We start from the raw sequence: 225,363 nt of genomic DNA, 5'->3' as shown, positions 1-225,363 counted from the left end.
CGGCGCGGGCCAGCTCGGTCTCCGGGCGCACGCCGATGCCGAGCACCACCACGTCGGCCGGGTATTCCGCGGTGTCGGTGACGACCGCGGCGATCCGGCCGTCGTCATCCGTCCGGAACTCGGACACCTCGGCGTCGCCGACCACCTTGACGCCCATTCCGCACATCGCGTCGCGCACCAGAGCCCCCATGTCGGGGTCGAGCGTGGACATGGGTTCCGAGCCGCGGTTGACCATCGTGACGTCGTAGCCACGCCGGATGAGGGCCTCGGCCATCTCCACGCCGATGTAACCGGCCCCGACCACGACGGCGCGGTTGCCGCGCGCCCGCTCCAGCGTGTCGAGCAGCGCCTGCCCGTCGTCGAGCGTCTGCACACCGTGCACACCGTTCGCGTCGATACCGGGCAGCCGCGGCCGGACGGGGCGGGCGCCGGTGGCGATGACGAGGTGGTCGTAGGACATCCATGCCGACGCGCCGGTTTCCCGGTCGCGATAGCGCACGCGAGCCTGCTCGGCATCGATCTCGGTGACCGCGGTGTGCAGCCGCAAGTCGATCTCGCGGGACCGATGTTCCTCGGGCGTGCGGGCGATCAGGGCATCCCGGTCGACGACGTGACCGCCGACCCAGTACGGAATGCCGCAGGCCGAGTAGGAGGTGAACCCGCCGCGTTCGAAGACCACGATCTCCAGCGCGTCGGCGTTCTTCATCCGGCGCGCCTGCGAGGCCGCCGACATTCCGGTCGCGTCACCGCCGATGACCACCAGTCGCTCGCTCATGGCTTCACGCTACGTTCGGCGTCCACCCGGCGGCCGCGTGGGCCACCGTTCCACGAATTTGCTGGTTGCGCTGCGGGTGACCGATCCGTACTTCACACTGATCTTCTGGCAAACGCGGTATGAGGGCAGCGTTTTGACCCGGGAGCACGACATGACCGAGATCCGACCCCCTTCCGACGACGAACGTCGGCTCGCCGAACTGGGCTACAAGCAGGAACTGGCCAGATCATGGTCGGGTTTCTCGAATTTCGCCATCAGCTTCACGATCGTGTCCATCCTGACCGGCGGATTGGCCAGTTACGGCATCGGTCTGGCGAACGGCGGCCCGATCACCATGGCCTGGGGGTGGCCGCTGGTCTCGCTCATGGTGTTGTTCGTCGGACTCGCCATGGCGGAATTGGCCTCCGCCTACCCGACCTCCGGCGGCTTGTACTGGTGGGCCGCCGAACTGGGCGGACCGGTGTGGGGCTGGTTCACCGGATGGTTCAACCTGATCGGGCAGATCGCCGTGACCGCGGCGATCGATTACGGCGCCGCCATCTTCACCACCGTGGTGTTGAACGTCGTCGGAATCGACATCGGCACCGACCGCACCGCGATTTTCTTGGTGTTCGCCGCCATCCTGGTCCTGCACGCCGTCTTGAACGTGATCGGCCCGCATCTGTCGGCGGTGATCAACAATGTGTCCGCGTGGTGGCACGTGGGTGGTGTGGCGATCTTCGTGGTCGTCCTCGGCTTCGGAGCGGAACACCACCAAAGTGCCCGATTCGTCTTCACCGAGACGGTGGACAACAGCGCGATCGGATTCGGCGGGGTCGCGTTCAGCTTCCTGCTCGGCCTGCTGCACGCGCAATACACTTTCACCGGCTACGACGCTTCCGCGCATATGTCGGAGGAAACACACGACGCGTCGCGGATGGCGGCCAAAGGGATCATCAACACGATCGTCGTGTCGGCGATCGCCGGATATCTGCTCATCATGGCGGTGACGTTCGCCATCCCGAATCTGGACGACGCGCTGGATCCCGCGAAGAACAGCGGCTATCCCGTGATCTACATCCTGGAGAACTCGCTGAACGGCTTCTGGTCGGGTTCGCTGCTGATCATCGCGGCGGTCGCGCAATTGTTCTGCGGATATGCCTCGGTGACTTCGGCTTCCCGCATGCTGTTCGCGTTCGCGCGGGACGGCGCGGTGCCGGGGTCGAGGTTCTGGTCGCGGCTTTCCACGCGCAAGGTACCGGTGCACGCGGTGCTGTTCATCTCGTTCTTCGCGTTCGTGCTGCTGATTCCGTCCATGCTGGTGCCCGCGGCGAACGCACCGACCGCCTACGCGGCGGCGACCTCGGTCGCGACCATCGGTCTCTACATCGCCTACGGCATTCCGATCCTGTTGCGGCAGCGGCACGGGAGCCGATTCCGCACCGGCCCATGGCGATTGGGCGCGTGGTATCGCCCGGTCGGAGTGGTCGCGTTGATCTGGATCGTGCTGATCAGCTTCCTGTTCATCCTGCCCACCGACGCCCGCGGCTATCCGTGGCACAGCGAATTCACCTGGAACACCGTGAACTACGCACCGATCACCCTGGTCGGCGTGGTGGGCGCGATCGGCATCTGGTGGCTGGCGTCGGCTCGGACCTGGTTCACCGGGCCGAAACGGACGGTGGACGAGCCGCCCGCCGACCAGCCTGAGCAGGAGGCGCCGGCCAACGCCTGAGGTACGACCGGTCCGGTCGCGGCTTCCCTGATCTGGCGTATCGAGTTTGTCGGCCTCGGTCGCTAGGGTGTGTCGGCATGGAAAGGACCGACCTGGTGCGTTTTTCGCCCGCCGGGAGAATTGTGTTCCCGGGCAATCCGTGGCCGGAAGGGCACGCGATCGAGGAGTTCGCGTGGACCGGCCGCATGGACCAGGCCGGCAGCCTGTGGTTCGATCTGCACCTGCGCTCCGCGGCGTACAACGCCGAACGCGACCCCGCTCACGGCGAGGAGGACGGCGAGGACTGGCTGTCGCCGATCGTGTGGCAGAACTATCACAGCTGCACGCTGTCGTCCACGTACTGGGGCGAGGACGACGCCACCGGCCTGCGCGCCGCGGCGCCGGGCCGGCCCTTTCGACTGAAATCCGAACATCCGCAGCGCCTCACGGTCGACCCGCTGCCCCTCGCGCACGCCGACGACGTCGGATACCTTGCGTTCAACATCTACCTGCTCGGGCACGACTCGGTCGCCGACCAGGAAGTGTCGTTCACCCGGCGATCCGACGGCAGGCACGACATCGACTGGCAGGGTCGAATCGCGCTGACCTACGCGGGTCAGGTCGAATTCCGGTACCGATTCCGGGCCCGGATATCCGGCGCCACCCTCGAATACATCCGTTTCCCGGCGGAAATCTCCGCCGATCGAGCGCTCCGCCAACTCGGCGCCGTGCTCGACGCGCCCGAGGAGTTCGAACTGGGCCTGGTCGACGGGCAGCCCGCGTGGGTGTCGAGAATGCCGGTCTAGCTTTTTCGGCGCCGGTTCACCGGTTGCCGGTATGGCCGGGCAGCACGCACACCGAATCCAAGCCGAGCACGTGGTTCAACCGGCCGAACGCCAGCCATGAGCCGATGCTCATGCTCAGTTCGACGACTTCGGCCTGACTGTAGCGGGCGAGCATCCGATGCCAGAACTCTTCCTCCAGGTTGTGATGGTCGGTGGCGTAACGCTCGGCGTATTCGGCGGCGAGCCGGGTGCGTTCGTCGAAAGCGTCGGTGGTGCGCCAGTTCGTGACGGCGTCGGCGAATTCGGGCTCGACCTTCACCCCGTCGCGTTCGGTGCGCCAGTCCATGCAGAACAGACAGCCGTTGATCTGGGCGATGCGCAGCCGGGCCGCCTCGAACTCACGCAGGCCGAGCGTGCTGTGCGAGTACACCGACAGCGAGAAATTCGAGGCGGCGACGCCGATGCCGGGGACCATCTCACCCCAGACGTAGCCGATCGGATCCTTGCCCTCGGGAACGTCGATGATCATGGGTGCTTCCTTCCGAGTTTGCCGACGGCGGGACGCAACGGGACATCCAGTGCGTCGTAGAGTCCGGGTTTCGCCGCCACCAGCCAGTCGATTGCGCCGACCAGCCGGCCGACGGCCGTGGCGTTCCCGCCCGCGGAGCGGTTGCCGTCTTCGTCGGTCGCCTCGACGGTCACTTCGATGCGCGGGTGCCCCTCGATGATCACCCGGTGCGCGCCCGCGCCGCCATCGGCCGGTACGGGCCAATCGGGCGCACACGTCGGATGGATGCGGGTGACGTGTTCGACGACCAGTCGCGGTTGCCCCGCGACGATGCCCTGCACTTCGAAACGCACGGCGCCCTGGGTGCCTGCCTCGAATTCACCCATGGACGTCGTGGTGACGGTGGCGTCGAGGGAGCGCCGATCCAGCGTCTCGCGGATCTCGTCGAGTTCGACACCGAGCGCCCGTGCCATCAGCCGGATCTGCCCGCCCCACACCATGGTCGGCACCGACGGCGCGAGCATCGGCGGCTGATAGTCCATCGGCTGCCCCATGCCGACCAGGTAGCGCACCGAGTCCGGCTGGTCGTAGGTGGAGTAGTCGAAGATCTCCTGGCAGCGGATCGTCTCCACCGTGCTCCCGAGCCCGCTGATCAGCAGCGGCAGTACGTCGTTGCCCCACCCGGGGTCGATACCGGAGACGAACAGCGATCCGCCGCTCTCCGCGATCGCCGCCAGTACCGGGTCGCGTACCTCCGGCGGTGCGTTGCGCGGATCGTAGAGGGCGTAGAGAGCCGGGGTGACGACCACCGCGCCCGCGCGCAGCGCTCGCACGATATCGGCGAGCGCGTCGTCCGGCCGGATGTCGCCGGAGGCCGCGTAGACCACCGCGTCCGGGCGTGCGCCGAGAACGGCGCCGACATCATCGCTCGCGGCGACGCCCAAGTCCCGATCCAGCCCGCCGAGTTCGCCCGCATCGCGGCCGACCTTCGCCGGATCGTGCACCAGCACCCCGGTCAAACGCAGCGCGGGGTGCGCGTCGACGGCCCGGATGGCCGCCCGGCCGACGTTGCCGGTTCCCCAGACCACCGTGGAGATCATCGATCGAGCGTAGCAAGCGCTTGGTCGGCTGTTCGGCGTTCCGGAAAAGCGCTCCGATCACCCTTAAGCGCCACAGGCACTCCGTCCGCCGGTTCCGGGAGCGACGGTCGCAGCGGACCCTTCGCCCATGGCAGCGCGGGACAGCGGCGTCGCCGATGCGATCCTTCTCCTCGCTTCGGATATCGACAACAGGGTCCGCACACGCGTGCGCCGCCCGATTCCGCGCCCGGCTCGCCACTACGCACCATTGGGAAATGGCGTGAACTACCCGGTAGCGTTGGGGCTCGGGGCATTACCTACCGCCAGGGATCGCGGCGCAGTTCCGGTTCGCGGCGAGTACGGTATATCCCGCTGCCCGGCGCGGGGGCGGCGGTCGGGATCGGGTGGAAAGGCAGGCGCGCGACAGTGAACGAGCGGTATTCGTCGTGGGCTGCCCGGAATACGCCCGAAGAGCTGCCGCTGGCCGCGCGTTACCAGAGCGCGGATCCGATCCGCTGGCACGGCAGCATGGTCTACCCGATGTACACCGAGCAAGTCGGCCCCGCGCCCACCACCATCGCCTTGACCATGATCTCCGCCGCACCGCCCGCAGGGCTGCGTGGGCTCGGCATGGGTCTGTCGGTCGTCGACGGCTATCTGGACCTGCACGGACGTTCACTCGCCGGAGTCGACGCGTGGAGCGACGCGTTGGCCGCGGGGGTCAGCTTCGCCGTCACGCCCACCGCGCCGGTGACCCTGGTGACACTGACCCCCGTCTGGGTGGACGAATTCGGCACGCAGAAGTCGTGGACGGGCAACTACGGCATCGTCGTCGAGCACCGGCCCAACGGTCGCGTCGTGCTGTGGTGCAGCATCGGCGAGGGACCACCGAACTTCGCGAACCTGGTCGTGGAACTGTCCACCGCTCCCACACCGGTCGCCCCGGAGCCTCCGGCTCCCGCCGCGCCCGCGACGGCTCCGATCGGCATGAATCCGCCCATTCCGCAGGCGATCTCGTCGGCGGGCCCGCCCACCGCGCCTACCATGCCCGTTCCGCGTATCGACGCCGCTACGGCCGCGAGCGCATCCGCGACGGCGGCCGAACGGCTCACCGGGGTTTCCTCGGCAGCCGTCGGTGGCGGTGCCGAGAAAACGACGGAAGCGACCCAGCCCCGCCGCGCAGGCAGTCTCTTCGTGAATCTGCAGTCGTCCCGCGCCACACGATCCACTGCGGAAACTCCACCTTCCGCTCCCGGCTCCCGAGCCCCGGACAGCGCGCAGCCGGCGTCGAGCTCGACCACCCAGTCGGCTGGGCCGCAGCCGGAGTCCGAAGTACCCGCCCGGAACCTCGCTCACCATCCGAGGATCGCGCACGAGAGAACGGCGGCGGACTCGTACGGAACCTTCGGACCTCCGGTCGCACATACACACCCGCCCGAGGACCCGGCACGCTCCCGCACCGGCCTGCTGCTCGGCAATACGCCACCCGCACCGAACGCTCCGCTACCCGCTCGCCCCGCGGCGGACGGCCCGAGCACCGAAGCCAGCCCGATCGTCGCGAATCCGTGGACCGCGCACCCATATCGCGCACTCGACCCCATCGGCACACACACCCAACCCCAAACAGACACCTCACCTCCCGGGTCCGGGCCCGTCCCCCAGGCGACTCGAGTCCCGCCCACCACCTCCCCCTCGGCAGACGGCCCACACTCCGGATCGAACCCGCGGGCCGCGAACCGTCCAACTGCGGCGGACCCCAGCGCACTCGACCCCAGCGGCACACACACCCAACCCCAAACAGGCACCTCACCTCCCGGGTCCGGGCCCGTCCCCCAGGCGACTCGAGTCCCGCCCACCACCTCCCCCTCGGCAGACGGTCCGCACTCCGGATCGAGCCCGCGGGTCGCGAACCGTCCAACTGCGGCGGACCCCAGCGCACTCGACCCCAGCGGCACACACACCCAACCCCAAACAGGCACCTCACCTCCCGGGTCCGGGCCCGTCCCCCAGGACACTCGAGTCCCGCCCACCACCTCCCCCTCGACGGACGGTCCGCACTCCGGATCGAGCCCGCGGGTCGCGAACCGTCCAACTGCGGCGGACCCCAGCGCACTCGACCCCAGCGGCACACACACCCAACCCCAAACAGGCACCTCACCTCCCGGGTCCGGGCCCGTCCCCCAGGACACTCGAGTCCCGCCCACCACCTCCCCCTCGACGGACGGTCCGCACTCCGGATCGAGCCCGCGGGTCGCGAACCGTCCGACGGCGGACCCATATCGCGCATTCGACCTCGCCGGCACGCACGCCCAGCCCCCGGCGCAGACTTCGCCTTCGAGTTCTGGCGCTGCAGAGCCGAATCACATCCAGCGAGAATCGAACTCACCGCTCGGCGGACAGGTGTCGCAAACGCCCCCGGCAGCGGAGAAACACGTCCGTGAGCTCGACCCGGTGGACACCAACAGCACCCCCCCGGCGAGCGTGCCGAGTGCCCGGGTTCCCGATACCGCGTCGGTGCCGAACGGAGTCCCGCAGCCCGGCGAACGGCCCGCTCCGGTCGACGCCCCGCCCCGGGCGGGCGAGTCCAGGCAGTCGGGCGACCCCGGGTATCGCGGTGCGCTCTACGACCTCGGCGTCGCGATGTACCGCCGCGGCGACGAAGAGCAGGCATGCGGACTGTGGGCGCAGGCCTCCGATGCCGGGCACGCCGGTGCCGCCTACGAACTCGGCAGGGTTCGGCTGCGGCGCGGCGATCCCGTCGGGGCCGAATCCTGGTGGCGCACCGCCGCCGACCGCCACGAGCCGCGCGCCATCGCCGAACTCGCCGATCTCCTCGACCAGCTCGGCAAGCACGCGGAGGCCAAGTCCTGGCGGGCCTACGCCGCCGAGCGGCAAGACCCGGACGTGGTCGGCCAGTCGACGCCGCGCTGAACTCCACGGTGCCGCATCCGGAAAAGAAGTGGCACACGGCTGGGTGACGGTCGTACGGTGCGGGACATGTGTGGCAGTCCCGGCATGAACGGAGCGTACGCGGTCGGCGCGCATTACCTCCGGCTGCGTACGGAGGCCTGGGCTCTGCCGGTGCACCGTACCGCTGCGATCTCCTGATCCGTTCGAGCGGAATCCGCGTCGGCGACCCGGCGACAACACGAAAGCGGCTCTCGCAGAACTTCCTCACCGACGCACGCGCCGCCCGGCTGATCGTGCACGCCTCCGGCGTCACCGCCGACGATCTCGTTCTCGAAGTCGGACCCGGTGACGGCATACTGACCAGGCAATTGCTGACCGTGAGCGGCCGGGTCCGCGCCTACGAGAAGGATCGGCGCTACGCGGCACTGCTGGGCCGCCGATACGCGGACGATCCGCGAATCCAGTCGTACCACAGCGATTTCCGCACGGTGCGCCCGCCTCGGGAGCCGTTCGCCGTCGTGGCCAACGTGCCGTTCGCCATCACCACCGACATCGTGCGCTGGTGCCTGGCCGCGGGCGGGCTCACCTCCGCGACCCTGCTCACCCAGCTCGAATTCGCTCGCAAGCATCCGGTGATTACGGCCGCTGGACCAAGCTCACCGTCGCCCACTGGCCGACGACGGCGATCGAACTGGGCGCGCGCGGCGGCAGGCACAGTTTCCATCCGGTTCCGCGAGTCGATGCCGCCGTCCTGCGGTTGCGCAACCGAGCCGCTGGTGCCGCGCGAGCAGCTCGGCGCTTACCGCAGGCTGGTCGAGTTGGGTTTCTCCGGAGTAGGGGGAAGCGTGGCCGCACCGGACCCGCTACAGGAACGTATCGGATACATTCATGCATCGAGACGTGGACAGGAGCAGCGTGACCAACTTCGGCGACTACCAGAACGAGATCTACTTCCAAGGGCTCGGCGGTGTGCTGCCCGATTTCCCGATGACGTACGCCGACCTGGAAGCCAAGGCCCGGGCGGCGCTGCCACCGGGGATCTGGTCGTACGTCGCGGGCGGAGCCGGCGACGAGCTCACCCAGCGTGCCAATGTGACGGCCTTCGAGAAACTGGGCCTGATCCCGCGCATGTTGCGCGCGAGCAAGACGCGCGACCTCTCGATCGAACTGTTCGGCATGACGCTGCCGACGCCGATCTTCCTTGCCCCGGTCGGCGTGATCGGGCTGTGCGCCCAGGACGGGCACGGCGACATCGCCACCGCCAAGGCCGCGGCGCGCACCGGCGTCCCGATGGTCGCCTCCACCCTCACCGTCGATCCGCTCGAGGCCGTGGCGGCGGAGTTCGGCGACACACCCGGGATGTTCCAGCTCTACACCCCCACCGATCGGGATCTCGCGCAGAGCCTGGTCCAGCGGGCGGAAGCGGCGGGATTCAAGGCCATCGTGGTCACTTTGGACACCTGGGTGCCAGGCTGGCGCCCGCGCGATCTGACGGTCTCCAACTTTCCTCAGCTGCGCGGCCACTGCCTGGCCAACTACTTCAGCGATCCGGTCTTCCGAGCCCTGCTGCCCAGCCCACCCGAACAGGATCCGAAAACCGCCATCCTCACCTGGATCTCGCTGTTCGGCAACGCGCTGACCTGGGACGACCTGGCGTGGCTGCGATCGCTAACCGACCTGCCGCTCGTCCTCAAGGGCATCTGCCATCCCGACGACGCACGGCGCGCCAAGGACGCGGGCGTCGACGGCATCTACTGCTCGAATCACGGCGGCAGACAAGCCAATGGCGGCATCCCCGCGATCGAGCATCTGCCGTTGGTGGTCGCGGCGGCCGACGGCCTGCCGGTGCTGTTCGACTCCGGCGTCCGCACCGGCGCCGACATCGTCAAAGCGCTGGCGCTCGGCGCCACGGCCGTCGGCATCGGACGCCCCTACCCCTACGGGCTCGCCCTCGGCGGTGTCGACGGCCTCGTGCACGTGGTGCGTTCGCTGCTCGCCGAGGCCGATCTGCTGATGGCGGTGGACGGCTACCCGACGATCGCCGACCTCGGTCCGGAAGCGATCCGGCGGCTCGCCTGAGCCACGCGAAAAACAGCGGACGTCAGGCGAAACGCCCCGCGCGTACGGCTCGCCCGACGACCAGGGCGGGCGGCACGCGCGGGGCGGCTCGAAATCAGGCCGACAGCGGTGTGAAGTCCCGGCTGCCGATGTAGCCCGGTCGCGGCGCGGGCGCGGCGAACGGGTCGACGAGCGTGTTGTGCACGCTGTTGAACACCACGAAGATGTTCGAGCGCGGGAACGGCGTGATGTTGTTCGACGACCCGTGCATCAGGTTGGAGTCGAACAACAGCGCCGAGCCCGCCCGGCCGGTGAACTGACTGATCCCGTACCGGTTCGCGAGCGCGGTGATGTCGTCGCTCGTCGGCACGCCGATCTCCTGCTCCTGCAACGACTCCCGGTAATGCTCGGCCGGAGTGCTGCCCAGGCACGGCACGAAGGTGTGGTGCGAGCCCGGCATCACCATGAGACTGCCGTTGATCGGATAGTTGTCGGTCAGCGCGATCGACAGGCTCACCGCTCGCGGCGCGGGCATGCCGTCCTCGGCGTGCCAGGTCTCGAAATCGGAGTGCCAGTAGAAACCGGTGCCGCGGAAACCGGGCATGTAGTTCACCCGGCTCTGGTGCACGTACACCGGCGACCCCAGCACCTGTTCGGCCAGCCGGAGCACCCGCGGCTGACGCACCAGTTCGGCGATCGCCTCGCTCAGCTTGTGCACCTCGAAGACCGAACGCACCCGGTTCGACGACTTCTCCACGATGACACGGTCGTCGTCGCGCAGCGCCGGATCGTTCGCCAGCCTGGTGATCTCCTCGCTGTACTCGCCCACTTCCGTGGGCGTGAGCAGCTGATCCAGGATCGCGAACCCATCGGCGTCGAACGAGGCCAGTTCCGGGCTCTCGACCTCCCCCCACACCGCGGGGTCGGCACGCTCCAAGTGCGGAGCGGGCGCGCCGAGACGGGTCGGGTAGCGATCGTAGCGAGCCGTCTCGGGCGGTGTTTCGGTGTGCTGCAGAACCATTGGTGTCCTCAACCTCCGATCGTCGCGGTGACCAGCGGATAGACGCCGTTGCTGTCGTGAACCTCCTGACCGGTGACCGGCGGGTTGAACACGCACATCATCCGCATCGTGGTGCGCACCTCCAGGCGGTGGCGTTCGTGTCCGTCGAGCAGGTACATCGAGCCGGGCGCGAGCTCGTAGGTGACGCCGTTGTCCAGATCGGTGAGCGTGCCCTCGCCTTCGACGAGCCACACGGCCTCCACGTGATTCAAATAGTGGAACTCGTGCACCGTCCCGGCGTCAATGGTGGTCTCGTGGAACGAGAAGCCGACGCCGTCGCCGCCCAGGACGATGCGCTTGCTGCGCCAGCCTCGGCCCGCGACGTCGCGCTCGGTACCGGTGATCTCCGCGGTGCTGCGCACGATCATGCGATCGCCCCCATCCCGCCGCACACCGCCTCGACGGCGCCGGTGAGGACGCCGAGCCCCTGGTCGAGTTCCTCGTCGGTGACCGTCAGCGGCGGCAGCAGCTTCACCACCTCGTCGGTCGAGCCGGAGGTCTCCACCAGCAGCCCGCGCTCGAAGGCGATCTGGCAGACCTTGCCCGCCTGTGAGGGATCGTCGAACACCACGCCTTGCACCAGTCCGCGTCCACGGGTCGAGACGCCGGGGAAGTGCGCGGCCAGCTCGGACAAGCTGCGCGCGATCTTCTCCCCCTTGGCCAGGGTCGCGGTCTGCAGGGCGTCGTCGGACCAGTAGTGGCGCAGCGCGGTCGTCGCGGTGACGAACGCGGGGTTGTTGCCGCGGAAGGTGCCGTTGTGCTCACCCGGCGACCACTCGTCCAGCTCCGGCTTGAACAGCACCAGTGCCATGGGCAGGCCGTAGCCGCCGATCGACTTCGACAACGTCACGATGTCGGGCGTGATGCCCGCGATCTCGAAGGAGAAGAACGGTCCGGTGCGGCCGCAGCCCATCTGCACGTCGTCGACGATCAACAGGATCTCCCGCTCCGTGCACAGCCCGGCGAGGTGGCGCAGCCACTCCGCGCGGGCGACGTTGACGCCGCCTTCGCCCTGCACCGTCTCCACGATCACCGCGGCCGGGCGGTCGAAGCCCGACGAGGTGTCGTCGAGCACCTTCTCCATCCACTGGAAGTCGGCGGTGGTGCCGTCGAAGTAGCCGTCGTAGGGCATGTGCGCGGCGTGCACCAAGGGCACACCGGCGCCCGCGCGCTTGGCGGCGTTGCCGGTGACCGACAGCGCGCCGAGGGTCATGCCGTGGAAGGCGTTGGTGAAACTGACGATGGTCTCGCGGCCGGTGACCTTACGCGCCAGCTTGAGCGCGGCCTCGACCGCGTTGGCGCCGGTCGGGCCGGGGAACTGGACCTTGTAGTCCAGGCCGCGCGGGGTGAAGAGCGTGTCGCGCAACGTCTCCAGCAGTTCGCGCTTGGCTCCGGTCGACATGTCGAGGCCGTGGGTGATGCCGTCGCTCGCGATGTAGTCCAGCAGCGAGCGCTTGAGCACATCGTTGTTGTGCCCATAGTTCAGGGCACCGGCGCCCGCGAAGAAGTCCAGGTAGTCCTTGCCTTCCTCGTCGCGCAACCAGCTGCCCTTCGCCGTGGTGAACACGGTGGGCCACGCGCGGCAGTAACCGCGCACGTTCGACTCCAGACTCTCGAAAACGGTGGTGTCCGCGTTGATCATCGGTGATCCTCCTCGGTGGTGCGGGCGGTCGGGGCGATGCGATACAGGTCTTCGGGTGCGTGGCTGTCGGGGAAGACGCCCGCGTCGAACAAGTGGCGCTTGGTCACCTCGGCGCCGCGCGCAGCGGCCACCGACGTGAACAGCGCGATGGAACCGGCGTTGTCCGGCGAGATGGTGGTTTCGAGCACTGAAACTCCCTGAGCCGCGACGCTGTTGAGCAACGTGTGGAGCAGCTCGGCACCGATGCCGCGGCCGCGCTGCGCGCGGTCCACCGCGATCTGCCAGACGAAGACGGTGTCGGGCGCCTGCGGACGGACGAATCCGATCACGTATCCGACGACGCGACCGTCGGATTCGGCGACCACCGAGGTTCCGGCGAAGTCCCGGCACCACATCAGGTACGCGTAGCTCGAATTGACGTCCAGCACCGCGGAATTCTTCGCGATGCGCCACATCGGGGCGCCGTCGCCCAAGCGGGGCGTGCGCAGGACCACGGCGGGTCCGGCGCTTCTCCGAGACGGGGTGGCCCCCAGAGCGGCCGCGGCGTTCCCGACGCGCGATCGCTCGATCTCCGCTGGGGACAGGGTTGGCGATGACATACAACTCCCTCGTCTGATCAGCAGTACTTATCCAGGCTTGCGAAGCGACTTTGAGGTGAACCTGTCGACTTCTTTACGGTCGTATTACGGATGGATGTCGCCGAGCCGGGGCAACCGCACGACGAATCGCGCGCCGCCGCCGGGACGGTCGGTGCAGTGCACCCCGCCACCGTGCGTGGCGACCGTCTCGGCGACCAGCGCCAATCCGATCCCCGTCCCGTCCGGCGAGCGGCGGCCGCTGCGGGCGGTGGCGAATCGTTCGAAGATCCGGTCGCGGTCCGCGGCGGGGACGCCGGGGCCCGCGTCGTCGACGGTGAGCACCGCGTCGGTGCCGTCGCGGTCGATGCCGACCGCGACCACACCGCCGCCGTGCCGGTCGGCGTTGTGCAGCAGGTTCGCCACCGCGCGCTCCAGTTCGACCTTGCGGCCGCGCACGGTGACGTCCTGGCGCACCGTGAGCAGCTCGCCCGGATAGCGACGGTCGCTCAGCGTGTGCACCAGCAGGTCGCGCACCGACAGCGGCTCGGCGTCGCCGTGATGCATACCCGCTTCCACCCGCGCCAGGGCGAGCAGATCGTCCAACAGTTTGCGCAGGTGCTCCACCTCGGCGGTGACCAGGCCGAGCGCCCGTTGCGAACGTTCCGGCAGATCCCCGCGGTGCCGGTTGAGCACATCGACGCTGGCCATCAGGGTGGTCAGGGGCGTGCGCAGCTCGTGGCTGACGTCACCGAAGAGCCGGTGTTCGCGCTCGATGCGCCGTTGCAGCGAGTCCACCATGGTGTTGAACGACTCGACGGTGATCGCCAGATCCTGGTCCCCGGTCGCGGGCAACCGCTGGTCGAGATCACCGGAGGCGATCCGCGCGGCGGTGCCCGCAAGCTGATGCAGCGGGGTCAGCACCCGCCTGCTCGCCCACCAGCCGACCGCCGCGCCGATCAGGGTGACCACGACGGCGCAGCAGATGAGCACGTTGCGCAGCAGATCGAGATCCGCGTTGAGATCTCCCGGCGATTCGCTGCCCGCGTGTGTTCGCTGCGCTTCCAGGTAGCCGCGGCTGATCACGAAGACCGAAACGACCAGTACCAGCGACATCAGCGCGGCGATCGTCGCGAAGACGGCGGTCACCCGGGCGCGAAGGCTCCAGGCGTTCGGATTCCAGCGTTCGGCGTCGGAGCAGCGTTCAGCGGCGCACATCGAGGCGATAGCCGAGTCCGCGCACCGTCACCACGATGCGCGGATCGGACGGATCCCGCTCGATCTTCGTGCGCAAGCGGCGCATGTGCACGTCCACGATGCGTTCGTCGCCGAAAAACCCACGGTCCCAAACCCGTTCGAGCAGCGCGGTGCGGCTGAGCACCCGGCCCGGCGTCTCGGCCAGCTCACACAGCAAACGGAATTCGGTGAGCGTCAGCCTGATCTCCTCGTCGCCGCGGCGCACCACCCCGCTGTCCTGCGCGAGGACCAGCGGAGCCGTGTCGTCTGCCTCGAGCACCATCTCCTGCGGCGTCTCCCGTTCGGCGGTCAGCCGGAAGCGGCGGCGCACCGCGCGCATACGAGCGGTGATCTCCTTGATTTCGAACGGCTTGGTCACGAAATCGTCGGCACCCGCCTCCAGGGCGGCCACCACGTCGTGGGTGTCGTCGCGAGCGCTGACCACGATGATCGGGACGTCATGGTCGCGGCGGATCTCCCGGATACACTCGAACCCGTCCATGCCGCCGAGCATCAGATCGACGATCATCACATCGGGAACACCGTTGCTGCGCAGATGAGTGAGCGCGTCTTCGGCTTCCTCCGCCTCGTCGACGTCGTATCCCTCGTCTTCCATAGCGAGCCGTAAGGCACCGCGGACCCGGTCGTCGTCTTCCACGATCATCAGGTTTGCGCTCAAGACCTTATCCCTTGCAGACATGCGGAAGCGCGTCACGATGCGGACAACCGCATCCCCATACCGACGCGACCTTCCGCTTTTCGAGCAACCTTTGCTCGGCTTCGAGTACCCCTGTGCCCGGCCGGTAAACGTCCGGCAGACCGATGTGGGGCCTCTTGGTTGTTCCATCGACGCTATACGCCCGCCCGACTCGGGCAGCACCGGGGCGGCAGAGGAACTCGCCTTCCGCGCACCGCGGCACGACGCGGAGAACGAGACCGACCGCGAAAAGTGCACGGTAACAGACCTTTTCGAACAAGCGATCACATCGGGCCGGGCCTGCGCGATCCGTAGGGTCGACAACAGATTTCGCGAGGCGATCGTGCCGTGCGTCACATTGCTTCCGATGCGCCGATCACGGGCGCACGACCGTGACCGGTCTCACGACTAATCCAGCGGCCGCCCGGCTATCGCGGCGGCTCCAAACGGTTGAAGTTGCTCGGCGGATCATCGGTGCCGCGCTCCACGTACCAGAAGCGAAGTCTCCTGGCATCGAAGGTGGCGAACCACTCTTCCCACCGCACCGGGCGCAGCACGGCGCCCCCATACCCGGGAAAGTCGAATCGCAACACCCCGAGCCGTCCGTCGTGCTCGCTGCCCGGCACTGTCGCGGGCCGGGCTCCGCGCTGGGCGGCCCAGCGGCGGATGACATCGTGGTTCCTGGTGACGGAGATCCCTCGGGACTGGATCGACGCCCCCGGCCCACCCGGTCCGAACCGCGGATTCCGGGTGCCTGGGCGGCGCTGGTCGGTCATGACGAGCTCCTCGAGCCATCGGCATCTGTTGTCCGGTTCCTGTCTAACTACCCGTTGGGCCTGTTACGCAAACTGGTCGGCCGAACCGTGGCTGCCGCGCGAACCGGTTGGCGCCGTGATCGGTGGGTAACCGGCCGATGATCGGCCGGACGAAGCGCGGTCGCCGCCGTAGCGCACGCCGATCACCCGAACGAGGAGGAGTTCGCATGTCCACCGACAGCGCGACACAGCCGGTCCCGCCCACGCCCGAGCCGGACCCCGTACCGCCCATCCCGGAACCGGATCCCGTACCGCCGATTCCCGAGCCGGACCCCATTCCGGAGCCCAATCCTGTTCCGCCGGAACCTGACCCGCATCCGCTGCCACCGGTGCCAGGCCCCGCGCCACGTCCGCCGGTACCAGGACCGGCGCCGACGCGCCCCGTGCCGGATCCCGGCCGCCCTTCGCCGGACCCCGGTCTGCCCGGGCCGTCGCCGGACCCGACTCCGCCGAATCCGGTGTAACGGGCCGACGTCAGTCCCGCAGCGCCTGCTCGCGCAGCGCGTTCAAGGTCCGGGAAAGAATGCGCGAAACGTGCATCTGGGAGACTCCGAGCCGCTCGGCGATCTGATTCTGCGTCAACGACTCGAAGAAACGCATGGTCAGCACCTGACGCTCACGCTCGGGAAGTTCGCCGAGCAGCGGTTCGACCGCCATCACGTCCTCGACCAGGTGATAGGAGGGCTCTTCGGCGCCGAGGCTGTCCAGTAGCGGCTGCGCGGTGTTCTCGGCGTCCTCACCGGCGGCCGCGTCGATGGACGACGACTGGTAGGCGTTGCCCGCGATCAGCGCTTGGGTCACCTCCACGAGCTCGACGTCCAGCTCGGCCGCGATCTCCCTGGCGCGTGGCATCCGGCCCAGTCGCTGGGACAGCGTTTCGACGGTCGGACCGATACTCAGCTGGATCTCCTTGGTCCGGCGGGGCACCCGCACCGCCCAGGTGTTGTCCCGGAAGTGCCGCCGGACCTCGCCCATGATCGTGGGCACGGCGAAGGACAGGAACGACGATCCGCGCGTGACATCGAAACGGTCCGCTGCCTGCACCAACCCCAGGCGGGCCACTTGCAGCAGGTCGTCGAAGTTCTCGCCGCGCCCGGCGAACTTGCGGGCGATGTGCTCGGCCAGCGGCAGGCATCGTTCGATCAGCTCCCGACGCATCGGCACACGTCGTGGATCGCCGGGATCCAGCGCGGCGATCTTCTCGAACAGCGGCTCGATGTTGTCGTAGGTATCCCCGCGCGACCTCGGCTCACCCGCCATTCGGCGCACCTCGCACCCAGCTGAAGTCGATCACTGTCGGATATCCGCCGAGCACACTGTCGTAGGAGCCCTGCGCGGCGGCGATCGAATCGGTCAGCGTGCGTACGATGTGCCAGCCGAGCCCGGCGTGCCCGAGCACCGACTCGGTGACCGCCACCGAGGAGACGTGCACGAACATCTTGCCGTCGTCATAGGTGAACTCGCAGTCGATCGTCGAGCCAACGGCGGCGTCGATGATGAGCGAGGTCGCCACCTCGTCGAGCGCGAGCCGGATATCGGTCACCTCGTCCAAGGCGAAGTCCGCGATAAGGGCGACTGTCTCGGCGAGCGCGCGGAGCATGGTCAACTGTTCCAGCCGAGCGGGCACCCGTACACCGACTGTCGTCGTGTCGGTCGAGGATCGGGAAGTCGACTCCCCCATTTGCCCATCACCACCTTGTCCTCACAGCCACTCCACTGCGGCCTGCATACCGCCGCCGAGTTCTCCTTCTCAGCCACCGGAACACCGCGGACGCCACGGACTGTGGAGCGGAATATCGCCGCGTTCCTCGTCCGGGACGTACCCGCCGGGATGGGATCGAAACGCCGGTCAGTCGCCGTCGATGCGCTCGTGGGCGGTGAGCAGCAGATGATCGAATTCGGTGCGCAGGCCAACCGTGACGCCGGCCAGCCCGGGCAGATCGGCGACCAGCCGCGCGGCCAGTTTGCGCAGTTTGACGTTGGTCTCCTGCGATCGCCAGCTCAGCACACGGAACGCCTGCTCGGGGCCGACGCCGTAGATCAGCATGAGCGCGCCCTTCGCCTGCTCGATCACCGCTCGGGCGGCGTACAACTCGGGCAGGGCGTCGTCCAGCGTCTCCTGCCGGTGCTCCTCGAGGGTGTCGGTGACGTCGATGTAGTAGCCGGAGGTGCCCACCACCAGCCCCGAGTCGTCGATCATCCGGTCGGCGACCAGGACCACGTGGTGGACCGCGCCGGCGGTGTCGATGATGCGATGGCGACTGGAGAACGGTTCCGCGTCGGCGATCGACCGCGCCAAGGCGCTGGCCACCGCTTCGCGATCGTCCGGGTGCTTGTGCTTCAGCAACAACTCCGTGGTCGGCGTCACCGTCCCCACCGCGTAACCGTGCATCGACGCGACCTCGTCCGACCATTCCCAACGCTGGTCGGCGAACCAGAAACGGAAACTGCCGACACTTTGCGGCCTTCCGGTACCGATCACCTGGTCCAGCGCGAGGGCATTCTCGGGCTGGACCGACCTGCTTTCACTCACCGCTGAAGTATCCGATGCCGACGCGTCCGGTGTGACCGGATCGGGAGCGGTCACACCGGCGAGCACCGGTCTCGGGCGACAGTCTTCGGCTCAGGCGTCCAAAGCTGTGCGCATGGACTGGTAGCGGGGGAACAACGACCGCACGCCGGTCACCTCGAGTGCCCGCTCGACTCCCGGTCCGCCCACGACGATGCGCAGGTCCGGACGACCCAACCCCTCTCTGCGCAGCGCACCGAGCCGCACGGCCGCGCGCAGACTCAAGAACCTCGCCGCTCGCAGATCGATCACGACGGCATCGCACGGTGACTGCAACGCACGCTCGACCGTCTCGAAGAACTCGGCCGACACGGCGGCGTCCAACTCGCCTTCGACCCGGACCACCACGCATTCGCGACGGCGGTCCACCCGCTGTGCCCACAACCGGTTGTCCCGACGACGTCCCGGTCCCGAACCATTGAGATGCACGCCCTCGGCGTGGTCCCGTAGCAGAGAAATGGCAGACAAGTCGAACCTCCCGTGTAGGGGGTATCCAGTCCTCCGCGACGGCCGGAGAGGGCAGCGCGCGAATCGGTTGCCGTGCCGTCCCATCGACCGGCTGCGCCGAATGCGTCGAACCGGGGTCGGCTGTGATCTCAACCTCCCTACAGTGTGGCACGGCCGACCCCTTCCCGACAGCGTTCGGTAGGAGAACGTGACCCGACGCCGGAGGGCCCGCGGCCGGTACGAACCGACCGGTCGGCCGGGAATGTGGCCGCTGACGTGGGGTTTCATCGGGCCGACCGCGGGCATATACCGAACATATTCCCGAACGTCACGCGATGCCGGTCGTAGGGCAACCGCGCGTATCCGCGCGTCCGGATGCCGCCCGCGACGAGAACGGAGCACCCGGTGAAGATTGCCATGGTTTCCGAAGATGCCAGCCCGCTCGCCGAAGGCAGCCCCGCCGACGGGGGCGGCCGCGGCGCCTATGTAGCGGAGTTGTCGGCCGCCTATGCCCGCCGGGGCCACGACGTGACGGTTTATACCCGACGTATCCGTCCGCACGCCCCGGCCGAGTTGCTCGCCGACGGCGGCTATCGCGTGGTGCACGTCGCGGCCGGACCGCCCAACCCCTTGCCGAGCGACCGCACCCTGCCCTACCTCGGTGACTTCGGCACCGTGCTGCGACGGCACTGGGGCGCCGATCGGCCCGACATCGTGCACGCGCACTACTGGAAGTCCGGGCTCGCCGCCGAACTGGCCTCCCGCGCCCACGGCATCCCGGTGGTGCTGACCTTCCACGGGCTCGGCACCGTGCAGCGGCGCTGCGAAGGTCTCGCCGACCCGAGCCCACGCTCGCGGATCCGCTTCGAGCGGCTCATCGCGACGCGGGCGGCGCACGTGGTGGCGACCTGCTCCGACGAGGTCGGGGAGCTGGCCAGGATGGGCGTGCCGCGCTTCCGTACCTCGATCGTGCCGCACGGGGTCGACCTCACGAGGTTCACCCCGGAGGGCGCGGTCGCCGATCGGCACGCCACGCACCGGCTGCTCGCGGCCGGAGAGTTGGTGCGCCGCAGCGGATTCGACCCCCTTATCGGAGCGCTGGCGGAGCTGCCGGACACCGAGCTGGTGATCGTCGGCGGCCCCGCCGCCGACGACGAGGACGACGCCGAAGGCCGCAGGCTGCGCCGCATCGCATCGGATCATGGTGTGCGAGAACGGCTTCGATTGACCGGACCGGTCACGCGGCCCACCATGCCCCGGCTGTACCGCTCCGCCGACGTCGTGCTCTGCACGCCCTGGTACGAGCCGTTCGGCCGGGTGGCGCTGGAGGCTATGGCCTGTGGGAAGCCGGTGATCGCCACGGCTGTCGGCGGCCTGCTGGATACCGTGGTCGACGGCGTCACGGGACGATTCGTCGCTCCGCCCGAACCCGCTGCCATCGTGCGGGCGGTGCGCCCGCTCCTGGCGGACTCGACGTTGCGCGAAACCTGGGGCGCGGCAGCCTATCAGCGGGCCGCGAGCCGCAATTCCTGGGATCGGGTCGCGGTCGAGACGCTCAGCGCCTACCACCGCGGCGCACCCGCTCACGCGGGCGAGGTCGTCTCCTGGGCGCGGTGAATCAGTAGTGCTCGGCGCGGACGTCCTCGGACGCGCTGCGCCAGCGCCACGGGGCGACGAGCCATGTCGACACGAACAACGCGACGGCGGCGATACCGGTCACCACCGCCGCTGCCGTGCCCGTCACATAGTCGACCACGAGAACCACCGCGCCGATCAACGCGAGACCCAGCAGTGCGACGCCGGCCATCGCGCACCGGTGCGCCGCCCAGACGACATTGCCCAGCCGGTGCCTGCGGAACAGGATCCGATGCCAGGACACCGGTGCGATCAGAAACACCGTCGCCCCCAGCACAGCAGCCAAAGTGGCGAGGTACAGCGCTCGCAAGCCCGGCGCCAGCGTGCCGAACGACGCCTGGAACGGCAGCACCAGCAACGCCCCGAACAGGAATTGCACACCGGTCTGGACGACGCGCAACTCTTGGATCAGGCTCGCCCAGTTCCGGTCCAGTCGTTCCAGCTCGGTCTCGCCGCGCGCACGGCGGGCCCAGTCGTCGTCCTCACCCTCGGGCACGCGCGGCCTCCCGGCGGTTGCGTTTCTTGATCGCCTCGACGAGTTCGTCCTTGCTCATCCGCGAGCGCCCGGTGACGTCGAGTCGCCGGGCGACCTCCAGCAGGTGTTGTTTCGACGCGTTGGCATCGACGCCTTCGGCCGTCTCGCCTCGCGCGTCCGGCCCGTGTTGCCTGGCGCGTTCGTCCGAGGGACCGCGGTGCGCCTTGGGCTCCCAGTGGTCGCCGACTTTCTCGTAGCTGTGCTTCAGCGCGGCATAGGCGACGCGGTGGGCGCGCTGTTCGTTCCCGTCGTACTGCTCCAGCGCGGCGTCGTGCGCCTCGGCGAAGGTGCGCTGCGCCTTCTCCTCCGACCGCTTCAGCGTGCTCGGCAACTCGGACTTCTTCACATCGCCGCGCGCTGTCGTCTTGGGCATGTGTCGCTCCTTCCCTGCTCGCGAGGTTGGTCCGAAGTGGTCCGAAAGCCCGGTGCCGGGCCGCATCGGGCCCTCCGGATATCCGGACGCATACCCGGTGAAACGTCGATTAACCCGGTGTCCGCCGGGTACCACCGCTGCATGGCCGTTACCACCGATCAGCTGCTGCATGCGCTCACCCGCACGGTGAACGCCTTGGCGGCGACAGACATCCGATTCGCGGTGGCGGGCGGCTGCGCGGTCTACGCCCGTGGCGGCCCCACCTCCCAGCACGACGTGGACATCTTCGTCAAACCGGCCGACAGCGGGCGGGCGATCCAAACGCTGGCCCGTGCGGGGCTGCGGGTGTGCGACCCGCCGGAGAACTGGCTACGCAAGGTCTACGCCGACGACATCCTGGTGGACGTCATTCACCGCCCGAACGATCGCGAGGTGACCGACGAACTGCTCGACCGGGCCACCGAGATGCGGATCGGGCCCGCCAAGGCCCCGGTGATCAGCGGTACCGACCTGATGATCGACAAGATGCTCGTCTTCGACGCGCACCGCCTTGATCTCAGCCCGATTCTGCATATCGCGCGCGACCTGCGCGAACAGGTCGACTGGGAGGTGGTGCGCGAGCAGACCAAGGCCTCGCCCTACGCGCGGGCCTTCCTGGGCCTGCTGGACGATCTCGGCATCACCCGCACCGGAAAGGTGGAGTAGATGGAGCAGCCGCAATACCTGGTCGCACGATTGCGCCGGGCGCTGGCCGAGGATCCCCGCACCGCCGAACTCGGTGTGCAGGTGACCATTCGCGGCGACGTCGTGGTGCTGTGCGGCGAGGTGAGCAGCGAGAACTGCAAACAGCAGATGGAAACCGTCGTGCGCGAACAGCTTCCGCACGCTCGGATCCACAACGACGTCCATGTCACCCGTCCCACGGCGCCCGTCGAAACCGAGACGCTGGAGCCGGACGGATCCGAAAGGAGTTGAGCGGCATGCGGATAGCCGCGGTCGGTGACGTACATCTCGGCGTGGATTCGCGCGGGCAATGGCGGGAGGCACTGGACGGACTGTCCGCGCGAGCGGATGTGCTCCTGCTGGCGGGCGACCTGACGCGCCACGGCGCCGTCGACGAAGGCCGGGTGGTCGCGGAGGAGTTCGCCGACCTGGGCGTGCCCGTCGTCGCCGTCCTGGGCAACCACGACTATCACAGCGACGCCGATCAGGAGATCAGCGCCGTGCTGGCCGACCACGGCATCACGGTGCTGGAAGGCACTTCGGTGACGTTGCACCTCGACGGGAGCACGCTCGGGGTCGCGGGCACGAAAGGCTTCGGCGGCGGCTTCGCGGGCAAGTGCGCAAGCGTCTTCGGTGAACCACTGATGCGTGAATTCGCCGGGCACACCGTGGACGTGGCCGCCGCACTCGGCGATGCGCTGGCGAATCTGCACACCGACGTCACCGTCGCGCTCACGCACTACTCCCCGATCAGCGACACCCTGCACGGCGAGCCGAGGGAGATCTATCCGTTCCTCGGCTCCTACCTGCTCGGCGAGGCGATCGATGAACACGGCGCCGACCTGGCGTTGCACGGTCATGCGCACGCGGGCACCGAGCGCGGCACCACTCCGGGCGGCATCCGGGTGCGCAATGTCGCCCAGCCGGTGATCCGAGCGGCGTACGCGGTCTACGACATGCACCCGGCCGCGGTCTGAGTAGGGCCGGACTCAGAAGTCGGTCGAGATCGCCTCCACGGTGCTGCCCGACTGGGTGTTCTCGACGGTGGTGGCCACGTCGGCCTGCGCGATGATTCCGACCAGCTTGCCTTTCTCCAGTACCGGCACGCGGCGCACCTGATGCTGCGACATCACCGACATCACCTTGCGTACGTCGTCGTCGGCTTCGACGGTGACCAATTCCTCGCCCCCGAGTTCGCCCGCGTCGACGCCGAGCGGGTCCTTACGCTGGGCGATCACCTTTACGACGATGTCGCGATCGGTGAGCATTCCTTTCAGCTTGTCGTCCTCACCGCAGATGGGTAAGGCGCCGACGTTCAACTCCGCCATGCGCTGCGCGGCCGCAACCACCGTGTCGCTGGAGCGGACACACTCCACGTTCGGGGTCATGATGTCCCGTGCTGTTGTCATCGGGATCCTCCTGAATCTTCTCGCGGGTAGGAGCGGCCCGGAACAGGGTCGCTCGCTGACGTCCTACCCCCGTTTCGGATCCCTTAACGCGGGCATCCGACCGGTATGGCCGCCCAGGACGGCCCGCTCGCAACGGCGCGGGCCTCGGGAGGCCCGCGCACCGAAATCGTTGCCGCTCAGCAGAAAGGACATCCGATGCTGCCAGCACCGAACGAGCCGACCGCGGGATCCGGCGGCGCCGGAGAGCAGCACGTGGCCCGGACCCACGCGTTTCCGGACGACACCCGCACCATTCGGACACACGCCGGAGAATCCATCGAGGACGCCCGGAACTGGCCGGGCATCATCCTGGTCGCGGTGGGCATCGTGGCCATGGCCCTGACGCTCACCGCCGCCGGGTACGGATTCGCGGGGTGGGCGGTGGTGGCGGGGGTCGTCAGCGGCGTCTGCATCATCGCGGGCGTCTTGGTGATCGTCGCCGAGCACCGCCGGATCAAGGCGCGAGAAGGCAGGCGGCTGCGGGACGCCGCCGGTCACTGATCCTCGCCCGATCGCGTGCCGCCCGCGGGGATGCGGCTTCGAACTCCAGGAGAAGGAATGACACACCAGCCCAATCGGCCTTTGGGCCGCTTCGCCCTGCTCATCGGCGCTGTGGCGGCGGGAGCGGCGCTCACGGCATGTTCGGTCGACGGCGGCGATCCGGCCGCGGATACGCCCCAGCCCGCGACCGTCTCGATCACCATGCCGGGGCCGAGCAGCCCCCAGGTGCCGAACACTGACCAGATCACGGCGGAAGCGGCGAAGCAGCTGTGCGACATGATGGGCGCGGACATCGACACCTGGCGTGGCCAGAGCGCCACGGTGGCCAAAGTGACGTTCAACGGCACCGTGCACAACTGGGCGGCCCGTAACGGCGGGCTCAACGACGTCGTCGTCACCCACCGCGACACGGTCGACGCCGTCACTACGCAGACCTGCCCCGACGTGCGCGAACAGGCGGTGCAGGCGCTCGGCGTACCGGACCTGGCCTCGGCGCTGGCGGGGTTCGGCCGATGAGCGCCGCGCGCCGGATGGGCGTCGCCGTCCTTGCCGCGCTGGCGGTGTGCGCGGCGGGGTGCGGCAACGAGCCGGAGAAGATCGTGAACAAGGGCGGTGACACACCGTGCAACGAATACGTCGCCCAGGATCCCGACAAGCAGCGCGTCACCACCGAGAAGTTCCTCGAAGAGGAGCGCGAGGGTCACGAGACGCCCGACGCCAGAACCGTCGACGCGGCGATCACGGCGATCAAGTTGATGTGCGCGGCGCAGGCCAATCCGGACACCCCGATCCGCAAGGCCGACCTCACCGGCGTCTTCGTGCCGAAATGAGCGTCTTGCTCGCGTTGCGCGCGCACGGGTTGCGGGAGCTGCTGACCGCGGTTCCCGCCCTGCGCGCGTTGCACGACGCCCGCCCGCGACACCGGCTCGTACTGGCTGCGCCGGGATGGCTGCGCCCGGTGGTGGAACTGGCCGCGTGCGTCGACGAACTCCACGCGACGCCGATGGCGGCCGGATTGCGCTGGAACGCCGCGGCGCCGACCTTCGCGGTCAATCTGAACGACTGCGGGGCCGAGAGCATACGCGCGCTGCTCGCGACCGATCCGGAACGGATGATCACCCACCGCCACAAGGACTTTCCGCAGGTGCCGGGTCCGCTGTACGAGCCAGGCCTGCCCGACACCGTGCGGTGGTGCCGGCTACTGGATTGGGCGGGCATCCCGGCCGATTCGGCCCGACTGGACATCACGCCACCACCGGAGTGCACCGGAGAGCGGCGCTCCATCGTCGTCTATCCGGGTGGAGCCCCGGCGCGTCGCTGGCCCGCCGACCGTTTCGCGACGGTGGCCGCCGGCCTGCGCGAGTGGGGATGTCCGGTACGTATCGTCGGCAGTGCCGCGGACCGTCCGCTCGCCCTCAGCGTCGCGGCCCAGGCGGGCTTGCCCGAAAACGACGTCCTGGCAGGCGAACTCACGCTGCGTCAACTCGCCGCGACGGTGGCCGACGCGTCCCTCGTGCTCAGCGGCGACACCGGCGTCGGGCATCTGGCCACGGCGTTCGGCACACCGTCGGTGCTGATCTTCGGTCCCGACTCGCCCGCGGTCTGGGGGCCGCCACCGGAACGGGCGGCGCATGTCGCGTTGTGGGCCGGGCACCCCGGCGACCCGCGGGCGGACACACCCGCGCCCGGATTGGCGATGATCAGCGCCGCCGAGGTGCTCGCCGCCGCCGATCGGCAGCTCAGCGGCCACGTGCGAGTATGAGAAGGAATCCGCACGGGCGTTTCGCCCCGTCGAGACCGGCTATCTCGGGCATATGACGTCCCTATGGTTGCACGGCGCGCAGGTTCCGGCGCGGTTGCGGTTGACGCCGGGATCGCGCTTCGACACGGTGGTGATCGGCGGCGGGCTCACCGGACTGGTGACCGCCCTGCTGCTGGTCGAGAACGGCGTGGAAGTGGCCGTGGTCGAAGGAAGACGCGTCGGTGCGGGCACCACCGGGGCCACCACGGGTAAGGTCAGCCTGCTGCAGGGGACGCGTGCGCAGCAGATCGCCCGGCACCATTCCGACAACGTCCTGCGCGACTATGTGGCGGCCAATCGCGAAGGGCAGGAATGGCTCTTGGAGTACTGTGCCGCGCACGGCGTGACCGTCGAGCGGGCAGCAGCCTTGACCTACGCGCAGAACGACGACGAAATGTCGGCCGTGCGAGCGGAATACGCCGCGACGCAGAAGGCGGGCCTGCCCACCGAGCTGTTACGCGAGCTGGACGTCGACTTTCCCGCGCGCGGCGCGGTGCGCTTGGCCGATCAGGCCCAACTCGATCCGATGGCCCTGTTGGCCGCGCTCGCGGCCGACGTGGAGTCACACGGCGCGCCGATCTACGAATCCACCCTCGTGCGCGGCGTACATCACGGTGGCGGCGGTGATCTCGTCGTCTCCACCGAACACGGCGACCTCGGCGCGGGCCGGGTGGTGCTGGCCACGGGGACGCCCATCCTCGATCGTGGCGGATTCTTCGCCCGCCTCACTCCGCAACGCTCCTATCTGACGGCCTTCCGCCTGGACCGACCGGCTCCGCGCGATATGTACATCAGCGCGGGCAGCCCGACTCGCTCCCTGCGCCGCGCGCAGGGACCGGACGGCGAGCTTCTGCTGGTCGGCGGCAACGGTCATGTCGTCGGCCGCGGCGGATCGACCCGGGAGAAAGTGGAGGATCTGGTGAACTGGGCGCACACCTGGTTCCCGGGCGCCGAGCTGACGCACCGCTGGTCGGCTCAGGACTACTCCCCCATCGGAGAGCTTCCCTATGTGGGTCCGTTGCTACCGGGGCAGAACGACATTCAGCTGGCCACCGGCTACGCCAAGTGGGGTTTGACCAACGGGGTCGCCGCGGCGATCGCGCTGGCCGGACGCTTCACCGGGTCGGCACCTCGATGGGCGGGCGCGCTGGCGAGCTGGCGTCCGGACGAGCTCAAGGCACTGCCCGCGGCGACGAAGATCAACGGCGCCGTGGCACAGAAACTCTCCGCGGGCTGGCTGCGGGTCGCGACCCACCACGACGGCGACGCTCCAGCCGAAGACTGCGGCATGGTCCTGCGCGAGGGCCTGCACCCGACGGCGGTGTGCACGGTGGACGGCGTCACCAACCGGGTCTCGGCGGTGTGCCCGCATCTCTACGGCATCGTCGACTGGAACGACGCCGAACGCACTTGGGACTGTCCGCTGCACGGCTCGCGTTTCGCCGCGGACGGCACGCTGCTCGAGGGCCCGGCCACCAGCTCGCTCACTCCCCTGCACGAGCCGCGCGACACCCGGTGAACCGGCGACGGGCTGCTCAGTCCGTCAGCGGCCTGGCATCGGCGAGGATTCGATCGACCGTCTGCTCGACCGTGAGATCCGACGTGTCCAGCCAGAGCCCGATCCGAGGAGTGGTCTCGCGCAACACCCTGTCCAGCCCCGCGACGGTGAATTCGTCGTAGGCGTCTTTTCCGCGTCCGGCCTCACGCGCCAAGACCACTTCGGTGCGCGGCGCGAGCACGACGACATACAGCGGTCGCGTGACGATCAGATCCGCCGTCCAGGGCAGGAATTCACCGAGGAAGACATCCTGCAGCACAGCCGTGAACCCGGCATCGGCATAGGAGTCGGCCGTCGCCGCGGCCAGGCTGTGCCGTAGCCGCAACTGGGCCAGCGCCTCGGGCGAGGGGTCCGCGGTCATCTCGGCACGCCCGTTCACCGCGAACCGGCGGAAGGCGTCCCCGCGCACGTGCGCCGAGCGCGGCAGCCGCTCGGCCAGCGCCTGGGCGACGGTGGATTTGCCCGCGGCCTGGATGCCGGTGATCAGATAGACAGCCGATGCCATGACGACGATCATGGCGCGCCCCGCCACGACCGGCTACGGCGACCCCGCCGCGCTCAGTTCGCCCGAGCGCCTGCCTTCTGCTCGACATAGCGGTTCATCGCCCAATTCAATCCGCGCATCGCGGCGTTGTACGCGGGCGGGAAATACCGCTGTGCCCAGAAGCCCACGCGAATGTCGGGCGAGGTGAACACGAGGTAGCGGTTGCGCTCGACACCACGCACGATCGAGCGCGCCGCCGCCTCCGGGGTGACCGCGTGCCGCATGAACAGCGCCATGCCCCGCTGCACCGCTTCGGCCGTGCGATCGACGCCCGCGATGTCGACGCTGTCGACCATCGGCGTGGCCATGGCGCCCGGACACACCAAGCTCACGCCGATGCGGTGGCGTGCCAAGTCGAAGCGCAGCACCTCCGACACTCCGCGCAGGCCGAACTTGCCCGCGCTGTACGGCGCGTGCCACGGCAGGCCGAACAGACCGGCCGCCGAGGACACGTTCACCACGTGACCGCCGCGTCCGGCCGCGATCATCGGCGGGACGAACGCTTCGATCACGTGGATCGGGCCCATGAGGTCGATGTCGACGGTGCGCCGCCACTGATCGTGCGTCAGCCGGTCCACGGTCCCCCACGTGGCGATACCGGCCACGTTCATGACGATGTCGACGCTGCCGACCACATCGTGCACCTGGGCCGCCAGCGCCACGACCTGGTCGTAGTCACTGACATCGGCCGCCTCGGCGACGTGGACGGTCGCGCCCGCGGCGCGCGCGTCGGCCGCGGTCCGCGCGAGGCCGTCAGCGGCGATATCGGTCAGCACGAGCGAAGCGCCTTCGGTCGCCGCCGCGAGCGCCGTGCTGCGACCGAGACCGCTGGCCGCGCCGGTGATCAGACAGGTTTTGCCGGCGAACTTCGTCATAGTCGATGACCATACGCAACCATGAACACCACTGTCTATGGAACAGGCGAACGGCTCTCCCACGGAACCGGCGCGAGCGCGACCGTGATGTTGTCGCCGCCACCGCAACGCAACGCGAACTCCGCGAGCGCGCGGGCAGCCTCCGCGGGCGCCTTCGCTGCCACCTGGTCGGCCAGCGTGGCGGGCGCGGGCGAGTAGTTCCACAGCCCGTCGGAGCACAGCAGCAGCACACCGGGCCCCGAGACGCGCACCGTCCGAACACAATTGTCCGCCCACGGCTTCGGCGGACTGTCCGCGCCGAGCCAGCGGATCAGCGTGTGCGCCCGGGGATCGGCCATCGCCGCGCGCTCGTCCATCGCACCCGCGTCGACCAGTGCCTGTGCCCACGAGTCGTCGACGGTCAAGCGCTGGGCCTGCTCGTCGCGCTGGGTCGGCAGCCAATAGGCGCGGCTGTCACCGACGTTCGCCACGGTGATCTCGGTTTCCGAGCCGTGGTGGGCGACGATGGCGGACACATACGTGCACGAGGGTGCGGGACCATCGGGAACGTCCACGTCGCGGACCGCCTGCACCGCGGCCGCCAACCCGGCCATGATCGCCTCGGTCGCGGGCTGTCCGGCCGCGAGCGCGGCGGCGGTCGCGCCGACACCGGCCCGGACCGCCGCACCGGAGGCCACCTGCGGCCGGGATGAAGTCGACACGCCGTCACTGACCGCGATCACGACCGACGCGTCCGTTTCCGGCACCACGCCTTCCAGCACCCCGGCCGCGACGGCGTCCTCGTTGCGCGCATGGACGATGCCGCGATCGGTGAGCACCGCCACCGCGCCCAGATCGGTGTCGAAGCGATCCGCCACCGGTCGCGACCGGCCGCACCGCGCACAGCGCCCGTCGGCGTAGAAGTGGTCGCCTCCGCAATCGGCGCACGACGTCGCGTCGGGACCGGGCAGCGCTATGTATCGATAACCGAGTTCCCGACCGCAGGACCCGCACCGCAGGCCGTCGAGTCCGACAGCCGAGCATCCGGCGCAGCGTAGGTCGGCACCTTCATCGTTCATCGGACGGCTCCCCTGCCGACAGTGCCGCGGCCGGCGGGCGCGCCATGCTCCGGAAGTCGTTGGCCCAACCGTAACCACAGTGGCGTATTGCTGGTGCGAACTTCCACACCCTCCTCCTTCATCTCCCCGGCAGGCCGACTCCGATCGCGATAGTACGGGAGTGTTCCGGGTCTGGATCCCGGTGCCGGATCTCCCTGCCCGCTGCCCGGCAGCACGATAGCCGACGGTCTGCCCGCACCCGCGAGAGATGGCACCCCGCGCCGGATGATCCGCACGAGGGCAGCCGGTCGTCGCTCAGACCAGCTCGGGCGACCGATGCGACCGCCGCCCCCGCGTGCGAAACGTCTGCGGAGGACAGCCCTGCCAACGGCGGAAGGCCCGGATGAAGGACGCCGCCTCCGCATAGCCCAGTCGCGCGGCGACCTGTTCGGTGGTCATGTCGGTGTGCGCGAGCAGCACCTCCGACATGGTCTGGCGTACCTCGTCCAGCAGCGCCCGGAACGAGGTGCCCTCCTCGTTCAGCCGCCGCGACAGGGTGCGCGAGCTCATGAACAGCCCGAGAGCGACTGTCGCCTGATCGGGGATCTCACCCGGCGTGCGAACGAGGCGGTCGCGCACCGACGCCGCGACGCCGGTCCGTGACCGGCGCCGGTCCAGCAGGTCGCGGCACAGTTGTCCGCAGTTGTCCCGCGCGGCGGCGTTCGCCGGTGGCAGCGGCCGGTCCAGCACACCGCGGTCGAAGACCACCGCGCTCGTCGGCGCACCGAAAACCGGCGCCACACCGAAGACGTCGCGGTACCGCTCGAGGTCGCGCGGACCGGCGTGCCGGAAACCGACCCGCCGCACCGGGACGCCCCCGGCGAACAATTCACGATCGAAAGCGGGCAATCCGGCCAGGGCCGCTTCGGCGAAGAACGCCCGCATCTCGGGCGGGATGTCGGCGTCGTCGAACACCAGCCGCGCTTCGCCGTCGGCTTCCTCGATGGCCAGTCGCCCGAACGGCACTGTGCGACCGATGTAGCGCGACCCCACCTCGATCAGCTCACGCAGCGTCCGGCTGCCCAGCAGCGCGAGACCCCACGGCCAGCGCGACCGCACATCGCGCCGGACCGCCGCCGCGAGACCGAGTCCCGGCTCGTCGCCGAACCGGCCGAGCACCGTCTGCACCACCAGCAGTTCGTCCTGCGCGGTGATCTCGGCGGAGGGGTCGCCCAGATCGGCGGGCGCCAGCGTGGTACCGGCCAGGCACTCGGCGGGCGCCATGCCCCGCTCTCCGGCGATGCGTACGAGCGCACGCACGCCTGCGGTGCTGCGGAGGGAATCCGGATCGACCATGACTCGCGTCCTCGATGAAGCGGTACTGCGCGGTATCGGCGCAATGTATCAATCGGGTGTCGTGCGCATCGGCGGTTCGCCGAAATGTCGTCACGGCAGCCGCTGGCAGCCAGCTGTTTTCGTCGCCGGAACGGTAGCCGTGTCCGGTGTCGCGTGAGTTCGGCGCCATCAATCCCGGACGGTGATACCGATGGAACGCGCGAAGGCGGGCGCGAGATCCATCAGCTGCGGACTGCTGATCGTGGCCCCGCGCAGGCTGTCGAGCCCGTCGGCGACATCGAGTGCCGTCGCGCCGCGCAGGTCCGCTTTCACCACGCGAGCGTTGCGCAGCGAGAGCCGGACGAGCGCCGAGCCGGGCACTGTGATCTCGGTCAGCGCGGCCTCGGCGAAGTCACAATCGCGCAGCACGCAGTCGGTGAAGGTCACCTCGCGCAATTGGGCCCGGCGAAAGTTCACCGAGTCGAACTTGCACCCTTCGAATCGCACCCGCCGCAGGTTCGCCCCCGCGAAGTCGACACCGGACATCGCGCCCGCCACCACCTCACTGTCCAGCCACGCCGTGTCGGCCAATTCGGTGCCGACCCAGCGGACGTGGCGCAGCCACACATCGGTGAACCGGCTGTAGCGCAGCGTGCCGCGGGTGAAGGTGTTCGAGCTGAACGCCGACTCGTTGAAGCGCGCGTGCGACACATCGATGTCGTCCAGCGCACCGCCGTCGACCCGGACGCAGTCGTAGTCGCCCTCCGCTTCGAGGTCCCCGTCCAAGGCGGTGAGATACCGCGCGTAGGGCAGGTCGTCGAGTTCGCGCGCCATGCACTCCTCCAGTTCGTCACGAAGATCGGTCGGCGACGAGTATTCCGGTGCGCAACGACAAGTTCGGCCGCTGATCGAGATCAGTCGCCGCTCGACTCCAGCCGGGCCGCGCGCGACAGCAGGTAGCGCTGCTGCGGAATACTCGTTGTCCGCTCCGCGGCGGCCAGATACGCCCCGCGGGCGCCGGCGATGTCGCCGAGCATCTCCAGCAGGTGTCCGCGCACGGCGGGCAATCGGTGGTCGCCGGCGAGACGCTCGCCGAGATCGTCGGCCAGCTTCAGCCCCGCCGCAGGTCCCACTGCCATCGCCACCGCGACCGCGTGGTTCAGCGCGACGATCGGATTGTCGGCCGCCGCCAGCAGGCGTTCGTAGAGCAGGGCGATCTGCGGCCAGTCCGTCGCGGCGTAGCTGGGCGCCTCGTCGTGCAGTGCGGCGATCGCGGCTTGCAACTGATACGGCCCCGGAATCCCCCGTGGTAGTGCGGCGGTGATCAGTGCGATTCCCTCGGCGATCGTGCCCGCGTCCCATCGGCTACGGTCCTGCTCCTCCATCGGGATCAGCTCGCCGCCGGGGCCGGTGCGTGCGGCACGACGGGCGTCGGTGAGCAGCATCAGCGCCAGCAGTCCCGCCACTTCGTCGTCCTCGGGCAGCAGGCGGTGCACGAGGCGGGTGAGCCGGATCGCCTCGGCCGACAACTCGACCCGATGCAGTTGCGGGCCGGAGGTGGCGGCGTAGCCCTCGGTGAAGATCAGATACAGCACGTGTAGCACGGCGGCCAGCCGGTCGGCGCGGTCGGCCGCGGACGGCGGGGCGAACGGCACGCCGCTGCGTGCGATAGTGCGCTTCGCCCGGCCGACGCGTTTCGCCATGGTCGGTTCCGGAACCAGGAAGCACCGGGCGATCTCCGCGGTGGTGAGGCCGCCGACCGCGCGCAGCGTGAGCGCGACCTGGGAGGACGGCGACAGCGCGGGGTGACAGCACAGGAACAGCAGGATCAGGGTGTCGTCGGCGTCGCTGGGCTGCCGGTCGGCGGGCGGCGTCAGCCAGTCCTCCGGCAGCGCCCAGCGGGCCACGGTCTGTTCGCGTTGCCTGCGGGCCTGCTCGGCCCGCAGCAGATCGGTGAGCCTGCGCGAGGCGACGGTGATCAGCCAGGCCAGCGGTTTGGCCGGGACACCGTCGGCGGGCCACTGCGTCGCCGCGGCGAGCAACGCCTCCTGCACCGCGTCCTCCGCGGTGTCGAAGTGCCCGTACTTGCGCACGAGCGCGGCGAGGACCTGCGGCGCCAACGGGCGCAGCAGGTCCGTCGCCACTGGATCGGGCATGGTCAGCCGAATTCGGGAGCGGCTTCGGCGATCGGGCGCACATCGGCGTAGACCGATTGGAGCACGTGCGCGGGAGCTGGGCACTTGTTGAGTTCGGCCGCGATCTCGGTGGCGCGGTCGAAGCTCTCGCATTCCACGATCCAGAATCCCGCGAGCACTTCCTGGGTCTCGGCGTAGGGGCCGTCGGTGACGAACGGCTTTCCGTCCTTGATGCCCAGCCGCCTGGTGTGTACCGGCTCCGCCAGTCCGCGGGTCTCCACGAGTTCGCCCGATTCCTCGAGCTTCTTGTTGAGCTCGGTCATGAACTGGGTCAGTGCCGCGAATTCCTCGGCCGTCCACGCGGGCTTGCCCGTGTCCTTGCCGACCATGCCGTCATAGTCCCGCTGCGAGGCGTAGCTCAGGATCATGTATTTCATGGCGATTCCTCTGGGTCGTCGGCGCCCCGGTGGCGCCGCTCGTCTGGAACGTCGGAGCCGCTGACCATTCTCGGACATCGCGGTGGAAAAAACTTCTCGATGGTGGTCACCAGGCCGGATGCTCTGCTCGGCCGCGTCGTGCCATGCTGTCCCGCATGATCATCGAGGGAACGGCCGCCGCCGGCTACGAGGCCGTGCGGGAGGCGTTCGCGGCCGATTTCACCGAGCAGGGCGACGTCGGCGCCGCGGTCTGCGTGTACCTGGACGGGCGGCCGGTGGTCGATCTGTGGGGCGGAACGGCCGATCCCGATACCGGGCGACCGTGGCAGCGCGACACCTTGCAGCTGGTCTATTCGGCGACGAAAGGCGTCGTCGCCACCATCGCGCACCTGCTCGCGCAACGGGGCGAACTCGATCTCGACGCTCCGGTGGCACGCTACTGGCCGGAATTCGCGGCGGCGGGTAAGGCCGACATCCCGGTGCGCTGGCTGCTGACGCACCAAGCGGGCCTTGCGGCGCTGGACAAGCCCGTCGAACTGGGTGACGCACTGGCCTGGACGCCGATGGTGGACGCGCTGGCCGCGCAAGCGCCGAATTGGCCCCCCGGCACCGCGTTCGGGTATCACGGGCGCACCTACGGCTGGCTGGTCGGCGAAGTGATCCGCCGCGTGTCCGGTCGCACGCCCGGCCGGTTTCTCGCCGAGGAGATCGCGGGTCCGCTCGATATCGACTTCTTCATCGGCCTGCCACCGTCCGAGCAGGCCCGGGTCAGCCGCTTGGTGTTCGCGCCCGCGCCCGACTTGACCGCGGTGCCCGAGGACGCCGTTCCCGAGTCGCTGCGTCCGCTGCTCGCGGCGATGCGTGATCCGCAGGCCCTGGTCAATCGGGCCTTCCAGATCACCGACCCGGCGGACATCGACTTCAATTCACCGGCCGTCCAAGCCGCGGAACTGCCAGCGAGCAACGGCATCGGCACGGCTCGCGGCCTGGCGCGTCTGTACGCGGCACTCGTCGGCGAGGTCGAGGGCACGCGCCTGCTCACCGCCGACACTCTCGCCGCTGCCAGCCGGGAACAGGTCGCGGGCACCGATCACGTGCTGATGCTGCCCGGCCGTTATGCCTCGGGGTACATGCTGCCCACCGCGGAGCTGCCACTGGGCGGAGCCGCCTCGTTCGGCCATCCGGGCCGCGGCGGCAGTCTCGCGTTCGCCGATCCCGAACGCCGTCTCGCCTTCGCCTACGTCACCAACCATATCGTCGAAGGCGCGCTGGATCTGCGCGCCCGCAACCTGGTCGACGCGCTGAACGGCGTGCACGCGACCGTGCGGTGAGCGTTCGCTCCGCCGCGACGCGCGCAGGCCCACCCGGTCACCGGGTGCGGCGGTTCAGCGCACGGTCAACGTGCACGTCGACGAGTCCGGCGAGCCGGTCGGCGATCCGCGTGGTCGTCGCGTCGTCATCGCCGAGTGCCACGCGCCTCCGCGCCGTGCCGGTCGCTGGATCGGTGGTCACGGTCAACTCGTGGCAGGTCTCTCTGCCGTGGATGTGTCGCGGGCGTTGCCCGGCTCGCCGGTCCTCGATCCCGCGGTGAGGACGGACCGTCCTGGCACGGCGCCTGATAGGGCGCGCGTGCGGATCATGATCTCGACCCGAAGCGCGTGGCGGGTCGCGCCGGATCCCTGGCAGCCGTACCGGTCAGCGCAGCGTACGGATCCAGCGGCGCGTATCGGCCGGATCGATGACGTCGTCGACTTCCAGAACGGTGGCGGCGGTGAGAGCCTTGCCGTTGGCGTAGGCGAGCTGGACCAGGTTGTCGAACGCCTGCTGCCGCTCGCCCGGATCCTCTATGGCGGCCAGCTCTTTCGCGAACCCGAGGCGGACCGCGCCCTCCAGGCCCATGCCGCCGATCTCGCCGGTCGGCCAGGCGATGACGAACCGGGGAGCGCGAAACGAGCCCGCCGCCATGGCCTGAGCGCCCAGACCGTAGCCCTTGCGCACGATGACGGTGCCCAGCGGCACCGACAGCGCGGCGGAGTCGATGAACAGGCGGCTGAACTTCGTCACCGTGGCGTCCTTCTCCGCGTCGGGGCCCACCATGAAGCCCGGTGTGTCGCAGAAGGAGACGATCGGCAAGCCGTGCTCGTCACACAGACGTAGGAACATGCTGAGCTTGTCGGCGGCCGGAGCATCGATCGCCCCGCCGTGATGATGGCAGTCGTTGGCGATCAAACCGAACGGCCGTCCCTCGACCCGGATCAGTGCGGTAATGATCCCGGCCGCCCAGTCGCGGCGCAGCTCCAGCACCGACCCGACATCCGCGACGGCCTCGATCGCGGCACGAATATCGAACGCACGCAGCCGATTCTCCGGAACCACGTGCCGCGCCAGCCGCGGGTCCGGCGCGGTCCATTCCTCGATGTCGCCTTGGAAGTAGGCGAGATAGCGCCGCGCGGTGGCGACCGCCTCCGCCTCGTCCGCGGCCACGATGTGCACGACGCCGTTGCGACGCTGCACCTCGACGGGGCCGATGTCCTCCGGGGCGTAGACGCCCAGGCCGCCGCCCTCGATCATGGCGGGGCCGCCCATGCCGATATTCGCGTCGGGAGTGGCGATCACGACATCGCACATGCCGAGCAGCGCCGCGTTGCCCGCGAAGCAGCGTCCGGACACGATGCCGATCAGCGGAACCCGGCCCGAGAGTGCGCCCATCGCGCGGAAGGTGGTCACGTCCAGACCGGAGATGCCGGGATAGTCGGTGTCGCCCGGCCTGCCGCCGCCGCCCTCGGTGAAGAAGATCACCGGAAGCCGTTGTTCGCGTGCGAGTTCCAGCATGCGGTCGGTCTTGACGTGGTTGCGCATCCCTTGGGTGCCCGCCAGCACCGTGTAGTCGTAGGACAGCACCACCGCGCGCGAGCGGCCGGGACCGAATCGCTCGGCGCCGACGGTGGCCACGCCCGCGATCAGGCCGTCCGCGGGCGTGTTCGCGATCAGGTCCTCCGGACTGCGACGCAGGCGCTGGGCGGCCACCGCGAGCGCGCCGTACTCCACGAAGCTGTCCGCGTCGACGAGGTCGGTGATGTTCTCCCTGGCGGTGCGCCGCCCGAGCCGATGGCGTTTGGCGACCGCCTCCGGCCGTGCTTCGTCGAGCACTCCCCGTCGGCGGGCGTGGACTTCGGCGAGGTCGGCGCGCACCGCATCCAGGTCCACCGCGGTGTGATCCATGACCGCGCCCTCGTGCTCGGCGGGGACGAAGGTCAGCAGCGGCGCGTGCGAATCGACGACCGCGCCGATCGCCGCCACGTGGCGGCACACGCGCAGGTCCTGCTCGGCGCGCACCACGTGCTGCATCTTCATCGCTTCCAGCACCGCGACCTCGCCGCCCGCCGCGACCACGACGCCGGGCTCGGTGAGCGCGACCACCGTGCCACCCATGGGCGACCGCACCGCCTCCTCGTCGCCGTCCAGCGTCACTTCGGCGGCCGCGCTCTCTTCCCGGTCGGGCGCAGCGGGCACGACGACGGCGAAATCATCCGCCCGCCGGACCAATTCGTCGACGTTCCGCTCGAACCACGTGGTCGGCACGACGCGGCCCTCCGACAGATCCGTCAAGATCGCGCGCAGCACGGCGATATTGGTGTCCACCCCGGTCACGACGGTCTCGGCCAGCGCGTCGGCGCACCGGCGCAGCGCGGCCGGATAGGACGGTCCGCAGGCGATGACCTTGGCCAGTAACGAGTCGAAGCGCGCGTCCTGCCGCATACCGGTGAACGCGGCGGTGTCGACCCGTACGCCGACTCCGGTCGGTGGCGCGAACCGGGTCAGCGTGCCGGTGCCGGGCAGCACGTCGCCGCCCGCGGTGACGGTTTCGGCGTTCAGGCGCGCCTGCACCGCGTAACCGCGCGCGGAACCGGGATCGGGGAGCGCGAGATCGGCCAGCGTGGCGCCGCGGGCGAGATCGCATTGCACCGCCACCAGATCGATTCCCAGAACCGCTTCGGTGACGGTGTGCTCGACCTGCAGCCGCGGGTTGACCTCGAGAAACCACGCCTCGTCGCCGCGCGCCAGGAATTCGACGGTGAGGACACCGCGGCAGCCGACGGATTCGGCGAGCCGGACCGCCCAGCGATGCAACCGCTCGCGCAACCCGGCCGGCAATTCGGGGGCGGGCGCGACCTCGAGCAGTTTCTGCTGCCTGCGCTGCACGCTGCAATCGCGGTCGCCGACCGCCGCCGCCACGGCTCCGTCGGTGACGATCTGAACCTCGATGTGCCGCGCGCCGGTGATCAGCGCCTCCGCGTAGACCGCGTCGTCACCGAATCCGGCCAACGCCTCCGCGCGGCAGCGTTCGAACACCTCCGGGAGGCGGGTCGCCTCGCGCACCGCACGCATACCGCGCCCGCCACCGCCCGCCGCGGCCTTCACCATCACCCCGTCGGGATGCGCGGTGAGCAGTGCCCGCACCTCGGCGATGTCCGCGCCGCGGGGGCTCGCCGGGATCACCGGGACACCCGCGCGCTCGGCCGCCGCGCGTGCCGCGGTCTTGTCGCCGAAGATGTCGAGCGCTTCGGGCGACGGACCGACGAACACGAGTTCGGCCGCCGCGCACGCCTTCGCGAATTCGGCGCTCTCGCTGAGGAATCCGTAGCCTGGGTGCACCAACGCGCCGGGGCCCGCCTTCCTCGCCGCCGTGACGACGGCCGCGACATCGAGGTAGGCGGAGGCTCCCACGCCGGGCAATGGCACGGCATCGTCGGCCAGACGGACGTGCAGCGCGTCTCGTTCCTCGGCGGTGTGCACCGCGAGGGTTCGCCAACCCCGTTCCCGGGCGGTGCGCAACACGCGGACCGCTACTTCTCCCCTGTTCGCCACGACGACCTGCATGCCGCCCAGTCTCGTTGACATTGACGTCAACGTCAATATGGGTCACCATATCGGCGTGACCCAGTCCACCTGGTCGGTGCGCGCCGCGCGGGAGCGCTCGCACACCTCCCGGCACCGCGATCTGCTCGACGCCGCGACCCGCGTGTTCGCCGAGCGCGGCTACGACAACACCACCGTCGCCGCCATCACCGCCGAGGCCGGCGTCTCCCGCGCGACGATGTACGTGTACTTCGCCTCCAAGGAGGAGATCTTCCTCGCGCTGGCCGAGCGGGTGCGCGACGACTTCCTCGCCGCGCAGGAGCCGGGCATCGAGGACGAAGATCCGCGGAATATGTTGCGCGCCACCATCGAATCCTTTGCCACAGCGGTCGCCGCGGCGGGACCTCTGCTGCGCCTGATCGATGAGCGCGGGTCCGTGGACCCCAAGGTTGCGGCGCTGTCCGAGGAGATCACCGAACGGCCGATCCGCCGCTTCACCCGGTATCTCCAGCGTCAACTCGACGCGGGCCGCATCACCCCGGTGGCGACGCCGCGGGTGATCGCGGAAACGATCGGCTACACCCTCACCGCGGGCATCCTCGCGCGTCGGACCGCCGACGAATCCAGCCGTGCGGAGTATCGCGAGGCCATGGGAAAGGTCGCGGAAACTCTGCTCGGCCTGTAGCCCGCCACCGCACCGCGAGAGCCGTGCATCACGCATTGAATTGACTTACAGCGCGATTGAACCCGTCGAGCGCCGCGTCCAATATGGCTGGACCGGGCGCTCCCCTCGGTTTGCCGCGCAGCTCCAGGGGTAGGCCGATTCGCGATAGCCCCACCCGGACTGGACACCCGACTTTCCCGAGGAGAAGCAGTCATGAATCAGCCCCACGACACCACCGACAAGGACGACTCGCACGAAACATCGAACGCGCGGGAAAAGGGCATTCTCGAAGGCCACTCCGAGAACTCCGGCAATCTGGCGGGCCCGGGGCCCAACACCGACCGAGACGAAGACCCCGATACGTGAAGCCGCCAAGCCGGGCCGACGCGAGGATCAGCGTCGTGAGATTCCGGGACGCCGCTGGTTACGCGTTCGAAGCGAGGTCTTCGATTCGACGCCGTCCCGCCGAAGCTGCCGCCGACAATTCGTCGGCTGCGCCGTCGGGCGGGCGCGGGTTCGATCATCGCTGCGCTACCGGCCAGTTCAGCTCGGTGCGCAGATCCGTGGGGTCCATGTCCGGAGCGGGCTTGGTCAGGTAGACCTCCCACCGCAGCGGCTCCGCGGCCAGTCCCTGCTCATCGATCCAGGCCCGCAGGTGTTCCCAGGCGGCAGCCAAGCCGTCGAATCCACCGGCGTGCACGATCCTCGCCACGCGGCCCGCGGGCAGGCAACCGGCCCTGACGTCGCGCTCCGGGCGCAGGCCCCGGTCGACCGCGAACCCCACCTCCAGATCCAGCGTGGCATCGGACTCCGCCCGATACACGCAGAATGCCGGCCCCTCGATCGTCGCGCCTTGTCCGGCGACGACCTCCGGCAGGATCCGGAACGACCGGTCGAAGAAGTCTCGCAAGCCCGCGGGTGGGACACGGTCACGGATAACCGCCGTGGTGACCTCCGGGACATCGAGCAATTCGGGATCGGCCGTGGAGGCGGCAGCCAGGTCGTCGGTCATGATTCTCCTTGATCAGGTCGCGGATACTCCCTCACCAACGACGCCGTGACCGCCGGAAACTCATCGGTGCCGCCGTTCGCCGGGTCTCATGGTCACGGGCTCGAGCCGAAACATGCGAAGCTTTGTACCAGCCGGTTCAATTTGATATTCGTCGGCGTACTAGACTGCGGGAGTGGCAGCAGTGACATCGCAAGCCGGACAGGCGGCTTCGCGCGGGCGGATCGACAAACGGCAGGCGATCCTGGACGCGGCGTTCGCGGTCTTCGCACGCCGCGGTTACGCGCAGGCGTGTGTGCAGGAGATCGCCGAGGCGGCAGGCGTCGCCAAGCCGACCATCTACAACCACCTCAACGACAAGGAAACCCTGTTCCGGCACACGCTGGCGGCCGCGGGCGACGCGGTGCTGGCCGAGAACCTGGCGGTCGTGGACCGGTTGCGCAACCCCGGCCCCGACTTGCGCGCCACGCTGGAGGACCTGGCGTACCGGCTGATCCGGGTCTGCTGCTCCGAGCGATCCCGGTCGCTGCGGTGGCTGACCTACGGGCAGGTCGCCCAGTTCCCCGACCTGATCGACATCGTGGTGAGCCGCACGTCCGACCAACTGGCCGATGCGCTGGCCGATCGGCTGGCGCGCCTGTCGCTGTCCGGCCGCTTGCGCGCGTGCGACCCGGCCACCGCCGCGGAACAGTTCCTCGCGCTGATCACCGGCCCGATGGAGGGCCGCTCACGGCTGGGCACCCGCAAGGTCTCCACCACCGAGATGCGCGCGGTCGCCACGACGGGGGTCGACACCTTCTTGCGCGCCTACGAAGCGACGGAAACCCCCTGAGCCCGTAGGCCGTCCGCTTGGAAACCGCCTCCACCGTCGACGCGCAGGAGCGCACCGCGTCCGCCGCACCTGGCGAGAGCCGCAGCGCACCTGCGAAGTACCGCTGCCGCCGAATTCGACACCGTACGACTCGCCGCGCGATACCTTGTCGCCGGGAAAGGACCGACGTGACCGGCTCACCCCAAGATCTGCTCGCGACCATCGAAGCCGAGCGGGCGATCTACCGCACGTTTTATCACTTCTTCCGACTCGCGGACACCGGGGAGAGCGAACGTTTCGTCGAATGTTTCACACCGGACGCGCTGATCGAGTACCGGATCATGCCCGGCCCGGTGGTGCGCTTCCACGGACGCGACGAGTTCACCGCGTACATGAGCCGCGCGCCGAAATCCCAGCGCGCCATGGTGGCGCATGTCGCCGGGCAGGCCACCATCGAGTGGACCGAGGACGGCCCGCTGCTCACCGCCTACGCCACGGTATGGCATTGGTTCACCACCAGGGAATTCGCCGACACCAACCGCCCCGCGGACTGGACCACCATCGGCCTGGTGCAGGACAGATACGAGAAATACGACGGCGAGTGGCTGATATCCCACCGCGACGTACGGCCCGTCGCGGGCCGGGTCGCCGCCGGACGCGGCCCTGCCTGAACTCGCCCCTTCTCGCTCATTTCCCGGCACTCCGCCACTTTCACGCGACGCGACACCGACTTCCGTGATCGCGAACGCCCGTTCCTGGATGATTTGGCGGTCGTGTCGCCGTTCGCGGCCCCCGCGATGACGGCTCGGCGCACGCCACCGAGTTCGCCCACCGAAGTGTCACAACCACCGACACCGCGAAATTCTTTACCGCGCAGGTCAGAAGGGTCGGCAAATCCGCCGCGCCACAATGTCATCCGCTCGCCTGGACCGTCGCCGGGAGTTGGCCGAAGCGGAGACCTGGTCACCAGCGCGGTAACTCTTGGTGAACGACTCGTGCAACGCGAGGGTCCGCCGTATCCTTGGATCCGTTGGGAAAGAGGGGTGATGACCGAACGACCTATGTCATCGCCGCCTACCCTGACCTCCACATTCCCCGCCGCGACCGCATAGCGCTGGCGAAACACTCGCTCCCGCAACGGTTTCCACAGACGATGCGATGTCCACCATCTTCGGCATCGCAGCTCATGCCCAGTGACGACAGTCCAGCGGCAAGGTCTCCTGCGGGCATTTTGGCAACCCTCCAGTAACCCACAGGCGGATAGACCAGGGGTTGCCAAATAGCCTGTGTCTATTGAGGTTTGGCTATCAATTGCTACAATCGAACCGTGCACCGTTAGTTTAGCTAATCAGTGGCAAAGTTTGATTCGGACGCGTCGAAGACCGCGGCTCGCCCGGAGTCCTTCCACCACTGAGGCGGGCGCACGATCCGTTGTCGGCAGTTCCAGGGAGTTCGCTATGGACAATCCGCATGTTCTGGTCATCGGTGGCGGCCCAGCCGGGTCCACCACCGCAGCCCTGCTCGCGAAATCGGGGGTCCGCGTGACCCTCCTGGAACGAGATAAGTTCCCGCGCTACCACATCGGCGAGAGCCTGTTGGCTTCGGTCCTGTCGACCTTGCGCGTCTCCGGCGCCTACGACGCGGTGGCCGCCCACGGCTTCCAGATCAAACGAGGTGGCCACTTCCAGTGGCAGGACGACAACTGGTTGCTGGACTGGTCCAAGCTCGTGGACGCCGAGGCCTGGTCCTGGCAGGTCCAGCGCGACGTCTTCGACGAACTGCTGCTGCGCAACGCCGCAGAGCAGGGTGCGCAGGTGATCGAGCAGGCCACGGTCACCAACGTCCTGTTCGACGGCGACCGGCCGACGGCCGTGGAATGGACCGTCGACGGTGACGACGAAGTGCACACCACCGAGATCGACTTTCTCGTCGACGCCTCCGGCCGCGCGGGCGTACTGGCCAAACACCAGGTCGTCGATCGTCAGCAGCATCCCGCCTTCCGCAACGTCGCCGTGTGGTCGTATTGGGAAGGCGCACACCTACATCCGGACAGCCCGGAGGGCGCGATCAACGTCGTCTCCACGCCGGAGGGCGGCTGGTTCTGGAACATTCCGCTCTCGAACGGCCGCCACAGCGTCGGCTATGTCGTCTCGGCGCGCAAAGCCGCTCCCAAACTCCGCGAACTCGGCCGAGAGGCGTACTACGCACAGACCATCGCCGACAGCGCGGCGATGAGCAAGTTGCTCGTCGGTGCGCGGCAGGTCGCGGAGGTCAAGGCGGAGCAGGACTACTCCTACACCTCCGACCGGTTCAGCGGTCCGGGCTGGGTGGTCGTCGGCGACGCGGCCTGCTTCCTCGATCCGCTGTTGTCCAGCGGCGTGCATCTCGCGACGTACTCCGGCCTGGTCGCCGCGGCGGCGATCGCGACGATCCTGCGCGGCGAACTGAGCGAGTCCGCCGCGCTGGCCTTCTACGAGGACGCCTATCGCCGGGCCTACACGCGATTCCTCGTCCTGGTGTCGCGGATGTACGAGCAGTATGTGGGCTCGGAGGAGTATTTCGCGCACGCGGGCACCTTGACCACCGGGCACAGCGGCGACACGAAGCAGGCTCAGTTCACCGAGATCATGGCCGGCCTGACCGACATGGACGAGTCCTCGGGCGTGCAACAGCGCGCCGCGACCGCGACCATCATCTCCGCGGCCGAAGGCCTGCACGCGGAGTCGGCGAACCTCGAGTACATGGGCCACCTCGACATGTCCGTCGTGTGGGATCACTGGCGCGACCCGTTGGCGGACACGACGACCGGCCAGTTGCGCATCACGACCGAGCCGGTGCTCGGCCTCACCGATCGGCCGCGGACCGAAGCGGAGATCGCCGCCGTGGCTCGTCCCGTTCTCCCACCGACGGCTGCCACCACCCTTTAGCGCCGGTACCGGCACGGATTCCTCGTGACAGGCACTGCACGGAGCCGGTCGTGACGATCACGCACACCGGCCCCGAACCACCGGGTGATCGCCCGCCCGGTGGTTCGGGATTGCGCACCCACGACGAGATCGGGCGATTCGACCACCCGCTGACCAGGATGCTGCTGGCGAGTGACGGATTCACCACCCCCGCGCTGGCGGCGATACTTCGCACCGACCTGCACGTGCGGGTATTGCGTCAGGACGACATCGCGGCCGGTCGGCTGCCGACCACGGTCACCGACGCTTTGGGCGTATCCGGTTCCGATCGCGTCATCGTCCGCCGCTCCTGCCTGGTCAACGCCGACTTGGTCACCGCATCCATCAATTACGTCGTCGCGGTGCGCGCGGGCGCGGCCGCTTCCGGTATGGACGATGTGCGGGTGCCGATCGGCACCGGACTCATCTCCCGTGGCGTATCCCAGCGGCGGCATCTCCTGCGGACCGGTGTGGTGCGGTGGCCGGACGGTCGCCTCTGCGCGGCACGGGCATACGTCATGACCCTCGGGGATCGGCCGCTCTGCTACATCCGGGAGTCGTTCAACCCGGACGTCATCCCACCCGACCACGCCGCCACGGCCGGTGCCGATCCGCCTTGGGCCGACGAACCGGAACCCGCGCGGCCGGGGTCGTTCCTGGTGGCGAGCCGACTGTTCGAGGCGCACGAATTCCTGGGCAGCGTACAGCGGGGTGCGGACTCCGCAGCGCCACCCATCCGCCTGCGGCATTCGCGGCCCGGGCCTGTACAACCCCACGAATGCGAGGTTCTCACAGCGGATTTGGCGAAAGCAGCACGGGGAGATGGTTTCGTCCTGCACCTCGGTGGCCGCGACGACGCCTCTGCCGGCGACGACACCAGAACGGTCGCCGCGCGCAGGGCACTGACGTACGCGGCGGCCGCGGTCATGACGCATGGGCTGGGAGCAGCGACGGTCACCATCGAACGAGCGCCCGGACGACACCGCGGCGACCTCCGCGCTGCCGCGGCGCTCGACGAGTGGCCCGCCGACCGCTTGCCGATCACGCTGTGCGTGAACATTTTGCGCCGCGCCGCCGACCGGTCGCACGATCCGGTGCGACGCGACCTGCTCCGCGCGGTGAGCGGGCTGTTGCCCGTCGCCGCGATCGCACCGCCGGGCGCCAGTGAACTGCACAATTGGCTACCGCTGCTGCGCATCTCCCGCGAACCGGTCGTCCCGCCCGGCCAGGGACCCGACGAACGATGGTGGGATCGCTCGGCACACCTTTTGTGGCTCGACGATCGGGCGGGGGCTCTCGCCCACGACCGAATGCGGGTCGCCATCCATGCCGGTAACCCTGTCGCGGTAGCACTCGGCTCCGCCACTACCCCGGACGACATCGAGTTCCTCTGTCGCACATTGAATCCGCGGAAAGAGCCGGGGCGGCTCACACTGGTCCCCCGACTCGGCGTCGCCCGTACCCTCGATACGCTTCCGTCCTTGTTCGCCGCGGCCGCCGCGTGTGACACACCGATCTGCTGGGTGTGCGATCCGATGCCGTCCACGCGCATGCCGCACGGCGGCGGCGACTTCGGTGCCGACGATGTCGCCGACGTGATTCGCGCGTTCTTCGACACGTGCCGAACGACCGGCACCGTTCCCGGCGGCCTGCATCTCGAATGCGGCCCCGACCCCGTCGAAACGCTTCATCGCGTTATCGCCGCGCTCGAACTGCGGGCCACCTGGTCACCGCGATGACACGAACTCCCGGCGCGGCGCCGACGGTCCGGTAACGAGAGCCACGCTGGAATCGTTCGCCGGGCACCCGGCGGCGCTCCGGGACTTCGCAACGCTTCCACGAACAGCGCGGGTCGCGGCGGCGAGTGCCGTTGTGGCGATCGAGCGACGGATTTATTGCCAGCAGCGGGAATCGGATATCGAAGTGGGCGCTATATCATCACCCGGTTCCGTGGACATTGGGCTGCCCTTCTCGGTGTCTGGTCCGATGACACGGTACCGATCACCCATATCGCACAGGCGGACAGCTGAGGAATCGAACGAGCTGTCCATATACGACCAGAACCATCGGTAAGTTAGAGATTGATGTTCGCTCTGGTTCTCGCAGCTGCGGATCGGCTACGCTATACCGCCGAGTGGCAATCCTTCCGGGCGCGTTTACGGTCGACGATCACGCGCGGAGCCCGGCGCACCCGAGCTCGCGTGCTCGAATTTCGGAATAATTTCGATTCACTTGTTGGTCCAAGCGAATCCGTGGGATTCGCGATCGAACCGCTACACTTTCGTTATTCTTCGGAACGGGTACAGGTGAGGTGCCGCCCGGGTCGGGCGGGGCCGTGTCAGAGGGTAGGCATTTTCCAGCCGTGAGCAAGTGGTCAGAGCTGCGCGAATCCGCTATGGGAGCGGTTCGGTCGAGCCGGCGTGATGTCCGTGGTCGAGTGAGTGTCCGGGTACGCCTGCTGGCGATCGTGCTCATATCGAGCGTCACGCTACTCATCATCGGTGTGGGCGCGGCCGGCTATCTGGTGCGATCCGCCCAGGCGGCCAAGGAATGGGCGGAGCTGGCCAGCAGCACGACGGCACCGGCCATCCTCATGGTCCAGGCGTTCCAGGAGGAGCGTCGCCTGTCGCTGTTGTCCCTGGCCGGTGACACCGAAGTCGCCCGCGGGCTCGCCGCCGCACGCCAGCGTTCGGACGCGGCGCTGGCGGGGGTGATGGCGAAAGGCGATGCCGCCCGCAAACTGAATCCCGGCGGGTCCGCCTCCGATATCGAGGGCTACAACAAGCTGTTCGCGATGGTTCCGACGCTGCGCGGCGGGGTCGACACCCGGCAGGCCGCGCCGCACGAGGTTTTCGAAGTCTTCAGCGGGGTCATCGGCACGATCATCGCCGCGTCGACGCTCGCCGCACGGGTGGCGCCGGAAGCCGATATCGCCATGGAACTGAACTACGGCGTCGAGCCCCTACGCGCGGCCGAAGCCCTGTCGATGGCGGACACCCTGGGCGCGGTGGCGCTGACCGTCGGCGAGAACACTCCCGCGCAATTGACCGAATTCAGCCGGTTGGTAGGCGAATTCCGCAGTGAGGTCGCCTACTCCGGCCGCGTGTTGAAGAACAAGCGACTCGCCCAACTCCAGGAGATCACCGCCGGACCGGCCTATCAGAAGCTCGTCGCGATGCAGGACGCGGTGCTGGTGCGCGGTCCGGTGGAGGCGGGCTCCGACTCCGACGAGTCCACCGGTACCGGTAGGACCCAGAGCGGCCGCTCGGCCTCCAGGACCACGTCGTCGTTGCCCATGGGTGTCGCGGCCTGGCAAGAGGCCTCCGGCCAGGTCTCGGCGGCCCTGCTGAAGCTTTGGGACGACCAGAGCCGCGACGCGCACCAGATCGCGCGCGAGCGAGGCGATGAAACCGCGCGGCGGTCCATGCTCGGTGGCGCGGGGGTGCTGTTGGTCGCGACCATCGCCTTCCTCGCGGCGTTGATCATGGCCAATCGCTTCATCGGGCGAATGCGGCGATTGCGGCGCGACACACTGGAACTGGCGGACCAGCAGCTGCCCGATCTCATGGGCAGGCTCGGCCGAGGCGAAAGCATCGACTCCGAGGCCGAGTTGGCCCGACTGGATTTCGGTTCCGACGAATTGGGCCAGGTGGCCGACGCCTTCAACCGCGCCCATGTCGCGGCCGTGTCCGCCGCGGTCGCCGAGGCGAAGACGCGAACGGGCGTCAACGCGGTATTCCTCAACATCGCCCATCGCAGCCAGGTCGTGGTGCACCGCCAGTTGGCGCTGCTCGACCAAGCCGAACGCAAGGAGGAGAACGCCGACCAGCTCGAGCTGCTGTTCCAGCTCGACCACCTGGCGACGCGGGCCCGCCGCAACGCCGAGAACCTCATCATCCTCGGCGGCGAGAAGCCGGGTAGACGCTGGCGCAAGCCGGTTCCACTGATCGATCTGGTCCGCGCCGCCGTCGCCGAAAGTCTCGACTACGCCAGGATCCAGACCGGCAGGCTGCCGGAACTGCAGGTGTCGAGCAACGCCGTCGCCGACCTGATCCACCTGATGGCCGAGCTGATGGACAACGCGACAGCCTTCTCACCCCCGCAAGCGCGGGTCGAGGTGTCCGGCGTCGTGGTCGGGCGCGGCGTCGCGGTCGAGATCATCGACCAGGGCTTGGGCATGTCGGAGGCCGACTTCGCCGCGCGCAACGAACTGCTGTCCAACCCACCGGATTTCAGTGTGGTGACCTTGTCCAGCGACACCAGGCTCGGATTGTTCGTCGTCGCGAAATTGGCGCACCGGCACGGTGTTTCGGTACGTCTGGGCGAGTCGGCCTACGGCGGCGTGCGGGCGGTGGTGCTCATTCCGAGCGCACTCCTGCGGTCGGAGACCTCGCCGCGCGAGCAGAGCGACGCTGACCCCATCGAACCCGTGCGGCCGCAGACGCCGGACGACCTCCCGCCTCGACCGGCGCCGGTACCGGGCCGATCGGCATGGTTCACCCCGGCCTCCGAGCAACCGGCCCCGGCACCGATCCCGCACGGCGACGACCGTGGCTTCGACACCGCGGCCACACCAGATCCCGGTCCGGCCGCGGACGCCAGGCCGCCGCTCCCACGCCGCCGCCGTCAATCTCCCCAGGAGCAGGAGCAGACGGCGCCCGCCGCCCCGATACGACAGCGGACCGCCGATGAAGCACGCAATCTGATGAGTGCCATCGAGAACGGCACCCGCCAGGGACGCCGGAAGCGTCCCGACTTCGATTAGTCCGCAATCCCCCCTTTGCAGAAGGCGACGATGACTACTTCCCAGGGAACCGGCCTCGGTTGGCTGCTCGACGAGCTGGTCACCGGATTGGTCGGAGCGAAATCCGCGGTGCTGCTGTCTTCCGACGGGCTGCTGATCGGCCATTCGGCCCAACTGGACAAGGCCGACGCCGAGCGGTTCTGCGCGATGGCATCGGCACTGCACAGCCTATCCCGCAGCGTCGGCCACCATTTCGACGCCGGCGGCGTCTGCCAGACCGTGGTGGAACTCGACCACGCCGTGCTGTTCGTCACCACGGCCGGAACCAACGCCTGCCTGGCACTGCTGGCGTCCGAGACCGCCGATATGGGTATGGTGGCCTACGAAATGAATCAGACGGTGCAGCGAGTCGGAACACATCTGTCGGTCGACACGCGCCCGCACCCACCCGCTTCGACACAGCCATGAGTTATCAGCACGATCCCTGGTACGAGGAAGACGCCGGTCCGATGGTCCGGCTCTTCGCCATCACCCGCGGCCGGGGTCGTGCCGTGCGCCCGGAACTGAACTTGGTCACCCTGGTGGTCGATGGCGCGCCGGGCACCGCACTGCGGCGCACCGAACCGGAATACGCCGCCATCGTGCAGCTTTGCCGCACCCCGCAGTCGGTAGCGGAGGTGTCCGCGCGATTGAACCTGCCGCTGACGATGACGAAGGTCCTCATCGGCGATCTGCTCGACGACGGCAGGCTGATCTACCGGTCGGCGCAGCCCACGGCCGGGTCGGAATCGGATCTCGGCCTCCTGCGCGCGGTGCTCGACGGCATCCGCGCGCTCTGACCCGACCCGGCCGGTATTCAGCTCAACCGCGCGACAAGCCTTTTCGCGTTCATGTAGGCGATCGCCTCGATCGAGACCATGGGGTTGACGCCCGACGCGGTGGGGAAGCTGGAGGCGTCGGCGACGACGATGTTCGCCACCTCCCACGTGGCGCCGTCCGGGTTGGTGGCCGAGGTTTCCGCTGAGCCGCCCATCCGCGCCGAACCCATGATGTGCAGTGCGCCCAAAGAGCATTGCCCCGGTCCGTATCCGGCGGCCCGGCACGCGGCGGCGAAATCGGCGTGCGAGCCGCGGCGACCCGGTTCGTAGGAGACGCCCGCTTGGTGCCCGGAGAAGATGCGCTGCGCACCCGCTGCTTCCAGAATGCTCGCCGCCCCCTCGAACCCGGTGTGCAAATGGGCGGCATCGTAGTCCGACAACCGGTAGTTGACGATCGGCTCACCGCCGCGGTCGACGGACACAGTGCCCGAATCGCGGTCGCGCGTGATGATGCCGATCGCGTTCGAACGCGCGAAATCGAGCATGGTGGTCCGATGGTTCTCGGCGCCGCGCCAGCTCATGAACCCGGTGGCGAGACCGGGATGAATCGGGCCGGTTTCGTAGATCACGCCGTAGCCGTTGCCGTCCAAATCGCTGTGCTCGCGGCAGATCCGGGTCTGCAAGCCGCCCTCCCACGGCCGGATCTCTTCCTCGAACACCCCGAACACCGCGGCCGCCGGGTGCAGGCGCAGATGACGGCCGATGTTCTGGTTGCGCAGCCCGGAGCGCCGCAGCAACGCCGGAGTCTGGATCGCACCGGCCGCCACCACCACCGCACGAGCGCGCACCTCGATCGCCACGCCGTCGGACGTGACCGCCGAAACGCCTTCCGCGCGACCATTTCGCACACTGATCCGCCGCACGTCGGCGTCCACGACCAGTCGCGCGCCCCGATCCGCCGCATCGGCGAGCCAGGTCTTGGTCACCGACTGCTTGGCGCCCAGGCGGCAGCCGTAACCGCACCGGCCGCACTCCACACCGGCGTCGCAGGCATCGGTCACGTTGCGCGGCAACGTGTCCACCTCCCAGCCGAGCGCGCGGGCGCCGCGCTCGAGAACGCCGTCGCGAGCCGACAGCACCGACCGCCGATCGGTGACACCGAGCCGCCGCCGCACCACGTCGAGCGCGTCGCCGAATTCGTCCTCGGCGAACTGGGCGGCGCCCAGGGCGGCCCACTCCGCCCGGACATCCTCCGGCGTCGGCAACGACGTACTCCAGTTCACGACCGTCCCACCCCCCAGGCACGTGCCCGCGACGAGGGTGATCTGACCGTCGGCGGTGCCCGGCGGCCCCGGTGCGTACAGGTGTTGCAACCCGTCCAGCTCGCCCGCGCCGAAATCGCGGTCGTCGTAGTAGTTTCCGCGTTCCAGCACCACGACGTCCAGGCCCGCTTCGGCCAATACCGCGGCGGCCACACCGCCTCCGGCGCCGGAACCGACGATCACTACATCACAGTCGAATTCGGTCGTCTCGGTGCAGCGCAGCGGTGTCAACACGGGCGCGGGCGCCGTGGTCAGCGGACCGGAAGGGGCCGGATACCCGATCTCCTTCCACAGCGGATTGACGCCCGTCGGGCCGGGAGTGATGTTGTAGGACAGCAGCGACGCTTGTTTGAGCGCCCCGAAGATCACCCGCACGGATTCGAAACGCGAATCGGCCAGCCGCAGCAATGCCCGTTCCCGCTCCTCCTGCGAAAGGCGGGAGAAGCGCCGGAGACCGCTGCCGGTGAGCAGGCCGGTCAGCCGGGAATCCCACAGGTTCAGCAGCGTGGCCAGTTGCTTCTTCTCCGCCTCGCGCGGATTGCGCCCCAGCAGTTGGAAGACGGTGTCAACGGCTCCGAGCGCGCTCGCCGACGGCAGCGTCAACCCGTCGCCGGGGTTGAACGTGTCGCAGATGACGTTCATCGCCGCGCGTTGCTTGGCTGTTGGTTCCATGTCGAACAGTCCCCTTCGTTTCGCCAGTGAGTTCTATCACACGACATGAACAACCACTAACTAAAGACCCGTTTGCCCTGGTGATTTCGGATCCTGGGAAAGAATGCATGGCCACATAGCGTTCACGCCCTTATCACGATCGCGGCCGCGTAACCGACCGCCAGGAACGCGTGCACGACCGAGACGAGCGCCTTGCCGAGTTCCGCCGTCGGGTTCGCGCCGGTCCGTGGCCGCGACAGCGACCACCGGGTGAACGTCCGCTCGGCGTGCACCGCGAGACGCAGCAACTCGGCGCGATATGACCCGAGCAGCGGTTGGTCGCAGGCGCCCATTGCCGCAGCGGTGAGATGCGCGCAGCGACCTATCGTCATCACGACTTCGAGCACCTCGTCCGGCACCGACGTGACGAGGCGGGCGTCCGCGAGCGCTGCTGCCGCCCGGATCCGTTCGACGACGCGGCCGAGCGCCCGCCCGAGTTCGGACAATTGCGCGCCGTCGGCGGCCACGGGCTCGGACTCCAGCGCGGCGGTCAAGTTGCCGATGACCACGCCGAGCGCGTGCTCGACTCGGCGCGAGCGCTCGAGTATCCCGGAGACGTCGACCGGCGAGCATCCGAAGTCCGCAAGCACCGTCGCTGCCTCGACCAGGGTCGCGGCCGCCGCGCGAAAGTAGATCTCGGTAGTCGCGCTCGCCGTCGGCGTGCTCATGCCCACTCCTCGGGTAGTCCCTCGATCAGCCGCGATGGGGTGTCGACGCCGCCCGGACGGCGTCGGCCGGGTAGCGTCGACAACCCCACGCCGCCCGGGTAGCAATCACACCGAACTACCACAGTCGACGATAATGATTCATAACATATCGCTTCTCTGGACTGGTAGATAGCCCTATATTGCTTGAAACAGCCATTTACTTAACGGTCGGGTGAACTGCGTGTGGCCGGATCAGCTACGACCAGGCACCGGACGCGGGGGATGCGGACGATCGGAGCGGCTTCCCTCCGCCCGCCGCGAACTTCGAGCCTTCCACGAGACCCGAAACCACCCCCAGATCCCGGCGGCTCGGCCGCACCGCCCGACGACCTGTACGCGTACGCGCGATGATGGAACGAAGCCGATGATCGTCGAGAGGACCGACGGATGTACCGTCTGAGGCGCTGCCTGGTCGCGGTGGTCGTCCTGTTGGCAGCCGCCGACTGCGGGACCGAACACGAACCGCCGCCCGCCCGCGGTGAGATCGTTTCCACGACGCCCCTGCTGAGTCTGCCGCCCGAGCAGACCGCCGCGCTGTTGACCAACGGTGGAATCTCCACTCCGGTGCGCAACGGCGTCGACGCCTTCCGCATCGAGTACCGGACGATCACCCCGCACGGCGACCCGACCACCGCCAGCGGGCTGGTGGCGCTGCCGCGCACGGACTCCCGGCGGCTGCGGGTGGTCAGCTACGAGCACGGAACCATGACGCTGAAGAGCGACGCGCCGTCGGTCGACACCCGCAACCTCCCCGATCGGCTGCGTACGGTGGCCTTCGCCGCCGCGGGCTACGCGGCGACCGCACCGGACTACTTGGGCCTCGGGAACGGTCCGGGAACGCATCCCTACACCCATGCGCCTTCGGAGGTCAGCGCTTCGGCCGACCTGTTGCGCGCGACCGCTTCCCTCGTGGCCCAGCAGCGCCGAGAGCTCGATCCGGACGTGCTGGTGACCGGCTTCTCCCAAGGCGGCCACGCCGCGATGGCGCTCGGGAAAGCGCTGGCCTCCGGCGCGATCCCGGGTTTCGGGGTGGCTGCCTTGGCCCCGATAAGCGGACCCTACGACCTACGGCACGTCCAGGCGCCCGCCGCACTGGACGGGCGGGTCCTACCGGGCGCGGCGGTGCTCTTCCTCTCCTACTGGATCACTTCCATGAACCGGATCCACCACCTCTACGACGACCCGACCGAGGCCTTCCAGCAGCCCTACGCCGACAAAGTCGAAGAACTCTTCGACGGCTTCCACACCGAGATCACCATCGTGACCTCGCTGGCGCCCACCCCCGGACAATTGCTGACCCCCGGGTTCGTCCGGTCCGCCGCCGAGCCGACCGGCGCCACCGCGGCGGCTATCACCGAGAGCGACGGCACCTGCGACTGGACGCCGCGGGTGCCGGTCCACCTCTACGCTGCCCGCGGCGACCGCGCCGTGCCGTTTCCGAATGCCGAGCACTGCTTGCAAGCTCTCGGCGGCGACGCCACGCTGCGGGACCTGGGGGACGTGGACCACGCCGGAACGGCACGGATAGCCGTCCCCGAGATTATCGGCTGGTTCGAGCAACAGTTCCCGCCGAGCTGACCGGGCGGCTCACGCCGGCTGGGGCTGCGATTCGAAGGGTGCGTCGATCCCGTCCATGACGATCCGGATATCGAGGTTCGCGATCCGACCCGAAGCGTCGAACTCGACCTCGCCGGCGAGACCGTCGTCGCCGAATTCCAGCAACCGGTAGTCGTCGAGGAATTCGGTGTTCAGTCCCCGCCGGGTGAGGTAGCTGTACACGGCACGCCGGTGATCCGTCAGTGGCAGTGCTCCGAAGCCGTGCGCCAGCACGCGAGCGAGGCCGGAGGGGGTGGGCGCGGGCAATTCGAAGGCCGGGTGGTCGATGAGGAACGCCACGCAGGCGCCATCGATGACACCACAGTAGGAGTTCCAGCGCCCGCAGACGATCTTCGCGGCATCCGCCATCAAGCCGGCCACCTGATAAGGCTCCGGCGCCGCGCCACCGAGGACCACGGGCAGTTCGGCCGAACACAATTCGGCGACACGGTAGCGGGACCCGAACTCGCGCACCGTCTCCGCCGCGCGCAGCAGCGACGGCGGGTAGCCCCACGGGTTGACCCATCCCCACAGCCACGTGTCGGCATCCGCCGTTCCGAGCAGGTGGACGTCGGTGCACACGAAGGAGCCTTCGTCACCGAGGAATTCGAGCCGACGTCCGTCCAGGTCGGCCTCCAACACGTGTGCGCCGAGCACCTCCTCGAGGTGCAGGCGGTGCTCGAGCGACAGCAAGCCCGCGTCATCGAGAAGTCTCGTCAGTGGCACGGATTGGGACACCGCGTCAGCGTAGTCAACGCGGAGCCATCGCTCCGCTTCCGGACCGGCTGTCGGGCCGTGCTCAGCCCCGAGCGGGCGGCCGTCCCGGCAAAGGGTGCGGGAGGAAACCGGGGCGACTCCACCTCCGACTTCACACCGGGCGGTCGTGCAACTCGGCCATCGTCGCCTCGACCCGATCGAGCTCGCGATCGACGACGCTCCGGCGTGCCGACGGCAACCAGAAGAGCACGCGGTCGACTCCCGCTTCCGCATAGGATTCGAGAGCCTCGAGGTCGTCGACGGGGGCGCCCATCACGACGACGTCGATCGGGCGATCGGCCCGCTCGCGCAGCTCGGTGATCCGCTCGATGATCCCGGGGCCGTGATTGGGCATCCACGCGTCGCCGTATTCGAGCACGCGATCCAGCACCGTCGGCCCGCCGCCTCCGACGAGGATCGGCGGGTGCGGCCGCTGGATCGGCTTGGGGTCGCTCCAGATCCGGTCGAAAGAGATGAATTCGCCGTCGAACGAGGCCTCGTGCTGCGTCCAGATCACCTTCATCGCTCGGACGTACTCGCCTATGCGCTTCATCCGGGTCCGTGGATCGGTGCCGTGATTCGCCATCTCTTCACGGTTCCAGCCTGCGCCGATGCCGAAGTCGAATCGCCCGCCGGACAGATGATCGAGCGACGCGACCTCCTTAGCGGTGATGATCGGGTCGCGCTGGGCCACGAGCGCGATACCGGTCCCGACCCGCAGCGCTTTCGTGGCGCCCAATGCGTAGGCGCTCGCCACGAAGGGGTCGTAGGTGTGCGCGTATTTTCGCGGCAGCGGCGGCGCGCCCTGCTCGCCGCGCCATGGCGTCTTCCGCGCCGCCGGGATGTGCGTGTGCTCGGCCCACATCAGCCACCGATGGCCGCGCTCCTCAACGGTTCGAGCGAGCTCCGCGGGCCCGAGGCCGTCGTGGGTCGGGAAGTAGGCTACGCCAGCATCCATTTGCTCGAAGTTACCTGCCGAACCCGAGGCCGCCAATGCGACTTGCCGCGGCCGTGATGCCCGGCTTCACTGCCGATCACCCCGGGATGACGTACTGCACCTGGACCGAATCGGGCGAGTGGAAGATTTCCTTTGTGGTGACGGACAACTCGACGTGGCCGGGGCCGGAGGGGATGGTGGCGGAGTTGTACCAGGAGCCGACCAGCTTGATCGTGGTGTTCCCCCGCGCGCCGGTGTCGATGTTGTGCCAGGAGACGTAGGCGGTGGTGGCGCAGGTGCCGATGCCCTCGAAGGCGCTGGTGAGGTGAAGTCCCTGGGAGGAGTCCTGGTCAACGTTCCCGCGAATCGTGCCGTAGCACAGGCCCGCTTCCGTCGCCGTGGTGTAGAGCACCGGGAGGTTGACGGCCTCGGCCGAGGCGGTACCGGCGAAGACGAACGCCGGGGCGCAGGCCACTACGGCGGCAGCGGCGGTCGTGGCCAATTTGGTAACTGAGCGCATGATCTTTCCCCTCTGAGTCTGCACACTGATCGACATGCCCGGATACACGGCCGCCGGGCCTCGGTACCGGGAGTTCGAGAACACCGGCCCGGCTGCACGTCTTATCCGTGATCAACCTCTAGTCGTTACGCCGCACGACATGTACCGCAGATACAGCATCGACCCGAAGGGATCACGGGCCGAAGCTCGAGCGCATCACTGATATCGCAGCGGCGAGACAACCGGTAGATAGTAGCTTTTCGAACCCTGCGCAGGTCGTCACCGTCTCCTGAAGCGTCGGGGCACGCGCACGATCAGCGATGGGTGGCGATGAGGCGTCGCAGTGCGGCCTGGGCGGGTGGACCCCATGTCGGCTTGCCGCCAGGGCGGCCGTGGACCCCGGCGTCTGCGATGAGGATGCCCGCGAAGGCGCGTAACACTGCCCATCCGCGGGCGCGCCGCAGAGTCGCCGTATCCATGGACGACTGGTAGGCGTCATGAAAGCGGTCGGTGGCACCGTCGGGCAGCAGAATCCACGCGGCAGCGAGATCGAAAGCCGGATCGCCGGCGAAGAGGTCGCCGAAGTCGATCACCCCGCAGATCGCGCCATCCGCGGTGAGGACGTTGGCCGGATGCAGATCGCCGTGCAGCCATAGCGCCGGTCCGTTCCAATCCGGTGCGGCGACAGCGTCTTCCCAGACCGCGCGGACGGCGTCGGGATCGGCGATCAGTCCTAACTCGGTGACTGCTGCGAGCTGCTCGGCGAACCTGTCGGAACAACCGGCCAGCGACCCTCCGCGGTCGCGGCCTTCGGGCGCGTGCTCGGGGGCAGGTTGGTGAAGTGCCCTCAGGAAGGCGGCCAGGGTGGTGGCAGCCTTCGCGCCGTGGGTGACGGGAGCTCGGTCGGCAGCCTCGCCCTGCACCCAGGTCGTGACGATCCACGGCCGCCGAAACCGTTCGGAGGGCCCACCGAAGCGCTGCGGAACGGGAACCGGCAGCGGAAGACGCGGAGCGAGGTCAGGCAGCCAGGTGTATTCCTTGCGCAGCAACGCGTCGGCGGACTCTGTCGCCCAAGGCAATCGGACGGCCAGGTCGTCGCCGAGCCGCCACAGCTGGTTGTCCCAGCCACGCGCGCCGAGCCGCACAGGGCGGTCGGCTAGGTCGGGGTGCTGGTCACGCAGTAGATCCCGCACCAACTCCGCGGTGATCTCGATCTCGGTGTGCGGCATGCGGCTCAATATGGCCCAATCATCATCTCGCGCTACAGAAGCTCGATTCGACCGGGCTCGGGCAGCGCGTGCGGGCGTTCGTCCGTATACCAGGCGTACTCGATTCCGCTGAGCCAGCCGTTCTCGACCCACAGTATGACCTCGCCGATCGGTGATCCGTTGCGGTCGGTGACCCCTCCGCTGGCGAAGATCCCGTCCGGCGAACCGGATGCTCGCACCGCACCGGCCCGCACCGCCAGATCGATGCTGGGTGAACCGATACCCCAGGTGGCGACGACCTGCGAATACGGCACCTGCGCCTGGTACTCGGAGGCGCAGGGGTCGCCCGACGACAGCAGCTTCATGGCGACACTGGTTTCGAGGTCGGTCAACGTTCGCGGCGGAATCGGTGTACTCATCGGTCTCCTCGGTCTCGCCGCGTCATGAAATGTATGCGGTGCCGGTGCTGAAGACACCGTCGATCATTGATATCGGCGGTGCACTGCGCGAGGAGGTCGGCAGGTCCCCCGACCCGCCGACGCAGCCGATGTAGCGCACGATATCCGTCGAAGCCCTCGGTCTCGGAAGTACTGCTGGCCGCAGAAGCGTACCTACTGCGGTCCTCGATGAACACCGGCGATCGAGCAGGCGGAGCTCAAGATCGGTCGAACTCGCCGCCCCGCGCGACCGACAGAAACGCATCCCACTCCGAGGGCGTGAACACCAACGCCCCACCGTGAGGATTCTTCGAGTCACGAACCGCCACGCGCCCGCCGTCCAGATGCGCGATCTCGACACAGTCACTACCGGCGGAACTACGAGTGCTCTTGAACCAGCGCGCTCCGGATAGATCAACGGACACAGTCGAACTCCTTCGCTGCCTGCCGCAACAGGCGTTTGCTACTCGGCACGTCCAACGCTACCCGCTGCATGACCTCGATTGCAGCCCGATAGCGGCGAACAGTGCCTGGTCGCTCCAGATAGATATCACCGGTGTAGCTCTGGACGTAGACCACCGATGGCTCCAGCACCCGCCCGTCGTTGTCTGCTGCAAAGTCCAGAATTGTGAACGGTCCGGTGGAAGTCCCCAGCGGATATCCTGCCCCGAATGGAAGCACCTGCACGCGAACATTCGGCGGCAGGTCCGCCAGGTGCCGCAACTGCACCGACATGACGCGAGGGCTACCGACCACTCGCCTGGTCATTGCTTGGTCCAGCAACAGCATCGCGTTCAGCGGGGCGATATCGCGGGTGATCAACCCTTGCCGGTTGCGACGAACCCTCACCCTCCGCTCGATCTCCTCGGCGGTATCCATCGGGAAGTACACCCGGTCGAGCGCACGCGCGTACTCGGGGATCTGAAAGATGCCGGGCAGCAGATCAGTACGGTAGCTCGTGAGATGGGAGGCCGCCGCCTCCATCTGGATGTAGGCGTTGAATGTCGGATTCACTTGATCGGGAAACTCGTCCAACCACGACGGCGTCCTCCCCTGTGCAGCGAGCGATTTCAACACCGGCAGCATGTCCACCCGCTGATACAGCCTGCACAGCCGCCGCAGATCTTCCTCCCGGACGACCACGTTCGGCGCACCGGTTTCCAAACGGTGCAGCGTCCCCGCTCCGCGCCCGATGGCCCGCGCCGCCACTTCGATGGACAACCCCGCCTCCTGCCTCATGCCGCGCAGGCAGCGGCCGAGGCTGCGGTGTGGAACGCCTCCCGTCCCGCGAATGTCGGCTTTGAGCTGCCGAATACCGGCGCCCCCATCGCTCTCCCCCATGCTGTTTGCTCCCTTCCGTGGAATATTCACACCCACTGACTGGAATGTTCCGAAAGTCCTTGTGGAAGGCGGTCTTTCGCCCCACCGGAGGCTATTGTGCAGGGTCGCTGGAAGGTGTCCAGGGCTTTCGCCACTTTCTGTCGCGAATTCGCGCGGGAATATCCATACGGCCCGCATCCGGTGCTCCACTGACCGCGAGGTCGGCGCGGCGTTACTCCCCGTTCGCCGCCACTCGGACAGTGGGAGGACACATGACCAACGCACTACCGCAACGCGTTCCGTTCCCACGGGCTCGCGCCCCCTACAAGGGCGTGCCGCTACTCGTGCTCGAGCGCTACGCCGACGCGCTGCGGCAGTGGGCCGACACACCCGAACGTCCCGGAGGCGGGGTGCCGACCCCTCCCCCGCCTCCGGTGACCCTCACCGAAGCCCTGTCGTGGACCGAGTGACCCGCCATCGGGCCGTCCGCGCGCGAAGGCCGTGACCGTGCGCCACTACCGCGTCACAGTGCACTGCTGCGGCCCACGCTGGCTCATCCACGTGCCTGCCGTGAACCGCTGGACAGTGACCGGCGACAAGTCGGCGATCCGGTCCACCGCCCGCCAGATGATCGCGGCGACAACCGGATACGGCGACGACTCGCTCGAACTGGACCTCATCGCGGGCAGAGCGCTGCGCGACGCCGAAGAGTTCGCGGTGGGATGCCAGTTGTCGACGCGATGGCACGCACCGACGGGATAGGCGAGCTACTCGGCGCCTTACGCTGGCGCCGGAGCGCAGGGCGAGCCCACATGTGCGCATCTTGTTCTGCTCGGCATCAGCAGGCGACGCCTCGAGTTCGACACTCCATTCGACGAGGGAGCCACCCGAAATTCATCGGTGCGGTCGAGGTCGCGTACACGCTCCTGCGGACGCCCTGTACTGGGCATGAGGGTGCGATCGGCCAGCGTCGGACGCGCACTACTGCTCGTTGATCTTCCGAGGTGCCGCGCCGGGCCGGTTCGGTCAGCGCGATCAGCGGCATTATGGTGCGTGCCGCTGGCTCAGGATGCCTCCCAGCCGGGCGGTTACAGGGCGAGCATGGCGGCAGCGACCTGGTCGGCCGCCGCTGGGCGCAGAGCGGTACCCATGTCGTCGAGGACGAGCAGTCGCGCCCCCGGGATTTCGGCGGTGAGGACCTCACCGTTGCCGACCGGGAAGAACGGGTCGGCGCGACCGTGCACCACGAGCGTGGGCACGTCGAGCTCACCGAGCCGCTCCCGCCAGCGCGGGGCGCAGTCGATCCGGGAGAACACCATCCCGAGCTGGTTCGCCTGGTGCACCGCGGGATCGCTCGACGGTGTCCGATCCCAGATCCGGGCCGCCGTCGCCCGCGCCTGCTGCGGATCGTCGCCCATCAGCGCGGCGCCCTCGGCGGCGAACGCCGCGACAGCATCTCGGTCGGTCCAGTCCGGCCGTGGGCGGGAGAATAGCGCGCCCATGACCGCGCGGTCGTGGTCGGGCAGGTCCTCATCGACCGGGCCTGGGGCCACCGGCCGGGTGCCGACGAGGGTTAGTGCGGAGAACACGTCCGGGTGGTCCAATGCGGCGACCTGAGCGACCATCCCACCGACGCCGACACCACCGAGATGGGCGGTCCCGGCGCCGAGCACCTCGACGAGCGCGGCCGCGTCGGTGGCGAGATCCCGCAGGTTGTATGCCGGATTCTGAGGGTCGAGGGTCGTCGACGCGCCGGAGTCGCGCAGGTCGTAGCGGACCACGCGCCGCCCGCCCGAGGCGAGCCGCTCGCACAGCGCGTCGGGCCAGGAGACCATTGTTGTGCCGCCGACCAGCAGGAACAGCGGATCGTCCTCGCGACCGAAGCTCTCGATGCCGAGATCCACACCGTTCGCCCGCACCGACGTCATGCCCAACCGAAACGGTCTCGTCATGCCTGGACTCCTATCTGTCGGCATCTCCAGAGGTATCGACGACAGATTCACCCGAAAATCATCGGTGCAGCCGAGATCGCGTCCTCACTCCCCAATCACCCGGGATCGGCATTACCGTGCGTTCAAAATATGATCGGCGCCGCGTTGGAGCTGTCCGGATTCTGCAGCGTCGACACACTGACGCCGAGCTTCGAGGCCAGGCCGGTGAGCGCGTCCCATGCCTTATCGCGCCGTCCTGCATGTCGTCCCATCCCTCGCGATTAGTATCGGCGGCACTCCCCTTCCTGGTGCCGAATAACGCTTGAACCTCACGGTCCAACGCTACCGATGCTGATTTCAATTGCTGCGCAACGTCATAGGCGTGCTGCCGACCACCGTCACCGCATGTGGAACGACGTTCGGCGGTTGGTCGTTGCGATCCGCGGTCAGCGCACCCCCACCGCTATCTTCAGCCTGCGGATACTCCGGATCAGCAACGGGTTGTCCCGCAGGCGCGGTGGCGTGCGTTCGGGATCCAACAGTTCGTTGTCCGCCAGTGGGCTGTCTTCGTCCTCGACGGTCCCCGGCTCGAACGGCACCAGGGTCCGGCCGTTGCCGCGCAGGGTCTCGACCGTGCGCAGCAGCGACGACGTCTCGGCGAGTGTGGCGTCGAACTTCGCGGGTTCGGCATCGAGATGTTCGCAGATCAGCTGGCGCCGGATACCGAGGATGGTGTCCCGCAGCAGGTCACCTTCCTCGGTGGCGGGGGTGACCTCGACGGCCAGGTCGCATTCGGTGTCGAAGCCCATCGAGCGGTTGTTGAGGTTCGACGATCCCACCCGCAGCAGCCGATCGTCAACCACCAGCACCTTGGCGTGGACGTAGATCGGCGCGCCCGCCTCGGTGACGGGATAGTAGACACCGAACCGGTTTTCGGTATCGGCCTTCCATAACAGATGGAGTAAGCGGCGGCGAGCCCCATCCATCGCCTGTTGCTCGAGCCAGCCATCGGCGTGACGCGGCAGTACCAGCACGATCTCCGGACCATTCGGCTCACGTAGCCGCGCGGCGATCGCCTCGGCGAGAGTGCGCGAGGCCAGGTACTGGCTCTCGATGTACAACGACCGCGTGGCGCCCGCGATCGCCGCCAGATACAGCGCCTCGACCTCCCTGACTTCGGCGCGGTCGGCGAGCTCGGGGAAGGTGCGCACGATACCGACATCCACAGACCGCATCGTCGGCTCCAACCCGTCCGGCCACAGCGTGTCACCGGCGATCTCGTCGACCGCGGCCAACTGCTGTCCCGTCGCCGCCTTCCACCGGGCCCGGGCCAATTCGCCGATCACCTTCGCCGCGTCGCCGTCGACGGCGGTGGTCGCGTCGTGCCATGGTCCGTACCGGTTGCCGTTCGGCTCGGTTCGGTAGTGGTTGTCGTCCCGATGGTCGCTGGTGTCCCAGCGATCGACGGTCATGTCGATACCACCGCAGAAGGCGAGCGCGTCGTCGATCACCACGATCTTCTGATGGTGCGCTGAACCGATCGGGTGCGCGCCATCGATTTCCAGGTGCAACCGCCGATCGGTCATCCAATTGACGACGAAGATCGGTGTCATCCCACGGCCGATCGCCGCGAACGCGCCGACATTCCACTTCAGCAGGTAGATGTCGAGATCCGGTCGCTGTTTCGGCAGCCAGGACAGGAATTCACCCAGCCGATTCGGCCCTTCGAGAGTCTTCTCCTGCGGCTCGAACTTGATCCGGGTATCGAAGTCCCAGCCGATCAGCACAATGCGTTTACGGGCCTGCAACATGGCGGACTTGGCAAAGCGGAAATAGTCCGCCGCGTCGACAATGCATGCCAGCCGGTCGGCCCGTGCGATCTGCCAGCAGGTTTCGCCGGGTATGAGGATTTGTCGCTCGTCGCTCATGGGTAGTCAGTTCTCTCGTCCAGCCGGACACCCGCACCGCAGGTGACCGATCCACAGTACTGCGCGGTCGCTCGCCTTCTCGGTGAGCATCGTCACCGCGATCCCGTTCCGCCCTGCTGGTCCGCGACTTCGAATAGCGAATGTTCGGGAAGACCTCCTGACTCCCTTGGGCTGGGATGCCGGGGTCCAGGACTGCCTGCAGCGACTCGTCCGTTCCGTGCCCCGCCAACTGGACCCGGATACGCGAATGAGGGTGGTCGCCTCCGAAGGCGAGGGGGGCGACGAGGAGGCGGCCGACTCGACCGGCGACTTCGTGCGGCACCTGCCGACGTCCATCGCCGACGTGTGGCCACCCCTGTTGGATCTCACCTTTCAGTTTCTGGGCAGCCAGGAAGCGCGCTACCGAACCGGCTTTTACGAAGACGAGATCAACGACGCGCTGGCGGCGATTCGAAATATCGCAGGATGAGAGCCCTGTCTGTCCCGATCACGCAACGCCTGGCGGGGTGGGATCGGTTCGAGCAAGACGCGTAGTCTCCGAAGGGCCGCCGGGGCGCACACGACTCCGGATGTACCGTCGGCGCGGCGACGCACCTATGCTGCGCGAAACGTCGCCTCGTTCTTCAACGCGTCGCTGCGTGGGAACACATTTTGCAGGTAGACCTGCGGGTGTATACCGAGGTGGGGTCGTAGCCGGGTTCGGCGAGTATCGCTTCCAGCATCGTGAAGGCGATGTCCTCCGAAAGTCCAATCGGTACGCCCCCGCTATACCGGTGGGCGCGGCGCCGCTGCGTGTAGACGATGTACAGCAGGTCGAAGATCGACCTCACATCGTCGGTCTCGCGCTGGTCACTCCGCCCCTTCGAATTCAGGTCGTCGTCGCCGTAGGTGCGGCGCATGTGGTCGCCGTGGGACGGCCCCCACCACTGCATCAATGCAACGCCCGGCGTGCTGCACGTATCCCGGATCAGCAAGCCACGGTAAAACTTTCGGTTGCAGAACTCGATGATGTCCGGCTCGCACCGATAGGGTTCACGGAGAAGGAAGGTGGTTATACGAACGTGTATCCGGGCGGGAAGTCACGGTGAGCGATACCAGCACCGTGGTCATCGAGGCCACCGGCGTCACCTACTATTCGCCGGAGGACGAGGCGGCGTTCTTCGGGTGGCTAGACAAGATCGCTTGCGTCGAGTCGTACTACGGACGAGTGCGCACCTTGTACCTCACCATCGATCTCGAAGCCGTCGATGAAGGCGGATTGTGTGAAATCGTCGCACTCTACCGGAGATACAACATCGACCTGAGCGAATTACGCGTCCTCGGCGCTGGCCGGGTCGGCCCCTGGTTCAGCGACCCCGATCGCTGGTGGCACGAAGGAGTCTTCGTGTAGGCCTCCGAGCCGGTCGGCCGGTTCAAGACTGCCTTCTGTGCCGAAGCCGACATAAGGGTTGCGTCATTCGATCAGAGGCAGACGGCAGTCGGGCACCTATGCGAGGGCCAGTTCCACAAGCCGACAGTAAAATTACCAAAATTGTTGTCACGTGGTTTGAGTCGCACTCCCGTACAACATCAAGTAGCCGCCGACTCTGATCTGACCAACTGATCGGTTCACGTCGACCCTGTCGTCGGGTGCTCGCAGTCCGCGAAGACGCGCGGCGTGTAGACGACGTGACCGCACATGATGCAGATGTGGGGGCGGCGAATGGCCGCCGTCCTATAAGCAGGCCAGCGACCCGACGCGTTTACGCGCCCAAACCGGGTTCGCAGGATCACCCCCAGTACTCGCCGCGCTTTTTCCGCTCTTCCACTTCGGCCAGGTATGCAGCTTCCTCGTCAGTGCCCAGTTTGTCCTCGTCGCCGAACCGGTCGGGCAGATGCTTGCACTTCTCTGGTGGTACGGCGTCGCGGCGGGCATTCCAGGCCGCGAATCCCGCTTTGATCTTCTCCAACTCTTCGGGAGAGATATCATCGTCGCCAGGGTATTCACCCGGTGCGTAGAAGGTTTTGTCATCCGATTTTTTCGGGCATTACTGGGTTACTTCCTACTTGGGCAATTCTCGCATTTGAATGATGGTATGACCATCTGGTCCAGGAAATTTGTCGACCACGCGAAACGGGTATCGCTTTCCATGGCTGGACCCGCAACGCGAACGGCCAGTGGTACGACAAGGACGGCCACCCCACCAGCCACGACCGCGACGCCTGTCCCGGCAACTGAGCCGCAATCAGCACCGAGCGCAGAACGGTGCGGCGGTCGGCGCGTCGTCCAGTCCGGCGAACTGGCGGTTGAGTCGATCTACCTCAGCCTGGCAGCGCCGCCGCCAGTTCGCCGCACAGCGCGTCGAGTTCGGATGCGGGGATCCGAGGTGCGTCCGGGGTATCGGTGTTGTGCCACGGCACATCTCGTGCGGTGTCGGATGGGCGGGTGAGGACGTGCTTGTGGACGTGGGCCACGCTCAGGCCGGCGACGAAGTCCGGGGAGACCGTGCCGTCGGGTGATCACAGTTCGCCCGATGAGCATCCGCCCCGACCCGACTCCCGTGGTTACCCCCAGTACTCGCCCCGCTTTTTGCGCTCTTCCACTTCGGCCAGGTATTCGGCTTCCTGGGGGGTGCCTAATTTGTCTTCGTCGCCGAACCGGTCGCGCAAGTGGATTCGCTTGTTTTCCGGTACAGCGTCGCGGCGTGCGTTGAATGCCGCCCATCCCGCCTCGATCTTCGCCCGTTCCTCATCGGAGATGTCGACGGGGTGCGGGTATTCACCGGGTGCATAAAACGTCTTCCCGTTGATCTCTTCCGGCATCGTTCTCTGTCCTTTCTATGGCCGGGGCACTTCGCGCATTCGAACGATGATACGCCCTGTCTCCGGGTCGGGAAATTTGTTCTCCACATAAAACGGGGTGTCGGTCTTGAACACGACTTCCAGCTCTTCGGGAACGCTGGAATGGTGGCCGATGTAGCGGCCGTCTGCCGACCAGATTTGCATTTCCACCGGCAGATCCTTCGCGGCGGCCGAGGTGGCGGACGCCGAGGTGAACGGCTTTTCGGTCACCGTTGATCCGGGCTCGTATCGTGCCAGGTCTTCCGGGGAGATGTCCACGCGCCGGGTCACAGGCCCTTCGTAGACGGGGCACTTGTCCAATGCTGCGTTCATCGCGTCGCGTTCGGCTATCTGTGCGGGTGTCAAGGGCTCGCCGGATCGGATGGCGGTGTTGAGTGGTGCACTGTTTCCGGTGTAGCGCCCGATCGTATCGATATCCGCCCGCGGTAGATCCACCTTAGGAATGCCTTCGGGGTGCTCGATCTTGGGCAGCTCGATCGGGTCCTTCTTCGGCGGCCCCACTGGATCGGGTTTGACCGGCAGGCGCCCACCCGGGAGAGCTTCCAGGTCCCGCACGTGCCGGGCGATATCCTCATCCAGCTTCACCCCGGCCGCGATCCTGCGTTCGGTCTGCCATTGCTCGATCATGAGCCGGATCGGCCGGGCATACCGCGCACAGATCGCAGCGGCACCGGCCACACCGACAGCCGCGGAGACACCGAAGGTGATCCAACTCGAGGCAATCGAGATGGCCGCGTTGATGGCCAGCTCGGTCAGCAGCGCATCCCGAATCGCCTCGAGTTGTGTCTTGAGGTTGGCGCGTAGCTCGTCCAGCGCGACACGGTGGTCGCGGCAGGATTGGGCAAGATCGTTCATCGCGGTGATCACCGATTCGGCGGAAGCCTTGACCGTGCGCAGGTCTTCATCGATGAACGCGACTTCGGGTGCGGTGAGCGAATCGAAGGCCACGGCCGCCGCCTCGAGCGCGGCCGGGAAAGATGCCACCGCTTCGGCTGCCGCAGTCCGCGCCCACGTATCGCCCGCATTGGAGATGGTCGTGGCGTTGCCGTCCGGCACGATGATGCCGATCATCTCGGCGAGCCCGATGCCCTCATCGACCAAGCCATTTCCGGGACCGCCGGCCGAGGGCAACGGGATTCGGCACACCACCACCGGAGGCAGGAACGGCGGGGGCTGGGCGGGTGGAGGCGCTGCCTCACCGATGGTTGCTTTGTGTTCGGCCAGCTCGTGGTTGTAGCCGAGGGTCTGCAATATCGTGGCGTAGTCGTGCGCGGCGGTAGCGATTTTCGATACCATGCTCAGAATGGCAGCGGCCCGATTGTCGTAGGACTCGCCCCACTTCTTCGCATCCGAATACGAGCCCGCCATATTCGTAGCCATGGCCATGTTCGGCCACTCGTCATCGATGGACATCCAGAATCGCGACGCGGCATCGGCTAACTTCTGCGCGGTGTCGTAGTAGACCGGCACCGACACGTCGAGCACGGTCACCGCGGGGCCCCGTCGCCACCGCTACCGCCACGCCCGAGGACAGCCAGATTGGCCGCCACGACAGCTTCGTACTCTTTGCGAGCGGATGCGGCGGCGGACTTCATCCTCGCGAGCCCGTCACGGATCTTCGCAGCGGCAGTGATCCACTCGGCGTGAGCCAGGGCGTGAGCTTCGGCGGCTTCACCGTTCCATGTTCCTTGCAGAGCGGCTATGCGTTCGTCTATCTCGACCAGGGAATCGGCCACAAATCCGTTCAAGCCCTCTATTCGGGCGGTTACGGATTCCAGGTGCGCGAGATCGACGCGATACTCGGTCACGGGTTCTCCCAGCGGTTTCGGTTGGATCGCGGTCAGATCGGGGGCAAGCTCAACGAGCTGTACTGGTTCGCGGCCTCCGTATCGGCGGCCGCGCTGCGGTCGACCACCACGCCCAGCAAGTCGGCCATGTCAGCCAGCGCTTCGAACACCTCGAGTGCGGCACTATGGGTCTCGTCCCAGGCGCCCGCGTATGCGCTGGCCGCCGCGCCGCGCCAGCTCGACATGAGCCCGTCGACTTCGGCACTGGCCGAATGCAACCCGCTGATGAGGGCCTGCGCGGTCTGTTGCACATAGCGCCCTGCATCGGAGACGGTTTCAGGAACCACGGTGAACGTGGTTGTGGCAGACGGGTCGTACGTCAACTGCTGTGCCCTCTCATCCCCCCACAGGATGGTTTCGAATGGTTGGACGCACCGGACAGTCATTCGGTTCCATCCAAAACTCAAACTCTCACACCGGATCTTCCGACCCAAAACCGAGTGTGATGCGCGAGCCTCGCCCGACGGACGGACCGCACGAGGGCGGCTCCGGGATCCGCAGGTCGAAGCAAGTGCCGACGAGCAAGCGCCAGAGATAATCCCAGTTTCGTAACGCTCCATGGCTCATCGAAGGCTCCGGGGTCGACTAGCCGCGACTTCTGCAATGTCGGCACGGGGCGCAGATCTCGGCGTCAGCGACCTTGCAGGCGCGCACGATGTAGATCTGGGTGTTCGATATGGTCGAAACTGCGGTCGGCGGCCGGATCCTCAGTCCGGATGGCCCGGACGCCCAACCAAGGGAAGGCGCCGCAGTGCGGGTCGGCCTTCAGAGTTCACACCGCAGCCGGCCATCGAGTGCGATGACGGTTGGCTGGTGATCAGATGGTTTCCATTGTCGACAGCCTGATCGGCACCGAATCGAAGGCTGGACCCCGCGACGCGAACCGTTAGGGGAATCGCCGTTGTACCTCGGCATATCTCGTGCGTTGCCGGACGGACGGGTGAAGGCATGCTGGTGGGCGTGGGCCGCACTCAGGCTGGCGACGAAGGTGGAGACGTGGCGACAAGTGGGTCGCAAACCTGAGGCGGACATGTCCATCGGTGAAGTTTGCCGAGAATCGCGCCCTACAAAGGATTCGGTGGCGGCGACGGAGGAAACACGACCGGCAGGGCCGCCAGTGCTCGGTGGAACGGTCCCGGGCGCCAGACGAGTTCTTCGGCCGGCACCGCCAGCTCCAGTTCCGGGAGCGCGTCGAGCAGCAGGTCGATCGCGGCCTCGACCACCACATAGGCGGGTGATCGGGCCGGGCAGGCGTGCGGGCCGAAACTCCAGGCCAGGTGTGATCGGTTGCCGGTGAGGTCACCGCCCCGGATGGCCGGGTCGTTGTCGCACGCGGCCAAGCTGATCAGCACCGGCTGGTTGGCCGGTAGCCACGTGTCCTCCACGAGGACCGGCTGACGTGGATAGGTGGTGCAGAAGTTCGCCAGGGGCGGATCGTTGAACAGCACCTCGTCCAGTGCTTCTCGGGTGGCCAGGCTGCCGCCGAGCATGCTTCATCGCCCATTCCGCGTCGATGCCTTCGAAAAGCGCTGCCACCCCTGCCGCCACCCGCTGACCCAACTCCGGTGTGCATCCGACCATCCGGTTGAGCACCTCGAAAACCAGCGGGAACGCGTACTGGGTGACGAGATCGGCCTTCCCCGACGCACAGAACGAGTTGATGAGTGGGACGGCGATCCGTTCCACGTCCTGGCGCAACTGGTACAGATCTATCCCGTCGAGGGCGTACACATGAGCACGCCGAAAGCGCTGATGCAGTTCACCACTGCTGCGCAGAACGGTCGGGTTCCACTCCATCATCGGCCTCACCGGTGAGTCGGCCGGGATACTGTCCTGCCAGTTGCGTGGATCGGCGGGAAACCGTTCGGGATCATTGAGAATTCGAAGTGCGGCAGCGTAGCCGATCACCAGGGTAGCCGGTACGCCCGGCGACAGTTCGATGGGGACCAGCGCACCGTGGCGTTCCCGCATCTCGGCATAGGCGCGATGCGGGTCGTTGGCGAATTCCTCCCCATAGATGGCGTAGCGCGGCCCCACCCCCTCCGGTGGGCTCGCCCTGGATCACCGGGCACCTGCGGACGAACGCTGTTGCGGCAACACCGGGATGTAGTGCACGGTCAAAGACGAGACTCCAATCGATCGAACCTCGCCGAGCGTGACCACCGCCTGGAGGCAGGTACGCCGATCCCGCTCGGAGAGCAGTGCTGTTCACGAACCAAATCCGCCGATTCCTACACCCGGCGATGTCCGCGTCGAGTCACCAGCAACGATGCAGGTATCAGTCCTGTGCACGGTACCGGTCTCGGGAGAGATGCACAGGCAATTCCTAGCGAATCGTTGAAAATGAAATCAACCACGGGTTCCGGCTCGCCCAGGGTCCGGTGAGTCCTGATCACCGGAACCCCGAGCACACCGGCCCGCCATATCCGTCCAGAGTCGGCGGCCGTTACGCCGCACCGGTTTCAGGACAGGCCGAGGTCGCGGGCGACGATCATCTTCATGACCTCGCTGGTGCCCGCGTAGATACGCGCTACACGCGCATCGGTGTACAAGCGCGCGATCGGGTACTCCATCATGTACCCGTATCCGCCGAACAGTTGCAGACAGCGGTCGACGACGCGGGCCTGCACCTCCGTGCAGAAGAGTTTGACGCGGGCGGCATCCGCGCCGGAGAGCGCGCCCTCGAGCAGTTCGAGCACCGCGCGATCGATCATGGCCTGGGCGGCTTCGACTTCCGCCGACAGCGCGGCGAGTTCGAACTTGGTGTTCTGGAACGAGGCGACCGGCGTGCCGAAAGCCTTGCGCTGCTTGGTGTATTCGACAGTCGCGGAGATCGCGGCGCGTGCCTGGGCGACCGAGCCGACCGCGACGGTCAGCCGCTCCTGCGGCAGGTTGTGGCCGAGATAGCCGAATGCCGCGCCCTCGGCGCCGAGCCGGTTGGCCACCGGCACGCGGACGTCGTGGAAAGACAGCTCCATGGTGTCCTGCATCTTGCAGCCCATCTTCTCCAGCATGCGGCCGCGGGTGAAGCCGGGCATCCCGTCCTCCACCACCAGCAGGGTCAGCCCGGCGCGCCGGTTGTCCGGATCGGTGGACGTGCGCGCCACCACGATCACCAGGTCCGCGAGCAGGCCGCCGGTGATGAAGGTTTTGGCACCGTTGAGCACGTAGTCGTCGCCGTCGCGCACCGCGCTGGTCCGCATCCCCGCCAGATCCGAACCGGTGCCCGGCTCGGTCATGGCGATCGCGGTGAGCAGTCGCCCCGACGCGAGCCCTGTAAACCACCGATCGCGTTGTGCGGCATCGGCATACTCCAGGAAGTACGGCAGGATGACGTCGAGCTGGGTGCGCACGGTGCCGAGCGTGACCAAGGCGCGGGCCGCCTCCTCTTGCAGGATCACGTTGTACCGGTAGTCGCGTGTCGCGCCGCCCCCGTATTCCTCGGGCAACGCGAAGCCGAGCAGCCCGAGTTCGCCCATCTCGGCGAAGATCTCGCGGGGCATCTTGCCGTCCTTCTCCCACGCGGAGTAGTCCGGCACGATCCGCTTCTCGACGAAACCCCGGACCAGCTCCCGGAATGCCTCGTGGTCGGTGGTGAACAGCTCTCGTCGCACGTCGCTCCTCCGTTCAGGACATCAATTCGACGACGGTGGCGTTGGCGGTACCGCCACCCTCGCACATGGTCTGCAAGCCGTAGCGAATTCCGTTGTCCCGCATGTGGTGCAGCATGCGGGTCATCAGTACCGCGCCGGACGCGCCCAGCGGATGCCCCAGCGCGATCGCTCCGCCCAGCGGATTCACCAGCGCCTCGTCGGCGCCGGTCTCGGCCAGCCAGGCGAGGGGAACGGGCGCGAAAGCTTCGTTGACCTCGAAGACGCCGATGTCGGCGAGGGTCAGACCCGCTTTGCGCAACACCTTTTCGGTCGCGGGGATCGGGCCGGTGAGCATCAGCACCGGATCGGAACCGGACACGGCGCCCGCGTGGTAGCGGGCCAATGGCGTCAGGCCCAGCTCGCGCGCCTTGCGCGGCGTGGTCACCAGCAGTGCGGCCGCTCCGTCGGAGATCTGCGAGGCGTTGCCCGCGTGGATCACACCGTCGTCCTGGAACGCGGGTTTCAGCCCGGCGAGTTTCGCCGCGGTGGTGCCGCGCCGGATCCCCTCGTCCGCGCTCACCACGCCCGATTCGGTGGTGACGGGAACTATCTGGTCGGTGAAGGCGCCCGCGTCCTGGGCGGCGGCGGCGCGTTCGTGCGAGCGCGCGGAGTACTCGTCGAGCCGGGTGCGATCGAATCCCCACTTCTGCGCGATCAACTCGGCGGAAACGCCCTGATTGAAGGCGAAATCCTGGTAGCGCGCCAATGCTTTCGGCCCGTAGGGGGCGCCGGAGGCCTTCGCCGCGTTCAACGGCACCCGGCTCATCACTTCCACGCCCCCGGCGACCACGAGGTCCTGCTGCCCGGAGAGCACGGCTTGCGCGGCGAAATCCAAGGCTTGCTGGCTGGAGCCGCAGGCCCGGTTAACCGTCGTGCCCGGGATGCTCTCCGGCCAGCCCGCCGCCAGCACGGCGTAGCGGCCGATATTGCTCGACTGGTCGCCGACCTGGGAGACGCAGCCCCAGATCACGTCGTCGATCAGCGCCGGATCGAGGGCGCAGCGCTCGGCGAGCGCGGTGAGCACGAGCGCGGACAGGTCGGCCGGATGCACCCGGGACAATCCCCCGTTGCGTTTGCCGACAGCGGTGCGGACCGCCCCGGCGATGACTACCTCACGCATCTCATCTCCCGTTCTCGGAATTCTCGGCGGCGCGGATCGGCGGTCGCCGGACCGTCCAGTGGCCGGTGAACCGCGGCTCACGCCGTTCGGCGAAGGCCGCGAACGCTTCCGGGGCGTCCGCGGTGGCGAAATTCAGTCCCTGCGCTCTGGCTTCGGCCGCGAGGGCTTCGCGGAGCGTCGAACCCGCGCCTTCGTGCAGCAGCGCCTTGGTCTGGGCCAGCGCGACCGGAGGTCCGGCCGCCAGGCGCGCGCCCAGATCGGCGACGAATCCGTCGATCTCCTCCCCTGGCGTCACCCAGGTCACCAGTCCCAGCTCCCGGGCCTGCGCGGCATCGATCGTCTCGGCCAGCAGCGCCAGTCGCATGGCCTGTTGCAGACCGACCAGCCGGGGCAGCAGCCAGGAGCCGCCGAGATCCATCGACAGTCCGCGGCGGGTGAAGATCTGCGCGAACGTCGATTCCGGGGTGGCCACCACCAGATCGCAGCCCAGCGCCAGATTCCAGCCCGCGCCGACCGCGACACCGGCGACCTTCGCGACGGTGGGCAGCGGAAGGTCGTGCAACAGCATCGCGACGTCGGTGAGGGCGCGCATCCGGTAGACCGGGTGGGCGTTGTCGGGCGTGGAGATGTCCGCGCCGGAACAGAACGCGCCACCCGCGCCGGTGAGCACCAGGGCGCGGACGGTGCGGTCGGCCGCGGCGGCGCGCAGCGCGTCGGCCAGCGCCGCCCAGAGTTCGGCGTCGATCGCGTTCTTGCGGTGCGGCCGGTTCAGCGTCAGCGTGCGCACGCCGTCGAGATCGTCGCGCAGCAGCACGGGGTTCTCGGTCATCGGCGCGGCCCGATCGCTCCTGATTTTCGCAGCACTTCGATATTCGCTGCGGCGCAACCGATTTCGCCGAGCACCGCGTCGGTGTGCGCGCCGAGGCCCGGCACCGGTCCCATCGGCGGCTCGAAGCCCGCCAGGATCGCGGGTGGCAGCAGGGACGGGATCGGGCCCGCGGGAGTCTCGATGCTGCGCCAGCGATCACGCTCGGTGAGCTGGGGGTGGCCGAGCACCTCGCTGGGGCGGTTGTAGCAGGAGTTGCCGATTCCGGCGTCGTCGGCGATCTTCTGGATTCGCGCCAGGTCGTGGCGCAGGCACCACGCGGCGATCGCCTCGTCGATCTCGGCGCGGTGGCGCACCCGCCCGGGGTTGGTGCGGAGTCGTTCGTCCGCGGCGAGATCCGGCCGGTCCAGGATATCGATCGCCAACCGCTGCCACTCCCGGTCGTTGGTGGTGCCCAGCACCACCGTGCGCCCGTCGGCGGTGGCATACGCGCCGTAGGGCGCCACGGCCGGTGAACTCATGCCCAGCGGCTGCTGATCCACCCCGGCGTGCCGCGCATAGGTGAGGTGGTAGCCCATCATCTCGGCCATGGTGTCGAAGAGGCTCACCGAGATCGTGTTGCCGTGGGCCGCGCCCCGGGCTCGCCCGCACAGCGCGGCCAGGATCGACAGCGCCGCGTACAGACCGGTGGTGACGTCGGCGACCGGCGGCCCGGGTTTGGCCGGGGCGTCCGCGGTGCCGGTCACCGCGCAGACGCCCGATTCGGCTTGTACGAGCAGGTCGTAGGCGCGTTTGTGGGACAGCGGCCCGCCCGCGCCGAACCCATCGATCTCCACCGCGATCAGGTCCGGATGACGCGCGGCCAGGTCGGCGGGCGCGAGGCCGAGGCGCGTGGTCGCGCCGGGCGCGAGATTCGACACCAGCACATCGGCGCGGCTTAGGAGGCGGTGCAGCAACTCGACACCGGCAGACGATTTCAGATCGAGGGTGACCGACTCCTTGCCGCGATTGACCCAGACGAAGTGAGCGGCCTGCCCCTGTACCACGTCGTCGTAGTACCGGGCGAAGTCGCCGCCGTCCGGATGCTCCACCTTGATCACCCGGGCGCCGAAATCGGCCAGGGTGCGTGTGCACATCGGCGCGGACACCGCTTGTTCCAGGGCGACCACCGTGACACCGGCCAGTGGCCCCGGCGAATCGACGCCCGTAGTGGGGCCCGTCATCAGATCACCGTGCCACCGTCCACCGGCAGCACCTGGCCGGTGACGAAGGAGGCGGCGTCGGAGGCGAGGAAGACGAACGCGCCCGCGACTTCCTCCGGTTCGGCCCAGCGGCGCAACAGGATTCGGTTGAGCATCTGTTCGGAGAACCGCTCGTCGGTGCGGATGGTGTGCGTCATCGGCGTCGCCGCGAGGGGGGCCAGCGCGTTGACCAGGATGTTCTTGCGCGCCAGCTCTTTGGCCAGCGATTTGGTGATGCCGATGATCGCGGCCTTGGCGGCCGAGTAGTTCACCTGGCCGAGCGTGCCGACGATGCCCGCGGCGGAGGTGACGTTGATGATCCGCCCGGTGCCGTCGGTGGGCAGGAAAGGCAAGGCGGCCTGTGCGCAGTTGATCGTACCCAGCGCGTGGATGTCGAACAGCCGCCGCACCGATTCCGCGGTGGTGTCGGCGAACATCGCGGGTGCGGTGACTCCGGCGTTGTTCACGACGATGTGCAGCACGCCGTCGGTGAGCCCGGCGGCCTGTTCGGCGGCCGCGGCGGCGGAGTTCCGGTCGGAGACGTCCAGGGCCCGTGCGGCGGCGACACCGCCGTTCGCGACGATCTTCTCCGCGACGGCGGCGGCCGCCTCGCCGTTGAGATCGGTGACCAGCACGGCAGCGCCCGCGGTGGCCAGCGCCTGCGCCACCGCCGAGCCGATTCCGCCCGCGGCGCCGGTGACCAGCGCCGAACGCCCGGTCAGGTCGAACAGTGTCTGCTGCGGCATCAGTAGCTCCTCGGCAATCCCAGGGCGTGCGAACCCAGGTAGTTCAAGATCATTTCTTGGCTGACGGGGGCGATGCGCATCACGCGCGCCTCCCGGAAATAGCGGGCCACGTGGTATTCCTCGGCGTAACCCATGCCGCCGTGCGTCTGCAGCGCCCGGTCGGCGGCGGTGAATCCGGCGTCGGCGCACAGGTACTTCGCCGTATTCGCCTCGCGGCCGCAGGATTTCCCGTTGTCGTAGCGCCAGGTGGCCTTGCGCAGCATCAGCTCGGCCGCGTCCAACCGCGCGAGCGAATCGGCCAGCGGGAACTGGATGCCCTGGTTCATGCCGATCGGCCGGTCGAAGACCACGCGTTCCTTCGCGTATCGCACCGCCCGGTCCAGCGCCACCCGGCCGAGCCCGAGCGCTTCGGCGGCGATGAGCATGCGCTCGGGATTCAGTCCGTCCAGCAGATACCGGAACCCCTCGCCCTCTTCGCCGACCCGGTCTGCCACCGGGATACGCAGATCATCGATGAACAGCTCGTTGGAAGTGACCGCGTTGCGGCCCATCTTGGCGATCGGCCGGATGTCGACATGCGCGCGATCGAGATCGGTGAGGAACAGCGTCATGCCGTCGGTCTTCTTGGCGACCTCGGCATAGGAGCTGGTGCGGGTGAGCAGCAGGATCTTCTCCGACTCCTGCGCTTTCGATATCCACACCTTGCGCCCGTTCACCACATAGTGGTCGCCGTCGCGGCGGGCGAATGTGGTGATGCGCGGAGTGTCCAGTCCCGCACCGGGTTCGGTGACGCCGAAGCACACGTGCAGGTCGCCGTCCGCGATGCGCGGCAGAGTCCGCCGCTTCAGCTCCTCGGAGCCGTGCACCACCACGGGATGCATGCCGAAGATCGACATGTGGATGGAGCTGGCGGCGTTCATGCCGCCACCGGAGCGCGACACCTCCTCGGCCAGCAGCGTGGCCTCGGTGATGCCCAGGCCGTGGCCGCCGTACTCCTCGGGAATGGTGATGCCGAGCCACCCGCCGCTCGCGACGGCGTCGTAGAACTCGGTGGGGAATTCGTGCGCCTGGTCCTTCTCCATCCAGTACTGGTCGTCGAACTTGCGGCACAACTCGGCCACCGACTTCCGGATCAGCTCCTGGTCCTCGGACAGCTCGAAATTCATGCCCTCGTCGTTGGTCTCACCGGACACTTCCGCACCTCCAGTTCTCGTATCGCGGCTCGCGCACCGCCCGCCGCGGCGCACGCCGGTGCGGAAGGTCTATCCAGCCCTTCCGCACCGGCGGCATCCGACGGGCGACCGCTCGGTACCGCGCGTATGGCCCTCCGCCTCCCCAGTCGAGGCGGACGACGCGCGAGCCGATCCCCGTCCCCCGGCGCGGCAGATGCACCGAGGCTCATCGGGGCGTCGGGGCCACCCCGTCGTATCGGATCTCCGCGCCCAGCACCCGATTGCCGAGTTCGTCGAGGTCGTAGGACTGACGCGCCAGCCAGAACCGCAGGAAATTGGTCAACGAATAGCGCAGGAACAGCGCCGAACCCACCACGCTTGCCGCAACCCCGCCGAGCGCGAGGGTGATGGCGTCGCGCTGGGTCAGCGCGTCGGTCGTGCCGTGCGACATGAAATAGGCCAGCACCGCGACCACCAGCCCGGCCACCATGAGCGTGATGCCGGTGCGCAGCCACAACCCCGAACGGCCCGCCGCCGGATCGGGGATCTTCAACACCTGCAGTTCGCGGACGAAACGCTCCGCGCGAGATTCGGTCATGTGGAACTTCCTAGGTAGAGGGCTGCCAATTCGTTGCGGATTCCGCTGTCTGGGTGTCCGTCCCGCACCACCCGCCCGCGCACCAGGACCGCCGCGTGATCGGCGATGTCCAGCACGGCGGCGGCGAACTGCTCGACCACCAGCACCGCGACACCCTGGCGCGCGATCTCGGCGACCTCGTCGTAGAGCCTGCCGACGACCAGCGGGGCCAAGCCCATGGACAGTTCGTCCAGCAGCAGCACGGCGGGATCGGTCGCCAGGCCGCGAGCCAGCGCCAGCATCTGCTGTTCGCCGCCGGACATGGTGCCCGCGATCTGGCCGGCGCGTTTGCCGAGGATCGGGAACCGGCTGAAGGCGATCTCCTCGATCTCCTCGCGCGACCGCCCGGTGAAGGTCATCATCAGCAGGTTGTCGCGCACGGTGAGATTCGGGAAGACGCCGCGGCCCTCGGGAATCAGGCAGACGCCCGCGCGGGCCAGGTCACGCGGATCGGCTCCGGTCACGTCGCGCCCGCCGAGTACCAGCCGCCCCGCCGCGACCGGGTGGATGCCCGCGATCACCTTCAGCGCAGTGGTCTTGCCCGCGCCGTTGGGCCCGAGCAGCGCCACCACCTGGCCGGCCGTGACGTCCAGGTCGACGCCGTGCAGCACGGTGATGGCGTCGTAGGCGGCGCGCACCTCGCGCAGCGCGAGGAGTTCGGCGGGGCTGGACGACGGTGTCTCCGCGATCGTTTCGATTGCGCTCCGCACGCTCATATGTCTCCCAGATAGGCCGCGAGGACAGTCTCGTCGGCGCGGATGACCGACGGCGGTCCGGAGGCGATCACCTTGCCGAGATCGAGCACGAACACCTCGTCGCAGACGTTCATCACCAAGCCCATGTCGTGTTCGACGAGCAGCACCGCGGTGCCGTCGTCGGCCAGCGAGCGCAGCAGTTCACCGAACCGCTCGGTCTCGGTGTGATCTTGGCCCGCGGCAGGCTCGTCGAGCAGAATCAGGCTGGGCCGCGCCGCGATGGCCCGCCCCACCTCCACCAGACGACCGGTGCCGGTGGGCAATTCGTCGGCGGAAGCGTCGGCGATCTCGTACAGACCCAGCCGGTCGATGATCTCGGTGACGATCCGGGCGGCGTGTCTGCGCTGCGGCCCGAGTTCGGCGGCGACCAGCAGGTTGTCGCGCACGCTCAGCCTGCCGAACAGCTCGAGCCGCTGGAAGGTGCGAGCCAGGCCGTGCCGGGCCCTGCGGGCCGGGCCGAGCCGGGTGACGTCGGCGCCGTCGAGCGCCACGCGTCCCTTGGTCGGCTTGCGCAGGCCGCAGATCACGTCGAACAACGTGCTCTTGCCCGCGCCGTTCGGGCCGATCAGTCCGGTCACCGCGCCGCGTTCGGCGCGCAACCCGGCGCCGTCGAGGGCGCGGTTGCCACCGAAAACGACGGTCACATCGTCAACTTCCAGTAGCGACGGCACGATCGAGCACCTCCTCGTCCTCGGAGCTCCACGGTCGCCGCAGACCCCACCACTCCACCTGTGTTTCCGCCGGATCCGGCGCGGGCCGCGTCCGCACTCCATGCCAGACGCGCGCCGCGACCGCGGCCACCACCACGCCGAGGGTGAAGCCCCAGCCGTTGACGACGTCGATCAGCCGCAGCCCCCACAGCCCCAGAATCACCAGCACCAGCGATGGTGCGACGATCCGATCGCGCAGCATCGGCAACCAGTCTTCGCGCATCTTCGCGATCGCCCCGTCCTTCAGCACGCCACCGCCGAAGGCGATACCGCCGAGCGCGGGCAGCACCTGCGCCAGATTCTGCAAGCCCGGCCACAGCACAGGGATCACGTTCAACGGTCCGGCGAAGACCGCGCCGGTGAACAGGCCCGCACCGACCGTACCGAGACCGGCGATGGTCACGATGAGGAAGATCGGCAATCCGGCCACCAGATTGAATTGTTCGGGCGCGACGGCTCGCACCTGCATGCCGTACAGCGCGCCGCCGAGCCCGGCGATGGCCGCCGACAGCGCGAAGACCAGCACGCGCGCCGCGAGCAGGCTGCCGCCGAGGGTGGCGTAGGCGGCCTCGCTGTCGCGCAAGGCGATCAGCCGACGCCCGAATCGGCTGCGCCGCAACAACGCCACCGCCAGGCCCGCCACCGCCAGGCACACCGCGGCGAAGACGGTCACTTCGGCGGTGGTGTCCAGGTTCAGCCCGAACAGATTCGGCCCGGCCAGTGACACCGAGCCTTGGTCGAACAGCGCGATTCGCACGCCGAGGATCTCGAAGGAGGGCAGGGTGAAGATCCAGCGATCCAGGATGACCGCGAACGCCGCCGTCGCCAGCGCCAGGTACACCCCCGACAGCCGCAGCGCGGGCACCGCGACCGCCGCCCCCACCACTCCGGCGATGCCCATCGCGGCGAGCAGTGCCCACCACTGGCCGTCCGGGCCCAGATGCGCATAGGCCACCGCGCCCACACCGGCGAGACTGAGCTGGCACAGCGAGATCTGGCCCGCGAAACCGAGCAGCGGCACGTACGACAGCGCGATCACGCCCCAAGCGAACATCGCGCCGTAGGTGATCAGGTCGGATTCGGTGAGCATGGTCGCGAGCATCAGGCCGAGCACCACCACGGCGGCGGCGAACGCGACCGAACCGTTGCTCGAGGGCAGCGGCACCGGGCTGAGTTTCCGGTCGCGACCGCGCAACCTGCCGTGCGGGAACACCAGCAACGCCACGAACAACAGCAGCGCGGGAGCCGCCAGCCGGAGACCGGGCAGATAGTCGTTCTGCGGGAGGTACCCGGTGAGGTAGCTCTCCAGCAGCCCGACCGCCACGGCACCGGCGAACGTCATGGGCAGGTTCCGCAGCCGCCCGAAAATGGCGGCCGTGTAGGCGCTGACGATCAGCAGCGACAGCTGCGCGGCATCCAGCGCCACGGTCGGCGCGATGAGGATGCCGCCGATCGCGGCCAGCTCGATGCCCAGCATCCAGGCGATCCGGTTCGCCCGCCGTGGATCGGCGCCGGTCAGACCGACCAGCGCGCGGTCGTCCACGGTGGCCCGCATCTCGGCACCGATTCTGGTGCGGTACAGCAGGATTCGAAGTCCCACGGCGACCGCCACGGCCACGGCCATGGTGAGGGCCTGATGCCAGGTGATGATGACCGGGCCGAGGTCGATCGGCGGCTTGTCCGCGAAGAATCGGGTGAGCGAACGCGATTCGTTGGGGTTCCAGATCCAGCGCGCCAGCACGATGAGGCCGCTGAGCAGGGCGATCGTCATCACCAGTTTCTCGGCGTCGCCGAGTCCCTGGGTCGGCGCCAGCGCCTTGCCGAACAGCAATCCGAACAGCGGCGCGAAGACCAGCAGCACCGCGACGATCGCCACCGGCGTCGGCCAGCCCCAGCCGATGGTGAGCTGCCAGTAGACGAACGCCGAGATCATCCCCGCGGCGCCGTGCGCGAAGTTGAACACGCCGGTCGTGGTGTAGGTGAGCACCAGGCCGCTGCCGATCACGGCATAGATCGCCGCGGTGCTGAGGCCGACGATCCCGAAGGCGATGAACTGCTCCATCAGCGCGAATACTCCGTCACTTCAGGTCGCTCATGCTCTTGCCGACGTCGGCGAGCGTCAGCGGCTTGCCGAAATCCCGGGTGTACTTGTACGGGGTGAAGCCGCAACGGAACACGCCGTTGTTCGGCTCGAAATCCGCCGTCTTCCAGCCGTCCGGCGTGGCCTGCTGAACGTTGAAGCATCGGGTCTGCTCCGACAGCGGCCGGGACAGGTCGACCGGAGCCTGCAAACCGCCCCCGGTCCATGCCGTCTCCTTGTGCGCGGCGTTGTACACACACGCGCGGGTGAGGTTGTCGCCGCAACTGGTCGCCGACTTCGCGAACAGCAGCCACGACTGGAAGGCCCGCAGCACCTGGAAGGTGATGGGACTGCTGGGCGCGTACTGCTTGAACAGATCTTTCAGCTGTTGCACCGCGGGCACCTGCGCGGCCGCGTCCAGCGGGGCGGTGCCGCTGAGGTCGGCATAGTTGTTCTGGCTCGCCAGCGACCCCTTCGCGACGTCGAGGAACGACTGGTTGTAGGAGTTGGCGTTGGCGTCGATCCAGTCCAGCTTGTAGTTCATGCTGGTGAGCACGTCCTGCAGTTTGGCGAGGTAGCGGAACTCGCCGAAGAAGATCAGGCCCTTGACGTTGTTCGCCTTGATCGCTTGCGCGTATGGCGTCCAGTCCGAGACGCCGGCGAGCGGGTAGAGGTCGTTGTAGACGATCTTCGCGCCCGCCGCCGTCAGCGATTCGGTCATCTTCTCGCCCATGACCTTGGTGATCGGCGAGTCGCCGTTGATCATCCCGACCGCCCCCGCCGAACCCGGGTAAGCCTCTTTGATCAGCCAGTCCTGGAATCCGGTGTACGGGTTGACCGCCTCGGAGGCCGACGATCCGCCGCCCAGCTGAAGATCGGAGCCGGTGTTCGCGGTCTGGGTGACCTGGGCGGGGAACTCCGGCAGCAGGCACGACAGCCGGTCCTTGACACCGAGTCCGTCCAGCGCCGCGCTGCCGCCGACGAGCGCGAAGTCCTCCCGGCAGGACTCCAGCATGCGCTGGCGCACCTCCATGAGTTTGGTGTCGCGCAGATTGGTCACCAGCTTGCGCCCGTTGATGCCGCCCGCGGCGTTACACCAGGAGGTGAACACCTTCGCCGCGTCGACGAGGTCGGGATTCTTCGTGAAACCGATGTCGGAGAAGACCCCGACCTCGATCTCGGTCGCTGTAACACCTTGCGCCGAAGCAGTTTTCGCGTTCCCCGGCTGACAGACACTGGTCAGGTCGCCGAAGTTGCCCGAGGCGGCCGGGCCGGAACCCTCGCCGGTTCCGCGTCCACCGCCCTCACGCCCACAGCCGGCCACCAAGAGCGCGATCGCCAGCGCGGCAACGATCATTCGCTGCGGTTTCACCGTAGTTCCTCCTCCATGGGCCCCTCGGCACTCGATCGGTTGTCCATGCCGTCGCCGACATCTCGCCCATTGCTCGTCGATGAGCAGCAGGTGCCCAGGGGCACACTCGCTGTCAGGGAAACTATCTTCTCAGATTCGGATAATCAATATCTGCTCTTTGGAGAGTGGCATCCGCTACCGGCTCCGAGGACGCTCGCCGCCCGAGCCGCAGCCCGGTGCGGGGACACCCGGCTCGATCCGCGTTGACAGTGTCGCGACCGCATGGAAATCTACTAGTTGATTTTGAGAATGATATTCTCATTTTGAGGTAAGGAGGCGCATGTCACACTTCACCAAACCGGCGGCGGGGAGCTGGACGCAGAACTACCCCGAGCTGGGTACCGAGCCGGTCGACTACACCGACTCCATCGATCCCGCGTTCTACGAGGACGAGCGTCAGGCGATCTTCCGCAAGAGCTGGCTCAACGTCGGCCGAGTGAATCGGCTGCCCCGGGTGGGCAATTACTTCACCAAGGAACTGGCCTGCATCGGCACCTCGCTGATCGTCGTCAAGGACAACGACGGTGTGGTGCGCGCGTTCCACAACATCTGCCGGCATCGCGGCAACAAGCTGGTCTGGGACGACTACCCGGGGGAGGAGACGGCGGGCACCTGCCGCCAGTTCACCTGCAAGTACCACGCCTGGCGCTACAGCCTGAAAGGCGAGCTGACCTTCGTCCAGCAGGAGAAGGAGTTCTTCGACCTGGACAAGGACAAGTTCGGTTTGAAGCCGGTGCGCTGCGAGGTGTGGGAAGGCTTCATCTTCGTCAATCTCGACGACAACGCCAAGCCACTCACCGAATACCTGGGTCCGCTGGCCAAGGGTCTCGAGGGGTACCCGTTCGACCGGATGACCGAGGTCTTCAGCTACCGGGCCGAGATCGGCAGCAACTGGAAGCTGTTCATCGACGCGTTCGCCGAGTTCTACCACGCGCCCGTGCTGCACCAGAAACAGGCGGTCAAGGACGAGGCCGACAAGCTCTACGGCGTGGGATACGAAGCGCTGCACTACGAGATCGCGGCTCCGCACTCGATGATCTCGTCCTGGGGCGGGATGGCTCCGCCGAAGGACCCGACGATGGTCAAGCCGATCGAGCGCGAACTGCGCAGTGGCCTGTTCGGCCCTTGGGACCGGCCCGACATCGAGGGCTTGGAGCCGCTGCCGGAGGGCATCAATCCGGCCCGGCATCGCGCGTGGGGCGTCGACGAATTCGAGTTCTTCCCGAATTTCTCACTGCTGTTCTGGGCGCCGGGCTGGTACCTGACCTACCACTACTGGCCGACCGCCGTGGACCGGCACATCTTCGAGGCGAGCCTGTATTTCGTGCCCGCCACCAACGCCAGGCAGCGGCTGGCCCAGGAACTGGCCGCGGTGACCTTCAAGGAGTACGCGCTGCAGGACGCGAACACCCTCGAGGCGACCCAGACCATGATCGCCACCCGCGAGGTCACCGAGTTCCCGCTCAACGACCAGGAGATCCTGCTCCGTCACCTGCACAAGACCGCTCAGAAGATCGTCGAGGAGTACCGCGATGGCCGCGCCCACTGATCGCCCGACCGACCAGGCGAACACCGCCCCGCTGCCCGCCGAATTCACCGACCTGGCGCAGTTCTCGGATTGGGTCCTGGCCACCGAGCCGGAGCGCTACGCCAAGCGCCTGGCCTCGTCCATGGACGAGATGCAGCGGCTGTACGACACGGTGTTCCCGCGTCTGCCATCCGCCCTGGACTACATCGACAAGTACGACTGGAACGATCTGCCCGACGAAGTACGCAACCTGTTCCATTTGTTGCAGTCGCTGGTGATGGTGTCGTTCCCGGTCGAGGTGTGGAAGCAGCCGCGGGTGCCGGATTCCGGTGCGGCCTACCTGGATATCGTCCGCGAGCCGGTGGTCTGACCCGTGGCGACGCTGACACTGAAGGCGGCCGGTCTGCTCGACCTCGACACCGGCGCGATCGTCCGGCCCGGCGTCCTGCGCATCGAGGACGACCGGATCGCCGGTGTCGGCGGCGCCGTCACGGGCGAGGTCGTCGATCTCGGTGACCTCGTCCTGCTGCCGGGCCTGATGGACATGGAGGTCAACCTCCTCATGGGCGGGCGCGGGGAGACCGGCCTGGCCTCCAGCGTCAAAGACGATCCGGCGCTGCGGGTGCTGCGCGCGGTGGGCAATGCCCGCCGGACCCTGCGCGCCGGTTTCACCACCGTCCGCAATCTCGGGCTGTTCGTGAAGACCGGCGGCTATCTGCTGGACGTGGCGCTGGGCAAGGCGATCGACGCGGGCTGGATCGAGGGCCCGCGCATCGTGCCCGCCGGGCACGCGATCACCCCGACCGGCGGGCATCTGGACCCGACCATGTTCTCCGCCTTCGCCCCCGACGTGCTGAAGCTGACCCTCGAAGAAGGCATCGCCAACGGCGTGGACGAGGTGCGCAAGGCCGTGCGCTACCAGATCAAGCACGGCGCGCAACTGATCAAGATCTGCGTCTCCGGTGGCGTCATGTCGCTCACCGGTGCGCCGGGCGCGCAGCATTATTCGGACGAGGAACTGCACGCGATCGTCGACGAGGCGCACCGGCGCGGCCTCAAGGTGGCCGCGCACACGCACGGAGCGGACGCGGTGAAGCACGCGGTGCGGGCCGGCATCGACTGCATCGAGCACGGTTTCCTCATCGACGACGAGGCGATCGATCTGATGGTGGAGCACGGCACCTGGCTGGTGCCGACCACCCGGCTGGCCGACGCCATGGACGTCTCCGAAGCGGATCCCGCACTCCAGGCCAAGGCGGCCGAGATGTTCCCCAAGGCCCGCACCTCCGTGCTGGCCGCCTACAAGGCGGGCGTGAAGATCGCCGTCGGCACCGACGCGCCCGCGATTCCGCACGGGCGCAACGCCGACGAGCTCGTCGCGCTGGTCGAACGCGGGCTACCGACGCTCGAGGTGCTGCGGGCCGCGACGGTGGCCTCGGCCGAACTGGTCGGCGTGCACGACCGCGGCCGGCTCGCGGAAGGGTTGCTGGCCGACGTCATCGGCGTTCCCGGCGACCCGGTGCGCGACATCACCGTCACCCGCGACGTGCGATTCGTGATGAAAGGCGGAAAGATTCATGTCCAGAAGTGACGACCTGCTCGAGATCCAGCAGGTGCTGGCGCGGTACGCGGTGACCATCACCAAAGGCGACATCGAGGGCCTGCTCGCGGTCTTCACGCCGGACGGCACCTACAGCGCCTTCGGCGACACCTACGCCCTGGACCTGTTCCCGGAACTGGTCGCCGCCGCGCCGAAAGGTCTGTTCCTCACCGGCACACCGGTGCTCGACATCGACGGCGACACCGCCACCGGCACCCAACCGCTGTGCTTCGTCGAGCACAGCACCCACGACATGCGCATCGGGTACTACACCGACACGCTCGAGCGCACCGCGGACGGTTGGCGGTTGAAGACGCGCAGGATGACGTTCATCCGCCGCAACGGCGACCACGACTCCGGGATCCCGCATGCGTTCGAGCGTTCCAAGGCATGAGCGCCGACCCGAATCACGATGTCGCCACCTTCCGGTCGGCTCTGCGCGCCTGGCTGGAGGTCCACGATCTGACGCCCGGCCCGGATCACTCGCTGGACGGGCAGGTCGAACAACTGCTGCGCGTCCGGCGTGCCCTGTACGACGCGGACTGGATGCGCTATGGCTGGCCCACCGCCGTGCGCGGCCGGGGTGGGCCGGCCGCGCTGCGCGCGGTGCTCGGTGAGGAGATCGCCTCCCGCGACCTGGCCGAGCCCGGCATCTATTCGATGATCGAAGTGCTCGCACCGACGGTGATCTCCTACGCGCGACCGGAATTGGCCGCCGCCACGGTGCCGCTGCTGCTGTCCGGCCGCGAACAGTGGTGCCAGGGATTCTCCGAACCAGGGTCGGGCAGCGACCTGGCCTCGCTGGCCACCAAAGCGACGTCGCGAGGCGGCGACTGGGTCGTCAGCGGTCAGAAGGTGTGGACCAGCCTGGCCCAGTATGCCGCTCGCTGCGTGCTGCTCACACGCACGGGACCCGGGCACGACGGCATCACCGCCTTCTTCGTGGATATGGATTCCCCCGGCATCAGCGTTCGCCCGTTGCGCACCATGCACGGCGTGGACGAGTTCGCCGAAGTCTTCCTCGACGACGTGGCAGTGCCCGCGGATCGGATGCTGGGCAAGCCCGGTGACGGCTGGCGGGTGGCGATGGATCTGCTTCCCTACGAACGCTCCACCTGCTTCTGGCACCGGATCGCCCACCTGTTCACGCGGCTGGACCAAGTGCTGGCGCAGACCGCGATCGCCGACGACGCCGACCTCGGCGCCGCGTATCTGGCGCTGCACACGGTGCGGTGCCGCTCCCACGCGACGCAGCGGCGCCTCGCCGACGGCGCCCGGCTGGGCGCGGAGACCTCCATCGACAAGGTGCTGCTGGCCACCGCCGAGCAGCGGCTGTTCGACACCGCGCGCGAGCTGCTGCCCGGTGCGGTGGAACTCGCCGATTCGCCGTGGCGCACCGAGTTCCTCTACTCCCGCGCGGCCACGATCTACGGCGGCACCGCCGAGATCCAGCGCAATATCATCGCGCGCCGCCTGCTGGACCTCGGAAAGGAGTGAGCGTGGCCGAATCCGGTCCCGACCAGGCCGAAATCGGCCTGCTCACCGACACGTTGCGCAAGACCATGTCGACCGCCACCGGCCGGGAGCTCGACGCGGCGCTGGCCGGACTCGGCTGGCCGGAATTGCTCGCGGAGCTGCCCGAACTCGCCGTGCCGCTGGTGTTCCGGCTGCTCGGCGAGACCGGCGCGCACGCCGCGGTCCTCGACGACGTCGTCCGGCACGCCGCCGGACAGCCGGGGCCCGGCCCGGTCGCGCTGCCGTTCGCGGGCGGCGCCTGGGTGGTATGGGACCGCGACGGCGATTCCGGCGCAGCGGTCGACGAAGAACTGCCGCTGCGCACCGTCGCGACGGGCACTCGGCTGCCGGAGCAAGCCCTCGCGTCCGGGCGGCGCGCCCTGGGCTGGTGGCTGCTCGGCACCGGACATGCGATGCTTTCGCTGGCGCGGCGGCACGCTGTGGAACGCGTCCAGTTCGGCCGCCCGCTCGCCTCGTTCCAGGCGGTCCGGCACCGGCTCGCGGAGACGCTCGTCGCCCTGGAGGGCGCGGAGGCCGCGCTGCACCTCGCCGATGACGAACTCGGGGCACGGCTGGGCAAGGCCGCCTCGGGTCAAGCGGCGCTCACCGCGGCCCGGCACTGCCAGCAGGTGCTCGGCGGCATCGGCTTCACCGCCGAGCACGACTTGCACCGGCACGTCCGGCGCACCTTGGTTCTGGACGGATTGCTCGGTAGCACAAGAGAACTCACCCGCGAGGTGGGCGCGCACATCCGCGCCGCGGGCTCGGCGCCACGCATCGCGCAGCTGTAGGCGGTGGCCGACACGAAAGCCCGGCACCGGATTCCGTGCCGGGCTTTTCTGCGCGAATACCGCTCAGCAGGCAGGCGAGGTGCCGCCCTGGAGGGTCATCAACGCGCAGAAGGTCGACGTGGCGACCTTCCACTGACCGCCGTCCTTGACCGCCTGACCGGTCTGGTTCGGCAGCACCGGATTGCCGCCGAGCAGCAGCGTGTAGGTGACGTCGGCGTTGTTCGCGTCCACGAGCTTCACCGCCGAGACCGTCACCGACGTGCCCTGCGACTGCGGATTACCCGCCTGCGCCTGCAGGATCGGCAGGAAGACATCGCCCTTCTGCACCTGCGCGGCCTTCTGATCCGGCGGCGTCGAGGCGCTGAAGAAGCTCGTGTACACGTCGGTGATCGCCTTGGTGGTCGCCGCGTCGGCCTGGCCCGGCGCCGCGCTGGTCGCCGGGGCGGCCGACGTGCTCGACGCGGAGCTGGTCGACTCGTCGTCACCGCAGCCGGTCAACGCCGCGGCCGCCACGACCGCCAGGCCACAACACGCCACGGCCTTGCGAAGGATGGAATCGCGCATGGATGTCCTCGTTTTCGGAAAAGGGAACAGCGAAGGCGCCGGGCGCGTACGCGCTCGATCGCCGGTGGGTCGCACGGACACGGTGCCGGTTTTCGAGGCGGCAAGGGCCGTGCGAATACTGCCGGAGCGCTCCGGCAGACGAGGGCTCCGGTGACATACCGGATCTACTGCATATTGGCTTTCATGTCGTCCAGCCGGACCAGGATCGGAAAACCGTTGACGCTCAGCGCGTTGCCGTGACCGGTCTGGTGCACGTCGAACACGGATTGGATCGCGGCGTAGAAACCTTGCACGTCCAGCGTCTGATTGACCGCGCGCTTGGCCTGGCGCAGCCCGAACGGCGGCATCGTGGCGATCTGCGCGGCCAGTTCCCTGGTCTGCGCGTCCAGTTCGGCGCGCGGCACCACCTTGTTCACCATGCCGACCTGCCGTGCCTCCTCGGCGGTCACCGGCCTGCCCGTGAACAGGATCTCCTTCGCCTTGCGCGCGCCGAGTTCCCAAGTGTGCCCGTGGTATTCGACGCCGCCGATGCCCATGAGCACCACGGGGTCGGAGAACAGCGCGTCGTCGGCGGCCACGATGAGATCGCACGGCCAGCACAGCAGCAGACCGCCCGCGATGCACCGGCCCTGCACGGCGGCGATGGACGGTTTCGGCACGTTGCGCCAGCGCAGCGAATACTCCAGGTAGCGGCGCGACTCCAGCCCGTAGATGCGGTCGAGGGTGATCTTGCTGGGATCCGGCCACGATTTGTCCTTCAGATCGTGCCCCGCGGAGAAGTGCTTACCCGCACCGCGCAGCACGATGACCGCGACCTCGTCGTCCTCGGCGGCACGCACCCAGGCGGCGTCGAGTTGGTCCAGCAGTTCGCCGTTCTGCGCGTTGGCCGCCTCCGGCCGGTCGAGAGTGATGGTGGCGATCCGGTCGGCGACCTCATAGCGAATGTACAAATCGAGCTCCTCGAGTCCGAGACGGCCGAGCGCGTGCCCGGCGACGACGGCGCACCGAAGGGCGACCCGAGCGGTCCGAACGGACCGCCGCGGTCTGCCTCCTCCCCACACCGCTGCGTGACTGGTTGCGAGAATAGCATTCTCCTACCAGGAAAGGATAGTCTCTCAACTGGGCGGACACGGCGACCCGAGAACCCGATGACACACCGTTCTCCGGTACAGTGCATTCATGTTCTCTCCATATGACCGAGGACCGAGGCGCCCGTGACCAGCCCGAGCGAGAAACCGGCCTGGAAGCAGCGCGCCGTCGAGCGCTCCCTACGCACCGCGAAGTTGCGCGCCGAGGAGCGTGTCCAGCGGTTCCTGGACGCCGCCCAGGCGATCATCACCGAGAAGGGCAGCACGGACTTCACGGTGCAGGAGGTGGTAGACCGCTCACGGCAGTCCCTGCGCAGCTTCTACCTGCAGTTCGACGGCAAACACGAACTGCTGCTCGCCCTCTTCGAGGACGCCCTGAGCCGCACGTCCGACCAGCTGCGCGCCGCCGCCGACGGCCAGACCGACCCGCTGGACAAACTCCAGGTGGCCGTCGAGCTGCTGTTCGAGCTGTGCCGGCCGGATCCGTCGGCGCAACGCCCGCTGTTCACCGATTTCGCACCGCAGCTGCTGATCTCGCATCCTGATCACGTGAAGGTCGCGCACGCGCCGATGCTGGCGCTGTTCACCGAACTGATGGACTTGGCCAAGGACGCGGGCCAACTGCGCCCGGAGGTCAATTCGCGCCGGACGGCGGCCATGGTCATGCAGACCGTCATGTTCACCGCGCAATCCGCGGGAGCGTCCGACGACGAGACGCAGCATCCGATCACCGCGTCCGAAGTATGGAACTTCTGCGCACACGGTTTCGCTCGCGGCTGAGAACGCTATTCTCTCAATAGAGAGTTTCACTTACACTCGGGTGCATGCCCGATCTGTGGAGTGATCTCGTCTCCTGCCTCGACTTGTCCGCGACGCCCTCCGGCGACGACGCCTGCTTCGAGGGCCGCAATCTGCGGTTGCCCTACAGCCGGGTGTTCGGCGGTCAGCTGCTCGGCCAATTCGTCCGGGCGGCCACCGCGGGCGTCACGGACAAGTCGATCAAGTCCCTGCACACGGTGTTCGCGCGCGAGGGCCGCATCGACGAGCCGATCCGCTACCGGGTACACCGCCATCACGCGGGCCGCTCCTTCGCCACGCTGTCGCTGATCGCCGAGCAGTCCGGCGGCGTCGTGGCGACCGCCTCGGTCTCCCTGCACGCCGAGGAGCATGGCCCGCACCGGCAGTCCATCGCCGCGCCGCCGGAACTGCTGTCCGCCGAGCACAAGGTGGAGTGGGACCTGCTGCCCTGGGAGACCCGCGCGAGCGTGGATCTCGACGATCTCGGCGCCGCCGCACCCGAATTCGAGTTCTGGATGCGCACCCCGGACGTGGATCCGGCCCTGGCGCCCGCGCTCACCGCCTACGCGACCGACCTGACGCTCATCGGCACCGCGCTGCTGCCGCTGGACGGATACGCGCAGGGTGGCAACGGCACCGCGTTCGTCTCTGCCGTCACCTCGCACACCCTCTGGTTCCATCGGCGCTTCCGCACCGACGAATGGCTGCTGCTGCGCCAGCACAGCCCGCTGCTGGCGCAGGCCCGCGCCTACGGCCGCGGCGACATCCTCACCGAGGACGGCACATTGGTGGCCTCCTATGCCCAGGAAGCCATGGTGCGCATCCCCCAGCACTGACACGCGTCACTCCGGCGACGGCAGCAACTGCTCGGCCGCGCTGTAAGCGTCGCGCTCACCCGCGGCGACTTCCGCGGCCAGCCGGTCCAATCCGGCGTGCGCGCGCAACCGCGTCTGCGCCAGCGAGAGGATCTGCGCGCGGGCCCGAGCCGCGCGCCGCGCCGCGCTGTCGTCGCGATGGTGCGCCTCGATCGCCTCGGCCAACTCGGCGACCCGCTCACCGTGTGCGGCGGCCAGCGTGAGGATCGGCACGTCGGACTCGGCACGCAGATCACGCACGGTCTGCGCGGCGCCCTCGCGGTCGGCCTTGTTCACCACAAGCAGATCGGCCACCTCCAGCAGACCCGCCTTCGCGGCTTGGATCGCGTCGCCCGCACCCGGATTCAGGATCACCAGCGTGGGATCCGCGACGGCCGCGATCTCGATCTCCGACTGCCCCACCCCGACGGTCTCCAACAGGACGATGTCGTAGTGCAGCGCCGCGAGCAGCCGGATGGCGGCGGGCACCGCGGCGGCCAGGCCGCCCAGATGTCCGCGCGTCGCCAGCGACCGGATCAGCACGCCAGGATCATCGATGTGCTGCACCATGCGAATCCGGTCACCCAGCAATGCTCCGCCGCTGTAGGGCGAAGACGGGTCGACCGCGAGCACCGCGACGCGGAGCCCGCGCGCCCGGTAGACACCGGCCAGCGCCGCGATCGTCGTCGACTTTCCCGCACCGGGCGGACCGGTCACGCCGATCACCCGGACCGATCGGGTCTCCACGGCGGCTTGGACCTCGTCGCGGCGGTCCCCTTCGACCAGACTCAGCAACCGGCCCGTCGCCCGTGCCGACCCGGCACGCGCCTGGGCCAGCAATTCGGCGACGGTCGCCGAGGCCGGTGTCACGCCCATCCCGACGCGCCGCTTCGCCGTCCGGTCACGGCGCGGGGACCTCGATGACCGTGGCCGCGCCCATGCCACCGCCCGCGCACATCGCCGCGATCCCCAGACCACCGCCGCGGCGGCGCAATTCGTGCACCAGCGTGACGATCATCCTGGCTCCCGTCGCGGCCACCGGGTGCCCGAGCGAGCAGCCGCTCCCGCTGACGTTCACCTTGTCCGGATCCAGATCCAGTGCCCGGATCGCCGCGATCGGCACCGACGCGAAGGCCTCGTTGATCTCGATCAGCCCGACCGCGGACAGCGAGATGCCCGCTCGGTAGACCACTTTGGTGATCGCCTCGATCGGCGCGAGGCCGGTGTCGGCGGGATCGACGCCCACCGACGACCACGCGCGAATGTAGGCCAGCGCGGGCAGACCCAAGCGGTCGCTGGCGATGGCGAGTGCGGCGGCGCCGTCGTTGGCGCCGGACGCGTTGCCCGCGGTGATCGAGAAGCCATCGATCTCCGGGTGCAGCACTTTGAGCGAGGCCAGTTTCTCCGGGCTGGTGTCGCGGCGGGGATGCTCGTCGGTGTCGAACAGGCCGTGCGGGGTCTCGATGGGCACGATCTCTTCCTTGAACCGGCCCTCATCGATGGCGGCGATCGCGTTGCGGTGCGAACGCAGCGCCCAGGCGTCCATATCCGCACGGGAGATGCCCGCCTTGACCGCGGCGTTCCAGCCGACGGTGATGGACATGTCCAGCGCGGGGGCATCCGGCCGGTCGGGGTGGCTCGGCGACACCCACGGATCGATCCATTCGTCCGCGCCGACCCGGAATCGCGCCTTGGGAGCGGTGGATTCGGAATTCACGCCGCCCGCGATGACGAGTTCGTCCATCCCGGAGCGAATCCCGGCCGCCGCGGTGTGCACCGCGGACATCCCCGCGGCGCAATGCCGGTTCTGGGCCAGGCCCGGCACCGTGGTCAGCCCCGTGGTCACGGCCGCGTGCCGGGCCAGCACGCCACCGCCGTAGCGCCCCTCCCCCAGGACGACGTCATCGATCCGGGCCGGGTCGAGGCCGTCGGCGACCGCGCCGACCACGTGGTGGGCCAGGTCGAAGGCGTTGGTGTCGCGCAGCGTTCCCTTCCGTGCGGTACCGATGGGCGTCCGCAGCGCGGACACGATGACGGCTTCGGGCATTGGTGGCCTCCATTCCGGGCGACGCGTTTGCGGCGCGGCGACTTTTCGGTGATCATGCCGAGAGTCATGAGAATATGATTTTCTCAAATAGAGAGTATGAGTTGCAAGATAGGATTACGTCATGCAGATCAGTGGTAGTTCCGCGCTTGTCGTCGGCGGGACCGGGGGCCTGGGCGAGGCGACCGTGCGGCGCCTGCACGCCGCAGGGGCGAAGGTCGTGGTCGCCGACGTCGCCGACGAGAAGGGCAAGCAGCTCGAGACCGAACTCGGAATCCGCTACGTGCACACCGACGCCACCGACGAAGACTCCGTGCTCGCAGCCGTCGCCGAAGCGGAATCGCTCGGGCCCCTGCGCATCTCGGTCGACACCCACGGTGGTCCCGCGACCGGCGGCCGCCTGATCGGCAAGGACGGCACGCCGCTGTCCCTCGACGGTTTCCGCACCACCATCGAGTTCTATCTGACCGCCGTGTTCAACGTCCTGCGCCTGTCCGCGGCCGCGATCGCGAAGACCGATCCCCAGGAGGAGGGCGGGCGCGGCGTCATCGTGAACACCGCCTCGATCGCCGCGTTCGAGGGGCAGATCGGTCAACTGCCGTACTCCGCGGCCAAAGGCGGGGTGGTCGGGATGACCCTGGTGGCCGCTCGTGACCTGTCGCCGGTGGGCATCCGCGTGGTGACGATCGCCCCGGGCACTGTCAACACTCCCGCCTACGGCAAGGCCGCCGACCAACTGGAGGCCTACTGGGGCCCGCAGGTGCCGTTCCCCAAGCGCATGGGCCGTTCCGAGGAGTACGCCAAGCTGGCCGCCGCCATCATCGAGAACGACTACCTCAACGGCGAAGTCATCCGCCTCGACGGCGCCTTGCGCTTCCCGCCGAAGTAGCCCGCTGCGCGGCGAGCGAGCCCGACTGCCTCCGTTACAGCCTCGCGGCACCGCCCGGGTCATCCGGCGCGGACGCGACACCGACCGCCCGCCGCGCCGGGGAACGATTCCGCTGGTTCTACACTGACCCCGCTCGGTGAGTGACGTTTAAGCTGGAATCGGACGGCCTATGCCCTGGCAGTAGGGAGCGGATGAACATCGCCAAAGCGCCTCAGCCGGAATACCGGCGGGCCTGCTTCGCCGATCTGGACGACATCGCGGCCATCGAGGCCGAGGTGTTCGCCGAGCCGTACCTGTATCTGATGCTGCGCCAACTGTTCGACCTGCACGGATCCGAATGGCTGGTCGTCGAGGTGGACGGCACGGTGATCGGTTACGCGCTGACCCTGGAGAAGAAGGGCCGGGCGTTGCTGTTCACCTTCGCGGTGGCCAAGAGGCACCAGGGCGGAGGGTACGGGCGCGGCCTGCTGAGCCGCACACTGCAGACGTGCCGGAAAGTGGGAGCCGAAGTGGTTTACCTGACCGTGCGGCCGGACAATCAGCACGCGAGCAACCTGTTCAAACGAGCGGGCTTCGAGTTCGTCGAGCACGACGACCGGTATTTCGGCCCCGGCGAGCCCCGCGACGTTTTCGAGTACCGGCTGAAAGGCCGACCGCTAGACTCGTGATATGGGGGAGATCTCGCCCTTCGTCGCATCCGTCTCGACCCGGATCACAAGGCGCGCCGACGAATACACCGCCGAACTCGATCGGGGTGAGCGCTCCGAGCAGATCGAACTGGAGCGGTTCGCAGCGCACGCCGAGGCTATTCTGGCCGACTACGACCCGCCCAGCACGCGGCGGCGCTCCGATTCCCTGGTGTTCCGGCATCTGTACGCCGCCGCACGGCAACCGATACCCGACGAGGCCGGCTGGCGGGTGCCGAGCGCGATCCCGGCGGCGCTGCTGGCCGCGGAACTCGAATTCCGCGGCCCATTGCGGCTGAGCAGTCGGCAGAACACCATGCTGGCCGAGGTGTACGAGCAGTTGGGCGCCCAGCTCTCCGCGGCGCGTCTGCCCGGTCACGCCGCCCTCGCCTATCGCAGAGGCGCCGCACTGTACCGGATGAACGAGGACGACGAAGCGCAGGACCGCTGCGGTCTGCGCTTGGCGCGGGCGCGCACGCTCGCGCTGCCGCCGGGCTGGCGGCGGTGGACCGGACAACTGTCGTATGTGCTGTGCGGCTACGGGTACCGGCCGTTCTGGCTGCTCGGCTGGGTCGCGGTGCAGCTGGTGCTGTTCACCGTCGCCGCTTTGGCCCTGAACGGCAATCCCTCGCCCGCCGCCACCGTCTATACCTGCGTGACCAGCTTCATCAATCCCCTGGGCCCCGGTGACACCGAGGATCTGCGCCCGATCGCCCGGCCGTTGTTCGCCGTGGAAGCGTGGATGGGCACGGTGTCGATGTCGGTGTTCTTCGCGCTGCTGGTGCGCAAGTGGTTCCGGATGTAGCGTGACGCGGCGCTACCATTCGGCGTCGAAAGCCTTGTGCCGCAGCGCGTCCAGCGTCGCGATGGCGATACGGTTCTGCAACCGCGCGACGAGGGCGTTCCACTGGCGAGACAACCCGGGATCCGTCTGCAACTTCTGCCACAACGTCCGCATCGATGCCGGAGTGTGCGCTCCCGGCATCCACAGTCCGGTGAGATCCTCCAGCACGGGGGCGAGGATGTCGGTGCGTTCGCGACTGTGCGAGGGGAAGCGGTCGGCCTCGGCCAGCGCGTCGGTGACGACGGTCAGCAGCCAGTCGTGCGCGGCCAGGTCCTCGCAGAACCGCTGCGCCTCATGCAGATCGGCCTCGTTGCGCACCCGCATCCGGACGGTGCGCACGGTGGCGTCGTCCAGGTGCAGCTTGGCGGTGGGGCCCGCACCGCCCCCGATCCAGGCAACCCAGCGCAACCGGGTGGCGCCGGTCCGCACCGGCGGCTTCTGGTCCAGCCTGGTGTCGGCGCGCAGGCGAGCCAGCAGCCGCTCGCTGATCGAAGCCAGGTCCAACGTCTCGGAGCCGACCGGACCGGTGAGATAACCCTCGGCCAAAGCCTCAGCGCTGCCGCTTCTTTCGGGCAGGCGGCTGATGACCTCGGTCACGCCCTTGCGGCTGAGGTAGTGCGACCACGTCTGCCTGCGCCGGTTGGCCGCGCGGACCACCTGGGTGCGTGCGCTGGACTGCAGCACGCGGCCGCCGGACAGGACCGCGCTGGTCGCCACGGTCCCGACGATGTGGGCGGTCTGCTCGCCCACGGCCAGATCGCAATCGACGCCGACCGCGGTGGTCGGCGACACCGCCAGCGTGCCCGGCCGCTCCCGCCAGCGCACCGTGCAGCCCGGCATGAGCGCCAGCAGATCGCAGGCCTCGGGTCCGGTCAGCGCGGTCGCCGACGGCAGCAGGCAGGTGCGTACTTCACCGAGCACGACCAAAGGCGTGGTCGAGGCCATGTCAGGCTCCGTCGAGCAGCAGGTGCGAGAGCCGTTCGCTGACCGCGCGCGGCACCGGCACCGGTGGCACCTCTCCGCCGCCACGGACGATGGTCTGTTCGACCACGTCGTCGTCGAGATCGAGATGGTCGAGCACCAGCCGCACCGCGTGCTCGATGCCGATGTACCGCTTGGGCAGCATCGACAAGGTCTTGTAAGCGGCGAACGGCGCGGCGGACGGATTGAGCCGCACCACCGGCGGAATGTCGTGCCAGCGGCGCGGCGCGAGATCCTCGCGGCGCCATGGTTGCGGATCCACCACGGCGGCGCCGTGGTAGCGCAGCATGCCCAGCCGCAGCAGATGCCAGACCGCGGCCAGGAACGGGCACGACCAGCGCGTCACCGCCACCCCGTCGACGACGTGCTTGCTCCACAGTTCCACGTCCAGGAAGATCGAATGCTCGCGGCGGCCGAACTCCTCCGGCGGCTGATAGATCCGCTGCCGCATGGCCTGGCCGCGTTCGTCCTCGGAGGACCGCCGCCCGTTGCACAGCCAGCCCGATTCCGCGGTCGGCGGCCTGCGGCCCGTGCTCGGCGGCGCGGGCTCGGCGACGATGCGCGCGGCCACCATCTCCGCCACGGGAATCGGCTCACCGAACGCCACACCGTCGACGAACCTCGAGGCCCGCCAGCAGGCGGACTCCCGGGCCAGATAGTCGATGACCAACCCGGCTTCGTCCGCGGCGCCCAGCAGCTTGGTGAGGATGGCGGCGGGGTCGGTGTCGGGCTGGAAGTAGTCGTCGATCAGGTAGCAGGTGCTGACCCGGGCGTTCGGTCCGAACTGCACCTTGGCCGACTCGGTGAAGGCAGATACCAGCGGGACGATGCGGCGAAACTCCGCGCCGACCCGTTCGATGTCGGAACTGATGTCGTTGAGATAGAAATGCCCGACCTCGATCGACAAGTGCGACAACGGGACCTGAGCGATTCGCGGCTGTTCCGTGGCCTCGCTGTAGCCCTGTGTTTCCCCCATCTACAGCCTCTCCCAGGTCGCGTTGTCGACCAGTCGTCGAGCGAGCTCGGCATAGGCCTGCGCGGTCTGCTCGTTGGCGATCTGGGCGTTGACGTCGGCGTCGAGAATGAGCTGCTCGCGCCGTTGCAGCACCGGCTCGATCGGGGTTGAGCCGAGCACCGCCGTCGTGCCGAGCCGTTTGGCGGTGGCCAGCCGCCGCAGCGCGGTGTCCTGCTCTTGCAGCCACGCCGCCTGCGCCGGGCGCTGGGCGACACCGTCCCAGTTGGCGTCGGGCACCGCGGTGCGCACGTAACGCACCGACCCGAGCAACTCCTCCGGGTCGTGGCCGCACTCGGCTCCCGCCTTCAGCAATCCGTGCGAGCCGTACACCAGGCCGGCGGCGGCCAAGATGTGCTGGCGCGTCCAGCGGTGGAAGATCAACCATCGAGCGGTCAGCCCGCGCAGTTGCGGTAAGGCGGTCGCCTGCAACACGATCTGCAGCGCCGCGGAACGGCCCGCGCTCAGATCCACGAACACCACCCGGAACTCGTGATCCAGCGCGACCAGCAGTTCCGCGCAGCGCTCGACCACCGCGTCGTCGTCGGTGAGGAATTCGGCGCCGCCCTCGTCTCCCGGCAGCAGCACCAGCCGCCCCGAGTTGGGGCCGATCCGGCGCAGTTCCGGCCGATCGGTCGCCGCGCCCACGTCGACGCGGGCGACGGTTCCGCTCTCGCCGAGCAGGTAGGAATGCACGCCGCCGCTGGGCACGCCGCGTTCGGCCGCGCCGATCTCGAACAGCGCACCGGCCGTGGGCGAGCCGAGGTCGAAGTCGGCGTAGACGACGTTGAGGCCGGAACGGCACAGCCGGTAGGCGATGTTGCAACTGGTCACCGACCGTCCGGTGCCGCCCTTGTCGGAGGTGGAGAACACCAGCACGATGCCGCCCCTACCGTGTCGCGTCCCGGCGGGCGTAGGCCAGTTCGTCGAGCTGGACCAACGCCTGGGTGGCCAGGCTGTAGGCGGTGCCGGGACGTTCGCGCAGCACGCGGCGGGCCCGGTCCAGCGACTGCCGGATCCGGTTGATCGCCGCCTGTTTCGGCGAGCGATCCTGGCCCTCGACCTCCAGTTCCTCTTGATTGAGCAGATGCTCGGCCTCGCTGAGCAGGTCCACCGCGCGGGCGACCATCGCCTGCGGAGCCAGCGGCGGTTGCTCGAAGGTGCTGTACGCGATGACCAAGCACTCCATCATTCGCTCCGTGACGAACCAGGACGGCCCTTCCGTCCGTATGTCGCCCGTGCCGACCAGCCTGCCGATGTCGTCCCACAAACCGACCACCGAGCCGTTCCGCAGCACCCGCCGGTCGAGGTGATCCATCGCCGCCTCGGCGAGTTCCATCAACCGATCGCGGGTGTCCACGTCGGTGCGCAGGCGTGCGGCATCCAGGCAGCGTTTGAGCAGCAAGGTCGCGAAATCCGGGACGTACCAGATCAATCGGGATCCGTCGGCGACGTCCTCGCTGCCGGCCAGGTTCAGTCGCACACCCGGGAAGTGCAATGGCGCGGCCGGATCATCGACGGTGAACCGGCTGGTGATGCGTCCCCGGCGGGCCAGCTGATCGAGCACCGACACCGTGCGCGCCAGATCCTCGGTGCTCTCCCGGTAGACCAGGTCCTGGATGAGTACGGCGGCGACCACGAGACTGAAGTACTCCGATTCCTCGCCGTCGGAGGTACGCCACGGGATGTCCTCCAGCGGCCAGCGGCCACTGTCGAAGCGGGCGACCCTCGACCAGTAGTTGCGGGTCAGCTCGAAGCGCAACTGCAGCGCGTCGGCGAGCGTGCGCTGCTCGTCGGTCAGCAGATCGAGTTCCCGGATGCGCTGCGACGACAGGTCGCTGATGCCGTCCAGCGCGACGGCCGTGAAGTACAGGTAGGGACGGGATTCGGCGTGCCCGGGCGTGCTGCTGACCCGGCCGGGCACGAGGTCGATGGGTTCGGCGCTGCGCACGATGCCCCAGCTCCATCCGCATTCGAACAGCCGCCCGTCGTCGGCGATATCGATCTCGGTGGTCTGGCTGAGCCTGACCTCGTTGGCCGCCTGCACCCGCAGGCGTTCCAGCTGTGTCGACAGCCGTTCGATGACCTCGTCGGACGGCGTACGGGACTGATTGAGCATGTAGACGATCGATTGACCGTATTCGGTCTTCGGCTCCGGTGTGTGGATGACGAAACTGCGGACCAGGCCAGCCATCGCCGCGGTGAGCCGCGCGCTGACCTGTTCGATCACCATGGGGATCCGCTCGCGCAGCTGGCGAGCCTCCAGCCGGACCTCACCGCTGACGAAGCGCATGAATCCGCGCAGGAATCGCAGCGCCGCGATGCACAGACTCAACGACATCGAGTACGAGTCGACGACCTCCACCGCCTGCTGACCCGGGGTGAGCGGAGTGTCGTCGCCCGAGCGCAAGTAGGAGCCGCTGGCGAAGACCGGTTCGCCGTCGGGTCCGGTGTAGCGGCGCAGATAGTCCTCCACCAAGTCGACCAGGACGCCGCCGATGCGGGTCTCCTCGCCGAACGGGGCGAGCGCGGACCGGACGTCGGGACTCATGTCGTTCGGCTGGTCCAGCGCGAACGCCGCGATCTCGGTAGCCGGATACAGCAGGCAGAGCAGTTGTTCGGCGTCGCTGATCGAGTTGGCGCCGTCGCGCCCGCCCCACGTCCACGTTCCGTTCCGATAGGAGTAGGCCAGCACCGCTCGCCACAGCTCGAGCAACTGCTGCCTCGGCCGAATCCTCATCTTTCTCGGACCTCGCCCCCGCATTCGACCGGCGGCGCCGGACGTCGTTACCTAGAGTGTGCCCCGCGAATGTTCACTTAGCCAAGCACCCTTTCCAGGACCGCCGGTTGCCGCGAGATATCCTGCGGTGCATCTGGTTCCGCGCAATCTTCGCGCGTCCGACGGGCTATTGCACGGCTACTGTTCCGGCGTCGCTGCCCGCGACCGGCGACGCGGCGTCAGCCCCGGCCCGCGGTGTGTTTGCTGATCACCGCGTGGAAGTCCGCGGTCTGGAAGGAGAGATCCTCCGCGGTCGTCGCGTAATCCAGGGTGGCCAGCACCGCCCGTTCCAAGTGCAGGTTCAGCAGCCGCTTGGTGCTCTCGACCGCTTGGCGCGGCAGTTCGAGAATGCGTTTCGCGCAGGCCAGCGCCTCGGTGCGCGGATCGGCGACCACATGGTTGACCAGGCCCATCTCGCGGGCCCGCTCGGCGGAGATCTTCGCACCGGTGAGCGCGTACTCCTTGGCCAGCAGCAAGCTGGTGTGCAGCGGCCAGGTCAGCGGACCACCGTCCGCGGCGACCAGGCCCACTTGGACGTGTGGGTCCGCGAGGTAGGCGGTCTCGGCGATGTAGGCGATGTCGCTCAGCGCGACGAGGCTGCACCCCAGGCCGACCGCGGGCCCGTTCACCGCCGCCACCACCGGTACCCGGCAGCGGGCCATGCCGAGCACGATGTCGCGGCCGTGCGCGATCGTCTTGGCCCGCAACTCGGCGTCGCTGCCCAGCTCGGCGAGATAGGCGAAGTCCCCGCCGGCGGAGAACGCCTTGCCCGCGCCGGTGAGCACCGCGACGCGCGCCTCGCGGTCGTCGGACAGGCGCGGCCACAGGCGGGCCAGGCCGGTGTGCAGGTCGTCGTCGACGGCGTTGAGCGCGTCGGGCCGGTTGAGTGTGATGATCCGGATCGGGCCGTCGGCTTCGACGTGGATCTCTTCCGGCAGGTCGTACATGGTCAGACTCCTAATCCGAGGATGCGCGAGGCGATGATGTTCTTCTGGATCTGCGAGGTGCCGCCCATGACGCTCTGGGCGCGGCTGTAGAAGTAGCTGCCGAGCAGTTCCGGATCGTCCGTGCCGCCGACGGCCAGCGCCGCGTGCCCGACCGATTGGTCCACCCAGGTCATCAGCAGTTTGTCCAGCGAGCCGTCGGGACCGTGCACCACGCCGTCCAGCTGTTCGGACAGCCGCCGCCGCACGTGCAGGCGCAGCATCTCGGTCTGCACCGCCGCCCAGGCCAGTTCCGCCGGAGCCGGACCGTCGAGCCGAGACGCCAACTGGCGCACGGTTTTCGCGTACCGGGCGGCGTACCCGAGCGTCGAGGGCTCGCGTTCGTGCCCGACGACGGTCATCGCCAGCTTCCAGCCGTCACCGGGCTCGCCCACCATCTGATCGGCGGGCACCGTGGCGCCGTCGAAGAACACCTGCCCGAATTCTCTGGTGACGCCGCTGATCATCGCCAGCGGCCGTTGCCGCACCCCGGGCTGCGACATGGCGATCACGAACGCCGAGATGCCTTTGTGCCGTGGGGCTTCCGGGTCGGTTCTGGCCAGCAGCAGGCACCAGTCGGCGACGTCGGAGTAGCTGGTCCAGATCTTGTGGCCGTGAACGACGTAGTGGTCGCCCTCGCGCGTCGCGGTGGTGCGCAGCGCGGCGAGGTCCGAGCCCGCGCCCGGCTCGCTGAAACCTTGGCACCAACGCTGGGTGCCATCGATCATGCCGGGCAGAAAGCGCCGCTGTAGCTGCTTGCTGCCGTGCCGGCCCAAGCCCTGCACGAGATATCCGAGGCTGGGTCGCGGCGGCGCGCCCGCGAGCGCGAGTTCTTCGTCGAGGATCACGTCGTAGACCGGCGCCAACTCGTGGCCGCCGAATTCCTTCGGCCAGGACAACCCGAAGAAGCCCGCCGCGTACAGCGCCCGATGCCATTCGCCCTGACGCGCCCAGTAGTCGTCACCCGAAGTCGGGAACTTCCCGGCCGACTCGGCGAGCCAGGCGCGCAACCGGGCGCGGAATTCGGCCTCCTGGGGTGAATCACGAAAGTCCAAGGTCGATCTCCTCCAGTCGAACGGGGAACAGCTCGGTCGAGACCAGCGCGCGCCGCAGGTAGACGTGGGCGAGGCATTCCCAGGTATTGCCGATGCCGCCGTGCACCTGGATCGAGGTTTCGCAGACCGTACGGGCCGCACGCACGGTGTAGACCTTGGCAACCCGCGCGGCCCGCACGGCCGCGGCGGGATCCAGCTCGTCCACCGCCCAGGCCGCGTGCCGCAGCACACTGATCGCCCCTTCGACGAGCGCTCGATTCTCCGCCAGCAGATGCGCCACCGCCTGGTAGGACCCGATCGTGTGGCCGTACTGCTCGCGGACCTTCGCGTATCCGACGGCGAGATCCTGCGCGCCCCTGGCGACGCCGAGCAGATCCGCGGTGGTCGCGGTGACGGCGAGCGCGTGCCACCGGGTGGCCTCGTCGGCCGTCAGGTCCCCGATGTGCCGCCGTTCGTCCCCGATCGCCGCGGTGCGCCGGGTCAGATCCGCACCGGGCAGCGGCGCACCGAGCGGGGCGGCAAGGATCCGCTCGCGGTCCACCAGCAGCGCCCACTCGCCGCCTCGCGCGTCGATGGCGCGGTCACCGACCGCGACGGTCCAGCCGCCGCCGTCCGGACGCCCGCGCAGGTCGTCGGCCAGCACGGGGCCGAGGAAGGCGACGTCGACCAGGCCGCGGGCGAACTCCTCGGCCACGATCGCGACCTCGACGCCCGAAGCGCCGTCGGAGCGCAGGGCGCGCCAGCCGGTGGCCGCCACCGCTCGCTCCAAGCGGGCGAGGCGGCTCTCGTCGTCGAGTCCGGCCACCGACCCCGGGCCGAGGTCGTCGGCCAATTTCGCGGCGGCATCGCGCAATTGCCGCTGTTCACTGGTCAGACGGACGTCCATAGCGCTCCTTCAGTACGCGACGCAGAACCTTGCCCGAGGGCAGGCGCGGGATCTCGGGCACGAACACGACGCGGCGGGGCCGCTTGTAGGTGGCCAGGCGCGCGCCCACCAGGGCGATCAGCTCGTCCGCGGTGAGCGTGCCCGCGCCGGACACCGCCGCGACGACCGCCTCGCCGTCCGCGGCGTCGGGCACACCGAACACGGCGCAGTCGGTCACCTCCGGATGGCCGTGCAGAACGGCCTCGATCTCGGCGGGCGCCACCTGGAATCCGCGGACCTTGATCATTTCCTTGGCCCGGTCGGTGAGCCGGATCCAGCCTTCTTCGTCGACGTAGCCGACATCGCCGGTGCGGTACCAGCCGTCGGCGAAGGCGCGGGCGGTCTCCTCGGCGGGCAGGTACCCCGCCATCACCGATTCCGCGCGGCACTGGATCTCACCGATCTCGCTGGGCGGCAGTGGTTCTCCGGTATCCAGCGCGACAACTCGCACCCGCACCCCGGGCGCGGCTTTGCCGACCGTGTCCAGCCGCGGGTCGGCGAGCGGGTTGCAGGCGATCACCGGCAGTTCACTGGCGCCGTACGCGGGCAACCACCGCACTCCGCTGCGCCGGGTGACGGTCTCGGCCACACCGACCGTCACCGGCGTCGCACCCCACATGATGTAGCGCAGCGAACTCAGGTCGTAGGACTCGAGATCCGGGTGCCGCGCGAGCGCGAGGGCGATGGGCGCGACGGCCATCTCGACGGTGATCCGGTCGTCCTGTATGCAACTCAGCATGGTCTCCAGATCGAAGCGCCGGTGCAGCCGCATCCACGCGCCCGCCCGCAGCGCGGTCACGATGTTGAGCAGACCCAAGATGTGCGAAGGCGGCGTGGCGATCTGGATGCGATCGGACGCGGTGAGGCCGAGCACCTCCACCCACTGGTCCACCGCGACCGACAGCGACTCGTGAGTGTGCCGCACCGCCTTCGGCATCCCGGTGGTGCCGGAACTGAACACCAGCACGGCATCCGAGGACGGGTCGGGCGGCGCGGCGCTGTGGTGTGCGGCGGCGATCGGCGCGTCCAGATGCCGCATCGGTAGCAACTCGGCCAGCACCGGACTGTCGCCGACTCCCCGGCTCGATCCGGTGACCGATACCGCGTGCGCGACCTCGTCGTGCTTCCAGGCCGGGCTGATCAGCACCGGCGCGGCGCCCAGCCGCCAGATCGCCAGCACGGCGACGACGAACTCCGGCCGGTTCGACGACATCAGCGCCACCCGGTCCCCGGCGCGCACACCGCCATCGGCCAGTTCGGCGGCCAGACCCGCCGCCAGTCCGTCGAGTTCGGTCCTGGTGTAGGCCCGCCCTTCGAAGACGAGCGCGCTCGAAACGGTGGTCGAGGACATTTGAGAGATCCCGTCTCGTGAGAGAGAATATAATTCTCATCCGGATAGAATCTTCATACCAGGAGGACGCGGTTCATGGCGAGACCCTCTTTGTTCCAGCGCGCGACCGTGACCCGGATCGTGAAGGAGAGCGCCGACGCGCGCACGTTCGTGCTCGCGCCGCAGGACGGTCCGATCGACTACCGCGCCGGGCAGTTCTGCACGTTCAAGATCGCCGTGAACGGGACGGAGCTGTTCCGGTCGTACTCCATGTCCAGCGCGCCGGAGACCGACGGTGAATTGATGACCACGGTCAAGCGGGTGCCGGGCGGAGCCGTGTCGAACTGGATGCACGACAACCTTTCCGAGGGCGACGTGGTGGAGTTGACCAAGGCGGCGGGCCGGTTCTGCCTGCGCGAAACCGGCGTGCCGATGCTCGGCTTCAGCGGCGGCAGCGGGATCACGCCGATCCTGTCGCTCACCAAGTGCGCGCTGGCCACCACGCGGCGGCGAGTCCGGTTGCTGTGCGCCGACCGCGACGCCGATTCGGTGATCTTCGACGCCACCTTGGCCGAGCTGGCGCGGCGCTACCCGGACCGGCTGGAGGTGGTCCGGCACCTCGACAGCTCGGGCGGATTCCTCGACGCCGCCGCGGTGCGCGCCTTCGTCGGAGCCGACGGCCACGCCGATCACTACGTCTGCGGACCGGAGGCTTTCATGGAGATGGTCGAACTGGCGCTCCCCGGACCGGGCCTGGTGTTCAGCGAACGGTTCGGTGCGCCCGCGCCGATTCCCGACGCCCCGGTAGAAGCAACCGCACCGGCCGACACCGTGACCCGTTCCGCGACAGCCCCCGCGACCGACGCGGCGGCGGGCACGGTGACGATCATCCTCAACGGCAAGAAGAAGTCGGTGCCGCGCAAGAAAGGTGAAACCCTGCTGGAAAGCGCCCGCCGCGGCGGCCTCGCACCGCCGTTCTCCTGCGAGGCGGGCAATTGCGCCACCTGCATCGCCAAGGTGACCTCGGGCAGCGCGACACTGCGCCAGAACAACGCGCTCACCGATGACGAGCTCGACGACGGCTACGTACTGACCTGCCAGGCCGTCCCGGACACCGAGTCGGTAACCGTCGACTACGAGTGAGAGCACGGGCGCGCCCACCCGGGCGCGACTTCACGCTCGGGAACGAGAGCGACGAACATCGACCCGCGCGCCCCGAATCCCGCCAAGCCATGTAGGGCGGGGACCGAGGTCACCGGTCGTGACCGCATCGAGCACGCCCGGCCACACACCATCCGCACACCGCACGCACGAGTTCTCCACATAGCCGACATAGGTTTGCCGTTGTGTTCGTGAAGATGCTTCGTTCGGCTACGCCACCTCTGGCGGCCGCTCTCCTGACTGTGGTCACACTCGGCTATACGCTGCATCGCGGCTGGATACTGACTCAGCTGTGGCTCCTCGCCTTGCCGTTGTCCGCGCTGGCGTTCCTGATCTCGATCGCACTGTTCGCTCTCGCGCTGTGGCAGGCGCGACGCGACACGCAGCCGTGGCCCCTGGCGGTCACCGCGATACTCTCGGTCATCGGGCTCTGCGGACCCGTCTTCCTTGTCGTCGAACCCGAGGCCGCCGCGTGGACCCGTTTCTGGGTCGAGCGCCCGGCGTTCGCCGCAGCGGCCACGGTGGAAGTGCCGGAGGAGCATCGCGCAGGTGACTACTACGGTGTCGAGCTACCGCGGCACCTGTGCTTCGTTTCGGCGAACTGCAAAGTAGCGGTCATCGGCACCAGTGGTGGGCAGCCGGTGCGGTTCGTGCCCGACTACGTCGGCATCCCGGACGGCGCCATCGGTTACGGGCACTTCGCCGGCACGCCCGGACCAGGGCCGTACGACGGGTTCGGTGACCCCATCTGCCCCACGATGGAGCTGGCAGGCGGATGGTGGTGGCTCACGCCTTGCCCGGAGAACTAGTTCATCCGGCTTCGTGGTCGCGGCCGCCCTGCCTCGCACAGGTCCGCCGGTCACGCCTTCAGGCCCCGTGCTCGCCCAATCCCGGCGGCGGCGCATACCGCGGCTCGTAACCGGCGATCCGGATCGGGCTGCCGACCAAACGAAACCTCCCGGCCGTCACGACGGTTGCGGGACTGGCGTCCAGCGCTTCCGGCAGGTCACGGACCGCGGCTGCGGGAATGCCGAGCGGGCGCAGGCGCGCTTCCCAGCCGGTGGCGGTGTCGGCCGCGAGTGCCGTGATGACCGCCGCCAGCACCTCGACACCACGGGACACCCGGTCGGCCATCAGCTCGAACCCGTCGATACCCGCCTCCGCGGCGAAGGTCTTCCAGAATCCGTCGTGGGTGACGAACAGCGCCAGGTAACCGTCGGCGGTCGGGAAGATCTGCGCCGGAACGTAATACGAATGCGCCCCGTACGGGCGGCGCTGTGGCCGCTTGCCGTCGTTCAGGTAGGCGGCGGCGTGATAGTTCAGTTGCGAGAGCATGACTTCGAACAGCGATACGTCCACCTGGCCGCCGCGGCCGGAGACGATCTGGGCCAGCAGCCCCAGCGCCGCTGTGAGACCGGTCGAGTTGTCCGCCGACGAGTACCCCGGCAGCGTCGGCGGCCCCGCGGGATCGCCGGTGAGCGCGGCGATTCCGGCCGCTGCCTGGATCACGTAGTCGAACGCCGGATCATCCCCGCCGTACAAGCCGTAGCCGGTGATCGCGACGCACACGATCTTCTCGTTCCACCGGCGCAGCTCGTCGTAGGTGAGACCCAGCCGCCGGATCGCCGAAGGTTTGAGATTCACCAGCAGCGCGTGCGACGCCGCGACGAGTTCGCCGAGCCGCGCACGACCCTGCTCGCTGCCCAATTCGACGCGGAGGCTGCGTTTGCCGCGATTCAGGCTCGCGAAGTAGCTCTCGCTCACCTGACGGGAGATATCGCCGCCCGCCGGTTCCAGTTTGGTGACTTCCGCGCCGAGATCGGCGAGCATCATGGTGGCGTAGGGGCCGGCCAGCATGGTGCCGACCTCGAGGATCCGAATTCCGGCCAGTGGCCCGGCAGGACTCACCGCAAGTCCTCGGCGAGTGCGGCGATCATCTCCCGAGTGCGGCGCTTGGAGGCCACCAGTTCGTCACGGGTCCCGCCGATCGGCAACAGCCGCACCGAGATGTCCGTGGCACCTGCCTCCGAGTAGCGGCGCAACCCGGCCGCGATCTGCGCTTCGTCACCCGCGAGGCACAGGTCGCCGACGTCACGGGCATCGCCCTGGTCCAGCAGTCGTTGATAGTTGGGCGAGATCTCGGCCTCGCCGAGGATGCGGTTGGCCCGCTCGCGCGCCTCGTCCACCCGGCCGGGCTCGCACAGGCACACCGGCAGCCCCGCGACCACGCGCGGGGCCGGGCGGCCCGCGTCCGCCGCCGCCTTGCTGATCTTCGGGACGATGTGGGTGGCGATCGCCCGCTCGTCGGCCATCCACAGCACGGTGCCGTCGGCGTGCTCGCCCGCGATGCGCAGCATCACCGGTCCCAGCGCGGCGACCAGCACCGGCACCGGCGCGACCGCCCCGAGATCGAGCGGGTTGTGCACGGTGAACGTCGCGTTGTCGATGTCCACCGAGCCCCGCCCGCGCAGTCCGGCGTGCAGCACCTCGAGGTAGTCCCGGGTGTAGGCGGCCGGTCGTTCATAGGGCAGGCCGAGCATGTCCCGCACGATCCAGTGATGCGACGGGCCCACGCCGAGCGCCAACCTGCCGCCCGCCGCGGCATGCGCCGAAAGGGCCTGCCGCGCGAGAGCGATCGGATGCTGTGTCTGCAAGGGCACCACGGCGGTGCCCAGTTCGATGCGTGAGGTGTGCAGGCCCATCGCGGCGATCGTGATCAGCGCGTCGAAATCGGTGGGGATCTGCGGGATCCACGCGGTGTCCAATCCCGCCGATTCGGCCCATTCGATGTCGCGCAGCATCCGCTCGAGTTTGCGCCCGGAGTCCCCCTTCTCCGGCCCGATCATCACTCCGATGCGCACGATTCCTCCAAGCTGTGTGAATTCGGCAGCCGGCCGGTCATGGGGCCGGGTGCCCGGTCAACGCGCGGATCTCGGTGACGAGCGTTTCCAGCGGAGTGCTCGTCGGAAAGACCGCGGCCGCACCGGCTTCCAGCAACCGCGGCACGTCCGCCTGCGGGATGGTGCCGCCGACCACGACCGCGATATCGCCCGCGTCGGCGGTGCGCAGCGCGTCCACCACCCGGGTGGTGAGCGCGACATGCGCGCCGGAGAGGATGCTCAGGCCGACGACGGCCACGTCCTCTTGCAGCGCGATGGCGACGATGTCCTCGACGCGCCGGCGGATACCGGTGTAGATCACCTCGAATCCGGCGTCGCGCAGGGTGCGGGCGACGATCTTCGCGCCGCGGTCGTGCCCGTCCAACCCCGGTTTGGCGACCAGTACACGCGCGGGCATCAGAAGACCACCGGCTGCTGGAACTCGCCCCACACCGACTTCAGCGCGGCGGTCATCTCGCCGACCGTGCAATAGGCGTTGGCGCAATCGATGAGGCGGTGCATGAGGTTCTCGTCTCCTTCCGCGGCGCGCGAGAGGGCCGCCAAGGTCTCGCGAACGGTTCTCGCGTCACGCTCGGACCGCACGCGGGCCAGTCGCTTCAACTGCCGCTCACGTCCGTCGGCGTCGAGTTCGTAGGTGCCGATGTCCGGAGCGGGCTCCTCGGAAACGAACTTGTTCACCCCGACCACCGGCCGCTCACCCGATTCCACCGCTTGGTGCAGCCGATAGGCCTCGTCGGCGATGAGGCCTTGCAGATAGCCGTCCTCGATGCACCGCACCATCCCGCCGTGCCGCTCCAGATCGCCCATGATCTCGACGATCTCGGCCTCGGTGGCGTCGGTGAGCGCCTCGACGAAGTAGGAGCCGCCGAGCGGGTCGGCCACTCGCGTCACCCCGGTCTCGTAGGCGAGTACCTGCTGGGTGCGCAGCGCCAGCGTCGCGGATTCCTCGCTCGGCAGCGCGAACGGCTCGTCCCACGCGGCGGTGAACATCGATTGCACGCCACCGAGCACCGAGGCCAACGCCTCGTAGGCGACGCGCACCAGGTTGTTGCGGGCCTGCGGCGCGTAGAGCGAGGCGCCGCCCGCCACGCATCCGAAGCGGAACATCGAGGCCTTGTCGGTGGTCGCGCCGTACCGCTCGCGCACGATGGTGGCCCAGCGGCGGCGACCGGCGCGGTATTTCGCGATCTCTTCGAAGAAGTCCCCGTGCGTGTAGAAAAAGAACGAGATCTGCGGTGCGAACTGATCGATGGTCATCCGGCCCCGTTCGATCACCGTGTCGCAGTAGGTGACGCCGTCGGCCAGCGTGAAGGCCATCTCCTGCACCGCGTTCGCGCCCGCGTCGCGAAAATGCGCTCCCGCCACCGAGATTGCGTTGAACCGTGGCACCTCCGCCGCGCAGAACTCGATGGTGTCGGCGATCAAGCGCAGCGACGGCTCCGGCGGCCAGATCCAGGTGCCGCGCGAGGCGTACTCCTTGAGGATGTCGTTCTGGATCGTGCCGGTGAGCTTCGCGCGCGGCACGCCCTTCTTCTCGGCGGCGGCCACATATAAGGCCAGCAGGATGGCGGCGGTGCCGTTGATGGTGAAGCTGGTGCTGATCCGGTCCAGCGGGATGCCGTCGAAGAGCACCTCGGCGTCGGCGAGGGTGTCCACCGCGACACCGACCCGGCCGACCTCTTCGCTCACCTCCGGGTCGTCGGAGTCGTACCCGCACTGGGTCGGCAGGTCGAGCGCGACCGAGAGCCCGGTGCCGCCCTGGTCCAGCAGATAGCGGTAGCGGCGGTTGGACTCCTCGGCGGTGCCGAAGCCGGAGTACTGCCGGAAGGTCCACAACCGCCCGCGGTAGCCGGTGGCGAAATTGCCGCGGGTGAAGGGATAGACGCCCGGTGCGGGCGGGTCGCCCTGCCGGTCCTCCGGACCGTAGCTCGGCTCCAGCGGGATGCCGGAAGAGGTCTGCACTTGGTTGTTCATCATTGAATACCGTACTTGCGAAAAAGGAGAATGCCAATACCATTCGAGTGGTGGGACCTGGCCGGCCCGCCCGTCACGACCGAGGAGAACGATGTCCGACCAGCACCGACAGCTGACCGACCGCACCGTGGTGATCTCCGGCGCGAGCCGCGGCATCGGCTTGGCGATCGCACTCGCGGCCGCCGCCGAGGGCGCGAACGTGGTGCTGCTGGCCAAGACCGCCGAACCGCATCCACGCCTCCCCGGCACCGTGCACACGGCGGCAGCCGAAGTGGAGGCCGCCGGTGGCCGCGCCGCCGCGGTAGTCGGGGATGTGCGCGACGAGCACGACGTGCGGCGCGTCGTCGAGACCGCTGTCGAGCGGTTCGGCGGCATCGATATCTGCGTGAACAACGCCAGCGCGATCGCCACCGAACCGACCGAACGCCTGCCGGTCAAGAAATTCGATCTGATGCAGGACGTCAACATCCGTGGCATGTTCCTGCTGACCCAGGCCTGCCTGCCCCACCTACGCGACTCCGCCAACCCGCACGTGCTGACCATCGCGCCTCCGGTGAACCTGAATCCCCGCTGGCTGGGCGCCCACCCGGCATACACCCTGTCCAAGTACGGGATGACGCTGCTGTCCCAGGGTTGGGCGGTCGAATTCGCTGACGCCGGAATAGGTTTCAAACTGCCTGTGGCCGCAGACCTATGTCGCCACCTCGGCAGTCGCCAACCTGGCCGACGGGGAGCGACAGCTCGCGTCCGCGCGCAGCCCACGGATCATGGCCGATGCCGCCGTCACCATCCTGACCCGGCCCGCGCAGCAGGTCACCGGCGATTGCTTCATCGACGCGGACGCGCTGTCGCTCTATGCCGGGATCGATGATCTGTCCAGCTACGGCGGCGGCGAAATACCCACGCCAGATTTGTTTTTGGACTGAGCAGAGAAGCGATCATGTCCATCGCCGCTGCCGACACCGTGGTTGCGGGGGAATGAGCTTTGTCCAGAAGTCATGACGTACTGCGTCCCACAACTCGGTCATTTCCGGAAGGAGTTCTCGCGCTTGTGCGAGATCCGGAAAGTTCTCGGGACCGAAGGATACGATCGGCGTGGCGCCGGATGCCTCGTGGACGGCGACAATAGAGATCAAATGTTCCTGGAACAGGCGCCATGTCGCGCGTAATCCTTCGACCTCGGTTCTTCGAATATCATTCATGTTTCGTTTCCAACTCGTCGATTCTGCTCCAATGCGTTCCGCACCCACTCGACCGCACGCCGATCACGTGCGGTATGTGCGGGCGACCAACGCAGAACGCAGGCGCCAAAGCCCGCTCGCCTCGGCGGGATCGAAACCCGTGAGCTGACCGATCCGCTTGAGCCGGTAATCCACGGTGTTGGTGTGTACGTGCAGTAGCCGCGCAGTGCGCCTGCGGTTCAGGTTGTGCGCTATATGGATTTGCAGAGTCTCCAGCAGTTCCGGGTATTCGTTCAGTGGATCGAGCAGCGACCCGAGCTGTTCGCGGGCAGGGCCGGGGCGGGTGAGCTGGTATTCCAGAGCCAGCTCGTCGAAGTGGTACAGGCCCGGCACCGATCCGAGCCGGGTGACCATGTCGAGCAGTTCGTGGGCTTGATCCGCGGCGGTGGGCACGGTGTCGGCAGAGGCGGTCACCTCGGTGGCGGTGATGCGCACGCGAGCCGCCCGCGACAGATGCCCGACCAGTTCCTTCAGGGCGCCCTTGGTGATGTGATCGGCGGGGATGAGCAGGGTGCCACCGTCGACCGAGAGCAGCGACAGCACGGTATCGTCGCAGCGGGTGGCCAATTCCGCCTGCACACGCCGGAGTTTGCGGCGGGCAACGACTTTCGCGTCCAACATCGGATTGGACTCGTCCGGGTGAGACGGAATGGCGAGCGCTATGACGCGATAGCGGTCGGAGATGTCGATTCCACACTCTCGGGCCATGGTGGAGGTGGGATGCCCCCCGAGCAGCGCCGAGGTCAGCGTGTGCACCGCGGTGTGGTGCTCCGACACGACCGCGCGCAGTTCACGCACATAGGCCGCCGAGACCGCCGTGGTCATGGTGTCGAGCATTTCGACGACGAGTTTGGCGCCGTCGAGGATGCTTCGATAATCGGCCGTGCTGACGGTGAGCATCGGATCGGTGTCAGCCGAGCCGGAGGCACGCTGCTCGGCCAAGGCTGTGGACACCACCAGGTCGAAGCCGATCTTGAAGCCCTCATGGATTGCGTGGTGAATGGTACCGATGGGCACACCTTCGCGAGCCCATTGCGCCGCCGCCTCCTCGAGTTGCCCAGTCTTCTCCGAAATGTTGCTGCCGTCCAGCATGCTGACCGCCAGCTCCAAGCACACACGGGTGATGATAGTGATGTCGCCATGGATCGCGTCACCAGGCAAGGTGCCGCAGGGTGCGACGGTTTCGACAAAATGCCCGACCATCTGCCGCGACAAGGCGCGCACGTCTTTCAGCGGCAGGGACATGGGCCGGCCGGATACAGTGAGTCCTTGCCGTCCGGCGAAGGTGAGAGCCATGGTGGAGCTTCCTTCCACCCCCGTTAACTGAGCTATTGCACCAGCGTAGCCAGTGCAAGAACGTAGAGAACGGTTTACTCCGAGTAACGTGATATTCGGCAAGCGCGGTCGGCAAGCGATAGTGAAAGTTCACAATGGCGGTTCGGCTGCGCTGCCGCCGAAGGGCCGAGATGCCGGAGACCGGCGGTTCGAGCATAACCCGGAGCAAGTGGTCGAAAAAGAGCAACCGGCGAGTGCAACGGCGCGAATCCACGCCCTCTCGCGTACGCATCCGCAGCAGACATGATTTGCCTGGGCCGCGCGCTTGGTCGACCATGCGAGCAATGGAAGTTCGTTTCACTAATCAAGGTCCAGCGGAACCTGCTGCTTCGCATCGCGCTATTGATACAGGTGGATCGCACCGGCGCCACCCAACTCATCCAGGGCGGCCGGCGCACAAACCTGCTGGACGCAGGAGCGGTATAGCACCTCTCCCGATACGCTCCCGGCCGGGCGCGAGAAGCCGAAGCCGCGTCGGCGAAGAGACGCACGTCGAGGACCATGTGCGCCAGCGGTCGTGCGGCGAATACCATTGTCGCCATCCTGACCCGGCCCGCGAAGCAAGTCACCGGTAATTGCTTCTATGAGGTGCGCTCTGCCCATACGCCCAGAAACTCGCGAACTTCCGGTACCGCGGCATGCGATCGAACAGTGGTGGCTATGCCATTCAACTTCTGACGCACACGGGTGGAGGCAATCCGGCTGATGTTGTCGAAATGGTTCGTCAGAACCTGGCAGCCTTCAGCGATCTCGCCGGCTCGGACCAGGTTGCGGCTGAGCAACACGTACCACTCGGCTTGTTCGCGCGGCCAGGCCGATGATCCCTCGATGGCCGCTCTGATCTTGTCCGAGGCGGCTTTGTGGTCGCCGAGGTACATCTGCGTCATGCCGGTCATGCCGCTCAGCAGTGCATCAGGTAGGTAGACCCATTCGGGGTCGAACCCACGACCGGATCCATATGCACGGTGACTCCGCCTCAGCGCGTCGATGACAGCCGTCTTGTTGCCGACCGGATCTTGCATTCCCAAGGCGTCGGCTTCACGTATCGCCATAAGGGAGCGCAGTTTCGGGCCACCGCGAGTGATCGCTGCCCGCGAAGCAGCCTGGGCGTACTGCACCGCTTGCCTGGTTCCCGCAGGGGTGCCACCGTTCAACTCGGTAAGCAACGAGCTGGCGTTACCCAACGCGTGCGCGACTGCGATTCCGTCACCGGCCGCGGTGGCGGCTTGGGCGGCGTCGGCATAGTAGCGACGCGCGTCCTCTAGGCGTCCCGCATCGTAGTGGACCCAACCCGCCACAACCATCATCTCGGCTGCGGCGCTGGTCAATGTCCGGCCGACGTCATCGGTGTACGTACCGTTGTCCAGCATTTGCACGACACAGCGCACTTCATCGGCCGCGACACGGCACAGCCGGTCGCCGCCTACCAGTAGGTCCAGCTCGTGAATGTCGTTCACCGTGGCGTTGATCTCGGCGACCTCACCAGCGCCGATTCGGACACTGCCCGCTGCTGACGGGGTAGCCTGTTCGGAACGAATCACTCCCGGAGACATGGTCACGCCTGCACCGATCGCACCGGTTTGTAGGAAGTTGCGACGGTTCACATCCGCCTCCTCGTTCGACTCCACAACCAGTATGGCAAGCGGTATGTGGAGCGCCTTGGCTACTCGGCGCAGTACTCGTACATCGTGTACGGAGGCGCCGTCGCGTTCGAGCTGAGAAATGGCGGGCTGGGTGTAGCCGAGAATGGCACCGAGATCGGCCTGCGTCATGCCGAGCGACTTGCGGATACGACGAATAACCTGGCCCGTTGTCATGTGCATCCCCGCCGCCCCCGCTCTGCCCCGAATGTTCACCTACAAGATCGAATTTAATATGCGAACTCGTTGTCATGCACAGATTTCCGCCCCCGGAGCCCACCGTATACGGATTCCCTTATATCTCAGAATTCTCGGCTATTCGGGCCGTTACTCGCCACCGAGGTGACGCCGTTGTCACTCCACGGCGCACCGGTTGCCCGACGGCGGGGTGAACCGGTGGCCTCAACAGCCCTCGGTGACGGGTACCCACCGTTCACCATCGCGACCGGAAGCCACCGGATCGAGGAAAGAGGTACCATGCGCTCACTTGCCCACACCAGGTGTGCGCTCGACGGAAAGCAATTCACCAGGCGCCGGGACGTATGAGCGAGGTCATCGACCAACCCCGCGACTGGATGATCCGGTAGATGCGGCGAGGTCGGGGTACCGAGAAGGCACCCGACGATCGACTGGCTACCAGCTGTACACCGAGAACTGCTGACCAGCGGCCATCGAAGCCAGTGCCGCCCGGCAATACGCAATCATCCGGTCGGGCAGCTCGTTCGGCGCGAACCATTCCAGCGCATCGCATTTATCCGGTTCTCGATTGGTCGGAGTCCCGGCCCAGGTGTGGGCCAGGAAGAAGAACCCAGCCCGGCCGCCGGAGCTGGAATTGTGCATCACGTGCGCGAATTGCACATCGCCGGGGGCGATCACCACTCCGATCTCCTCGGCGGCCTCGCGAACGAGCGCATCGACGACTGACTCTCCGGACTCGAGGTGGCCGGAGGGCAGATGCCAGGCTCCATCTTCGTACCCCGTGTTGGCTCGGCGGCCGAACAGGTACCGGCCCTGGTCGTCGACCAGCATCAGGTGTACGTCCCCGATCAGCTTGTGCCGCTCGGCCACTGTCGCGCTCACAGCGTTCTCCTCTCGATCCATTGACACCCATTGGCGCGCGCCGACCGTACGCCGCCAACCGCGCGCCGTACAGGTTCCCCGAAAGCGCAGCCGCTGGTCAGCACGAACACCACCGCCGTGAACACCACCCGCTCATCGGTCGGTGCGGTGCCACCACCCTGCGGGCGCGGCGTGAACTCGGGCAGTAACGGCTCGGCCAGAGTCCACAACTCGTCCGGCACAAGACGTTTCGACAACTCGTCGGTCACAAACCGGACATCACGCAGCACAACCGGATCCGACGCAGCCGATTGCGCTGACGACCTGCTCGGCAGCGTGGTCGCCGATCGGGCGGCCTGGAATACAGTCCAGGATCCGATGAACGATCCCGGTCATGCTCTTGTGCGTCCTCCGATGAGTTTCGGCAGCAGGCGCCGTCTCCTCTGTGACTCGACGAAAGGACGAACTCGTGCAAATCCTGGCTCGCCTGTGTATGACCGCCGACGGCTATGTGACGACTCCGCACGGCCGGCCACCTCAGGTCATCGATCCGGTGCACGGCCCGGGCAGTCACGGTATCGCCGAATTCCTGAAGACCTGCGAGGCCGCCCTGATGGGCCGCACCACCTTTGAACCCGCGCTCACCGCCGATCGGTGGCCCTGGCCGGACCTGGCGGTCTTCGTGCTCAGCTCACACCGTCCCGAGGGCACTCCCGACGATGTCACCGTCGACGACGATCCGGAGCGGCTGCTGGAGAAGATCCGCGCGGCCAATCGCGGCGGCGACGTGCACCTCATCGGCGGCCCCGGCACTATCGAGACCTACCGCGCCCTCGGCGTTCTCGACAAACTCGAACTCGTGATCCTGCCGTTCTTCGTCGGCAGCGGCATGCGCCTGACCGATTCGCTGAACCCGCAGACCAGTTTGGAATTCGAGAGTTCACGGCCGTTGGACGGCGGTGGGTAGAGATCGTCTACCAAGTGCTGCCGCACCACTGACAGCGGTACCTCCCCCGCGCTTCATGCAAGGAGCCCCACAAAATGCACCGGAGACTTATGAACGCAGCATCAGACGCTACAACCACTCGTGTAGTCGCAGTGTCATGGTTCGACCGATACTCGACAGTGCCTGCCGTAGGTGGAGAACGTATCAGCGCAGTCGGATTGCGGTGACTTCTGCTGCGGCGAAAGGTATTCCATGGGGGTGGATCGGGCGTTCGGTACTGGACAGCGACCGCGCGGAACCTCCGCGCCGGACGGCGACGATCTCGGCGCCGATGGCCACGGCGGTCTCCTCCGGCGTGCGACCGCCCAACTCCAGGCCGATCGGCGAATGCAGCCGAAGCAGTTCCTCTTCGGTGAGCCCGGCGGCGCGCAACCGGAGCCTGCGGTCCTGGTCGGCCCGGCGGGACCCCATTGCGCCCACGTAGGCCACCGGCAGGCGCAGTGCTTCGGTGAGCACCGGGATGTCGAACTTGGGATCGTGGGTCAGGACGCAGATCACCGTGCGGGCGTCGACTCGGGTGCGCCGCAGGTAGCGGTCCGGCCAGTCTCGGACCACCTCGTCGGCGTCCGGCATCCGGGCGCGGTCGGCGAAGGCCGGGCGCGCTTCGCATACGGTGACGCGGTATCCCAGTAATCGGCCGACGCTGCACAGCGCGGTGGTGAAATCCGTTGCGCCGAAGACGAGCATGCGCGGGGCGGACGCGAAGGACTCGATGAACACCGTGCGCTCCCGGTCCGCGCAACCTACGACGCGTACACCGGTCGCGCCCGCGTCGAGCATCGCGCGCGCCTGTCGCACCACCGCGCCGTCGAAGTCCGCGCCGACGGCGGTTGCGGGTCCGAGTGCGGCCACCGCGCCGGTCGCCAAGTCGCGCACGAAGGTCATCGGAACGTTCGGGTCGAGTGCGGCTTCTACGGCCGGGTATTCGGCGGGGGTGATCCGGTGCACGAAGATCTCCAACTGTCCGCCGCAGGTCAGGCCCACGGCGAAGGCGTCGGCGTCGCTGTAGCCGAACGTTTCGCGGACGGGTGCGCCGGATTCGAGCACCTTTCGGCACAATTCGTAGATCGCGCCTTCCACGCAACCACCCGACAGGCTGCCGCGCACGTTCCCCGCTCCGTCCACCGCCATGGTGGCCCCGGTAGGCCGGGGCGCGCTTCCGGTCACGCCAACCACGGTGGCGAGCGCGTAGACGGTGTTCGCGGCATGCCAGCGCAATAGATGCGCAGCGAGTTCGCGCATGATGAACCCTCTCGGCGATCGTCGGCCCCGCAGGGGCGCCTTCCCACCGCCGGTCCCGCAGTGCCGCCGATCTGGTGGTGAGAATGTAATTCTCGTACGATACTATCGCCATACTCATTCTCGACATAGGCGGATTGACATCGTGTTGATACCGATGCTAAACACCTGCTCAGCATTCGCGAGCGGCAACCGATCGGCGCACCGGCGCGCGGGGCCACCCGACGCCAGGTCCGCGGCCTTGGTGCCCCCCACGATGTTCGAGTTCGCCGACGGCGACGACCCTCGCTCAGCCGGCGTCCGAGGTCAACGGAGGACGAACGGATGACGACCAAGCCCCGCATCGGATCCGGCCAACACCACCTGCGAGCCGACCGATGACCCGGACGGAAACGACCACCACGACCGGCGTCGTCGGCACCCGTGTACCGCGCGTCGAGGACGCGCGGCTGGTGACCGGCAAGGGGGTCTTCGTCGACGACGTGACCCGCCCCTGCATGGCGCACGCGTGCTTCGTCCGCAGCCCGCTCCCCCGCGCCGCGATCGGCGACATCGATGTCTCCGCCGCGCTCGAACTCGACGGCGTGCTGGCGGTCTACACCGCCGCCGACCTGAATTCCGGCGTCCACGAGATCTCCTACGCACTGGACATCGTCGGTTTCCCGCCGGTGCCACGGCCGCCGCTGGCCGAGCAGGAGGTGCGGTTCGTCGGCGACCCGGTGGCCCTGGTGGTCGCCGTCGACCGGTACGTGGCAGAGGACGCCGCCGAACTGGTGATCATCGATTACGAGCCGCTGGAACCAGTGGTCGACTACGTCACCGCGGCGGATTCGCCGAACCTGGTGCACGCCGGATTCGCGGGGAACTCCGCGGGTGAACTGGGCGGACGCCCGGCCGCCGATCTGGCGCCGCTGTTCGACTCGGCCGCGCATGTGGTGCGGCAGCAGATCTTTCAGCAGGCGTACCTGCCGGTGCCGCTGGAGACCCGCGGGATCGTCGCGGACTGGTCGGCGCCGACGGCGGAGATGACGATCTGGAGTTCCACCCAGTCACCCCACGAAATGCGCGGGTTCTGCGCCCGGCTGCTCGGCATCGACGAACACCAGGTGCGCGTTATCGCTCGCGACACCGGAGGCGGGTTCGGCCTCAAGCAGGTCCCGCTGCGCGAGGACGCCTGCGTCCTGCTGGCCGCGCGCAAACTCGGCACGGCGGTGAAGTGGATCGAGGACCGCCAGGAGAACTTGATGGCGGCGGGCATGTCGCGTCACGAGCACGCCGATGTCCGGATGGCGTTCGACGCCGAGGGGAACATCCTCGCCGCCGCCATCGACCACGTGCAGAACGTGGGCGCCTATCCGACACCGTCGCCGCTGACCGGCGGCGTCGTGGTGGGGATCCTGTTCCCGGGGCCGTACCGGATCACCGACGCCTCGTTCACCGCGAAGTTCCTGTACTCCAACACCGTCGGCAGGCTCGCCTACCGGGGGCCGTGGCAGTTCGAATCGGTGAGCAGGGAGATCCTGCTCGACCACGCCGCCAGGCAGATCGGCATCGACCCGATCGAGCTGCGCAGACGCAACATGCTGCGCCGCGACGAGTTGCCGTGGGCGAATCCGAACGGGATGACCTTCGACAACATCTCGCCGCTGGAAACGCTGGAGCAGGCCGTCGAGATGCTGGACTACGAGGCTTTCCGCGAGCAGCAGCGCGAAGCTCGCGCCCACGGCCGCTATCTCGGCGTGGGTACCTGCACCTACGTGGAGCCGACCACCGGCGGCAGTCCGTTCCTGAGCACCGAGGGCGCCACCATCCGCATCGAGCCGAGCGGCAAGGTGAACGTCTACGTCGCGGGCGGCTCCGCGGGCAACAGCTTGGAGACGACCGTCGTCCAGTTGACCGCCGACGCGCTGGGGGCCGACCTGGCCGATGTGCGAACCATCCAGGGCGACACCGCGATCACGCCGTTCGGCGGCGGCACCGGCGGCAGCAGGTCCGGCTCGATGACCGCGGGAGCGATCGCCGAGACGGCGTCGATTCTGCGGGAACGCATCCTGGCGATCGCCGCCCACCGGTTGGGCGCGAGCCCCGCCGACATCGAGTTCGTCCGCAGCCGGGCCACTGTCCGTGAGGCGCCGGACAAAGGTCTGTCGCTGGCGGAGATCGCCGAAATCGCCTACTTCCAGGCCGATTCGCTCCCGGCCGGGGTGCCGCCCGGGCTGGAGGCGAGCGGACGTTACAAGACCCCGCAGCTGGCGATCTGGGCCAACGCCACCCACGTGTGCACCTGTGAGGTCGACATCGACACCGGGGCGGTGCGGCTGCTGCGCTACATCGTCAGCGAGGACTGCGGTCCGATGATCAACCCCAACGTCGTCGAAGGTCAGATCTACGGCGGCACCGTGCAGGGTATCGGCGGCGCCCTCTACGAGCATCTGGCCTACGACGAGAGCGGCAACCCCGTGGCCACCACCTTCCTGGACTACCTGCTGCCCACGGCGACCGAAGCGCCGACGATCGAAGTGGGACATGTCGAGACACCGAGCCCGGGACCGGGCAATTTCAAAGGCGTCGGTGAGGGCGGGGCCATCGGCGCCACCCCGGCCGTCCTCAACGCGGTCGCCGACGCACTCGCGCCGTTCGGCGTGGAGATCTCGAAACTGCCGCTCTCCCCGGCCACGATCGTGGCGATGCTGGACGAGGCGCGCGCCGCCGGAAAGGGTCCCGCATGAAACCGGCGGCCTTCGAGTACCACGCACCCGCGACCGCCGACGAGGCCGTCACGCTCCTGGCCGATCTCGGTGACGAGGCCAAAGTCATCGCGGGCGGGCAGAGCCTCGTACCGATGCTGGCGCTGCGGCTGGCCGTCTTCGAGCATCTCGTCGACCTGCGCCGCCTCGACGAACTCCGGGGCGTCGAAACCCGCGGCGATGCCGTCCGGATCGGCGCGGCGACCACGCACGCCGAGGTCGGCCGGTCCGAGGACGTCCGCCGCGGCGTGCCGTTGCTCGCCAGGGCCACACCACTCATCGGGCACTTCCAGATCCGCAACCGGGGAACGATCGGCGGTGCGATAGCGCACGCCGACGCCGCGGCCGAATATCCGGCGGTGGCGCTCACCCTCGATGCCGAGATCGAGACGCTCTCGCCGCGCGGGGCGCGCACGATCCCGGCATCGGCGTTCTTCACCGGCATGTGGACCACCGATCTGGCTGCCGACGAGCTGGTCACCGGGATCGCGTTTCCGGTGTGGCGCGGCCGATGCGGCTTCGCCGTCGAGGAGTTCGCACGCCGCAGTGGGGATTTCGCGATGGCAGGCGCGGCCGTAGCGGTCCGGCTGGACGCGGACTCCCGCGTCGAGCGTTGCGCGATCGGTTTGTTCGGCCTCGCGCCGACCCCGGTGCGGGCGACCGAGACCGAGGCGGGACTGATCGGTTCCGCCGTCGACACCGCGCAGGCCGAGGAGATCGGCCGCGACGCGACCGCCGGACTGACGGCGATCTCGTCGGATGTGCACGGCTCCGCCGACTACCGGCGCCGGGTCGGCGCGGCAATGGTGACGCGCGCATGGCGGCGCGCCGTAGAGGAGGCCGGGAATGACTGACGTCGACATCGAGGTGCGCATCAACGGCGCCCTGCGCCGGGACCGGGTGGCGCCCCGGCTCACCTTGGCCGACTATCTGCGCGACACGTGCGGCCTGACCGGCACCCACCTCGGATGCGAGCACGGCGTGTGCGGCGCCTGCACGGTCCTGCTCGACGGACAGGCCGTGCGCGCCTGCCTGATGTTCGCGGTACAAGCCGATGGCGCCGAGCTCACCACTGTCGAGGGCATCGCAGGGCCGGACGGCGAACTCTCGCCGGTGCAGGCGGCGTTCCGGGAACAGCACGGCCTGCAGTGCGGATTCTGCACTCCCGGCTTCATCGTGTCGGCCACCGCTTTCCTGCGCGACAACCCCGACCCCACCGAGACCGAGATCCGCGAGGCCATCTCCGGCAACCTGTGCCGATGCACCGGCTATCAGGGCATCGTCCGGGCGGTCCGCGCCGCCGCCGACTCGATGAACGCCGAGACGCCCACCGCGCGGCAGGCGTGAGGACCGAAGGATTTTCATGAAACTCGACAACACCTTCACCATTCCCGTTCCGGCTGCCCAGGCCTGGCAAGTGCTGCTGGATCTGGAACGCATCGCCCCCTGCGTTCCCGGCGCCACGATCACTTCCCGGGACGGCGACGATTTCCACGGCAAGATAAAGGTCAAGCTGGGACCTGTGGGGCTGAGCTACAGCGGCGTGATCAAGGTCGTCTCCCAGGACGAGGCCGCCGGGATCGCCGTCTTGGAGGGGCGGGGCCGCGAAACCCGCGGCAACGGAACGGCCAAGGCGACCATCACCTGCCGTCTCGTCGAATCCGTCGGCGCCACGGATGTTTTCGTGGACACCGATCTTGCGATCACCGGCAAGCCCGCGCAGTTCGGGCGCGGCGCGCTCGCCGACGTGGCGGGCACGCTCATCGGCCAGTTCGCCACCAACCTCGCCGCGGAGATCACCGCATCGGCGCAGGCCGAGCCGGAGCCGGGCACGTTGTCAGCGGTGCCAGCGGCAGGCGACGCCGCGACATCGACCACCGAGACCGCACCACGCAAACCGGCCGAGCCGATCGACCTGCTCCAAGCCGCCGGTGCGAGCCGCGCCACCCGGCTGGGCGGTCTGGCATTCGCCAGCGTCCTCGTGCTGCTCTTCGCCCTGCTGCTGCGTAGGCGCTCCGCGCGATCGGCGCCCTGATGTCCGGGCCCGCCCACACCGTGCGCGCCGGAAATCCGATCGCACCGGCCCGCGACCTCCGGCACATCCACATAGACACGGGCGATTTCGCCGTGGAGTACCAGGCGGGCGCGGCGCAGATCGCGGACGTCGTCGCGGAACTGGGCGCCCACAGCGGATTCGTCATCACCGTCGACGACGACGTACGCCCCGGTCTGCCGCCCCTGCCGTGCGGCGGACTCTGGGACTGACGCGAGAGGTGGAGTGCCCCTTACCCGCCCTCGTCGTCACGGATCTGCACATGGTGGTGTGCTGTGTGCTGTGCACTGTCTCGTGTGCGCGGTGCTGGGCTGCGGTGTGAGACGGGGAATCGAACCCCTCGCACTGCCCATCGTGCGCCGAGAAAGTGGGCCCGAATATCCCGTCGGCCTGTCGGGTTCGTGCACGCCTCCGTGACGGCTACCCGCTCCACCTCTCGCATCAGTCCAGCAGGTCGACCTCCCAGTTGGAGCGTTGGATGCGCACGTCGAGTTCCCGCAGTTCCTTGGCGAGGTCATCGGCCCGCCCGCGAAGTTCCGCAACCGGCAACGCCGAGAACATCTTCAACTCGGATCGCAGCTGGCGCGCGTACCCGGGCTGCCCCTTCCCCGCCGCGGCGTCCGCCGCAGCCGTGACGAGAGAGTGCCGCAGCCGCAACGCGTCTCGGCGGGCCAGCGCGTCGGTCAAGGTGCCGTCGTCTCCGATCCGCGCGTCGGCGTTGGTCCGATTGATGCGCCGGATCAGCGTCTCGTATTCACCTAGCACCTGTCCCGCCTCCGCCAGCAGATCCGCCGCGTCCTCAGCGGGCTCCTCCCCCTCCTGAAAGCGAGCGTTACTCACGATCCGAGCACGCAACTGTTCGATTCGGCGCGCCGAATCCGCGCGCAACGCCAACGCCTCCGCCAACTTCACTTCCCCACCTCCGGACATCGACCCATGAACGGTCGAGTATCGACCATGTCACGGTAGGAGTCACCCGAATTAACGCCCTGAGGCTCGCTCGAGGTCCGCGTAATCTCCGGCCGAGATGGTGCGGGCGACTTTCTGCGGGGCGCCGCCGATCAGGCCCCGCCACGGCAGGTACGGCAGCAGGCGCACGTTGAGATCGCGGAAGCGAATCATCGCCTTGCTCGCGGGTGCGTACCACCCGCCCACGCCCTCGGCGAACTTCTGGCAGGCGTCGACCATGGGCCGCATCCGTTGTTCGTAGCGAGCGAACGCGATGCTGTGATCGCCTGCGGCGGCGGCCAACTCGCCCGCGAGGGTGTAGGCGCCGACCAGGGAGAGGTCCGCGCCCTGCCCGGACAGCGGTGACGCGCAGTAGCCTGCGTCACCGACGAGGGCGATGCGGCCCTTGTGCCAGCTGTCCATGCGAATCTGCGCCATCGCGTCGAAATAGAAATCCGGCGCGGGATCGAGGTGGGCGAGCAGTTGCGGCACCTGCCAGCCGAGGCCGGCGAAGGTGTCGGCGACGATCTTCTTCTGTTGCTCGATGTCGCGGTAGTCGTAGTCGATCGGATCGGATGCCCACGCGAAAATCGCTTTGGCTCGCGTGTTCTCCCGGGCGCTGTAGGCTCCGGCGATCTTGCCGGGAGTGTTGTAGTCCAGCTCCCAGTGATCGAGGTCGAGGAAGTTCGGGATCGTGTAGATGCAGATGTAGTAGCCCATATGCCGCGCGAACTGCGACTCCGAACCGAAAACCATTGTGCGCGTGTTCGAATGAACACCATCGGCGCCGATGACCAGGTCGAAGGTGCGTGACCGGGCGTGCTCGAAGCTCACCCGCACGCCCTCCTCGTCCTGCACCAGAGCGGTGATGGAGTCGCCGAAGAGGTACTCGACGTCGTCGCTGGTGGCTTCGTACAACACACGCGCCAGATCGCCGCGCTGGATCTCGGTGTCCCCATTCGCGCCGACGCCGTTGAACGTCTCGCTGCTGATGCTGGCACGCGTCTTGCCGGTGGCGTCGACATAGGAGGTGCCGCGCTTGCCCGTGCTCATCTCGTGCACCCGGTCGAGCAGGCCCATGCGCCGCACCACCTCGGTGGCGGTGCCCAGCACGTCGATGGCCTGCCCACCCTCGCGCAGGGCGGGCGACTTCTCCACGATCGTCGGTTCGAATCCGTAGCGCTTCAGCCAGAAGGCCAGGGCCGGTCCAGCGATGCTCGCGCCGGAGATCAGGACGTTTCGGTTCTTCAACTGCCGCATGCCAGGAACCGTACAACCATTTTGCGCAACTGCGCAAGACAATTGTCTTAGTCAATTGCGCTAGCATGGCCCGTATGGGAAACCGTGAGGATCTGCTGGCGGGCGCACGCCGCTGTCTGTTCGACAAGGGCTACGCGCGCACCACGGTGCGCGACATCGCCACCGCCGCCGGGGTGAGCATGGCGGCTATCGGCTACCACTTCGGCACCAAAGAGGCCCTGCTCACCGAAGCGCTGGCCGAGGCGACCCGCGAATGGGGCACCGACATCGAACACGCGCTCACCCGGTTGCCCGACGAGACCGACCCGTGGCAGCGCTTCGCCGACCGCTGGGACGCGGTGCTGGCCACGCTCGCCGCCCATCGCGGGGTGTGGTCGGCCACCTTCGACGCGCTGGCCCACCCCGAGGCCCGCGCCCGGCTCGCCGAGAACCTCGACGAGGCCCGTTCCGGCTTGGCCCGGCTCTTCGACGGCGTCGCCGAAACCGACACCGCAGCGGCGCGCGGCCTCGGCACCCTTTACCAAGCCCTGCTCACCGGCGTCGCGGCGCAATACCTCATCGACCCCGAGAGCGCGCCGACCGGAAGCGACCTCGCCGAAGCTCTGCGCCGCATCACCGATCCCACTCGTTGAGATCGCCGACGCGGGACACCACCGCTTCCACTTGCCACGCGTCCAGGTGAGGTTCCGGGGGCGAGTGGTGTCGAGCCACCGGGTCGAAGCCGAACCAGCACAACGGTGCCGGTGGCGTTTCCGCGCCGATCGACGAGCCCGGCGGTCAGCGCGGCAACATGTCGGTCCAGGTCCGGCCGGTCGAGGACGCCAGGTTGCTCTGCCGGTAGAGGCGGCCGTCCGGGCCGAGGTAGTTCCCGGTCCGTGGGTCGTGTCGCGCGATGCCGACCGTGGGGCCGACGGGGGCCGCGGCGGGTGCGGCCGCGGGCGGCGCGCCCGGATTCCAGCGCGAATCAGGCGAGATGCCTTGGCCTTCCAGGCTCGGGTCGTGCGGGTAGGGGCCCAGCAGAGGCTGTTCGGTGGCGAGGGGCTGGAATTCCTGGTCGCTGTTGCACAGCGCCGCGGTCGGCGCCCGCTTGGCGGGGTTGTGCGCGCACGGGATGTTGCGCACTCCGCGCACCGCTATATCGGAATCCTGGGGCAGTTTGCAGTACAGCCCGTCGGGAGTGTCGATGGTGTCGGTCTCCTCCGGCGAGCGCCAAGCCGACGGCGGCAGGAAACCGACGGTGCACGCGGGCGGATCGGAGATGCCGCCGAGCCGGAAGTCGCCCAGGCCGAGCCCGGAGGCGTTGCGATTGGGTTGCACCGCCTCGATCATCGAGATGGCCGGTGGCAGCAGGACCAGAATCTGTTCCAGCCCGGCGTTGTAGGTGACGCCGAGTTGCCCGATCGAGGTCAGGTCGGCCAGCAGGATCGGCAGCGTGAGCTTCACCGAGTCGAGCAGGTGCGCGACCTCCGTAGCGAATCCGGGTCCGGAGTGCAACAGGTCGCGGATCTGCGGATCGTTCGCGACGATTTGATCGGTGACGCCGGCGAGGCTGCGCGTCCAGATCCGGATGGCGTCGGCGGACTGCGCTTGGGAATTCAGCAGCGGCCGCGAATCCTCGATCAGGGTGCGGGTCCGGCCACCGGCTCCGTTCAGATCGGCGGCGAGGGTCTGGGCCGAGGTCAGCAAGGCGTCGAGGTCGTATCGGGCGCCGTGCGTGCCTTGGAACAGTTCCTCGAGCAGTGCGTGGAGTTTGTCGGTGGGGATGCTGCCCACCAGATCGCTGAGCTTGTCCAGCATGGGCCCGACCGGCTGCGGAACCGTGGTGTGGCGCAGGTCGATCACCGAACCGTCGCGCAGGTAGGGTGGCGCGTCAGTGTGGGGCCGCAACTCGACGTATTGCTCGCCGACCGCGGACACACTGCGCACCTGCGCGGTGAGGTCGGCGGGAATCCGATAGGAGCCGTCGATCTTCAGCGTGGCGCGCACGCCGCTGCCGGTCAGGTCGACCGAGCTCACCTTGCCGACCTCGACACCCCGGTAGGTGACGTTGCCGAAGCGGTAGAGCCCACCGGTGGCGGGCAGCTCCAGGGACACGCTGATGGTGCCGACGCCCGCCAAATTGGGCAGGCGCATATAGACCGTCGCCATCGTGATCAGCCCGACCACCGACAGGACCGCGAATATCACCAACTGCGCGCGGACGAAACGGGACAGCAGCATCAGCGGCCTCCCTCGGTCGGCGGCGCGATCGCGGTGCCGAGCGGATTCGAGGTCTGCTGCGCGTAACCGGGGTCACCGACCGCGGCTTGCACCACGGCGGTCGGATCGCCCCACGGCGTGCCGAGCAGCATTTCCCGCTTCAGGCGCGGAACCGTGAGATCGACGGTCGCGAAAAGGTTCAGGTAGTCGCCCCGCACCGCGCGGTCGATGACGCTCTGGCCGTAGGGGAACACGGTCGCGTACGCCAGCGCCGCGTCGATCTGGGGGCCGACGTCGGCCAGCGCTCGCAGCGTCGGCTCCAGGTTGCGCAGGTTCGTCACGAGATCGGTTCGGACGTCGGTGATCACGGCGTTGGCGGTGTCGCTGAACGTGCGCAGCCGATCCAGCGCCGCGGTGATGTTCGGCCGCTGGGCCAGCAGGACGTCGAGGGCGGGCGGAAGCCGTCGCAGGGTTTCGGTCACGACATCGCGCTGCTCGGCGAACTGCCCGGCCAACCGGTTGAGCGCGTCGATCGAAGCGATGATGTCGTCGCGCTGGCCGTCCAGGACGCCCATCATCGTGTCGAGTCGGACCAGCAGCGAGCCGACCTGTTCCTGATGGCCGCCGAAGGCGTCGTTCAGGTTGCGGATGATCTCGCCGAGCTGACCAAGCCCGCCGCCGTTCACGACCACCGACAGCGACGCCAGCGTCTGCTCGGTGGAGGGGTAGGTCGACGATTTGTTCAGCGGGATCCGGGTTCCGGAGGCCAGCCGCCCGGACGGCGCGACACCCGCGGGAGTGTTCAGCGCGAGGTGGCTGGACCCGAGCAGGCTGGTCTGCCCGATCGTCGCGACGACGTTCGCGGGCACCTCGGCGTCCGGGCGGATCGACGCCTCGACCACGGCGTGCCAGCCGTCGAGCCGGATCCCGCGCACGCTGCCGACGACGACGTCATCGACGAGCACCGGCGAATTCGCCACCAAGGTACCCACATTCGCCATCTCCACCTGGATGGTGGTCGCTCCCGGCCCCTGCCCGGGCGCACCCGGCAACGGCAGCGAGTTCACGCCGTGCCAGCCACATCCGGTGAGCGCCAGCATCGAACAAGCGCCGACGGCCAACAGCCGCCGGCCGCGTCGTAGGGAAGTCTTCACGGTCAACGCCTTCCGCCGGGAAACAGGATGTCCGCGAGGCTCGGCATGGGTGGCGGCGGCGGGCCTTCGGTCGCCACCACCTGGGGAATGAGGTGATCTTCGGTGTAGATCAGGCTTTCCGGGCGCGCGCTCGGCCCGTGCAGCGGGTTGACCGGGAACGGCAGGTAGTTGAAGTTCAGCAGCCCGATGACCGGGCCGAGGTAGTCGCGGCACTTGCGCGCCGCCTCGGCGGCCGTCGTCTTCTCCAGGCTGGCGATGGACGAACACACGAATTGCACGGGATCGGAGAAATTGTTCAGGACGAATACGCCCGCTTCGGTCGCGGTGTCCGGGTTGTAGATGTTGTAGAAGTTGGCGATGCTCGTCGGGAAGATGTGCAGCAACTGCTCGACATCGTCCCGGTGATCGACGAGATTCTGGGTCACGTCGGCCAGCCGCCGCACCTGCTCGGAGGCGCCGTCGCGGTTCGCGGCGACGAAGCGCTGGACGTCCGCGACGGCGACGGACAGCTTCGACAGCGCGGCATCGAGGTCGGATCTGCTGTCGTCGAGCACGCTCGACAGGCTGGCCAGCCGGTTCTGGAATTCGACGATCTGCACGTCGCTGTCGCGCAGTGCCGTCACGAAATGTTGCAGTCCGGCGATGATGCCGACGATATCGCCGCTGCCGTCGGCCAGTACCCGGCCGATCCCGGACAGCTGTGCCAGCGTCTGCCGCAACTTCTCGCCGTTGCCCGCCATCGCGTCCGCGGCGCGGTCGATGAACCGGCCGGTCGAACTGCCCGCCACATCCAGGCCGGGCCCGAGTTCGGTGGCGAGCCGGGTGAGTTGGGTTTTGACCTCGTCCCATTCGACCGGGACGGCGGTGCGTTCCAAGGGAATGACCGCGCCATCGGGCAAGGTGGGTCCCTGCGTACGGTAGGCGGGGGTCAATTGGACGTAGCGGGCGCCGACGAGACTCTGGGCGACGATCACCGCCTTGGCGTCGGCGGGAATCGGGACGTCGCGGTCGACCTCGAGCACCATTTCAGTACTGGTGCCGCGTGGTTGGATGGAGCCGATCCGGCCGACCCGGACTCCGGCCACCCGCACGTCGTCACCTTTGTAGATGGCCGTGGCAGAGGCGAATACCGCGCGAATCGTTCTGGGCCCGAATGCCGTTCGGTATCCGAGGTAGGCGCCGGTGACGACCAGCGACACCACCGCCACCGCGCCGACGGCGGCGAGGATTCTCTTCTTCATCGCGGCGCCTCCGGCGTCGGAATGGGGAATTGGCTGGGCGGCTGGATGCCGAAGGCCTGATCGATGGCCGGCTGGATGAGTTGGGCCGGGATCAGGTTCGCGACGTAGGCGTTGTAGAACGGGCCGCCGGACACGGCTTCGCCTTGGGTGAGCGCGACTTTCGCCAGGCCGGGGATCGCCGCGGCGATATTGTCGCGATTCTTCTCCAGCATCGCCACCACCGAATTCAGCCGGTGCAAGGTCGGCGCGAGCTCGGCTTCGTTGTCCGCGACCAGGCCCGAGAGCTGCGTGGCCACCGCGGCGGTGTTGGCCAGCAGGTCGACGATCGCCTGCCTGCGCGCGGCCAGCACGCCGAGCAACGAATTCGCGTTCAGGATCAGCGCGTTCACCTGCTCGCCGCGTTGGGACAGGATCGCGGTGACATCCGCGGTCGTGCGCAGCATGTCGCGCAGCGATCCGTCGCGGCTGTTGATCGACCGGGACAGCCGGGTCACCCCGTCGAACGCCGGGCCCAGCTGCGGCGCGATCCGGTCCAGTGTCGAGGACAGCATGTCCAGCGACCGGTTGAGTGCGTCGGTGTCGATCTGCGAGACGTTGGTGGCCAGATCGCCGACCGCGTCGGTCAGCGAGTAGGGCGAGGAGGTCCGCTCCAGCGGGATGACTCCGGACGGCCGCAGGGTGTGCGCGCCGGCCGGGACGAGGGTCAGCACCCGCTTGCCCAGCAGCGAGCCGGTTTTGATCCGCGCCGCGGTGTCGTCGCCGAGCCGGATGGTCTCGTCGATCGCGAAGGTGACCCAGGCGTCGCCCCCGCGCAGCGATACCTTCGCCACCCGGCCCACGCGCATGCCGGAGACGAGCACGTCGTCGCCCGCGGCGAGCCCGCCCGCCTCGCTGAAGACGGCCTGGTATCGCACGGTGCTCGCCCACTCGATGAACTTCTGGGACTGCAATCCGATCAGGATGACGCAGATCGCGAGCACGACCCCGATCACACCGGGCCGGGCCAGATGGGTTCCGCGGTACTCCAGCATGGCTACCCGCTGCACCTTCCGGTGTCCTGCTCGATCCAGGGCAGCACCGCCACCTGCCCGGAGTCGTCGGTCACCCGGACGGTGACCGCGCAGATGTAGTACTGGACGAAATTGCCGTAGGCGCCGGTGCGCACGAGCTTGCGGAAGTTTCCCGGCGCCCGCTGCAAGGCGTCGTCCAGCAGTTGCTTGTCCTGGTCCACCAAGGGCGCCAGCCGCGCGAGCTGGTCGACGCTGCCCGCCAGCGGCGGCCGAGCGCGGGTGAGCAGGTCGGCGATGGTGGCGGTGCCGTTGTCGAGGGCGTCGATCGCCGACGCGATCGGATCGCGGTCCTGGGACAACTGCGTGACCAACTGCTCCAGCCGGTCGATGGTGCCCGCGAACTGCTCGCCCTCCTTCGACAGCGTCGCCATGACGGTGCCGAGGTGGTCGATCACCTGCCCGATCACCTCGGTGTGCCCGGCCAGCGCGGTGGTGAACGAAGAGGTCCGCGACAGCAGCGAGTCGAGCGTGCCTTCCTTGCCCTGGAAGATCTCCAGCAACGACCAGGTCAGCGCGTTCACCTCGCGCGCGTCCAGGCCTTGGATCACCGGTTTCAAACCACCGAGCAGGAGGTCGAGGTCGAGCGCGGGAGACGTGCGATCGACGGGAATCTCGCTGCCCGCGGCCAGCATTCCGGTGGATCCGGGGGTGTCGGACAATTCGAGATAGCGGTCGCCGACGAGGTTGAGATAACGCACGGCCACCGCGGTGCCGTTGGTCAGCGCGACGCCGCGGTCCGCGCCGAAGGTCACCCTGACCTTGTGGTCGTCGCGCAGGGTCACCCGGCGGACCGTACCCACCTCCACGCCGGCGATCCGGACGGTGTTGCCCGGCCGCAGTCCGGACGAGTCGGTGAACACGGCGGCGTATTCCACCTGCGGCCCGGTCCGGTATCGGCCGAACACGAGCACCAGGAAACCGGACAGCACGAGCATCACCGCCGCGAACACACCGAACTTCAGCAGCGGCGAGTTGCGCGGGCTCATCGGGAACCGCCCTCCCCCGGTTGCCCGGCGAGCGGACCGAACAGCGCCTCCGGGAGATTGCCCACGTTCAGCTCCACGGTCTGATTTCCCTTCTCGAACGGGTTCGCGCCGACGTCGGCGACGACGAACGGCGGTCGCCCCTCGTAGGAAACCGGCAGCACCGAACACTGCGGGCCGCCGGTGGCGGCCACCTTGGGCAGATTCCGCGGATACCGGTACGGTTCGGTGCCGAACAGGAAGTTCGCCGACAGACCGAGCCCGGGCACATCGACTGGCTTGGACCGCGACAGCCAGCCGAATCCGTCGAGCGCGCAGGTCAGCGCCTCGTGGTAGTCCGCGGTGAGGTCGGTGGTCGGCACCAGCGCCGCCAATGTGGTGTCCAGCGCGTCGTGGTTGTCGCCGAGCACCCGGGTCCCGGTGTCGGACAAGCCGATCAGCCCGAGCAGCATGGCGTCGAGATTCTGCTGCTCGGTCACGATCGTCCCGCTGATCGCACCGGCGTTGCGGGCGGTGTCCAGCAAGGGCGCGGTCGCGTCGGCGTAGGCGTTCAACACCGGCGGCGCCATGGCCAGATCCGCGCGCAGAGCGGGCAGCCCCGGCTCCAGCTGGGCGAGGAAGCTCTCCAAGTCGCCGAGCATCACTCCCAGCTTGTCGCCGCGTCCGCCGGTCGCGCCGGCGATCGCGCCGAGCGTCTCGTTGAGCTTCTCCGGTTCGATGCGCCCGAGCACCGTGGTCAACTGCTGGAACACGGTGTCGATCTCCACGGTGACGTGCTCGGCGTCGAGCACCTGCCCGGCTCGCAGCGCCTGCGCCGCAGGGTGTTCCGGTGCAACGAGCTGCACGGATTTCGCACCGAACACCGTGGTCGAGGCGATGTCGACGCGTACGTCGGCTGGAATGAGGTGCAGCTGCCGGGCATCGATCGCCAACCGGATCGACGCGAGCCCGTCGGCGCGTTCCTCGATCGAGGAGACCTTGCCCACCGTGACCCCGCGCATCTTGACGTCGGCGTCCGGATACATCACCAGTCCGGCGCGCGGCGACAGCACGGTCACCGGCACGGTGTCGGCGAACCCGCCGTTGAACATGGTCACGCTCAGGCCGATCACCGCGATCCCCACGGCGATCGAGGCCAGCCCGGCCGCGGGGCGCAGCAGCCCGCGCGACGCTATCGCCAGCGACTTCATCGTCGACACCATCGGCACCTCTCAACCGGACAGATCGAAGTTCCCGTTGGCGCCGTAGACCGCCAGCGAGACCAGCAACGTCACCGAGACGACCCCGATCAGCGACGTGCGGACCGCGTTTCCCACCGCGATGCCGACACCCGACGGTCCCCCACTGGCGAAGTAACCGAAGTAGGTGTGGATCAACAGGATCGTCAACGCCATCAGGATCGCTTGGACGAACGACCACACCAGGTCGATCGGGTTCAGGAAGGTCCCGAAGTAGTGGTCGTACAGCCCGGCGGACTGACCGAGCAGCACGACGGTGGTCAGCCTGCTGGCGATGAACGAGGCGATGACCGCCAGGGCGTACAGCGGGACGATCGCGATCATGCCCGCGACGATCCTGGTGCCGACCAGGTACGGAATAGGTTCGATGGCAAGCGATTCCAGCGCGTCGATCTCCTCGTTGATCCGCATCGCGCCGAGCTGCGCGGTGGCGCCCGCGCCGAAGGTCGCCGCCAGCCCGATGCCCGCCACCACCGGCGCGGAGATGCGCACGTTGATGAACGCCGACAGGAAACCGGTCAGCGCTTCGATGCCGATATTGCCCAGCGAGCTGTAGCCCTGGACGGCGAGGGTGCCGCCGGTGGCCAGGGTCAGGAAGCCGACGATCACCACCGTCCCGCCGAACACCGCCAGCGCCCCGGAGCCCATGCTGATCTCGGCGATCAGCCGGACCGTCTCACGGCGGTAGTGCCAGGCGGCGAACGGCGCGAACACCAGCGCCTTCACATAGAAGACGGCGTGGTCGCCGATCCGGCCCAGCGCCTGGTACGGCCGCCTGATCCGCCGGATCGTCTTGGGATAGCGGGCGATCAGCGTCACGGGCGCCGCTCCTTCACCGCACGCTCATCTGGATGCCGATCGCCGTGACGACCACATTGATGACGAACAGGGACATGAAGGCGTAGACCACGGTCTCGTTGACCGCGTTGCCGACAGCCTTGGCGCCGCCGGTCACGATCAATCCCCGGTAGCAGGCGACGAGCCCGGCCACGACCCCGAACAGCAGGGCTTTGACCGAGGAGATGATCACTTCATCGATCCCGGTCAGCAGGGTGATTCCGGCGGCGAAGGCGCCCGGATTCACGTCTTGGACGTAGACGGAGAACACGTAGCCGCCGATCACGCCGATGATGCACACCAGGTTGTTCAGCAGGAACGCCACCAGGCCGGAGGCGAGCATCCTGGGCGTCACCAGTCGTTGCACCGGGTCGATGCCCAGGACCCGCATCGCCGCGATCTCCTCGCGGATGGTGCGCGAGCCGAGATCCGCGCACATCGCCGTCGCACCGGAACCGGCGACGATCAGCACGGTGACCATCGGACCCACCTGGGTCACCGCGCCGAACGCGGCGCCCGCGCCACTGAGATCCGCCGCGCCCAGCTCGCGCAACAGGATGTTGAGCGTGAAGCTCACCAGCACCGTGAACGGGATCGCCACCAGCAGCGTCGGCACCAGCGATACCCGCACGATGAACCAGGACTGCTCGAGGAACTCCCTGGTCTGGAACGGTCTCCGGAACAAGAACCGCACCGCGTCCGCCGACATGGCGAACAACCCTCCGACGGCCTGCATCGGGCCCGCCGCCGCGCGCCCGATCGTGTCGAGCAGTCGCTGTGGCGGGCGGTCACGCCCCTGCGCCTCGACCTTGGATTGCATTAATCACCCTCTCGGTGGTGGAAAATGCCATTCTCATATATGAACAGCATTACACGCTCGTAATGAGAATTCAATGAAGCCGGGTGGTTCGAAACGAACGGGTGGCCGGTGTCAGTTCCGTGGCACGGCGCTGAATACCGCGTCGGCGATCGTACGGAGCGTGCCGATCGGGTCGTCGCCGAGAGCGGTGAGGCCGATGTGGTTCGCGCCCGCTTCGAGGGAGACCCGGATGCCCGCGGCCACGGTGGCCGGGTCGCCGTGCAGCACGAGAGCGTCGATCAGGCGATCGCTGCCCGGCTCGGTGAGGTCGGCGTCGGTGAAGCCGATGCGGCGCAGATTGGCGGTGTAGTTGGCGACGTGCAAGCCAGGGGCCGCGGCGTGGGCTCGGCCGGTCGTGCGGCCTCGTTCGACATCGCTGTCCAGCACCACCATTTGGCCGGGCAACACCAGCGGGCGAGCGCCGAGGATCTCCCGCGCTCGCCGAATGTATTCGGGCGTCACCAGAACCGGGATCGTCCCGGCGGCGCGGTCGCGCACCAGGCGCAGCATCCTCGGCCCCAATGCCGCCAGCGCCACCCGGTCCGAGGGCACACCGGCGTCGGCCAGCTCGGCGAGGTAAGCCACCATCGCGTCGTAGGGCGACGCGTACTCCGGATCCGTTTCGCGGTGTCCGGCGCCGATCCCGAGGAGCAAACGATCGGGGTGTTCGGGATCTCTCGATTTCGGCCGCTTGCCGCAGGGTCACCTCGCTGTGGCGCAGGTGGGCTCCGAGCGTACCCAGTTCGATGCTCATGACTTCGACTCCAGCACGGGACGGTTGGAGGCAGCCAGACCCGATTACGCTGCGCAGCAATAACATGATGTGATCGCCGCAGGTACCGACGGGAGGCGCAGTGGAATTACGTGCTCTGCGATACTTCGTCGCCGTCGCCGAGGAGCTCCATTTCGGCCGGGCCGCCGAGCGGCTGCGCATCGTGCAACCGGCGGTCAGCCAGCAGATCGCACGACTGGAACGCGAACTGGGGGTCCGGCTGTTCGACAGATCGCCACGCCGCGTCCAGCTCACCGAGGCGGGGCGTCGCGTGCTCGCCGCGGCGCGGGACGCGCTCGCCGCCGCCGACCGAGTTCGCGCTGTCGCCGGTCGGCCCGCCGCGACAGTACGCATCGGCACCACATCAGGACTGACCGCCCGCCTCGAGCGCGGCATCGATGCGCTGCGCGAACACACCCCGGCGTTCGAAGTCGTCCTCGTCGATCTGCCGGTCGTCGAGCGGCTGAACGCGCTGCGGCGCGGCGAACTCGACCTGGCGCTGGCCCGCGGTGTGGTCTCCGCGCCAGGGCTCACCGTCTCACCGACCTGGTCGGAACCGCTGCGCGCGGTGGTGTCCAGAGATCATCCCGCCGCGGCGCGCGGCGTAGCCGCCATCACCGACCTGGCCGGGGACGCCCTGCGCGTCCCGTCCCGGCAGTCCGATCCGCCGCTGCACGACGCGATCGACGCCGCGTTCCGAGAAGCCGGAGTGCGTCCGAAGTTCGGCCGGCCTATCGGAACCACCCAGGACGCTGTAGTCGAGATAGGTTCCGACCCACACAGCTGGGCCTTGCTTCCGGCGGACCAGATCGCCGAAACCGATTCCCTCCGAGTCCGCGTACTGCCGGTCACCCCACCGATAGCGATCACCGGCAGCGTGATCACCCTCGAGCAGCTCTCGGACCACGCCTCCTGCACCGTCGCCTCCGCGGTCGCGGCGTTCGGCGACGCCACGGCGGACGCGGACAACGGGATGTGACGCGGGCGGAATGGGGCCGCGCACGAGGCCGTTCGAGACTGTGGGGAGTCAGGCGACGGGGCTCAGGTCCGCGCCGATCGGGGGGAAGGACGACAGCCCGATGCGGAAGACCTCGGTCGTCCCGACCGGAGTGGCCGGAACCGCCGCGGCGGTCAGCGCCTGGGCCTTGAAGGCTTGCGCGGCGACGCTGAGGCGGTGCAGCACCGGATCGACCCGATGCTCCGGCGGCGACGGCCAGCCCTCACCCCAGACCACCACTTGCACGCCGCCGTCGTCCAACGCCTTCAGCAGACCCCGGCGCGCCCGGCGATCGCATTCGCAGACGTCGGCGGCCACCGCGAGCGCGTGCGGCTGACGCCCCTGCCCGCGCGAGGCGAGCACTTGCTCGAGGTCGAGCACCTCCGCGCCGAGGATGCGCAGCGGCCGCGTGTCCGACGGGTCGGTCACCAGCACCGTGACGTCCCACCCGGCGACCGAGCGGTCGAACAACCATCCGCCCGCGTGCTGGACTACGTCGACGATGCTGGTCGCGACGACGTCGAGGCGGTATCGCTTCGTTCCCCATCCGGCGCGAAGTCGCGCGCCAGTGACCGGGTGTACTCGTGGAACACCTCGGTCAGCGGGATCGAGTGGTCGAGCATCCATGAGATCTCCATTCCATTGATGAAAGCGACGATTTCCACAGCCCGGATGTCAGGGTCGAAATCGGGCCGGTACCGTCCGATCTCCTGGTTGCGACGGATGACGTCGGCGACGATGCCGACGGCCACCTTCCAACGGTCGAGCAGGCGCTCGTGCAGTGGAGCCTCGGGCAGCAGGTTCTCCACCAGCAGAACTACGAAGGTGCCCACCAGTTCCGGTGAACGCTGGATCCGATCGGCGACCTTGCGGATCTCCCCGAAGAGGTCTCCCGTCACGTCGGCTTCCCGCGCGTCGTCCACGTCGCGGGCGTCGAGCACGGCGTGCAGGAGTTGCTCCTTGGACTGGAAATGGTGCAGCAGCCCGGCCGGGCTCACGCCGGCTTCGCGCGCGATCTGAGCCAATGTCGTACTGCGCCAACCGTTTCGGGTGAGCAGCCGCTGAGCCACGGCCAGGATGCGCTGTCGGCGGTCTTCCCCTTTGGCCAGCAGGGAGGCGTAAGGACGAGGAGCGGTCACGAGAATCCCTGTTCGATCAAACCTAGTGAACACACAGTAGGTTGGTTTTGGCGATGTGACAAGGGTCTCATGGCGGCCGTTGCGACCCCTTCGGAGAACGTCGATTCGGTGCGGCGCTCCGGACCACCGGACCGCGGGCGCGAACGCCGCTCAGGTGCGGCGTCACGGCGGCGCGGCCGTCTCACCGATTTCTGATGATAATGCCATTCTCGCAGCTGAACGCCAGTTGTTCAGATATTTTCGAGCTACTTGCGTGAGTCTCACTCTCATAGTGTGATAACGTCATTCCCACGACGGAAACCGCGGCGAGCCGAACAGGTTCGCCGCCGCGCGGGTCGTCGCGAGCCCGGCCCCGAGCCGATGGATCCGTGGTCGCGGCTCACGCCGCCGCCGGAGTCCGCATTCGCCGACCCCGCCGACGCGACAGCGGTTCCGTGACGCGAACAGATCCATGGGAGGGTCAAGATGTCGGTTCCGACCAGCAGTGCCTCGTTGTACCCGCCCGGCGGCTTCGGTCCGCCCAAGGACCGCCGCGGCCACGCCGAGGGCTCGCTGGGCCTGCCGCCGGGCACCGAGGTGTTCTCGGCGGACAACCACATCTCGCTGGCGCACGACATCTTCTACGAGCGGTTCCCGGAATCGCTCAAGGACCGGGCCCCGCGGGTGTGGTACGAGGACGGCGCCTACCAGCTGGGCCGGAAGGGCAGGTCGTTCCTGCCCGGCGACTTCAGCCACGTGCTGATGCAGTACGACCCGCTGGACGGTTCGGGCAGCGGCAATCTGGACGCGCGCATCGCGGATCTGCGCGCCGACGGCATCGCCAAGGAACTCGCGTTCCCGAACGCGCTGCTGGCGTTGCTGTTCTACCCCGACAAGGAGATTCGCGAACTCTGCTTCCGGGTGTACAACGCCTACATCGCGGAGCTGCAAGAGCGGTCCGGCGGCAGCTTCTACGGCGTCGGGCTGATCAATTGGTGGGACGCCGACGGCGCGCGCCGCACCCTCGCGGAACTGAAAACGCTGGGGCTCAGGACGTTCCTGCTGCCACTGTCGGCGGGCAAGGACGACGAAGGAAACGTCATCGACTACGCGAGCACCGCGATGATCCCGGTGTGGGACGCGATCGAGGAGTCCGGCGTACCGGTTTCCCACCACATCGGTGAGTCGCCGCTGTCGAGCCCCTGTGAGATCAACAGCGTCGCCGTCGGCATGATGCACAACGTCGCCCCGTTCCGGGAACTGTTCTCCAAGTACATCTTCAGCGGCATCATCGACCGGCATCCCGGCCTCAGCATCGGCTGGTTCGAGGGCGGGGTGAACTGGGTGCCCTCCGCCATCCAGGACGCCGAGCACATGCTGGCTTCCTTCCAGCACATGCTCGATCGACCGGTAGAACACGACGTGCGCTACTACTGGGACAACCACATGCGCGCGTCGTTCATGGTGGACCCGCTCGGCCTGTCGCTCATCGACCACATCGGCCGCGACCGCGTCATGTGGTCGTCGGATTACCCGCACAACGAGAGCACGTTCGGTTACTCGGAGAAGTCCCTGGAAGCGGTGGTGCAGGCCGTCGGTCCGGAGGACGCTGCCCGGATCGTCAGCGGCAACGTGACGGAATTCCTGGGCCTGTCATGACGTCGTTCCCCGTCGCGGCCACCTCGTCCATCGAGATTCCCGAGGTGCCGGATCGCGCGCGCATGCGGCGCGACACCGCAGCGCGGCTGCGATCCGCCATGGCCGGGCAGGGCGTCGACGCGCTGATCCTGCTGAACAACAGCAACGTCGTGTATTCGACCGGGGCGAACTGGCCGCTCGGCGACGCGGGACTCGCCCACGTCGAACGGCCGGTCGCGGTGGTCGTTGCTGGCGATCCGTGGCCACACCTGTTCCTGCCCTTCCGGGAAGGAACCTCGGCGGAATCGGATCTCCCGGCCGATCACCTGCACGGTCCGGTCTACCTCGAATTCGACGAGGGCGTCGCATCTTTCGCACGCCTGATCGCCGACCTCGTCCCGGCCGGGTCGACCATCGCGGTGGACGAGTGCACCGGCGCCATGCTCCGGGCACGGTCCGCGCTGTTCCCCGGCGGCGCTCCGACGGACGCCGCCACCGTGATCGGCGCCGCGAAACTGGTCAAGACACCCGACGAGATCGCCTGCATCCGCACCGCGTGCCGGATCACCGAGCAGGCGATGGTCGACGTGCAGGCGGCGCTCGCGCCGGGGCGCAGGCAGATCGATCTGTCGGCGAGCTTCGTGCGCCGAGCCTTCGAACTGGGCGCCACCGCCAACATGCTCGACGCCATCTGGCAGGTGATGCCGGAGACCAAGGCCGACGGCGTCTGGACCACACACGGCGATCTGGCTCTCCCCCTGCTGACCACCGAGCGGGAACTGCGCACCGGTGACGTGCTCTGGACCGACGTCAGCATCACCTACGGCGGCTACTGCTCGGACTTCGGCCGCACCTGGACGGTGGGCGTCGAGCCCGACGCACGCCAGCGGCGGCAGTTCGAACGCTGGCGGGAGATCCTCACCGCGGTGCTGGACGTGACCCGCGCAGGGGCCACCGCGGCCGATCTCGCCCGGGCGGCGATCGCCGCCGCGGGCGGCGCCAAGCCCTGGCTGCCGCATTTCTACCTGGGGCACGGAATCGGCGTCAGCGCCGCCGAGATGCCGATGATCGGCACCGATCTCGGCGCCGAGTTCGACGAGAACTTCGTGTTCGAACCCAACATGGTGCTGGTTCTGGAGCCGGTGGTCTGGGAGGACGGCACCGGCGGCTATCGAAGCGAGGAAATCATCGTGATCACCGAGGAGGGCTGGACCGCCCTCACCGACTACCCCTATGCCCCGTATGGCGACTGAGGTACTGCCGGACGCTCGCGCCCTGCGACATGGGCGGCGCGAACGTGCTCTGGCACAGATGGAAGCCCATGATCTGGACGTCCTGGTACTCGGACGCCAGGCCAACGCCCGCTACGTCTCGGGCACACCGCAACTGTGGGTCGCGGGCACCCGCCCGTTCGGGCCGGTGGCGACGGTGGTGCGGCGGACGCGCGCGGTGCATCTGCTGAGCACCTGGGACGAAGGTGTGCCCGAGGACATCCCGCACGAGCACCTGTACGGCATCGCGTGGAATCCGATGAACACCATCGCCGTGTTGCGAGATATCGAAGGAGCGGCCACCGCGCGGCGGGTCGGCACCGACGCGCTGTCGCCCACTTTCGCGAAATTGCTGCCGATCGCCTTCCCCGAGGCCGAGCTGGTCGACGGCGAACTCGCGATGCGCGCGGCACGCCGGATCAAGACCGCCGAGGAAGTGGAAGTGTTGCGCGCGACGCTGGCCATCGCGGAGGAAGGTTTGTCCGCGGCCGTGCGGCGACTGGCGCCGGGCGTCACCGAGCAGGCGTTGATCGGCGTTCTGCTGGAGGCGATGGCAGCCGGCGGCGTCAGCACGCCCGCGTCGCAGGATTCGGCGTGGGTGACCTCCCGGGAACACCCGTGGCGACGAGCGGGCGCGGACCGGCGCGCGCGACCGGGTGACCTGATGGCCTTCTCCTCCGGTGTCCTGGGCGAGGGGTACATCGGCGAGGTGGGTCGTACTTGGCCGGTCGACGGCGAAGGCGACGACGGTGTCCGGAAGCTCTACCGGCGGTGGGATGGTCTGTGGGCCCGGCTGATCGAGGCATGCCGTCCCGGAGCGGCGGGCACGGACCTGCTCGCCGCCTACGAGATCGCGGGCGAACCACTTCCGCCGATGCCCGTCGCGCGGGGACTCGGCATGGGGTTCGATCCGCCGGTGGTGACCTCCCACCTGCGGGCGAGCGCCGAAGCGGAGCGCCTGGAGCCGGGCATGGTCCTGGCCGTCACCGCCTACGTGTGGGAATCGGGGGTCGGGGCGGTGTTCGGACGCGACGCGGTTCTGATCACCGAGGACGGCGCCGAGGTGCTCACCGCCGCCCCGCACTGGGAGCACTAGCGACCGGTGCTCGGCGGACTTCGCCGCAGCACCGATTCACCTGTCCGGCAGCACGTTCCGGACACAATTCATCTTCGGCAAAGGAGCCCGCCCATGTCCGGTCCCGAGCAGCCGTCGGCGGAGGAGATCATCCGCTACGCGAAGGACCCCGAGACCCGGATCGCGACCATCACGTTCGACCGGCCCGATCATCTCAACGCGCCCACCATCGCGGCGCGGTTGCGCTACGCCGACCTGCTGCACCGCGCGAACGTCGACGACGAGGTGAAGGTGCTCGTCGTCCGCGGCGCGGGCGACGACCTCGGCACCGGAGCCGACCTCCCCGAGTTCATGGCGGTGCAGAGCGCGCCCACCCAAGGGCCGCGGTTGAGCGAGTACAAGATCGGCGAGGACGAGGTGCGGTATCCGCCCAAGGAGTCCTTCCGGCACGGCGCCACGATCAGCCAGTGGTACGCCAACGCCCAAGCCGGTTGCCGCAGCCTCCAGGAGTTCAAGAAGATCAGCATCCTGGAGGTGAAGGGTTACTGCTACGGCTGGCATTTCTATCAGGCCGCCGACGCGGATCTGGTGATCTCCTCCGACGACGCTCTTTTCGGCCATCCGTCCTTCCGGTACTACGGCTGGGGGCCGCGCATGTGGACGTGGGCCCAGACCATGGGGCTGCGCCGATTCCAGGAGATGGTCTTCACCGGCCGGGCGTTCACCGCGCGGGAGATGTACGAGTGCAACTTCCTGAACAAAGTCGTCCCGCGAGCGGAGCTCGAGGCCGAGACCGACAAGTACGCGCAGGCCTGTGCCCGCAATCGGCCCACCGACACCGTGTTCATGCAGAAGGTCTTCTTCGAGGTGATGAAGCAGCACCAGGGCGAGTACATGGGCAGCCTGCTGAGCGGGTTCTTCGAGTCGATGGGCGGCCACATCCACGCCGACGACGACGAACTCATGCTGGACAACGCTTTCGAAGGCGGGCTGAACAACTCGGTCAAGGACAACGACGCGCAGTTCCCGCCGGAATTCCGGCTGAGCAAGTCCGGTCGCGAGAAGAGGGACTAGTCCGCCGCCCACCAGCGCGGCGGTGGTCGGCGATCCCGGTGGATCGGAACGGTGAGGGTCATGGCATCGAAAGAATCCGCGAGCGGCGCAGAGCGCCCCGTCGAGCCGCCGTTGCGCGGTTGCGTCGTGGTCGACCTCTCCTCCGAGATCGCCGGCGCCTATTGCACCAAACTGCTGGCCGACGGCGGCGCGGAGGTGATCAAAGTAGAAACGCCGGAGGGGGATTCGCTGCGCCGCTGGTCGGCGTCGCGGACGCGGATCGACGCGGGCTCCGACGGTGCGTTGTTCGCCTTCCTGGCCGGTTCGAAGAAGAGTGTCGTCGCCGCGCCCGGGGTGGCTGCCGACCTGGAACTCGTCGACGACCTGTTGGCGGCGGCCGACGTGGTGGTGTGGTCGCCGGGATCGCGGCTCGCCGAGCATCCCCGGTTCGCGCCCGCCGCGTTGCGTCGCGCGCACCGGCATCTGGTGGTCACCGCGATCACTCCGTTCGGCCTCGACGGGCCGTGGCACGACCGCCCGGCCACCGAGTTCACCCTGCAGGCGTGGTCGGGCGGCATCGTCGGACTGGGCCGGGGCGCGCCGGACCGCGCGCCGGTGCACGTGGGCGGCCGGATCGGTGAATGGTTCGCCGGCGCCTACGCGAGCGCGGCCACCATGACCTCGCGGCTACGCACGCTCGGGTCCGGCGCGGGCGAGCTGGTCGATCTGTCCGTGCTGGAGACCCAGATCCTCGGGCTCACCTATTTCCCGGTCTCGTTCTTCGACGCACTCGGCCGGCCGTTCCGCACGGAGCGACGGCTCAGCGTGCCCGGGGTCGCCACCGCCGCCGACGGCTTGGTGGCGGTAGGCTGCGGCACCGCGCAGCAGTGGTTCGACCTGTGCGCGATGGTGGGGCATCCGGAGTGGATCGAGGAGGACCCCACCCCGGCGATCACCCGGCGGGCCAACGAGAAGGCGCCGGAGATCTTCGCCTGGATGGCCGAGCAGCCCGCCGAGGTGATCCGCGATCTGGCGACCGCCTTCCGCATCCCCAACGGGCCGGTGGTCAACGGAGCCAACGCCACGACCATGGATCACCATGTGGCGCGGAAGTTCTTCACGGTCAACCCCCGTGACGGCTTCGTCCAGCCGAGCCATCCATACCGCACGAAACCCGCGCTGCTGCGCGATCCGCGACCTGCTCCCCGGCTCGGCGAGCACACCGAGGAATATCGCGCCCGCCGCGGCGAGCGCCGCCCGCGCGCAGCCGGTGGCACCGCGCGGGATCCCCTGCCGTTCCGTAACCTTCGCGTCCTCGATCTCACGACGTTCTGGGCGGGACCGTCGTGCACCCACTTCCTCGGCATGCTCGGCGCCGAAGTCATCCACGTGGAATCGGCCGGACGCCCCGACGGCACCCGCCTGATCGCGGGCGTGCCGCCGAGCGAACAGCACTGGTGGGAGAAGTCCCCGATCTTCTCCGGGCTCAACACCAACAAGAAGAGCCTCACGCTGGACCTTCGCTCCGACCGCGGGCGGGAGCTGTTGCGGCGGCTGGCCGCCACCTGTGATGTGATCGTCGAGAACTACACGCCGCGCGTCCTGGAGCAGGTCGGCCTGGACTACTCGTCCGTGCGGGAACTGCGTCCCGACGCGATCATGGTCCGGATGCCCGGCTTCGGCCTCGACGGTCCCTGGCGCGACAATCCCGCCTTCGCCTACGTCATCGAGGACACTTCGGGGCTGACCTGGCTGACCGGTCATCCGGATCGCAATCCCATAGAGCCCTACTCGATCGGTGACCCCAACGCGGGCATCCACGCGCTCAACGCCCTGTTACTGGCGTTGGAACACCGACGGCGCACCGGACAGGGGGTGCTCGTGGAGGCCGCGATGGTCGAGGCCGCGCTCAATGTGGCCGCCGAGCAGGTGATCGAGTACTCGGCCTACGGTGTCCTGCTCGAACGCGACGGCAACCGTGGTCCCTGCGCGGCGCCGCAGAACCTCTATCGCGCCTCGGGCGTGGACGAATTCGGCAGGGAGGACTGCTGGGTGGCGATCGCGGTCGCCACCGACGCGCAGTGGCGGCGGCTGCGCGAAGCGCTCGGGACACCGTTCTGGGCGTTGGATCCGGAACTCTCCTCCGAGCCGGGGCGCCGCCGCAGACACGACCTGATCGACGAACGGCTCGCCGAATGGTGTGCGCGGCACGGCAGCGACGAGATCGTCCGCATCCTCTGGGATGCAGGTGTGCCGGTCGCGAAGGTCATGCAACCGCATCGGCAGTGCGAACTGCCGCAGCTGCGGTTCCGGGAATTCTTCGAGCCGGTCGCCCATCCCGTCGCCGAGACGGCCAGGCACAGCACCGTGCCGGTCCGGTTCTCGGGTGGCCCGCGCCGCTATCACCGGCAGCCCGCTCCCCTGCTCGGCCAGCACAACACGGAGCTGCTCACCGCACTCGGGTTGAGCGAGAAGGAGATTCACGCTTTGGAAGCCGACGGTGTCATCGGGGGACTTCCCGAGGTCGTGCGGCCTCCGGTGAAGTCCGACTGATCGTCGCGGACTCGAACTCGAGTCGCCGGAGCGCACAACCCGCATCGGCGCCGCGATAGCGCCGTCCATCGCGAAGACCATCCCGCATTCGACCTGTCGCGGAAATAATCCGGCAGCTCGGCGGCGCACGGCGATCCGGCCCGCACCGAGCCCGGACACCCCGCGATCACGCGCTCGGGCTCGGTGCACGACGGCCTCGCCAGTCCCGCACCGAGCCGAGCGCACCCCGCGATCACGGGCTCGCGCTCGGGCTCGGGCTCGGGCTCGGGCTCGGGCTCGGGCTCGGGCTCGGGCTCGGTGCACGACAGCATCGTCAGTCCCGGCGTGAGGAGTCCCGCGGTGACCGAACCACGACACCGTGATCGGCGAAGAGCGATACCGCCGAGTCGGGCACTCGCTCGATTGTCGTGTGCTCTGTCCGACCGTGCCCCGCAGCGGTCAATCGACACTGACCGTCGACGCACGAACGCCGCAACCGGCCCCGGGAGATCGTCTGCACCAATCCGATCGCCCAGCAGGTCGGGCACCCGCGCAGTGCGAGCAGACCCACCGGCGCGAGCAGCAAACTGAACGCCCCGGATACCGGCAGCAATGCGATCGCGCCGATCAGCGCGCCGAAGCCCGCGACACCGCGGGCCAGGTGCCGGGGCACCGAGGCGCTGGCGAAGCTTCGCTCGTCGGTCATTTCGTTCGCTCCTCTCCGGAGTCCGGCCACGGTGTGTTCCGCAGCTCCTGTTGGACCGTCGCGCGGGCGCGATGCAGCCGTGACTTCATCGCCGCGACGCTGAGCCCGAGCATGCCCGCGACCGTCCGGCCGCTGTATCCCTGCACATCACGCATGATCAGTACCCGCCGCTGGTCGGCGGGCAGCGCCGCGATCACGGCCGCCACCCGGCCCGCTTCGAGCCGCCGCACCGCCTCCTCCTCGGCCGACGCCACGGCGGCGTCCGGAATCGGCTCGGGCTGCCTGATCTTCGTTCGCCACTGCCGCAGGCACTCGTTGCGGACGATGCGGAACATCCACGACGCCAACGCGCCGGAGGCCCGCAAGGTCCCGATCTTGCGGTAGAGGATGATCAGCGCCTCCTGTGCGGCGTCCTCCGCGTCTTCGGCGGAGGCGCACAGTGTGTGGGCGAACCGGCGAACGTGCGGATAGGAGCCCGATACGAGCGTGGTGATCGCCGCGGCGTCGCCTTCGCGCGCCGCGCGGACCAATTGCTCGTCGGGCCAGGTCAGGTCAGTCACGAGAGCGGCTCCGGCGGCGAAGCACGGTCACGCTGCACCAGCCGATCAGTACGGCGCTGACGGCAATGGCGGCAATGATCACAACGACCTCCTCGTTACCGTGCCGACCCGATTGCCGGCACGATTATGAGAGGACCGGACATCGGATAAGGATTCACACCGCATCTCAGCACGACGCCGCCGGGTTCGATGTGCTGATCGGACCTGGTCGTCGGCCCGCACCGCCGCGGTGCCGATATTCGGATGCTTCCCCCGCTCCTCCGGTTGTAGCGTCGGCCGATGCTCAATGGTTCGCAGCGGCAGCGATGTCTGGGAGCGGTGTCGCGCGGAGCTCGAGCACGGCCCCGGTCGGCGATGGCCGTGGGCGCGCTCGGCGTCGCGACCTCGGGGGTCTTCATCGATCTTTCCGGCGCCGCACCGGCCACCGCCACATTCTTCCGTTGTGCCCTCGCGTTGCCGTTGCTGTTTCCGCTGGCCGGTGGTGAACGTGGCCGGGACGGTGCGCTGTCCCGGCGGCAGGCCGCGGTCGCCGTGACGGCCGGTGTGCTGTTCGCCGCGGACGCCCTGTTGTGGACGCAAGCGATCTACGAGGTCGGCGCCGGATTGACCGCGGTGCTGGTGAACGCGCAGGTCGTCATCGTTCCGCTGCTGGCGCTGCTCATCGACCGCGAGCCGATCCGACGCGCGTTCCTCGTCGTCTCGCCGTTCCTGGTGGCGGGCATCCTGCTCACCGGCGGCGTCTTCGAGACCGGAGCCTCCGGCAGCGACCCGGTACGGGGAACCGTCCACGCCATCCTCGCCGCGCTGTGTTACTCGGCGTTCCTTTTCCTCTTACGGCGCAGCGGGCACAGCGGACAGGTGGTCCAGTCCTACCGGGTGGTGCTCCTGTCAGCGGCCGCCGTCGCGGCGCTGTGGCCAGGCGTCACCTTCACACCCGGCTGGCCTGCGCTGGGCTGGCTGACCCTGACGGCGGTATGCGGCCAGATCGGCGGCTGGCTGCTGATCGCCCTCGCAACCGCCCACCTGAGCAGCATGGTGAGCGCGGCCATGCTCATGCTCACCCCGGTCGGCGCTCTCGCACTGGCCGCGGTCGTGCTCGGCGAGCAGCCGACAATCCTTCGAACGTTCGGCTGCGCGCTGATACTCGCCAGTGCCTATGCGGCATCCACGCCCGACTCCGGACGACGCCGGATCACCGCCACCGTCCGGGAACGGCTACGCGACTCACGAAACACCGCCTGAAATCCGTCGCCGGTATGGCTCGTGAAGAGGCGCCACCGATGGTTTCCAGGTTCCCGGCCTCGGCGGCGACCGAGCGGCGACGAATCCGATTCAGGAGGTGAACGCGGGCATCGTTTCCCAGCCCCGCACGGTGGAGGTGGGCGAGAGCTTCGCATCGGCCAGGTTCATGTCCCACTCGGGGAACCGCGCGAGGATCTCCTCCAGCGCGATCCGGCCCTCCAGGCGAGCCAGCGCCGATCCGAGGCAGTAGTGCGTGCCCACGCTGAACGAGAGGTGCTGGCGGGTGTCGCGGTGGATGTCGAAGACGTCGCCGTCCGGCGGGAACTGCCGGTGGTCCCGATTGGCCGCGCCGACGAGCATCATCATCGCGCTGCCCTCCGGCACGGTCCGGCCGTGCAGTTCGATGTCGCGGGTCACGTACCGCGCCACATGCGGGGCTGGCGGTTCGAATCGCAGCAGCTCCTCGACCGCGTTCGGAATCAACCGCGGGTTGTCCACCAGTTCGCGGCGCTGGTCCGGATGCTCCGCGAGAACCTTGCCCGCCCAGCCGATCAGGCGGGTGGTGGTCTCGTTGCCCGCGCCGGACACGACGTTCACGTAGGTCAGCAATTCCTCGCGGCGCAGTCGGCGCACGGTGCCGGTCTCGTCCTCGAATTCGACGTTGAGCAGCTCGGTCATGATGTCGTCGGAGGGATGCTCGGCCCGCCAGTCGATGTAGGCGGCGAAGATGTCGCCGCTGACCATGCCCTCGGAGGCGGCCTTCATCGGCTTGCCCTCCTCGGTCCGCATCTGCGCGTTCGCGAAGTCGCGGATGGCCTCCTGGTCCTGCTCCGGGATGCCCAGCAGCATGCCGATGGTGCGCATCGGCATCTGCGCGCCGATGTCGGCGATGAAGTCCAGCCGCCCGGTGCCGACATGCGGATCGAGGCTGCGCGCGCAGAATTCGCGGATCTTGTCCTCGAGCGCGCGGATCTTGCGCGGGGTGAACATGCGCGACAGCAGTCCGCGATGGATGTCGTGGATCGGCGGGTCCTCGAAGATGAGTACGCCCGAGGGAATCTCGATGCCCGCCTTGATCAATTCGATGATCGCGCCGCGCGCCGAACTGTAGGTCCCCGTGTCCAGCAACGCAGCGTTGACATCCGCGTGGCGGCTGATCGCGTAGAAGTCGTGCTTCTCGTTGTAGTACAGCGGCATCTCCTCACGGAGCCGCTTGAACATCGGATACGGATCGGCGTTGAGTTCGACGTCGTACGGGTCGTAATAGACGTCGCTGGCCGCGCTGGTCGTCACAGGGTTTCGCCTCTCGCGGGAACTTCATCGTCCTCGGTGCTGCGTACGAGATTCAGCCGAAGACCGAGTTGTGGGAGTCCTGCCAGTGTAAATCTGCCAATACTGTGACGCAACTGATCCTCTCTTTATATGAGATCGTCATTCTCGCAGCCCGCGGGCGGCAATGGAGCTCACGAAAACGGGCCCCGCATCCGATGGCTGTCGGATGCGAGGCCCGCCGGGCTCTCGCTAGGGGTCGAATCAGTCGACGGTGCAGCCCGAGATAGGTTTGCCGGCAAGGCGATCGAGCAGATAGGTGACCGCGTTGTCGGGGCCGAATCCGTCGATCATCTCGGGTCCGAAATGGTTCGGGATGGTCGCGCCGGGCAGGATCGGCGGCAGGCCGTTGGTGCGGAAGGTGACCGTGGCGCCTTTCGCACACCAGTCTTCGGCGAGTTGGCGGGCCTGGCCGTAGGGAACGGTGTCGTCGTTCAAGCCGCTGGTGATCAGCACCGGCGTCGCCGGGGTGAGATTGCCGACGCGCAGTTCGGCCAAGGCGGGAGCCGCTTCCGGGATGCCCGCCAGATGCTCGCTGAGCGAGCGGCCGTCGAGGGTCAGCGAACTGGTCTTCAGGAAGGGATGACGCGTGATGATGTCGCCGATGCATTCATCGCTGAGCGTTTCCAGCATGGCGCGCCCGGCCGGACTGGTCACCCGGTCGACGGCCTTGTTCAGTTCGGGATAGCGCGCGAGCAGGCCGTTGATGGCGAACCCGATGGCGCCGCCGATGAGGGCGCCGTCGATGCGTTCCAGGATCGCGGCCAGATCCGCGACCGGCCCACCCGCCCAGGTGCCTTTGAGATTCAGTTCCGGCGCGTAGTCCGGCTGCATCTCCGCCGCGGCCGCGGTCGCGCCGCCACCTTGCGAATAGCCCCACAACACCACCGGGGTCTCGGGCCCGACGCCCGCCAGATTGTGGGCCGCGCGCACACCGTCGAGCACGGCATGGGCTTGTTCGATCCGGTTGGCGTAGGTGTGGATACCCGGCGTGCCCAGTCCGATGTAGTCGGTCACCAGCACTCGGGCGCCCAGCCCGCTCCACAGCACCGAGGCGGGAAGTTCCTGATTCGCCGACAGACCCGGCGACGGGTCGCTGAACAACGCCAATCCGGTCGAGAATGCCACCGACATCGCACAGCGGTCACCCTGCCCGGAAGTCCCGGGACCGATGACGACGGTCGGGCGCGGACCCGGCCCCTGCCACGGACCGGTGGCATCGATGAACGTTCCGGTCACCGCGACGGGCGACCCGTCCTGCAACCGCGAGGTGTACATCACGTGCTGCGCCTTGCCCGGCCATCCCTGATCCGTGGGCAGGGTCGCGAACAAGGCCATCGGCTTGGTCTTGACGATCGCGCCCCGCTCCGCCGGAATCTGCGCGGGCGGGAGGTAGAAGTCACTGACCGGGGAGGCCGCCGCCTCCCGCGTGTCCACCCCCACCACGGCCACCGCGGTGACACAAGCCATGGCCAGCGCCGCCGCCACCGGAGCGGCCCACCGCCGCGACCTGGACCGAGACTGCCCCTGCTGTCGTTGCATCGATAACTCTCCATGAACTCCACTCGGCGCCGTCGCCGAAGTGTCCTAGGCCGCAATAGCCTTTCGACATGAGACACGTCACAGCCTGCGGACCTACCGTAGGGTAACACGATTACCGAGATATGAATCCGCTTGGTACCAGATCTGCCCGCTCGAGCGGAGCCACATCCGCCGTCCGACCGCCGTGTGTCGAGTAACCGCGCCCATCGACCCGACTGGGAAACACCACCGCCGGGCAGCCGTCGGTCATCCAGCGGCTGCCCGATGGTCGCCGCTACCCGGTGCATGCGCCCGGGGCAGCCGAAAGTCCTTCGGGAGAATGCCTTTCGACGCGAGGCGCTACCAGCTCACCGGCAGCTCGTACAGTCCGTATGCGAGCCGGTCGTGCTTGAACTGGACGTCCTCGAACGGAATCGCCAAGCGCAGCGTAGGGATTCGCCGCACCAGCGTGCGGAAGACGATCTGCAGTTCGGCCCTGGCCAGCTGCTGTCCCACGCACTGGTGCGGGCCGAAGCCGAACCCGAGATGCTGAGCGGCGGGCCTGCGCAGATCAAGCCGGCCCGGCTGCTCCCAGACCTTCTCGTCCCAATTGGCCGGCGCTAGGTCGAAGATCAGGCCGTCCCCGGCCCGGACGGTCTCCCCCGCGATCTCGATGTCCTCGATCGCGACGCGGCGCTGGCCGTTCTGAATGATGCTGAGATAGCGCAGCAACTCCTCGACCGCGTTGACGACGATCTTCGGATCGTCGGTATCGCGCAGCAGCGCGAACTGATCGGGATCCCGCATCAGGGCCAGCGCTCCGAGCGAGATCATGTTGGCGCTCGTCTCGTGCCCCGCGATCAGCAGGCCGGTGCCCAGCTGGGCGGCCTCCTTCATATCGATCTCACCGGCGCGGACCCGCTCGGCGATGTCGGACACCACGTCTTCGGCGGGGCTGTCCAGCTTCTTCTTCACCAGGTCGACCAGATACCGCGCCAGCCCGGCCCTGCCCTCGGCGGCCTGCTCCTTGGTCGCGTACCGGTCGACGTTGACCGTGGCGTGCTTCTGGAAGAACTCGTGGTCCTCGTACGGCACGCCCAGCATCTCGCTGATCATCAGCGTCGGCACCGGCAGCGCCAGCGCCTCGACCAGGTCGGCGGGCTGCGGTCCGGCCAGCATCCGGTCGATGTGCTCGTCGGTGATCTGCTGGATGACCGGCCGCAGCGCTTCCACCCGCTTGAAGGTGAACGGCTTGGTCAGCATCCGCCGGTACCGGCTGTGCTCCTCACCGTCGGTGGTGAACAGGGACTTCGGCCTGCTCTCCACGATCGCGGCCATGCCTTCGTTCCAGTGCGGGAAGCCGGGACGATGGTCGTCCACGCTGACCCTCGGATCGGACATCAGGGTCTTGAACTCGGCGTAGCCGGTGACCAGCCAGGGTGTGCTGCCGTCCCAGATCCGGACGCGGTTGAGCGGCTTGGCGCGCCCGAGCCGCAACGCCTCGGGCGGCGGCGCGAACGGGCATCCGGTCGACCTGGACATGGGATAGTCGGGAACCTCCGTGGCGGAGGCGGTCGTATCGGTCAATGCTTCGGACACTGTTCACTCCTGGGGTGATCGGGACGGAAGAACCGAACGCCGGTTCATTCCTCGATGTGGATGGCCATGGCCGGGCAGACCGCCGCGGCCTGGCGCACGTCCTCGGCGAGTTCGTCCGGCGGGTTCTCGTCGAGCAGGACGACGATGCCGTCCTCGTCGCGCTGGTCGAACACGTCGGCCGCGTGCATGACGCAATGCCCGGCCGCGACGCATTTGACTTGGTCGACAGTCACTTTCATCGGGACCTCTTTCCTACGGGGAGTGCGCTGGGGTGGGAGGCGACGCGAGCAGCGCGTGCGCTCGCGCCAATTCCTGCCGCTGGATCCTGGCCTGCTTGGGCATGTTCCAGCCCAGCACCGCGGTGACATCCCCGCCTCGCTCGAAGCGCGCCACGAACCGTCCGTCGTCCGGGTCGCCGTCGACGATCGTGGGCTGCGCGCCCGCCGTGATGGTGCCGTACACCTGGATCTTGGTGGTGAATTGATCGGTCCAGAAGTACGGGATCGGCTGATACGCCCGCTCCGCGCCGAGGATGTTGGCCGCCACCACCCCCGCTTGCTCGGTCGCGTTCGTGCGGTTCTCCAGGCGCAGCGTCGTCCGCAGCAGCGGGTGATCCCACCGGGCCACGTCGCCGACCGCGTAGACGCCGTCAGCGGCCCGGCAGCGCGCATCGCAGACGACGCCGTCGGCGAGCGAAAGCCCGCTCCCGACAAGCCAATCGGTGACGGGTATCGCGCCGATCGCGACCACCACCAGATCCGCGGGCAGTGTCTCGGAGGTCTCCAAGACGACGCCGGTGACCTCGCCGTCGCGGTCGGTGAGGCCGGAGACGCCGACGCCGAGGCGCAGGCGCACTCCGTTGCCGGTGTGCAGGTCGGCCAGCAGGCCCGCGGCGAGTTCGCCCAGTTGCGCCGCCATGGGGGCGCGTTGCGGCCCCGTCATCGTGACATGGTGGCCGCATTGCGCAGCGGTAGCGGCGATCTCCGCACCGAGCACCCCCTCGCCCACCACGACGACCCGCGACCGGGTACCGAGGCCGTCGCGCAGCGCGAGTGCGTCGTCGAGCGTGCGCAGCACATGGACTCCGCGCAATCCGGGCGATGCGGGCAGCGTTCGCGGTACGGCCCCGGTGGCGATCACGATGTGCTCGGCCGCCACGGAACCGGTCGCGGTGTGCACGGTACGGTCGGCGACGTCGAGTGCTACGGCGCGGGAGCCCAAGACGATGTCGGCATCCAGTTCGGCCAGCAGGCGCGGCGCGCGCAGCAGGGTGCGCTCAGGACGCCAAGCGCCCGAGAGGATCTGCTTGGACAGCGGCGGGCGATCGTAGGGCAGGTGCGGTTCGGCGCCGAGCAGTGTGATGCGGTCGCGATACCCGCCCCGGCGCAGCGCGTCCACCGTGGCCAGACCCGCGGCCGAGGCTCCGACGACGAGCACTCCGGTACGGCGGGTCATCGCGGGCCCGCCGCGACGGACCGCTCGGACGGCTTCTTGCGCGATTTCAGCGGTTTTCCCGCTACCGTGCCGCCGTCCACGGGCAAGACGGTCCCGGTGACATACCGGGCCCGGTCGCCGGCGAAGTACAGCGCGACCTCCGCCACGTCCTCGGGTGTGCCGTCCAGCGGCAACGGACGATCGGCTTCCATCGACTCGCGCACCGCCTTGGTGAACCGCTCGCTGAGCTCGGCGGACATCTTCGTCGCCGACGAGGCGAGCAACGGCGTCGGTATGTTGCCGGGCGCGATGCAGTTGACCCGGATGCCGAACTGCGCCAACTCGATCGCCGCCGATTTGGTGAAGTGCACGACCGCCGCCTTGGACGCCCGATAGCTCTGCACGCCCCCGCCCGCCTGGATACCGCCGACCGAGGACACGTTGACGATCGATCCGCCGCCGTTGTCGGCCATGTACCTGGCCGCGAAGCGGGTGCCCGCCATGACCCCCAGCAGGTTCACGCCGAGCACCCGGTGGAAGTCCGCGAGATCGTCGTGCAGCAGGCTCTTGTGCATGGTGCCGGAGATGCCTGCGTTGTTGCACATCACATCCAGCCCGCCGAAGGTGCGCACCGCCCGGTCCACCAGCCGCTCGACCTGCTCCGGGTCGGCGACATCGGTCTGCTCGAACACCGCCGCCGCGCCGTAGCGGGCCACCGACTCCGCACCGCGCTCGCGATCGACGTCGGCGACCACCACGCGGGCGCCTTCGGCGACGAACCGTGCCACCGTCGCGCTGCCGATTCCGGACGCACCGCCGGTGACGATGGCGACCTTGCCCGCCAATTCATCCGTCATGCCTTCATTTCCTTTCGTACCGGTCCGGCCGGAGCCGTACCCGCGGCCGGGTCCGGCCGGACCCGCGCGCCATCGGACTCGCCGGCCGGGCCCGTCCGCTGGCCGAGGAACGCCAGCAGCAAGTCGTTGACGACGCCCGGTTGCTCGATCTGCGGGCAGTGCCCCGCGTTCGGCACCACGGCGGATCGTCCACCCGGGATGCGGGCCGCGATTTCCGCTGACCAACCGGCAGGCAGCAACTTGTCGCGGGCGCCTTCGACGACGAGGGCGGGCACGCCGATGCGCTCGTAAGCCCGCTCACTCGACGGGGTGGGCGGCGCGTCGGCACCCGGGCGTCGAAAACGCGCCGCCGCCAATGCCTCCCACGCCCCGGGGGCGATGCTCGATTCGTATCGCCGCCGCACGTAGCCCTCGTCGGCCGGGAAGGACTCCGCGTGGAACAGTGCCCGGACGATGGCGCGCATTCCGGAGAACGTGGCGTCGTAGTCGTAGAGCGCTCGCATATGCTCGTTGCGCTGGATCTCACCACCACCGCAGATCGCGACCAGGCTGCGCATCGGGAGCTTCGGCGCGGTCGAAGTCGCGTCGGCGAGCAGGTTGATCGCGCCCATGGAATTGCCGACGAAGTGCGCCGACTCGATGCCGAGCGTCGCGAGGAAGCGCGTGATGTGCCGGATCCGCAGGCCGCGGCCGTCGTTGAAGTCGATCACTTTCGCGGACCCGCCGAAACCGAGCATGTCCGGTGCCAGCACCCGATAGTGGCGGGCCAGCACGTCGATGGTGTGCTCCCAGCCCAGTTCCGCGCAAGCGCCGAATTCGCCGCCGTGCAGCAGCACGACCGGTTCGCCCGCTCCCGCTTCCAGGAACGCGGTGAGGGAGCCGTCCACCACGACGGTTCTGCGCTGCGCGATCACGAGAGGCTCCCTATCCGATCATCGGCGCGCGGCGCCGCGAGCCCTTTCACGCTGGAGCGCGAGATGCTGTCCGACAAAACAACTCGTTCGACGACGCGCACCTGTTCCGGTTCGACAGCGGCCTCGCCCGCGTCGCTCAGCAACCGGATCTCGCGCACGGCCAGTTCGTCGAGGATGTCGAAGGCCGACTGCACGTCACCGTCATCGACCGGATGCGTATCGCTACAACCGCTTTCGCCGTCGATGCGGCAAGCGCGCAATGTATCGCACACGGCGGTGCTGTGCGCGCGGATGTAGACGAGCACGCCACTGCCCGCACGCGCGATCCGGTCCAGCGCGCGCTCCAGCTTGTCCCGGCACCCACAGCGCCGGGAACCGAAGACGTCACCGGCCAGGCATTCGAAATGCAGGCGCACCAGCGGCGCGACGTCCGTGGCCGGGTCACCGTGCACGAACGCGACGTGCTCGCGGTCCAGCCCGTCGGTGAAGCCGATCGCACGGAACTCCCCCATCGGCAGCGGAATTCGCGCGACGCCCCGACGCCGCACCCGGCACAGCTCCCGCCTGCGGTAGGCGATCAGGTCATCGATGGACACCACCGGCAACCCGTGTGCGCGGCCGAGTTCGAACAGTTCGCCCCGCCCTGCCTGTTCGCCGTCGGCCCCGCAGACCTCGCACAGCGCTGCGACGGGCGCCATTCCGGCCAGCTCGACCAGGTCGACCGCGGCCTCCGGGCAGGCGGGCACCGACAGCACGCCACCGGCGGCGCAGCCGAGCGGAAAGACGTATCCGGGCCGGGTGAACGTGCTCGGTGTGCTGGCCGAGTCGGCGAGCGCGCGAATCGTCCGCGCGCGGAAAGAAGCCCGGACACCGTCCGCCGCGGCCCCGGCCAGTCGCACCGATACGCGGAACAGATCGCGGCCCGGCCCGGTGGCGGACGGGTCGGCCGGGGGAATCTCCAGGGCGTCCAAGGCCGCCGAGCGCATCGCGACGTGGACGAGCCCGCATCCGATCGTCGTCATGGCATTGACCGCTTCGGCCGTCATGCGCTCCGCGGCCATCACCAGATCCCCCCGGCACACGTCGCCCGCCTCGCCGAGAACGAGGATCATCCGCCCGGACCGCAGGGCGGCCGTCGCCTCGGCCACTCTGGTCCATCCGGCCGGCCGGGGCGCGGTCGTCATGCTCGCGCCCCGCCGGCCGGAGCGAAGGTGAGCACCTGCGTGGCGAGCAACTCGAGCTGGGCGCTGACTGCCTCGTCGGTCAGCCTGCCCTCGGCATCCCAGATCGGCTCCGCGGAATTGATCGCGACGCCCAGCGGGGTCGGCCACGCGCGCAACGCGTGACCGATCACCCGCAACTGGCCGAGCGTTCCCACGGCGGCCTGCCAGCCGAAGGCACAGGTGATGCAGCCCCATGGTTTGTTGTCCAGGTATACCGTCGCGTCGCCGCGCAGGTCCTCGATGTAGTCGAGGGCGTTCTTCACCAGGCCGGAGACACCGCCGTGGTAGCCGGGTGAACCGATGATCACCGCGTCCGCGCGGCGCAGTGCCGCCACCAGCGCGATCGCCTTCTCGGTGCGGGCCGGATCGTGCGGGTTGTACATCGGCAGGTTGATCTCCTCGCCGCAGAACAGCGCGGTGCGCCCGCCGTGGCGTTCCACCGCCGCCATGCAGTGCCGCAGCGCTTGCTCCGTCGACGAGCCCGCCCGCAACGTGCCGCCGATGCCGACGACGAACGGCCGCCCGTCACTCGCCACCTCGGTGGCGGTCGCACTTCTCGTGCCTGCGGTCATGACCGTAACCTCGTGCTTTCCTCTGTGTCCCTACTTGATGGCGATCGGATTGATGGGGGATCCGACGGCGCCGACGACGCGCAAAGGCGGTGCGATCAGCTGGAATTCGTAGACCCCGTCCGCGGCGCAGTCGGCGGCGAGCGCGGTGAGGTCCCAGTACTCGCCGAGCATCAGGCCCATGTCCCGCAGGCACAGCATGTGCAGCGGCAGGAAGGTGCCGTCCACCCCGGACACCGGATCCTCGACCATGAGGTTGTCCGCCGCCACGGCGGCGACCTCACGTTCGTGCAGCCAGGCGGCGCACCGCCAGTCCAAGCCCGAGTACGGCTCCGCGCCGTCGCCCGCCTCGAGAAAACGGGCCCACCACCCGGTGCGGATCAACAGGATGTCGCCACGGCCGATGTCGACCCCTTGGGCGGCGGCGACCTCGTCCAGCTCGTCGGGGGTGATCGGGTCACCCGCCACGAGGAAGGTGTCCGCGCCTCGATGGCGCACCAGATCCAGCAGCACGCCCCGGGTGGTGATGCCTTTTCCGTCGACCTTGTCGATCCCGCAGTGGTACGCGCCGAGGCTGGTGACCGAGCTCGCCGGGAAACCGTTGTACAGCTGGTCGTCGTAGTAGACGTGGGACAGCGCGTCCCATTGGGTCGCCGCCTGCAACGGCATGATGATCAGGTCGTCGTTGAAGCGGAACGGGTTGTCCTCGAAGAAGCCGCTGAGTTCGCGTCCGACGCTGTTGCGCAACCACTTCGGGCCGTATTCGGTCAGGGTGCGCGCGTCGCCGCCGTCCACGGTCATCACGTGGACCGGGTTGTGCCGGAACTTGAACGCGCCCTGCGGTCCGGACGAGCCGAAGTCGACGCCGAGCGGGAATACCCGCCCGTGCCGCACCAGGCCCGCCGCCTGGGCGACCTTGTCCGGGGTGATGAAGTTGAGCGTGCCGAGTTCGTCGGCGGCGCCCCAGCGACCCCAGTTCCGTACCCCGTCGGCGACGCGCCGGAATTCCGTCAGATCGGCCACGATGCTTTTCCTTTCACGCTGATCGCCGGCCTTCCGGCGGTCATGAGCCGGCCTCCACACCGGCGATCCGGGCGCCCACGTTCCCGCCGTCGACCCAGAGCACCTGGCCGGTCACATAACTCGCCGCCCGGCTGTTGAGGAACAACAAGGCGGCCGCCTGTTCGTCCGGTTCGGAGACCCGGCCCAGCGGCTTGGGGATGGTGTCGAGATATTCCGGGCCGTACGCCGAACGCAGCTGCTCCAGGATGGGTGTCCGCGTCACTCCCGGCCCGGTGCAATTGATCCGGATGCCGCGCGCACCGAGCGCGACGGCGTTCCGCATCGTGTAGTAGATGATCGCTTCCTTGGACAGCCGGTACCCGCCGTCGGCCACGGCGTCCGGATGCCTCTTGCACCAGGCGATTCCGGCGTCCATGTCCGTGGTGTCCAGCAGGCCGACGACCTGTTCGCGATGCTCCAGATACCCGGCCGCCGCGAGCGAGGAGACGCTGGCGATCGTGGCGCCCCGCCGCATCGTCCGCGCGAGCGCTCCGGTGAACTGCCGCAGGCCGAGGAAGTTGATCGTGACCACGCGGATCGGGTCACCGATGCCCGAGGAGACGCCCGCGACGTTGAACAGCGCGTCGACGGGTCCGCCGACGGCGGCGACGGCCCGGTCGATCGACGCGGCGTCGGCCATGTCCACCTGGTGGAACTCCTCGACATCAGCAGTCGGCTCCACCAGATCCAGACCCGTCACGTACCCGCCGAGTTCGGTGACCTGGCGGCTTACGCAGGCGCCGATTCCGGAGGAGCAACCGGTCACCACGACCCGCTTGCCGTCGTAACGCCACAGCTCATCGGCTCGTTCGGCCTCGGGCATCTCGTCTGTCTCCCATCTCGTCCGGCTCCGCCCGTGCGGTCGCGGCGCGGGACTCGTCGCGACCGAACGGGCCGGGGGTCACTGCGCTTCTTCCTTGGCGCGTTGCGCGGCCTGCACCCGGCCCTCGTTGATCTCGGCCATGGCTTCGGGAATCTCGCTCGCGGTGAAGCTGCCGCCACGGCCGGTGGGCAGGCCGCCGAAGGCGTAGTTCTCGTCGAACGCGAGCGAAGGCAACGGCTTACGCCGCGCCTCGACCTTCTCGATGACCGGCTCGAGCCGCTTCGCCTTCGCGGCGACCGCCTTCTCGTCGCGCTCGATGAACTCCGGCAGCACGTGCTCGCCCATCAGCTCGATCGACTCCATGGTCGCCTCGTGGCTGCGCGGGTTCAGCAGCAGGATGATCTCGTCGACGCCGCTGTCCTCGTAGCCGCGCAGGAATTCGCGCACGGTCTCCGGCGATCCGATGGCGCCCCGGCCCGGACCGTAAGCCAGCGTCTCGTCCTCCTTGACGGCCTCGAGGTAGCGCTCCCACACGCCCGTGCGGCCGGGGGTGTGCTGGCCGGTCATGTAGTAGTGCATGATTCCGAAGGAAAAGAATCCGCCGCCGAGTCCGAGCCGCTGCAGGGCCTGCTCGTCGGTGGGCGCGACCATCATCGACAGATCGCCGCCGATGGCCAGGATGTTCGGATTGAGCACCGGCAGCCAGGGCTCGGCCTTGTCCTCGAATTCCTGGTAGTACCCGCGCACCCGGTCCGCCAGCGGCCCCGGACCGGTGTAGGCGAAGCTCAGCGCACCCGCGCCCAGCCGCGCCGCCATCTGGACCGACGAAGGCCGGGTACACGCCACCCACACCGGGGGATGCGCGCGCTGGTGCGGCTTGGGAATCACATTGCGCGCCGGCATCTGGATGTGCTCACCCTTGAAGCCGGTGAACGGCTCCTCGATCATGCAGCGGATGGACACCTCCAGGGCCTCTTCCCACTGCGTGCGCTTGTCGGCCGGATCGATGTTGAACCCGCCGAGTTCACCCACCGACGACGACTCACCGGTGCCGAATTCCACCCGCCCGTCGGAAATCAGGTCGAGGGTGGCGACGCGTTCGGCGACACGTGCCGGGTGGTTGATCGCCGGAGGCAGGTGCATGACGCCGAAGCCGAGCCGGATGTTCTCGGTCCGCTGGCTGGCGGCAGCGAGGAAGATCTCCGGCGCCGTCGAATGGCAGTACTCCTCGAGGAAGTGATGCTCGGTCAGCCAGACGGTGGAGAACCCTGCCTTGTCGGCGGCCTCCACCTCCGCGAGACCTTCCTTGAACAGCAGTCGCTCGTCGTCCTGGACCCACGGCCGGGGCAGCGCGAATTCGTAGAACAGGGATATCTTCATTTACTTACTTCCTCCGATGGGATCGAACGTCGAGTCGTCGCGGGCCGGTTCGGTGTCCTCCGCAGTCCCCGCACTCGCGGCCAGGTGCTCGACCGCGATGTAGCCGAACGTCATCGCGGGCCCGATCGTGGCGCCCGCGCCCGCGTAGCTGCGGCCCATGACCGCCGCGGAGGTGTTGCCCACGGCGTACAGACCAGGGACGACTGTGTCGTCGGATCGCAGCACCCGCGCGTGCTCGTCGGTGCGCAGGCCGCCCGAGGTGCCGAGATCGCCGAGGATCATCCGGAACGCGTAGTACGGCGGCTTTTCCAGCGGACGCAGATTCGGATTGGGCAACGTGGGATCGCCGTAGTAGTTGTCGTAGACGCTGTCGCCGCGCTGGAAGTCGTCGTCGTGGCCGTTGCGCGCGAGTTCGTCGAATCGCTTCGCGGTGGCGCGCAGACGTTCTTCGGGGACGCCGATCTTCGCGGCCAGCTCCGTCCACGAGTTCGCGGCCACGACGACACCCGAGTCCAGCCAGGCCTGCGGGATCTTCCGCCCGGTCGGCACCGGCGCGAACGGGATCTTCGGCAGCGGCAGATGTCCCGCGACGACGTATCGGCGCCAGGAGCGTTCGTCGGTGATCAGCCAACTCGGGATGTGCGTGGTCCCCGATTTCTGTCCCTCGATCATCGCGTGGCCGAAATCCATGTACGGCGCGGCCTCGTTGATGTACCGCTCGCCCGCGCCGTTGACGATGAACTGGGCTGGCATCATGCGCTCGTTGAGCATGAATTGCAGTCGGCCGTCGGGCCATTGGATGGCGGGAAACCACCATGCCTCGTCCATCAGATCGGTGGCCGCGCCCACCCGCCGCCCCGCGCGGATGCCGTCGCCCATGGATTCCGGGTTGCCGAAACTCCAATCCTGTTCCACGACCGGCTGGTGTTCCTTGCGCCAGGTCATGTCGTGGTCGAAACCGCCGGTCGCCAGGATCACGCCGCGCTCGGCGCGGATCCGCGAGGGCTTTCCGTCTTTTTCGACCACCGCGCCCACCACGGCGCCGTCGGCTCCGGTGATCAAGGACGTCATCGGCGCGTTCAGCCAGAGCGGAATGTCGCGCTCGCGCAGCGCGAGTCGCAGCCGGGCGACCAGGGACTGTCCGATGGCGGCGATCCGGTCGCCGAACATCCTGGCGCGGAACATCCGCCACACCAGCTTCACGAGTACGGCCTTGCCGCGCCAGGACTGACGCACCTGGTAGAACAGCCGCAGATCCTTGGGCCCCAGCCAGATGCCCTTCGGGGCCAGGGCGAGCGGACGCAGCAGGTTCCGCTCTTCGTCGCCGAGTCTGCGCAGATCGATCGGCGGCACGTTGATGGTGCTGCCCTGCGCGGAACCGCCGGGGAGTTCCGGGTAGTAGTCGGCGTAGCCGGGCTTCCACACGAATCGCAGCCACGCACTGCGCTGCTCGAGGAATTCCATCATCTGCGGAGCCTTCGCGACATAGGCCCGCAGGCGCGCGTCGCCGACCAAACCTCCGGTGATCGCGCGCAGGTACTCGACCACCCCTTCCGGATCGGGCGCGTAGCCGTCGCGCTTCTGCGCCGGTGCGCCGGGCACCCAGATGCCACCGCCCGAGAGCGCGGTCGAGCCGCCGTAGTGAGCCGCCTTCTCGACTACGAGGACGGACAGCCCGGCCGCCTCGGCGGCGAGCGCCGCGGTCAGCCCGCCGCCGCCGGAGCCGATGACAAGGACGTCGACGGAATAGTCGAAAACGTCTGCTCCGGAGGACAGCTCGGTCGTTGCGGATGTCACGCTCGCCTCCTGGCGGTCGAATCGTTGTCCTGGTCCGGAAGGGCGGTGCGCACCGCGAACCCGGCGATCAAGGCGGGTGCGGATCGGTAGTAGCGCACCGTGGTCCGGTACGGTCCCTGGCTCGCGAGCGCCGCGAAGGCGGCGACCCAGGTGCGGACCTCGTGCGCGGAGTTGCCCGCCGCGGCGGCGATCTCCGCGTCGGACCAGTCGTCGAACTCGTCCAGCCGTCCGTCGTCGAGGATGTCGAGGAACCGCCGGTCCCACTCGGGATTGAGCGGCTGGAGCCCGCCACGCCCCGCGGCGAACTCACGAGCGGCTTCGATCACTTTTTCCTGTCGGGCATTTCGCTGCCGGGAGGTCATGTGGCCGCCGTGCACGATCCGCTCCCGCACGGGCCCGGTGGCCGTGGCCAGCGCGGGCACCGGCGGGTCGTGTGACAAGCCGCCGGAACCGATCACCAGCACCCGCTTGCCCAGGGTCGCCGAGTAGGCGCCGACGGCCGCACCCAGCGCCTTTGCCCGGTGCAGGGGACCGAGCGGGACCGCCACCGAGTTGACGAAGATGGGCACGACCGGGCGTGCCGTCGCGGCGCCGAGCAGCCGCTGCAACGGCTGGACCGTCCCGTGGTCGACATCCATGGTCAGCGAGACGGCGACGTCGACACCGGCCGCGAGCACCGCCTCCGCGAGTTCGGTCGCCAGTTCGGCGGGCACGTCGAGTGATCCGGCGTGCGTGCCGTAGTCGCCGACTCCGGTGGCCGCCGCTGCGATGCAGAACGGCGGCATGAGCTTGTAGAAGAACCCGTTGTAGTGGTCGGGCGCGAACACCACGACCACTTCGGGATCGAAGGCGCGCACGAATCGCGCCGCCTCGTCGAGCGCCGACTCGATGTCCGCGCGCAGCTCCGGTTCCGGTCCGGGGAGATCAAGCAGAGGGCTGTGCGAGACGCAGCACACGGCCAGCGGCATCGTTTCCTCCCCGCATCAAGTCGAGGGTGTCGAGCAGGTCCGCGCTCAGTTCCGGCGCCGACTGCGCGATGGACGCGCCCGCGACGCAGCGGTCGGGCCGCAGAAACAGCACCGAGTCGCGCCGGCCGTCGAACCAGCGTTTCAGCGCACCGGTGCGGTCGCCGATGACGACGACGTCGGGATCGTCGTGGCCGGTCCAGCGCAACTGGACGGACGGTCGGGCCTCGAAGAACTTGGCGCCCAGCGCTTTCCACTGTTCGAACGCCGTCGCACCGAGGACGTCGCGGGGCTGGTTGTTCCAGCACAGCACGGCGAACCACGGCCCGAGCACCTCGTCGAGGAGGACGTCGGCGCGGTCCCTGGTGTCCACCAGGGGCTGCACGAACAGGGTGCCGACCGACGAGTTCGGGGAACGGGACCAGTCGTGCACCACCGCCCCGCGCTCGTAGCGCGGCATCGGTTTGAACCGCATGCCCAGCACGTACCGTTTCACCGGCGGGATCGCCGCCGCCGCGCGAACCAGCGCGTCGCGCACCGCCGCGACCTTGCGATCGGTCGGCGAGATCACCCGGCCCACCATCGTCGACAGGTCGATCATCGCCCTGGCGTGCTTGCGCCGTTCGGTGTCGTAGCTGTCGAGCAGGGCGTCGCCCGCCTGCCCCCGGACGACCGCGGCGAGTTTCCATCCGAGGTTGGCCGCGTCCCTGATACCGCTGTTGTAGCCCTGGCCCTGCCACACCGGCATCAGGTGCGCGGCGTCACCGGCCAGCAGCAGCCGCCCGCGCCGGAAGGCGCCCGCGATGCGCGAGTGGTGGGTGTAGACCCGGCGCCGGATGACCTCGAGCCGCTCGGGACGCGGCACGAACGGCGCGAGCATCTTCGCCACGAAGGCCGGATCCTCGGCCAATTCGTCGGGCTCGTCGTCGTGGATCATGAACTCGAAGCGCCGGATTCCGTGCGCGATCGACACCGACACGTTCGGCCGGGCCGGATCGGCGGCGACCTCGATATTGGGGTGCCCCAACGGATCCGAGGCGAGATCGACCACCAGCCAGCGGGTCGGCGAGGTGGTGCCGTCGAAGGAGACGCCCATCTGCCCGCGCGTGGCGCTGCGCCCGCCGTCGCAGCCCACCACGTACCGGGCGGTCACGGTGGACGGCCCGGTACCGCTGTCGAGTGCCACCGTCACCCGCTCGCCGGAGTCGGCGCAGGAGGTCATGGCCGTGCCCCAGGCCACCTGGACCTGCGGGTAGCGGTTCAGTCCGGCGAGCAGTTCGGCGTCGACCATCGGCTGGACGAATCCGTTGCGTTTCGGCCAGCCGAATTGCTCGTCGGTGGGCGCGATCTCGGCCAGCAGCCTGCGCCGGGCATCGACGAAGCGCATGATCTGGTTCGGGGTGGTGTGCGGCAGGATGCGGTCGACCAGCCCGATCGCCTGGAACGTCCGTAGCGACTCGTCGTCGAGGCCCACGCCGCGCGGGTAATCGATGAGGGTGGGGCGTTCCTCGACCACCAGGGTGCGTACCCCGTACATGCCGAGCATATTGGCCAGCGTGAGACCCACCGGGCCCGCGCCGACGACGAGCACGTCGACATCGGTCGCGCCCGGCGCGGTGGAGTTGCTCTGCTCGGACACGGTCAGCCGCCCAGCAGGAAATCGAGGTGCAGGGCGTTGAAGTTCTTGGCGTCCTCGTACTGCGGCCAGTGTCCGCAGTCCGGCAGAACCTCGAAGCGCGCACCCGGGATCATCGACGCGATCCGCCTGCCCTCGCCGACGTCGGCGGTGGGGTCGTCACTGGTCCACAGCACGAGGGTGGGCGCGGTGATCTTGCCGTAGTCCGCGGGCCCCAACAGGTTTCGCTGCCGTATCGACGGATCCTGCAGCGCCATGATGTCGCGCATCGCGGCGACGAAACCGGGTTGGCGGTAGATGCGCTGCCTGCTGGCGACCACATCGTCGTAGTCCTTCGACTTGTCGGCCATCAGCCACTTGATCCTGGCCTGCACCGTCTCCCAGGTGGGGTCGGCGGCCGCCGCCATCGACAGCGTGACGATGCGCCGCATCACCTCGGGATCGGCCTGCGACCCACCCGCGGTGTTGAGCACCAAGCGGTCCACGCGGTCCGGATGATCGATCGCCATGCGGGCGGCCACCCAGCCGCCCAGCGATTCCCCGCTGACGCGGGCGCGGCGCACGCCGACGGCGTCGAGGAATCCGACGACGTGCTCGACGTAGTGCGCGATCTCCAGCGGATGCCCCGGCTTGTCGGTGTAGCCGTGCCCCAGCATGTCGATCGACCAGGTCGAGAAGTGCGCGGCGTGCGACTCCAGATTGCGGACATAGGCTTCGGCGTGCCCGCCGGACCCGTGCAGCAGAACGAGCGCCGGGTGGGCCGGATCGCCCGCGTGCAGGTAGCGGGTTCGGACGCCGCCGACGTCCAGGTATCCCTGAGTGAAGGGAACGCCTTGCAGATCGCTCCAGATGCTCTCGAATTCCGGCAACTCGTTACCTCCGTGCTCAGATCTCGACCGATTTGCCGGTCGCCGCGGCGTATCCGGCGCGGAAGCCCCACACCATCCCGGGGCCGATGGTTCCGCCCGCTCCGCCGTAGGCGCGGCCGGTCACCCCGGCCATCGCGTTGCCCGCGGCGAACAGCCCGGGAACGACCGCCCCGCCGACGTGCCGCACCCGTCCGTCCCGGTCGGTGCGTGGGCCGCCCTTCGTTCCCATCGCCCCGACGGTGACGGGCACGGCGTAGTACGGAGGCGTGTCGATCGGACCGAGCGTGCGACCGGCGACGGTGGCGGCGCGCTCGTCGCCCCACCACCCGTCGTAGGCGCTCGACCCGCGACCGAAATCGGGATCGATCTCGTCGGCGACCGCGCGATTCCATGCGGCGACGGTCGCGGCGAGCCCGACCGGATCGATACCGGCCTTCGCGCCGAGTTCGGCGAGATCTGTTGATTCGCAGAACCATGCGGGAACCGGATCGCCGGGAGCGACGCCGAGGAAGCCGTATCGCCGCAGGTGGACGGCATCGAAGACGATCCACCCTGGATCGTTGACGTAGCCACCCTTCGGATCGAGACAGTGGAAGGCGCCCGCCATCGAGTTGTACTCCGAGGCCTCGTTGACGAATCGCCTGCCCGCCCGGTTGACCATGATGCTGCGCGGGCGCGTCCGTTCCAGGCGCACACTGCGGCTGCGCGGCCTGCCGTCGATGGTGTCGCCCGGTATCCGGACGATCGGCACCCACCATGCCTCGCTCATCGTGCCGAGGTCGGCGCCGTGCGCCATCGCCATGCGCAGCCCGTCGCCGGTGTTGTTCGGCGGCGACACCGCGCCGTGCATCGGCCCGCGCAGATAGGACCGCACGAGGTCCGGATCCCACTCGAAGCCGCCGGTCGCCAGGACGACACCATTACGCGCCCGCACTGTCGATTCGCCTGCGGCCGTGGTGATCCGGACTCCGGTGACGGCGCCGTTCTCGGCGATCAGCTCCGTCGCCCTCGCCGCGGTGCGCGGGACCACTCCGGCGTCGAGCACGCCTGCGAGCAGCCCCGCGACGAGCGCGGTTCCGGCGACGCAGAGATCGGCCGACTCTTCGCCGACCGTCGCGTGCAGCCGGGCCCGCGTCTCGGCGTCGAATCCGACGTTGCTCCAGTCCGCCGGGAAGGAGGTGATGCGGTCGCGCCACACGCCGAGCCGGGCCAGGTCGAAAGGAGCCGGGCTCAAGGATCGGCCGCCGCCCGGCCTGCCGCCGGGCAGTTCGGGCTTGTAGTCCGGGAATCCTTCGGCGATGTCGAAGCGAAGCCCGCTGTGCGCCTCGACGAAGTCCACCATCGCGGCGCCGGTACGCACGAAGACCTCGACCAGCTCGTCGTCCATCGAGTCCAGCGACTGGGCGTGCAGATAGCTCAGCGCGTCGGCCACACTCAGCGGCCCGTCCGCGCAGCGGTCGTGGGCGGGAATCCACGCGATGCCGCCCGACACCGCACTCGTCCCACCGACGGTCGCCGCCTTCTCGAAGACCGCCACCGACGCTCCGTGCACAGCCGCGGTGAGCGCGGCGGTCAGGCCGGCCGCGCCGCTGCCGAGGACCACGACGTCGACCTCGGTATCAGACGTCGGGTCGGATCGTTCCTGCTGCTGCGAAACCACTGCGCGATGTCCTTTCGGCTGAACGGGATGAGCCTCTGAGCTGCCGGATCCACTCGGCAGAGCCGAATACGGCTGGCGCCTCGAAGCCCGCACCGAGCCGACGGATTCGAAGCCGCGACCACGGCGGCCCCGGACGGGCGCCGCGTGATCGGATCCGAAGCCTCGGCTCGCATACTTGCGAGACCTTCATTTGCAACTGAGAAGAATGGTATTCTCATTGCACAGATGTGGCAATCCCCGCCCGGACGAGATGCTTTCGCACCTTGCCGCTCGCGGTGCGCGGATAGTCCTCGACCTCGAACAACCACTCCGGCCACTGCTGGCGCGCGACACCGGCCGCCGCGAAATGCGCACGCACTTCGTCCATGGACGGCAGCTCGCACCCCGGCCGGATCCGCAGCACCGCGCCGACCGTCTCCCCGAAGCGCTCGTCGGGCACGGCGACGACCACCGCTTCGGCGACCGCGGCCAATTCGGCGAGCACCTCCTCCACCGCCAGCGCGCTGATGTTCTCGCCACCGCGGATGATCACGTCGGACTTGCGATCGGTGACCGTCAGGCAGCCGCTCTCATCCAGGACGCCGATGTCGCCGGTGCGATACCAGCCGTCCTGGTCGAAGACGCGGGCGGTGAGCGAGTCGTCGGTGTAACCGAGGCACAGATCCGGTCCGCGACTGATGATTTCGCCGTCTTCGGCCAGCCGGATCTCCACACCCGGCATCGGCCTGCCGTCGGTGTACAGCCGCTCGTGCTCGGGCGCGGTGTACCGCGACGCGGTGATAGACGGATGTTCGGTGCTGCCGTAGGCGCGAAAGGGCACGAGGCCGAGATCGGCGAGCCTGCGGGTCACCGAGACCGGGACCGCGGATCCACCGAGTCCGACGTATCGGACGTGTCGCAGATGGCCCGGCGTGAAGTCCGGGTGATCGAGCAAGCTGGTGACGAAATACGGCGGACCGCCACCGACCGAAAGGCCGTCGCTGCGCATCAGCGCCAGCACGCGTCCCGGGTCCCAGATATCGGCCAGATGAACCGGTTTGGCATGCAGCACCGGAATCAGGAACGCGCCGACCATGCCGATGAAATGCCCGACCGGGGTCGCCGTGAGTTGCTTGCTCCGATCCAGTTCGTTCCGCTCGGCGAGCTGCCTGGCTTCACAGCCCAGCGTCTGATGGCTGTGCACGACGCCTTTCGGCGCGCTGGTGGTGCCCGAGGTGAACGCGATCAGGGCGGGACTCGCCGGATCCACGGCGACCACCCCGGTCATCGGCTCGTCGGCGAGCAGCCGGTCGAAGTCGATCTCCACGAGCCCGACCAGGGGCACCCCGCGGCTCACCTCCGGATCGAAACTCAGCCTGCCGAACCGGTGCACCGTGATGAACACGGCGGGCCGCACGACGTCGAGGATGTGCGCGACTTCCTTGCGCCCGTAGAAATGCACGATCGGCACCACCACCGCACCGAGCAGCGCGGAAGCCCAGAAGGTGGCGGCGGCCTCCATCCAGTTGGGCAGCTGGAACGCGATCGCGTCACCCGGACCGACGCCACGCGCCCGCAGACCCGCCGCCAGCCTGCGGGCGACCTGCTCGACATCGGCGAAAGTGCCCGACCACGGACGGACATCGGAATGCACCCGGAACTCGGCGCCGGGCGCGGCCGCGAGACCGCGGGACAGCAAGTCGCCCAGGGTCTCTCGGCGCCACCAGCCTTCCCGCTCATAGCAGACTCTCAATTCCTCGGGGACCGTTCGCATCTCGCCTCTCACCCTTCTCGGACACAGCACGTCGCCACGTTGACGGAAATTATGTTCTCTCAAAAGAAGAATATTAGGGCCGCCAACTAGCTACAGAGTGACGGAAAGGAGAGGGAACGAGCTGGAAGCCAGCGGCTCGACACCCCACAACGAGCGAGTTACGCCGGTGCACCGCAAGGTTGCGGTCGAACTTTCAGTAGAGTACCGTTCTCCTTATCGGCAAGGATAATTCTTGCAGATGAGACGGCGGGTCGATCCCCGATCCGGCGAGTGCGCCGTGCGCCCGGAATCAGCCCGGCCACGCGAACGTCGGCCGTTCCCCGGCAGACGGACCGCCTGCCCATTCCCGGCGCACCGCAGCACATGCGTTCCGGCAGACGCGCGATCCGTCGTCACCGCGTGGCCGTCCTGGCCATCGAAGAGAACGAAAGGTTCAGCTGTGGCACGTGTCGAGGGCAAGGTCGCGTTCATCACCGGCGCCGCACGCGGACAGGGCCGCAGTCACGCGGTGCGCCTGGCCGAGGAGGGCGCCGACATCATCGCGGTCGATCTGTGCGAGGACATCGCGACCATCGGTTATCCGCTGGCGACGCCGGAAGACCTCGAGGAGACCGCGAACCTGGTCGGCAAGACCGGTCGGCGGGTCGTCGCCGCGAAGGCCGACGTGCGCAATGCCGAACAGTTGCAGGCCGCGCTGGAGAACGGCATCCGCGAGCTGGGCCGCCTCGACATCGTCGTCGCCCAAGCCGGTGTCGCGGGCATGAAGGGCGAGCCGCAACTGCAAGCTTGGACCGATGTGATCAACACGAACCTGGTCGGCACCATCAACGCCATCCAGGTCGCCCTGCCCCATCTCACCGAGGGCGCGTCGATCATCGCCACCGGCTCCACCGCCTCGCTCATCGACATCTCGAAGATCGACCAGCCGGGCAAGGATCTTGGCGGCATGGCCTACGTGCACTCGAAGCGGGCGCTCACGGCCTACGTCTACGAGCTGTCCCGTCACTTGGCCCCGCGCGGCATCCGCGCCAACGTGGTGCATCCCACCAACTGCAACACCCCGATGCTGCAGAGCGAGCCGATGTATCGCTCGTTCCGTCCCGACCTCGAGCATCCCACCCGCGCCGACGCCGAGCCGGCCTTCGGCGTGCAGCAGGCCATGCGCATCCCGTACGTGGAACCCGAGGACATCAGCAACGCCATCGTCTATCTCGCCTCCGAGGAGGCCAGATACGTCACCGGCCTGCAACTGCGGGTGGATGGCGGCGGCTATCTGAAGTGGTACGACTACCACATCTGATCGACGCGCCGAACCCGCGACACCCGTGATCCCGGAACGCGCCATATCGCTGTCCGGACCGCTCCCGTCGCCGCCGAGCGGGCGCACCGGATTCCGTGAGCAGCAGAGGAACCATTGTGAGCATTGACGACCTGGTCGCCGACGAGGATCGCAAGAAGAACCGGTATCGGTTCGACCGGCACACGCCGGAATACCGGCACCGGTTCCAGGAGATCACCGAGGAACTGCACGCGAAATGCCCGATCGCGTGGAGCGACACCTACGACGGTCACTGGGTGGCCAGCGGCGGCAACGCGGTCTTCGAACTCGCCCGCTGCCCGCACGTCTCCAACGACCACGATCTGCACGGAGAACGCAAGGGTTACAAGGGCATCTCCATCCCGTCCGCCCGGCGCGCGCAGGTGGTGCGCGGCGGCATGCTCGAAATGGACGATCCCGAGCACCGGCTCTACCGCCAGGTGCTCAATCCCTACCTCTCCCCCGCCGCCGTCCGGCGCTGGGAGCCGGTCATCGACGAGATCGTGCGCGCCGCCCTGGACGAGAAGATCGAAACCGGGCACATCGACTTCGTCGACGATCTCGCCAATGTCGTCCCGGCCGTGCTGACCCTGGCCATGCTCGGAATACCGTTGCGGCAGTGGTCCATCTACAGCGAGCCGGTGCACGCCTCCGTGTACACGCCCGAGGACTCACCCGACGCGGCGCGCGTGGCCGAGATGCACCGGGCGATGGGGATCGACCTGCTGACCAACCTGGCCGAGATCAAGCAGAACCCCCGGCCCGGCCTGGTGCAGGCGCTGACCGAACTGCGGATCGACGGCGAACCCGCGCCGGACATCGAACTGCTCGGCATGCTCGGCCTGATCATCGGCGGCGGATTCGACACCACCACCGCGCTCACCGCGCACTCCCTGGAGTGGCTGTCGGAACATCCCGACCAGCGCGAAATGCTGAGCCGGGAGCGCGACGTCCTGCTCGACTCGGCCACCGAGGAGTTCCTGCGCTACTTCACGCCCGCGCCGGGCGACGGGCGCACCTTCTCGGCCGACTGCGTCGTGGACGACACCCGGTTCGAAGAAGGCGAGCGCCTGTGGCTCTCGTGGGCGATGGCCAACCGGGACCCGGCGATCTTCCCTGACCCGAACGAGGTGGTGCTGGATCGTAAGGGCAACCGGCACTTCAGCTTCGGTCTCGGCGTGCATCGCTGCATCGGGTCGAACGTCGCCCGCACGGTGTTCAAGTCGATGCTCACCGCCGTGCTCGACCGGATGCCCGACTACCGCTGCGACCCCGAGGGCACCGTGCACTACGAGACCATCGGCGTCATCCAGGGCATGCGGCATCTGCCCGCCGCCTTCACGCCGGGACCGCGCCTCGGTCCCGGGCTGGCGGATACCTTGGCGAAGTTGCAGCGCATCTGCGACGAGCAGCAGCTGGCGGCGCCGGTGACCGAGCGCCCCGACGTCGCGCGGATCGACCGACCATGAGAACGCTTTCCGACGGCACCGGCACCCCCGTCATCGACGCCAGTGTGCACATCTTCTTCGCCTCGAACGACGACATGCGTGGCTTCCTGCGCGAGCCGTTCAAGAGCCGTGGCATCCCGGATGCCGAGATGGACTGGTACGGCGCACCCGGAGGGGAGTACGCCAAGGGGACACGCGGGCCCGGTCGCGGGTACCCGGGATCCGATCCGGACATCGTCGGCGAGCAGCTGTTCGGGACACGTGGCGTGGACGTCGCGATCCTGCATCCCATGACCAGGGGCATCCTGCCGGACCGGCACCTGACCACGGCGATGCTGGCGGCGCACAACGAGATGATGGTGTCGCGGTGGCTGGATTCCGGCGCGTACGCGTCCCGGTATCGCGGCACCATCCGGGTGAACCCCGAGGACATCCCGGGCGCGCTGCGCGAGATCCGCAAGTGGGCCGGCCATCCCGGTGTCGTCCAGGTCGGCGTCCCGTTGCAGTCACGCGAGCTGTACGGCAAGCCGCAGTTCTGGCCGTTGTGGGAGGCGGCGGCCGAGGCGGGGCTGCCGGTGGCCGCGCACATCGAGACCGGCGAGAGCATCGGCTTCCCGCCCACGCCGTCGGGGCACACCCGGACCTATGAGCAGTACCTCGGGTTCATGTCGCTGAACTACGTCTACCACTTGATGAACATGATCGCCGAGGGCGTCTTCGAGCGGCTGCCGCGATTGCGGTTCGTCTGGGCCGACGGCGCGGCGGACCTGCTCACTCCCTTCACCTGGCGCATGGACACCTTCGGCAGGCCGCATCTGGAGCAGACGCCATGGGCGCCGCGGATGCCAAGCGACTATCTGCCCGGTCACGTGTTCTTCGTCCACGGCAGCCTCGACGGGCCCGGCGACACCGAATTCGCCTCCGAATGGCTGGGTTTCACCGGCAAGGAGGACATGGTGATGTTCGGTTCCAGCTATCCGCATTGGCACTGCGGAGACGTCGACGGGCTACCGTCCACGCTCACCGCGCAGCAGCGCGAAAAGCTGCTCTGGCGCAACGCCTCCCAGCTCTACGGCATCGATATCCCGGCCGAGCTGGTCACCGAATAGCCGCGAACGAAGGGAGACGACCATGACGCTGGCCCACCACCAGCACCGCGCCCCGGCGCCCGAGCAGGTCGCCGTCCGGGTCGTCGACTCGGACGTGCACCCCGTGCCACGCCGCCGGGAACTCGTCGAGTACATCCCCGAGCCCTACCGCAGCTCGTACTTTCTCAGTCACCGGGTCGGCGAGACGATCATCTACGACGCCCCTGACTACGCGCATTCCTACGCGATGCGGGTGGACACCTTCCCCGCCGACGGCGAATTCCCCGGCAGCGACCCGGAACTGGCCTTCCGCCAGTTGATCGTCGAAGCTGGTTCCGATATCGCGATTCTGGAGCCAACGGTCAAGGCCACCCGCCTGCCCGAGGCCACCCAGGCGCTGGCGACGGGCGTCAACCACTGGCTGGCCGACCACTGGCTGGATTCGAAGAACAACTGGCACCAGCGGTGGCGCGGTTCGATCTGCGCGGCGATCGACGACCCGCAGGGCGCGGTGCGCGAGATCGAGCACTGGGCCGGGCACCCGTACATGGCGCAGATTCTCATCAAGGCCGAACCGCGCCCGGCCTGGGGCGATCCGAGATACGACCCGATCTGGGCGGCCGCGACCCAGCACGATCTGGTGGTCAGCTGCCACCTCGGCCGTGGCGCCTACGAGACGATGCCCATGCCGCCGGTCGGATTTCCCAGCTACAACCACGATTTCATGGTCACCTACTCGCTGCTGGCGGCGAACCAGATCATGAGCCTGATCTTCGACGGGGTGTTCGACCGCTTCCCGGCGTTGCGGATCGTGTTCGTGGAACACGCCTTCACCTGGATCCTGCCCCTGATGTGGCGGATGGACGCGATCTACGAAGCGCGCAAGTCGTGGACCGGGATTCGGCGCAAGCCGTCGGAATACGTCAGGGAGCACATCAAGTTCACCACCCAGCCACTGGACTATCCGGAGGACAAGACCGAACTCACCCGGGCGTTCGAATGGATGGAGGCGGACAAGATCCTGCTGTACTCCTCGGACTACCCGCACTGGACCTTCGACGATCCCCGCTGGCTGGTCAAGCACCTTCCGGAGTACGCCCGCGATCGCGTGATGTACCGCAACGGCATCGAGACCTACCACCTGCCGGAGACGGTGCCCGCCATCGACGGCCAGAGGCGGGTGTTCTAGTGCCCGAGGAATACGAGACGCCACGGCTGGCGCAGGGGCGCGAACACGTCGTCGCGACCGTGGACGAGATCCCGCCTGGCTCGTCGAAGGTGGTGCCGATCGGCCGGCACGGTGTCGGCGTCTACAACGTCGGCGGGACGTTCTACGCCATCGCGAACTACTGCCCGCACGAGGGCGGCCCGCTGTGCGCGGGCCGCGCCCGCGGACGCACCGTCGTCGACGAATCGGTCCCCGGCGACGCGGTGATGGTGCGGGACAAGGAATTCATCTACTGCCCCTGGCATCAGTGGGGTTTCGAACTCGCGACCGGCACCACCACGGTGAAACCCGAGTGGAGCATTCGCACCTACCCCGTCCGAATCGTCGGCGACGACGTCGTGGTCATGGCCTGAGGCGGGACCGATGCACAGCGAGAGCGGCGCGGGCCGCGTGTCCTCGGTGGAGATCTACGGCGGCAATGTGGTGTACGAGATCCTCGGCGACGGTGGCGATCTCGTCGTCCTGACGCCGGGTGGCCGGTTCGGCATGGACGTGCCCGGATTACGCCCGCTGGCCGAAGCGATCGTCGCGGGCGGCTACTCGGTGCTGCTGTGGGACCGCCCCAACTGCGGCGCCTCCGACGTGCAGTTCTACGGGCAGACGGAGTCGCACATGCGGGCGCGGACGCTCGACGGCCTGCTCACCGCGCTGGACGCGGGCCCCTGTGTGCTCGCGGGTGGCTCCGGCGGCGCCCGCGACTCGATGCTGACGGCGATGCTCTACCCCGAGCGGGTGACCGAATTGGTGCTCTGGAACATCGTGGGCGGCATCTACGGAATGTTCAATCTCGGCGCGTATTACGTGCTGCCCAGCTTGCAGGTCGTGCGCGGCAGCGGCGTCGCGGGCCTGCCGCGACTGCGAGAGTGGCGCGAGCGCATCGCCCAGAACCCCGCGAACGAGCAACGCCTGCTGAGCCTGGACCGCGACGAGTTCGTCAAGTTGTCGTTGCGCTGGCTCGGCGCATACGTCCCCAAGCCGGGACAGACGATCGCAGGCGTCGACGACGAGATGTTCGACCGCATCCGCGTCCCGACGTTGATCATCCGTGGCGGTGCGGGCGATCTGGACCACCCCAAGCGCACCTCACTCGAAGTGAGCTGCCTGATCGAGGGCTCGACGCTGATCGATCCGCCGTGGCCGGAGGATGCCTGGGAACGCGCGATGGAGGATCGCGCGAGCGGAAAAGTGACGCACTACAACATGTTCGACACCTGGGTACTGGCGGCGCCCGCGATCCTGAAGTTCCTGGACGGCTGATGCCCGCGCGATCGATGCCCGGCGCCCGCCCACGCCGCTCACCGAGTGCGGATCCGGACCTCACAGTTCAACGACGCCTCCAAGGCGGTGTGGATCCGGCTCTCTGGCACCCGTTCCAGGTCGGACTCGCGCAGCGTCACCGACACCACGTCGAAGCCGTCGGCGTCCGGCACCCGGCTGATCTCGCCGGTCACCCCGAAACCGGCGAGTACGCCGTGCGCGTCGTCATCGGTGCCGCGGCTGACGAAGGTCACCACACGCGGCACGGGCGCGGTGCCGAACGCTGCGGCGCACACCTGGACCGCCGCGTCCATCGCGGCGCCGGAATCGTCCGTCTCGACCAGCAATTGGACTTCACGTTGCGCCGCCGGCTTCGCCGACAGGTCGTCGTCCGGAAGCTGCGCCGCGATCGAGGCGGCGTGTGCGCGCAACTCGGTCATCCCGTCCGTCAGCTGCGCCGCGGTGAGCTGCCCGGCGGGGTCGACATTGATACGCAGCACCGCGGTCCTCATGGCGGAAAGCCTAACCGCCGCCAGGAGACGACGCCGCGTCTCTCGCTCGAGATTCAGCCGGAAGAGGTTGCCATGCAAGAAACTGTCGAGCCGGGCGCGGGACTCACCGTGGCCCCCGCGCCCGGCTGCGTGCCGCGCCTGCTGCGGATGAGCGACGGCCGCGAAGATCTCGCCGCCTATCGGGAAGCCGGTGGCTATCGGCCGTTGAGCTCCGCGACCGCGGTGCTCGAGCAGGTGCGCCATAGCGGGCTGCTGGGCCGCGGCGGCGCGGCGTTCCCGATCGCGATCAAACTGACCGGCGTCCGGGACGCTGGTCTGCGCGGACACGAGACCGTCGTCGTCGCCAACGGCGAGGAGGGCGAGCCCGCCTCGGTCAAGGACAAGTGGCTGATGCGGCACCGGCCGCACTTGGTACTGGACGGGTTGCGCCTGGCGGCCGGGATCGTCGGCGCGCGACGCGCCTATGTCTACCTCTCGGATCCGGAATCCGCGCGCCGCGTCGACGCCGCTCTGACCGAACTCGACGCGGCCGGGATCGGGGAGGTCGCCGTCGAACTGGTCACCGTGGACCCGGCGTATGTCGCCGGAGAGGAGACCGCCGCGATTCGTGCGATCAACGGTGGTCCCGCGAAACCGTCCGATAAGCCGCCGCGCCCGTTCGAGCAGGGTGTGGACGGACTGCCAACGGTGGTCGGCAATGTGGAGACCTTGGCGCATCTGCCGTTCGTCCAGCGATACGGCGGTGCGGCGTTCCGCAGTGTGGGGACGGCGTCTTCCCCTGGCACCTTCTTGGCCACCGTCACCGGTGGCGGGCGTCCGCCCGCGCTCTACGAGCTGCCGCACGGCACGAGATTCGCCGATGTGCTCGCCCTGCACGGTGTGCCGCCCGCGCAGGTGCGCGGCGCTCTGCTGGGCGGCTATTTCGCGGGCATGGTCGACCGTGCGGTGCTGGCGGCCACCCTGGACCACGAATCGCTGCGCGCGCTCGGCAGCGGGCTCGGCTGCGGCGCGATCTCCCTGATCACCGCCGAATGCCCCGTCGCGGTCGCCGCGGCGGTGCTGAGTTACTTCGACCGCGAGAACGCAGGCCAATGCGGATCCTGCTTCAACGGCACCGCGGCGATGGCGGCGGCGGCCATCGCGCTGCGCGACGGATCGGCCGGCGCCGCGGATGTCGAGCGGCTGGAGCGCTGGTCGGTGGTGCTGCGCGGCCGCGGCGCCTGCGGAACGCTGGACGGCGCGGCCAACGCGGCCGCCACCTTGCTGGCGCGGTTCTCCGCGGAAGTCACCGCGCATCTGGAAGGCCGATGCCCCACCTGCGCTCACGGCGTCCGCTTGGCCGACCGGCCCTTCGACGCGGAAGCGGTGCCCGCCTCATGAGGATTCGTCTCGACCGGACGCTCTGCGACGGATTCGGCCTGTGCGCCGAACACGCGCCCGCGCATTTCTCTCTCGACGAATGGGGTTACGCGTCGCTGGAGGGGACCGGCGTGGTGGCGGCGGCCGACCGGGACGCGGTGTCGCGCGCCCTGCTGGATTGCCCCGTGCACGCCATCATCGCCATGCCGGAACCCGAAACCGGCCCTTCTACAACGGCTTCCGCGCCTGCGCCGACGACAGAGCAAGCGCCGCCGCGATGAACGGCCACCGTACGCTGTCGGTGCGCCGCGGCTCCACGGCTTCCACCACATCCGCGGCTCGCACGGCGGGCCGGGCACCCTGCGAGACGAAGGCGGCGCGATGAGGATCGAGGTCGACTACCGGGCCTGCGAGAGCAACGGCATCTGCATGGGCATCGTCCCCGAGGTGTTCGACCTCGACGACCGGGACGAACTGCGCGTGCTGCGGCCGGACGTGACCCAGGAGGTCGAGTCGCGCGTGCGGGACGCGGTGGCGCAATGCCCGCGCGCTGCCATCTCGCTCGTCGAGTGATCCGGGCGAGCGGTCGGCGGCCGACTGGGCCGTCACTGTCTGGGCAGGCCCAGGATGCGCTCGGCGATGATGTTGCGCTGGATCTCCGACGTGCCCCCCGCGATGGTGCCCGCGAAACTGCGCACGAAGCGCTCGAACCAGCCCGGCGCGGTCTCCTCCAGGTTGAACACGCTGTGCCGTGCGGTGACATCCGGGTGCGGTAGCCCCTTCGCTCCCGCGGCCGCCAAAGCGTGCTCGGCTCCGCGTTGCACCGCTTCGGAGCCCAGCAGTTTGAGCACCGAGAGTCCGGGACCGGCGTCCTCGCCGCGCGCGGCCTTGGCCAGCGCGTCCGATCCGAGCAGGCGCAACGCGTGCGCGTCGAGGACCAGACTCGCGTAGCGATCGGCGGCCACGGCGGTTTCCGGCCGGAAGTCGGCCAGCAGGCCGTCCAGCCGGTCGGCGAAGCTGAGCCACAGCAGTGTGCGCTCGTGCCCCAGCGAACCGTTGGCCACCCGCCAGCCCTTGTTCAGCTCGCCGACCAAGTTTTCCGCTGGCACCTCCACCTCGGTGAAGAACACCTCGTTGAAGTCCAGGTCGTCCGGATCGCAGACCGAGGCGAACGGGCGGCGGCGCACTCCGGGCAGATCGGTCGGGATGAGCAGGGCCGAGATCCCCCGGTGCTTCGGCGCGGCGGGATCGGTCCGCACGAACGCGAGCAGGACGTCGGCGTCGTGCGCGCCCGAGGTCCAGATCTTGTGCCCGTCCACGACGAAACGGTCACCGCGCAGCACCGCCCGGGTGCGCAGACCGGCCAGATCCGAGCCCGCTTCCGGCTCGCTCATCCCGAGGGATGCGGTCAGGTCTCCACGCAGGATGGGCACCGCCCAGCGCCGCTGCTGCTCGGGTGTCCCGAAGGTGATCAGCGACGCGGCGACGATACCGACGCCCTGCGGATTGAAGGTCTCGTAGATGCCGCGCCGGGCCAGTTCCTCGCGATGCACGTATTGCTGCAGTATCCCGGCGTCGCGGCCGCCGAACTCCGGCGGATAGCCCGGCACCAGCCAGCCGTGTTCGAACAGCAGCCGCTGCCACTGCCGCGCCCATCCGGGGACATGCGAGGTCGACCGAGGGCGTTCGCCCGCTGCGGCCTCCGGCGGCAGGTTCCGGTCCAGGAACTCCGCGAACTCGGCGCGGAACGCTTTCACGTCGTCATCGAAGGTCAGCTGCACGGTACTCCCTCGCGATCGTCGCGCGATGCTCGTCGGCGCCGCCGAGGAGCAGTTCCCCGGCCTTCGCCCGTTTCAACGCGAACTGCACATCGTTCTCCCAGGTGTAGCCCATGGCGCCGAAGAGCTGCAGACCGTGGCGGAAGACCACCGCCTGGCACTCGCCCGCGGCCGCCTTGGCCATGACGGCGGCCAGATGCCGTCGCGGGTCGCCCGCGGCGATGGTCAGCGCGGCCCAGTAGGTCAGCGCGCGGGCGCGCTGGACGGCCACGTGCATGTCGGCGGCCTTGTGCGCGACCGCCTGGAACGCGCCGATCGGCACCCCGAACTGGCGGCGCACGCCGACGTGTTCGACGACCAGGTCCAGCACGCGCTGACACGCCCCGACCATGGTGGCCGCGAGACCGGTCAGCGCGACCTCCCTGGCTTGCCCCACATCGCGGTCCACCCGGTCACCGGCGCCGACGCGCACCTGGTCCAGCGTGACCTGCGCGACGTGCAGCAGTGGGTCGAAGACGGTGATCCGGCGTGCGGTGACCCGTTCGGCGGGAAGCACGAAGACCCCGGCCCGGGTGGCGACTGCCAATCGTTCGGCCCGATCGCCGTCGAGCACCTGAGCGGTGCCGCCGAGAACCCACTCCTCGCCCTCGCGGCGCGCCGAAATGCCCTCGAACACCGCGGTTCCCGCCACGGCTGGGTCGGCCTCACCGGACAGCGGCGCGTACTGGGTCATCGTGGCCAGGTACGGAGTGGGATCGGTGGCCCGCCCCAGTTCCTCCAGCACGATCGTCAGCTCGACCGTCTCGCCGGGATCGGTCAGCGCGGTCCACCCCTGGTCTCGATAGACCTTCCACAGAGGTCCTGGATCCGCTCCGCGATCGGCGATGTCCCTGACCAGTGCGACGGGACAGTGCCGTGCGAGCACCTCCCGCACAGTGTCCTGCCACAACCGCTGATCGGAGTCGAACTCCAGCAACATCCGATCGCCCTCCTCGACGACTGCCGGGAACCGCTTTTCTCGAACCGCGTTGAGAATATGGTTCTTCTTTCACGATAATAGTAGTTTCATTTCTTAGATGCCAATCAGGTAAGAGGAAGAACGATGGTTGCGAGCGGGTATCACGCGGCGATGCGCGGTGCGCGGCGAGTGCGTGCGAGCCGGCGCGCAGGGCGCGGCCGCCATGACTGACGTGGAGGGGCGGCGCGAGCCCGCGTGGAAGCAACGCGCCGTGGAGCGGTCGTTGCGCACGGCCAAGTTGCGAGCGGGCCAGCGGGTACAACGGTTCCTGGACGCCGCGCAGGCGATCATCACCGAGAAGGGCAGTACGGATTTCACGGTGCAGGAGGTCGTCGACCGGTCACGGCAGTCGCTGCGCAGCTTCTATCTGCAGTTCGACGGCAAACACGAGTTGCTGCTCGCCCTGTACGAGGACGCGCTGAGCCGCACGGTGGAACAGATTCGCGCGGCCACGGTAAACAGCGGCGAACCGCTGGACCGTTTACGGACCGCGGTGGAGCTGCTGTTCCAGTTGTGCCGACCGGATCCCGACGCGCGCAGACCGCTGTTCACCGAGTTCTCGCCGCAGCTGCTGAGCTCGCATCCCGCGGAGGTCCGCATGGCGCACGCGTCACTGTTCGGGCTGTTCACCGAGTTGATGACGGAGGCGCAGGCGGCGGGCAGACTGACCGCCGCCGCCAATCCACGCCGCCTCGCCGCGATGATCATGCACACGGTGATGTTCACGTCGCAGCCCGCGAACGCCGACCCCGGCGCGAAGCCACTGACACCCGAAGAGCTGTGGAACTTCTGCGCCCATGGCATCACCGGCCGCCACGTCTAGCCGAGCGAGATCTCCGGAGGTCACGCCCGGCGCTCGAGAGTTCCCAGAAAGCTCTCGGCGGCGTCCTGGACCCGGTCGCGGTCGCCGGTGGCGAGCAGGTCGAGCAGCAGGCCGCGGATCGTGGCGATCACCAATGTGGCTGTGCGAGCCGCGGTCTCGGGGTCGGTGTCGGACGCCTGGGCTTCGCACAGTGCGATCTTCCAGTCGGTGACGACATGGTCGAGGAAGTCGGCGAATTGGCGCGGAGCTTGCAGAGCGCGCCCGTAGACGGCGAAGAACAGTTTGAACTCCGCCCACCGCCGCGGGTCGGAGCTGCGGGTCCAGACCGCGCGGGCTGCCGTCGCAAGGTCGGGATGCGCGCCCGCCGCATCACCGGTGGCAGCGAACATGCGCCGCCGCAACCGCTCGAGGATGGCCTGAAGCATTTGTTCTTTGGTGCCGAAGTGGTGCACCAGGGTGGTCGGTGAGACCCCGAGGCCTGCCGCGACCGGCCGCCACGACAATTCGGAGAGCCCGTGCTCGATCGTGTAGTCGACCACCGCCTCGAGCAGCTCTTCCCGGTGTCGATGGTCGACCGGCCGCCCTGCCATCGTTGCGCTCCCTCGTTCGCGGATTGACATTCCTAAAACGACTGTACTAGAAATTATTCCTAGAACGACTGTACAAGAAATTTGAGTCAGGAGCCTTCCATGTCACGAGTCGTCGTCTTCGACGAGACCGGCGCCCCCGAAGTCCTGCGCATCATCGACGAGCCGGTCGGCGACCCAGGCATCGACGAGGTGCGAATCAAGGTCGAAGCCATCGGCATCAACCGACTGGACCAGATGGTGCGTGCGGGCATGTCCCCGCGGCCGATCCGAATGCCACACGCCCGTCTCGGAGTCGAAGCAACCGGAACGATCGATGCCCTCGGCGCCGGGGTCGAGGGATGGGCGATCGGCGATGCGGTCGTCGTCACCGCCGTGCCCGACATGGACGTCAACGGCACCTACGCCGAACACATCGTCCTGCCCGCCGATCGGGTCATCGCTCGACCCGCCGGATTGGACGCCACGAGCGCCGCAGCGCTATGGGTGGCCTACTCCACCGCCTACGGCGCGCTCGTCGAGAAGGCCGCGATGGAACCCGGTCACCATGTCCTGATCACCGCCGCCTCCAGTTCTGTCGGCCTCGCCGCCATCCAGATCGCCAACCAGATCGGCGCCGTTCCCCTAGCCGTCACCCGGCACGCCGCGAAGCGGGACATCTTGCTGGCCACCGGCGCCGCCGCTGTCATCGTCACCGACCACGACGATGTCGTCGAGGCAACGCACCGGCACACCGCCGGGGCCGGCGCCGACATCGTTCTGGACTCCGTCATGGGTCCCGGCCTGGCCGAACTTGCCGACGCGGCAAAGCCGTTCAGCGGCACCCTGGTCACGGTGGGCTGGCTCGATCCCCGGCCCGCGCCGTTCCCGGCGAGCCCGATCACGATGATCCGGTACATGAGCTTCGAGCACACCCTCGACCCTGTGGCGGTGCGCCGCATCGCGGCATTCCTGACCGCGGGCATCCACACCGGTGCCCTGCACCCCACCGTCGACAGCGTGTTCACTCTCGACGACATCGTCGCCGCACACCACCACCTGGAACAGGGACATCACGTCGGCAAAATCGTCGTCACCATCTGACCCTCGCGTGGCGTTCAGCGCGGTGGCCAGGGCGTCGTGGACGGATTCGGAGGCCCCTGCGAGGCTGCCGCGGTCCATGCGCACGTTGTAGTCCACCGAGACCCCGGCGAGTGGGGCGATATCTTCGCGGCGCAACCCGGCCACGTGGCGGTGGCCGCCGTAGGCGGGCAGCCCGGCCTGCTGCGGGGTCAGCCGCGCGCGGCGGGTTCGCAGGAACTCCCGGATTTCGCTGCGCAGTTCCCATGATCGCGCACTATCCGGCGTTGCCGGATGTTCTTGGCCTTGAAGGCTCTTGCTCGTTCCCCGGATCGTGTTGTCCCGCGTCGAGTGGAAGCCGTCCGGGGCCGGGAGGGTAGATCGGCTGCGGGCGATGTCCGAACAAGTAGTCGCGGAAGGCCCGCAGATATTCGTCTTGTTCCTGTTGATCGAGAAACCTGGTCGTGTTCGGGTCGAACCAATCGCTCGGCGCCGCGCCGCGCGCGATCACATAGTCGAGGGCTTCGCGCACCATGTCCCCGTAGCTCGGCTCGTTGGCGATAGCGGCGCGCAGAACCGGGGCATAACGCCACATTTGCTCACCTAAGTGGGTGTAGGGCAAATTACCGACGGGCCACAGCAAACTGTCGGCATGCGGTATTTCGTCCCACCACACGGGCCGTGGGCCGAGAGTGTCACCGGCCCGCATTTGTGCGGGCGAATCCGTGACGGGTTTCGGGTAGTCGGGGGCGATCGTTCGGTCGACGCCGCGGGGGCGCCACGTCGGCCCGGTCCGAAGGTTCCTGGGCGGATACCACACGCCTCGCCACACCGGGACTCCGAGAGTCGGAGGGTTCACCCGAAGTCGCTGGGCCAATGAAATGTCGACCGTGATGCGGCGCACAGGGGGTAACTCCGCGTCGAGGGGGAGCAGATCCGCCACCATCGACAAGCAGTCCCGCTCATCGAATCCGGTCACACCAACGCCCTGGCAGAGCTCCACCCAGAAGTTCGATTCGCGCTCCCCGTCGAATTCGATCCAGAACCGCCGCACCGTGGGCATACGCGATTTCCTCCCGTGGACACTTACTACAACGCAATGATCCCCGCGCCGATCAGTACCTACCACTCAATTTGTCGGTCACCGACTGCCTCTCACCGCGCGCGCCACACCGACACGGCGAGCGTCGAGACATCCAGTGCCTTGCTGAGTTCGATCTGCCCGTTGCCCGCCCGGGCCAGGAACGCTTGCACGACCGTGTCCGGATCGTCGCTCAGCTCGTACATCGCGAGATACCGGTGCGCGGGCGCTTCGGCGTTGCCGCCGGGCAGGGCGGCGGGCACGATCTCGAATCGCTGCCCGCTCGACACGCCCGGTACCTCGACCACCTCGGCCAGATGCTGATTGTCGTACCACTCGTTGAACGCGTCGTCCTGCCCCGCTACGGCATTGGAGAACACCAGCATCTTCGATTCCGCCATGTTCGGGTCCTTCCGCTCCCCGCCCGGTCCGCACGCCGGGCCATTGTGTGCTTGTGCGAGTTGTGCTTTCGACCAGGGTCAGTCGCTGGCCGGAAGCGGCTTGGCTTCCTTCAGCGCCAGCGGTGTGCCGCCGACGCTGAGCGTGCCGATACCGGCCTTCGTCACGAGGATCTCCGCGCCGAAGTCGTCGACATAGCGCTTGCCCATCAGATTGCCGTCGGCGTAGTCGGCGGCAGGCTCGGCGCCCGGAGTCCGTTCCGCGCCGATCGGAATCATCGGAACACCCCCGGCGCGAAGGTCGTCGAGACTGTCCGCGGCTTTCACCACGATCACCTCGGTGTCGCACACCTGGCTGCGCAGGCGAGTGCCGTTCTTGACCATTGTCATCCTTTCCTGACGGCGACTACGTATCGGCGGCGACATCGGCCGCGAGCTGCGGGCCGTACTCGTCGACGAGTTCGCGGCGCAGCACCTTCCCGGTCGGTGTCGTGGGCAGCGAATCCCGGAAGACCACCCGGTCGGGCGTGCGCGAGCCGCGCAGACCGGCCCGGACGTAGTCGCGCAGTGCACCGGGGTCCGGCGTCGCGCCGTTCGCGGGCACCACCACCGCCACGATGATCTGGCCCCACTGCGCGTCCTCCACACCGACGACCGCCACCTCACGCACCGCCGGGTGCTCCACCAGCACATCCTCGATCTCGGCCGGCGCGATGTTCTCCCCGCCGCGGATGATCGTGTCGTCGGAGCGGCCGCCGATGAACAGATAGCCGTCGGCGTCGAGCGTCGCCACGTCCTTGGTCGGGAACCACCCTTCCTCGTCCAGCACCGACCCGATCCCGGTGTACCGGCCGGACACCTGCGGCCCGCGGACGAACAACTCGCCCGACGCGCCCGCGGGCAGCACGCGGCCGTCGTCGTCGCGGATCTGTACCTCGATGCCGGGCACCGGCTGTCCGACGGAACCGAGCCGACGCGCGACCGCCGGGTCGGTGGACCGGTGCGCTGCCCGGTGATCCTCCGGTCCCAGCACCGCGATGGTGGAACTCGTTTCGGTCAGGCCGTAGGCGTTCACGAAACCGACTTCCGGCAGCAGGTCGAGCGCCTTGCGGACCAGCGGCAACGCGACCTTGGATCCGCCATAGGCGAGGTTGCGCAGGGCAGGCAGCTTCGCCCCTGACCGCTCCAGTTCGGTCACGATGCGATCGAGCATGGTCGGCACCACGGTCGCGGTGGTGACGGACGCGCTGCCCGCCAGCTCGACCCAGCGCGCGGCGTCGAAGTTGCGCAGATACACCATGGTCCGCCCGGCGTACAGGTTGGACAGCGCCGCGCTGATACCGGCGATGTGGTAGGGCGGCACGCAGATCAGCGCCGCGTCCGCGGGCTCGGCCGAGTCGAATTCGACTGTCCCGGTGATGTAGCCGACCAAATTGTTGTGCGAGAGCTCGACCGCTTTGGGCTTGGAAGTCGTACCGGAGGTGAACAGCACGACAGCCACCTGGTCGGGATCGGGCGGCTCGGCGCCCGCGCCCGCACCGACGGTGGACGCCGCCTCGATGAATGCCGATGAGCGCAGGACCCTGCCGCCGAACGCGGCCACGATGTCGTGGTACTCGTCGTCGCAGACCACCAGCGGATCCGCGAGCCGAGCGATGAGTTCACCAAGGGAGTCGGGAGCGAGACGATAGTTCAAGGGCGTGAACGGGATTCCGGCGCCCGCCGAAGCGAAGACCAGCAGCGGCAGCAGATGTCCGCCGGTACCCACGTAGGCCACGGTCCGGGCGCCGGAGTTCGCGATCACCGCGGCGCCACCCTCCGCGCGCGCGCTCAGCTCCGACGCGGTCCAGCGCACCTCGTCGCACACCACCGCGAGCCGGTCCGGGTTGCCCGAGACAGCCATGTCCAGCAAGAGCGAAACGCTCATTCCGCACCCTCTCCGCGAGCGCCTCGCGACGCTGCGATATTGTTATTCTCTGTAGTGGAGAATATCATATTCATGAAGTGCGACGAGGTCGGCTTCGTCGCGCCGACCGCAGGGATCGCGACGCAGAAGGAAGGCCACAGACCGGTGTTCCGGGTGATCGAGGTGACCGCCGAGCCGGATGCGGCAGCCGACGCGGCACCGCCCGGCGTCGTCGTGGCGGTCGCCACCGATCCGATCGGTCCCGCGGCCGAGTACTGGTTGGAGCACGCCAGTTTCACGCTCACCGACGCGGAGAGCGACGATCCGCGTGTCGTCACCGTCGCCACCGTCGATGCGACCGTCGCCGCGCTGCGCGAGCGCTTCGAGCGCCACCCCACGGCCGCCACGATCTGTGATGACGTCCTGCGCGCCGCACAGACCGCGGACGTGCGGGCCGGTCTGCTCACCGAGTCTCTCGCGTACTCGACACTGCAGGGCGGCCCGGAGTTCGGCGCCTGGCTGCGGGAGCGCGGACCGGCGGCGATCCGGCCGGAGGATGCCGAGCCGCTGGAAGTCGTCCGCACCGGACACACCCTGACGATCCGTTTCGATCGGCCGCATCGGCACAACGCGTTCGACAATCGCACCCGCGCCGCCTTGCTCGACGCACTCGCGATCGCCCGGCTCGATCCGTCGGTGCGGGTGGTGGAACTCGGCGGCAACGGCCCCTCGTTCTGCAGCGGTGGCGATCTCGCCGAATTCGGCGCCTTCACCGACGTGGCCGCCGCGCATCTGGCGCGCACCCGCCACAGCCCGGCGCTCGCGTTGCACGAGGTGGCCGAACGCCTCGGACGCGGCTGCCGCGCTGTCGTGCACGGGCGCGTGCTGGGCAGCGGACTGGAGATGGCCGCCGCCTGCGGCACCGTCCTCGCCGACCCCGGTGCGGAATTCGGCCTGCCCGAACTGGGCCTCGGACTCATCCCAGGTGCGGGCGGTACGGTGAGCGTCACTCGGCGGATCGGCCGCTGGCGGACCGGCTACCTCGTACTCAGCGGCCGCACCGTCCCGGCGTCGACCGCGCTCGCGTGGGGTTTGATCGACGCCATCGCACCGCGCAGGCAGACTCGATGATCGTGACCACGAGGCCGTCTCCCGAAGCCGCGTGGGCGGCAGGCGGACCGGCATGGCTGACCGGCATGCCGGACGGCCCACCAGATTTCACCCGCGCCGCGATCCTGGCCAGGGCAGACGCCGTCGCCGCCGGGTTCACCGCGCACACCGGGATCCGAATCGACGTCCCATTGGAACTGAGCGGGCGCGCCGCGCTGTCGGGCGCGGCACGGCGCGGACGCGTTTCCGTGGGTGGCGCGACCCGCCTGCTCGCGACCCGGGACGACTGGTGCGCGCTCACCTTGTCTCGCCTCGCCGACCTCGAAGCCGTCCCGGCTCTGCTGGAGACGGCGGCGCCGCCGGAAGATCCGTGGGCCGCGGTGACGGCGTGGGCCGCGCGTCGTTCCGCGGCGGCGGTGACCGAACGCGCGAAGCTGCTCGACATACCGGCCGCGATACTGGGCGAGACCCATGCCGCGACACCGCATGTCCGCCCGCTGGGTCCACGACGACGGCCGCGGCCGATGACCGGATGCCTCGTGGTCGACCTCACCTCCATGTGGGCGGGTCCGTTGTGCGGGCGGCTGCTCGCCGCGGCGGGCGCCACGGTGGTCAAGGTCGAGAGCCCGCGGCGACCCGACGGGCCACGCCGGGGCTCCCCCGCGTTCTTCGACTGGATGAACGCCGGAAAGCTGTCTTACGCCGCGGATTTCGATGCCGATGTCGCGGCATTGCGAGCGCTGCTCGAGGCGGCGGACGTGGTGCTGGAGGGTTCGCGTCCGGCCGCCCTGATCCGCCGGGGGATCGGTCCCGATCGGATCGCGAGCCGCCCGGGCCGGGTGTGGCTGCGCATCACCGCGCACGGGGTCGACGGCGCGAACGCCCATCGCCCGGGGTTCGGCGACGACACCGCGGTGGCGGGCGGACTGGTCGGCGGCACGGCAGCGGACCCCGTCTTCTGCGCCGACGCGATCGCCGATCCGCTCACCGGGCTCGAGGCCGCCCGCGCGGTCGCCGAGGCGGTCGCGCGCGGCGGTGGCGAATTGATCGAGTTGTCCATGGCGGCCGTCGCCGCGACGTACGCTGCGGCGCCACCGGGCCCGGCGGACCGGGTATACGCCGCTGTCGCGCCGACGCCACCGCCCGGCCCCCGGCCGCGCGCCTCCGCGCTCGGCGCGGACGCTTCCGCGGTCCACCGGATCATCGCCGCGCGGCGATCACGGAGCGAATGAGCGCACGCTCGGCGAGACCGCCCGAGATGCCGCGTTCGGTCGTCGGACACCGAGAACGATCGCGGCGGAATGCCCGCGGCAGCGCATCCGTACGGCGCAGCCTCTCTCTCATCGGACGGAAATCATATTTACGCAGTTGACCAGCAAGACGTAGCCATGGCGTAAGGCATTTGCGGGTACTGATACATCAGCATGTGATAACGTCATTCTCGTCAAAGTTGACGCAATCGGGTCGCGCGACGCCACGCTCTGCCCGACCGATCCGTCGCGCTATCGCGGAGGTGGTGATGAGCCCGAGCACCGGACACACCCTGAAATCGCCATCCGTCTCCGACGGTGCGGAACAGGACCCGGGCGGCGGTCCGCTCGACGAAGCCGATGCCGAGGAACTCACGCTGGCGGCCGAGGCGGCCGAGGCGGAGGCGCTGGCGGCCGAGGCGCGCGCGGAAGCGGCTCGCGCCCGTGTTCGCGCCGCCGAGCTACGCCGCCGAGCGCGCACCTCGCCACGGACAACCCGAGTAGCCACAGCGGGCGAACCTCGCGGCCAGCACGCTCCGATCGACCCTCCGGACACGCTCCCAGCCCATCCCGCCGCTGCGGACAGGTCGGCGGACGACGACACCGGGCACGCGACCGCAGCCGATCCCCTCCCTCGTCGCACCCGTCTCCGTAACGAACTCATCCGACGCCTTCGCCGTCGCTCCACGATGACCGTCGGCGCCCTCGTCGTGATCCTCCTCGCGCTGGCGAGCAGCGGATACATTGTCCGGCACCATCAGGACGTCACCGAGAACGACCGGCGCGCAGCGGAATTCACCGCCGCCGCGCGACAAGGAGTGGTCGCCTTGACGACGCTCGACTTCAACCGGGCGAAAGAGGACGTGCAGCGGGTTCTGGACAACTCCACCGGATCCTTTCGGGCCGACTTCCAGGCCCGGGCCACGGATTTCACGACCGTGATCCAGCAGTCTCGGGTCGCCACCGACGGCAAGGTGAACGCCACGGCGATCGAGTCGATGACCGAGGATTCCGCGGTCGTCCTCGTCGCCGCGACCTCACAGGTCACCAATTCGGCCGGGGCACGGCAAGAACCGCGCGCCTGGCGGCTGAGCGTGACCGTGACGCGGGACGGAGATCAACTCAGGATGTCGAAAGTCGAGTTCGTTCCATGACCGCCGACAGCGCGTCGGTCGCCGAGCGCGACGCCGGATCGACGCAGGACGCTCCCGAGTCGGCGAATACGCCGCCCGACACGCCCGATATGGGCAGCCGGAAGCCGAAGGCGCGCCGCTTGTCCCGCGCACTAAGCGCCGAGTACGCCCTACTCCTGCTCGCCGTGCTCGTCGTCACCTCGGTCGCCACCGCGGCGAGTTTGTTCTTCCTGCAGTACCGGCCGGACAACCGAACCGACGGCGACGCCGCGGCAGCGCTCGATGCCGCCTCCCGCGGCACGGTCGCGCTGTTGTCCTACACACCGGAAACCCTCGACCACGATCTCGACGCTGCGAAGTCCATGCTGACCGGCGACTTCCTGGCGTACTACAGTCAGTTCACCCAACAGGTTGTGGCGCCGGCCGCCAAGCAGAAGCAGGTCCGCACGAGCGCGACCGTCGTCCGGGCGGCGGTGTCGGAACTGCGGACCGACGATGCGGTGGTCCTGGTGTTCATCAACCAGACCACCACCAGCGCGGAGAAACCCGACCCCGCCTCGGCCGCCAGCAGCGTGCGGGTCACACTGCGCAAAGCCGATGGCGCGTGGCGAATCTCGGCATTCGACCCCGTCTGACCCGCTCCACCACCAGGTGCAGAAATGACATTGCAGCGGCAGCACGAAGGCCGCTCTTTCGCGGCGCTCACCGTCACCGCACGGCAGAAACGTGACTGGTTGCTGTTGCGCCACCACAGCTCGCTCGTCGCACACGGCCGCTGTTTCGGCAGAGGCGACATCCTCTCCCGCGACGGCGCTCTCATCGCCTCGTTCGCCCAGGAGGGCCTGCTGCGGTTTCGGCCGTGACCAGCCTCTGCGACTCCCCGACGCACGGAATGGACCCCCGCCATGGATCCGAACCCACAGTCACACGGGCACAACCCGACACACGGCCGCTACCGGGTCGTCCAGTGGGCGACCGGTGGCGTCGGAGCGCACGCGTTGCGAGCCGTGCTCGATCATCCCGACCTCGTGCTCGCCGGCGTGCGGGTGCACGATCCCGCCAAGGCGGGCCTCGACGCGGGCGCTCTGTGTGGGCCGGGCAGCGTCACCGGTGTCACCGCGACCACGGACATCGACGAGATCCTGGCACTCGGCGCCGACTGCGTGCTGTACATGCCGCGCCTGTTCGACGTCGACGACGTCTGCCGCCTACTGGTGGCCGGTGTCAACGTGGTCACCACCCACGGCGATCTCCGCCACCCCGACACCGTGGACCCTGCGCTGTGCGCGCGCATCGAAGCCGCGTGCTGGTTCGGCGGGGCCTCGATCCTGAGCACCGGAATCGCGCCGGGCTTCGTCACCGAAACCCTTCCCGTCGCGCTCAGCTCGATCCAGCGCAGGATCGACCGGATGTCGATCGAGGAGAGCGTCGACCTCACCCATCCGGGAACGCCGCGATTGCTGGTGGAGACAATGGGTTTCGGCGCTGCCCCGGCACCGTTCGACGAACAGCGCCTCGCCCACGCCACCCGGACCTTCGGTCCGTCGTTGCGACTGGTCGCCGACGCCGTCCGATTGCCACTCGACGCGTTCGACGTCGTCGGCGAGGTCGCGCTCGCCGAGCACGACGTGCCACTGGAGTTCACCACGCTCGCCGCGGGAACTGTTGCCGCACAGCGCATCACAATCTCCGGGCGTGGTGGAGGCCGCGTCCTGCTGCGATTGCGATCCACCTGGTACTGCACGGCCGCACTCCGGCCGGCCTGGCCGGTGCGCGAGACCGGATGGCATGTGGCGATCGACGGCGAGACCCCGATCGAGCTGGATGTACGCTATCCCGTCGACTCGGGCGGGATGAGTGCCATGTCACCGCGATACGCGGCCAACCGCGCCGTCAACGCCGTCACGTACCTGTGCGCCGCACCGCCGGGGATCCGCACCACCCTCGACCTGCCCCCACTGACCGCGAATCTCGGGTGATTCGCAACGCCAGTCACTCCGGAATGACAATATTCGAATTTGAGAGTGATATTCTCATACCTGTGGAGACAGGAGGCGCGCCGATCATGCGCAGCGAAACAGGCAGCACACGAGACGGTCTCGCGCGCTTCGAGCACACCGAGCAACGCGACCCCACGCCGGTCCCCGCGCACTCGTCCGGGACCACACGCGCGGGCGCGCCGCGAACTCGCGACCTTCGCGCGAGCCTCTGGAAGCACAGCCGTCCGTCGCGGCATGTCGCGACGGACGCCGACCGCCCGCTGCGGGTGACCGTACGGGACGTGCTCGACTACTTCGCGAAATGCCCCGACTGCGGATACCCGGCACAAGCGTCGGCGACGGTGCGGGAGCTGCGGGACGGGCGGGTCGAAACCGAAGTCCGGCCCAGTTGCGGACTTCCCTGCGGATGGCAGGGAATCCCGCAGATTTCCACGAGCGCAGCCGGTTCCGCACCGGCATGACCGTAGGCCCTCGTCGCGAAACACGGGGGTATCCGGCCGCATGGCACGGCCGGATCCGATTTTTCGCGTTCAGCCCACCGCGACGAGATCGGTACCGCCCCACAATCCGGTCAGCAACAGCTCACCGCTGCGGAACACCTCCGCGTCGCCGACGTGCGGAGCGGACGCACCCGCCGCCGTCAGCGCACAACCCTTGAACGCCTGCGCGGCGACACTGAGCCGGTGATGCACCGCGCCGAGCCTGCGGTCGAGTTCATCGGGCAGTTCCTCGCCCCACAACGCGACTTCGATCAAACCGTGGTCCAGACAGTCCAGCACGCCGTGCCGGACCCGGGCATCGGCGGCGAACAACTCCGGCGCCACCGCGACGGCATGCGGCCAGGTGTCGTGCACCGGGGTCGCCAGCGATCCCTCGAGATCCAAAACCGTGGCGCCGAGGATCTGCAGCGCCCGCGCGCCCGAGCAGTCGGCGAGCAGCACGGTCACCTCCCAGCCCGCCATCGTCCGGTCGCACAGCCAGCCGCCCGCGTGCCGCACCACGTCGACGGCGGTGGCGGCGACGACCGCGAGCCGATAGCGCAGCAGATGCTTGCGCGCGTGCGCGCGCCACCCGGCGGCCGAGTGCGCTCCACCGAGATCCCGGTCGACGGATTCGAAGTCTCGAGCAGTCATGCTCACCCTCCCTGCATTGGGCCCATCGGCCGATCTCGAGCGGTGGGGCTACGCCCCGCGGAGGTGACCGAGCATAGTCGGTAACACACTCTCGCAAGATGAAAGGTAGCTTCTCCAAATAGGAGAATCAATAGTTTGCGTCGCTTCGTACGCCGGATCGGGCAGCAGGAGTAGGCCGATCCGAGCGCCGCACGCCCTTGTCGCTCCAACCATGGATCGCCCATTCAACCAGCCGGATTGACTACCGTCGACAGGTTTGTAAATGTGATAGTCATATACGAGAAGAACATTCTCTCAACGACAGGAGCAGGCCGATGACGGTGAGCCCACTTCCGGAGGACCAGTGGGACGACGCGGTGGATGCCGCGCTGTCCCGCATGCTGCCCGCGCACCGCCGCAATCCGCGAGCGGCCGGAAACGCACTCGCGACCATGGTCCGCCATCCAGCGCTGACCAAGGCATTCCTCGGCTTCAACGTCCATCTGCTCTTCGGGTCCACGCTGGCGCCACGGCTGCGCGAACTCGCGATCCTGCGGGTAGCCCACCAGCGGGGCTGCGCGTACGAATGGCATCACCATGTCCAGATGGGCGCCGAGGCCGGGCTCACCGATGACGACATCGCCGCCGCACGGGGCGAGGCGAGCGCCACCGACGACTTCGACCGTCTGTTGCTGCGGGCCGTGGACGAACTCGGTGAGAAGTCGGCACTGTCCGAAGAGACCTGGGCCGCACTGGGCGAATGTCTCGACGAACGGCAACGCATGGATCTCGTCTTCACCGTCGGCGGTTACACGACGCTGGCGATGGCCTTCAACACCTTCGGCGTGCAGGTCGAACACTGACCAACCGTCGTCGCACCGGCGCTTTCCGAACCGGAAGCACCGGCGCGGCAACGTCTTCGCGCCTCAACCGCGGGGCAGGCCGAGCACTCGCTCGGCGATGATCGTGCGCTGGATCTCCGAGGTGCCACCGGCGATGGTGCCCGCGAAACTCCGGATGTAGCGCTCGAACCAGCCCGCGGAGAAGTGGTCCAGATTCAGGGGATTCGGGCGCGAACTCATCACGGGGTGGGCGAGCCCGTCCACCCCCACGGCGTTCAGCGCCTGTTCCGACGCCGATTGCACCGCCTCCGAACCGAGCACCTTGAGAATCGAAAGGGCTGGCACGTCCTGCTCGCCCCGCGCCTCCCGCGCCAAGGCGGCCGACCCGAGCAACCGCAGCGCGTGCGCGTCCATGACGAGCTTCGCGTAGGCGTCGCGGTCGAGCACCGTCCGGGGCCGGAAGTCCCCGAGTAGATCTTCCAGCCGATCGGCGTATCCCAGCCACAACAGCGTGCGTTCGTGGCCGAGCGAGCCGGTGGCCACCGACCAGCCGCGGTTCGGCGCACCGACCAGGTTCTCCGCGGGCACGCGGACGCCTTCGAAGTAGACCTCGTTGAAATCCAGGTCCTCCGGCGAGCACACCGAAGGGAACGGCCGTCGCGTCACCCCGGGTGTATCGGTCGGGATCAGCAGGACACTGATTCCCCGGTGCTTCGGGGCCGTGGGATCGGTGCGGACGAAGGTCAGCAGGACGTCGGCGTCGTGCGCACCGGAAGTCCACACCTTCTGGCCGTCCACCACGAATTCGTCCCCGTCGCGCACCGCCCTGGTGCGCAGCGAGGCCAGGTCCGATCCCGCGCCCGGCTCGCTCATGCCGAGCGCCGCGGTGATCTCGGCCCGCAGGATCGGCACCGCCCAGCGGCCCTTCTGTTCCTCGGTGCCGAACGACAACAGCGAGGCCGCGACGATCCCGACGCCCTGCGGATTGAAGCTGTGGTAGATCCGCCGCTTGGACAACTCCTCCAGATGCACGTACTGCTGCAACACCGTCGCGTTGCGCCCACCGAACTCCGGCGGATTCGCCGGGAGCAACCAGCCGTTGTCGAACAGCAGGCGCTGCCAGCGCCGTGCCCATTCCGGCACGTGCGCGCTGGAGCGGGAGCGCTCCGCTGCCTCGGCTTCGGTCGGCAGATGTTCGGTGAGAAAGGCGACGAACTCGGCGCGGAACGCTTCGACGTCCGGATCAAAGGTGAGCTGCACGGTACTCCTCGGCGATCAGCGCCCGGTGCTCGGCCGCGCCGCCGAGCATCAGCTCGCCGGCCTTGGCCCGCTTGAGCGCGAACTGTAGGTCGTTCTCCCAGGTGAAACCCATGGCGCCGAACAGCTGGAGACCGTGCCGGAAGACCAGCGCCTGACACTCCCCCGCGGCGGCCTTGGCCATGGCCGCCGCCATCCGCCGCCGCGGGTCGTCCGCGGCCAGACACAGCGCGGCGAAGTATCCCAGCGCGCGGGCGCGCTCGATCGCGATGTGCATATCGGCCGCCTTGTGCTGCACCGCTTGGAACGATCCGATGATCGCGTCGAATTGACGGCGGCCGCGCACATGGTCCAAAGCCAGATCGAGAACGCGCTGACAGGCGCCGACGGTGGTCAGCGCGAGCCCGGTGAGCGCGTGCTGACGAGCCCGCGCCGGATCGACCTCGCTGCGGTCGGCGTCGGTGACCCGCGCATCGGCGAACCGGACCTCCGCGACGTGCAGCACCGGATCGAAGACCGGTGTACGGCGCGCGGTCACCGCCGCGGCGGGCACGACGAACACACCGGCATCGGTGACCACGGCGAAACGCTCCGCGCGGTCGCCGTCGAGCACGTTGCGCGCGGTGCCATCCAACCGCCATCCCGAGCCGTCCCGTCTGGCTAGCACACCGGAATGCACTGCGGTGCAAGGCTGTTCGATCCGATCCACATCCGGGACCAAGGGCGCGAATTGCGACATCGACGCCAGGAAAGGAGTCGGATCGGTGGCGTGGCCCAGCTCTTCGAGCACGATGGCCAATTCGACGCTCAGCGCCGGATCCGTCAGTTCCGTCCAGCCGATGTCGACGTAGGTCTGCCACAGCGAGCCGGGTTCGAGGTCCTTGTCGACGATGTCACGGATCAGGGCGGGTGGGCACTGCTTCGCCGTGACCTCACGCGCCGTCTCGCGCAATAGTCGCTGGTCGGCGTCGAACTCGAACAGCATCTCAGCCCTCTTTCCCGGTCACAGCATCGCGTGCACCGATCTGAGAATAGCATTCTCATTTTGGAAAGTGGCAATTCGGTCCAGGTTCAGACGGCGTGCGCGTCGGAGACTCGGCCGGTCGCGCGAACAAGCGCCGCGTTGACGTCGCGGACGAACGTCAGCAGCGCCAGCAGTGTCGCGTCATCTTGCGGCAGACCACCGTCGAGCGCGGCGAGTTCCCCGGAGAGCGGGGCCACCGCCACCTCGGCCCGCACCGCGACGAGTTCGACCCGCACTCGCCGCCGGTCTTCCACATCGCGACGCCGTCGCACGTATCCCGCCCGCTCCAGCCGGTCGACGACCGTGGTGATCGCGCCGCCGCGCGTGACGCCGAGCCGGTCGGCCAGTTGCCCCGGGGTGAGCGGCCCCAGCATGCTCAGCAAGTTCAGTGCGCTGAGATCGGTGACCGTGATGCCGAGACGTGCTGCGACCGCCGAATGGAACACCACCGTCTGGGTGGCATGCTTGCGCAACTCTTCGCGCAATAGGCCCAGGGCTTCCTCGCGCACGTTCGGTGCCGACACGGCCACTCCTCCGCCTGAACCTCTCCGAGATCGAGATTCTCTTGATTCGAGAATAGCTTGCATCTCTGACAATGGACGGAGTCCGTACACCCCGACACACCGACGTGGTCACATCCGGTTCATTCGGCGGGATCAGCTGGTCGGCGGCACATCCGCCGCACGATGTGGGCGGGCACGGGCGATCCCGCACCGATCACTGGCCCCGCCGCGCCCTGGCACGTCGCTTACCCTCGTGCATGGCCTGAACCCGGGCCACTGGAATCGTGTGTCCCTCCTCGATCAGATCCGGAGGAAGATGCTGCGGGGCAGGCATCTCCGCCTGCCACGGATCGTCGTCACCGAGCAGGTCCGGCACGGTCCGCACAGTGAAATCGGATGGCGTCACCTCGTCGAGGTCCGACCAGCGCAGCGGGAACGACACGGTGACACCCGGACGGATACGCGGACTGTAGGCGGCGGCCACGGTGGCGCCACCCGCACGGGTGGCGTCGAGAAAGACCTTGCCGTGGCGGTCTTCCCGGATGAACGCTGTCGTGCCGACCGAAGGATCGATCCGCTCGGCTCGCGCCGCCACGGCCCGCGTCGCCGCGGCCGCGTCCTCGACATCGGTCCCCGGGACCACCGGCACGAACACGTGCAATCCTCTGGAACCGCTCGTCTTCACTGCTCCGGACAGCCCGTCCGCAGTCAGCGCTTCCCGGATCAGCCGGGCGCCTGCCACGGCGTCGGCGAAAGTCTGTCCCGGTGCGGGATCGAGATCGAGCACAAGATGTGTGGGTTCCGGTGCGGATTCCGCGAGGAACAGGGTCGGGTGGTATTCGACCGCCCGCTGATTACCGAACCAGATCAGGGTCCGCAGGTGGTCACAAAGCGCGTAGGTGATCTCCCGCCGCGAACTCTCCGCCCAGACCTTCGTCCGCGCCACCCACTCCGGCGTGTACTTCGGGAGGTTTTTCTGCATGAACGGCTCCTGCCCCGGCCGCACCCGTACCACCGACAGCGGCCGTCCGCGCAACACTCCCAGTAACCGTTCCCCGGCGAACTCCAGATAGTCCACCAGATCCCTTTTGCTCGCCTCGGCCTCGTCGAACAACGGCTGATCGAGATTGGACAATTCGACCCCGTGACGCAGCTCGCCTCCCGCCATCGCTCCACTCTCCCTACCACCGTGCGCCGGTCGATCACCGGGGTGTCGGGCAGCCACCATCGGACCACACCGTCGAGGCTCGGATCAGGATCCTTCGCCGCGTCGACCTGCCCGTACGGTACCAAGCCGCCTGCGCCACGCCATCCGTCGAGAGTGGGGAGCAACGGTTGGTCCCCACCCGCGGGGTCGGCGGGCCAGATCTTTCCACTGCGGGACAGGATGTCGTCGTGGACTTCCCGGGCCAGTCTGCACGCCACACCGTTGGGAGTGCGCTCGACGGGGGTGGTGCCAACCACGACGCTCAAGCCTCGACCAACAGCTCGCCGCGTTGGTCGCGATCAGGACGAGACAGCGACAACGGACCGGTAGGTGTGCGGGTCGTCGATGGCGTCGAGGAGATAGTCGGCGAGGTCGGCGCGCGAAGTGCGGGGACCGACCTTACCTTTCGCTCCCACCGAGACTCGCGGGCTGCCGTCGGCCTGCGCATCGGTCAATCCCGTGGGGCGGACGGAGGTCCAGCGCAGATCACTCTGCGCGAGTAGGTGTTCCATGCGCGCCATATCCGAGTAAGTGTGCCGCATAACCCTCCCAGGACGGCGGCGAGGACTCTGGCGCCCGGCCCCGCGTCCGCCGGGACGTCCAGCGCCGCCGAGGAGATCACCAGCAGTCGCCCGCCCGGACGCATGGCGGCGATGATCTCGGCGGTGGCTGCGGAGTAGACGGTGGCGGGGCCGCGCCCGGTCGCGCCGAGCGCGGAGATCACCGCGTCGTACCCGTCGAGCAAGCCGGTCAACGCTCCCGCGGCACACGGGTCGGCCGTCACCACGGTCGACCCGAGCGTGGGCGCCGCGGTAGTGGCCGGGCGGACGATCGCGGTGACGCGATGTCCTCGTGCCAGCGCCCGGTCGACCACCATCCGCCCCGTTCGGCCGGTGGCGCCCAGGACCGCGATGGCCGCCATCAGCGCGCCGCGGGCCGGGTGGCGGACTGGGTCAAGAAGGACACGGCCTCCATCAGCGGCTTGCGCTGGGTCTTCTGCACGGCCGCGATGCGCCACTGTCCGTCGGTGTCGCGGACGACGGTGTAGGTCGCGAGTTTGCCGAGCTTGCCCGGCTGCCGCTTCGAGGATTCGCCGCGGGTCACGACCACGGCGGCATCCGGTCCGTAGCAACGGATTTCGACGATGTCCACGGTCAGACGCGTGCCCTTCAGGAAGCTGTCGAACAGCGCTTGGTGGACCCGGCCGATCTCCGCACCGCCGTGGTAGACGGTGCCGACGTAGGTGATGTCCGTGGCGTCGTCGGTGAAGCAGGCGCCGTAGGCGGCGCCGTCGCCGCGATCCCACGCTTGCCTGCTGCGCTCGATGAGGGCGCGGATGGCGGCGGTGTCGGTGCTGGTGGTCATTTCGATCTCCTTCAGTCGGCCAGCAGGGCCAGGGCGGCCCGGCGGGGGAACAGCCGCGATACGGCGATGAGTGCCTGGTTGAACGGGCTGGTGAGTACGACGGAACCGGACCCGCGGGACAGAGCTTTTCGCGCACGGTCCACCACCTGCTCGGGTGTCTGGACCAGCCAGGGCGGTACGTCGGTGGCGGTTTGCGAGGCGGTGGCGGTGACGCCGGGGCACAGAGCCAGCACCCGTACGCCGCGTGCTCGCTGTTCGTGCCACAGCGTTTCGGACAAGGCCGTGACGAACGCCTTGGTAGCGCTGTAGACGGCGAGGCCCGGCTTCGGTATGTGCCCGAGCGTGGAGGACACGTTCACCAGGACGCCGCCGGGAGCGGCCGCACCGAGGAAGGCGTGGGCCAGCACGACCACCGCCCGGCAGTTCACCTCCAACGTGGCGATCGACGCTTCGAGCGCAACCTCGGTGAAATCGCCGTGCGCGGCGGTCCCGGCATTGTTGACCAGCAGCGTGTAACCACCGCCGCGAAGCCGTTCCGCGACCGCCCGCAGTCCCTCTTCGGTGCCGAGGTCGGCGGCGAGATAGTCGTGTCCGTCACCGAGTTCGGCGAGCAACATCTCCAGCGCTTCGATCCCGCGCGCCACGACGGTCACCGAATAGCCCTGCGCTGCCAGCGATTTCGCGAATGCGCGTCCGATCCCGGCACTGGCGCCGGTCACCAACGCTCTCACCGTTCGGCCTCCGGCTTCGTCGCCGGGTCGAACAGGAACGAGATGCGCTCCATGACCGGCTGCCGCTTGGTGTTGTGGAAACTGGCGATCCGCCACTGGCTGTCGGCTTCGCGCACCAACGTGTAAGTCTGCGTCTTGGACAACTCCGCCGGGCGATCGCCTTCGTAGCGGTCACCTCGGCTGGTGACGATCGCCACGTCGGCACCGTAGAAGCGCACTCCGAGAAAGGAGTCGGCGAGTTCGGTGCCCTTCAGGAATCCCGAGAACAGGGCCCGGTGCGCCTCGGTCAGATCGCGGCGGCCCACGTAGTGGGTGCCCAGAAAGGTGGTGTAGGTGGCATTTTCGGTGAAGGTCGCGCCGAACGCGTCGGCGTCGTTGCGGCCCCAGGCCGCCGTCATGGCGGCGATGGTCCCGCACACAGCCCGCAGTTCGTCGGCGTTGCCACCATCGGCGACGACCCGCGTGCACTCCATGACGCCGGCACTGCGGACATCCGAGGTCCGGTCCAGCCACAGGTACCCGCCTCCGCCGACGACGCCGAGCGTCAGCGCGGCGACCCCCACGGCTCGGACCACGGTGCGTCGTCGCGGACTGCGCGAGGTAGTCGGTTCGGTCCCTGCGATAGCCGACGTCATGGTGAAATCCTTCCCACAGCATTTACTGCTTACAAGATGTTTCATCTTTGGTGCAGTTTCTTCGTTAGAGAAGAGATTAGAGAAGATGCCTCAGCCTTGTCAATACGTCCGCATGAGGCCGATCCCGACCGCGCTGCCCTATCCACTCTGGGGCGGCAACGTGCGCAGGCCCGGTCTCGTCGAGGCCGAGTGCGCCTCGGCGGTTGCCTGTCCGTTCATCGCTTCTTCACCCCCGGAGCGGTCGCAGAGCGGCACGATGAAGTGATGCGGCGGATGTGCGCAGCCGGTGTGGTAGCGGGGCTCGTGGCGGGCGGTGCGCTGACGGCGGCGGGACCGGTGGCGGCCGATGGTCCGGCCGCGTTCGATCTGCAAGCCCATCGAGGTGGGGCGGGGCTGGTGGCGGAGAATACGCTGCCCGCGTTCGCGAACGCGTTGGAACTCGGGGTGAGCACGCTGGAGCTGGACGTGCAGATCACCGCGGACGGATACGCGGTGGTCACCCACGATCGCGATCCGAGTCCGGCGAAGTGCGTGGACACGGCGCCGGCCGTCGCGGGCGACCCGAAGTTCCCGTATGTGCCGGGGACCACCTACATCCGGGACCTGACGCTGGCTCAGGTGCGGACGATCGATTGCGGTTCGGTGCCGTCCGCGGATCACCCGGAGCAGCGCAGGACGCCGGGAGCGCGAATGCCGTTGCTGGCCGAGGTATTCGATCTGGTGCGCGCGTATGGCGCCGATCAGGTGATGCTGAACATCGAGACCAAGGTCGAGGCCGCCGCCCCGGAACAGACCGCGCCGCGCGAGCAGTTCGTGGACGTCGTCGTGGCGGAGATCCGCCGGGCGGGCATCGGGCGGCAGGTCACTGTCTAGAGTTTCGACTTCGGCGCCTTGACGCGCCTGCGGGAGGTGGCCCCCGAGCTGCCGACCGTCGCGTTGACCGACGGCCGGCCGAAATTGCAAGCCGGAGAGCCCGGTGGCTCACCGTGGCTGGGTGGTATGGATATCGACGACTTTCCGGGATCGTTGCAGGAGAAGTACGTCGCGGCCGCGGCGGCCATCGGCGCGGCCGCGATCTCGCCGGTGCACGGCACTCCGCAGGACGGCACCGTCACCGACCCCGGCTACCGGCCGTTCACCACGCCCGAACTCGTCCGCGCCGCACATCGCCGCGGCATGCGGGTGGTGCCATGGACGGTCGATGACCAGCCCACCATGACCGCTCTGCTCGACCTCGGGGTGGACGGTCTCATCACGAATCGCCCGGACGTACTCCGCACACTGCTGTCCGACCGCGGGTACCGCCTACCACCGGCATACCACCGATCCTGAGCGATCCCGCGCGGCCGACCTGGCATGCGGACTGCCCCGATCGGGACGGCGACGCGGCCACCGCTCACCTTTCCGCGATCGGGTAGACGGGTCCCGTGATCAACCGAGAGTTCTCAGCAGTTCGTCCGCCACTCCTGCGGAGGAAGCCGGATTCTGGCCGGTGATCAGCGTGCGGTCCACCACCACATTCGGCGCCCACGGATCGGCCTCCCGGAAGTCGGCGCCGATCTCGACGAGCCGGTCCTGCAACAACCATCGGGCCTTGTCCGCGAAGCCCGCTTGGGCCTCTTCGGCATTGGTGAACCCGGTCAAGGCATAGCCCGCGAACAGGTTCGCGCCATCTTCACCCTTGGCGGCGAGCAGAGCCGCGGGCGCATGGCACACGACCGCCAGCGGCTTGCCGGAGGTCAGGATGGTGGCGAGCAGCCGACCGGAGTCGGCGTCGACCGCGAGATCTTCCATCGGCCCGTGCCCGCCGGGGTAGAACACCGCCGCGTAGTCGGCGAGGTCCACCTTCGCCAGGTCGACGGGGTTGTTCAGCTCGGCGCTCGTGGCGATCACCCGCGCTCGATGGTCTGCGGTCTCCTGACCGTCGTTGGCCTCGGGCGCGAGGCTGCCTTTGTCCACGCTCGGTACGACGCCGCCGGGCGTGGCCACCACGATCTCGTGTCCCGCCCCTTTCAGCCTTTCGAAGGGCACCACGAATTCCTCGGCCCAGAAGCCGGTCGGGTGCTTCGTCCCGTCGGCCAGCGTCCAGTGGTCGACTCCCGTCATCACGAAAAGGATCTTCGACATGGTGTGTTGTCTCCGTCGTCCGGAACCCGCTCGGTCGGGGTTCGCGTCATCGAGTCCCGTCGCGCTGGTCCACGTGGCACCTGGAGGTATCGATCCCACGCGTCTGGATCGTCAGCGACGACACTGTCGACGCTAGCCTTCGGCAACCATGGAATACCAATAAGAAGACCGATTTCAGACATCGGTTTCTCAATGGATCTTCGCAGACGACTTCGATTCGCGGCCGTTCCCGTTTCACTTTTTCCTTGGGCCGGGCGATGCGCAGTCACGAGCCGGTCACCGGTCGGTCACGCAGCACCGCCCCTCCCGCCTGACCTGGACTTGTTTACGCGCCATACTGGACCGGTGACGGAGATAGGTCAGTGCGAGCAGGAGACTGCACGCAAGATGCTCGGTGGTTGCCCCGATATCGGCAGCTTTAGTTTCTGGTTCGCCGACCAGCGGTGGGAATGGTCGGACGACGCCGCCACGATTTACGGGTACGCACCGGGAGAAGCCGAGCCGTCCACCGAACTTCTGCAACGCCACCTGCACCCCGACGACCGCGAGCGCGTCGCCCAGACGCTCGCCGAGGCCATCGAGACCGCGTCGCCGTTCTGCACGCGTCACCGGATCATCGACACCGAGAACGAGACGCACGACGTGATCGTCATCGGCGACCAGCTGTTCGACGAGCAGGGCGCCGTGGTGGGTTCCTCCGGTTACCTCATCGATGTCACCGAGACGCTCGAAGACAACCGGCAGGAAGCCCTCGACGACCTGCTGCCGGACGTGATCGACGCGCGCGCGGTGATCGAACAGGCCAAGGGCGTCGTGATGTTCGTCTACGGCGTCAACGCCGATCAGGCGTTCCGGGTCCTGCGGTGGCGCTCGCAGGAGACCAACATCAAGATCCGCGCGCTGGCCGAGCAGCTCGTCGCCGACGTCGTCGCGATGGGTGGTGCGCTGGTTCAGCAGCGCACCCGCTTCGATCATCTCCTGCTGACCCTGCACCGACGGGTCACGTCCACGGATTCCGTCTCGGACTGACCGACCGGTGTGCGGGGTCCGGTCGCTGCCGAACGGATCATCGGCCCCCGCTCCCGTGTGGGTGGATTGGGCCGTGCCCATTGCCAACAAGACAGATCTGTCTCTATCTTTTAACGAGACAGATCTGTCTCTTTAAGCACGGCGGATGGGAGTCCTTCATGGCTACGGAATCGACGGCAGAGGACCTGCTCGGGCGCGGAGCGGGCGCATGATCATCGGAGCCGCCGAAGAGGCGCCTGCCACGATGCTGGCCGCCCATCACATCGAATTCGGCGCGCCGCTCGCCGTGGGCGAACTGCCCCGGCCGGTTCCGCTCCCCGGGGAGGTACGGATCAAGGTCGCGGCGACGAGCGTCAACCCCGTCGACATGCACACCGGTCGCGGGAACGGCTACGTCCAGTCGATGACACTTCCGCTCATCCCGGGCTGGGACGTGGCGGGAACCGTCGATGCGGTCGGGTACGGCGTGGCGCGGCACCGAGTCGGCGACCCGGTCTTCGGCTTGGCCCGGTTCCCCCATCCGGCCGGGGCTTACGCGGAGTACGTGACGGCGCCCGCACACCACGTGGTGCGCGCTCCGGCAGGCCTCACCATGATGGAGGCGGCCGCGCTGCCGTTGTGCGGGCTGACCGCCTGGCAGATGCTCCGAGCGGCGAAGGTGGAGCGGGGCAAGCGTGTCCTGATCGACGGCGCCTCCGGCGGTGTCGGACACCTCGCCGTGCAGATCGCTCGCGCGCTCGATGCGGAAGTGATCGCGCTCGCTCGGCCCGAGCACCACTCGCTGGTCACCTCATGGGGCGCCGACGACTGCGTGGACTATCGGGACGCCGCGGCGGTGGCCGCCATCGACATGGCCGACGCCTTGTGCGATGTCGTAGGCGGCGATCTGGCCCTACGGCTGTTCGACCGGATCGCCCCGGGCGGCTGCGCTGCGCTCGCCTTGGGTTGGGCAGTCCCGGACTACCGGGCTGAGGCTGATGCGCGTGGGATCGACGCGGTGTCCTGCTTGGTCGACCCGGATCCCGTAGGCCTGAGAGCCTTATCCGAACTCGCGGAAGCCGGTTCCTTGCGCGTGCACATCGGAGCGACCTTCGGCCTCGCGGAGGCGAGTCGGGCACAGCAGTGGGTGACCAGCCGATCCGGCATCGGCAAGGCCGTCATCGTGATGCCGGACTCGGCGGAATGACCACCCAGCGAACCGGGACGCCGGCAGCCCCGCCCCGGCAACAGGGCACCGCCGGTTCACGCGCCCCCCGGCTGCGTGGGCCGGCGCTTCGAGAAGCGGTGCTCGACATCGCCTGTCAACTCTTCTACGACAACGGTGTGCATGCCGTCGGTGTGGATGAGGTCGTGCGCCGCGCCGGCATCGCCAAAGCCAGCCTCTACCGGTGGTTCCCCACCAAAGACGCGCTCATCCTCGCGGTTCTCGACCGAATCGACCAGCAACTGTGGGCACGGTGGGACGAGGTGGCGAAGCAGTTCGCCGACGATGCCGAGGCAGAGCTGCGGACCCAGATCACGTGGATGACCGACATGGCGGCATCACCTGGATACCGAGGCTGCGCCTTCGTCAACACGGCGGCCGAATTCTCCGAGAGCCATGACGAGATCCGTGACCGCTGTCTCCAGCACGAGCGGGAACTGGGCATGCGCCTTCGCAGGCTTGGTCGACGCCTTGCCGTGCCCGACCCCGATTCCTTCGCCGACCAGCTCCAGTTGGGGATCGTCGGCACATTCACCACCTCGGGCCTGTTCTCCAGCGCGGGCCCCGGGCGGCGACTCCCCGCGCTCCTCGACGCGATACTGGCGGCGAATCTCGGTCGCTGAGTGCAGCGCCACTGTGGGCAAGGCTGCTGAGCGACCGCACCGCGGCGGACCGAATGCCGGATCATCGCCGTCGGGCCCGCTGGGCTGCCTCGCGATCGGTGATGATCTGCTTGCGGCGCTGCGTCATCGCTTCGGCGGGTGAGCCGGCGCCGACGATCGCCTCGAACACCGCGCGTGCGTCCTCGAGCGCGTCACGTGCGCCGACTCCGGCGGCCGGAGTGATGGCGTGGTCGGCGTCACCGATCAGGAGCACCGAATCCTGAGGCGCGCGCGCTCCGTCCAGGGGAACGTCGCGGGCGTTGCTGACGTGCAACAGTTCCGTGTGCGACAGTAAATCCGACACCAGCGCCTCGATGGAAGGCGTTGCGGCCAAGATGGTTTCGGCCCATTCACCGGTCGGCCGCATCCCGATATCGTCGCGGGAAGCGGGGAGGGGTTCGCGCGGGATCCGCACGAACCACAGAGCCGCCGGATCCTCTGGGCGCCAGATGTGCCCGAAAGTACTGCCGGCACTGCCGTCTTCGGCGACCTCGGCGAAGAAGTGCAGGACCGCGGGTGCGGTGGCCGGCGGGGAATCCAATGGCGTGCCGGTCATCCCGTACAGCACGACGTCACCGGCGTAGACCGGGATGCGGCCGGGTTCCAGGCCCGCGCGGACCACGGAGTCGATACCGTCGGCGCCGACCACCAGTCCCTCGGCGGCGACGACGTCCGCGCCGCGCCGGATCTCGTGGCCGTCGTCACCCGAGGTCACCTCGGTGATCGGCTCGCCGTAGCGCAGCTCCGCGCCGGAGCCGGCGACGAACTCCGACAACACACCCATGAGGTTGCGGCGCAACCAGAAGCGATGACCGCGACTGGGCATTTCGCTGCGCCGACCGCGACTGTCTTCATAGTCGAGCCCCGCCAGCGGATACGAAACCGCGTGCAGCGCCGAACGATCGACGCCCATCGCCTCCATCGCGTCGTGCCCGCGCCCATCGATGAACAGAAACGCCCCGGCTCCGGGACCGGGGCGCTGCTGCTCGTAGACCGTTACCTGACGACCTTTCCGCGCGAGACCACCGGCCAGGCAACTACCCGCGATCCCACCACCGATAACACTGACCATGTAACTGCGATCTCCTAGCGTTGTCGTGCCGACGGCCACCCGCTGGGAGGGGCACTCATCCAGATTGCCATGCTCGGCCGAACCTTCGCCGAGGACTGATCGACCGAGCGCGGGATGGCGCCTCCGCAGAGCACGTCTCACGATGGCAGAGCGGGCCACCCAGTCCAAAAGCTCTTCGTGGCAACAGAATCCGAGTGGGCACGGGTCGACACATGCGCTCCCCCATCGCATCGACGGTGCTCAGCTCGGTGGAATTCGCTTCAGGCTGCCGACACTGAGCGATCCACTCGCCCCGGTGCGCAGTGTCGCCTCCGCCGCGCGGACATAGCCGAGAGGGTCTTTGTCTACGGGCTCGACGCCGGCGTAATTGCTCGCTTCGTAGGCGGCGAAGGCGACGGCGAGTTGGTGGCGGCGCGCCAACCCGGCCAGGCGGCGGAAGTCGGTGAGCCCCTCACGTTCTTCCTCGGCCATATGGTCGCTGTTGGCCAGGTTCGCCGCAGCTACGGCCGCGTACCAATCGTCGGTGCCGACCTGGTGTCGCGCTACTTCGGCGACCGCGTCCCTGATCTCGTTGTGGTCGTGGATGGCGTCGAGTGTCTCGTCCTCCGTCCCGCTCGCGCGCCGGGCCGCGATCCCTGCCTGGAGCAGCTCGGGATAGAAGATCTCCTCCTCGGCCTGCGCGTGCAGCTCGAGGAAGGCCGCCAGTCTGTCCCAGATCGCGGACAGCGCGGCGGTTTCCCCGCGATCGATCTGCTCCAGGATCGCGAACAGCCGCCGCTGCTCGTGATGGTCATCGAGAATCAGCTCGGTAATGTCCACATTTCCTCCCTGACGCCGCGTTCGAGTAAGCATTGGACTCGACGACCGACTGCCGCGCGGGCAGCCGGAACGTCCATGGGAACCTGACGACAACGTACTACCGAGCCGCGGCCCGACGCTCACATTCCGCCGCGGAACCCGCATGGATACCCGATCGCGAGCATCAACGACAAAGTGCCTCGCCGTGAAACGGCTGACCGAACCTCGGGAGCGACAGCGTTGCGACCGATCCTCCGTTTCCGCGTGGTAGGTGTGGGTAGCTCGGTGGTGGTGAGGTTCGCTCGGCTCGGTGGGAGGAACGGTGTCTCGTTCGCTGATGAAGGTGATTTCCGCGGCCGCGCTGGTGTGCGGCCCGGTTTCCGTCGGAGCCGGTGCGGCGGCCGGTGTACCGCAGTTGCCGTTGCCGCCGATCGGCGGTGGATCGGGGATCGTGATCGATGACCTGGCCGAGTGCACGCTCACCGCCATCGGCTACGACGCGGCCGGCAGGCTGGTCGGTTTGACGGCGGGGCATTGCGGCGAGCCCGGGGCGCAGGTGGCGTCGGTGACCTATCCCAGCTATGGGGTGCTGGGGCGGTTCGTCTACGCCGATCACGAACTGGACTACGCGATCATCCAATTCGATGACACGCGGGTCGCTCCAGCCCGCGACGTCGGTGGTTTCGCCATCGACGGCCTCGGCGCACCCGCGCGATTTCCCGACGTGGTGTGCAAGAAGGGCCGCACGACCGGCCGAACCTGCGGTGTCGCCTGGGGCGACATGATGGGCCGCGGCAGCGACACCTGGACCCAAATGTGTGTGCTCAAGGGCGATTCCGGCGCGCCGGTGGTGATCGGTTCGACCCTGGTCGGCATGGTCAACGCCTACTGGGGCATGGGGTGTCTCGGGCCCGAGGTGGGAACCGACATCAACGCCATCCTCGCCGACATCGACTCCCGCGACGACGTCGGCGCCGGATTCCGTCCCATCTGATCCCAGCAGTGTGACCAGCACGCGGGTCGAGCGAACTTCGGCATCGCAGTAGCGACCCGAATACAGCGTTTCTCCCGCCTCCGGTTCCGGAATATCGGTCGAACAGCTGACATTCAGATGCGGTGCGCATGCTCTACATTCGGGTCGGTGTCGAATCGACCGATCGTGAAGGCTACCGCCGACGCCCGGTCGAACGGGTGCGTCCACGGTCTGGGGTTGGAAATGGGTCAGTGTGTGCAACGAATCTTGGGTGCTGTCGTCCTGGCCGCCGCGGTCGTGATCGCCGGTTGCGCCACATCCGACGATTCGCCGGGTCCGGCAACCAGATCGGCGGCCGCCGCGACAACGACCGCAACCGCCAGAACCCCCGGCGCACCGGCGTCGAGCGCCGCGCCGCCACCGGAGACGGTGCCACTCCTGCAAGGCGACAACCGCATGCGCGGTCCGGGGACGGTGTTCTCGGGCTGCACTCCCGATGCCGGTGACAAATTCACCCGCGGCGGCCAGGTGTTCGATCCGCTGACCGGCACGAACAAGCCGATCCCCCAACCGATTCTCAAAGCGCCCGAGCAACTCGTCAACCACTTCTGCACGGTGATGGGTACGCCTCGAAATGTGCGCGTCGTGTACATAGTCTCGGTTCGCACACCTGCTTCGGGTCTGGATGCCGAAAAGTACTCGACCAGGATCGAAGCGTTCGGAGTGAACGATCGAGCACCTGTCGCTCAGGCGCCTTGGCCCGCAGACCTCGCACTCGACAAGTTCTCGGTGCTGGCCCCGACAGAATACGGTTTCATCGTCCGAGTTCGTTCGCGCGTCGTCGGATTCGACCTCGATACGCTCGCCGTTGCCTGGCAGCTCGACGAAGGCCAGCTCTACAGCGACCGCTACAACGGTCGGAGTCTCGCAAGGGAGTTGGGGACGCAGAGCGGCCAGAGAATCGTATTCAACAGCGCGAAGGACGGCTCCGAGATCGCGCGGTTCGATGGCATCGGCCTCGCGGGCGGAACGGCCATCGATTCACCGCATACGACAGCGGACAACGGCTTTTTCGTCGCACAGGCCGGTCGGCCCGACTACCACCTCTTCTACTTCGATTCGGCTGCCGCCGCGCTCGTCGGACCGATCGCGCCCTTCGCGCAGTCGTTCCAACGCAGCGGAAACCTATTGCTCGCGTATGGGCGGGGAGGCAGCGACAGCGCCTATCTGAACGTCTACGACATGAACAAGAAGACGTTCGTCGTCCAGAAGTCAGGTAACGACGCCGCCGGCCTCGGGTTCCAGCACGTCTACCTCGCCGGCAAGTATCTCTACATCCAAAACGCCGATGACAGCCCCGTCATAGACCTCACGACACTGAACAAAGTCGCGAGCGGATGGCATCAGCGCCCGATGGATGTCATCGGCGACTGGATCCTGGTGATCTCGGGCAAAGTCTCGAACAACTATGCGACCTGCTTCGACACCCGCGGTGAATTCATCTGCTACGAGACCGGAGTCCTGTACCACAGCCCGAATGGTTCTTATCCGGGTAAGTGGTATTAGCCGTTCGGCCAGGGGATCGGTCAATCGGCCGACGGAGGCTGCGCGGCCGACGGCCCTTCGGTCAGGGCGGCCAGGACCGCCGAAGTGTCGTGATAGTAGGGCCGGAATTCGGTGATCAGGCCGTCTCGAAAGCTGATCCATTGCAGCAGTGAGGTTTCCAGTATCCGTCCGGTGCGCCGCGCACGTAGACGACCCCGGCTGTAGACCACGACGCTGGCCTCGTCGTCGAGGAAATGCTGCTCGTCGAACCACAAGCCGTCCCAGCTCTCTCGCATCGCGGCGAGGAATCTCCGGAATCCGTCGTGTCCATGCCAATCGCCGCCATAGGGCAGGCTCGACGCCTGGCGCATGACCACATCCGGCGCCAGATGCCGGGCCATTTCCTCGAACCCGGACCCGTCGGTCAGATACGCCGCCTCCGACGCGTAGAAGGCCCTCAGGGTGCTCATCACATCAGCTGTCATGCGCACGATCCTCGTCACCGCCACCCCGCCCGCGCTGGCGGGAATCAGCCATCATGATAGACCGGGGATCGGTTGTGTTACCTCTCCCCCGGTGTCTCTCGTCATAGGCGAGGTTGTCGACGCTACCCGGCCGACGCCGTCCGGGTAGCGTCGGACACCCCATCGCGGCTGATCGAGGGACTACCCGAGGAGTGGGCATGAGCACGCCGACGGCGAGCGCGACTACCGAGATCTACTTTCGCGCGGCGGCCGCGACCCTGAGTGACGGCCGTGGTTCCCGGCAGCTAGGTCGAAATCATCCTGTGGGTCGCACGAGGTCGCTTCCCGACAGCCGGTAGCGGCGCGGCGCCCGGTCCGCTCATGACTCCTCGGATCCGAGCGAGCGCCTGGCCTTCGTCCGCCACGACGCGTTCGGGGCCCCCTCCCCACGAATCGTCCGCCGGACGTCAGTCGATGGATGCGGACGCCTCGTCGCGAAGGGCGGCGATCGTGGCGCGCAGTGATTCCGCGGTGGGCGTCGGCTCGATGCCGAAGGCCGCGGTCGCGGCCGAGGAGTCGATCATGAACGGACGATCGAACTGATACCGCAGTTCGCGCATCTCGCGGGCGTTGGGATCGAAGAGCCCTCCGACCCAGAGCACCGCGGCGGGCATCCGGCTCACCCGCGCGGGCGGCGCGTCCGCGACCGTCGCCGCGAGCCCGGCGAGTTCGCGAAGGGACATCGGCGGCGCGGTGGGCGTGTGCCAAGCGCGGCCCCAAGCGTTTTCGTCGTGGGCGACCGCGACGAGAGTACGTGCGGTGTCGGTGACATCGGTCCAGCTGTGCGCGGCGTCCGGATCGGCGGGGAACAGCACCCGGCGGCCGGCCAGCACGGCGGGCAGCGCCGCGACGGTGAACGCCGACGTCGCTCCGGCGCCGAGGTAGTCCGATCCGCGTACTTCGGCGGTGCGGACGCGGCCCGCTTCGTGCGCCGCCAGCGCCTCGGTCCAGAGCTCCGCGCGCACGCGCCCTTTCACGCTGTTGGGACGCAGCGGGTGCTGTTCGCTGATCGGACCGTCGACCTGACCGTAGCCGTAGAGGTTTCCGACGCTCAGCAGCGCGGCGCCGGTAGCCTCCGCCGCCTGCAACACGGCGGCGGCCAGGGGCGGAAAGTCGCTCGCCCAGCGGTGATACGGAGGCTGCGCGCACTGGAAGATCACCTCCGCGCCCGCACAATGCCCGATCAATGCCGCCGAGTCGGTGGCGTCGGCGGCGACGCGCTCGATCAGCGGATGATCCGGGCCGACGCCGCGCCGGGTTATCACGCGCACCTGGGCGCCGCGTGCGGCGAGCAACGCGGCGGTGGTCGCGCCCACCGGGCCGGCTCCGATGACAACGTGCAGAACCATGGCAATCCATCCTGTCGAGCGTTCCGTTTAGAGAACAGTGTTCTCAATGCGGCTTCACCGTAAGTCAGAACAATGCGTGAAGTCAAGAGCACTGTTCACCGAACCAACATATGTTCTGTTATCGGTTGCTTGTTCTCTACACTGGGGAGATGTCCGCCCGATCCCTACGCGCCCGCATCCGCTCCGAGATGACCGAGGAGATCAAAGAGGTCGCGCGCAGACGGTTGGCCGTTGACGGCGCGAACCTGTCCTTACGCGGGGTCGCACGGGATATGGACATCGTTCCGTCCGCGCTCTACCGCTACTTCCCGAGCCGGGACGACCTGTTGACCGCCTTGATTCTCGACGCCTACCGCGCCCTGGCCGCCGAAGCCGAAACCGCCGACGCGAAGGTTCCCACCGCCGATCTACGCGGCCGGTGGCTGGCGGTGTGCTCGGCGGTGCGAGACTGGGCGCTGGCCCATCCGGCCGAATACGGACTGCTCTACGGCAGCCCGGTACCCGGATACTTCGCACCCGAGGACACCGTGGCCCCCGCCACGGCCGTTGTCTTCCGGCTGGTCGCCATCGCGCAGGAGGGGGCGGGAAAACTGACACCGCCACCGCTTCCGGCCCCGCTGCCCGCGCCCGTCCGCACCGACCTGCGCCGACTCATCGAGCAGAAGCCGCCCGCCGACATGCCCGAAGACGTACTCGACCGGGTCTTCGTCGGCTGGACCCAGCTGTTCGGCCTGATCAGCTTCGAGATCTTCGGCCGCCTGAACGGAACCATCGACGCCCGCGACGAATACTTCGGTCACCACATGAACGTGATGGCCGACCTGGTCGGCCTGCCGTAACCCGGCCGGCGGTCTCCTCGCCGCCTTCTTCGCAGCCCGGCCTCGATCCGGTCCGACCAGTTCATCTGTACGACGACATGGCGGCGTGTCCGCACCGGCGTGCGGGTAGCGCACGCCGGGCGGCGCTACGGTACACAGCACCGAGATTCTCCGCGTTCCATTCGACCGAACACGACTCATTCGTGGAGGAACATTGCCGAGCTCGTTCACTCGCAGGGGATTTCTGTCCAGTGCGGCCACTTCGGCCACGGCCGCGGCCGCCGTCACGACCGGAGCCGCGCCGGGCAAGGCCCGAGCGGACACCGATCCGGACAAGCCGAACATCCTGGTGATCATCGTGGACGAGATGCGGACACCCGTGTGGTTCCCCGACCAGCAGACGCTGGACGCCGTGCTGCCGAACATCGCACGGATCCGCCGGGGCAGCGTGTCGTTCGAGAATCACTACACGGCGGCCAACGACTGCACACCCGCCCGGGGTTGCCTGCTGACCGGCCTCTACGCGCAGCAGACCGGGGTCATGGTCGTGTCGGAGTCGACGTTGTCGCCGCTGTTCCCGACGTGGGGGTCCATGCTGCGCGACCACGGTTACGACACCACCTACTGGGGCAAGTGGCATCTCGGCAGCTACCCGGATCGCACACCGGGCGCGCTCGAAGCCTACGGATTCCACGGCGGCACCTATCCCTCACCCAACGGCGCGCCGGGTCAAGGGCTGCAAATGGATCCGAAGATCGTCGACCAATTCGTCGACTGGTTCCACAACGATTCCGGCAATGCGCCCTGGTGCACGACGGTGTCGCTGGTCAACCCGCACGACATCCAATGGTGGCCGCGCTGGACCCGTCGCGACCAGTTCAACGCCGACATCCCACGCTGGATGAACGAGCTGCCGCCCAATTTCGAGTCGCTCGAACAACTTTCGCGCAAACCGCGCCTGCAGATGGCGCTGGTGGAGGTCTCGGCGGTGGCGTTCGGAGCGGCGCCCTACGGAACGCCGGAAGCCATGCAGGCCTGGATCGAGATGCGCAATCTGTATCTGTGGGCGCAGCAGCAGGTCGATATCCAGATCGGCCGCGTGCTGGACACCTTGCAGTCGCGTCCGGACGTCGCCGCCAACACCGTCGTCGTCTTCACCTCCGACCACGGGGATTACGCGGGCTCCCACGGCCTGCACGGCAAAGGCGGCGCCGCCTACGACGAGGCGCTGCGCGTCCCGCTCTACGTCCACGATCCGCGCGGCCACTTGAGCCCGGTGAACGGGACGAGCACCAGGGACCAGCTCACTTCCAGTGTCGATTTCACTCCCCTGCTGCTCACCATCGGCACCGGCGGCGACGAATGGCGCGGCGACGGACGCTACGAACATCTCAGCGGGCGTCTCGACATCGCCGCGCTGTGCCGCAACCCGGGAGCCGCGGGCAGGCCATGGGTCGCCCATACCACCGACGAGGCTTCGATCGAGGAAGCCGCGATGCTGTTCGATCAGAACGCCCCGGGCCACGTCGCGATGGTGCGCACCCCGGACGCGAAATTCGCCTCCTATTCCCATTGGGTGCACGACCGGATCCAGATCGACCCGGCGGCCGCACAGGAATTCGAGCTCTACGACTACAGCACCGACGGCGGCAGGCTCGAGCTCGACAACCAAGCCGCCACCGGGAATCCGTTGCGCGGCGAGATGGAGTCGCTGCTGGACAACGTCATTCGCACCGAGATCCAGCAACCGCTGCCGCCGTATCTGCGGGCCGCGCAGGACGAAGGCATCGGCGACTACCTCTCGGCGCAGACGAACGTGTTGATCCAAGCCGAACGCATCGGCAACGCCTTGCTCGATGCCGTGCCGAAGCCGTCCTAGCTCCTACAGCAAGCCCCGCACGCCCAGGTCGCTGACGTATTTCTCGATCAGCTCCCGGGAGATCTGCGGAATATCCTGATCGGCGCCGATTTTCGCGGCTCGGACGGCAGCACGGAATTTCTCCGCGGGCAATGCCGAGCCACGAACGGCCGGGGCCGGTCGTCGATAGGCGTGCAACAACGGCAGCACGGAGGCCTGGCGCTGAGCTTCCGGCAACGCCCGCAGGGAGGTCTCGAATCGGATGACCCACTCGCCGTAATCGGCGATCCGCTCGATGCGATGGCCCGCCTCGATCAGCCAGTCGACGAACTCGTCGAGCGAGTGGCCGTCGTCGTGCGGGTTGAGCACGTCGAAACTGTGGAAACCCGTCCCCGCCGTCGCGCCGAGAATGGTGATCGCCTCGGCGGTGAAATCGGCGGGCAGGCCGTCGTAGTGGGCGCGCGAGCGTTGGCCGTTCGCGTCGGTGCGGTAGAAGGAGAACGGCGCGATCCCCGTGACGAGCAGGCTCAGCAGCAGCCGGGTGAAGATGTCGGGCACGTTGAGCTGACCGGTGTAACGCCGGTCGGCGAGGATCATGTCCGACCGGAACACCGCCACCGGAAGCCCGCACAGGTCATTGGCCTCGCGCAGCAGCACCTCGCCTGCCCACTTGCTGTTGCCGTAGCCGTTGGCGTAACTGTCGTCCACCGCGCGCACCGCGCTGAGCTCGCGGATGTCGCCGTCCTCGGCGAAGACGGCCGGGTCGATCTGCGTGGCCACGGCGACCGTGGACAGATAGGTGAACGGCTTGAGCCGCGTGGTCAGGGCGAGACGGACCAACTCGGCGGTGCCGACCACGTTGGGGCCGAACAGTTGCCGATACGGCAGCACGTGGTTGACCAGTGCGGCGGGATGCACGATCACGTCGACCTGTTCGGCCAGCCGTCGCCAGGTCCGATCGTCGAGCCCCAGGTTCGGATCACCGATGTCGCCGGGGATCACCTCCAGATGCGCGGCGGCCAGCTCCCGGAACTCCTGGACCAGGCCGGGATCTCCGGTGTCGAAGGCGCTGTCGAGTCGCTTGCGCGCCGCGGCGGCGTCGGAACCCCGGACCAGGCAGACCAGCGTGCCTCCGCTGTCGTGCATCCGCCGCAGCCATTCCAGGCACAGGAAACGGCCGAGGTAGCCGTTCGCGCCGGTCAGCAGCACCGTGCGCACGGTTGCGGAGGGGCGCGCCAGATTCGGCGCCTCGGCGAGTGTGCGGGCGTCGAGGAACTTGTCGAGGGTCAGATCGGCGGCGCGGACCTGCGACTCGGCGCCATGCACAGAGGAGTAGGTGGCGCCCCGCGTACCCGAGGCGCGCTCGGCCGCGATGTAAGCCGCCACCTCGCGCAACCCGTTGGCCGGGCTGGTCACCATCGACACCGGCACCTCGACCTCGAAGATCTCGTGCAGCAGATTCGACAGCGACAACGCCGAGAGCGAATCGCCGCCGAGATCGCCGAAGTGCGCGTCGGGGCGCAGATCGGCGTCCGCGCAGCCCAGCACGGCCTTCGCCGCGCGGCTCACCGTCTCCAGCACGGGCAGGTGCTCCGCGGTGCGGCGCAGATCGAGCAGTTCGTTCGCCTGCCCGGCGGCCTGTTCGGCGTAGAGCTCCTGCAAACGCGGCTCGTAGTGTTCTTTGAGCTTGGGCCGCAACAGCTTTCCGATGCCGCTCAGCAATCCGTTGGCGGTGGTGAACGGTTCCGGCTCGATCAGGAACTCGCGCGGGACCTCGTAGGACTGCAGCTCGGCGTCCTTGGCCAGCTGTCGCAACGAATCGCTCAGCGCCGTCCTCATCTTCTCCGGATCTCCCCAGGCCAGCACGTCCTCAGTGGGCACGATCACGGCGAGCAGATAGGCACGTTCGCTGCTGCCGTACACGAAGATCTGCCGGATCAGCGGACTGGTCGCATAGACCGACTCCAGACGCGAGACCGCGACGAATTCGCCCTGGGAGAGTTTCAGCACGTTGTTGCGCCGATCGACGTACACCAGGTGATCCGGGCCGAGTTCGGCGACGATGTCGCCGGTTTTGTAGAAGCCGTCGGAGTCGAAGACCTCGGCCGTGACCTCGGGCCGCTTGTAGTACCCGGAGATCAGGGTGCTGCTCTTCAACAGCAGCTCGCCGCGCGGATGCGGCTTGTCGGTCCGGAAGTAGCCCAGCTCGGGGACGTCGACGAGTTTGTAGTCCAGTACCGGCGGTCGCTGCACCCGTTCGTCGATGACGACCACGCCGCCCGCCTCGGTGGATCCGTAGCCGTCGTGCAACTCCAGATCGAGCACCGACTCGACGAACGATTTCATCTCGGCCGACACCGGGGCGCTCCCGCAGATCGCCATGACCAGTCGTCCACCCAGGAAATGTTCGCGCAGTTCGGTTTTCACCTCCGCTTCCAGCGCGACGCGGTCCACACCGGGTCCGTAGCGCCGGTCCACCTCGCTCTGGTAGCGCTGGAAGACCATGTCGCACACGCGCGGAACGAAGAACAGCTCGGTCGGCCGGGCGAGCGCGATGTCGTCGAACAGCGTCGACATATCGCTCTCGGCCGCGAAGTACGCGGTGCCGCCGCGCGCCAGCACGCCGGTCAGCGACCCGCGACCGGCCACATGGCTCATCGGCATGTAGTTGAAGTTGATCGCGGCGACGTCGGGCCGGTTCACCCATCCCCTGGCGACCAGCCGCTGACTGTACATCGCGCCTTTCGGGGTTCCGGTACTGCCCGAGGTGTAGATCAGCAGCGCCAGCGGGTCCTCGCCGGGCTCGGCGACGAACAGCGGCGCCGGCGGCAGCGTCCGGCCGCGCGCCAGCACCTCGTCGAGCGATTCGACGCGCACCGCGCTGCCCGCGTCGGCCAGCCGCGCGCGGGCCGCGTCGAACGCCGCCCGCTGGTCGTCGTCCTCCGGGTGGTAGTCGAAGACGACCAGCCGTTGTGGCCCGGACTCCGACAGCGCGCACGTCACCGCGGTGTCGAGCAGTTCCGGTGTCGCCGCCAGCACCCGCGGCTCGGTCTCCGCCACGATCGCGGTGAGCTGGGCGACCGGGGCGCTGGATTGCATGGGTACCGCGACCAGGCCGAGGTGGACGCAGGCCAGGTCGAGCGTGGTGTAGTCACTGCTGGTGAAGCCCAGGATGCCCACGAAGTCGCCTGCCCGCAGCGGTGTGTCCGCGTCACCGTGCCATGCGGCGGCGACCGCGCGCACGCGCTCCCACAGCTCGCCGTAGGTGATGGTGTCGAACCGCGGCAGCAGCGTCAGCGTGGTGCGTCCGGTCTCGTCGGTGCGCAGCTCGGTCGCGCGCTGGGCGACGGCGGGCCGGTCGGCGTAGCCGACCATCACCGTCTCGACGATCTGAGCGAGCCCCGCTCCGGGGTCGCGAATCTTCTCGGCGACGTCCGCACGCGGTGTGGCGTTGCGGATGTCGTCGTATTCGGCATATAGCCGGGTGATGCGGCGCATGAGCCGCTCCCCGCGTGTTTCGGGTGCCACGACGACCTCCTTCGGTCCTTGAACGCGCCTTCCTAAACACGTTAGCTCGACTAAGTACTTTGGTCAGGCAATAGCCGCCGCGCACGTCTGTGACACTGGACACGGCGCCGGGAAGGTCCGGAAACTACTCGGTATTGCGTTGTGCCGCACACTCAGCCTGGTGCTGCCGGTACCAGTGTTATCGGGCTCCTGTTACCGGTGCCCGCCGCACCGCATGCTCGGTGCATGACACAGACCATATCGCCGGGGCCCGCGGCGACGACGGCCGCCGCGGCCGCACCGGCCGTGCTGGGAGCGCGGCGTTCGCTTGCCCTCCTCGCCGTCATTCTCACCGGGCAGTTCATGGCGGTGCTCGATGCCTCCATCGTCAACGTCGCCATTCCCTCCATCCGCAATTCCCTGCACACCAGCGGCGCGGCGCTGCAGCTGATCGTCGCCGGGTACGTCATCGCCTACGCCGTCCTGCTGGTCACCGGGGCGCGCCTCGGCGACCGATTCACCCAGCGCCGCGCGTTCATCGCCGGACTCGCGCTGTTCACCCTCTCCTCACTGGCCTGTGGTCTGGCCTGGAACGAGGCATCGCTGATCGTCTTCCGGTTCGCCCAGGGCGTCGGCGCGGCGGCCATGGTGCCGCAGATCATGACGCTCATCCAGCGCACCTTCACCGGCGATGCCCGCGCGCGGGCGCTGAGCGTCTACTCGGCAATCATCTCCGGCGGCATGGTCGCCGGACAGGTCCTCGGCGGGCTGATCGTCAACGCCGATCTCTTCGGCAGCAGCTGGCGCGGCGTGTTCCTGGTGAACGTGCCGATCGGCCTCGTATTGCTCGCGGCGGCGCCGCGCATCCTGCCGCCCTCGGCCCAGCGGCTCGAGCGCAAGCTCGATCTGCCGGGACTGGCCACGCTCACCGCGTCGGTGCTGCTGCTGGTGTTGCCGCTCGTCCTGGGGCGGGAGCTGGATTGGCCGTTGTGGTCGTGGATCGCCCTGACCGCCAGCGTGCTCGGCTTCGCCTCGTTCGTGGCGATCGAGCGGGTCGTCGCCACCCGTGGCGGCGAGCCCCTGTTCGCGCGGGCGGTACTCACCGCGCCCGGCCTCGTGCCCGCCGCGGTCGCGCTGTTCGTGACCATGGCGACCTTCGGCGGCTGGATGTTCGTCATGGCGATCCACCTACAGAGCACGCTGGGCTACAGCGCGCTGCACGCGGGTCTGCTGTTCGTCCCCCTCGGCGTGACCTTCGCCGTCGCCAGCCTGAACTGGGAACGCGTCCCGGCCCGGTTCCATCCGGTGATGATCCCGCTCGGCCTGGTCGTCGGGGCGGTGAGCATGGTCGCCCTCGGCGTGCTGCTACGTGACGGCGGCGACGTCGGACCGCTCGCGCTGACCCTGCTCGGCCTGTGCGGCGCGGGCAACGGAATCGCCTTCAGTCCGCTCATGACCCGCACGCTGGCCAAGGTCCCGATGAGCCTGGCGGCCGACGCGAGCGGCATCCTGGTGACCAACGTGCAACTCGGCATCGTGGTCGGGATCGCAGGGTTCGGATCGCTGTTCCTGGGCCTGGCGGGCAGCACGGTGAGCAGTGCGGCCCACGCGCTCGGCGGCACCGCGATCGCCGAGGGCGTCACGGTCCTGCTGGCGGCCGCTTTCGCGGCTCGTGCGGCACGGTAGCCGACCCTCCGTTCGACAACCTTCGAATCATCGCGACGCAAACCATCGCGATCCGCCGCCCCTTGCGCGCATGCTCGCAAGGGGTGCGCCGAAGGTGGCCCGAGCCGCATCGTGCCCGGCTCGGGCCACCGATCGTCGCGTCATCGTTCGCGGGATGAAAGAAGGTGCGGGATGGGCGTTTTCGCGCTCGGTGTAGAACTCGACGGAGAGGGCTTCCGCCCCGAGGCGTGGCGGCGGGCGGCACACGCGCCGGACCGTCTGCTCAGCCCGGAGACCGTGCGCAGGCGGGTGGCCGCCGCGGAGAACGCCGGGTTCACCCTGGCCACGTTCGCCGACTCCATCCTGCCGGGGCACGAGATTCCCGGCCGCATCGACGCGGTGACGCGGGCGGCCTTCGTCGCGGCGACGACCAGCACGATCGGCCTGGTTCCCACCGTGGCCAGCACCTACGCCGAACCGTTCCACACGGCATCGCAGGTGGCGTCGCTGGACTACGCCTCGCGGGGGCGGGCGGGCTGGATCGCCGAGCGCGCCGACGATTCACGCGCCGCCGCCACCTGGGGACGTCGACCGGTGTCGGAAGACGCCGATCTTGCCCGCGAGCAAAGGGATTCGATCGAGGTGGCCCGTCGCCTGTGGGACTCCTGGGAAGACGACGCCGTGATCCGCGACTACGCCAGCGGCCGATTCCTGGACCGGAACAAGCTGCACTACATCGACTTCCAGGGCGAGACCTTCTCGGTGAAGGGACCCGCGATCGTGCCGCGGCCGCCACAGGGTCAGCCCGTGGTGTTCGGCACCGAAGGCGAGGTCGATGTCCGGCTCGTCGCCGCCGATTCCGTCGCGGCGGCCGTGGCGGCGGACTCCGGCGGTGCCGCGCTCGCGTTCGCCGAAGTCGAAGTGACCTTGGACGTTCCGGGCACGCACGCAGCACAGCGATTCGGCGAATCCTCCGGTTCGCCGGGCCGCCTGGCGTTCTCCGGATCGGCCGGGGAATTGACCGATCTGCTGACCGAACTCAGCGCGCACCTGGACGGTGTGCGGCTGCACCTCGCCGTGATCGACGAGGATCTGCCCGTGCTCGCGCGCGAGGTCGTCCCCGCGCTGTTGCGCACCGGCGTCGCGCACCGCCCGATCCCCGGTTCGACCTTGCGCGCCAACCTCGGCCTGAACCGCCCCGCCAACCGCTACGCGGCCACCCGCTGATCGTCAGGAGATCGTTTCCGTGACCGACTTCCCGCGTCCCGACGCCCAAGTCCATTTCGGCGTCTTCTTCCAGGGCGTGAACCACACCACCATCTGGTCCGACCCGTCCAGCGGCTCGCAGATCGACTTCGAAACCTTCCGCCGAGTCGCGCAGACCGCCGAGCGCGGCTTGTTCGACGCGTTCTTCCTCGGTGAGGGCCTGCGCCTGCGCGAGCAGGACGGCGCGATCCTGGAACTGGACATCGCGGGCCGCCCCGACGCGATCACCCAGCTCGCCGCGCTGGCGGGCGTCACCCGCCACATCGGCCTGGTGGCCACCCAGAACACCACCTACAACGAGCCCGCCGACCTGGCGCGCAAACTCGGCGGCCTGGACCTGCTGTCCGGTGGCCGGGCGGGCTGGAACACGGTCACCACGGACAACGCCTGGACCGGCGCGAACTTCCGGCGCGGCGGGTTCCTGGACCACGCGCTGCGTTACGAGCGCGCCGGGGAGTTCGTCGCCACGGTGCGGGCGATCTGGGACGCCTGGGACGACGGCGCGATCGCGACCTCGCAGCAGAGCCCGTCGTGGGCGCGTGCCGAGGCGATCCATCCGGTGGTGCGGACCGGCCCGCACTTCGACGTGACGATCACCCCCACGCTGCCGCGCAGCGCGCAAGGGCATCCGGTGATCTTCCAGGCGGGTGATTCACCCACCGGCCGCGATTTCGCCGCTGCGCACGCCGATGTCATCTTCTCCAGGCACGGAACGCATTTCGACGACGCGCTGGCTTTCGCGAACGACATCCGTACACGCCTGCGCGCGGCGGGCCGCCCCGAGGACGACATCCGGATCCTGCCCGGCACGCAGATCATCCTCGCGGAGAAGGAATCCGAGGTCGAGGAGAAAGTGCGCTGGGTGAAGAGCGGCCAGTACACCGGTCAGACCGCGCTGTCGCTGGCCGGCCAGATCTGGGGCCGCGACCTGTCCGGCCTCGACCCCGACGGCCCTCTGCCCGTGGATGATCCGCAGCCCCGCCCGATCTCGGAGACCCGAGGCGCACCGCGTTCCGGACAGGACCCGATCGCCATCGCCCGCGAATGGCGGGCCAGGGCAGAGGCGGAAAACCTCTCCCTGCGCGAAGTCGTGATCGCCTCCACCGAACGTTCCGGCTTCGCGGGCACCCCCACCCAGGTCGCGGACGAACTGGCCCGCTGGGTCCGCCACGGCGCGACCGACGGCTTCAACATCTCCCCTTACCTGGTCCCGACCGGCCTCGACGAAATCGTGAACTGGCTCGTTCCCGAACTCCAAGACCGCGGCGTCTACCGCACGGAATACACCGGAACCACCCTCCGCGCCCACCTCGGCCTACGCGAACCCCTCACCCGCCGCTCCTGATCGCACGACAGCCGAACTGTCGTCCCAACTGTGCGACGGCTCGGCACTCACTCCGCACGCCTGTGCCTGGTGGCCGCGCGACGGATCGCGACCGAAGTTGTGGAGTGGCACACCATCGAGAGTTCTACTCGCGATTCGCCGCAGCGATGCGCCATTCGTGAAGGGATACGACCGGAGCCGCCGTCCTGGATGGGCGGCGGCTCCGGTTTCGCGTTCGGTCAGAGCACGGATTCGATGGCGGCGACCAATTCTGGTGCGTCGGGGGTGGTCCGGGGGCGGAAGCGGCCCGCTACCTTGCCGTCGCGGTCGATGAGGAACTTCTCGAAGTTCCATTGGATGTCGCCGGCGTTGCCTTCGGCGTCGGGGGTCTCGGCCAGGGTCTGGTAGAGGGCGTGGCGCTCATCGCCGTTGACGTCGGTCTTCTCCAGCAAGGGGAAGTCGACGCCGTAGGTGGTGGAACAGAACTGCTGGATCTCCTCCGCGGTGCCGGGCTCCTGGCCCATGAACTGGTTGCACGGCACGCCGACCACGCTGAAACCGCGCGGGCCGTAGGACTCGTGCAGTTCGACCAGGCCGGAGTACTGCGGTGTCAGCCCGCATTTCGAGGCCACGTTCACCAGCAGCACGGCGCGGTCGCCGACCAAGTCGGCCAAGGTCGTCGACTCGCCGGACAGCGTGCGTAGCGGGACTTCTCGAAGGCTCATAGGTATCCGTTCTCGATTCCGTAGATCCACCCCGACGGCCACGCTACCGGATCACCGGGTTTCCGACCGCCGCGGGCGCATCGGCCTACGAGCTTTCAGCGCAACCGGGTCCGGCGCATCAGCCGCAGCGACATCAAGGTCATCTTCAGCTGCTTGTCGTAAGGCTGACCGGCCCGCGCGGCGAGCACCTGCTTCTTGAGCACGCCGACGTTCACCGTATCGGTGTACTTCAACAGGCCCTGGTCACCGTGCCGGGTGCCGACTCCGGACTGCTTCACTCCACCCGACGGCGTGCCTTTGGCGGCGTAGGTCGCGACGAAGCCGTCGTTGATGTTGATGTTGCCCGCTTGCAGCTGTGCGGCGATCCGCTCGCCGTGTGCCGCATCCCGGGTCCACACGCTGGCGTTGAGACCGTAGTCGGTCGCGTTGGCCAGGCGCACCGCTTCCTGCTCGTCGTCGAACGGGTACACGGTGACGACCGGGCCGAAGGTCTCCAGCGTCGCGTGGGTCATCTCGGGTGTCACGCCGGTCAGCACGGTGGCCTCGTAGAAAGCGGGACCGACATCCGGGCGCGCTTGCCCGCCGACGTGCACGGTGGCGCCTTTGGCCCGCGCGTCGTCGACGTGCGCGGCGACCCGTTCCAGATGCTGCGGGGAGACCAGCGAACCGAACTCCGGCGTGTAGTCGTAGGCCCCGCCGATCTTTCCGTTCAATTCCGCCGCCGCGGCGACCAACCGGCGCAGGAATTCCTCGTGGAGGGACCGGTGCACGTAGATCCGTTCGATGTGCATGCACGCCTGCCCCGAGTTGGCGAACGCGGCGAACACCGCGCCGGGAACCACCTCGTCCAGGTTCGCGTCGGCGAGCACGATCATCGGGTTCTTGCCGCCCAGTTCCAGGCTGCATCCGATGAGGTTGCGACCGGCCTGCTCGCCGACGATCCGGCCGGTGGCGGTCGAGCCGGTGAACATGACGAAGTCGACGTTGTCGATCAGGGTCGGCCCGATGTCGGGCCCTTCACCGCACACCACCTGGACCAGGCCGCGGGGCAGCCCGGCGCGGTGCAGCAGTTCGACGCCGAAGAGCACGCACAGCGCGGTCTTGTTGTCCGGCTTCAGGACTACGCCGTTGCCTGCCATCAGCGCGGGCATGGCGTCGGACAGGGCGATGGCGAAGGGGAAATTCCACGGCGCGATCACGGCGACGAGGCCTTTGGGCCGGTGCTGCTCGATCGAGGAGGTGATCAGCGGCATCGCGCCGCCGCGCCGCTTCGGCCGCAGCACCCGGCGCGCGGTCTTGAGGTAATGGCTGATCACCATGGGCACGTCGCAGGATTCCTCGACTGCCATGCGACGGGTCTTGCCGCACCCGATCTGGATGAGGTCGGCGATGGTCTCCACCTCGCCGAGGATCAGCTCGTGCAGCCGCTCGAACACCCGAAGCCGCTGGCGCAGCGGCAGTGCGGCCCACTCCGTCTGCGCCGCCCGGGCGGCGGCGCACGCCGTCAGCACGTCCTGCGGGGACGACTGCGGAAGCGCACCGACCGGCGCGCCGGTGTAGACCTCGGTCATCTCATATGGCGCCGCGCCACCGTCGGCCGCGACCAGGCCGGTCAGCCGGGCGAGCAGTTCCCCGGTGATCCTGGCGGGCAAGGTGCTCTCGGCCTTGTCGGTGTGTGCTGTGCTCATCGGATCTTCTCCATGACGTCGGGCATCGCCGCAGGTGCCGGGCCGGACCGCGCGACTGAATTAGAACACGTTCCGATTTTGGATTCATCGTATTCGCCCGGCCGCGCCCTGCCTACCTGCCGCGAGGGACGAATTCCGCTCATTCGTCCGTGGCGATCGACAGCGCTTGGGTCGGGCAGTATCGGACCGCGCGCTGTACGTCGTCGCGGGCCCGCGGGTCCGCGGCGGCGTCGAGGATCTCGACTTTGCCGCGTTTGGGGACGTGGAACGCTTCCGGCGCCTCGTCCTGGCACACGGCATGCCCCTGACACAGATCCAGATCGGCGAGCACTCGCATCGTGACTCCTTACTGTTCGTTCGGTCCCGCGCCGTCCGGGAGGGGACGTATCGGCGCCTCGGGTTGCACTTCGACCAGCACCAAGTGCGAACCGCGCGGGGTGGATACCACCGCGACCACCGCGGCGGCCAAGTCGCTCGCGCGCAACATGTACGGATGCCTGGCGAACCCCCACGCTTTCCAGTCCTCCAGCACCGGGCCGACGATCTCGGGCGTGGAGTCCATGCCCATGCCGGTCAAGGTCGGTCCGGGGCGCACTTGGGACAGGCGGACGCCGCTACCCTCGAGCTCCATACGCATCTGCGCGGCCATCGCTTCCAGCCCCGCCTTGGCTGCGCTGTAGGCACCCGTGCGCGGACGCGGCTCGGAGGCGCAATCCGAACTGATCAATACGATGTCGCCGCGCTGCCTGCGCAGCATGCCGGGCAGCACCCGGTGCACGAGACGCTGCGCGCCGACCAGATGGACCTGCACCTGGCGCACGAATCGTTCCGGATCCATCGCGTACGCCTGCCCGAACTCGATGTCGCCCGCACTGGAGACCAGGATCTCGGTAGGGCCGAGCGCTTCTTCGGCGGCACGCACGAATTCCTCCACCGAATCCGGCTCGGTGACGTCCAACCGATGGGCGAACGCCGCACCGCCGTTGGCCCGGATCTTGTCCGCCAGTTCGGCGCACTGCTCGACGCGACGCGCGCCGAGCGCGACCGGATGGCCGAGTTCGGCCAGGGCGACGGCGGTGGCCGCGCCGATCCCGGAGGAGGCGCCGGCGACGAGCGCGGGCCTGCGCTCCGGATGGGGTGCGAATCTTGGCATTATCGGGTCTCCACGGTGATGGGTAGGTGCGCGAAGCCACGCACATTGGACGAATGAACCCGGGCGATCCCGGATTCGAGGACGTCGTAGGACCGCACACGCGACGCGAACTCCGTCAGCGCCACCGTCGCTTCCACACGGGCCAGGTGCGCCCCCAAGCAGAAATGCACACCCGCACCGAAACTCACCAGCCCGGACCGGTCGGCACGCTCGATCCGGAAACTGTCACCGTCCTCGAACACCGCCGGATCCCG

Annotated in this window: 224 protein-coding genes and 6 pseudogenes (1 of these 230 only partly in view); 88 read left to right on the top strand and 142 right to left on the bottom strand. The window is 68.3% G+C overall.

Annotated elements, in window-relative coordinates; translation table 11 throughout:
• On the bottom strand, positions 1-775 hold the 5' portion of the coding sequence (locus ACWESM_RS21470) for an FAD-dependent oxidoreductase (RefSeq protein ID WP_364432323.1). Its footprint begins 599 nt before the window's first position; only the first 775 of its 1,374 coding nucleotides appear in the window; its start codon is at positions 773-775; the stop codon falls past the left edge of the window.
• Positions 776-926: 151 nt separating this feature from the next.
• On the opposite strand from ACWESM_RS21470, the gene ACWESM_RS21465 reads away from it, so the two are divergent.
• Complete coding sequence (locus ACWESM_RS21465) at positions 927-2,489, top strand: amino acid permease (RefSeq protein ID WP_364432320.1); 1,563 nt, start codon at positions 927-929, stop codon at positions 2,487-2,489.
• A gap of 77 nt (positions 2,490-2,566) precedes the next feature.
• On the top strand, positions 2,567-3,274 hold the full coding sequence (locus ACWESM_RS21460) for a hypothetical protein (protein WP_452493360.1): 708 nt from the start codon (positions 2,567-2,569) through the stop codon (positions 3,272-3,274).
• A 16-nt stretch (positions 3,275-3,290) separates the two neighbouring features.
• Here ACWESM_RS21460 and ACWESM_RS21455 read toward each other — a convergent pair whose 3' ends face one another.
• The 3 genes from ACWESM_RS21455 to ACWESM_RS21445 all read right to left on the bottom strand — a co-directional run bounded on the left by ACWESM_RS21455 (position 3,291) and on the right by ACWESM_RS21445 (position 5,952).
• On the bottom strand, positions 3,291-3,782 hold the full coding sequence (locus ACWESM_RS21455) for a carboxymuconolactone decarboxylase family protein (RefSeq protein WP_452493358.1): 492 nt from the start codon (positions 3,780-3,782) through the stop codon (positions 3,291-3,293).
• On the bottom strand, positions 3,779-4,861 hold the full coding sequence (locus tag ACWESM_RS21450; RefSeq protein WP_355075279.1) for an NAD(P)H-dependent amine dehydrogenase family protein: 1,083 nt from the start codon (positions 4,859-4,861) through the stop codon (positions 3,779-3,781). Before ACWESM_RS21450 ends, ACWESM_RS21455 begins: the two co-directional genes overlap by 4 nt.
• A gap of 797 nt (positions 4,862-5,658) precedes the next feature.
• The gene (locus ACWESM_RS21445) at positions 5,659-5,952 is read right to left on the bottom strand and encodes a hypothetical protein (protein ID WP_452493357.1); all 294 of its coding nucleotides are present in this window, start codon (positions 5,950-5,952) and stop codon (positions 5,659-5,661) included.
• A gap of 1,288 nt (positions 5,953-7,240) precedes the next feature.
• Between ACWESM_RS21445 and ACWESM_RS21440 the strand changes: the two genes are divergently transcribed.
• From ACWESM_RS21440 to ACWESM_RS21430, 3 genes and pseudogenes are all read left to right on the top strand, one after another.
• The gene (locus tag ACWESM_RS21440; protein WP_452493355.1) at positions 7,241-7,771 is read left to right on the top strand and encodes a tetratricopeptide repeat protein; all 531 of its coding nucleotides are present in this window, start codon (positions 7,241-7,243) and stop codon (positions 7,769-7,771) included.
• Between the two features lie 68 nt (positions 7,772-7,839).
• A pseudogene (locus ACWESM_RS21435) lies at positions 7,840-8,316 on the top strand (ribosomal RNA small subunit methyltransferase A); the annotation flags it as partial.
• Between the two features lie 349 nt (positions 8,317-8,665).
• Entirely contained in the window at positions 8,666-9,829 is a 1,164-nt protein-coding gene (locus tag ACWESM_RS21430; RefSeq protein WP_452493353.1) for a lactate 2-monooxygenase, read from the top strand.
• A gap of 94 nt (positions 9,830-9,923) precedes the next feature.
• Here ACWESM_RS21430 and thpD read toward each other — a convergent pair whose 3' ends face one another.
• The 11 genes from thpD to ACWESM_RS21375 form a co-directional block, all read right to left on the bottom strand.
• Positions 9,924-10,829 (bottom strand): ectoine hydroxylase, encoded by a 906-nt coding sequence (thpD, locus tag ACWESM_RS21425; protein ID WP_355075271.1) that lies wholly within the window; start codon positions 10,827-10,829, stop codon positions 9,924-9,926.
• 8 nt (positions 10,830-10,837) lie between these two features.
• Positions 10,838-11,236, bottom strand: coding sequence for an ectoine synthase (locus tag ACWESM_RS21420; protein WP_355075269.1), 399 nt, complete (start codon positions 11,234-11,236; stop codon positions 10,838-10,840).
• Positions 11,233-12,510: a diaminobutyrate--2-oxoglutarate transaminase gene (ectB, locus tag ACWESM_RS21415; RefSeq protein WP_397277567.1), complete on the bottom strand. Its 1,278-nt coding sequence runs from the start codon at positions 12,508-12,510 to the stop codon at positions 11,233-11,235. Before ectB ends, ACWESM_RS21420 begins: the two co-directional genes overlap by 4 nt.
• Positions 12,507-13,109 carry a diaminobutyrate acetyltransferase gene (gene ectA, locus ACWESM_RS21410; protein WP_355075265.1) on the bottom strand — a complete coding sequence of 201 codons (603 nt, stop codon included), beginning with the start codon at positions 13,107-13,109 and terminating at the stop codon, positions 12,507-12,509. Before ectA ends, ectB begins: the two co-directional genes overlap by 4 nt.
• An 84-nt stretch (positions 13,110-13,193) precedes the next feature.
• The gene (locus tag ACWESM_RS21405) at positions 13,194-14,234 is read right to left on the bottom strand and encodes an ATP-binding protein (protein WP_452493350.1); all 1,041 of its coding nucleotides are present in this window, start codon (positions 14,232-14,234) and stop codon (positions 13,194-13,196) included.
• A 55-nt stretch (positions 14,235-14,289) separates the two neighbouring features.
• On the bottom strand, positions 14,290-15,000 hold the full coding sequence (locus ACWESM_RS21400; RefSeq protein WP_355075261.1) for a response regulator transcription factor: 711 nt from the start codon (positions 14,998-15,000) through the stop codon (positions 14,290-14,292).
• 446 nt (positions 15,001-15,446) lie between these two features.
• Positions 15,447-15,794 (bottom strand): hypothetical protein, encoded by a 348-nt coding sequence (locus tag ACWESM_RS21395; RefSeq protein WP_397277564.1) that lies wholly within the window; start codon positions 15,792-15,794, stop codon positions 15,447-15,449.
• Positions 15,795-16,307: 513 nt separating this feature from the next.
• Positions 16,308-17,093, bottom strand: a complete 786-nt coding sequence (locus tag ACWESM_RS21390; protein WP_397277562.1) for an RNA polymerase sigma factor SigF — start codon at positions 17,091-17,093, stop codon at positions 16,308-16,310.
• Positions 17,083-17,514: an ATP-binding protein gene (locus ACWESM_RS21385; RefSeq protein WP_355075255.1), complete on the bottom strand. Its 432-nt coding sequence runs from the start codon at positions 17,512-17,514 to the stop codon at positions 17,083-17,085. The genes ACWESM_RS21390 and ACWESM_RS21385 overlap by 11 nt, the downstream gene beginning before the upstream one ends.
• Positions 17,515-17,682: 168 nt before the next feature.
• Positions 17,683-18,366 carry a PAS and ANTAR domain-containing protein gene (locus ACWESM_RS21380; RefSeq protein WP_364432290.1) on the bottom strand — a complete coding sequence of 228 codons (684 nt, stop codon included), beginning with the start codon at positions 18,364-18,366 and terminating at the stop codon, positions 17,683-17,685.
• Between the two features lie 90 nt (positions 18,367-18,456).
• Positions 18,457-18,870, bottom strand: coding sequence for an STAS domain-containing protein (locus ACWESM_RS21375; protein WP_355075253.1), 414 nt, complete (start codon positions 18,868-18,870; stop codon positions 18,457-18,459).
• Positions 18,871-19,254: 384 nt separating this feature from the next.
• On the opposite strand from ACWESM_RS21375, the gene ACWESM_RS21370 reads away from it, so the two are divergent.
• Positions 19,255-20,466, top strand: a complete 1,212-nt coding sequence (locus tag ACWESM_RS21370) for a glycosyltransferase (RefSeq protein ID WP_452493346.1) — start codon at positions 19,255-19,257, stop codon at positions 20,464-20,466.
• A 1-nt stretch (position 20,467) separates the two neighbouring features.
• Here the strand turns inward: ACWESM_RS21370 and ACWESM_RS21365 are convergent, their stop codons facing one another.
• Entirely contained in the window at positions 20,468-20,980 is a 513-nt protein-coding gene (locus ACWESM_RS21365; protein ID WP_355075250.1) for a DUF6328 family protein, read from the bottom strand.
• Entirely contained in the window at positions 20,967-21,392 is a 426-nt protein-coding gene (locus ACWESM_RS21360; protein ID WP_364432282.1) for a ChaB family protein, read from the bottom strand. Before ACWESM_RS21360 ends, ACWESM_RS21365 begins: the two co-directional genes overlap by 14 nt.
• Positions 21,393-21,533: 141 nt before the next feature.
• Here ACWESM_RS21360 and ACWESM_RS21355 point away from each other — a divergent pair, with 141 nt between their 5' ends.
• The 3 genes from ACWESM_RS21355 to ACWESM_RS21345 are packed head-to-tail and all read left to right on the top strand — an operon-like array spanning position 21,534 to position 23,092.
• Positions 21,534-22,097 carry a nucleotidyltransferase family protein gene (locus tag ACWESM_RS21355; protein WP_355075246.1) on the top strand — a complete coding sequence of 188 codons (564 nt, stop codon included), beginning with the start codon at positions 21,534-21,536 and terminating at the stop codon, positions 22,095-22,097.
• Positions 22,098-22,367, top strand: coding sequence for a BON domain-containing protein (locus ACWESM_RS21350; RefSeq protein WP_355075244.1), 270 nt, complete (start codon positions 22,098-22,100; stop codon positions 22,365-22,367). It begins immediately after the preceding gene.
• A gap of 5 nt (positions 22,368-22,372) precedes the next feature.
• On the top strand, positions 22,373-23,092 hold the full coding sequence (locus tag ACWESM_RS21345) for a metallophosphoesterase family protein (RefSeq protein WP_356965695.1): 720 nt from the start codon (positions 22,373-22,375) through the stop codon (positions 23,090-23,092).
• 12 nt (positions 23,093-23,104) lie between these two features.
• On the opposite strand, the gene ACWESM_RS21340 is transcribed toward ACWESM_RS21345, so the two are convergent.
• Positions 23,105-23,524, bottom strand: a complete 420-nt coding sequence (locus ACWESM_RS21340; protein ID WP_355075241.1) for a CBS domain-containing protein — start codon at positions 23,522-23,524, stop codon at positions 23,105-23,107.
• 195 nt (positions 23,525-23,719) lie between these two features.
• On the opposite strand from ACWESM_RS21340, the gene ACWESM_RS21335 reads away from it, so the two are divergent.
• Genes ACWESM_RS21335 through ACWESM_RS21315 form a run of 5 tightly spaced genes read left to right on the top strand, consistent with a single transcriptional unit; the run spans position 23,720 to position 27,384 of the window.
• Positions 23,720-24,064, top strand: coding sequence for a hypothetical protein (locus ACWESM_RS21335; RefSeq protein WP_355075239.1), 345 nt, complete (start codon positions 23,720-23,722; stop codon positions 24,062-24,064).
• Between the two features lie 57 nt (positions 24,065-24,121).
• A complete protein-coding gene (locus tag ACWESM_RS21330) occupies positions 24,122-24,580 on the top strand; it encodes a hypothetical protein (RefSeq protein WP_452493342.1) in 459 nt (152 codons plus the stop codon).
• Entirely contained in the window at positions 24,577-24,894 is a 318-nt protein-coding gene (locus ACWESM_RS21325; protein ID WP_356965690.1) for a hypothetical protein, read from the top strand. The genes ACWESM_RS21330 and ACWESM_RS21325 overlap by 4 nt, the downstream gene beginning before the upstream one ends.
• Positions 24,891-25,826: a glycosyltransferase family 9 protein gene (locus ACWESM_RS21320; protein ID WP_452493340.1), complete on the top strand. Its 936-nt coding sequence runs from the start codon at positions 24,891-24,893 to the stop codon at positions 25,824-25,826. The genes ACWESM_RS21325 and ACWESM_RS21320 overlap by 4 nt, the downstream gene beginning before the upstream one ends.
• A gap of 52 nt (positions 25,827-25,878) precedes the next feature.
• Positions 25,879-27,384, top strand: coding sequence for an FAD-dependent oxidoreductase (locus tag ACWESM_RS21315; RefSeq protein ID WP_397277548.1), 1,506 nt, complete (start codon positions 25,879-25,881; stop codon positions 27,382-27,384).
• 16 nt (positions 27,385-27,400) lie between these two features.
• On the opposite strand, the gene ACWESM_RS21310 is transcribed toward ACWESM_RS21315, so the two are convergent.
• The 7 genes from ACWESM_RS21310 to ACWESM_RS21280 form a co-directional block, all read right to left on the bottom strand.
• Positions 27,401-27,928: an AAA family ATPase gene (locus ACWESM_RS21310; RefSeq protein WP_452493338.1), complete on the bottom strand. Its 528-nt coding sequence runs from the start codon at positions 27,926-27,928 to the stop codon at positions 27,401-27,403.
• A 53-nt stretch (positions 27,929-27,981) separates the two neighbouring features.
• Positions 27,982-28,842: an SDR family oxidoreductase gene (locus tag ACWESM_RS21305; protein WP_364432265.1), complete on the bottom strand. Its 861-nt coding sequence runs from the start codon at positions 28,840-28,842 to the stop codon at positions 27,982-27,984.
• A gap of 35 nt (positions 28,843-28,877) precedes the next feature.
• Positions 28,878-29,900: a PP2C family protein-serine/threonine phosphatase gene (locus tag ACWESM_RS21300; RefSeq protein ID WP_397277545.1), complete on the bottom strand. Its 1,023-nt coding sequence runs from the start codon at positions 29,898-29,900 to the stop codon at positions 28,878-28,880.
• Between the two features lie 294 nt (positions 29,901-30,194).
• Positions 30,195-31,235: an AraC family transcriptional regulator gene (locus tag ACWESM_RS21295; protein ID WP_452493337.1), complete on the bottom strand. Its 1,041-nt coding sequence runs from the start codon at positions 31,233-31,235 to the stop codon at positions 30,195-30,197.
• A 168-nt stretch (positions 31,236-31,403) separates the two neighbouring features.
• Positions 31,404-32,048, bottom strand: coding sequence for a pentapeptide repeat-containing protein (locus ACWESM_RS21290; RefSeq protein ID WP_356965676.1), 645 nt, complete (start codon positions 32,046-32,048; stop codon positions 31,404-31,406).
• 80 nt (positions 32,049-32,128) lie between these two features.
• Positions 32,129-33,370, bottom strand: coding sequence for an RNA polymerase sigma factor (locus tag ACWESM_RS21285; protein WP_355075220.1), 1,242 nt, complete (start codon positions 33,368-33,370; stop codon positions 32,129-32,131).
• A 2-nt stretch (positions 33,371-33,372) separates the two neighbouring features.
• The gene (locus tag ACWESM_RS21280) at positions 33,373-33,786 is read right to left on the bottom strand and encodes a YciI family protein (RefSeq protein WP_355075219.1); all 414 of its coding nucleotides are present in this window, start codon (positions 33,784-33,786) and stop codon (positions 33,373-33,375) included.
• A gap of 155 nt (positions 33,787-33,941) precedes the next feature.
• Here ACWESM_RS21280 and ACWESM_RS21275 point away from each other — a divergent pair, with 155 nt between their 5' ends.
• Positions 33,942-35,117, top strand: a complete 1,176-nt coding sequence (locus tag ACWESM_RS21275) for a serine hydrolase domain-containing protein (protein ID WP_397277540.1) — start codon at positions 33,942-33,944, stop codon at positions 35,115-35,117.
• 37 nt (positions 35,118-35,154) lie between these two features.
• Here the strand turns inward: ACWESM_RS21275 and ACWESM_RS21270 are convergent, their stop codons facing one another.
• On the bottom strand, positions 35,155-35,298 hold the full coding sequence (locus ACWESM_RS21270) for a hypothetical protein (protein ID WP_412805944.1): 144 nt from the start codon (positions 35,296-35,298) through the stop codon (positions 35,155-35,157).
• A 183-nt stretch (positions 35,299-35,481) separates the two neighbouring features.
• Positions 35,482-38,667, bottom strand: coding sequence for an acetyl-CoA carboxylase family protein (locus tag ACWESM_RS21265; protein WP_364432402.1), 3,186 nt, complete (start codon positions 38,665-38,667; stop codon positions 35,482-35,484).
• Between the two features lie 55 nt (positions 38,668-38,722).
• On the opposite strand from ACWESM_RS21265, the gene ACWESM_RS21260 reads away from it, so the two are divergent.
• The gene (locus ACWESM_RS21260) at positions 38,723-39,331 is read left to right on the top strand and encodes a TetR/AcrR family transcriptional regulator (protein WP_355075211.1); all 609 of its coding nucleotides are present in this window, start codon (positions 38,723-38,725) and stop codon (positions 39,329-39,331) included.
• A 192-nt stretch (positions 39,332-39,523) separates the two neighbouring features.
• On the top strand, positions 39,524-39,676 hold the full coding sequence (locus ACWESM_RS21255) for a hypothetical protein (protein WP_355075209.1): 153 nt from the start codon (positions 39,524-39,526) through the stop codon (positions 39,674-39,676).
• Between the two features lie 154 nt (positions 39,677-39,830).
• On the opposite strand, the gene ACWESM_RS21250 is transcribed toward ACWESM_RS21255, so the two are convergent.
• On the bottom strand, positions 39,831-40,322 hold the full coding sequence (locus tag ACWESM_RS21250) for a GyrI-like domain-containing protein (protein WP_364432241.1): 492 nt from the start codon (positions 40,320-40,322) through the stop codon (positions 39,831-39,833).
• Positions 40,323-40,494: 172 nt separating this feature from the next.
• Between ACWESM_RS21250 and ACWESM_RS21245 the strand changes: the two genes are divergently transcribed.
• The 7 genes from ACWESM_RS21245 to ACWESM_RS21215 all read left to right on the top strand — a co-directional run bounded on the left by ACWESM_RS21245 (position 40,495) and on the right by ACWESM_RS21215 (position 49,658).
• Positions 40,495-41,151, top strand: a complete 657-nt coding sequence (locus ACWESM_RS21245) for a TetR/AcrR family transcriptional regulator (RefSeq protein WP_452493332.1) — start codon at positions 40,495-40,497, stop codon at positions 41,149-41,151.
• Between the two features lie 167 nt (positions 41,152-41,318).
• Complete coding sequence (locus ACWESM_RS21240) at positions 41,319-41,801, top strand: nuclear transport factor 2 family protein (protein WP_452493330.1); 483 nt, start codon at positions 41,319-41,321, stop codon at positions 41,799-41,801.
• A gap of 786 nt (positions 41,802-42,587) precedes the next feature.
• Complete coding sequence (locus tag ACWESM_RS21235; RefSeq protein WP_452493328.1) at positions 42,588-44,057, top strand: NAD(P)/FAD-dependent oxidoreductase; 1,470 nt, start codon at positions 42,588-42,590, stop codon at positions 44,055-44,057.
• Between the two features lie 50 nt (positions 44,058-44,107).
• The gene (locus ACWESM_RS21230) at positions 44,108-45,814 is read left to right on the top strand and encodes a 3-deoxy-7-phosphoheptulonate synthase (RefSeq protein WP_452493326.1); all 1,707 of its coding nucleotides are present in this window, start codon (positions 44,108-44,110) and stop codon (positions 45,812-45,814) included.
• 698 nt (positions 45,815-46,512) lie between these two features.
• A complete protein-coding gene (locus ACWESM_RS21225) occupies positions 46,513-48,840 on the top strand; it encodes a sensor histidine kinase (RefSeq protein ID WP_397277532.1) in 2,328 nt (775 codons plus the stop codon).
• 30 nt (positions 48,841-48,870) lie between these two features.
• Positions 48,871-49,287 carry a roadblock/LC7 domain-containing protein gene (locus ACWESM_RS21220; protein WP_355075196.1) on the top strand — a complete coding sequence of 139 codons (417 nt, stop codon included), beginning with the start codon at positions 48,871-48,873 and terminating at the stop codon, positions 49,285-49,287.
• Positions 49,284-49,658 (top strand): DUF742 domain-containing protein, encoded by a 375-nt coding sequence (locus ACWESM_RS21215; protein ID WP_355075194.1) that lies wholly within the window; start codon positions 49,284-49,286, stop codon positions 49,656-49,658. The genes ACWESM_RS21220 and ACWESM_RS21215 overlap by 4 nt, the downstream gene beginning before the upstream one ends.
• A gap of 17 nt (positions 49,659-49,675) precedes the next feature.
• Here ACWESM_RS21215 and ACWESM_RS21210 read toward each other — a convergent pair whose 3' ends face one another.
• Positions 49,676-51,631: a GMC family oxidoreductase N-terminal domain-containing protein gene (locus ACWESM_RS21210; RefSeq protein ID WP_452493324.1), complete on the bottom strand. Its 1,956-nt coding sequence runs from the start codon at positions 51,629-51,631 to the stop codon at positions 49,676-49,678.
• A 122-nt stretch (positions 51,632-51,753) separates the two neighbouring features.
• Complete coding sequence (locus ACWESM_RS21205; protein ID WP_452493322.1) at positions 51,754-52,338, bottom strand: hypothetical protein; 585 nt, start codon at positions 52,336-52,338, stop codon at positions 51,754-51,756.
• Positions 52,339-52,764: 426 nt separating this feature from the next.
• Between ACWESM_RS21205 and ACWESM_RS21200 the strand changes: the two genes are divergently transcribed.
• The gene (locus tag ACWESM_RS21200; protein ID WP_452493320.1) at positions 52,765-53,955 is read left to right on the top strand and encodes a hypothetical protein; all 1,191 of its coding nucleotides are present in this window, start codon (positions 52,765-52,767) and stop codon (positions 53,953-53,955) included.
• A gap of 9 nt (positions 53,956-53,964) precedes the next feature.
• On the opposite strand, the gene ACWESM_RS21195 is transcribed toward ACWESM_RS21200, so the two are convergent.
• The 7 genes from ACWESM_RS21195 to ACWESM_RS21165 all read right to left on the bottom strand — a co-directional run bounded on the left by ACWESM_RS21195 (position 53,965) and on the right by ACWESM_RS21165 (position 59,151).
• Complete coding sequence (locus ACWESM_RS21195; RefSeq protein WP_355075187.1) at positions 53,965-54,711, bottom strand: DUF6882 domain-containing protein; 747 nt, start codon at positions 54,709-54,711, stop codon at positions 53,965-53,967.
• Between the two features lie 130 nt (positions 54,712-54,841).
• Positions 54,842-55,723 carry an LLM class F420-dependent oxidoreductase gene (locus tag ACWESM_RS21190; protein WP_452493319.1) on the bottom strand — a complete coding sequence of 294 codons (882 nt, stop codon included), beginning with the start codon at positions 55,721-55,723 and terminating at the stop codon, positions 54,842-54,844.
• Positions 55,724-55,763: 40 nt separating this feature from the next.
• Positions 55,764-56,186, bottom strand: a complete 423-nt coding sequence (locus ACWESM_RS21185; protein ID WP_157170822.1) for a hypothetical protein — start codon at positions 56,184-56,186, stop codon at positions 55,764-55,766.
• Between the two features lie 293 nt (positions 56,187-56,479).
• Positions 56,480-57,394: an aminoglycoside phosphotransferase family protein gene (locus tag ACWESM_RS21180; RefSeq protein WP_452493317.1), complete on the bottom strand. Its 915-nt coding sequence runs from the start codon at positions 57,392-57,394 to the stop codon at positions 56,480-56,482.
• Positions 57,395-57,426: 32 nt separating this feature from the next.
• Positions 57,427-57,792, bottom strand: coding sequence for a hypothetical protein (locus tag ACWESM_RS21175; RefSeq protein WP_364432204.1), 366 nt, complete (start codon positions 57,790-57,792; stop codon positions 57,427-57,429).
• 236 nt (positions 57,793-58,028) lie between these two features.
• Positions 58,029-58,235 carry a DUF397 domain-containing protein gene (locus ACWESM_RS21170; protein WP_452493315.1) on the bottom strand — a complete coding sequence of 69 codons (207 nt, stop codon included), beginning with the start codon at positions 58,233-58,235 and terminating at the stop codon, positions 58,029-58,031.
• Positions 58,225-59,151, bottom strand: a complete 927-nt coding sequence (locus ACWESM_RS21165; protein ID WP_452493313.1) for a helix-turn-helix domain-containing protein — start codon at positions 59,149-59,151, stop codon at positions 58,225-58,227. The genes ACWESM_RS21170 and ACWESM_RS21165 overlap by 11 nt, the downstream gene beginning before the upstream one ends.
• 251 nt (positions 59,152-59,402) lie before the next feature.
• Between ACWESM_RS21165 and ACWESM_RS21160 the strand changes: the two genes are divergently transcribed.
• The gene (locus tag ACWESM_RS21160; RefSeq protein ID WP_397277518.1) at positions 59,403-59,600 is read left to right on the top strand and encodes a hypothetical protein; all 198 of its coding nucleotides are present in this window, start codon (positions 59,403-59,405) and stop codon (positions 59,598-59,600) included.
• A 100-nt stretch (positions 59,601-59,700) separates the two neighbouring features.
• Positions 59,701-59,892: a hypothetical protein gene (locus ACWESM_RS21155; RefSeq protein WP_355075174.1), complete on the top strand. Its 192-nt coding sequence runs from the start codon at positions 59,701-59,703 to the stop codon at positions 59,890-59,892.
• 326 nt (positions 59,893-60,218) lie between these two features.
• On the opposite strand, the gene ACWESM_RS21150 is transcribed toward ACWESM_RS21155, so the two are convergent.
• On the bottom strand, positions 60,219-61,058 hold the full coding sequence (locus ACWESM_RS21150; protein WP_452493408.1) for an alpha/beta fold hydrolase: 840 nt from the start codon (positions 61,056-61,058) through the stop codon (positions 60,219-60,221).
• Positions 61,059-61,507: 449 nt separating this feature from the next.
• Positions 61,508-62,989: a phospholipase D-like domain-containing protein gene (locus tag ACWESM_RS21145; RefSeq protein WP_452493311.1), complete on the bottom strand. Its 1,482-nt coding sequence runs from the start codon at positions 62,987-62,989 to the stop codon at positions 61,508-61,510.
• A gap of 247 nt (positions 62,990-63,236) precedes the next feature.
• Here ACWESM_RS21145 and ACWESM_RS21140 point away from each other — a divergent pair, with 247 nt between their 5' ends.
• Positions 63,237-63,458: a hypothetical protein gene (locus ACWESM_RS21140; RefSeq protein WP_452493309.1), complete on the top strand. Its 222-nt coding sequence runs from the start codon at positions 63,237-63,239 to the stop codon at positions 63,456-63,458.
• A 154-nt stretch (positions 63,459-63,612) separates the two neighbouring features.
• On the opposite strand, the gene ACWESM_RS21135 is transcribed toward ACWESM_RS21140, so the two are convergent.
• Positions 63,613-63,888: a hypothetical protein gene (locus ACWESM_RS21135; protein WP_397277510.1), complete on the bottom strand. Its 276-nt coding sequence runs from the start codon at positions 63,886-63,888 to the stop codon at positions 63,613-63,615.
• A 185-nt stretch (positions 63,889-64,073) separates the two neighbouring features.
• Between ACWESM_RS21135 and ACWESM_RS21130 the strand changes: the two genes are divergently transcribed.
• Complete coding sequence (locus tag ACWESM_RS21130) at positions 64,074-64,379, top strand: hypothetical protein (protein ID WP_397277508.1); 306 nt, start codon at positions 64,074-64,076, stop codon at positions 64,377-64,379.
• Positions 64,380-64,758: 379 nt separating this feature from the next.
• Here ACWESM_RS21130 and ACWESM_RS21125 read toward each other — a convergent pair whose 3' ends face one another.
• From ACWESM_RS21125 to ACWESM_RS21040, 18 genes and pseudogenes are all read right to left on the bottom strand, one after another.
• Positions 64,759-64,938, bottom strand: a complete 180-nt coding sequence (locus ACWESM_RS21125; protein ID WP_452493307.1) for a hypothetical protein — start codon at positions 64,936-64,938, stop codon at positions 64,759-64,761.
• A 352-nt stretch (positions 64,939-65,290) separates the two neighbouring features.
• A complete protein-coding gene (locus ACWESM_RS21120; protein WP_397277504.1) occupies positions 65,291-65,443 on the bottom strand; it encodes a hypothetical protein in 153 nt (50 codons plus the stop codon).
• 90 nt (positions 65,444-65,533) lie between these two features.
• Positions 65,534-65,791, bottom strand: a complete 258-nt coding sequence (locus ACWESM_RS21115; RefSeq protein ID WP_397277502.1) for a hypothetical protein — start codon at positions 65,789-65,791, stop codon at positions 65,534-65,536.
• A 15-nt stretch (positions 65,792-65,806) separates the two neighbouring features.
• Positions 65,807-67,321 (bottom strand): ADP-ribosyltransferase, encoded by a 1,515-nt coding sequence (locus tag ACWESM_RS21110; protein ID WP_452493304.1) that lies wholly within the window; start codon positions 67,319-67,321, stop codon positions 65,807-65,809.
• A complete protein-coding gene (locus tag ACWESM_RS21105; protein WP_397277498.1) occupies positions 67,318-67,638 on the bottom strand; it encodes a WXG100 family type VII secretion target in 321 nt (106 codons plus the stop codon). The genes ACWESM_RS21110 and ACWESM_RS21105 overlap by 4 nt, the downstream gene beginning before the upstream one ends.
• A gap of 32 nt (positions 67,639-67,670) precedes the next feature.
• Positions 67,671-68,000 carry a WXG100 family type VII secretion target gene (locus tag ACWESM_RS21100; RefSeq protein WP_452493301.1) on the bottom strand — a complete coding sequence of 110 codons (330 nt, stop codon included), beginning with the start codon at positions 67,998-68,000 and terminating at the stop codon, positions 67,671-67,673.
• Positions 68,001-68,741: 741 nt separating this feature from the next.
• Positions 68,742-69,742, bottom strand: a pseudogene (locus ACWESM_RS21095) (cytochrome P450).
• A gap of 397 nt (positions 69,743-70,139) precedes the next feature.
• Positions 70,140-71,291, bottom strand: coding sequence for an acyl-CoA dehydrogenase family protein (locus tag ACWESM_RS21090; RefSeq protein ID WP_452493299.1), 1,152 nt, complete (start codon positions 71,289-71,291; stop codon positions 70,140-70,142).
• A gap of 13 nt (positions 71,292-71,304) precedes the next feature.
• Entirely contained in the window at positions 71,305-72,450 is a 1,146-nt protein-coding gene (locus ACWESM_RS21085; RefSeq protein WP_452493297.1) for a thiolase family protein, read from the bottom strand.
• A 1-nt stretch (position 72,451) separates the two neighbouring features.
• Positions 72,452-73,279 carry an enoyl-CoA hydratase/isomerase family protein gene (locus tag ACWESM_RS21080; protein WP_452493295.1) on the bottom strand — a complete coding sequence of 276 codons (828 nt, stop codon included), beginning with the start codon at positions 73,277-73,279 and terminating at the stop codon, positions 72,452-72,454.
• The gene (locus tag ACWESM_RS21075; protein ID WP_452493293.1) at positions 73,276-74,499 is read right to left on the bottom strand and encodes a CaiB/BaiF CoA transferase family protein; all 1,224 of its coding nucleotides are present in this window, start codon (positions 74,497-74,499) and stop codon (positions 73,276-73,278) included. Before ACWESM_RS21075 ends, ACWESM_RS21080 begins: the two co-directional genes overlap by 4 nt.
• Positions 74,499-75,263, bottom strand: coding sequence for an SDR family NAD(P)-dependent oxidoreductase (locus ACWESM_RS21070; protein WP_452493291.1), 765 nt, complete (start codon positions 75,261-75,263; stop codon positions 74,499-74,501). The genes ACWESM_RS21075 and ACWESM_RS21070 overlap by 1 nt, the downstream gene beginning before the upstream one ends.
• The gene (locus ACWESM_RS21065; protein WP_452493406.1) at positions 75,263-76,429 is read right to left on the bottom strand and encodes an acyl-CoA dehydrogenase family protein; all 1,167 of its coding nucleotides are present in this window, start codon (positions 76,427-76,429) and stop codon (positions 75,263-75,265) included. The genes ACWESM_RS21070 and ACWESM_RS21065 overlap by 1 nt, the downstream gene beginning before the upstream one ends.
• Before the next feature lie 232 nt (positions 76,430-76,661).
• Entirely contained in the window at positions 76,662-77,033 is a 372-nt protein-coding gene (locus tag ACWESM_RS21060; RefSeq protein WP_452493290.1) for a hypothetical protein, read from the bottom strand.
• Positions 77,030-77,788, bottom strand: a complete 759-nt coding sequence (locus tag ACWESM_RS21055; protein WP_452493288.1) for an ABC transporter ATP-binding protein — start codon at positions 77,786-77,788, stop codon at positions 77,030-77,032. Before ACWESM_RS21055 ends, ACWESM_RS21060 begins: the two co-directional genes overlap by 4 nt.
• Positions 77,785-78,498, bottom strand: a complete 714-nt coding sequence (locus ACWESM_RS21050; protein WP_452493286.1) for an ABC transporter ATP-binding protein — start codon at positions 78,496-78,498, stop codon at positions 77,785-77,787. Before ACWESM_RS21050 ends, ACWESM_RS21055 begins: the two co-directional genes overlap by 4 nt.
• Positions 78,476-80,599: a branched-chain amino acid ABC transporter permease gene (locus ACWESM_RS21045; protein ID WP_452493284.1), complete on the bottom strand. Its 2,124-nt coding sequence runs from the start codon at positions 80,597-80,599 to the stop codon at positions 78,476-78,478. The genes ACWESM_RS21050 and ACWESM_RS21045 overlap by 23 nt, the downstream gene beginning before the upstream one ends.
• 16 nt (positions 80,600-80,615) lie before the next feature.
• Positions 80,616-81,974: an ABC transporter substrate-binding protein gene (locus ACWESM_RS21040; protein ID WP_452493404.1), complete on the bottom strand. Its 1,359-nt coding sequence runs from the start codon at positions 81,972-81,974 to the stop codon at positions 80,616-80,618.
• 334 nt (positions 81,975-82,308) lie between these two features.
• On the opposite strand from ACWESM_RS21040, the gene ACWESM_RS21035 reads away from it, so the two are divergent.
• From ACWESM_RS21035 to ACWESM_RS21010, 6 genes are all read left to right on the top strand, one after another.
• A complete protein-coding gene (locus tag ACWESM_RS21035; protein ID WP_452493282.1) occupies positions 82,309-83,577 on the top strand; it encodes an aromatic ring-hydroxylating oxygenase subunit alpha in 1,269 nt (422 codons plus the stop codon).
• Positions 83,561-83,926, top strand: a complete 366-nt coding sequence (locus ACWESM_RS21030) for a hypothetical protein (protein WP_452493280.1) — start codon at positions 83,561-83,563, stop codon at positions 83,924-83,926. Before ACWESM_RS21035 ends, ACWESM_RS21030 begins: the two co-directional genes overlap by 17 nt.
• A 3-nt stretch (positions 83,927-83,929) precedes the next feature.
• Entirely contained in the window at positions 83,930-85,147 is a 1,218-nt protein-coding gene (locus ACWESM_RS21025; protein WP_452493278.1) for an amidohydrolase family protein, read from the top strand.
• Positions 85,134-85,550, top strand: a complete 417-nt coding sequence (locus ACWESM_RS21020; RefSeq protein WP_452493276.1) for a nuclear transport factor 2 family protein — start codon at positions 85,134-85,136, stop codon at positions 85,548-85,550. The genes ACWESM_RS21025 and ACWESM_RS21020 overlap by 14 nt, the downstream gene beginning before the upstream one ends.
• Entirely contained in the window at positions 85,547-86,653 is a 1,107-nt protein-coding gene (locus ACWESM_RS21015) for an acyl-CoA dehydrogenase family protein (protein WP_452493274.1), read from the top strand. Before ACWESM_RS21020 ends, ACWESM_RS21015 begins: the two co-directional genes overlap by 4 nt.
• 65 nt (positions 86,654-86,718) lie before the next feature.
• Positions 86,719-87,462 carry an acyl-CoA dehydrogenase family protein gene (locus ACWESM_RS21010; protein ID WP_452493402.1) on the top strand — a complete coding sequence of 248 codons (744 nt, stop codon included), beginning with the start codon at positions 86,719-86,721 and terminating at the stop codon, positions 87,460-87,462.
• Between the two features lie 63 nt (positions 87,463-87,525).
• Here the strand turns inward: ACWESM_RS21010 and ACWESM_RS21005 are convergent, their stop codons facing one another.
• Positions 87,526-88,026 carry a hypothetical protein gene (locus ACWESM_RS21005; RefSeq protein ID WP_452493272.1) on the bottom strand — a complete coding sequence of 167 codons (501 nt, stop codon included), beginning with the start codon at positions 88,024-88,026 and terminating at the stop codon, positions 87,526-87,528.
• A gap of 164 nt (positions 88,027-88,190) precedes the next feature.
• On the bottom strand, positions 88,191-88,976 hold the full coding sequence (locus ACWESM_RS21000; RefSeq protein ID WP_452493270.1) for an enoyl-CoA hydratase: 786 nt from the start codon (positions 88,974-88,976) through the stop codon (positions 88,191-88,193).
• 264 nt (positions 88,977-89,240) lie between these two features.
• Between ACWESM_RS21000 and ACWESM_RS20995 the strand changes: the two genes are divergently transcribed.
• Together ACWESM_RS20995 and ACWESM_RS20990 are read left to right on the top strand one after the other, a co-directional pair.
• Positions 89,241-89,894 carry a TetR/AcrR family transcriptional regulator gene (locus ACWESM_RS20995; RefSeq protein ID WP_379041513.1) on the top strand — a complete coding sequence of 218 codons (654 nt, stop codon included), beginning with the start codon at positions 89,241-89,243 and terminating at the stop codon, positions 89,892-89,894.
• Between the two features lie 44 nt (positions 89,895-89,938).
• Complete coding sequence (locus ACWESM_RS20990; RefSeq protein WP_452493268.1) at positions 89,939-90,748, top strand: acyl-CoA thioesterase; 810 nt, start codon at positions 89,939-89,941, stop codon at positions 90,746-90,748.
• A 6-nt stretch (positions 90,749-90,754) separates the two neighbouring features.
• On the opposite strand, the gene ACWESM_RS20985 is transcribed toward ACWESM_RS20990, so the two are convergent.
• On the bottom strand, positions 90,755-91,642 hold the full coding sequence (locus ACWESM_RS20985) for an ArgK/MeaB family GTPase (protein ID WP_452493266.1): 888 nt from the start codon (positions 91,640-91,642) through the stop codon (positions 90,755-90,757).
• Positions 91,643-91,667: 25 nt separating this feature from the next.
• Positions 91,668-92,813, bottom strand: coding sequence for a thiolase family protein (locus tag ACWESM_RS20980; protein ID WP_452493263.1), 1,146 nt, complete (start codon positions 92,811-92,813; stop codon positions 91,668-91,670).
• A 121-nt stretch (positions 92,814-92,934) separates the two neighbouring features.
• Between ACWESM_RS20980 and ACWESM_RS20975 the strand changes: the two genes are divergently transcribed.
• The 3 genes from ACWESM_RS20975 (at position 92,935) to ACWESM_RS20965 (ending at position 95,190) form a co-directional block, all read left to right on the top strand.
• The gene (locus ACWESM_RS20975) at positions 92,935-93,699 is read left to right on the top strand and encodes an SDR family NAD(P)-dependent oxidoreductase (protein WP_452493262.1); all 765 of its coding nucleotides are present in this window, start codon (positions 92,935-92,937) and stop codon (positions 93,697-93,699) included.
• Between the two features lie 191 nt (positions 93,700-93,890).
• Positions 93,891-94,367, top strand: a complete 477-nt coding sequence (locus tag ACWESM_RS20970) for a GNAT family N-acetyltransferase (RefSeq protein WP_355075154.1) — start codon at positions 93,891-93,893, stop codon at positions 94,365-94,367.
• Between the two features lies 1 nt (position 94,368).
• On the top strand, positions 94,369-95,190 hold the full coding sequence (locus tag ACWESM_RS20965; RefSeq protein WP_412805914.1) for a hypothetical protein: 822 nt from the start codon (positions 94,369-94,371) through the stop codon (positions 95,188-95,190).
• 12 nt (positions 95,191-95,202) lie between these two features.
• On the opposite strand, the gene ACWESM_RS20960 is transcribed toward ACWESM_RS20965, so the two are convergent.
• The 8 genes from ACWESM_RS20960 to ACWESM_RS20925 form a co-directional block, all read right to left on the bottom strand.
• Complete coding sequence (locus ACWESM_RS20960; RefSeq protein WP_355075150.1) at positions 95,203-96,174, bottom strand: SCO2521 family protein; 972 nt, start codon at positions 96,172-96,174, stop codon at positions 95,203-95,205.
• Position 96,175: 1 nt separating this feature from the next.
• Positions 96,176-97,186 (bottom strand): SCO2522 family protein, encoded by a 1,011-nt coding sequence (locus ACWESM_RS20955; RefSeq protein WP_355075148.1) that lies wholly within the window; start codon positions 97,184-97,186, stop codon positions 96,176-96,178.
• On the bottom strand, positions 97,187-98,101 hold the full coding sequence (locus ACWESM_RS20950; RefSeq protein WP_355075146.1) for an SCO2523 family variant P-loop protein: 915 nt from the start codon (positions 98,099-98,101) through the stop codon (positions 97,187-97,189).
• Between the two features lie 10 nt (positions 98,102-98,111).
• Positions 98,112-99,962, bottom strand: coding sequence for an SCO2524 family protein (locus ACWESM_RS20945; RefSeq protein WP_355075144.1), 1,851 nt, complete (start codon positions 99,960-99,962; stop codon positions 98,112-98,114).
• 218 nt (positions 99,963-100,180) lie between these two features.
• Positions 100,181-100,948 (bottom strand): enoyl-CoA hydratase/isomerase family protein, encoded by a 768-nt coding sequence (locus tag ACWESM_RS20940; RefSeq protein ID WP_452493258.1) that lies wholly within the window; start codon positions 100,946-100,948, stop codon positions 100,181-100,183.
• Positions 100,949-100,950: 2 nt separating this feature from the next.
• On the bottom strand, positions 100,951-102,039 hold the full coding sequence (locus ACWESM_RS20935; protein ID WP_452493256.1) for an acyl-CoA dehydrogenase family protein: 1,089 nt from the start codon (positions 102,037-102,039) through the stop codon (positions 100,951-100,953).
• On the bottom strand, positions 102,026-102,925 hold the full coding sequence (locus ACWESM_RS20930; RefSeq protein WP_452493254.1) for an acyl-CoA dehydrogenase family protein: 900 nt from the start codon (positions 102,923-102,925) through the stop codon (positions 102,026-102,028). Before ACWESM_RS20930 ends, ACWESM_RS20935 begins: the two co-directional genes overlap by 14 nt.
• Complete coding sequence (locus tag ACWESM_RS20925; RefSeq protein WP_452493252.1) at positions 102,903-104,315, bottom strand: class I adenylate-forming enzyme family protein; 1,413 nt, start codon at positions 104,313-104,315, stop codon at positions 102,903-102,905. The genes ACWESM_RS20930 and ACWESM_RS20925 overlap by 23 nt, the downstream gene beginning before the upstream one ends.
• A gap of 75 nt (positions 104,316-104,390) precedes the next feature.
• On the opposite strand from ACWESM_RS20925, the gene ACWESM_RS20920 reads away from it, so the two are divergent.
• Positions 104,391-105,437, top strand: coding sequence for a 2Fe-2S iron-sulfur cluster-binding protein (locus ACWESM_RS20920; protein ID WP_452493250.1), 1,047 nt, complete (start codon positions 104,391-104,393; stop codon positions 105,435-105,437).
• 203 nt (positions 105,438-105,640) lie between these two features.
• On the top strand, positions 105,641-106,264 hold the full coding sequence (locus tag ACWESM_RS20915) for a hypothetical protein (RefSeq protein ID WP_452493248.1): 624 nt from the start codon (positions 105,641-105,643) through the stop codon (positions 106,262-106,264).
• Between the two features lie 58 nt (positions 106,265-106,322).
• Here ACWESM_RS20915 and ACWESM_RS20910 read toward each other — a convergent pair whose 3' ends face one another.
• From ACWESM_RS20910 to ACWESM_RS20895, 4 genes are read right to left on the bottom strand one after another with little or no spacing between them, the layout of a single operon-like run.
• Entirely contained in the window at positions 106,323-107,363 is a 1,041-nt protein-coding gene (locus ACWESM_RS20910) for a CaiB/BaiF CoA transferase family protein (RefSeq protein WP_452493246.1), read from the bottom strand.
• On the bottom strand, positions 107,360-108,316 hold the full coding sequence (locus ACWESM_RS20905) for an LLM class F420-dependent oxidoreductase (RefSeq protein ID WP_452493244.1): 957 nt from the start codon (positions 108,314-108,316) through the stop codon (positions 107,360-107,362). Before ACWESM_RS20905 ends, ACWESM_RS20910 begins: the two co-directional genes overlap by 4 nt.
• A 37-nt stretch (positions 108,317-108,353) precedes the next feature.
• A complete protein-coding gene (locus ACWESM_RS20900; protein WP_452493242.1) occupies positions 108,354-108,752 on the bottom strand; it encodes a cobalamin B12-binding domain-containing protein in 399 nt (132 codons plus the stop codon).
• Positions 108,752-110,329, bottom strand: coding sequence for a methylmalonyl-CoA mutase family protein (locus ACWESM_RS20895; RefSeq protein WP_452493400.1), 1,578 nt, complete (start codon positions 110,327-110,329; stop codon positions 108,752-108,754). The genes ACWESM_RS20900 and ACWESM_RS20895 overlap by 1 nt, the downstream gene beginning before the upstream one ends.
• Positions 110,330-110,420: 91 nt before the next feature.
• Between ACWESM_RS20895 and ACWESM_RS20890 the strand changes: the two are divergent.
• Positions 110,421-111,255 (top strand): annotated as a pseudogene (locus tag ACWESM_RS20890) (SDR family oxidoreductase).
• Positions 111,256-111,594: 339 nt separating this feature from the next.
• Here ACWESM_RS20890 and ACWESM_RS20885 read toward each other — a convergent pair.
• The 4 genes and pseudogenes from ACWESM_RS20885 to ACWESM_RS20870 all read right to left on the bottom strand — a co-directional run.
• Positions 111,595-112,815 carry a PucR family transcriptional regulator gene (locus ACWESM_RS20885; protein WP_452493398.1) on the bottom strand — a complete coding sequence of 407 codons (1,221 nt, stop codon included), beginning with the start codon at positions 112,813-112,815 and terminating at the stop codon, positions 111,595-111,597.
• Between the two features lie 671 nt (positions 112,816-113,486).
• A complete protein-coding gene (locus tag ACWESM_RS20880) occupies positions 113,487-114,722 on the bottom strand; it encodes a helix-turn-helix domain-containing protein (protein ID WP_452493240.1) in 1,236 nt (411 codons plus the stop codon).
• Positions 114,723-115,178: 456 nt separating this feature from the next.
• Complete coding sequence (locus ACWESM_RS20875) at positions 115,179-115,625, bottom strand: NUDIX hydrolase (protein WP_452493238.1); 447 nt, start codon at positions 115,623-115,625, stop codon at positions 115,179-115,181.
• Between the two features lie 80 nt (positions 115,626-115,705).
• Positions 115,706-115,873, bottom strand: a pseudogene (locus ACWESM_RS20870) (transposase); the annotation flags it as partial.
• A 200-nt stretch (positions 115,874-116,073) separates the two neighbouring features.
• Here ACWESM_RS20870 and ACWESM_RS20865 point away from each other — a divergent pair.
• Entirely contained in the window at positions 116,074-116,571 is a 498-nt protein-coding gene (locus tag ACWESM_RS20865; protein ID WP_452493236.1) for a dihydrofolate reductase family protein, read from the top strand.
• A gap of 183 nt (positions 116,572-116,754) precedes the next feature.
• Here the strand turns inward: ACWESM_RS20865 and ACWESM_RS20860 are convergent, their stop codons facing one another.
• Complete coding sequence (locus ACWESM_RS20860) at positions 116,755-117,852, bottom strand: XdhC family protein (RefSeq protein ID WP_452493234.1); 1,098 nt, start codon at positions 117,850-117,852, stop codon at positions 116,755-116,757.
• A gap of 374 nt (positions 117,853-118,226) precedes the next feature.
• On the opposite strand from ACWESM_RS20860, the gene ACWESM_RS20855 reads away from it, so the two are divergent.
• Genes ACWESM_RS20855 through ACWESM_RS20835 form a run of 5 tightly spaced genes read left to right on the top strand, consistent with a single transcriptional unit; the run spans position 118,227 to position 122,861 of the window.
• Positions 118,227-120,578 carry a xanthine dehydrogenase family protein molybdopterin-binding subunit gene (locus tag ACWESM_RS20855; RefSeq protein WP_452493232.1) on the top strand — a complete coding sequence of 784 codons (2,352 nt, stop codon included), beginning with the start codon at positions 118,227-118,229 and terminating at the stop codon, positions 120,576-120,578.
• Positions 120,575-121,450: an FAD binding domain-containing protein gene (locus ACWESM_RS20850; RefSeq protein ID WP_452493230.1), complete on the top strand. Its 876-nt coding sequence runs from the start codon at positions 120,575-120,577 to the stop codon at positions 121,448-121,450. The genes ACWESM_RS20855 and ACWESM_RS20850 overlap by 4 nt, the downstream gene beginning before the upstream one ends.
• Positions 121,443-121,943: a (2Fe-2S)-binding protein gene (locus ACWESM_RS20845; RefSeq protein WP_452493228.1), complete on the top strand. Its 501-nt coding sequence runs from the start codon at positions 121,443-121,445 to the stop codon at positions 121,941-121,943. The genes ACWESM_RS20850 and ACWESM_RS20845 overlap by 8 nt, the downstream gene beginning before the upstream one ends.
• 16 nt (positions 121,944-121,959) lie before the next feature.
• Positions 121,960-122,631: an SRPBCC family protein gene (locus ACWESM_RS20840; RefSeq protein ID WP_452493226.1), complete on the top strand. Its 672-nt coding sequence runs from the start codon at positions 121,960-121,962 to the stop codon at positions 122,629-122,631.
• Positions 122,631-122,861, top strand: a complete 231-nt coding sequence (locus tag ACWESM_RS20835; protein ID WP_452493224.1) for a hypothetical protein — start codon at positions 122,631-122,633, stop codon at positions 122,859-122,861. The genes ACWESM_RS20840 and ACWESM_RS20835 overlap by 1 nt, the downstream gene beginning before the upstream one ends.
• 229 nt (positions 122,862-123,090) lie before the next feature.
• Here ACWESM_RS20835 and ACWESM_RS20830 read toward each other — a convergent pair whose 3' ends face one another.
• Together ACWESM_RS20830 and ACWESM_RS20825 are read right to left on the bottom strand one after the other, a co-directional pair.
• Positions 123,091-123,561, bottom strand: coding sequence for a DIP1984 family protein (locus ACWESM_RS20830; RefSeq protein ID WP_452493223.1), 471 nt, complete (start codon positions 123,559-123,561; stop codon positions 123,091-123,093).
• 69 nt (positions 123,562-123,630) lie between these two features.
• A complete protein-coding gene (locus tag ACWESM_RS20825) occupies positions 123,631-124,857 on the bottom strand; it encodes an FAD-dependent monooxygenase (RefSeq protein WP_452493221.1) in 1,227 nt (408 codons plus the stop codon).
• Positions 124,858-124,931: 74 nt separating this feature from the next.
• Here ACWESM_RS20825 and ACWESM_RS20820 point away from each other — a divergent pair, with 74 nt between their 5' ends.
• Complete coding sequence (locus ACWESM_RS20820; protein ID WP_452493219.1) at positions 124,932-125,489, top strand: TetR/AcrR family transcriptional regulator; 558 nt, start codon at positions 124,932-124,934, stop codon at positions 125,487-125,489.
• 145 nt (positions 125,490-125,634) lie between these two features.
• Here ACWESM_RS20820 and ACWESM_RS20815 read toward each other — a convergent pair whose 3' ends face one another.
• The 9 genes from ACWESM_RS20815 to ACWESM_RS20775 form a co-directional block, all read right to left on the bottom strand.
• Entirely contained in the window at positions 125,635-127,077 is a 1,443-nt protein-coding gene (locus tag ACWESM_RS20815; protein WP_452493217.1) for an MCE family protein, read from the bottom strand.
• Positions 127,077-128,210: an MCE family protein gene (locus tag ACWESM_RS20810; protein ID WP_452493215.1), complete on the bottom strand. Its 1,134-nt coding sequence runs from the start codon at positions 128,208-128,210 to the stop codon at positions 127,077-127,079. Before ACWESM_RS20810 ends, ACWESM_RS20815 begins: the two co-directional genes overlap by 1 nt.
• Positions 128,211-128,212: 2 nt before the next feature.
• Positions 128,213-129,451 carry an MCE family protein gene (locus ACWESM_RS20805; protein ID WP_452493213.1) on the bottom strand — a complete coding sequence of 413 codons (1,239 nt, stop codon included), beginning with the start codon at positions 129,449-129,451 and terminating at the stop codon, positions 128,213-128,215.
• A complete protein-coding gene (locus tag ACWESM_RS20800) occupies positions 129,448-130,482 on the bottom strand; it encodes an MCE family protein (RefSeq protein ID WP_452493212.1) in 1,035 nt (344 codons plus the stop codon). Before ACWESM_RS20800 ends, ACWESM_RS20805 begins: the two co-directional genes overlap by 4 nt.
• A gap of 2 nt (positions 130,483-130,484) precedes the next feature.
• Positions 130,485-131,507, bottom strand: a complete 1,023-nt coding sequence (locus ACWESM_RS20795) for an MCE family protein (protein WP_452493210.1) — start codon at positions 131,505-131,507, stop codon at positions 130,485-130,487.
• Entirely contained in the window at positions 131,504-132,694 is a 1,191-nt protein-coding gene (locus ACWESM_RS20790) for an MCE family protein (protein ID WP_452493208.1), read from the bottom strand. The genes ACWESM_RS20795 and ACWESM_RS20790 overlap by 4 nt, the downstream gene beginning before the upstream one ends.
• A gap of 21 nt (positions 132,695-132,715) precedes the next feature.
• Complete coding sequence (locus ACWESM_RS20785; RefSeq protein ID WP_452493397.1) at positions 132,716-133,555, bottom strand: MlaE family ABC transporter permease; 840 nt, start codon at positions 133,553-133,555, stop codon at positions 132,716-132,718.
• Positions 133,556-133,574: 19 nt separating this feature from the next.
• On the bottom strand, positions 133,575-134,315 hold the full coding sequence (locus tag ACWESM_RS20780; protein ID WP_452493395.1) for an MlaE family ABC transporter permease: 741 nt from the start codon (positions 134,313-134,315) through the stop codon (positions 133,575-133,577).
• Positions 134,316-134,510: 195 nt separating this feature from the next.
• Entirely contained in the window at positions 134,511-135,092 is a 582-nt protein-coding gene (locus ACWESM_RS20775; protein ID WP_452493206.1) for a hypothetical protein, read from the bottom strand.
• Positions 135,093-135,292: 200 nt separating this feature from the next.
• Here ACWESM_RS20775 and ACWESM_RS20770 point away from each other — a divergent pair, with 200 nt between their 5' ends.
• Entirely contained in the window at positions 135,293-136,189 is an 897-nt protein-coding gene (locus tag ACWESM_RS20770; protein ID WP_452493205.1) for a LysR family transcriptional regulator, read from the top strand.
• A 48-nt stretch (positions 136,190-136,237) separates the two neighbouring features.
• Here the strand turns inward: ACWESM_RS20770 and ACWESM_RS20765 are convergent, their stop codons facing one another.
• Together ACWESM_RS20765 and ACWESM_RS20760 are read right to left on the bottom strand one after the other, a co-directional pair.
• On the bottom strand, positions 136,238-136,711 hold the full coding sequence (locus ACWESM_RS20765) for a hypothetical protein (protein ID WP_452493393.1): 474 nt from the start codon (positions 136,709-136,711) through the stop codon (positions 136,238-136,240).
• Positions 136,699-137,346 carry a TetR/AcrR family transcriptional regulator gene (locus tag ACWESM_RS20760; protein ID WP_452493203.1) on the bottom strand — a complete coding sequence of 216 codons (648 nt, stop codon included), beginning with the start codon at positions 137,344-137,346 and terminating at the stop codon, positions 136,699-136,701. The genes ACWESM_RS20765 and ACWESM_RS20760 overlap by 13 nt, the downstream gene beginning before the upstream one ends.
• Positions 137,347-137,811: 465 nt before the next feature.
• On the opposite strand from ACWESM_RS20760, the gene ACWESM_RS20755 reads away from it, so the two are divergent.
• The 5 genes from ACWESM_RS20755 to ACWESM_RS20735 all read left to right on the top strand — a co-directional run bounded on the left by ACWESM_RS20755 (position 137,812) and on the right by ACWESM_RS20735 (position 144,915).
• Positions 137,812-138,984 carry an amidohydrolase family protein gene (locus ACWESM_RS20755; RefSeq protein WP_452493201.1) on the top strand — a complete coding sequence of 391 codons (1,173 nt, stop codon included), beginning with the start codon at positions 137,812-137,814 and terminating at the stop codon, positions 138,982-138,984.
• On the top strand, positions 138,981-140,216 hold the full coding sequence (locus tag ACWESM_RS20750) for a M24 family metallopeptidase (protein WP_452493199.1): 1,236 nt from the start codon (positions 138,981-138,983) through the stop codon (positions 140,214-140,216). The genes ACWESM_RS20755 and ACWESM_RS20750 overlap by 4 nt, the downstream gene beginning before the upstream one ends.
• Positions 140,206-141,330, top strand: coding sequence for a M24 family metallopeptidase (locus tag ACWESM_RS20745; protein ID WP_452493197.1), 1,125 nt, complete (start codon positions 140,206-140,208; stop codon positions 141,328-141,330). The genes ACWESM_RS20750 and ACWESM_RS20745 overlap by 11 nt, the downstream gene beginning before the upstream one ends.
• A gap of 93 nt (positions 141,331-141,423) precedes the next feature.
• Positions 141,424-142,383, top strand: a complete 960-nt coding sequence (locus tag ACWESM_RS20740) for an enoyl-CoA hydratase/isomerase family protein (RefSeq protein ID WP_452493196.1) — start codon at positions 141,424-141,426, stop codon at positions 142,381-142,383.
• 60 nt (positions 142,384-142,443) lie between these two features.
• On the top strand, positions 142,444-144,915 hold the full coding sequence (locus ACWESM_RS20735) for a CoA transferase (RefSeq protein ID WP_452493194.1): 2,472 nt from the start codon (positions 142,444-142,446) through the stop codon (positions 144,913-144,915).
• Between the two features lie 313 nt (positions 144,916-145,228).
• Here the strand turns inward: ACWESM_RS20735 and ACWESM_RS20730 are convergent, their stop codons facing one another.
• On the bottom strand, positions 145,229-145,600 hold the full coding sequence (locus tag ACWESM_RS20730; RefSeq protein WP_452493192.1) for a hypothetical protein: 372 nt from the start codon (positions 145,598-145,600) through the stop codon (positions 145,229-145,231).
• A complete protein-coding gene (locus ACWESM_RS20725) occupies positions 145,597-146,160 on the bottom strand; it encodes an RNA polymerase sigma factor (protein WP_452493190.1) in 564 nt (187 codons plus the stop codon). The genes ACWESM_RS20730 and ACWESM_RS20725 overlap by 4 nt, the downstream gene beginning before the upstream one ends.
• A 279-nt stretch (positions 146,161-146,439) precedes the next feature.
• Between ACWESM_RS20725 and ACWESM_RS20720 the strand changes: the two genes are divergently transcribed.
• Complete coding sequence (locus tag ACWESM_RS20720; protein WP_452493189.1) at positions 146,440-147,402, top strand: DMT family transporter; 963 nt, start codon at positions 146,440-146,442, stop codon at positions 147,400-147,402.
• A 90-nt stretch (positions 147,403-147,492) separates the two neighbouring features.
• Here the strand turns inward: ACWESM_RS20720 and ACWESM_RS20715 are convergent, their stop codons facing one another.
• The 18 genes from ACWESM_RS20715 to ACWESM_RS20630 all read right to left on the bottom strand — a co-directional run bounded on the left by ACWESM_RS20715 (position 147,493) and on the right by ACWESM_RS20630 (position 168,793).
• Positions 147,493-148,695 (bottom strand): cytochrome P450, encoded by a 1,203-nt coding sequence (locus tag ACWESM_RS20715; protein ID WP_452493187.1) that lies wholly within the window; start codon positions 148,693-148,695, stop codon positions 147,493-147,495.
• Positions 148,696-148,935: 240 nt separating this feature from the next.
• The gene (locus tag ACWESM_RS20710; RefSeq protein ID WP_452493185.1) at positions 148,936-150,273 is read right to left on the bottom strand and encodes a lipase family protein; all 1,338 of its coding nucleotides are present in this window, start codon (positions 150,271-150,273) and stop codon (positions 148,936-148,938) included.
• Between the two features lie 339 nt (positions 150,274-150,612).
• Positions 150,613-151,851 (bottom strand): cytochrome P450, encoded by a 1,239-nt coding sequence (locus ACWESM_RS20705; RefSeq protein WP_452493183.1) that lies wholly within the window; start codon positions 151,849-151,851, stop codon positions 150,613-150,615.
• 44 nt (positions 151,852-151,895) lie between these two features.
• Positions 151,896-152,090, bottom strand: coding sequence for a ferredoxin (locus tag ACWESM_RS20700; protein ID WP_043701659.1), 195 nt, complete (start codon positions 152,088-152,090; stop codon positions 151,896-151,898).
• A gap of 13 nt (positions 152,091-152,103) precedes the next feature.
• Positions 152,104-153,306 (bottom strand): NAD(P)/FAD-dependent oxidoreductase, encoded by a 1,203-nt coding sequence (locus tag ACWESM_RS20695; protein WP_452493181.1) that lies wholly within the window; start codon positions 153,304-153,306, stop codon positions 152,104-152,106.
• On the bottom strand, positions 153,303-154,142 hold the full coding sequence (locus tag ACWESM_RS20690; RefSeq protein ID WP_452493179.1) for an SDR family NAD(P)-dependent oxidoreductase: 840 nt from the start codon (positions 154,140-154,142) through the stop codon (positions 153,303-153,305). The genes ACWESM_RS20695 and ACWESM_RS20690 overlap by 4 nt, the downstream gene beginning before the upstream one ends.
• Entirely contained in the window at positions 154,139-155,056 is a 918-nt protein-coding gene (locus ACWESM_RS20685) for an alpha/beta fold hydrolase (protein ID WP_452493177.1), read from the bottom strand. The genes ACWESM_RS20690 and ACWESM_RS20685 overlap by 4 nt, the downstream gene beginning before the upstream one ends.
• Positions 155,053-156,240, bottom strand: a complete 1,188-nt coding sequence (locus ACWESM_RS20680) for a 3,4-dihydroxy-2-butanone-4-phosphate synthase (RefSeq protein ID WP_452493175.1) — start codon at positions 156,238-156,240, stop codon at positions 155,053-155,055. The genes ACWESM_RS20685 and ACWESM_RS20680 overlap by 4 nt, the downstream gene beginning before the upstream one ends.
• Entirely contained in the window at positions 156,237-156,851 is a 615-nt protein-coding gene (locus tag ACWESM_RS20675; protein WP_452493173.1) for an NADPH-dependent FMN reductase, read from the bottom strand. The genes ACWESM_RS20680 and ACWESM_RS20675 overlap by 4 nt, the downstream gene beginning before the upstream one ends.
• Positions 156,852-156,881: 30 nt before the next feature.
• Complete coding sequence (locus ACWESM_RS20670; protein WP_452493172.1) at positions 156,882-157,871, bottom strand: cyclase family protein; 990 nt, start codon at positions 157,869-157,871, stop codon at positions 156,882-156,884.
• A gap of 40 nt (positions 157,872-157,911) precedes the next feature.
• Entirely contained in the window at positions 157,912-158,733 is an 822-nt protein-coding gene (locus ACWESM_RS20665; RefSeq protein ID WP_452493170.1) for a coniferyl-alcohol dehydrogenase, read from the bottom strand.
• A gap of 78 nt (positions 158,734-158,811) precedes the next feature.
• Positions 158,812-160,113: an LLM class flavin-dependent oxidoreductase gene (locus ACWESM_RS20660; protein WP_452493169.1), complete on the bottom strand. Its 1,302-nt coding sequence runs from the start codon at positions 160,111-160,113 to the stop codon at positions 158,812-158,814.
• Positions 160,114-161,910, bottom strand: a complete 1,797-nt coding sequence (locus tag ACWESM_RS20655; RefSeq protein ID WP_452493167.1) for an FAD-binding protein — start codon at positions 161,908-161,910, stop codon at positions 160,114-160,116.
• A complete protein-coding gene (locus ACWESM_RS20650; protein WP_452493166.1) occupies positions 161,907-162,878 on the bottom strand; it encodes a 3-carboxyethylcatechol 2,3-dioxygenase in 972 nt (323 codons plus the stop codon). The genes ACWESM_RS20655 and ACWESM_RS20650 overlap by 4 nt, the downstream gene beginning before the upstream one ends.
• Positions 162,835-164,520, bottom strand: coding sequence for a bifunctional 3-(3-hydroxy-phenyl)propionate/3-hydroxycinnamic acid hydroxylase (locus tag ACWESM_RS20645; RefSeq protein ID WP_452493391.1), 1,686 nt, complete (start codon positions 164,518-164,520; stop codon positions 162,835-162,837). Before ACWESM_RS20645 ends, ACWESM_RS20650 begins: the two co-directional genes overlap by 44 nt.
• Positions 164,517-165,380, bottom strand: coding sequence for an alpha/beta fold hydrolase (locus tag ACWESM_RS20640; RefSeq protein WP_452493164.1), 864 nt, complete (start codon positions 165,378-165,380; stop codon positions 164,517-164,519). The genes ACWESM_RS20645 and ACWESM_RS20640 overlap by 4 nt, the downstream gene beginning before the upstream one ends.
• Positions 165,381-165,396: 16 nt before the next feature.
• Positions 165,397-167,040, bottom strand: coding sequence for an FAD-dependent oxidoreductase (locus ACWESM_RS20635; protein WP_452493162.1), 1,644 nt, complete (start codon positions 167,038-167,040; stop codon positions 165,397-165,399).
• 214 nt (positions 167,041-167,254) lie between these two features.
• Positions 167,255-168,793 (bottom strand): AMP-binding protein, encoded by a 1,539-nt coding sequence (locus tag ACWESM_RS20630; protein ID WP_452493160.1) that lies wholly within the window; start codon positions 168,791-168,793, stop codon positions 167,255-167,257.
• A gap of 439 nt (positions 168,794-169,232) precedes the next feature.
• On the opposite strand from ACWESM_RS20630, the gene ACWESM_RS20625 reads away from it, so the two are divergent.
• The 6 genes from ACWESM_RS20625 (at position 169,233) to ACWESM_RS20600 (ending at position 175,132) form a co-directional block, all read left to right on the top strand.
• Entirely contained in the window at positions 169,233-170,093 is an 861-nt protein-coding gene (locus ACWESM_RS20625) for a mycofactocin-coupled SDR family oxidoreductase (protein WP_452493158.1), read from the top strand.
• A gap of 116 nt (positions 170,094-170,209) precedes the next feature.
• Complete coding sequence (locus tag ACWESM_RS20620) at positions 170,210-171,580, top strand: cytochrome P450 (protein WP_452493156.1); 1,371 nt, start codon at positions 170,210-170,212, stop codon at positions 171,578-171,580.
• Positions 171,577-172,668, top strand: coding sequence for an amidohydrolase family protein (locus ACWESM_RS20615; RefSeq protein WP_452493154.1), 1,092 nt, complete (start codon positions 171,577-171,579; stop codon positions 172,666-172,668). The genes ACWESM_RS20620 and ACWESM_RS20615 overlap by 4 nt, the downstream gene beginning before the upstream one ends.
• A gap of 22 nt (positions 172,669-172,690) precedes the next feature.
• Positions 172,691-173,836: an amidohydrolase family protein gene (locus ACWESM_RS20610; protein ID WP_452493153.1), complete on the top strand. Its 1,146-nt coding sequence runs from the start codon at positions 172,691-172,693 to the stop codon at positions 173,834-173,836.
• A complete protein-coding gene (locus tag ACWESM_RS20605; protein WP_452493151.1) occupies positions 173,836-174,228 on the top strand; it encodes a Rieske (2Fe-2S) protein in 393 nt (130 codons plus the stop codon). The genes ACWESM_RS20610 and ACWESM_RS20605 overlap by 1 nt, the downstream gene beginning before the upstream one ends.
• A 37-nt stretch (positions 174,229-174,265) precedes the next feature.
• Positions 174,266-175,132, top strand: a complete 867-nt coding sequence (locus ACWESM_RS20600) for an alpha/beta fold hydrolase (RefSeq protein WP_452493390.1) — start codon at positions 174,266-174,268, stop codon at positions 175,130-175,132.
• A gap of 38 nt (positions 175,133-175,170) precedes the next feature.
• Here ACWESM_RS20600 and ACWESM_RS20595 read toward each other — a convergent pair whose 3' ends face one another.
• Positions 175,171-175,644 (bottom strand): hypothetical protein, encoded by a 474-nt coding sequence (locus tag ACWESM_RS20595; RefSeq protein WP_452493149.1) that lies wholly within the window; start codon positions 175,642-175,644, stop codon positions 175,171-175,173.
• 72 nt (positions 175,645-175,716) lie between these two features.
• On the opposite strand from ACWESM_RS20595, the gene ACWESM_RS20590 reads away from it, so the two are divergent.
• The 3 genes from ACWESM_RS20590 (at position 175,717) to ACWESM_RS20580 (ending at position 177,576) form a co-directional block, all read left to right on the top strand.
• Positions 175,717-177,024, top strand: coding sequence for an NADH-ubiquinone oxidoreductase-F iron-sulfur binding region domain-containing protein (locus ACWESM_RS20590; protein WP_452493147.1), 1,308 nt, complete (start codon positions 175,717-175,719; stop codon positions 177,022-177,024).
• Positions 177,021-177,284: a ferredoxin gene (locus ACWESM_RS20585; RefSeq protein WP_452493145.1), complete on the top strand. Its 264-nt coding sequence runs from the start codon at positions 177,021-177,023 to the stop codon at positions 177,282-177,284. Before ACWESM_RS20590 ends, ACWESM_RS20585 begins: the two co-directional genes overlap by 4 nt.
• Positions 177,285-177,384: 100 nt before the next feature.
• Positions 177,385-177,576 carry a ferredoxin gene (locus ACWESM_RS20580; protein WP_452493143.1) on the top strand — a complete coding sequence of 64 codons (192 nt, stop codon included), beginning with the start codon at positions 177,385-177,387 and terminating at the stop codon, positions 177,574-177,576.
• A gap of 32 nt (positions 177,577-177,608) precedes the next feature.
• On the opposite strand, the gene ACWESM_RS20575 is transcribed toward ACWESM_RS20580, so the two are convergent.
• Positions 177,609-178,784: an acyl-CoA dehydrogenase family protein gene (locus ACWESM_RS20575; RefSeq protein ID WP_452493141.1), complete on the bottom strand. Its 1,176-nt coding sequence runs from the start codon at positions 178,782-178,784 to the stop codon at positions 177,609-177,611.
• Positions 178,765-179,760, bottom strand: coding sequence for an acyl-CoA dehydrogenase family protein (locus ACWESM_RS20570; protein WP_452493139.1), 996 nt, complete (start codon positions 179,758-179,760; stop codon positions 178,765-178,767). Before ACWESM_RS20570 ends, ACWESM_RS20575 begins: the two co-directional genes overlap by 20 nt.
• Positions 179,761-179,962: 202 nt before the next feature.
• Between ACWESM_RS20570 and ACWESM_RS20565 the strand changes: the two genes are divergently transcribed.
• On the top strand, positions 179,963-180,622 hold the full coding sequence (locus tag ACWESM_RS20565; RefSeq protein WP_452493138.1) for a TetR/AcrR family transcriptional regulator: 660 nt from the start codon (positions 179,963-179,965) through the stop codon (positions 180,620-180,622).
• Between the two features lie 20 nt (positions 180,623-180,642).
• Here ACWESM_RS20565 and ACWESM_RS20560 read toward each other — a convergent pair whose 3' ends face one another.
• Positions 180,643-181,212 carry a TetR/AcrR family transcriptional regulator gene (locus ACWESM_RS20560; RefSeq protein ID WP_355075111.1) on the bottom strand — a complete coding sequence of 190 codons (570 nt, stop codon included), beginning with the start codon at positions 181,210-181,212 and terminating at the stop codon, positions 180,643-180,645.
• A gap of 99 nt (positions 181,213-181,311) precedes the next feature.
• On the opposite strand from ACWESM_RS20560, the gene ACWESM_RS20555 reads away from it, so the two are divergent.
• Complete coding sequence (locus tag ACWESM_RS20555) at positions 181,312-182,292, top strand: zinc-dependent alcohol dehydrogenase family protein (RefSeq protein ID WP_452493136.1); 981 nt, start codon at positions 181,312-181,314, stop codon at positions 182,290-182,292.
• Between the two features lie 15 nt (positions 182,293-182,307).
• Here ACWESM_RS20555 and ACWESM_RS20550 read toward each other — a convergent pair.
• The 5 genes and pseudogenes from ACWESM_RS20550 to ACWESM_RS20530 form a co-directional block, all read right to left on the bottom strand.
• Positions 182,308-182,529 (bottom strand): annotated as a pseudogene (locus ACWESM_RS20550) (transcriptional regulator); the annotation flags it as partial.
• A 16-nt stretch (positions 182,530-182,545) separates the two neighbouring features.
• Positions 182,546-183,331 carry a hypothetical protein gene (locus ACWESM_RS20545; RefSeq protein ID WP_452493134.1) on the bottom strand — a complete coding sequence of 262 codons (786 nt, stop codon included), beginning with the start codon at positions 183,329-183,331 and terminating at the stop codon, positions 182,546-182,548.
• Between the two features lie 92 nt (positions 183,332-183,423).
• Positions 183,424-183,750 (bottom strand): hypothetical protein, encoded by a 327-nt coding sequence (locus ACWESM_RS20540; RefSeq protein WP_452493133.1) that lies wholly within the window; start codon positions 183,748-183,750, stop codon positions 183,424-183,426.
• A gap of 78 nt (positions 183,751-183,828) precedes the next feature.
• Positions 183,829-184,131, bottom strand: a complete 303-nt coding sequence (locus ACWESM_RS20535; protein ID WP_452493131.1) for a hypothetical protein — start codon at positions 184,129-184,131, stop codon at positions 183,829-183,831.
• 22 nt (positions 184,132-184,153) lie between these two features.
• On the bottom strand, positions 184,154-185,674 hold the full coding sequence (locus ACWESM_RS20530) for a class I adenylate-forming enzyme family protein (protein WP_452493129.1): 1,521 nt from the start codon (positions 185,672-185,674) through the stop codon (positions 184,154-184,156).
• A 144-nt stretch (positions 185,675-185,818) separates the two neighbouring features.
• Between ACWESM_RS20530 and ACWESM_RS20525 the strand changes: the two genes are divergently transcribed.
• From ACWESM_RS20525 to ACWESM_RS20495, 7 genes are all read left to right on the top strand, one after another.
• Complete coding sequence (locus tag ACWESM_RS20525) at positions 185,819-186,784, top strand: enoyl-CoA hydratase/isomerase family protein (RefSeq protein ID WP_452493388.1); 966 nt, start codon at positions 185,819-185,821, stop codon at positions 186,782-186,784.
• A 65-nt stretch (positions 186,785-186,849) separates the two neighbouring features.
• Positions 186,850-187,995: a CoA transferase gene (locus tag ACWESM_RS20520; RefSeq protein ID WP_452493387.1), complete on the top strand. Its 1,146-nt coding sequence runs from the start codon at positions 186,850-186,852 to the stop codon at positions 187,993-187,995.
• 287 nt (positions 187,996-188,282) lie between these two features.
• Positions 188,283-189,167 (top strand): hypothetical protein, encoded by an 885-nt coding sequence (locus ACWESM_RS20515; RefSeq protein WP_452493128.1) that lies wholly within the window; start codon positions 188,283-188,285, stop codon positions 189,165-189,167.
• Positions 189,164-189,781, top strand: coding sequence for a twin-arginine translocation pathway signal (locus ACWESM_RS20510; RefSeq protein ID WP_452493126.1), 618 nt, complete (start codon positions 189,164-189,166; stop codon positions 189,779-189,781). The genes ACWESM_RS20515 and ACWESM_RS20510 overlap by 4 nt, the downstream gene beginning before the upstream one ends.
• 24 nt (positions 189,782-189,805) lie before the next feature.
• Entirely contained in the window at positions 189,806-190,009 is a 204-nt protein-coding gene (locus ACWESM_RS20505) for a hypothetical protein (protein ID WP_452493124.1), read from the top strand.
• A gap of 42 nt (positions 190,010-190,051) precedes the next feature.
• Positions 190,052-191,125 carry an NAD(P)H-dependent amine dehydrogenase family protein gene (locus tag ACWESM_RS20500; RefSeq protein ID WP_452493122.1) on the top strand — a complete coding sequence of 358 codons (1,074 nt, stop codon included), beginning with the start codon at positions 190,052-190,054 and terminating at the stop codon, positions 191,123-191,125.
• Positions 191,126-191,211: 86 nt separating this feature from the next.
• Positions 191,212-191,607, top strand: a complete 396-nt coding sequence (locus ACWESM_RS20495; protein ID WP_452493120.1) for a hypothetical protein — start codon at positions 191,212-191,214, stop codon at positions 191,605-191,607.
• A 69-nt stretch (positions 191,608-191,676) separates the two neighbouring features.
• Here ACWESM_RS20495 and ACWESM_RS20490 read toward each other — a convergent pair whose 3' ends face one another.
• Entirely contained in the window at positions 191,677-192,189 is a 513-nt protein-coding gene (locus ACWESM_RS20490; RefSeq protein ID WP_452493385.1) for a hypothetical protein, read from the bottom strand.
• Between the two features lie 404 nt (positions 192,190-192,593).
• Between ACWESM_RS20490 and ACWESM_RS20485 the strand changes: the two genes are divergently transcribed.
• Complete coding sequence (locus ACWESM_RS20485) at positions 192,594-193,121, top strand: carboxymuconolactone decarboxylase family protein (protein WP_452493119.1); 528 nt, start codon at positions 192,594-192,596, stop codon at positions 193,119-193,121.
• Between the two features lie 63 nt (positions 193,122-193,184).
• On the opposite strand, the gene ACWESM_RS20480 is transcribed toward ACWESM_RS20485, so the two are convergent.
• The 9 genes from ACWESM_RS20480 to ACWESM_RS20440 form a co-directional block, all read right to left on the bottom strand.
• Positions 193,185-194,360 carry an acyl-CoA dehydrogenase family protein gene (locus ACWESM_RS20480; protein ID WP_452493117.1) on the bottom strand — a complete coding sequence of 392 codons (1,176 nt, stop codon included), beginning with the start codon at positions 194,358-194,360 and terminating at the stop codon, positions 193,185-193,187.
• Positions 194,344-195,342, bottom strand: a complete 999-nt coding sequence (locus tag ACWESM_RS20475) for an acyl-CoA dehydrogenase family protein (RefSeq protein WP_452493115.1) — start codon at positions 195,340-195,342, stop codon at positions 194,344-194,346. The genes ACWESM_RS20480 and ACWESM_RS20475 overlap by 17 nt, the downstream gene beginning before the upstream one ends.
• Positions 195,343-195,428: 86 nt before the next feature.
• Positions 195,429-195,905, bottom strand: coding sequence for a MarR family transcriptional regulator (locus tag ACWESM_RS20470; protein WP_452493114.1), 477 nt, complete (start codon positions 195,903-195,905; stop codon positions 195,429-195,431).
• Positions 195,906-196,098: 193 nt separating this feature from the next.
• On the bottom strand, positions 196,099-197,052 hold the full coding sequence (locus ACWESM_RS20465; RefSeq protein ID WP_452493112.1) for a DNA polymerase domain-containing protein: 954 nt from the start codon (positions 197,050-197,052) through the stop codon (positions 196,099-196,101).
• A gap of 338 nt (positions 197,053-197,390) precedes the next feature.
• The gene (locus tag ACWESM_RS20460; protein WP_452493110.1) at positions 197,391-197,603 is read right to left on the bottom strand and encodes an NAD(P)H-binding protein; all 213 of its coding nucleotides are present in this window, start codon (positions 197,601-197,603) and stop codon (positions 197,391-197,393) included.
• Positions 197,543-198,013, bottom strand: a complete 471-nt coding sequence (locus ACWESM_RS20455) for an NAD(P)-dependent oxidoreductase (RefSeq protein ID WP_452493108.1) — start codon at positions 198,011-198,013, stop codon at positions 197,543-197,545. The genes ACWESM_RS20460 and ACWESM_RS20455 overlap by 61 nt, the downstream gene beginning before the upstream one ends.
• On the bottom strand, positions 198,013-198,456 hold the full coding sequence (locus ACWESM_RS20450) for an SgcJ/EcaC family oxidoreductase (protein ID WP_452493106.1): 444 nt from the start codon (positions 198,454-198,456) through the stop codon (positions 198,013-198,015). The genes ACWESM_RS20455 and ACWESM_RS20450 overlap by 1 nt, the downstream gene beginning before the upstream one ends.
• Before the next feature lie 11 nt (positions 198,457-198,467).
• The gene (locus ACWESM_RS20445; RefSeq protein WP_452493104.1) at positions 198,468-199,175 is read right to left on the bottom strand and encodes an SDR family NAD(P)-dependent oxidoreductase; all 708 of its coding nucleotides are present in this window, start codon (positions 199,173-199,175) and stop codon (positions 198,468-198,470) included.
• Between the two features lie 8 nt (positions 199,176-199,183).
• Entirely contained in the window at positions 199,184-199,822 is a 639-nt protein-coding gene (locus ACWESM_RS20440) for an SgcJ/EcaC family oxidoreductase (protein ID WP_452493102.1), read from the bottom strand.
• A gap of 112 nt (positions 199,823-199,934) precedes the next feature.
• On the opposite strand from ACWESM_RS20440, the gene ACWESM_RS20435 reads away from it, so the two are divergent.
• Both ACWESM_RS20435 and ACWESM_RS20430 read left to right on the top strand, forming a co-directional pair.
• Complete coding sequence (locus ACWESM_RS20435) at positions 199,935-200,087, top strand: hypothetical protein (RefSeq protein WP_397282391.1); 153 nt, start codon at positions 199,935-199,937, stop codon at positions 200,085-200,087.
• Positions 200,087-201,154: pseudogene (locus tag ACWESM_RS20430) on the top strand (glycerophosphodiester phosphodiesterase family protein). Before ACWESM_RS20435 ends, ACWESM_RS20430 begins: the two are co-directional and overlap by 1 nt.
• Positions 201,155-201,253: 99 nt before the next feature.
• Here the strand turns inward: ACWESM_RS20430 and ACWESM_RS20425 are convergent.
• Positions 201,254-201,949, bottom strand: coding sequence for a type 1 glutamine amidotransferase domain-containing protein (locus ACWESM_RS20425; RefSeq protein ID WP_364438913.1), 696 nt, complete (start codon positions 201,947-201,949; stop codon positions 201,254-201,256).
• Between the two features lie 345 nt (positions 201,950-202,294).
• On the opposite strand from ACWESM_RS20425, the gene ACWESM_RS20420 reads away from it, so the two are divergent.
• The 3 genes from ACWESM_RS20420 to ACWESM_RS20410 all read left to right on the top strand — a co-directional run bounded on the left by ACWESM_RS20420 (position 202,295) and on the right by ACWESM_RS20410 (position 204,805).
• Complete coding sequence (locus ACWESM_RS20420; RefSeq protein ID WP_452493099.1) at positions 202,295-202,978, top strand: PAS and ANTAR domain-containing protein; 684 nt, start codon at positions 202,295-202,297, stop codon at positions 202,976-202,978.
• Between the two features lie 208 nt (positions 202,979-203,186).
• Positions 203,187-204,164: an NADP-dependent oxidoreductase gene (locus tag ACWESM_RS20415; RefSeq protein WP_452493097.1), complete on the top strand. Its 978-nt coding sequence runs from the start codon at positions 203,187-203,189 to the stop codon at positions 204,162-204,164.
• Positions 204,161-204,805: a TetR/AcrR family transcriptional regulator gene (locus ACWESM_RS20410; protein WP_355075079.1), complete on the top strand. Its 645-nt coding sequence runs from the start codon at positions 204,161-204,163 to the stop codon at positions 204,803-204,805. Before ACWESM_RS20415 ends, ACWESM_RS20410 begins: the two co-directional genes overlap by 4 nt.
• A gap of 61 nt (positions 204,806-204,866) precedes the next feature.
• Here ACWESM_RS20410 and ACWESM_RS20405 read toward each other — a convergent pair whose 3' ends face one another.
• Together ACWESM_RS20405 and ACWESM_RS20400 are read right to left on the bottom strand one after the other, a co-directional pair.
• A complete protein-coding gene (locus tag ACWESM_RS20405) occupies positions 204,867-205,916 on the bottom strand; it encodes an FAD-dependent oxidoreductase (RefSeq protein WP_364438901.1) in 1,050 nt (349 codons plus the stop codon).
• 240 nt (positions 205,917-206,156) lie between these two features.
• A complete protein-coding gene (locus ACWESM_RS20400; RefSeq protein WP_355075075.1) occupies positions 206,157-206,735 on the bottom strand; it encodes a hemerythrin domain-containing protein in 579 nt (192 codons plus the stop codon).
• 301 nt (positions 206,736-207,036) lie between these two features.
• Between ACWESM_RS20400 and ACWESM_RS20395 the strand changes: the two genes are divergently transcribed.
• Together ACWESM_RS20395 and ACWESM_RS20390 are read left to right on the top strand one after the other, a co-directional pair.
• Positions 207,037-207,708 (top strand): serine protease, encoded by a 672-nt coding sequence (locus ACWESM_RS20395; RefSeq protein WP_452493095.1) that lies wholly within the window; start codon positions 207,037-207,039, stop codon positions 207,706-207,708.
• Positions 207,709-207,855: 147 nt separating this feature from the next.
• Complete coding sequence (locus tag ACWESM_RS20390; RefSeq protein ID WP_452493094.1) at positions 207,856-209,253, top strand: hypothetical protein; 1,398 nt, start codon at positions 207,856-207,858, stop codon at positions 209,251-209,253.
• 20 nt (positions 209,254-209,273) lie between these two features.
• On the opposite strand, the gene ACWESM_RS20385 is transcribed toward ACWESM_RS20390, so the two are convergent.
• Both ACWESM_RS20385 and ACWESM_RS20380 read right to left on the bottom strand, forming a co-directional pair.
• Complete coding sequence (locus ACWESM_RS20385) at positions 209,274-209,717, bottom strand: nuclear transport factor 2 family protein (RefSeq protein ID WP_397279957.1); 444 nt, start codon at positions 209,715-209,717, stop codon at positions 209,274-209,276.
• Between the two features lie 446 nt (positions 209,718-210,163).
• Entirely contained in the window at positions 210,164-211,105 is a 942-nt protein-coding gene (locus ACWESM_RS20380) for an NAD-dependent epimerase/dehydratase family protein (protein WP_364438889.1), read from the bottom strand.
• Positions 211,106-211,254: 149 nt separating this feature from the next.
• Here ACWESM_RS20380 and ACWESM_RS20375 point away from each other — a divergent pair, with 149 nt between their 5' ends.
• Both ACWESM_RS20375 and ACWESM_RS20370 read left to right on the top strand, forming a co-directional pair.
• Entirely contained in the window at positions 211,255-211,944 is a 690-nt protein-coding gene (locus tag ACWESM_RS20375) for a TetR/AcrR family transcriptional regulator (protein ID WP_355075063.1), read from the top strand.
• A gap of 193 nt (positions 211,945-212,137) precedes the next feature.
• Positions 212,138-213,802: a sulfatase-like hydrolase/transferase gene (locus ACWESM_RS20370; protein WP_452493092.1), complete on the top strand. Its 1,665-nt coding sequence runs from the start codon at positions 212,138-212,140 to the stop codon at positions 213,800-213,802.
• A gap of 3 nt (positions 213,803-213,805) precedes the next feature.
• On the opposite strand, the gene car is transcribed toward ACWESM_RS20370, so the two are convergent.
• The gene (gene car / locus ACWESM_RS20365) at positions 213,806-217,279 is read right to left on the bottom strand and encodes a carboxylic acid reductase (RefSeq protein WP_452493382.1); all 3,474 of its coding nucleotides are present in this window, start codon (positions 217,277-217,279) and stop codon (positions 213,806-213,808) included.
• Between the two features lie 255 nt (positions 217,280-217,534).
• Between car and ACWESM_RS20360 the strand changes: the two genes are divergently transcribed.
• The 3 genes from ACWESM_RS20360 (at position 217,535) to ACWESM_RS20350 (ending at position 221,564) form a co-directional block, all read left to right on the top strand.
• Entirely contained in the window at positions 217,535-218,974 is a 1,440-nt protein-coding gene (locus ACWESM_RS20360) for an MFS transporter (protein WP_452493090.1), read from the top strand.
• 171 nt (positions 218,975-219,145) lie between these two features.
• Positions 219,146-220,180, top strand: a complete 1,035-nt coding sequence (locus tag ACWESM_RS20355) for an LLM class flavin-dependent oxidoreductase (protein ID WP_452493088.1) — start codon at positions 219,146-219,148, stop codon at positions 220,178-220,180.
• A 19-nt stretch (positions 220,181-220,199) separates the two neighbouring features.
• Positions 220,200-221,564, top strand: coding sequence for an NtaA/DmoA family FMN-dependent monooxygenase (locus ACWESM_RS20350; protein WP_452493086.1), 1,365 nt, complete (start codon positions 220,200-220,202; stop codon positions 221,562-221,564).
• A gap of 218 nt (positions 221,565-221,782) precedes the next feature.
• On the opposite strand, the gene ACWESM_RS20345 is transcribed toward ACWESM_RS20350, so the two are convergent.
• The 5 genes from ACWESM_RS20345 to ACWESM_RS20325 form a co-directional block, all read right to left on the bottom strand.
• Positions 221,783-222,268, bottom strand: a complete 486-nt coding sequence (locus tag ACWESM_RS20345; protein ID WP_397279973.1) for a glutathione peroxidase — start codon at positions 222,266-222,268, stop codon at positions 221,783-221,785.
• Positions 222,269-222,363: 95 nt separating this feature from the next.
• A complete protein-coding gene (locus tag ACWESM_RS20340) occupies positions 222,364-223,956 on the bottom strand; it encodes a succinic semialdehyde dehydrogenase (RefSeq protein ID WP_379253869.1) in 1,593 nt (530 codons plus the stop codon).
• Positions 223,957-224,095: 139 nt separating this feature from the next.
• Complete coding sequence (locus ACWESM_RS20335; protein ID WP_355075050.1) at positions 224,096-224,293, bottom strand: ferredoxin; 198 nt, start codon at positions 224,291-224,293, stop codon at positions 224,096-224,098.
• A gap of 9 nt (positions 224,294-224,302) precedes the next feature.
• Positions 224,303-225,109, bottom strand: coding sequence for an SDR family oxidoreductase (locus tag ACWESM_RS20330; RefSeq protein WP_364438866.1), 807 nt, complete (start codon positions 225,107-225,109; stop codon positions 224,303-224,305).
• A partial coding sequence (locus tag ACWESM_RS20325; RefSeq protein WP_452493083.1) for a cytochrome P450 occupies positions 225,109-225,363 on the bottom strand: 255 nt, incomplete at its 5' end. The genes ACWESM_RS20330 and ACWESM_RS20325, both read right to left, overlap by 1 nt.

The organism is Nocardia sp. NPDC003999, assembly GCF_053604885.1.
Note: the sequence above shows the minus strand (reverse complement) of the source record. Positions and strands in the feature narration are given on the sequence as shown.

What these genes read in the sequence shown, in the direction of transcription:
- ACWESM_RS21465 (WP_364432320.1), top strand. Translation starts at nt 927, where the DNA reads ATGACCGAGATCCGACCCCCTTCCGACGACGAACGTCGGCTCGCCGAA.
- ACWESM_RS21460 (WP_452493360.1), top strand. Translation starts at nt 2,567, where the DNA reads ATGGAAAGGACCGACCTGGTGCGTTTTTCGCCCGCCGGGAGAATTGTG.
- ACWESM_RS21455 (WP_452493358.1), bottom strand. Translation starts at nt 3,782, where the DNA reads ATGATCATCGACGTTCCCGAGGGCAAGGATCCGATCGGCTACGTCTGG.
- ACWESM_RS21450 (WP_355075279.1), bottom strand. Translation starts at nt 4,861, where the DNA reads ATGATCTCCACGGTGGTCTGGGGAACCGGCAACGTCGGCCGGGCGGCC.
- thpD (WP_355075271.1), bottom strand. Translation starts at nt 10,829, where the DNA reads ATGGTTCTGCAGCACACCGAAACACCGCCCGAGACGGCTCGCTACGAT.
- ACWESM_RS21420 (WP_355075269.1), bottom strand. Translation starts at nt 11,236, where the DNA reads ATGATCGTGCGCAGCACCGCGGAGATCACCGGTACCGAGCGCGACGTC.
- ectB (WP_397277567.1), bottom strand. Translation starts at nt 12,510, where the DNA reads ATGATCAACGCGGACACCACCGTTTTCGAGAGTCTGGAGTCGAACGTG.
- ectA (WP_355075265.1), bottom strand. Translation starts at nt 13,109, where the DNA reads ATGTCATCGCCAACCCTGTCCCCAGCGGAGATCGAGCGATCGCGCGTC.
- ACWESM_RS21395 (WP_397277564.1), bottom strand. Translation starts at nt 15,794, where the DNA reads ATGACCGACCAGCGCCGCCCAGGCACCCGGAATCCGCGGTTCGGACCG.
- ACWESM_RS21390 (WP_397277562.1), bottom strand. Translation starts at nt 17,093, where the DNA reads ATGGCGGGTGAGCCGAGGTCGCGCGGGGATACCTACGACAACATCGAG.
- ACWESM_RS21385 (WP_355075255.1), bottom strand. Translation starts at nt 17,514, where the DNA reads ATGGGGGAGTCGACTTCCCGATCCTCGACCGACACGACGACAGTCGGT.
- ACWESM_RS21360 (WP_364432282.1), bottom strand. Translation starts at nt 21,392, where the DNA reads ATGCCCAAGACGACAGCGCGCGGCGATGTGAAGAAGTCCGAGTTGCCG.
- ACWESM_RS21355 (WP_355075246.1), top strand. Translation starts at nt 21,534, where the DNA reads ATGGCCGTTACCACCGATCAGCTGCTGCATGCGCTCACCCGCACGGTG.
- ACWESM_RS21350 (WP_355075244.1), top strand. Translation starts at nt 22,098, where the DNA reads ATGGAGCAGCCGCAATACCTGGTCGCACGATTGCGCCGGGCGCTGGCC.
- ACWESM_RS21345 (WP_356965695.1), top strand. Translation starts at nt 22,373, where the DNA reads ATGCGGATAGCCGCGGTCGGTGACGTACATCTCGGCGTGGATTCGCGC.
- ACWESM_RS21340 (WP_355075241.1), bottom strand. Translation starts at nt 23,524, where the DNA reads ATGACAACAGCACGGGACATCATGACCCCGAACGTGGAGTGTGTCCGC.
- ACWESM_RS21335 (WP_355075239.1), top strand. Translation starts at nt 23,720, where the DNA reads ATGCTGCCAGCACCGAACGAGCCGACCGCGGGATCCGGCGGCGCCGGA.
- ACWESM_RS21330 (WP_452493342.1), top strand. Translation starts at nt 24,122, where the DNA reads ATGACACACCAGCCCAATCGGCCTTTGGGCCGCTTCGCCCTGCTCATC.
- ACWESM_RS21325 (WP_356965690.1), top strand. Translation starts at nt 24,577, where the DNA reads ATGAGCGCCGCGCGCCGGATGGGCGTCGCCGTCCTTGCCGCGCTGGCG.
- ACWESM_RS21320 (WP_452493340.1), top strand. Translation starts at nt 24,891, where the DNA reads ATGAGCGTCTTGCTCGCGTTGCGCGCGCACGGGTTGCGGGAGCTGCTG.
- ACWESM_RS21315 (WP_397277548.1), top strand. Translation starts at nt 25,879, where the DNA reads ATGACGTCCCTATGGTTGCACGGCGCGCAGGTTCCGGCGCGGTTGCGG.
- ACWESM_RS21310 (WP_452493338.1), bottom strand. Translation starts at nt 27,928, where the DNA reads ATGGCATCGGCTGTCTATCTGATCACCGGCATCCAGGCCGCGGGCAAA.
- ACWESM_RS21305 (WP_364432265.1), bottom strand. Translation starts at nt 28,842, where the DNA reads ATGACGAAGTTCGCCGGCAAAACCTGTCTGATCACCGGCGCGGCCAGC.
- ACWESM_RS21300 (WP_397277545.1), bottom strand. Translation starts at nt 29,900, where the DNA reads ATGAACGATGAAGGTGCCGACCTACGCTGCGCCGGATGCTCGGCTGTC.
- ACWESM_RS21295 (WP_452493337.1), bottom strand. Translation starts at nt 31,235, where the DNA reads ATGGTCGATCCGGATTCCCTCCGCAGCACCGCAGGCGTGCGTGCGCTC.
- ACWESM_RS21290 (WP_356965676.1), bottom strand. Translation starts at nt 32,048, where the DNA reads ATGGCGCGCGAACTCGACGACCTGCCCTACGCGCGGTATCTCACCGCC.
- ACWESM_RS21285 (WP_355075220.1), bottom strand. Translation starts at nt 33,370, where the DNA reads ATGCCCGATCCAGTGGCGACGGACCTGCTGCGCCCGTTGGCGCCGCAG.
- ACWESM_RS21280 (WP_355075219.1), bottom strand. Translation starts at nt 33,786, where the DNA reads ATGAAATACATGATCCTGAGCTACGCCTCGCAGCGGGACTATGACGGC.
- ACWESM_RS21275 (WP_397277540.1), top strand. Translation starts at nt 33,942, where the DNA reads ATGATCATCGAGGGAACGGCCGCCGCCGGCTACGAGGCCGTGCGGGAG.
- ACWESM_RS21265 (WP_364432402.1), bottom strand. Translation starts at nt 38,667, where the DNA reads ATGCAGGTCGTCGTGGCGAACAGGGGAGAAGTAGCGGTCCGCGTGTTG.
- ACWESM_RS21255 (WP_355075209.1), top strand. Translation starts at nt 39,524, where the DNA reads ATGAATCAGCCCCACGACACCACCGACAAGGACGACTCGCACGAAACA.
- ACWESM_RS21250 (WP_364432241.1), bottom strand. Translation starts at nt 40,322, where the DNA reads ATGACCGACGACCTGGCTGCCGCCTCCACGGCCGATCCCGAATTGCTC.
- ACWESM_RS21235 (WP_452493328.1), top strand. Translation starts at nt 42,588, where the DNA reads ATGGACAATCCGCATGTTCTGGTCATCGGTGGCGGCCCAGCCGGGTCC.
- ACWESM_RS21220 (WP_355075196.1), top strand. Translation starts at nt 48,871, where the DNA reads ATGACTACTTCCCAGGGAACCGGCCTCGGTTGGCTGCTCGACGAGCTG.
- ACWESM_RS21215 (WP_355075194.1), top strand. Translation starts at nt 49,284, where the DNA reads ATGAGTTATCAGCACGATCCCTGGTACGAGGAAGACGCCGGTCCGATG.
- ACWESM_RS21210 (WP_452493324.1), bottom strand. Translation starts at nt 51,631, where the DNA reads ATGGAACCAACAGCCAAGCAACGCGCGGCGATGAACGTCATCTGCGAC.
- ACWESM_RS21205 (WP_452493322.1), bottom strand. Translation starts at nt 52,338, where the DNA reads ATGAGCACGCCGACGGCGAGCGCGACTACCGAGATCTACTTTCGCGCG.
- ACWESM_RS21200 (WP_452493320.1), top strand. Translation starts at nt 52,765, where the DNA reads ATGTACCGTCTGAGGCGCTGCCTGGTCGCGGTGGTCGTCCTGTTGGCA.
- ACWESM_RS21185 (WP_157170822.1), bottom strand. Translation starts at nt 56,186, where the DNA reads ATGCGCTCAGTTACCAAATTGGCCACGACCGCCGCTGCCGCCGTAGTG.
- ACWESM_RS21180 (WP_452493317.1), bottom strand. Translation starts at nt 57,394, where the DNA reads ATGCCGCACACCGAGATCGAGATCACCGCGGAGTTGGTGCGGGATCTA.
- ACWESM_RS21175 (WP_364432204.1), bottom strand. Translation starts at nt 57,792, where the DNA reads ATGAGTACACCGATTCCGCCGCGAACGTTGACCGACCTCGAAACCAGT.
- ACWESM_RS21165 (WP_452493313.1), bottom strand. Translation starts at nt 59,151, where the DNA reads ATGGGGGAGAGCGATGGGGGCGCCGGTATTCGGCAGCTCAAAGCCGAC.
- ACWESM_RS21160 (WP_397277518.1), top strand. Translation starts at nt 59,403, where the DNA reads ATGACCAACGCACTACCGCAACGCGTTCCGTTCCCACGGGCTCGCGCC.
- ACWESM_RS21150 (WP_452493408.1), bottom strand. Translation starts at nt 61,058, where the DNA reads ATGACGTCGGTGCGGGCGAACGGTGTGGATCTCGGCATCGAGAGCTTC.
- ACWESM_RS21145 (WP_452493311.1), bottom strand. Translation starts at nt 62,989, where the DNA reads ATGAGCGACGAGCGACAAATCCTCATACCCGGCGAAACCTGCTGGCAG.
- ACWESM_RS21140 (WP_452493309.1), top strand. Translation starts at nt 63,237, where the DNA reads ATGAGGGTGGTCGCCTCCGAAGGCGAGGGGGGCGACGAGGAGGCGGCC.
- ACWESM_RS21135 (WP_397277510.1), bottom strand. Translation starts at nt 63,888, where the DNA reads ATGCGCCGCACCTACGGCGACGACGACCTGAATTCGAAGGGGCGGAGT.
- ACWESM_RS21115 (WP_397277502.1), bottom strand. Translation starts at nt 65,791, where the DNA reads ATGCCGGAAGAGATCAACGGGAAGACGTTTTATGCACCCGGTGAATAC.
- ACWESM_RS21085 (WP_452493297.1), bottom strand. Translation starts at nt 72,450, where the DNA reads ATGCGTGAGGTAGTCATCGCCGGGGCGGTCCGCACCGCTGTCGGCAAA.
- ACWESM_RS21080 (WP_452493295.1), bottom strand. Translation starts at nt 73,279, where the DNA reads ATGACCGAGAACCCCGTGCTGCTGCGCGACGATCTCGACGGCGTGCGC.
- ACWESM_RS21075 (WP_452493293.1), bottom strand. Translation starts at nt 74,499, where the DNA reads ATGACGGGCCCCACTACGGGCGTCGATTCGCCGGGGCCACTGGCCGGT.
- ACWESM_RS21070 (WP_452493291.1), bottom strand. Translation starts at nt 75,263, where the DNA reads ATGCCGCAGCAGACACTGTTCGACCTGACCGGGCGTTCGGCGCTGGTC.
- ACWESM_RS21065 (WP_452493406.1), bottom strand. Translation starts at nt 76,429, where the DNA reads ATGAATTTCGAGCTGTCCGAGGACCAGGAGCTGATCCGGAAGTCGGTG.
- ACWESM_RS21060 (WP_452493290.1), bottom strand. Translation starts at nt 77,033, where the DNA reads ATGACCGAATCTCGCGCGGAGCGTTTCGTCCGCGAACTGCAGGTGTTG.
- ACWESM_RS21055 (WP_452493288.1), bottom strand. Translation starts at nt 77,788, where the DNA reads ATGAGCGTGCGGAGCGCAATCGAAACGATCGCGGAGACACCGTCGTCC.
- ACWESM_RS21045 (WP_452493284.1), bottom strand. Translation starts at nt 80,599, where the DNA reads ATGGAGCAGTTCATCGCCTTCGGGATCGTCGGCCTCAGCACCGCGGCG.
- ACWESM_RS21040 (WP_452493404.1), bottom strand. Translation starts at nt 81,974, where the DNA reads ATGATCGTTGCCGCGCTGGCGATCGCGCTCTTGGTGGCCGGCTGTGGG.
- ACWESM_RS21035 (WP_452493282.1), top strand. Translation starts at nt 82,309, where the DNA reads ATGTCACACTTCACCAAACCGGCGGCGGGGAGCTGGACGCAGAACTAC.
- ACWESM_RS21030 (WP_452493280.1), top strand. Translation starts at nt 83,561, where the DNA reads ATGGCCGCGCCCACTGATCGCCCGACCGACCAGGCGAACACCGCCCCG.
- ACWESM_RS21020 (WP_452493276.1), top strand. Translation starts at nt 85,134, where the DNA reads ATGTCCAGAAGTGACGACCTGCTCGAGATCCAGCAGGTGCTGGCGCGG.
- ACWESM_RS21015 (WP_452493274.1), top strand. Translation starts at nt 85,547, where the DNA reads ATGAGCGCCGACCCGAATCACGATGTCGCCACCTTCCGGTCGGCTCTG.
- ACWESM_RS21010 (WP_452493402.1), top strand. Translation starts at nt 86,719, where the DNA reads ATGTCGACCGCCACCGGCCGGGAGCTCGACGCGGCGCTGGCCGGACTC.
- ACWESM_RS21005 (WP_452493272.1), bottom strand. Translation starts at nt 88,026, where the DNA reads ATGCGCGATTCCATCCTTCGCAAGGCCGTGGCGTGTTGTGGCCTGGCG.
- ACWESM_RS20990 (WP_452493268.1), top strand. Translation starts at nt 89,939, where the DNA reads ATGCCCGATCTGTGGAGTGATCTCGTCTCCTGCCTCGACTTGTCCGCG.
- ACWESM_RS20985 (WP_452493266.1), bottom strand. Translation starts at nt 91,642, where the DNA reads ATGGGCGTGACACCGGCCTCGGCGACCGTCGCCGAATTGCTGGCCCAG.
- ACWESM_RS20980 (WP_452493263.1), bottom strand. Translation starts at nt 92,813, where the DNA reads ATGCCCGAAGCCGTCATCGTGTCCGCGCTGCGGACGCCCATCGGTACC.
- ACWESM_RS20975 (WP_452493262.1), top strand. Translation starts at nt 92,935, where the DNA reads ATGCAGATCAGTGGTAGTTCCGCGCTTGTCGTCGGCGGGACCGGGGGC.
- ACWESM_RS20970 (WP_355075154.1), top strand. Translation starts at nt 93,891, where the DNA reads ATGAACATCGCCAAAGCGCCTCAGCCGGAATACCGGCGGGCCTGCTTC.
- ACWESM_RS20965 (WP_412805914.1), top strand. Translation starts at nt 94,369, where the DNA reads ATGGGGGAGATCTCGCCCTTCGTCGCATCCGTCTCGACCCGGATCACA.
- ACWESM_RS20960 (WP_355075150.1), bottom strand. Translation starts at nt 96,174, where the DNA reads ATGGCCTCGACCACGCCTTTGGTCGTGCTCGGTGAAGTACGCACCTGC.
- ACWESM_RS20955 (WP_355075148.1), bottom strand. Translation starts at nt 97,186, where the DNA reads ATGGGGGAAACACAGGGCTACAGCGAGGCCACGGAACAGCCGCGAATC.
- ACWESM_RS20945 (WP_355075144.1), bottom strand. Translation starts at nt 99,962, where the DNA reads ATGAGGATTCGGCCGAGGCAGCAGTTGCTCGAGCTGTGGCGAGCGGTG.
- ACWESM_RS20940 (WP_452493258.1), bottom strand. Translation starts at nt 100,948, where the DNA reads ATGTACGACCTGCCGGAAGAGATCCACGTCGAAGCCGACGGCCCGATC.
- ACWESM_RS20930 (WP_452493254.1), bottom strand. Translation starts at nt 102,925, where the DNA reads ATGGACGTCCGTCTGACCAGTGAACAGCGGCAATTGCGCGATGCCGCC.
- ACWESM_RS20925 (WP_452493252.1), bottom strand. Translation starts at nt 104,315, where the DNA reads ATGTCCTCGACCACCGTTTCGAGCGCGCTCGTCTTCGAAGGGCGGGCC.
- ACWESM_RS20920 (WP_452493250.1), top strand. Translation starts at nt 104,391, where the DNA reads ATGGCGAGACCCTCTTTGTTCCAGCGCGCGACCGTGACCCGGATCGTG.
- ACWESM_RS20900 (WP_452493242.1), bottom strand. Translation starts at nt 108,752, where the DNA reads ATGCCCGCGCGTGTACTGGTCGCCAAACCGGGGTTGGACGGGCACGAC.
- ACWESM_RS20895 (WP_452493400.1), bottom strand. Translation starts at nt 110,329, where the DNA reads ATGAACAACCAAGTGCAGACCTCTTCCGGCATCCCGCTGGAGCCGAGC.
- ACWESM_RS20885 (WP_452493398.1), bottom strand. Translation starts at nt 112,815, where the DNA reads ATGTCCCTGCCGCTGAAAGACGTGCGCGCCTTGTCGCGGCAGATGGTC.
- ACWESM_RS20880 (WP_452493240.1), bottom strand. Translation starts at nt 114,722, where the DNA reads ATGACAACGGGCCAGGTTATTCGTCGTATCCGCAAGTCGCTCGGCATG.
- ACWESM_RS20860 (WP_452493234.1), bottom strand. Translation starts at nt 117,852, where the DNA reads ATGCGCGAACTCGCTGCGCATCTATTGCGCTGGCATGCCGCGAACACC.
- ACWESM_RS20855 (WP_452493232.1), top strand. Translation starts at nt 118,227, where the DNA reads ATGACCCGGACGGAAACGACCACCACGACCGGCGTCGTCGGCACCCGT.
- ACWESM_RS20850 (WP_452493230.1), top strand. Translation starts at nt 120,575, where the DNA reads ATGAAACCGGCGGCCTTCGAGTACCACGCACCCGCGACCGCCGACGAG.
- ACWESM_RS20845 (WP_452493228.1), top strand. Translation starts at nt 121,443, where the DNA reads ATGACTGACGTCGACATCGAGGTGCGCATCAACGGCGCCCTGCGCCGG.
- ACWESM_RS20840 (WP_452493226.1), top strand. Translation starts at nt 121,960, where the DNA reads ATGAAACTCGACAACACCTTCACCATTCCCGTTCCGGCTGCCCAGGCC.
- ACWESM_RS20835 (WP_452493224.1), top strand. Translation starts at nt 122,631, where the DNA reads ATGTCCGGGCCCGCCCACACCGTGCGCGCCGGAAATCCGATCGCACCG.
- ACWESM_RS20825 (WP_452493221.1), bottom strand. Translation starts at nt 124,857, where the DNA reads ATGCGGCAGTTGAAGAACCGAAACGTCCTGATCTCCGGCGCGAGCATC.
- ACWESM_RS20820 (WP_452493219.1), top strand. Translation starts at nt 124,932, where the DNA reads ATGGGAAACCGTGAGGATCTGCTGGCGGGCGCACGCCGCTGTCTGTTC.
- ACWESM_RS20815 (WP_452493217.1), bottom strand. Translation starts at nt 127,077, where the DNA reads ATGCTGCTGTCCCGTTTCGTCCGCGCGCAGTTGGTGATATTCGCGGTC.
- ACWESM_RS20805 (WP_452493213.1), bottom strand. Translation starts at nt 129,451, where the DNA reads ATGAAGAAGAGAATCCTCGCCGCCGTCGGCGCGGTGGCGGTGGTGTCG.
- ACWESM_RS20800 (WP_452493212.1), bottom strand. Translation starts at nt 130,482, where the DNA reads ATGCTGGAGTACCGCGGAACCCATCTGGCCCGGCCCGGTGTGATCGGG.
- ACWESM_RS20795 (WP_452493210.1), bottom strand. Translation starts at nt 131,507, where the DNA reads ATGAGCCCGCGCAACTCGCCGCTGCTGAAGTTCGGTGTGTTCGCGGCG.
- ACWESM_RS20790 (WP_452493208.1), bottom strand. Translation starts at nt 132,694, where the DNA reads ATGAAGTCGCTGGCGATAGCGTCGCGCGGGCTGCTGCGCCCCGCGGCC.
- ACWESM_RS20780 (WP_452493395.1), bottom strand. Translation starts at nt 134,315, where the DNA reads ATGCAGGCCGTCGGAGGGTTGTTCGCCATGTCGGCGGACGCGGTGCGG.
- ACWESM_RS20755 (WP_452493201.1), top strand. Translation starts at nt 137,812, where the DNA reads ATGTCGGTTCCGACCAGCAGTGCCTCGTTGTACCCGCCCGGCGGCTTC.
- ACWESM_RS20750 (WP_452493199.1), top strand. Translation starts at nt 138,981, where the DNA reads ATGACGTCGTTCCCCGTCGCGGCCACCTCGTCCATCGAGATTCCCGAG.
- ACWESM_RS20745 (WP_452493197.1), top strand. Translation starts at nt 140,206, where the DNA reads ATGGCGACTGAGGTACTGCCGGACGCTCGCGCCCTGCGACATGGGCGG.
- ACWESM_RS20740 (WP_452493196.1), top strand. Translation starts at nt 141,424, where the DNA reads ATGTCCGGTCCCGAGCAGCCGTCGGCGGAGGAGATCATCCGCTACGCG.
- ACWESM_RS20735 (WP_452493194.1), top strand. Translation starts at nt 142,444, where the DNA reads ATGGCATCGAAAGAATCCGCGAGCGGCGCAGAGCGCCCCGTCGAGCCG.
- ACWESM_RS20730 (WP_452493192.1), bottom strand. Translation starts at nt 145,600, where the DNA reads ATGACCGACGAGCGAAGCTTCGCCAGCGCCTCGGTGCCCCGGCACCTG.
- ACWESM_RS20720 (WP_452493189.1), top strand. Translation starts at nt 146,440, where the DNA reads ATGCTCAATGGTTCGCAGCGGCAGCGATGTCTGGGAGCGGTGTCGCGC.
- ACWESM_RS20710 (WP_452493185.1), bottom strand. Translation starts at nt 150,273, where the DNA reads ATGCAACGACAGCAGGGGCAGTCTCGGTCCAGGTCGCGGCGGTGGGCC.
- ACWESM_RS20700 (WP_043701659.1), bottom strand. Translation starts at nt 152,090, where the DNA reads ATGAAAGTGACTGTCGACCAAGTCAAATGCGTCGCGGCCGGGCATTGC.
- ACWESM_RS20695 (WP_452493181.1), bottom strand. Translation starts at nt 153,306, where the DNA reads ATGACCCGCCGTACCGGAGTGCTCGTCGTCGGAGCCTCGGCCGCGGGT.
- ACWESM_RS20690 (WP_452493179.1), bottom strand. Translation starts at nt 154,142, where the DNA reads ATGACGGATGAATTGGCGGGCAAGGTCGCCATCGTCACCGGCGGTGCG.
- ACWESM_RS20680 (WP_452493175.1), bottom strand. Translation starts at nt 156,240, where the DNA reads ATGACGACCGCGCCCCGGCCGGCCGGATGGACCAGAGTGGCCGAGGCG.
- ACWESM_RS20675 (WP_452493173.1), bottom strand. Translation starts at nt 156,851, where the DNA reads ATGACCGCAGGCACGAGAAGTGCGACCGCCACCGAGGTGGCGAGTGAC.
- ACWESM_RS20665 (WP_452493170.1), bottom strand. Translation starts at nt 158,733, where the DNA reads ATGCCCGAGGCCGAACGAGCCGATGAGCTGTGGCGTTACGACGGCAAG.
- ACWESM_RS20660 (WP_452493169.1), bottom strand. Translation starts at nt 160,113, where the DNA reads ATGAAGATATCCCTGTTCTACGAATTCGCGCTGCCCCGGCCGTGGGTC.
- ACWESM_RS20650 (WP_452493166.1), bottom strand. Translation starts at nt 162,878, where the DNA reads ATGCCGCTGGCCGTGTGCTGCGTCTCGCACAGCCCTCTGCTTGATCTC.
- ACWESM_RS20630 (WP_452493160.1), bottom strand. Translation starts at nt 168,793, where the DNA reads ATGCGAACGGTCCCCGAGGAATTGAGAGTCTGCTATGAGCGGGAAGGC.
- ACWESM_RS20615 (WP_452493154.1), top strand. Translation starts at nt 171,577, where the DNA reads ATGAGAACGCTTTCCGACGGCACCGGCACCCCCGTCATCGACGCCAGT.
- ACWESM_RS20610 (WP_452493153.1), top strand. Translation starts at nt 172,691, where the DNA reads ATGACGCTGGCCCACCACCAGCACCGCGCCCCGGCGCCCGAGCAGGTC.
- ACWESM_RS20595 (WP_452493149.1), bottom strand. Translation starts at nt 175,644, where the DNA reads ATGAGGACCGCGGTGCTGCGTATCAATGTCGACCCCGCCGGGCAGCTC.
- ACWESM_RS20590 (WP_452493147.1), top strand. Translation starts at nt 175,717, where the DNA reads ATGCAAGAAACTGTCGAGCCGGGCGCGGGACTCACCGTGGCCCCCGCG.
- ACWESM_RS20585 (WP_452493145.1), top strand. Translation starts at nt 177,021, where the DNA reads ATGAGGATTCGTCTCGACCGGACGCTCTGCGACGGATTCGGCCTGTGC.
- ACWESM_RS20580 (WP_452493143.1), top strand. Translation starts at nt 177,385, where the DNA reads ATGAGGATCGAGGTCGACTACCGGGCCTGCGAGAGCAACGGCATCTGC.
- ACWESM_RS20570 (WP_452493139.1), bottom strand. Translation starts at nt 179,760, where the DNA reads ATGTTGCTGGAGTTCGACTCCGATCAGCGGTTGTGGCAGGACACTGTG.
- ACWESM_RS20565 (WP_452493138.1), top strand. Translation starts at nt 179,963, where the DNA reads ATGACTGACGTGGAGGGGCGGCGCGAGCCCGCGTGGAAGCAACGCGCC.
- ACWESM_RS20560 (WP_355075111.1), bottom strand. Translation starts at nt 181,212, where the DNA reads ATGGCAGGGCGGCCGGTCGACCATCGACACCGGGAAGAGCTGCTCGAG.
- ACWESM_RS20555 (WP_452493136.1), top strand. Translation starts at nt 181,312, where the DNA reads ATGTCACGAGTCGTCGTCTTCGACGAGACCGGCGCCCCCGAAGTCCTG.
- ACWESM_RS20545 (WP_452493134.1), bottom strand. Translation starts at nt 183,331, where the DNA reads ATGCCCACGGTGCGGCGGTTCTGGATCGAATTCGACGGGGAGCGCGAA.
- ACWESM_RS20540 (WP_452493133.1), bottom strand. Translation starts at nt 183,750, where the DNA reads ATGGCGGAATCGAAGATGCTGGTGTTCTCCAATGCCGTAGCGGGGCAG.
- ACWESM_RS20535 (WP_452493131.1), bottom strand. Translation starts at nt 184,131, where the DNA reads ATGGTCAAGAACGGCACTCGCCTGCGCAGCCAGGTGTGCGACACCGAG.
- ACWESM_RS20530 (WP_452493129.1), bottom strand. Translation starts at nt 185,674, where the DNA reads ATGAGCGTTTCGCTCTTGCTGGACATGGCTGTCTCGGGCAACCCGGAC.
- ACWESM_RS20520 (WP_452493387.1), top strand. Translation starts at nt 186,850, where the DNA reads ATGCCGGACGGCCCACCAGATTTCACCCGCGCCGCGATCCTGGCCAGG.
- ACWESM_RS20515 (WP_452493128.1), top strand. Translation starts at nt 188,283, where the DNA reads ATGAGCCCGAGCACCGGACACACCCTGAAATCGCCATCCGTCTCCGAC.
- ACWESM_RS20510 (WP_452493126.1), top strand. Translation starts at nt 189,164, where the DNA reads ATGACCGCCGACAGCGCGTCGGTCGCCGAGCGCGACGCCGGATCGACG.
- ACWESM_RS20505 (WP_452493124.1), top strand. Translation starts at nt 189,806, where the DNA reads ATGACATTGCAGCGGCAGCACGAAGGCCGCTCTTTCGCGGCGCTCACC.
- ACWESM_RS20500 (WP_452493122.1), top strand. Translation starts at nt 190,052, where the DNA reads ATGGATCCGAACCCACAGTCACACGGGCACAACCCGACACACGGCCGC.
- ACWESM_RS20495 (WP_452493120.1), top strand. Translation starts at nt 191,212, where the DNA reads ATGCGCAGCGAAACAGGCAGCACACGAGACGGTCTCGCGCGCTTCGAG.
- ACWESM_RS20485 (WP_452493119.1), top strand. Translation starts at nt 192,594, where the DNA reads ATGACGGTGAGCCCACTTCCGGAGGACCAGTGGGACGACGCGGTGGAT.
- ACWESM_RS20475 (WP_452493115.1), bottom strand. Translation starts at nt 195,342, where the DNA reads ATGCTGTTCGAGTTCGACGCCGACCAGCGACTATTGCGCGAGACGGCG.
- ACWESM_RS20465 (WP_452493112.1), bottom strand. Translation starts at nt 197,052, where the DNA reads ATGGCGGGAGGCGAGCTGCGTCACGGGGTCGAATTGTCCAATCTCGAT.
- ACWESM_RS20460 (WP_452493110.1), bottom strand. Translation starts at nt 197,603, where the DNA reads ATGGAACACCTACTCGCGCAGAGTGATCTGCGCTGGACCTCCGTCCGC.
- ACWESM_RS20455 (WP_452493108.1), bottom strand. Translation starts at nt 198,013, where the DNA reads ATGGCGGCCATCGCGGTCCTGGGCGCCACCGGCCGAACGGGGCGGATG.
- ACWESM_RS20450 (WP_452493106.1), bottom strand. Translation starts at nt 198,456, where the DNA reads ATGACCACCAGCACCGACACCGCCGCCATCCGCGCCCTCATCGAGCGC.
- ACWESM_RS20440 (WP_452493102.1), bottom strand. Translation starts at nt 199,822, where the DNA reads ATGACGTCGGCTATCGCAGGGACCGAACCGACTACCTCGCGCAGTCCG.
- ACWESM_RS20435 (WP_397282391.1), top strand. Translation starts at nt 199,935, where the DNA reads ATGAGGCCGATCCCGACCGCGCTGCCCTATCCACTCTGGGGCGGCAAC.
- ACWESM_RS20425 (WP_364438913.1), bottom strand. Translation starts at nt 201,949, where the DNA reads ATGTCGAAGATCCTTTTCGTGATGACGGGAGTCGACCACTGGACGCTG.
- ACWESM_RS20415 (WP_452493097.1), top strand. Translation starts at nt 203,187, where the DNA reads ATGATCATCGGAGCCGCCGAAGAGGCGCCTGCCACGATGCTGGCCGCC.
- ACWESM_RS20410 (WP_355075079.1), top strand. Translation starts at nt 204,161, where the DNA reads ATGACCACCCAGCGAACCGGGACGCCGGCAGCCCCGCCCCGGCAACAG.
- ACWESM_RS20405 (WP_364438901.1), bottom strand. Translation starts at nt 205,916, where the DNA reads ATGGTCAGTGTTATCGGTGGTGGGATCGCGGGTAGTTGCCTGGCCGGT.
- ACWESM_RS20385 (WP_397279957.1), bottom strand. Translation starts at nt 209,717, where the DNA reads ATGACAGCTGATGTGATGAGCACCCTGAGGGCCTTCTACGCGTCGGAG.
- ACWESM_RS20380 (WP_364438889.1), bottom strand. Translation starts at nt 211,105, where the DNA reads ATGGTTCTGCACGTTGTCATCGGAGCCGGCCCGGTGGGCGCGACCACC.
- ACWESM_RS20375 (WP_355075063.1), top strand. Translation starts at nt 211,255, where the DNA reads ATGTCCGCCCGATCCCTACGCGCCCGCATCCGCTCCGAGATGACCGAG.
- car (WP_452493382.1), bottom strand. Translation starts at nt 217,279, where the DNA reads ATGCGCCGCATCACCCGGCTATATGCCGAATACGACGACATCCGCAAC.
- ACWESM_RS20360 (WP_452493090.1), top strand. Translation starts at nt 217,535, where the DNA reads ATGACACAGACCATATCGCCGGGGCCCGCGGCGACGACGGCCGCCGCG.
- ACWESM_RS20355 (WP_452493088.1), top strand. Translation starts at nt 219,146, where the DNA reads ATGGGCGTTTTCGCGCTCGGTGTAGAACTCGACGGAGAGGGCTTCCGC.
- ACWESM_RS20345 (WP_397279973.1), bottom strand. Translation starts at nt 222,268, where the DNA reads ATGAGCCTTCGAGAAGTCCCGCTACGCACGCTGTCCGGCGAGTCGACG.
- ACWESM_RS20340 (WP_379253869.1), bottom strand. Translation starts at nt 223,956, where the DNA reads ATGAGCACAGCACACACCGACAAGGCCGAGAGCACCTTGCCCGCCAGG.
- ACWESM_RS20335 (WP_355075050.1), bottom strand. Translation starts at nt 224,293, where the DNA reads ATGCGAGTGCTCGCCGATCTGGATCTGTGTCAGGGGCATGCCGTGTGC.
- ACWESM_RS20330 (WP_364438866.1), bottom strand. Translation starts at nt 225,109, where the DNA reads ATGCCAAGATTCGCACCCCATCCGGAGCGCAGGCCCGCGCTCGTCGCC.